The sequence below is a fragment of the Pseudoxanthomonas sp. JC1303 genome (genome assembly GCF_058448525.1).
The window spans coordinates 961075-1188299 of record NZ_CP185958.1 but is presented as its reverse complement, the minus strand read 5'-3'; the positions used below and the strand labels follow the sequence as shown (position 1 = coordinate 1188299).

The 227225-nt window shown below is 67.0% G+C and carries 207 protein-coding genes and 1 tRNA gene (2 of these 208 only partly in view); 111 read left to right on the top strand and 97 right to left on the bottom strand.

All coding sequences use genetic code 11. The features are described from left to right. Positions 1–2025 carry the 3' portion of a TonB-dependent receptor plug domain-containing protein gene (locus ACORQU_RS05340; RefSeq protein WP_491643808.1) on the top strand. Its footprint begins 516 nt before the window's first position, so the window shows 2025 of its 2541 coding nt (coding positions 517–2541); its start codon lies beyond the left edge, outside the window; it ends in the stop codon at positions 2023–2025. Positions 2026–2144: 119 nt separating this feature from the next. After that, a complete protein-coding gene (locus tag ACORQU_RS05335; RefSeq protein ID WP_491643807.1) occupies positions 2145–4262 on the top strand; it encodes an Atxe2 family lasso peptide isopeptidase in 2118 nt (705 codons plus the stop codon). On the opposite strand, the gene ACORQU_RS05330 is transcribed toward ACORQU_RS05335, so the two are convergent. The 4 genes from ACORQU_RS05330 to ACORQU_RS05315 form a co-directional block, all read right to left on the bottom strand. Continuing rightward, on the bottom strand, positions 4259–5998 hold the full coding sequence (locus ACORQU_RS05330) for an asparagine synthase-related protein (protein WP_491643806.1): 1740 nt from the start codon (positions 5996–5998) through the stop codon (positions 4259–4261). The genes ACORQU_RS05335 and ACORQU_RS05330 overlap by 4 nt on opposite strands. Beyond that, a complete protein-coding gene (locus ACORQU_RS05325; RefSeq protein ID WP_491643805.1) occupies positions 5998–6669 on the bottom strand; it encodes a lasso peptide biosynthesis B2 protein in 672 nt (223 codons plus the stop codon). The genes ACORQU_RS05330 and ACORQU_RS05325 overlap by 1 nt, the downstream gene beginning before the upstream one ends. A gap of 45 nt (positions 6670–6714) precedes the next feature. Then, entirely contained in the window at positions 6715–6882 is a 168-nt protein-coding gene (locus tag ACORQU_RS05320; protein ID WP_491643804.1) for a benenodin family lasso peptide, read from the bottom strand. Positions 6883–7063: 181 nt separating this feature from the next. Beyond that, entirely contained in the window at positions 7064–7690 is a 627-nt protein-coding gene (locus ACORQU_RS05315) for a GntR family transcriptional regulator (protein WP_491643803.1), read from the bottom strand. A gap of 493 nt (positions 7691–8183) precedes the next feature. Between ACORQU_RS05315 and ACORQU_RS05310 the strand changes: the two genes are divergently transcribed. Beyond that, a complete protein-coding gene (locus ACORQU_RS05310) occupies positions 8184–9059 on the top strand; it encodes a hypothetical protein (protein ID WP_491643802.1) in 876 nt (291 codons plus the stop codon). 245 nt (positions 9060–9304) lie between these two features. On the opposite strand, the gene ACORQU_RS05305 is transcribed toward ACORQU_RS05310, so the two are convergent. The 5 genes from ACORQU_RS05305 to ACORQU_RS05285 form a co-directional block, all read right to left on the bottom strand. After that, positions 9305–9865 carry a GNAT family N-acetyltransferase gene (locus ACORQU_RS05305; protein WP_491643801.1) on the bottom strand — a complete coding sequence of 187 codons (561 nt, stop codon included), beginning with the start codon at positions 9863–9865 and terminating at the stop codon, positions 9305–9307. Then, complete coding sequence (locus ACORQU_RS05300) at positions 9862–10572, bottom strand: DUF2238 domain-containing protein (protein WP_491643800.1); 711 nt, start codon at positions 10570–10572, stop codon at positions 9862–9864. The genes ACORQU_RS05305 and ACORQU_RS05300 overlap by 4 nt, the downstream gene beginning before the upstream one ends. Positions 10573–10589: 17 nt before the next feature. Continuing rightward, complete coding sequence (locus ACORQU_RS05295) at positions 10590–11432, bottom strand: universal stress protein (RefSeq protein ID WP_491643799.1); 843 nt, start codon at positions 11430–11432, stop codon at positions 10590–10592. A gap of 26 nt (positions 11433–11458) precedes the next feature. Further along, positions 11459–11884: a GNAT family N-acetyltransferase gene (locus tag ACORQU_RS05290; protein ID WP_491643798.1), complete on the bottom strand. Its 426-nt coding sequence runs from the start codon at positions 11882–11884 to the stop codon at positions 11459–11461. Between the two features lie 137 nt (positions 11885–12021). Further along, entirely contained in the window at positions 12022–12846 is an 825-nt protein-coding gene (locus ACORQU_RS05285) for a universal stress protein (protein ID WP_491643797.1), read from the bottom strand. Between the two features lie 595 nt (positions 12847–13441). Between ACORQU_RS05285 and ACORQU_RS05280 the strand changes: the two genes are divergently transcribed. Beyond that, the gene (locus tag ACORQU_RS05280; protein WP_491643796.1) at positions 13442–13615 is read left to right on the top strand and encodes a hypothetical protein; all 174 of its coding nucleotides are present in this window, start codon (positions 13442–13444) and stop codon (positions 13613–13615) included. A 141-nt stretch (positions 13616–13756) separates the two neighbouring features. Next, on the top strand, positions 13757–14098 hold the full coding sequence (locus ACORQU_RS05275; protein ID WP_491643795.1) for a hypothetical protein: 342 nt from the start codon (positions 13757–13759) through the stop codon (positions 14096–14098). Between the two features lie 595 nt (positions 14099–14693). Here ACORQU_RS05275 and ACORQU_RS05270 read toward each other — a convergent pair. Both ACORQU_RS05270 and ACORQU_RS05265 read right to left on the bottom strand, forming a co-directional pair. Then, complete coding sequence (locus tag ACORQU_RS05270) at positions 14694–14918, bottom strand: hypothetical protein (RefSeq protein ID WP_491643794.1); 225 nt, start codon at positions 14916–14918, stop codon at positions 14694–14696. Positions 14919–14952: 34 nt separating this feature from the next. Further along, positions 14953–15639 (bottom strand): TetR/AcrR family transcriptional regulator, encoded by a 687-nt coding sequence (locus ACORQU_RS05265; protein WP_491643793.1) that lies wholly within the window; start codon positions 15637–15639, stop codon positions 14953–14955. 87 nt (positions 15640–15726) lie between these two features. Between ACORQU_RS05265 and ACORQU_RS05260 the strand changes: the two genes are divergently transcribed. Then, positions 15727–16866 (top strand): FAD-dependent oxidoreductase, encoded by a 1140-nt coding sequence (locus ACORQU_RS05260; protein WP_491643792.1) that lies wholly within the window; start codon positions 15727–15729, stop codon positions 16864–16866. A gap of 293 nt (positions 16867–17159) precedes the next feature. Here ACORQU_RS05260 and ACORQU_RS05255 read toward each other — a convergent pair whose 3' ends face one another. Further along, the gene (locus tag ACORQU_RS05255) at positions 17160–19955 is read right to left on the bottom strand and encodes a PAS domain-containing hybrid sensor histidine kinase/response regulator (protein ID WP_491643791.1); all 2796 of its coding nucleotides are present in this window, start codon (positions 19953–19955) and stop codon (positions 17160–17162) included. Between the two features lie 271 nt (positions 19956–20226). Beyond that, on the bottom strand, positions 20227–21615 hold the full coding sequence (locus ACORQU_RS05250; RefSeq protein ID WP_491643790.1) for a GntP family permease: 1389 nt from the start codon (positions 21613–21615) through the stop codon (positions 20227–20229). Between the two features lie 439 nt (positions 21616–22054). Here ACORQU_RS05250 and ACORQU_RS05245 point away from each other — a divergent pair, with 439 nt between their 5' ends. Next, positions 22055–23530, top strand: a complete 1476-nt coding sequence (locus ACORQU_RS05245; protein WP_491644974.1) for a SulP family inorganic anion transporter — start codon at positions 22055–22057, stop codon at positions 23528–23530. A 121-nt stretch (positions 23531–23651) separates the two neighbouring features. Here the strand turns inward: ACORQU_RS05245 and ACORQU_RS05240 are convergent, their stop codons facing one another. The 4 genes from ACORQU_RS05240 to ACORQU_RS05225 form a co-directional block, all read right to left on the bottom strand. Continuing rightward, positions 23652–23978 (bottom strand): hypothetical protein, encoded by a 327-nt coding sequence (locus ACORQU_RS05240; protein ID WP_491643789.1) that lies wholly within the window; start codon positions 23976–23978, stop codon positions 23652–23654. 1 nt (position 23979) lies between these two features. Further along, positions 23980–24327, bottom strand: coding sequence for a hypothetical protein (locus ACORQU_RS05235; protein WP_491643788.1), 348 nt, complete (start codon positions 24325–24327; stop codon positions 23980–23982). A 194-nt stretch (positions 24328–24521) separates the two neighbouring features. Next, positions 24522–25967 (bottom strand): MFS transporter, encoded by a 1446-nt coding sequence (locus ACORQU_RS05230; protein WP_491643787.1) that lies wholly within the window; start codon positions 25965–25967, stop codon positions 24522–24524. Between the two features lie 40 nt (positions 25968–26007). After that, a complete protein-coding gene (locus tag ACORQU_RS05225) occupies positions 26008–26823 on the bottom strand; it encodes a glucose 1-dehydrogenase (protein WP_491643786.1) in 816 nt (271 codons plus the stop codon). A 136-nt stretch (positions 26824–26959) separates the two neighbouring features. Here ACORQU_RS05225 and ACORQU_RS05220 point away from each other — a divergent pair, with 136 nt between their 5' ends. The 3 genes from ACORQU_RS05220 to yjjJ all read left to right on the top strand — a co-directional run bounded on the left by ACORQU_RS05220 (position 26960) and on the right by yjjJ (position 30649). Then, positions 26960–27829, top strand: coding sequence for a LysR family transcriptional regulator (locus tag ACORQU_RS05220; protein ID WP_491643785.1), 870 nt, complete (start codon positions 26960–26962; stop codon positions 27827–27829). A gap of 246 nt (positions 27830–28075) precedes the next feature. Continuing rightward, positions 28076–29080, top strand: coding sequence for an alpha/beta fold hydrolase (locus ACORQU_RS05215; protein WP_491643784.1), 1005 nt, complete (start codon positions 28076–28078; stop codon positions 29078–29080). Between the two features lie 189 nt (positions 29081–29269). Then, positions 29270–30649, top strand: a complete 1380-nt coding sequence (gene yjjJ / locus ACORQU_RS05210; protein WP_491643783.1) for a type II toxin-antitoxin system HipA family toxin YjjJ — start codon at positions 29270–29272, stop codon at positions 30647–30649. A 67-nt stretch (positions 30650–30716) separates the two neighbouring features. Here the strand turns inward: yjjJ and ACORQU_RS05205 are convergent, their stop codons facing one another. Further along, the gene (locus ACORQU_RS05205) at positions 30717–31757 is read right to left on the bottom strand and encodes an aldo/keto reductase (RefSeq protein WP_491644973.1); all 1041 of its coding nucleotides are present in this window, start codon (positions 31755–31757) and stop codon (positions 30717–30719) included. Positions 31758–31806: 49 nt separating this feature from the next. Next, positions 31807–33033 (bottom strand): MFS transporter, encoded by a 1227-nt coding sequence (locus ACORQU_RS05200; RefSeq protein ID WP_491643782.1) that lies wholly within the window; start codon positions 33031–33033, stop codon positions 31807–31809. 105 nt (positions 33034–33138) lie between these two features. On the opposite strand from ACORQU_RS05200, the gene ACORQU_RS05195 reads away from it, so the two are divergent. Further along, on the top strand, positions 33139–34056 hold the full coding sequence (locus ACORQU_RS05195) for a LysR family transcriptional regulator (protein ID WP_491643781.1): 918 nt from the start codon (positions 33139–33141) through the stop codon (positions 34054–34056). Positions 34057–34474: 418 nt separating this feature from the next. Here the strand turns inward: ACORQU_RS05195 and ACORQU_RS05190 are convergent, their stop codons facing one another. Continuing rightward, positions 34475–34837, bottom strand: coding sequence for a winged helix-turn-helix transcriptional regulator (locus ACORQU_RS05190; protein ID WP_491643780.1), 363 nt, complete (start codon positions 34835–34837; stop codon positions 34475–34477). Between the two features lie 97 nt (positions 34838–34934). Here ACORQU_RS05190 and ACORQU_RS05185 point away from each other — a divergent pair, with 97 nt between their 5' ends. Continuing rightward, positions 34935–35897: an NmrA/HSCARG family protein gene (locus ACORQU_RS05185; RefSeq protein ID WP_491643779.1), complete on the top strand. Its 963-nt coding sequence runs from the start codon at positions 34935–34937 to the stop codon at positions 35895–35897. Positions 35898–35985: 88 nt separating this feature from the next. Here the strand turns inward: ACORQU_RS05185 and ACORQU_RS05180 are convergent, their stop codons facing one another. The 5 genes from ACORQU_RS05180 to ACORQU_RS05160 all read right to left on the bottom strand — a co-directional run bounded on the left by ACORQU_RS05180 (position 35986) and on the right by ACORQU_RS05160 (position 44000). Continuing rightward, positions 35986–37983 carry a putative bifunctional diguanylate cyclase/phosphodiesterase gene (locus ACORQU_RS05180; protein WP_491643778.1) on the bottom strand — a complete coding sequence of 666 codons (1998 nt, stop codon included), beginning with the start codon at positions 37981–37983 and terminating at the stop codon, positions 35986–35988. A gap of 389 nt (positions 37984–38372) precedes the next feature. Further along, positions 38373–39491, bottom strand: a complete 1119-nt coding sequence (locus tag ACORQU_RS05175) for a hybrid sensor histidine kinase/response regulator (RefSeq protein WP_491644971.1) — start codon at positions 39489–39491, stop codon at positions 38373–38375. After that, complete coding sequence (locus tag ACORQU_RS05170; RefSeq protein WP_491644970.1) at positions 39491–40069, bottom strand: chemotaxis protein CheB; 579 nt, start codon at positions 40067–40069, stop codon at positions 39491–39493. The genes ACORQU_RS05175 and ACORQU_RS05170 overlap by 1 nt, the downstream gene beginning before the upstream one ends. Continuing rightward, positions 40063–40914 carry a CheR family methyltransferase gene (locus tag ACORQU_RS05165; RefSeq protein WP_491644968.1) on the bottom strand — a complete coding sequence of 284 codons (852 nt, stop codon included), beginning with the start codon at positions 40912–40914 and terminating at the stop codon, positions 40063–40065. The genes ACORQU_RS05170 and ACORQU_RS05165 overlap by 7 nt, the downstream gene beginning before the upstream one ends. Next, positions 40887–44000 (bottom strand): response regulator, encoded by a 3114-nt coding sequence (locus ACORQU_RS05160; protein ID WP_491643777.1) that lies wholly within the window; start codon positions 43998–44000, stop codon positions 40887–40889. The genes ACORQU_RS05165 and ACORQU_RS05160 overlap by 28 nt, the downstream gene beginning before the upstream one ends. A 184-nt stretch (positions 44001–44184) precedes the next feature. Between ACORQU_RS05160 and ACORQU_RS05155 the strand changes: the two genes are divergently transcribed. The 4 genes from ACORQU_RS05155 (at position 44185) to ACORQU_RS05140 (ending at position 46093) form a co-directional block, all read left to right on the top strand. Then, positions 44185–44574 (top strand): response regulator, encoded by a 390-nt coding sequence (locus tag ACORQU_RS05155; RefSeq protein WP_491643776.1) that lies wholly within the window; start codon positions 44185–44187, stop codon positions 44572–44574. A 65-nt stretch (positions 44575–44639) separates the two neighbouring features. Beyond that, complete coding sequence (locus ACORQU_RS05150; RefSeq protein ID WP_491644967.1) at positions 44640–45125, top strand: DUF421 domain-containing protein; 486 nt, start codon at positions 44640–44642, stop codon at positions 45123–45125. Positions 45126–45309: 184 nt separating this feature from the next. Continuing rightward, positions 45310–45525 (top strand): hypothetical protein, encoded by a 216-nt coding sequence (locus ACORQU_RS05145; protein WP_491643775.1) that lies wholly within the window; start codon positions 45310–45312, stop codon positions 45523–45525. 100 nt (positions 45526–45625) lie between these two features. Further along, positions 45626–46093 carry a metallophosphoesterase family protein gene (locus ACORQU_RS05140; RefSeq protein WP_491643774.1) on the top strand — a complete coding sequence of 156 codons (468 nt, stop codon included), beginning with the start codon at positions 45626–45628 and terminating at the stop codon, positions 46091–46093. A 146-nt stretch (positions 46094–46239) separates the two neighbouring features. Here ACORQU_RS05140 and ACORQU_RS05135 read toward each other — a convergent pair whose 3' ends face one another. Then, on the bottom strand, positions 46240–47130 hold the full coding sequence (locus tag ACORQU_RS05135) for a LysR family transcriptional regulator (RefSeq protein WP_491643773.1): 891 nt from the start codon (positions 47128–47130) through the stop codon (positions 46240–46242). 97 nt (positions 47131–47227) lie between these two features. Between ACORQU_RS05135 and ACORQU_RS05130 the strand changes: the two genes are divergently transcribed. From ACORQU_RS05130 to ACORQU_RS05115, 4 genes are all read left to right on the top strand, one after another. After that, positions 47228–48097, top strand: coding sequence for an SDR family oxidoreductase (locus ACORQU_RS05130; RefSeq protein WP_491643772.1), 870 nt, complete (start codon positions 47228–47230; stop codon positions 48095–48097). A 29-nt stretch (positions 48098–48126) separates the two neighbouring features. After that, a complete protein-coding gene (locus ACORQU_RS05125; protein ID WP_491643771.1) occupies positions 48127–48741 on the top strand; it encodes an AtaL-like protein in 615 nt (204 codons plus the stop codon). Between the two features lie 74 nt (positions 48742–48815). After that, on the top strand, positions 48816–49340 hold the full coding sequence (locus ACORQU_RS05120) for an anthrone oxygenase family protein (RefSeq protein WP_491643770.1): 525 nt from the start codon (positions 48816–48818) through the stop codon (positions 49338–49340). A gap of 295 nt (positions 49341–49635) precedes the next feature. Next, the gene (locus ACORQU_RS05115; RefSeq protein WP_271648452.1) at positions 49636–49812 is read left to right on the top strand and encodes a CsbD family protein; all 177 of its coding nucleotides are present in this window, start codon (positions 49636–49638) and stop codon (positions 49810–49812) included. 110 nt (positions 49813–49922) lie between these two features. Here ACORQU_RS05115 and alaE read toward each other — a convergent pair whose 3' ends face one another. Then, the gene (gene alaE, locus ACORQU_RS05110) at positions 49923–50558 is read right to left on the bottom strand and encodes an L-alanine exporter AlaE (RefSeq protein WP_491643769.1); all 636 of its coding nucleotides are present in this window, start codon (positions 50556–50558) and stop codon (positions 49923–49925) included. A 425-nt stretch (positions 50559–50983) separates the two neighbouring features. Between alaE and ACORQU_RS05105 the strand changes: the two genes are divergently transcribed. Further along, a complete protein-coding gene (locus ACORQU_RS05105; protein WP_491643768.1) occupies positions 50984–51925 on the top strand; it encodes a sensor domain-containing diguanylate cyclase in 942 nt (313 codons plus the stop codon). Between the two features lie 63 nt (positions 51926–51988). On the opposite strand, the gene ACORQU_RS05100 is transcribed toward ACORQU_RS05105, so the two are convergent. Continuing rightward, positions 51989–53194, bottom strand: a complete 1206-nt coding sequence (locus tag ACORQU_RS05100) for an MFS transporter (RefSeq protein WP_491643767.1) — start codon at positions 53192–53194, stop codon at positions 51989–51991. Positions 53195–53905: 711 nt separating this feature from the next. Between ACORQU_RS05100 and ACORQU_RS05095 the strand changes: the two genes are divergently transcribed. Beyond that, the gene (locus ACORQU_RS05095; protein WP_491643766.1) at positions 53906–54652 is read left to right on the top strand and encodes an SDR family NAD(P)-dependent oxidoreductase; all 747 of its coding nucleotides are present in this window, start codon (positions 53906–53908) and stop codon (positions 54650–54652) included. 481 nt (positions 54653–55133) lie between these two features. Here ACORQU_RS05095 and ACORQU_RS05090 read toward each other — a convergent pair whose 3' ends face one another. Continuing rightward, positions 55134–56039 (bottom strand): LysR family transcriptional regulator, encoded by a 906-nt coding sequence (locus tag ACORQU_RS05090; RefSeq protein WP_491643765.1) that lies wholly within the window; start codon positions 56037–56039, stop codon positions 55134–55136. On the opposite strand from ACORQU_RS05090, the gene ACORQU_RS05085 reads away from it, so the two are divergent. Continuing rightward, positions 55968–57056, top strand: coding sequence for an NmrA family NAD(P)-binding protein (locus ACORQU_RS05085; protein WP_491643764.1), 1089 nt, complete (start codon positions 55968–55970; stop codon positions 57054–57056). The genes ACORQU_RS05090 and ACORQU_RS05085 overlap by 72 nt on opposite strands. A gap of 52 nt (positions 57057–57108) precedes the next feature. On the opposite strand, the gene ACORQU_RS05080 is transcribed toward ACORQU_RS05085, so the two are convergent. From ACORQU_RS05080 to ACORQU_RS05070, 3 genes are all read right to left on the bottom strand, one after another. Continuing rightward, positions 57109–57615: a DUF6702 family protein gene (locus ACORQU_RS05080; protein ID WP_491643763.1), complete on the bottom strand. Its 507-nt coding sequence runs from the start codon at positions 57613–57615 to the stop codon at positions 57109–57111. Between the two features lie 8 nt (positions 57616–57623). Beyond that, positions 57624–60011 (bottom strand): M1 family metallopeptidase, encoded by a 2388-nt coding sequence (locus tag ACORQU_RS05075; protein ID WP_491643762.1) that lies wholly within the window; start codon positions 60009–60011, stop codon positions 57624–57626. 179 nt (positions 60012–60190) lie between these two features. Next, positions 60191–61879, bottom strand: coding sequence for an ATP-binding protein (locus ACORQU_RS05070; RefSeq protein ID WP_491643761.1), 1689 nt, complete (start codon positions 61877–61879; stop codon positions 60191–60193). Between the two features lie 229 nt (positions 61880–62108). On the opposite strand from ACORQU_RS05070, the gene ACORQU_RS05065 reads away from it, so the two are divergent. Genes ACORQU_RS05065 through ACORQU_RS05055 form a run of 3 tightly spaced genes read left to right on the top strand, consistent with a single transcriptional unit; the run spans position 62109 to position 64859 of the window. After that, positions 62109–63260, top strand: coding sequence for an SPFH domain-containing protein (locus ACORQU_RS05065; RefSeq protein WP_491643760.1), 1152 nt, complete (start codon positions 62109–62111; stop codon positions 63258–63260). Positions 63261–63276: 16 nt separating this feature from the next. After that, positions 63277–64593 (top strand): TFIIB-type zinc ribbon-containing protein, encoded by a 1317-nt coding sequence (locus tag ACORQU_RS05060; RefSeq protein WP_491643759.1) that lies wholly within the window; start codon positions 63277–63279, stop codon positions 64591–64593. Continuing rightward, positions 64590–64859, top strand: a complete 270-nt coding sequence (locus tag ACORQU_RS05055; protein ID WP_491643758.1) for a hypothetical protein — start codon at positions 64590–64592, stop codon at positions 64857–64859. The genes ACORQU_RS05060 and ACORQU_RS05055 overlap by 4 nt, the downstream gene beginning before the upstream one ends. Before the next feature lie 41 nt (positions 64860–64900). Here ACORQU_RS05055 and ACORQU_RS05050 read toward each other — a convergent pair whose 3' ends face one another. From ACORQU_RS05050 to ACORQU_RS05035, 4 genes are all read right to left on the bottom strand, one after another. Further along, on the bottom strand, positions 64901–65611 hold the full coding sequence (locus tag ACORQU_RS05050) for an rRNA pseudouridine synthase (RefSeq protein ID WP_491644965.1): 711 nt from the start codon (positions 65609–65611) through the stop codon (positions 64901–64903). 96 nt (positions 65612–65707) lie between these two features. After that, the gene (locus ACORQU_RS05045; protein WP_491643757.1) at positions 65708–67150 is read right to left on the bottom strand and encodes an NAD-dependent succinate-semialdehyde dehydrogenase; all 1443 of its coding nucleotides are present in this window, start codon (positions 67148–67150) and stop codon (positions 65708–65710) included. Between the two features lie 263 nt (positions 67151–67413). After that, a complete protein-coding gene (locus ACORQU_RS05040) occupies positions 67414–67863 on the bottom strand; it encodes a hypothetical protein (RefSeq protein WP_491643756.1) in 450 nt (149 codons plus the stop codon). 626 nt (positions 67864–68489) lie between these two features. Further along, complete coding sequence (locus ACORQU_RS05035; protein WP_491643755.1) at positions 68490–68882, bottom strand: hypothetical protein; 393 nt, start codon at positions 68880–68882, stop codon at positions 68490–68492. 222 nt (positions 68883–69104) lie between these two features. Here ACORQU_RS05035 and ACORQU_RS05030 point away from each other — a divergent pair, with 222 nt between their 5' ends. Next, positions 69105–70001, top strand: coding sequence for a GNAT family N-acetyltransferase (locus tag ACORQU_RS05030; RefSeq protein WP_491643754.1), 897 nt, complete (start codon positions 69105–69107; stop codon positions 69999–70001). A gap of 403 nt (positions 70002–70404) precedes the next feature. Here ACORQU_RS05030 and ACORQU_RS05025 read toward each other — a convergent pair whose 3' ends face one another. Continuing rightward, positions 70405–70707 (bottom strand): HPF/RaiA family ribosome-associated protein, encoded by a 303-nt coding sequence (locus ACORQU_RS05025; protein WP_491643753.1) that lies wholly within the window; start codon positions 70705–70707, stop codon positions 70405–70407. A 132-nt stretch (positions 70708–70839) separates the two neighbouring features. On the opposite strand from ACORQU_RS05025, the gene ACORQU_RS05020 reads away from it, so the two are divergent. Then, entirely contained in the window at positions 70840–71958 is a 1119-nt protein-coding gene (locus tag ACORQU_RS05020; protein WP_491643752.1) for a hypothetical protein, read from the top strand. An 83-nt stretch (positions 71959–72041) separates the two neighbouring features. Here ACORQU_RS05020 and ACORQU_RS05015 read toward each other — a convergent pair whose 3' ends face one another. The 7 genes from ACORQU_RS05015 to ACORQU_RS04985 form a co-directional block, all read right to left on the bottom strand. Then, positions 72042–74330, bottom strand: coding sequence for an FdhF/YdeP family oxidoreductase (locus tag ACORQU_RS05015; RefSeq protein WP_491643751.1), 2289 nt, complete (start codon positions 74328–74330; stop codon positions 72042–72044). Positions 74331–74444: 114 nt separating this feature from the next. Beyond that, positions 74445–74756, bottom strand: coding sequence for a cytochrome o ubiquinol oxidase subunit IV (locus tag ACORQU_RS05010; protein WP_491643750.1), 312 nt, complete (start codon positions 74754–74756; stop codon positions 74445–74447). Continuing rightward, the gene (locus tag ACORQU_RS05005) at positions 74756–75367 is read right to left on the bottom strand and encodes a cytochrome c oxidase subunit 3 (protein ID WP_491643749.1); all 612 of its coding nucleotides are present in this window, start codon (positions 75365–75367) and stop codon (positions 74756–74758) included. Before ACORQU_RS05005 ends, ACORQU_RS05010 begins: the two co-directional genes overlap by 1 nt. Further along, positions 75364–77424, bottom strand: coding sequence for a cbb3-type cytochrome c oxidase subunit I (locus tag ACORQU_RS05000; protein WP_491643748.1), 2061 nt, complete (start codon positions 77422–77424; stop codon positions 75364–75366). Before ACORQU_RS05000 ends, ACORQU_RS05005 begins: the two co-directional genes overlap by 4 nt. Next, positions 77414–78337: a COX aromatic rich motif-containing protein gene (locus ACORQU_RS04995; protein ID WP_491643747.1), complete on the bottom strand. Its 924-nt coding sequence runs from the start codon at positions 78335–78337 to the stop codon at positions 77414–77416. The genes ACORQU_RS05000 and ACORQU_RS04995 overlap by 11 nt, the downstream gene beginning before the upstream one ends. A gap of 564 nt (positions 78338–78901) precedes the next feature. Then, positions 78902–79528 carry a YiiX/YebB-like N1pC/P60 family cysteine hydrolase gene (locus ACORQU_RS04990; protein WP_491643746.1) on the bottom strand — a complete coding sequence of 209 codons (627 nt, stop codon included), beginning with the start codon at positions 79526–79528 and terminating at the stop codon, positions 78902–78904. A gap of 163 nt (positions 79529–79691) precedes the next feature. Continuing rightward, complete coding sequence (locus tag ACORQU_RS04985; protein WP_491643745.1) at positions 79692–80564, bottom strand: aldo/keto reductase family oxidoreductase; 873 nt, start codon at positions 80562–80564, stop codon at positions 79692–79694. A 122-nt stretch (positions 80565–80686) separates the two neighbouring features. On the opposite strand from ACORQU_RS04985, the gene ACORQU_RS04980 reads away from it, so the two are divergent. Together ACORQU_RS04980 and ACORQU_RS04975 are read left to right on the top strand one after the other, a co-directional pair. Then, positions 80687–81586 (top strand): LysR family transcriptional regulator, encoded by a 900-nt coding sequence (locus tag ACORQU_RS04980; RefSeq protein WP_491644963.1) that lies wholly within the window; start codon positions 80687–80689, stop codon positions 81584–81586. A 101-nt stretch (positions 81587–81687) separates the two neighbouring features. Continuing rightward, positions 81688–83922, top strand: coding sequence for a penicillin acylase family protein (locus ACORQU_RS04975; RefSeq protein WP_491643744.1), 2235 nt, complete (start codon positions 81688–81690; stop codon positions 83920–83922). Positions 83923–84000: 78 nt separating this feature from the next. Here ACORQU_RS04975 and ACORQU_RS04970 read toward each other — a convergent pair whose 3' ends face one another. Continuing rightward, positions 84001–84849 (bottom strand): hypothetical protein, encoded by an 849-nt coding sequence (locus ACORQU_RS04970; protein WP_491643743.1) that lies wholly within the window; start codon positions 84847–84849, stop codon positions 84001–84003. A gap of 569 nt (positions 84850–85418) precedes the next feature. On the opposite strand from ACORQU_RS04970, the gene ACORQU_RS04965 reads away from it, so the two are divergent. From ACORQU_RS04965 to ACORQU_RS04955, 3 genes are all read left to right on the top strand, one after another. Then, positions 85419–85736, top strand: a complete 318-nt coding sequence (locus ACORQU_RS04965; protein ID WP_491643742.1) for a hypothetical protein — start codon at positions 85419–85421, stop codon at positions 85734–85736. Positions 85737–85823: 87 nt separating this feature from the next. Next, positions 85824–86639, top strand: coding sequence for a hypothetical protein (locus ACORQU_RS04960; protein ID WP_491643741.1), 816 nt, complete (start codon positions 85824–85826; stop codon positions 86637–86639). Between the two features lie 32 nt (positions 86640–86671). Beyond that, on the top strand, positions 86672–88036 hold the full coding sequence (locus ACORQU_RS04955) for a peptidoglycan-binding protein (protein WP_491643740.1): 1365 nt from the start codon (positions 86672–86674) through the stop codon (positions 88034–88036). 337 nt (positions 88037–88373) lie between these two features. Here the strand turns inward: ACORQU_RS04955 and ggt are convergent, their stop codons facing one another. Then, the gene (ggt, locus tag ACORQU_RS04950) at positions 88374–90167 is read right to left on the bottom strand and encodes a gamma-glutamyltransferase (protein ID WP_491643739.1); all 1794 of its coding nucleotides are present in this window, start codon (positions 90165–90167) and stop codon (positions 88374–88376) included. A 219-nt stretch (positions 90168–90386) separates the two neighbouring features. Here ggt and ACORQU_RS04945 point away from each other — a divergent pair, with 219 nt between their 5' ends. The 5 genes from ACORQU_RS04945 to motB all read left to right on the top strand — a co-directional run bounded on the left by ACORQU_RS04945 (position 90387) and on the right by motB (position 96679). After that, complete coding sequence (locus ACORQU_RS04945; RefSeq protein WP_491643738.1) at positions 90387–92336, top strand: M61 family metallopeptidase; 1950 nt, start codon at positions 90387–90389, stop codon at positions 92334–92336. 86 nt (positions 92337–92422) lie between these two features. Further along, positions 92423–93652, top strand: coding sequence for a glycoside hydrolase family 172 protein (locus ACORQU_RS04940; protein WP_491643737.1), 1230 nt, complete (start codon positions 92423–92425; stop codon positions 93650–93652). A 158-nt stretch (positions 93653–93810) separates the two neighbouring features. Then, a complete protein-coding gene (locus ACORQU_RS04935; protein WP_491644961.1) occupies positions 93811–94533 on the top strand; it encodes a lysophospholipid acyltransferase family protein in 723 nt (240 codons plus the stop codon). Between the two features lie 108 nt (positions 94534–94641). Further along, the gene (motA, locus tag ACORQU_RS04930; RefSeq protein WP_491643736.1) at positions 94642–95496 is read left to right on the top strand and encodes a flagellar motor stator protein MotA; all 855 of its coding nucleotides are present in this window, start codon (positions 94642–94644) and stop codon (positions 95494–95496) included. Positions 95497–95506: 10 nt separating this feature from the next. Further along, positions 95507–96679 carry a flagellar motor protein MotB gene (motB, locus tag ACORQU_RS04925; protein WP_491643735.1) on the top strand — a complete coding sequence of 391 codons (1173 nt, stop codon included), beginning with the start codon at positions 95507–95509 and terminating at the stop codon, positions 96677–96679. A gap of 18 nt (positions 96680–96697) precedes the next feature. On the opposite strand, the gene ACORQU_RS04920 is transcribed toward motB, so the two are convergent. Both ACORQU_RS04920 and ACORQU_RS04915 read right to left on the bottom strand, forming a co-directional pair. Continuing rightward, positions 96698–98401: a PQQ-dependent sugar dehydrogenase gene (locus ACORQU_RS04920; RefSeq protein ID WP_491643734.1), complete on the bottom strand. Its 1704-nt coding sequence runs from the start codon at positions 98399–98401 to the stop codon at positions 96698–96700. 74 nt (positions 98402–98475) lie between these two features. Beyond that, positions 98476–99369: a LysR family transcriptional regulator gene (locus ACORQU_RS04915; RefSeq protein ID WP_491643733.1), complete on the bottom strand. Its 894-nt coding sequence runs from the start codon at positions 99367–99369 to the stop codon at positions 98476–98478. Between the two features lie 127 nt (positions 99370–99496). Between ACORQU_RS04915 and ACORQU_RS04910 the strand changes: the two genes are divergently transcribed. Both ACORQU_RS04910 and ACORQU_RS04905 read left to right on the top strand, forming a co-directional pair. Then, positions 99497–99922: a DoxX family protein gene (locus tag ACORQU_RS04910; RefSeq protein WP_491643732.1), complete on the top strand. Its 426-nt coding sequence runs from the start codon at positions 99497–99499 to the stop codon at positions 99920–99922. A gap of 85 nt (positions 99923–100007) precedes the next feature. Then, on the top strand, positions 100008–100730 hold the full coding sequence (locus tag ACORQU_RS04905) for a pirin family protein (RefSeq protein WP_491643731.1): 723 nt from the start codon (positions 100008–100010) through the stop codon (positions 100728–100730). Positions 100731–100786: 56 nt separating this feature from the next. On the opposite strand, the gene ACORQU_RS04900 is transcribed toward ACORQU_RS04905, so the two are convergent. Together ACORQU_RS04900 and ACORQU_RS04895 are read right to left on the bottom strand one after the other, a co-directional pair. Next, positions 100787–101629 carry a class I SAM-dependent methyltransferase gene (locus tag ACORQU_RS04900; protein WP_491643730.1) on the bottom strand — a complete coding sequence of 281 codons (843 nt, stop codon included), beginning with the start codon at positions 101627–101629 and terminating at the stop codon, positions 100787–100789. Between the two features lie 70 nt (positions 101630–101699). Next, positions 101700–102467, bottom strand: coding sequence for an NAD(P)H-dependent oxidoreductase (locus ACORQU_RS04895; RefSeq protein WP_491643729.1), 768 nt, complete (start codon positions 102465–102467; stop codon positions 101700–101702). Positions 102468–102552: 85 nt separating this feature from the next. Here ACORQU_RS04895 and ACORQU_RS04890 point away from each other — a divergent pair, with 85 nt between their 5' ends. Next, positions 102553–103455: a LysR family transcriptional regulator gene (locus ACORQU_RS04890; protein ID WP_491643728.1), complete on the top strand. Its 903-nt coding sequence runs from the start codon at positions 102553–102555 to the stop codon at positions 103453–103455. Between the two features lie 281 nt (positions 103456–103736). Here ACORQU_RS04890 and ACORQU_RS04885 read toward each other — a convergent pair whose 3' ends face one another. Continuing rightward, a complete protein-coding gene (locus tag ACORQU_RS04885; RefSeq protein ID WP_271644464.1) occupies positions 103737–103904 on the bottom strand; it encodes an oxidoreductase-like domain-containing protein in 168 nt (55 codons plus the stop codon). Positions 103905–103961: 57 nt separating this feature from the next. Here ACORQU_RS04885 and ACORQU_RS04880 point away from each other — a divergent pair, with 57 nt between their 5' ends. From ACORQU_RS04880 to ACORQU_RS04870, 3 genes are all read left to right on the top strand, one after another. Continuing rightward, positions 103962–105098, top strand: a complete 1137-nt coding sequence (locus ACORQU_RS04880) for a mechanosensitive ion channel family protein (protein WP_491643727.1) — start codon at positions 103962–103964, stop codon at positions 105096–105098. 271 nt (positions 105099–105369) lie between these two features. Beyond that, entirely contained in the window at positions 105370–106845 is a 1476-nt protein-coding gene (locus ACORQU_RS04875; protein WP_491643726.1) for a SulP family inorganic anion transporter, read from the top strand. A gap of 648 nt (positions 106846–107493) precedes the next feature. Beyond that, positions 107494–108321, top strand: a complete 828-nt coding sequence (locus ACORQU_RS04870; protein WP_491644959.1) for an alpha/beta fold hydrolase — start codon at positions 107494–107496, stop codon at positions 108319–108321. A 73-nt stretch (positions 108322–108394) separates the two neighbouring features. Here ACORQU_RS04870 and ACORQU_RS04865 read toward each other — a convergent pair whose 3' ends face one another. Continuing rightward, positions 108395–108727 carry an RcnB family protein gene (locus ACORQU_RS04865; RefSeq protein WP_491643725.1) on the bottom strand — a complete coding sequence of 111 codons (333 nt, stop codon included), beginning with the start codon at positions 108725–108727 and terminating at the stop codon, positions 108395–108397. A 482-nt stretch (positions 108728–109209) separates the two neighbouring features. On the opposite strand from ACORQU_RS04865, the gene ACORQU_RS04860 reads away from it, so the two are divergent. From ACORQU_RS04860 to ACORQU_RS04850, 3 genes are all read left to right on the top strand, one after another. Continuing rightward, positions 109210–110760 (top strand): glycoside hydrolase family 64 protein, encoded by a 1551-nt coding sequence (locus ACORQU_RS04860; protein ID WP_491643724.1) that lies wholly within the window; start codon positions 109210–109212, stop codon positions 110758–110760. Between the two features lie 197 nt (positions 110761–110957). After that, positions 110958–112601, top strand: a complete 1644-nt coding sequence (gene treA, locus ACORQU_RS04855; RefSeq protein ID WP_491643723.1) for an alpha,alpha-trehalase TreA — start codon at positions 110958–110960, stop codon at positions 112599–112601. 112 nt (positions 112602–112713) lie between these two features. Beyond that, complete coding sequence (locus ACORQU_RS04850) at positions 112714–113589, top strand: DMT family transporter (RefSeq protein ID WP_491643722.1); 876 nt, start codon at positions 112714–112716, stop codon at positions 113587–113589. A gap of 21 nt (positions 113590–113610) precedes the next feature. On the opposite strand, the gene ACORQU_RS04845 is transcribed toward ACORQU_RS04850, so the two are convergent. Further along, entirely contained in the window at positions 113611–114399 is a 789-nt protein-coding gene (locus ACORQU_RS04845; protein WP_491643721.1) for an SPFH domain-containing protein, read from the bottom strand. A gap of 183 nt (positions 114400–114582) precedes the next feature. Here ACORQU_RS04845 and ACORQU_RS04840 point away from each other — a divergent pair, with 183 nt between their 5' ends. Continuing rightward, positions 114583–115446 (top strand): DNA ligase, encoded by an 864-nt coding sequence (locus tag ACORQU_RS04840; protein WP_491643720.1) that lies wholly within the window; start codon positions 114583–114585, stop codon positions 115444–115446. Between the two features lie 31 nt (positions 115447–115477). Here ACORQU_RS04840 and ACORQU_RS04835 read toward each other — a convergent pair whose 3' ends face one another. Beyond that, positions 115478–116119 (bottom strand): TetR/AcrR family transcriptional regulator, encoded by a 642-nt coding sequence (locus ACORQU_RS04835; protein ID WP_271644472.1) that lies wholly within the window; start codon positions 116117–116119, stop codon positions 115478–115480. A gap of 95 nt (positions 116120–116214) precedes the next feature. Here ACORQU_RS04835 and ACORQU_RS04830 point away from each other — a divergent pair, with 95 nt between their 5' ends. The 7 genes from ACORQU_RS04830 to glpK all read left to right on the top strand — a co-directional run bounded on the left by ACORQU_RS04830 (position 116215) and on the right by glpK (position 125541). Then, the gene (locus tag ACORQU_RS04830) at positions 116215–117246 is read left to right on the top strand and encodes an MBL fold metallo-hydrolase (protein WP_491643719.1); all 1032 of its coding nucleotides are present in this window, start codon (positions 116215–116217) and stop codon (positions 117244–117246) included. Between the two features lie 132 nt (positions 117247–117378). Beyond that, on the top strand, positions 117379–118803 hold the full coding sequence (locus ACORQU_RS04825; protein ID WP_491643718.1) for an FG-GAP repeat domain-containing protein: 1425 nt from the start codon (positions 117379–117381) through the stop codon (positions 118801–118803). Positions 118804–118867: 64 nt separating this feature from the next. Beyond that, positions 118868–120292 carry an FG-GAP repeat domain-containing protein gene (locus tag ACORQU_RS04820; protein WP_491643717.1) on the top strand — a complete coding sequence of 475 codons (1425 nt, stop codon included), beginning with the start codon at positions 118868–118870 and terminating at the stop codon, positions 120290–120292. 113 nt (positions 120293–120405) lie between these two features. Continuing rightward, complete coding sequence (locus tag ACORQU_RS04815; RefSeq protein ID WP_491643716.1) at positions 120406–121182, top strand: DeoR/GlpR family DNA-binding transcription regulator; 777 nt, start codon at positions 120406–120408, stop codon at positions 121180–121182. A gap of 255 nt (positions 121183–121437) precedes the next feature. Beyond that, the gene (gene glpD, locus ACORQU_RS04810; protein ID WP_491643715.1) at positions 121438–122958 is read left to right on the top strand and encodes a glycerol-3-phosphate dehydrogenase; all 1521 of its coding nucleotides are present in this window, start codon (positions 121438–121440) and stop codon (positions 122956–122958) included. Positions 122959–123141: 183 nt separating this feature from the next. Beyond that, complete coding sequence (locus tag ACORQU_RS04805) at positions 123142–123960, top strand: MIP/aquaporin family protein (protein ID WP_491643714.1); 819 nt, start codon at positions 123142–123144, stop codon at positions 123958–123960. Between the two features lie 81 nt (positions 123961–124041). Further along, on the top strand, positions 124042–125541 hold the full coding sequence (glpK, locus tag ACORQU_RS04800; RefSeq protein ID WP_491643713.1) for a glycerol kinase GlpK: 1500 nt from the start codon (positions 124042–124044) through the stop codon (positions 125539–125541). 57 nt (positions 125542–125598) lie between these two features. On the opposite strand, the gene ACORQU_RS04795 is transcribed toward glpK, so the two are convergent. Beyond that, positions 125599–128664 carry a discoidin domain-containing protein gene (locus ACORQU_RS04795; protein ID WP_491643712.1) on the bottom strand — a complete coding sequence of 1022 codons (3066 nt, stop codon included), beginning with the start codon at positions 128662–128664 and terminating at the stop codon, positions 125599–125601. 277 nt (positions 128665–128941) lie between these two features. On the opposite strand from ACORQU_RS04795, the gene ACORQU_RS04790 reads away from it, so the two are divergent. Both ACORQU_RS04790 and ACORQU_RS04785 read left to right on the top strand, forming a co-directional pair. After that, positions 128942–130000, top strand: a complete 1059-nt coding sequence (locus ACORQU_RS04790) for a hypothetical protein (protein WP_491643711.1) — start codon at positions 128942–128944, stop codon at positions 129998–130000. Positions 130001–130077: 77 nt separating this feature from the next. Next, a complete protein-coding gene (locus ACORQU_RS04785) occupies positions 130078–130962 on the top strand; it encodes a formate/nitrite transporter family protein (protein ID WP_491643710.1) in 885 nt (294 codons plus the stop codon). 23 nt (positions 130963–130985) lie between these two features. On the opposite strand, the gene ACORQU_RS04780 is transcribed toward ACORQU_RS04785, so the two are convergent. The 4 genes from ACORQU_RS04780 to ACORQU_RS04765 all read right to left on the bottom strand — a co-directional run bounded on the left by ACORQU_RS04780 (position 130986) and on the right by ACORQU_RS04765 (position 134016). Further along, positions 130986–132185 carry an FAD-dependent oxidoreductase gene (locus ACORQU_RS04780; protein WP_491643709.1) on the bottom strand — a complete coding sequence of 400 codons (1200 nt, stop codon included), beginning with the start codon at positions 132183–132185 and terminating at the stop codon, positions 130986–130988. Positions 132186–132208: 23 nt separating this feature from the next. Beyond that, positions 132209–132505, bottom strand: a complete 297-nt coding sequence (locus tag ACORQU_RS04775; protein WP_491643708.1) for a hypothetical protein — start codon at positions 132503–132505, stop codon at positions 132209–132211. 82 nt (positions 132506–132587) lie between these two features. Beyond that, on the bottom strand, positions 132588–133355 hold the full coding sequence (locus tag ACORQU_RS04770) for a glycosyltransferase (RefSeq protein ID WP_491643707.1): 768 nt from the start codon (positions 133353–133355) through the stop codon (positions 132588–132590). 79 nt (positions 133356–133434) lie between these two features. Next, positions 133435–134016, bottom strand: coding sequence for a hypothetical protein (locus tag ACORQU_RS04765; RefSeq protein WP_491643706.1), 582 nt, complete (start codon positions 134014–134016; stop codon positions 133435–133437). A 209-nt stretch (positions 134017–134225) separates the two neighbouring features. On the opposite strand from ACORQU_RS04765, the gene ACORQU_RS04760 reads away from it, so the two are divergent. The 4 genes from ACORQU_RS04760 (at position 134226) to ACORQU_RS04745 (ending at position 139215) form a co-directional block, all read left to right on the top strand. Continuing rightward, the gene (locus ACORQU_RS04760; RefSeq protein ID WP_271644487.1) at positions 134226–134564 is read left to right on the top strand and encodes a hypothetical protein; all 339 of its coding nucleotides are present in this window, start codon (positions 134226–134228) and stop codon (positions 134562–134564) included. Between the two features lie 171 nt (positions 134565–134735). Further along, positions 134736–135029 carry a hypothetical protein gene (locus tag ACORQU_RS04755; RefSeq protein WP_271644488.1) on the top strand — a complete coding sequence of 98 codons (294 nt, stop codon included), beginning with the start codon at positions 134736–134738 and terminating at the stop codon, positions 135027–135029. 107 nt (positions 135030–135136) lie between these two features. Further along, entirely contained in the window at positions 135137–136066 is a 930-nt protein-coding gene (locus ACORQU_RS04750; protein ID WP_491643705.1) for an oxygenase MpaB family protein, read from the top strand. 209 nt (positions 136067–136275) lie between these two features. Further along, positions 136276–139215, top strand: a complete 2940-nt coding sequence (locus tag ACORQU_RS04745; RefSeq protein ID WP_491643704.1) for a bifunctional diguanylate cyclase/phosphodiesterase — start codon at positions 136276–136278, stop codon at positions 139213–139215. Between the two features lie 34 nt (positions 139216–139249). On the opposite strand, the gene ACORQU_RS04740 is transcribed toward ACORQU_RS04745, so the two are convergent. Continuing rightward, positions 139250–139642 carry an XVIPCD domain-containing protein gene (locus ACORQU_RS04740; protein WP_491643703.1) on the bottom strand — a complete coding sequence of 131 codons (393 nt, stop codon included), beginning with the start codon at positions 139640–139642 and terminating at the stop codon, positions 139250–139252. 139 nt (positions 139643–139781) lie between these two features. On the opposite strand from ACORQU_RS04740, the gene ACORQU_RS04735 reads away from it, so the two are divergent. Next, entirely contained in the window at positions 139782–141023 is a 1242-nt protein-coding gene (locus tag ACORQU_RS04735) for a putative DNA modification/repair radical SAM protein (protein ID WP_491643702.1), read from the top strand. 352 nt (positions 141024–141375) lie between these two features. Next, complete coding sequence (locus tag ACORQU_RS04730; RefSeq protein ID WP_491644957.1) at positions 141376–142836, top strand: UdgX family uracil-DNA binding protein; 1461 nt, start codon at positions 141376–141378, stop codon at positions 142834–142836. Here ACORQU_RS04730 and ACORQU_RS04725 read toward each other — a convergent pair. Next, positions 142823–143131, bottom strand: coding sequence for a hypothetical protein (locus ACORQU_RS04725; protein WP_271644494.1), 309 nt, complete (start codon positions 143129–143131; stop codon positions 142823–142825). The genes ACORQU_RS04730 and ACORQU_RS04725 overlap by 14 nt on opposite strands. 89 nt (positions 143132–143220) lie before the next feature. Further along, positions 143221–143622, bottom strand: a complete 402-nt coding sequence (locus tag ACORQU_RS04720) for a YciI family protein (protein ID WP_271644496.1) — start codon at positions 143620–143622, stop codon at positions 143221–143223. Positions 143623–143815: 193 nt separating this feature from the next. Between ACORQU_RS04720 and ACORQU_RS04715 the strand changes: the two genes are divergently transcribed. From ACORQU_RS04715 to ACORQU_RS04665, 11 genes are all read left to right on the top strand, one after another. Beyond that, positions 143816–144235 carry a YciI family protein gene (locus ACORQU_RS04715; protein ID WP_491643701.1) on the top strand — a complete coding sequence of 140 codons (420 nt, stop codon included), beginning with the start codon at positions 143816–143818 and terminating at the stop codon, positions 144233–144235. A 24-nt stretch (positions 144236–144259) separates the two neighbouring features. Further along, entirely contained in the window at positions 144260–144676 is a 417-nt protein-coding gene (locus tag ACORQU_RS04710) for a VOC family protein (protein ID WP_491643700.1), read from the top strand. A 10-nt stretch (positions 144677–144686) separates the two neighbouring features. Next, complete coding sequence (locus ACORQU_RS04705; RefSeq protein ID WP_491643699.1) at positions 144687–145088, top strand: VOC family protein; 402 nt, start codon at positions 144687–144689, stop codon at positions 145086–145088. A 41-nt stretch (positions 145089–145129) separates the two neighbouring features. Then, positions 145130–145486: a DUF1428 domain-containing protein gene (locus tag ACORQU_RS04700; protein ID WP_271644499.1), complete on the top strand. Its 357-nt coding sequence runs from the start codon at positions 145130–145132 to the stop codon at positions 145484–145486. Between the two features lie 10 nt (positions 145487–145496). Then, on the top strand, positions 145497–146156 hold the full coding sequence (locus ACORQU_RS04695; protein ID WP_491643698.1) for a dihydrofolate reductase family protein: 660 nt from the start codon (positions 145497–145499) through the stop codon (positions 146154–146156). Next, the gene (locus ACORQU_RS04690; RefSeq protein ID WP_491643697.1) at positions 146156–146542 is read left to right on the top strand and encodes a DUF1801 domain-containing protein; all 387 of its coding nucleotides are present in this window, start codon (positions 146156–146158) and stop codon (positions 146540–146542) included. Before ACORQU_RS04695 ends, ACORQU_RS04690 begins: the two co-directional genes overlap by 1 nt. 69 nt (positions 146543–146611) lie before the next feature. Then, entirely contained in the window at positions 146612–147880 is a 1269-nt protein-coding gene (locus tag ACORQU_RS04685) for an RNA polymerase sigma factor (protein WP_491643696.1), read from the top strand. Between the two features lie 154 nt (positions 147881–148034). Next, a complete protein-coding gene (locus tag ACORQU_RS04680; RefSeq protein ID WP_271644504.1) occupies positions 148035–148964 on the top strand; it encodes an ABC transporter ATP-binding protein in 930 nt (309 codons plus the stop codon). 2 nt (positions 148965–148966) lie between these two features. Then, positions 148967–149728 (top strand): ABC transporter permease, encoded by a 762-nt coding sequence (locus ACORQU_RS04675; protein WP_271648599.1) that lies wholly within the window; start codon positions 148967–148969, stop codon positions 149726–149728. Positions 149729–149785: 57 nt separating this feature from the next. Beyond that, positions 149786–151429, top strand: coding sequence for a Na+/H+ antiporter (locus ACORQU_RS04670; RefSeq protein WP_491643695.1), 1644 nt, complete (start codon positions 149786–149788; stop codon positions 151427–151429). Between the two features lie 89 nt (positions 151430–151518). Beyond that, positions 151519–153483, top strand: coding sequence for an alpha/beta hydrolase family protein (locus ACORQU_RS04665; protein ID WP_491643694.1), 1965 nt, complete (start codon positions 151519–151521; stop codon positions 153481–153483). A gap of 39 nt (positions 153484–153522) precedes the next feature. Here the strand turns inward: ACORQU_RS04665 and ACORQU_RS04660 are convergent, their stop codons facing one another. Next, the gene (locus ACORQU_RS04660; protein ID WP_491643693.1) at positions 153523–153768 is read right to left on the bottom strand and encodes a DUF3297 family protein; all 246 of its coding nucleotides are present in this window, start codon (positions 153766–153768) and stop codon (positions 153523–153525) included. A gap of 165 nt (positions 153769–153933) precedes the next feature. Between ACORQU_RS04660 and ACORQU_RS04655 the strand changes: the two genes are divergently transcribed. Then, a complete protein-coding gene (locus ACORQU_RS04655; RefSeq protein ID WP_491644955.1) occupies positions 153934–154464 on the top strand; it encodes a DUF6630 family protein in 531 nt (176 codons plus the stop codon). A 24-nt stretch (positions 154465–154488) separates the two neighbouring features. On the opposite strand, the gene ACORQU_RS04650 is transcribed toward ACORQU_RS04655, so the two are convergent. Then, the gene (locus ACORQU_RS04650; protein ID WP_271644508.1) at positions 154489–154773 is read right to left on the bottom strand and encodes a DUF4031 domain-containing protein; all 285 of its coding nucleotides are present in this window, start codon (positions 154771–154773) and stop codon (positions 154489–154491) included. A gap of 162 nt (positions 154774–154935) precedes the next feature. On the opposite strand from ACORQU_RS04650, the gene ACORQU_RS04645 reads away from it, so the two are divergent. Beyond that, positions 154936–155352: an EF-hand domain-containing protein gene (locus ACORQU_RS04645; protein ID WP_491643692.1), complete on the top strand. Its 417-nt coding sequence runs from the start codon at positions 154936–154938 to the stop codon at positions 155350–155352. A 90-nt stretch (positions 155353–155442) separates the two neighbouring features. Then, positions 155443–155847 (top strand): EF-hand domain-containing protein, encoded by a 405-nt coding sequence (locus tag ACORQU_RS04640; RefSeq protein WP_491643691.1) that lies wholly within the window; start codon positions 155443–155445, stop codon positions 155845–155847. A 19-nt stretch (positions 155848–155866) separates the two neighbouring features. Here ACORQU_RS04640 and msrB read toward each other — a convergent pair whose 3' ends face one another. Together msrB and ACORQU_RS04630 are read right to left on the bottom strand one after the other, a co-directional pair. Then, the gene (msrB, locus tag ACORQU_RS04635; protein ID WP_271644512.1) at positions 155867–156340 is read right to left on the bottom strand and encodes a peptide-methionine (R)-S-oxide reductase MsrB; all 474 of its coding nucleotides are present in this window, start codon (positions 156338–156340) and stop codon (positions 155867–155869) included. A gap of 83 nt (positions 156341–156423) precedes the next feature. Continuing rightward, the gene (locus tag ACORQU_RS04630) at positions 156424–156993 is read right to left on the bottom strand and encodes a DUF3016 domain-containing protein (protein ID WP_491643690.1); all 570 of its coding nucleotides are present in this window, start codon (positions 156991–156993) and stop codon (positions 156424–156426) included. A 154-nt stretch (positions 156994–157147) separates the two neighbouring features. On the opposite strand from ACORQU_RS04630, the gene ACORQU_RS04625 reads away from it, so the two are divergent. The 3 genes from ACORQU_RS04625 to ligD all read left to right on the top strand — a co-directional run bounded on the left by ACORQU_RS04625 (position 157148) and on the right by ligD (position 161169). Continuing rightward, positions 157148–157648, top strand: a complete 501-nt coding sequence (locus ACORQU_RS04625) for a DUF3224 domain-containing protein (protein WP_491643689.1) — start codon at positions 157148–157150, stop codon at positions 157646–157648. A gap of 106 nt (positions 157649–157754) precedes the next feature. After that, a complete protein-coding gene (gene ku / locus ACORQU_RS04620) occupies positions 157755–158702 on the top strand; it encodes a non-homologous end joining protein Ku (RefSeq protein ID WP_491643688.1) in 948 nt (315 codons plus the stop codon). 10 nt (positions 158703–158712) lie between these two features. Further along, positions 158713–161169, top strand: a complete 2457-nt coding sequence (ligD, locus tag ACORQU_RS04615) for a DNA ligase D (RefSeq protein ID WP_491643687.1) — start codon at positions 158713–158715, stop codon at positions 161167–161169. Positions 161170–161185: 16 nt separating this feature from the next. Here the strand turns inward: ligD and ACORQU_RS04610 are convergent, their stop codons facing one another. Then, positions 161186–162127, bottom strand: a complete 942-nt coding sequence (locus ACORQU_RS04610; protein ID WP_491643686.1) for an AraC family transcriptional regulator — start codon at positions 162125–162127, stop codon at positions 161186–161188. A gap of 164 nt (positions 162128–162291) precedes the next feature. On the opposite strand from ACORQU_RS04610, the gene ACORQU_RS04605 reads away from it, so the two are divergent. Next, positions 162292–163026, top strand: a complete 735-nt coding sequence (locus ACORQU_RS04605) for an SDR family oxidoreductase (protein ID WP_491643685.1) — start codon at positions 162292–162294, stop codon at positions 163024–163026. A gap of 351 nt (positions 163027–163377) precedes the next feature. Continuing rightward, positions 163378–164061 (top strand): DsbA family oxidoreductase, encoded by a 684-nt coding sequence (locus ACORQU_RS04600; protein WP_491643684.1) that lies wholly within the window; start codon positions 163378–163380, stop codon positions 164059–164061. Between the two features lie 11 nt (positions 164062–164072). Here ACORQU_RS04600 and ACORQU_RS04595 read toward each other — a convergent pair whose 3' ends face one another. Next, the gene (locus ACORQU_RS04595) at positions 164073–164285 is read right to left on the bottom strand and encodes a hypothetical protein (RefSeq protein ID WP_271644520.1); all 213 of its coding nucleotides are present in this window, start codon (positions 164283–164285) and stop codon (positions 164073–164075) included. A gap of 187 nt (positions 164286–164472) precedes the next feature. On the opposite strand from ACORQU_RS04595, the gene ACORQU_RS04590 reads away from it, so the two are divergent. Beyond that, a complete protein-coding gene (locus ACORQU_RS04590) occupies positions 164473–164760 on the top strand; it encodes a DUF3247 family protein (protein WP_491643683.1) in 288 nt (95 codons plus the stop codon). Positions 164761–164775: 15 nt separating this feature from the next. Here the strand turns inward: ACORQU_RS04590 and ACORQU_RS04585 are convergent, their stop codons facing one another. Next, on the bottom strand, positions 164776–165039 hold the full coding sequence (locus ACORQU_RS04585) for a hypothetical protein (protein ID WP_271644522.1): 264 nt from the start codon (positions 165037–165039) through the stop codon (positions 164776–164778). Positions 165040–165174: 135 nt separating this feature from the next. Beyond that, positions 165175–165840, bottom strand: a complete 666-nt coding sequence (locus ACORQU_RS04580; protein ID WP_491643682.1) for an arylesterase — start codon at positions 165838–165840, stop codon at positions 165175–165177. 33 nt (positions 165841–165873) lie between these two features. Between ACORQU_RS04580 and ACORQU_RS04575 the strand changes: the two genes are divergently transcribed. The 3 genes from ACORQU_RS04575 (at position 165874) to ACORQU_RS04565 (ending at position 170872) form a co-directional block, all read left to right on the top strand. Then, on the top strand, positions 165874–166596 hold the full coding sequence (locus ACORQU_RS04575; protein ID WP_491643681.1) for an ABC transporter ATP-binding protein: 723 nt from the start codon (positions 165874–165876) through the stop codon (positions 166594–166596). Continuing rightward, positions 166593–169100, top strand: coding sequence for an ABC transporter permease (locus tag ACORQU_RS04570; RefSeq protein WP_491643680.1), 2508 nt, complete (start codon positions 166593–166595; stop codon positions 169098–169100). The genes ACORQU_RS04575 and ACORQU_RS04570 overlap by 4 nt, the downstream gene beginning before the upstream one ends. 83 nt (positions 169101–169183) lie before the next feature. Further along, positions 169184–170872 (top strand): ABC1 kinase family protein, encoded by a 1689-nt coding sequence (locus ACORQU_RS04565; protein WP_491643679.1) that lies wholly within the window; start codon positions 169184–169186, stop codon positions 170870–170872. 92 nt (positions 170873–170964) lie between these two features. On the opposite strand, the gene ACORQU_RS04560 is transcribed toward ACORQU_RS04565, so the two are convergent. The 3 genes from ACORQU_RS04560 to ACORQU_RS04550 all read right to left on the bottom strand — a co-directional run bounded on the left by ACORQU_RS04560 (position 170965) and on the right by ACORQU_RS04550 (position 173903). Continuing rightward, on the bottom strand, positions 170965–172182 hold the full coding sequence (locus ACORQU_RS04560; RefSeq protein WP_491643678.1) for an RtcB family protein: 1218 nt from the start codon (positions 172180–172182) through the stop codon (positions 170965–170967). Positions 172183–172249: 67 nt separating this feature from the next. After that, positions 172250–173371: a slipin family protein gene (locus ACORQU_RS04555; RefSeq protein WP_491643677.1), complete on the bottom strand. Its 1122-nt coding sequence runs from the start codon at positions 173369–173371 to the stop codon at positions 172250–172252. Positions 173372–173832: 461 nt separating this feature from the next. Then, a tRNA-OTHER gene (locus tag ACORQU_RS04550) sits at positions 173833–173903 on the bottom strand. Between the two features lie 821 nt (positions 173904–174724). Between ACORQU_RS04550 and ACORQU_RS04545 the strand changes: the two genes are divergently transcribed. The 4 genes from ACORQU_RS04545 (at position 174725) to ACORQU_RS04530 (ending at position 178077) form a co-directional block, all read left to right on the top strand. Beyond that, entirely contained in the window at positions 174725–175768 is a 1044-nt protein-coding gene (locus tag ACORQU_RS04545; protein WP_491643676.1) for a class I SAM-dependent methyltransferase, read from the top strand. Beyond that, positions 175765–176475, top strand: a complete 711-nt coding sequence (locus ACORQU_RS04540; protein WP_491643675.1) for a pseudouridine synthase — start codon at positions 175765–175767, stop codon at positions 176473–176475. Before ACORQU_RS04545 ends, ACORQU_RS04540 begins: the two co-directional genes overlap by 4 nt. Continuing rightward, entirely contained in the window at positions 176472–177167 is a 696-nt protein-coding gene (locus ACORQU_RS04535) for an HAD family hydrolase (RefSeq protein WP_491643674.1), read from the top strand. The genes ACORQU_RS04540 and ACORQU_RS04535 overlap by 4 nt, the downstream gene beginning before the upstream one ends. 76 nt (positions 177168–177243) lie before the next feature. After that, entirely contained in the window at positions 177244–178077 is an 834-nt protein-coding gene (locus ACORQU_RS04530; RefSeq protein WP_491643673.1) for a ParB N-terminal domain-containing protein, read from the top strand. 27 nt (positions 178078–178104) lie between these two features. On the opposite strand, the gene ACORQU_RS04525 is transcribed toward ACORQU_RS04530, so the two are convergent. The 3 genes from ACORQU_RS04525 to ACORQU_RS04515 all read right to left on the bottom strand — a co-directional run bounded on the left by ACORQU_RS04525 (position 178105) and on the right by ACORQU_RS04515 (position 180241). Next, on the bottom strand, positions 178105–178905 hold the full coding sequence (locus tag ACORQU_RS04525) for an SDR family oxidoreductase (RefSeq protein ID WP_491643672.1): 801 nt from the start codon (positions 178903–178905) through the stop codon (positions 178105–178107). Positions 178906–178980: 75 nt separating this feature from the next. After that, complete coding sequence (locus ACORQU_RS04520) at positions 178981–179553, bottom strand: DUF1415 domain-containing protein (protein ID WP_491643671.1); 573 nt, start codon at positions 179551–179553, stop codon at positions 178981–178983. Between the two features lie 205 nt (positions 179554–179758). Further along, positions 179759–180241 carry a YajQ family cyclic di-GMP-binding protein gene (locus ACORQU_RS04515; RefSeq protein ID WP_491643670.1) on the bottom strand — a complete coding sequence of 161 codons (483 nt, stop codon included), beginning with the start codon at positions 180239–180241 and terminating at the stop codon, positions 179759–179761. Positions 180242–180330: 89 nt separating this feature from the next. On the opposite strand from ACORQU_RS04515, the gene ACORQU_RS04510 reads away from it, so the two are divergent. Further along, positions 180331–181218, top strand: a complete 888-nt coding sequence (locus ACORQU_RS04510; RefSeq protein WP_491643669.1) for a DMT family transporter — start codon at positions 180331–180333, stop codon at positions 181216–181218. A 37-nt stretch (positions 181219–181255) separates the two neighbouring features. Beyond that, positions 181256–181801 (top strand): DUF1453 domain-containing protein, encoded by a 546-nt coding sequence (locus ACORQU_RS04505; protein ID WP_491643668.1) that lies wholly within the window; start codon positions 181256–181258, stop codon positions 181799–181801. On the opposite strand, the gene ACORQU_RS04500 is transcribed toward ACORQU_RS04505, so the two are convergent. From ACORQU_RS04500 to otsB, 5 genes are all read right to left on the bottom strand, one after another. Further along, positions 181798–182100 carry a hypothetical protein gene (locus ACORQU_RS04500; protein ID WP_271644554.1) on the bottom strand — a complete coding sequence of 101 codons (303 nt, stop codon included), beginning with the start codon at positions 182098–182100 and terminating at the stop codon, positions 181798–181800. The two genes, ACORQU_RS04505 and ACORQU_RS04500, sit on opposite strands and share 4 nt — an antisense overlap. Positions 182101–182266: 166 nt before the next feature. Then, on the bottom strand, positions 182267–182959 hold the full coding sequence (locus ACORQU_RS04495) for an OmpW/AlkL family protein (protein ID WP_491643667.1): 693 nt from the start codon (positions 182957–182959) through the stop codon (positions 182267–182269). Positions 182960–183610: 651 nt separating this feature from the next. After that, positions 183611–184978, bottom strand: a complete 1368-nt coding sequence (otsA, locus tag ACORQU_RS04490; RefSeq protein WP_271644556.1) for an alpha,alpha-trehalose-phosphate synthase (UDP-forming) — start codon at positions 184976–184978, stop codon at positions 183611–183613. Further along, on the bottom strand, positions 184975–186756 hold the full coding sequence (locus ACORQU_RS04485) for a glycoside hydrolase family 15 protein (RefSeq protein ID WP_491643666.1): 1782 nt from the start codon (positions 186754–186756) through the stop codon (positions 184975–184977). Before ACORQU_RS04485 ends, otsA begins: the two co-directional genes overlap by 4 nt. A 34-nt stretch (positions 186757–186790) precedes the next feature. Further along, positions 186791–187531, bottom strand: coding sequence for a trehalose-phosphatase (gene otsB / locus ACORQU_RS04480; RefSeq protein ID WP_491643665.1), 741 nt, complete (start codon positions 187529–187531; stop codon positions 186791–186793). A 113-nt stretch (positions 187532–187644) separates the two neighbouring features. On the opposite strand from otsB, the gene ACORQU_RS04475 reads away from it, so the two are divergent. The 5 genes from ACORQU_RS04475 (at position 187645) to ACORQU_RS04455 (ending at position 194735) form a co-directional block, all read left to right on the top strand. Then, positions 187645–189198, top strand: a complete 1554-nt coding sequence (locus tag ACORQU_RS04475; protein ID WP_491644953.1) for a dihydrolipoyllysine-residue acetyltransferase — start codon at positions 187645–187647, stop codon at positions 189196–189198. Between the two features lie 40 nt (positions 189199–189238). Beyond that, positions 189239–190357, top strand: a complete 1119-nt coding sequence (locus ACORQU_RS04470) for a mechanosensitive ion channel family protein (RefSeq protein WP_491643664.1) — start codon at positions 189239–189241, stop codon at positions 190355–190357. A 1-nt stretch (position 190358) separates the two neighbouring features. Beyond that, the gene (gene lpdA / locus ACORQU_RS04465; protein ID WP_491643663.1) at positions 190359–192527 is read left to right on the top strand and encodes a dihydrolipoyl dehydrogenase; all 2169 of its coding nucleotides are present in this window, start codon (positions 190359–190361) and stop codon (positions 192525–192527) included. Positions 192528–192658: 131 nt separating this feature from the next. Further along, a complete protein-coding gene (locus ACORQU_RS04460; protein WP_491644951.1) occupies positions 192659–193348 on the top strand; it encodes a DUF6624 domain-containing protein in 690 nt (229 codons plus the stop codon). A gap of 88 nt (positions 193349–193436) precedes the next feature. Further along, a complete protein-coding gene (locus ACORQU_RS04455) occupies positions 193437–194735 on the top strand; it encodes a Xaa-Pro dipeptidase (protein ID WP_491643662.1) in 1299 nt (432 codons plus the stop codon). A 66-nt stretch (positions 194736–194801) separates the two neighbouring features. On the opposite strand, the gene ACORQU_RS04450 is transcribed toward ACORQU_RS04455, so the two are convergent. Next, positions 194802–195623, bottom strand: a complete 822-nt coding sequence (locus tag ACORQU_RS04450; protein WP_491643661.1) for a hypothetical protein — start codon at positions 195621–195623, stop codon at positions 194802–194804. A gap of 465 nt (positions 195624–196088) precedes the next feature. On the opposite strand from ACORQU_RS04450, the gene ACORQU_RS04445 reads away from it, so the two are divergent. From ACORQU_RS04445 to ACORQU_RS04395, 11 genes are all read left to right on the top strand, one after another. After that, positions 196089–198470 (top strand): TonB-dependent receptor, encoded by a 2382-nt coding sequence (locus ACORQU_RS04445; protein WP_491643660.1) that lies wholly within the window; start codon positions 196089–196091, stop codon positions 198468–198470. Between the two features lie 70 nt (positions 198471–198540). Beyond that, positions 198541–200103, top strand: coding sequence for a sulfotransferase family protein (locus ACORQU_RS04440; protein ID WP_491643659.1), 1563 nt, complete (start codon positions 198541–198543; stop codon positions 200101–200103). Positions 200104–200427: 324 nt separating this feature from the next. After that, positions 200428–200811 carry a hypothetical protein gene (locus ACORQU_RS04435; RefSeq protein WP_491643658.1) on the top strand — a complete coding sequence of 128 codons (384 nt, stop codon included), beginning with the start codon at positions 200428–200430 and terminating at the stop codon, positions 200809–200811. After that, complete coding sequence (atpB, locus tag ACORQU_RS04430) at positions 200808–201644, top strand: F0F1 ATP synthase subunit A (RefSeq protein WP_491643657.1); 837 nt, start codon at positions 200808–200810, stop codon at positions 201642–201644. Before ACORQU_RS04435 ends, atpB begins: the two co-directional genes overlap by 4 nt. A 62-nt stretch (positions 201645–201706) precedes the next feature. After that, the gene (atpE, locus tag ACORQU_RS04425) at positions 201707–201988 is read left to right on the top strand and encodes a F0F1 ATP synthase subunit C (protein WP_491643656.1); all 282 of its coding nucleotides are present in this window, start codon (positions 201707–201709) and stop codon (positions 201986–201988) included. Positions 201989–202084: 96 nt separating this feature from the next. After that, positions 202085–202555, top strand: a complete 471-nt coding sequence (locus tag ACORQU_RS04420; RefSeq protein ID WP_271644577.1) for a F0F1 ATP synthase subunit B — start codon at positions 202085–202087, stop codon at positions 202553–202555. 16 nt (positions 202556–202571) lie between these two features. Then, positions 202572–203099, top strand: a complete 528-nt coding sequence (locus tag ACORQU_RS04415) for a F0F1 ATP synthase subunit delta (protein ID WP_491643655.1) — start codon at positions 202572–202574, stop codon at positions 203097–203099. 101 nt (positions 203100–203200) lie between these two features. Beyond that, complete coding sequence (gene atpA, locus ACORQU_RS04410) at positions 203201–204748, top strand: F0F1 ATP synthase subunit alpha (protein WP_491643654.1); 1548 nt, start codon at positions 203201–203203, stop codon at positions 204746–204748. A gap of 104 nt (positions 204749–204852) precedes the next feature. After that, entirely contained in the window at positions 204853–205716 is an 864-nt protein-coding gene (gene atpG / locus ACORQU_RS04405) for a F0F1 ATP synthase subunit gamma (protein WP_491643653.1), read from the top strand. 39 nt (positions 205717–205755) lie between these two features. Continuing rightward, complete coding sequence (gene atpD / locus ACORQU_RS04400) at positions 205756–207162, top strand: F0F1 ATP synthase subunit beta (RefSeq protein WP_271644581.1); 1407 nt, start codon at positions 205756–205758, stop codon at positions 207160–207162. 59 nt (positions 207163–207221) lie between these two features. Then, positions 207222–207644, top strand: a complete 423-nt coding sequence (locus tag ACORQU_RS04395; RefSeq protein ID WP_271644583.1) for a F0F1 ATP synthase subunit epsilon — start codon at positions 207222–207224, stop codon at positions 207642–207644. 261 nt (positions 207645–207905) lie between these two features. On the opposite strand, the gene ACORQU_RS04390 is transcribed toward ACORQU_RS04395, so the two are convergent. Beyond that, positions 207906–208292 (bottom strand): GtrA family protein, encoded by a 387-nt coding sequence (locus tag ACORQU_RS04390; RefSeq protein ID WP_491643652.1) that lies wholly within the window; start codon positions 208290–208292, stop codon positions 207906–207908. A gap of 111 nt (positions 208293–208403) precedes the next feature. Between ACORQU_RS04390 and glmU the strand changes: the two genes are divergently transcribed. The 3 genes from glmU (at position 208404) to ACORQU_RS04375 (ending at position 210982) form a co-directional block, all read left to right on the top strand. Further along, positions 208404–209774, top strand: a complete 1371-nt coding sequence (gene glmU, locus ACORQU_RS04385; protein ID WP_491643651.1) for a bifunctional UDP-N-acetylglucosamine diphosphorylase/glucosamine-1-phosphate N-acetyltransferase GlmU — start codon at positions 208404–208406, stop codon at positions 209772–209774. Positions 209775–209967: 193 nt separating this feature from the next. After that, complete coding sequence (locus ACORQU_RS04380; protein ID WP_491643650.1) at positions 209968–210420, top strand: RidA family protein; 453 nt, start codon at positions 209968–209970, stop codon at positions 210418–210420. Positions 210421–210631: 211 nt separating this feature from the next. Continuing rightward, positions 210632–210982 (top strand): transposase, encoded by a 351-nt coding sequence (locus tag ACORQU_RS04375; protein WP_491643649.1) that lies wholly within the window; start codon positions 210632–210634, stop codon positions 210980–210982. A 15-nt stretch (positions 210983–210997) separates the two neighbouring features. Here the strand turns inward: ACORQU_RS04375 and ACORQU_RS04370 are convergent, their stop codons facing one another. The 14 genes from ACORQU_RS04370 to ACORQU_RS04305 all read right to left on the bottom strand — a co-directional run. After that, the gene (locus ACORQU_RS04370) at positions 210998–212323 is read right to left on the bottom strand and encodes a sensor histidine kinase (protein ID WP_491643648.1); all 1326 of its coding nucleotides are present in this window, start codon (positions 212321–212323) and stop codon (positions 210998–211000) included. A gap of 10 nt (positions 212324–212333) precedes the next feature. Continuing rightward, complete coding sequence (locus tag ACORQU_RS04365) at positions 212334–213671, bottom strand: sigma-54-dependent transcriptional regulator (RefSeq protein WP_491643647.1); 1338 nt, start codon at positions 213669–213671, stop codon at positions 212334–212336. A gap of 12 nt (positions 213672–213683) precedes the next feature. Beyond that, on the bottom strand, positions 213684–214046 hold the full coding sequence (locus tag ACORQU_RS04360) for a hypothetical protein (protein ID WP_491643646.1): 363 nt from the start codon (positions 214044–214046) through the stop codon (positions 213684–213686). A 65-nt stretch (positions 214047–214111) separates the two neighbouring features. After that, positions 214112–214543, bottom strand: coding sequence for a hypothetical protein (locus ACORQU_RS04355; protein WP_491643645.1), 432 nt, complete (start codon positions 214541–214543; stop codon positions 214112–214114). A gap of 18 nt (positions 214544–214561) precedes the next feature. Then, positions 214562–215806: an ABC transporter permease gene (locus ACORQU_RS04350; RefSeq protein ID WP_491643644.1), complete on the bottom strand. Its 1245-nt coding sequence runs from the start codon at positions 215804–215806 to the stop codon at positions 214562–214564. 3 nt (positions 215807–215809) lie between these two features. Continuing rightward, positions 215810–217126: an ABC transporter permease gene (locus ACORQU_RS04345; protein ID WP_491643643.1), complete on the bottom strand. Its 1317-nt coding sequence runs from the start codon at positions 217124–217126 to the stop codon at positions 215810–215812. Positions 217127–217160: 34 nt separating this feature from the next. Beyond that, positions 217161–218387 (bottom strand): ABC transporter permease, encoded by a 1227-nt coding sequence (locus ACORQU_RS04340; protein ID WP_491643642.1) that lies wholly within the window; start codon positions 218385–218387, stop codon positions 217161–217163. A 12-nt stretch (positions 218388–218399) separates the two neighbouring features. Continuing rightward, positions 218400–219704: an ABC transporter permease gene (locus tag ACORQU_RS04335; RefSeq protein ID WP_491643641.1), complete on the bottom strand. Its 1305-nt coding sequence runs from the start codon at positions 219702–219704 to the stop codon at positions 218400–218402. A gap of 21 nt (positions 219705–219725) precedes the next feature. Further along, the gene (locus ACORQU_RS04330; RefSeq protein WP_491643640.1) at positions 219726–220940 is read right to left on the bottom strand and encodes an ABC transporter permease; all 1215 of its coding nucleotides are present in this window, start codon (positions 220938–220940) and stop codon (positions 219726–219728) included. An 11-nt stretch (positions 220941–220951) separates the two neighbouring features. Continuing rightward, positions 220952–222259: an ABC transporter permease gene (locus tag ACORQU_RS04325; protein ID WP_271644601.1), complete on the bottom strand. Its 1308-nt coding sequence runs from the start codon at positions 222257–222259 to the stop codon at positions 220952–220954. Between the two features lie 15 nt (positions 222260–222274). Then, entirely contained in the window at positions 222275–223510 is a 1236-nt protein-coding gene (locus ACORQU_RS04320) for an ABC transporter permease (protein ID WP_491643639.1), read from the bottom strand. Between the two features lie 15 nt (positions 223511–223525). Then, entirely contained in the window at positions 223526–224830 is a 1305-nt protein-coding gene (locus tag ACORQU_RS04315) for an ABC transporter permease (RefSeq protein ID WP_491643638.1), read from the bottom strand. A 16-nt stretch (positions 224831–224846) separates the two neighbouring features. Further along, positions 224847–226094 (bottom strand): ABC transporter permease, encoded by a 1248-nt coding sequence (locus ACORQU_RS04310; protein WP_491643637.1) that lies wholly within the window; start codon positions 226092–226094, stop codon positions 224847–224849. After that, positions 226091–227225, bottom strand: partial view of an ABC transporter permease gene (locus tag ACORQU_RS04305; protein ID WP_491643636.1) — the 3' portion only. The gene runs 170 nt beyond the window's last position; the window shows 1135 of its 1305 coding nt (coding positions 171–1305); its start codon lies beyond the right edge, outside the window; it ends in the stop codon at positions 226091–226093. Before ACORQU_RS04305 ends, ACORQU_RS04310 begins: the two co-directional genes overlap by 4 nt.

Genomic DNA, 227225 nt, shown 5'->3' with positions numbered 1-227225 from the left:
GCCAACCAGAACATCACCGGTGGTTCTTCGCTGAACCTGCGTGGGCTAGGGCCGGATGCCACGCTGACCCTGCTCAACGGCCGGCGCCTGTCCTACGGCGGCTTTGCCCAGGCGGTGGATATCAGCGCCATCCCGGTTGAAGCGGTGGACCGGATCGAGATCGTGCCGGATGGAGCGTCGGCCATCTATGGCTCCGATGCGGTGGGCGGCGTAGGCAACGTCATCCTCAAGCGCGATTACAGCGGTGTGGCGGTCGGCACGCTGTACGGCCAAGCCGCGCACGGGGGCCTGACGACCCATGAGTACAACGCCACGGCAGGGACGACCTGGTCCAGTGGTGGGCTGATGGCGACATACAAGTACGCAACGGTCGCCCCGATCTATGCAAGCCAGCGTCCCTACACGGCGGACATGGACCCACCGACCACCATCTACCCCGGCAGCGACCTGCGCAGCGGTCTCTTCAGCGGCCACCAGTCGCTTGGCGAGATCCTGGAGCTGAGCGTGGACGCCCTGCGGACCGAGCGCCAGCAGGAGTCCTACATCTACTACAGCGGCGTTTCCAGTTACTACAGCCGGTTGACGCCTGAGACGACGACCACGCTGGTGGCGCCTACGCTGGAAGCGGCATTCGGCAACGACTGGACCCTCTCCGTGGGCGCTGCCTGGGGCCGCGACAAGCGCATGCAACGGGAGAGGATGACCACGACCGGCACCGGGGTCACGACGCAGTCGCCCTACGACGACTGTTATTGCAACGAAAGCCGCAGCTATGAGGTGGGGGCGGAGGGGCCGCTGTTCGCCTTGGCAGGCGGTGACGCGCGTCTTGCCGTGGGAGCTGGCTATCGCAGAAACGAATTTGTCCAGCGCAGTACGGTATCCGATGCCATCTCGATCCAGGGCGAGGAAGGCAGCCGCTTCGCCTATGCCGAGCTGAACGTGCCGCTGATCACTCCCGCTCCGGCAGGTGGCGATGCACGGCGGCTGATGTTCACGGCGGCGGTGCGTGGCGAGGACTACGACAGCTTCGGCAGTGTCGTCACGCCGAAAGTCGGCCTGGTCTACGCCCCGACCGGTGATTACACGCTCAAGGCGTCCTGGGGGCGTTCGTTCAAGGCGCCGACGCTGCTGCAGCGATACCAGAGCCAGAATGCCATCCTGTACCCGGCAGTGGTCTTTGGTGGCACTGATCCCGATGCGACGGTGTTGTCCACTTTCGGGGGCAATGCGCACCTTGATGCCGAACGCGCGCGCACCTGGACGGCCTCGCTGGCGATTCATCCGCAGGCACTGGATGCCTTCGAGGCCGAACTGACCTGGTTCGACATCGACTACACGCAGCGGGTGGTCCAGCCGATAGGCAACTACGGTCAAGCATTGACCAATCCGGCATACGCCCCCTATGTGGACTGGTCGCCGACCGCCGATGGACAGGCGGATCTCCTCGCTGCAGCGTCCGCCTTCTACAACTACACGGCCGGCGCTTACGACCCCGACAGCGTCGTTGCGTTGCTCTATGCCAATTACGTCAACGCGTCCGAGCAGCGGATCCGGGGGCTGGATGTGTCCGGCTCGTATCGCTTCACGGTGGGGCCTGGCCATTTGGTGGTGCGTGGATCGGGCAGTTGGCTGGACAGCACACAGAAGAACGGCCCGTCCGAACCTGCCTATGATCTGGCCGGCACGCTCAACAGTCCCGCCAAGTTCAAGGCACGGGCCGGGCTGGTCTGGTCGCAGGGCGGCCTGACGGCATCGGCATTCGCCAACCATATCGGTGGCGTCAGCAGTACGGTCGGTGAGAAGAAGGCCGCGTCCTTTACCACCGTGGACGCCACCGTGCGCTATGGCCTGGACCGACGCGGCGATCCCTGGTCCGGCTGGGACTTTGCGCTGTCCGCGCAGAATCTGCTGGACCGCGCGCCGCCGCTCTATCAGCCGCTGGATCCCACGTGGGTGCCCTATGACTCGACCAATTATTCGGCGGTTGGTCGGTTCATCAGCGCCTCGGTGACCAGGCGGTTCTGATACCGCATCACCTGCCTGCGCGCACCTCCCGGGCGGCGCGCTGCCGGCGCGTGCGCCATGCCGAAGCTTTGGCGCCGCGCGCCGCATATCCACCGGACGTGCCACCTCTACAGGAGATCATGATGCAAGGGAACTTGAAGGATTTCGGCCAGGCGCTCGTCAGGGTGCTGGTCGTGGCGACGGTGCTGCTCTTTCCAGCGCGGTTAGGGGCCGTCTCCCCCAGGCAGCTTGTGGAGGTCGCTGACCTCTCCAGTCCGGTCGTATCGCCGGACGGGCGCCGGGTGGCATTCCGGATGGACAGGGCTGCCATCGAGCGCAACACCTACGACACCATCTGGTACGTGCAGGACCTGGATGGAAGCGCGCCACCGCGTCGCATTGCTGACGGAGGGGTGCAGTTGCAGGACATTGCCGGTGGCGCACTGCCTGCCGTTGCCCGCTGGTCAGCGGACGGGCAGACGATCTTCTACCGCGCGCTCCTGGACGGCAGGGTGGACGTTTGGCGGGCGAATGCCGATGGTTCGGGCGCCAGGCCCGTGACCTCCGATCCCGCGGACGTGCGGGACTTCGTGTTGAGTGAGGACGGCACCACGCTGCGCTACAGCGTGGGGGCGCCGCGCGCGGAGATCATTCAGGCGGAGCAGGACGAGTACGACCGTGGTGTCCATGTGGATGCTTCGGTGCCGATCGGGCAAGGTGTATTCCGTTCGGGGTATGGCGCGGGCCGGTTGATGACCCGGCGGTTCACGGGTGTCGGATTCAACCGCGACAGCCTGCTGGCGAGTGTTGCGGACCGGTGGAAGACGATCGACCTGGCGACCGGGAAACGTCACGAAGCCGAATCCACCACTTTCAGCGACGGGCCGCATGGAGCGACCGGCCGGCCCGAGTATGGCCCGACGCCCTTTGAGTCCGCGGTCGACACGCGGAGTGGTCGAATCGTCGTCCTGGATCGCAGCCAGACGGGAGGCACCTCTCCATCGGCTGTAAGCGCCACGCTGTCCGTGCTGGCCACCGAGAACGGACAGCCTGCAATCCATTGCCATGCCAGGCTTTGCACGGATGCTGCGATTACAAGTGCGCAGTGGAGGCCGGGAGGATTGGAGGTGTTGTTCACCACGACGCCTCTGGCTGAAGGAAGGGCACAATCGATCTTCCGCTGGAATATCAAGACAGGCGCCGTGCTGCCGGTCGTGCGGGATACGGGGCTGATCAACGGGGGGCGACAGACTTCCAGCACGTGCGGAATCTCTGCCGAGGCCTTGGTCTGCGTGGCATCTGAGGCAGCCCGGCCGCCGCGCCTGGAGCGCATTGACATCAAAACCGGTAGGCGGAAGGTGTTGTTCGCGCCCAACGCTGGACTGGAGTCGGACCTGGCCAAATCAGTCACAGCGCAATTCCTTCGTTGGAAAGATATCAGTGGGGAAACGTTCACCGGCCAGCTATTTACTGGCGGCCCGTCTCCCGTTGGGGGGCGTCCCCTGTTTGTGACGTACTACAACTGCTCGGGATTCCTGCGGGGCGGGGTGGGCGACGAGTGGCCACTGGCATCGTTCGCGCAGGTAGGGATTGCCGCACTGTGCGTCAATGCAAAGCCACACCAGCCCGACCCAATCGCCCGGTACGACGAAGGCGTCTCGGCAGTGAAGGGCATCGTGGAAAAGCTGGCGGCAGAGGGCGAAGTCGATCCCTCCAGGGTCGGCATGGGCGGGCTCAGCTTCGGCAGTGAGGTCACACTGTGGGCCGCCATGCAAACCGACCTGCTTGCGGCAGCGTCGATCACCTCACCGGCAGTGTCTCCGCTCTATTACCTGATCAACAGTCTTCAGGGGGATCGATTCTTCAATAGTCTACGGGACGTCTGGGGCCTGGGAGCGCCCGATGACACGCCACAGCAGTGGAAGCGGTTGTCGCCTGCGCTCAACCTTGAACAAATTAGCGTCCCCATCCTGATGCAGATGCCCGAAGAGGAGTACATGTACGGACTGGACTACATCATTCCGATGGTGCGTGAGGACAAAGCCGATCTGTACCTCTTCCCGAATGAACCTCATCAGAAATTCCAGCCGCGCCACAAGGCTGCCGCTTACGAGCGCAATCTGGATTGGTTCCGCTACTGGCTGCAGGACGTCCAAGCGCCGCAACCGCAAAAGACCGAGCAATACGAGCGCTGGCGCTTGATGCGCCAGCACATGCGGGCGCGAACCGGGCCGCAGCAAAATAGAGTGGTGCGCTAGCGCTGATGGCGAACCCAGTTCTCGATCATGCACAAGTCGAGGATACGAAAGAACGACTGATCCCTGGTCATCATAGGGCGCTTGAAGAAATCGCTCACTTCATCGGCGGCCAGCAGCCCCTTTCCTTGTAACTCGCCTTCCAGTAGGAACTCCCGCATCCTGTCCCTGTGGCGGCGGTAGGCGGCGCCAAGATACTGGGCGAAGTCGCCCTTGCTCTTGCGGTTCAGGACTTGCTCCGGCAGGCGTTCGGAAAAGGCGGCCCTTGCCACGGAGCGGTTCCTCCCGCCAGCGATCCACATCCAGCTCGGTACGCCAAGGCAGGACTGCACAATGGGTTGCGACAGCAATGGCAGACGCAGGTCGCGGGTTGCTCCGCGCCACATTCCGTGTCGGTAGAGCTGCGTGCCGGCCAGGTACTGGATGCGCTCGACGTCGCCGGGCAGTGCCCCCCTTGGCGCCGCGAACCAAGGGTGTTCGTCGGCCGGCAGGGCCGCAAGCGCTGCACTCAAAAGCGAGCGATCTGCCTGATAAGGCGGCCTGGGGCGACGTATCTTCTGGAGAGTCAGCCGTGCCGCCTTCCAAAGCGTGCACTGGTGGAGCGCGGACAACTCACGAATTGCGGTGAATCCGGCGGAGACCCCGCATTCCAGAAATGCGTCGGCTGCGGGCGAGGCGTTGCCCAAATAGCAGAAGACTGTGTCGCCTCCGCCACCAGAGAAATGGGCGTGATTTGCTGGCTCCCCAAGCTGGATCATGGTGACATTGAGCGCATCTTGCAGCAGGTTGATACGGGGGGCGACTGACCAAGGGGGCGGCGGGGCATCAATACGAGCGGCCAGGAAGGAGAGTTCTTCCACTCGAAGCGAGACGCCCAGGCCCTTCGCAACAAGTGACGCGTAATGTCGCTCGTCAGCACCGGGGACCGGGGTGACCAGCGTGCAGCAATCCGCCGTGACTCCTGTGCCCTTCAGGCAGGAAGCGATGATGGATGAGTCAAGTCCGCCGGAGAGCTCCAGCATGATCGAGTCGTTGGTCTTGGCCCAGGCGGTTACCGCAGTCATCACACTCTGTCGGACACAAGCGACCGCTTCCTCCAGGTCTGTTTTCCGGTGCTTCTTCGCGACGAAGTCCCACGGTGACCACACTTGGTCGTTGCCGATGCTCAACGGCCGCATATGAAGCGTGTGACCAGGCAGTAGCTCCCGAACCCCCGCTAGTCCCGTACGCGCCGTCATCAGATGAGGGTATACGAGGCAGTGCGCAACGAAATCCAAGTCGATGTGCTTCTCGTATAAGCCACACTCCTGTGCGAGCGAGATATCGGACGTTGCGAATTTATATCGCCCTTCAGAAGCATAGACACAGCGCATTCCTCCACTGGGGTCACGTGTGACGGTCAACTCGGGATCTTGGCTTCCATCCTGGCTCGACTGAATGAGGACATAGTCACCCCAGCAGTGGTTCACGACAAAAGCGCGGAGTTGCGCCTGACTCATGGAGCTGGGTAGCTCTTCCGCGTGGCCGATCGATACCCCATCCATCCGGAAGAGGTGGCCTATCAGAATGTTGCCGCCAGGGATCAGGAATATCGGCGTGTCCGCCGACGCGAGCACACTTACAGCTTCGGTCACGAATCGGGTAAGAAGTCCGCGGTGCCCGAGCGTAGGGCGGACGACGTTGACCGCCTCATTGTCAGCGCAGTCGTGCGTCATGATCGCGAGGTAGCTAGAGACCATCAGATGATCCTGATCGGACTGTGGGCCAAAGCGTTTCCCACCGTGTCGTTGACGACCATGTTGCCGATCTGTACCCAGCAGTGTGCTGAGAACGGATCGTCGGTGACACCGAAGACGATGTTCGCCAACATGCCGCGACGTGCTAGATATCGGGCCAGCGCAAGCGAATCAAGCAGGCACGAGGTTTCAATCGGAAGATGCAGTCGCGAACGGAGGAACAGCCTTGCAGCATCGAGAACCCTGGCGTCAACGGGATCTGTCGAGACCGCCTCCGCCCGATGTCGTTCCTGATAGCGTGCCAGGGCCTTGATCGATTCTTTGAGCGGGCGTGTCCTCAGCTGGCGACGCACACGCCAGACGATCAAGAGGGCTTCAAGGATTGGAGCTATTTCCACGGCTTTTGATTGCGTGGGAAGCTCAAGGAGGCTTCTTGCTGGCACAGCCAGATTCTTGTGCACATTGCAATCGCTGGTTAGGGCGGGAACGAGTATTCCCTGATCAATCAGCTCCGCGGGATAGGGCGGGTGGCTGCTAGGCGTTTGTATATGCGCGAGGAAAGCATCCTCCAGCGACTTTCCGAGCCTGAAGTACCGATCCATTACGATATCGAGAAAGATGGGCCGGCCATCAATCAGGCAATACGACAGGCCGTCCCGCAATCCATAGCGCATAGGAACCTCCAAGTAGAGGGCGCACCTTTCGGTGCGCCCGGTACTTCACTCGTCCGAGATTCCTGCGGAGATCCTCTGGTCCACCCCCTCGGTGGGCAGCCCGGGCTGGCCCTGGGTCTCCACACTGGCGACGCCGAGCACGATGACCTCTTCCTGCGTGTTGCTGCGGATGTTCTCGTTGCTGTCCATCTCAGTCTCCTTCGGATGCGTCATGGCGAATCCATGACAGGGGCAGCCTAGGAGCGGGGATTTTGTGTTTTCAAATAACTTTTGTTGTGCACTCACGTAACTCTCTGGTTGCGTGACGCACATCGTTTTCCCGATGCATCGGGCGCCGAGCGGTGCCCGTGGGGCCGCTGTTTGATCGGGCATTGGCGCCTGAGGATGGCGTGGATCAGTGCAGCTGGCTGCGGCGCTCGGCCATGTGGGCCACGATGCACGGCACAAGCTGCCTCCTGCGCTGGTGATACGCGCGCAGCGTGCTGTCGAGGCGTTGCATGTCGTGGGTCTGCCAGGCCCGCTCGAGGTCCGCGAGCTCCTCGGCGGCGTGGTCGATGAGCGCATGCTTGGCGCGGCGGATCGCGGCCAGGCGGTCGTTGGTCCGCTTGATCGCATGGTGCAGCGCGCCGTGCCGCGCTTGGCGGCCGATGGTGTCAAACAGCTTCCAGGTCTGCTTGGGAATGTCGTCGTCGCCTGGCATGGGGTCCGGCGCGGCTTCAAGCGGCCTGGCGGCAGTGAACTCGCAGGCCATGACCAGCAGCCGCTCCATCCAGTCGTACAGGTCGCGCAGCTGCATTTCGGTGGGCATGGGGACGTGGAAGCCGGCCCGCGGCTGGTCGCAGAGCATGCCGTAGCCGACCAGGCGGGACAGCGCGAATCTCACGGGCGTCAGGCTGGTCCTGTACTCCCCGGCGACGGTGGCCGGATCGATGCGCTGGCCTGGGAGATAGCGGCCGGCCTGCAGGTCGCGCCTGATCTGGCCGTACAGATAGGAACTCTTGGAGTGGATCGCATTCATCATCGAAGTCCTTTGTCGATGGGCGCCTGCAGCGTCGGAATGTTACAAGGATTCGACAGGCGGTTTTGCGTCGTGGCGCACGCCGCGTCGCCTTTCTCCCAAGGCCGCGCGGGATGCGCTAACCGACCCGCGATGCGATCGTCTGCATCCCTTGGACAACTGCCGTAACGGGGTCAGGTTCACTTCCCGCCGCTTTCCGTGATCTTCCGTGGCCGATGGCTGGCCCTGACGCCGGTGAAGCGTTGGACTTTGGCTTGGGCGATGGGCTGAAAGGCGCTGCTGCCCTGTGTGCTTTGATCTTCGGCGGCGCTCCCATCCGCGCCGCCGGCCCTGCGCGTCGCCTGAGCTGGAGATGGATGGCAGGGAGCTGACTCTCGTCACCGCCCAAACGTGATGACCCAGAACTTTGAAGGCTGCATCATCTGCGACTGTCAGCACATTCGGTCGGCACTGCCAGGTCCTAAGATCTTCATCTTCATGGAAGGGGAGCAAAGCAATGGGTAATGTCGGGAATAAACCACTGCCGTTGGTCGAGCAGGTGCTGCTCAAATCAGGAGTCGATGCGAAAAGCGGGCCGGACGCCGCGACGCTTCGGGGCGTCAGGGAATTTGTCAGGTCCGATACACAGCATGGTTACGGCTCGGACGACTCAGTTGTGGGTCGATATCGCGCTTATTCCAGTCTCATGAAAGACATCGGCATGAGTCTAGAACGCCGCCGTGAACTTCTTTCGCCGCTTTACGACACCATGAATCGGGGCGGGGAGCTTAAAGACGCCGGCGTCGTCTCACCGCGGTTTCAAGAAACTCAGCCTGAGACTTCCGCCGCACGAGAAAGCAGCCTGGATCCAAAGATCCTGGCTGAACTCAAGCCCATGTTGAGCGAAGAGCAAAGCATCTTCAGGATGAAAGGAGTCACGCTGGAGCAGTGCGAGAAGATGCCAGAAGGCGATCTGAAAAACGCCATGCAGGCGCAGGTGGACTTTCGGGACGCGAGCCAAAACTACTGGCCGAAGCCCAACGGGGCTTCTACGCCCCGGCCTTCGTCAGATGTTCTGGACAGGTTGAAGGAACAGATCGCACATCTGGATGATGAAAAAATAATCAACATGGGATTGGCCCATGCGACAAATAAGGCCCCGATGGAAGCCGTACGTCGGTCCGGCGATCTGGTGGTCGCTGCTGCAGCTCAGGGCTATAAATACACGGATGGCGAAGGAATGAAGACGCTTCTGCAGGCCGGGCAACGCTTCAACATGGCGATTGAGCCGGTCAACACCCTGGCCAGTCGGGGGGTGGACACTCAGATGGCGATATCTCACGGTTTCGACGGACAAGCAGAGGTTGCTGCGACGCGCCCGAAACAAATGTGATTCTCCAAAGCCTTCGTCGGGACAGTCACGGGGTCAGGTTGACCTGACCCCGTGACTGCGGCGCGATGTCTGGAGCGCGCTGGTGCGGATAGAAGGCAGCTGTGAAAGGCAGGGTTCGTAGCGCGCTTCCCGCCCTTGCGGCTTTGATCTTCGGCGGCTTTCCCCATCCGCGCCGCTGGCCCTGCTTGTCGTCCGAAGGTATGTAGCCGGGTCTGGCCGAAAGCCGCCACGGCCATGCGATTGCTTCATGGGGCAATGGTGTTTGTTGGACGGCAGAACCTGGTGAGCGTCGGATCATCGGGCACAGCATCGGCCTTAAAGCCAAACCAGTGCAGGAGGCGGGCTGCTTCTTGGTTTTCCGCAAGCTCCAGGGCATACATGCGGTGGATGCCACGTGCCTTGGCGAGGTGGATCAGTTGCTCAAGCAAGGCCTCGGCGAGGCCCGTATCATCGAACGCGCCGTCCACGACTGTCGCGATCTCGCAACAGGTTCGGTCGGGCCCGTCGACGCCATACTGGGTGACCCCACACAGTTGGTCCCCCACGAAGCCGCCGAGCACCAGTCGACTTACACCGTCGGCGTCAAACAGATCCTCGGCAACTGAAGCGTCCGGCGAAAGCGATTGGCCCAGCAGCCGGTTCCTGCGTGCTGTTGGAGAAAGCGCGCGTAGGAAGGCGACTTCCGCGCGCGTATCCCGAGTACCGAGCGGGCGGATGGTGACCATGCGCCCGTCGCGCAGTGCAGCTGTGGTGGTTGGGAAATCCGGGCAAAGATATTGGTCGGCGCCGACGTGTTTGATCATCATGGCAAGTCCTTGGTGATGAGGAGTGCGGTTGCTCTCCTGGCCTGGATGCTTCTGCATCCCAGGTAAAGACCAGAGTTCACGCACGCGCCAATGAGCGCGAGCAGGATGTCCTTGTGGGCATCCCACGCATCGCCTTGTGTGCCCAGGTAGGCCGCCCCTAGATCCGGGGCGGCCAGCAGCACGACGGCCCACTCGATCAGCTCATACAGCGCAGAGGTCGCGACGATGCACTGGACGCATACCAGCTCGAGGACGCGGGATGGCATGCGAGCCTCCTGGAACAGCCTCCGAATGGCCGGCTGCACCAGCAGGCCATACATGAAGTGGACAAGACGATCGTAATGGTTGCGACCGCCAAGCTCTGACCAATCGAGCTGCTGCGGCAAGAGTGCATGGGCAAACTCCTTGTACGGCACCTCAGCGTAGGTGTAGTGAGCACCGACGCTGTGCATCAGGAAGAAGGCGAGCAATGCTGCATTTGTACCAATTCCCCAGGGAGCGCGATGCTGCAGCCAGATCAGGATGGGAACAGAGGCAAACACCAGCAGGTTCTCGAGAAGCCAGTCGCGTGGGTGCCAGGGATGGATGCTTGTGACCAGCCAGGCAACGCCATATGCCGCCAGAAGCCAATACCCGACGCGCCGCCGGATCGCGACGCGCCGCCTCGACCCTGGATCTGTCGCCAGCATGGCCAGGGCCGCGGACACGTTTCGCTCTGTCGCCACTAGTGGGCGACCAATAGCGGAAGCGATCCGCCTGCCAGCACATCGCGGGTCATGCCTCCGAGCGACCATTCCCTGAGTCTCGAATGGCCGTAGCCGCCCATGACAAGAAGCTGCGCGCCGACTTTCCTCGCGTGAGCAAGCACCACATCGCTGCAGCTATTCACCTTGCTGCTCGATGTGGTGAAGGTGGCTTCGATCCTGTGCTGTTTGAGGTAGCCGATCAGCGCCTCCCGCAGGGCTTCATCAGCGCGCAGCCCCTCCAATGGCGGGTCGACCTCGACGAAATGCACCTGCTTGGCGCGTTGCAAGAGGGGAAGCGCGCCCGTGAGCGCCCGCCTTGCATTGGCTGATCCATTCCAGGCGACCAGCGCGCACTCAGGGGGAAGTGGATGCTTGCTACGGGAAGGAACAAGCAGGATGGGGGTTCCGGACTGGAAGAGCACCGCACTGAAAAAGCGCTTCAGTCGTGGAGCGGGCTTGGCAGTGCCGGCCCAAGCAGGGAGCACGCAAATATCCGCGGCCTGGGCCAGATAGGCCGCCAGGGCGGCGGGGGAGTCCGTATTGGCTTCCCACACCTCCACCGAAACATGCGCGGCGTGCTTTGCCACATGGCCTCGAACCTTCTCCGCCCGGCCGCTTGCCTGGCTGCGCACCGCTGCCTCGGCCGCGGTGATCGCCTGGGCCGGAATCAGATCCCAAGGCCCATCCAAGGGTGGGGGAAGGTCGCAAATTTCCACGGCGCGGACCTGTGCGTCGTAGCCTTGGGCAAGCTTGATAGCGGCGGACAGTGCGTCGTTGTCCCTCGCGCTGTCGGTCAGAGGAACCAGGATGTTCTTCAACATGTTCGTCTCCTCGGGATGGCTCGATCTCAGAGATCGAGGGTATGAAGTAGGTCGTGTGGCCGACTGCTGAGGCGATGGGATCGCATGCCAAGTTCGCGCGTGAGCGCGTTCATCGCCGTGTCCTGGGCGCTGGCGATCGTGACAAGGCGCTTGATCCCAGCCTTGCGCGCCTTTGCGACCAGTAGGCCCAAGAGCATTTCACCAAGACCGTGCTGTCGCCAATCGGCCCTGATCAAAACGCGGCACTCGCAGTGCCGATGATTCAGATCGATCCGGTAGCGCGCAATTCCGACGGTGCTGTCCTGGCCATCAATCCGTGTCTCGGCGATCAGGCGTTGCTCATGCACGGCGTGGATGAGGTGGCTGGCGCCGCGGCTTGGACGCGGCTCGGGGATTCCGCCCAACATCCACAGAACGCTTCCATGTTTTGATGCTTCCTCGATCAGGCACATGACCGCAGCCGCGTCAGTGCTGACACACTCTCGGAACACGACAGGGCGCTGGCTTCGGAAGGACCTGGGACAGGGCGCGCATTCCACACTGGGCAACTCGTCAGCGTGCATGATCACGTGACCTCGGGTGCGTTGAACTATCTGGAGAAAAACACCGGGACGTGAGAGCGGTCGAGCAGGTCGCGGGTAGTCCCGCCAATCAACCACTCTTTGGCGCGGGAGTGCCCGTAAGCGCCGCCCACGAGAAGATCCGCTCCGACTTCGATGACGTAATTCAGCAGGGCATCGCTGATCGGAGTTCCTTTGCCATTGATTTCATTGAACGTTGCCTGCAGACCGCGACGTATCAGGAACTCGGCGAACAGGTGTCCGTCTTCTCTGGGGGGGCCTTTCGGTCCGACCGCGACGATCGAAGCGCGGCGAATGGGGATGAGTGCGCAAAAATCGTGGATCGCCCGTGCAGATTCCTTCGTGCCGTTCCAGGCGAGTACGGCATGATGGAAAGGCAATGGCGTGGTGATGGACGCAGGGACAGCGAGCACTGGCCGGCCCGAACCGAATGCGACGGCGGAAAATGTTGCGTGCTGCTTACGCCTTTGTGCATGCGTGGTGCCACTGCATGCCACCGTGGCGAAATCGAAACGCTGTGCGCGCCGAGCCATCGCCTCCAGCGGGATATCCTCGCTCCCATCCTCCACCTCAATGTCGTAGGGGACCTCCAGCTCGGCAGCGGTGAGCCGTAGTGATTGCGTGCTGACATCCATGTCGCGCAGCGCCTGCATGACGGCAGGCTGCATCAGAGTAATCGGGTCGCTTCCCACCGGGCCAAGCGCGGCCCCGGGAAGCTCAACGGGCTGCGCAAGCGTCAGATGCCCCTTTCCGTTTCCGATGAAGCCGGCGGCATGGATCATCGCCGCTCGATCACCAGGAGTATTCGTAATTGCAACGAGGATCTCGACCACGGTGCCTCCCATGCCCGCATCGGCAGGTGCAAAGGAAGGATCAACTCCGCGCCAGTGAGTCACATTGATTTCAATCAAAAACGACCACGCACGAGAAGATTGAAATATTAATTATCCAACGTCGTGAATTGATCAGGATCAAAGTGCGCCGGTCTGGTAATCAGCAGCATGGGGGGGCGTCCAAACCTGGAGGGCGTTCCATGATCGAGTCGGCAAGACGTGCCCTGATTCACCACGCTGCCAAGGCGGCAGAAGCGGCTGCGCGTGAGGGAAATCGTGTCGTGTTGGAATTGCATGACGCGACGCGTGCCAACGCGCCGGGGGAGGCGAGACAAGTGGCCGGATGTGTGGATCGCTATCTTGAAAGGCTGCGCCATTCATTGGCAGCTCTCGAAGCGACCGATCCGCAGCATTGCGTGCAGCGCTGGCGCGAGTTCCTTGCAGCATATGACGACTACCTTGAGGTCGTTCGACAGGCACGTGCTGACCTTGGACGGGGCGCATGCGGGTGCGATGCATCGGTCCCGCCCGGACCCCGAGTGGCCACGACGACAGTAAGGCATGGCACGACCCCTCAGCGTTAGAGGGCACTCTCATGAGCAAGAAGATGAAGGCTGCAATCTTCGTAGCGCGTGGGCGCATCGTGATGGAGGACAAACCGATCCGCGAGATCGGCTCGGCCGACGCGTTAATCCGCATCACGACCACCGCCATCTGCGGCACGGACATCCATCTGCTGCGCGGCGAGTATTGGGTCACCAGGGGCTGATGCAACTTCGGGCAATGGCGTCGAGGAGATTCTGATGCTCACAGACGGGCGTGGCGTGGACGTCGCCATTGCGGCGCTCGGATGCCAGCAGACCTTCGAGGCAGCGATGCGCGTCCTTCGACCCGGCGGCTGCAGCTGCTGATGAATCGCATCACAGCGTATGGCGTTGCGGTGTGCGCGGACGACATGGCCGACTTTGCCAACGGCGTGCTGGCGAGCCTGGGGCATGAGATCTTCGACCGCGCCAGTGAACTGCACACGCTGGCTGTCGAGATCAACGCGCAACGCCTCGAGCCGATCGCGCCTACAGCATCGGTGACGGAGCCGGCCACCATCTACAACGCTCATCTGCATCCGACGTCGGCGGGGCTGCCCGCGGCAGGCAGGCCACAGTCAACCAGCCTGCGCTGGAGCGGTTGTCTGACAAGAGAATTCACCGTGTCGCCAAGCCGCGCCGCTCCTGGATCGGCGCGGCTGCCCTAAGGTCTTGGTGCAGCTGCGCCGGGCGCTCCACCCGATGCGTGGCACTAAGACGCCTTCCGGCGGCTCCCCGGCGCCGCGCGCCGCCTGACACACGCAGACAAAGCGCGCTGACTTGGCGTGCACGGCGGCGCCGATAGGGTCGATGCGCCCCAACCACCCAAGGAGTCGCCATGCGCATCGTTCGCCCCTCCGCGTTCATCGCCGCTGCCTGCTTCTCGCTGGCCGCCTGCGCTTCGCACCCGCGTCCCGATGGCTCGCCGCCGCCCCCGCCACATGCCCATGGCGACCGGCAGCCACCCCCGCCGCCGCCCGACGACATGCCGCCGCCCCCGCCACCTCCGCCCGCCGTGCCAACGCAGAACCCGTAGGCATCTCGGGCCGACCCGCCGAAGCGCCGCTTGGCGGGTCGAAGCGGTCTGACGGACTCCCTCCACGCTGCGCCCTGGGTTCCAGGGCTTTTCTTGTAGGACATGAAGAACCAGGGACATGCTGCAGGCTGCGCCTCTGCACCTTGGCCTTCGGCGCCTCTTCCGTCCGCGCCGTTGGTCGCGCGCGGCTTTCGAGTGTCCGGTTGGTCGTGGCCCGGAAGCGCTCGTCACTTGGGCGTCTCGGCGCCAAAGGATTGGGCAGATGGCGAAAGCGACGTCGGAGCGCAGGTTTCGCCCCTGTCGCCCTGGTCTTGGCCTTCGGCGGCCACCCATCCCAGCGACTGGTCCCGCGCGCTCTCCAAGCTGCCGATTGATCGCGTCACGAACGCGGTCATTTCATAGCGCGTACTGGGGCGGATGGTGGCGGTCTTGTCCGCGTCGATGCCCTCCATTACCAAGCGGCGATGTGTCTCTGCGCGCTTCGCTTTATCGGCGATGGCGCTGCGCCGAGGCGCTGATGCCGCGCAGGATCAAGTCGATCCCCGCCAGGAAATCTGCCCGGTCATCGTGCGCGGGCAGTTGTGCGGCCACCTGCCGGGTGAAGGGGAATGCCTGGGCATCCAGGGCCGCCCAGGTCTGCGACATTTCCGTCAGCAGGCTGGTGCGGTCGAATCCCTGCTTGCGTGCCAGTTGCGAGTGCGCAGCGTTCTCCCCGCCCACGCCGGTGATGTAGCTCATCAGCGCGGACGTCGTGGACCACTGCTGCTTCTGCGGCACACCGAGTGCCTGTACCTGCTGGCCCAGCGATTCCAGGATGCGGACCGCCGGCAGCGTGCCGCCCGCCTGGGTCAGGGCACCCCCAATCCACGGATGCGCGTCCATGGCGTCGAACAGGCGCCCGGCGATGGTGCGGATCCTGTTTTCGGGCATGGTCTTCGAGGCGGGCGCGTCGACGGCGCTGGCGATGATGGCGTCGCACGCGGCGATCAGCAGGTCGCGCTTGTCGTCGATGTGCCAGTAGATCGCGCCTGCGCCGGTGGCCAGTCGATCGGCCAGGGCGCGGAAGGTCAGACCCGGCTCGCCGCCCTCGTCCAGCAGCGCGACCGCCTCGGCGACGATGCGCTCGCGCGAGAGCGCGGATTCCTTGCGGCGGCCTGATGGGGTCTTGCTCATGGCGCCATCTTGACACAAATGGAATGTGGTTCCACGATTGTGGAATGGCGTTCCATTCGGGCCGTCACTTTGAAATGGAGGCAAGGCATGGACAACGGCATCGCGATCGTCGGCGCAGGGCTTGGCGGCCTGACGCTGGCGCGCGTCCTGCACGTGCACGGCATCGCCGCGACGGTCTACGAAGCCGAGGCGTCCAGCGATGCGCGTCCCCAGGGCGGCATGCTCGATATCCACACGCACAACGGACAGCGCGCCCTCGAGGCCGCAGGCTTGCTTGAGGCCTTCCGGCGGATCATCCATCCCGGGGGCGAGGCGGTGCGAGTGCTGGATCGGCACGCAGTAGTGTTGTACGAGGAAGCCGACGATGGTGCCGGCGGCAGGCCCGAGGTGCCGCGCGGCGCGCTGCGCCAGCTGCTGCTGGATGCGCTGCCGGATGGCGCGGTGCGCTGGGGCCACAAGCTCACCGCGGTGGCTCCGCTCGGGGAAGGGCGCCATCGGCTCGAATTCGCAAACGGTGCTTCGGTCGAAACCACACTGCTGTTCGGTGCCGATGGCGCTTGGTCCAAGGTGCGCCCGCTGCTGTCCAGCGCCACGCCCGCCTATGCCGGACTGATGTTCTTTGAGACCTGGATGTCCAACAGCAAGCGGCATCGTCCAGCGTCCGCGCAGGCGGTCGGTCAAGGCGCGCTGTTTGCGGTCGAGCCAGGCAAGGGCATCCTCGCGCATGCCGAACCCGGCGATGTCCTGCACACCTACGTGCAACTGCAGCGGCCGTTGGCATGGGTCGAGCGGCTAGCCGACCTCGATGCCAGAACGGCCGCCCTGCGCGTGGTCAACGAGTTCGACGGATGGTCGCCTGCGTTGACTGCGCTCATCACCGACAGCCAGGCCGAGCCGGTGATCAGGCTGATCCATGCGTTGCCGGTCGGGCATCGCTGGGACCGGGTCAAAGGTGTCACCCTGCTGGGCGATGCGGCACACCTGATGATCCCTTCCGGTGAGGGTGCCAATCTGGCCATGTTGGATGGCGCCGAACTCGCCGAGGCGATTGCGCTTCACCCAGCCGCGCCGGAAGCCGCGCTCGACACATACGAGCAGGCCATGTTCGCAAGAGGCGCACAGGAAGCGGCCGAAGCGCTGAAGCTCACGGACACCATGTTGGGGGCCGGCAGTCCAGGCACGCTGTTGGACTTCTTCAGATCACATGGAAGCGATCGTGCGGGTTGAAGGCGTCGTCACGCGCACCTCGTCCTTTCACGGTCGCTGGGTGCCCTGGTGTCGCAGAAGCGTTGTGGCTTCGCTTTGATGGGCAGCCACGGCGATGGGAACGCTCGACGGCAAGGTCGAAGCGGACGTCAGTATCGAAGAGAGCGTCCAAGGGCTGGCGAACGTTCTGATGGTCGAAATGGGATGCGGCGAACATCGCTTGCTGGACTGGAAAGGCGAGCCACTGTCTGGTGAGCCACGGAAGTCGCAATGGCTGTCCTTGGCTGGTGATCGAGTGACCGGATGGATGCGAGTCAGGCCAGGCTGTCCAACACGGCACGCACCCGCTTTGCGAGCTGCTCAACGGTGAAAGGTTTTCCGAGCAGATAGACATCCTCGCGTATCACGCCGCTGAGCAGCGTGTCCTGGCGGGTGTAGCCGCTGGCGAACAGCACCTTCAACCCGGGGATTCGCTGGCGCGCCTGCTCGGCAAGCTGTGGGCCGTTGACGTCGGGCATCACCACATCGGTGAAGAGCAGCGCGACATCATCGTGCGCATCGAGTGCCTGCAGCGCTTCGGCGGCGCCACTGCATGCGATGACCCGGTAGTCCAACGCAGCGAGCGCCTCGCGCGTGAACTCACGCACCGCCGGCTCGTCGTCGACGAGCACGATCAGTTCCTGGCCTCCTCGAATCGCCATCGGAGCGACAAAGTCGGGCTGGTCGGCCTGCTGGGCTTCTGTCAGCAGGCGGGGCAGGTAGATCGTCACGGACGTTCCGTGGCCCAGCTCGGAGCAGATCCGGATATGGCCGGCGCATTGTTGAACAAAGCCGTACACCTGGGACAGACCAAGCCCGGTGCCCCGTCCGACCTTTTTTGTGGTGAAGAACGGATCGAACGCCTGCGCGCGCACTTCCGGCGACATGCCCGTGCCGGTGTCGGACACCTCGATGGCGACGTATTGGCCCATGGGCAGGTCCAGTGCCTCGCTGGTGGTGGCGTCAGTCACCTCCAGATTGGACGCCCGGATGGTCAGGCGTCCTGCGCCTTCCATGGCGTCGCGCCCATTGACCGCCAGGTTGAGGACTGCGTTCTCGAGCTGGTTGGCATCGGTGCGCGACCACCACAGGTCCGGGCTCTGGCAAATCTGCAAGCTCACCGCGCCGCCAAGCGAGTGGGCGAGCAGGTCGGACATGCCCTCCAGCAGGTGGCCCACATTGACCGGCTCGGGCTGCAGCGGCTGTTGCCTGGAAAACGCGAGCAGGCGCTGGGTGAGCTGCGCGGCCCGGCGCGCGCCTTCCAGGGCCATGTTGATGAAGCGTCTCGCACGTGGATCGCTTTCACCTATGGTCATGTCGAGCATGTCCAAGGGGCCGATCACCGAGGTGAGCATGTTGTTGAAATCATGCGCGATGCCGCCTGTCAGCTGGCCCACCGCCTCCATCTTCTGGCTTTGCCGAAGCGCGCTTTCGACTCGCATCCGCTCGGCAACCTCCGAGCGGATGCGGCTCTCCAACTGCTCATTGAGCTCCTGCAGTCGCATTTCCGCGGTCTTCTTGGCGGTGATGTCCACCACCACCCCGACCACACGCGTGCACACGCCTCCCTCGAACACGCCGCGCCCCTTGGCCGCGACCCAACGGATGATCCCGTCTTCCTTGCCGACCGTTCGGTACTCGACATCGTAAAAGGCCCGCCTGGCGGGGTCAGCGGCCGCCAGGAAGGCTTCGCTGGTGGCAGCGCGATCGTCAGGGTGAAGGCCTTCGTAGAAATCGCGCAGGGAGACCTCCACGTGCGGAGAAATCCCGAACATCGCCTTGGTCCTGGCCGGCCAGATCAGCAGGTCCTGCGTCAGGTCGACATCCCAGAAGCCCATGTCGCCAGCTTCGGTCGCCAAGCGCAGCCGCTCCTCGCTTTCGGCCAAGGCCCGCTCTGCCGCCTTGCGCGCCGAGAGGTCCTGCATCGCGCCGATCATCCGCACCGGCGCACCAGCGGCGTCACGCAAGACAGTGCCCCGGTCCAGCACCGTCGCAAAGCTCCCATCCTGCCGGCGGAACCGATACTCCCCGATCCAGGCCGAGTCGGGTCCATTGATCACCGCATGGATGTCCGCGTCGATACGCCCGCGATCATCGGGGTGGATGTGATCCAGCCACCATTGCGCGTCGGCCTCGGCGTGCGGGTGGCCGAACAGGGCGGTCAGGGCCTCGTTCCAGATCACCTGGCCATCCTCGATATGCCAATCCCAGATGGCATCGTTGGTGGCCTGGGCTGCCAGCCGGTAGCGCTCCATGATCTCCTGCTGACGTAACTCCATGAGCCGGCGATCGGTCACGTCCAGCGATGTGCCCACCAGGCCAATGATCTCGCCAGCGGGATTGCGCAAGGGCGCTTTGATGGACAGCCAATAGGCGTGCTTGCCGTCCGGGAAGCTCACTTCCTCTTCGAGCTGCTCGGCGCGGCCGGTGCGCATGATGCGTTGGTCGGTTGCCATGATCTTGGCGGCCTGGGCCGAGTCGCCCAGAAGCTCGGCATCGGTGCGACCGATATAGGCTTCAGGGGCAAGACCGAGCAGTTCGCTGGTCCCCCGGTTCCCGATCAGGAGCCGTCCCTTCAGGTCCTTGGCATAGACCACGCCTGGCGCTGCTTCGACACACGAGCGCAGCAGTGCTTCTGCATGATCACGCTCGCTTTCATCGCGCCGGCGGTCATCGATGTCGATCACGACGCCGGAAAAGCGGCGTGCCTGGCCGCTTGCGTCCAGTTCGACCCGGCCAATGGCCTCGTACCAGCGGTATCCACCGTCCTTGCCATGCGCGCGGTACTGCCAGGCATAACGGCCACCGCGGCGCAGCGCCTCATCGACGGCTGCAGCCAGTCCGTGTCGATCGTCGGGATGCACCGCTTCCATGACCTGTTCGAGCTTGGCCGGACGGTTGGCGAGTGCGGGATCCAGCCTCCACGCGCACGCCAAGGCCTCGTCGATGATCAGCCCGTCGCTAGCCAAATCCCAGATCCAGGTCCCCACGATCGCGCCGGCGGCCACCGCCATCTTGACGCGCTCAGTGTCGGAGCCGGCGCCCAGGGGCGTGTCGTACGGGTCGGTCATGCTGCGCTCGTTATTTTCATGGCTCTCGGCCACCCCTCAGGCAGTCTACCGACCGGTCGGGACCTCAGGGGTTGGCGACGGCGCTATTGTGAATGAGCGCATGCGCCTTCGACAGGCGGCCCTTGCTTCGACACTAGGCGGCTGCCGGCGCGTGCGTCGGAGTTGAGGTGACTGCTGCGGTTGCATCGTGCCCATGGGCAGATCCATCACGCCATCGGCGCTCGGTGCATGGGGCGAACGCACGCGTGCCAAGCGCACCGCGCGAGCGTCCTCAGAAAACCAGGTAGACCACCAGCACCAGCGCGAAGGCGACCAGCGATTCGATGGTCTGCTGGACGGTCCAGGTCTTCAGGGTGGTCTTGACGTCCATGCCCACCAGGCGTCCGACCAGCCAGAAGCCCGAGTCGTTCACATGGCTGGCGCAGACCGAGCCGGCGGCAGCGGCGAGCGTGATCGCGGCGGTCTGGAGGGTGCTGAAGCCGCCGCCGATCACCGCCGGTGCCATCAGGCCCGCGGTGGTGACCAGGGCGACCGTGGCCGAGCCCTGGGCCACGCGCAGCATGACAGCGATCAGGTAGGTCGCCAGGATGACAGGCAGGCCCAGGTCGGACAGGACGCCCGCCAGTGCGTTGCCGATCCCGGAGGCGCGCAGCACTCCGCCGAACATGCCGCCGGCGCCGGTGATGAGGATGACCGAGGCCACCGGGCCGAATGTGCCTTCGACCAGCTTCTCCAGCGCGCTGCCTTTCTCGCCGCGCGCGGTGCCCAGCACGACGAGCGCGACCAGGACGGTCACCAGCAGCGCCACGGGCGAGGTGCCGATGAGGGAGAGGGCCTGGACCCAGGTCGCGTCGCCATCGACGATGCCCACCGAGGCGAGCGCGGCCAGGCCGGTGTTGAGGAAGATCAGCACCAGCGGCAGCAGGAGCACGGCAATGACCGTGCCGGCCTTGGCGGGATGCTTGGGCTGGTCTTCGTCGAGCGTGCCGAAGAACGCGGGCACGATCATGGGGAAGCGCTTGTTGACGAAGCGGCCCCACAGATACCCGGAGATGTACCAGGTGGGGAACGCGATCACCAGGCCGAGCAGCAGCACGATGCCGAGGTTGGCGCCGAAGAATTCCGTGGCCGCGACCGGGCCGGGGTGCGGTGGCAGGAACACGTGCATGACCGAGAAGGCCGCGATGCCGCTGAAGCCATACAGCAGGAGGTTCTGGCCGCCGATCCTGCGCGCCACCGCGAAGATGATGGGCAGCATGATGATGAGCCCGGCATCGAAGAAGATCGGGAAGCCGAGCAGCAGGGAGGTCACGCCCAGCGCAAAGGCCGCGCGCTTCTCGCCGAAGATGCGCACCATGAGATCGGCCGCGGCCTTCGCGCCACCGCTGGACTCGATGAGGCGCCCGAGAATGGCGCCCAGCCCGATGAGCAGCGCCACCGACCCGAGTGCGTTGCCGAAGTTGGCGACCAGGACCTGGTTCACGATCGCGCCAAGCGGAATACGTGCCGCCAGCGCGGTGAGCAGGGACACGAGGATCAGGGCCAGGAAGGCGTGCACCCGCAGCACGATGATGAGCGTCAGCAGCAGGGCCACCGCGCCCGCGGCGATGCCGAGCAAAGGACCTGCGCCCAGCGTCTGCGTCCATGCATCGAGCGTCACGGGCGGGCGCTCCATCGAGCGGGTGCGTTGAAGATCGGCATGTGCGTCTGCATGGGGATCGCCCTCCTGGTCAGCGCCCGTCATAGCACATCATCGCAGTGAGGTGCGGTTGCCGAAGGCCGCAGGCGAAGAACGCGTATCGGTGGCAAGAGCCGAAACATGGCGCGGGATGCAAAGGGCGGTTTCAGGTCGCATGCCCTGGCCTGCGGCCGCGATGCGCGTGACAAGGCGCCGGACGCCCGAGTGGACTGCGATCGCAGACAGGCCTGGGTTAGAATGGGGCACGGCGATGTCCTGCCGCACTGCTCCGGATACTCCTTGATCACCACGCCACCCTGACCCATTGCGCTCGCGCGCCGCATCACCGCATGCGGTCAGGTTTCTCGTGCATTTCCCTTGTGATCGCGCCGGCCGTTGGCTGAGCGCAGGAGTCATCCCTATGCGATTTGATACCCCGCTGCGTCAGCAGTGGCTCGGCAACGTGCGTGCCGACATTCTTTCCGGCGCCGTGGTCGCCCTGGCGCTGATCCCCGAAGCCATCGCCTTTTCGATCATTGCTGGCGTCGACCCCAAGGTCGGCCTCTACGCGTCCTTCTGCATCTGTGTGGTCATCGCCGTCGCGGGCGGACGGCCGGCGATGATCTCGGCCGCCACCGGCGCCATGGCCCTGTTGATGGTGGACCTGGTTCGCGACCATGGACTCCAGTACCTGCTGGCCGCGACGCTGCTGACCGGCGTGCTGCAGGTCGTGGCGGGGTTGCTGAAACTCGGTTCGCTGATGCGGTTCGTCTCGCGCTCGGTGATCACCGGCTTTGTGAATGCCCTGGCGATCCTGATCTTCCTCGCGCAGCTGCCCGAACTGATCCACGTGCCCTGGGCGGTCTACCCGCTTTGCCTGGGTGCGCTGGCCATCATTTACGGCCTGCCACGGCTGACCAAGGCCATCCCCGCGCCCCTGGTCGCCATCGCGGTCATGACCGCCATCACCCTATGGCTGAAGATCGACGTCCCCACCGTCGGCGACAAGGGGCAACTCCCCGACAGCCTGCCGCACTTGCTGTTCCCCGACGTGCCGCTCACGTGGGAAACGCTGCGGCTGCTGCTGCCCACCTCGGCCACGCTGGCCGTCGTCGGGCTGCTGGAAACACTCATGACGACGCAGATCGTGGAGGACATGACCGAGACCCCGAGCCAACGCAACCGCGAATGCGCCGGGCAAGGGCTGGCCAACATCGGGTCCGGGCTGATCGGCGGCATGGCGGGCTGCGCGATGATCGGCCAGTCCGTGATCAATGTGAAGTCCGGCGGCCGCAGCCGCCTTTCGACCCTGGTGGCCGGGGTCGTGCTGCTGCTGTTGGTCGTCTACGGCGCGCCCTTGGTCAAACAGATCCCGATGGCGGCGCTGGTGGCGGTGATGATCATGGTGTCGATCGGCACCTTCAGCTGGAGCTCGTTCGCGAACCTTCGGATCCATCCCAGGAGTTCGTCGATCGTCATGATCGGGACGGTCATCGTGACGGTCGCCACCCATGACCTGGCCAAGGGTGTACTGACCGGCGTGCTGCTCTCGGCGCTCTTCTTCGCGCGGAAGGTGGGGCGCTTGCTGCGGGTCGAGATTACGCAGGAGGGGGACACGCGTCGCTACAGCGTCTCCGGCCAGGTGTTCTTCGCCTCGGCGGCCCAGTTCGCAAGCGGGTTCGATGTGGCACATGCACCGGCGCAGGTGATCATCGATGTCTCTGCGGCCCACTTCTGGGACATCAGCGCGGTGGGTGCGTTGGATCGCGTGGTGCTCAAGCTCAAGGCGCACGGGAGCGCGGTCGAAGTGCGCGGCTTGAATGCGGCGAGTGCGACCATGGTGGATGTGCATGGCACGCACCAGGAAGGGCGGATGCCCCAGCGTGGCGCCCACTGACCGCACTGCAAGAGATCCGACGACGCCAAGCGGCCAGGCTTGCCGCCTGGCGTTCCCCAGCGCGTCGCGCTGCTCGTGCCGCACCGGCCCATGGACATCTTGATCGCCAATAAGTGGCGCTCTATTCGGATGGCTTCTGCTTCGAGCGTCCACTGGTGCGCTTGGCCACGCGTTTGGCCGCTTTCTTGGTTGTCTTCTTAGAAGCCTTTGTGGTGGCTTTCTTCGAAGTCTTCTTGGTCGTCTTTTTGGTGGCTTTCTTCGCTGATTTCTTGGTGGCCTTCTTTGCGACCACCATGTTGTCCACCAGATTGGGATAAGGCCGTCCGGCTTTCTTCGCTCGGGATTTGGCCTCTGCCTTTTGGCTACTGGACAGTTTCTTCTCCGAGGACTTCTTGGCCGGGCTGGCCTTCTTCCAGGGTGCCTTTCGCGCGTGCTTGGTCGCTGCCATGTCAGCGCTCCTCCGCCTTGCGCATGCGCTGTTCGATCCGCTCAGCCCAGCGCCTTCCCGCGTCGCCACCCCACAAGAGCCACGCGATGTAGCCAGCCGAGGGGTGTTTCCGGTCGGCCCAGCCCTTGCCTCGCTTGTCGACCTGGTGGCGCGCGAAATACGAGGTCATGCGGCGGATCGTCGTGGGCGAAAGCGTATTTCGTGCAGCGAGATCGCGTGCGCGCGCAACACCCACTGTCGTGCCGCCACGTCCGTGCGCCTGTCTCAACGTCAGGCCGAGGCTTGCCGCCTGCGCGGCCCCTTTGGTTGGGGTGAAGTCAATTGCGTCGTAACGCGACGATCGGGCCACCGCAGCACCTCGCATGGGGAAAATTCGAGTGTGCTCAAGGGGTCAAGGCAAGCGCGTGAAAGCACGTCTTGCATGTCCTCAAGGCAGGGAGAAGGCGAGGCAAGGCATCGCAGAAGTTTTGCCTTGGGCGAATTCCAGCGCAGCGGCCGTTGGGTTGGTACGTTCAATCGCGCTTGAGACACACCGGACAGCGCTCATCGTTGGTTCGGGGTGGGCGCGCGGCAGGCGTCCGCCTGCGTGCCTTGCCAGCTCAAGGCAGCTGCGGTCGCGAGCGAGCCGGCGATGAGCAGTGAGGCGACCGCGAATCCATGGGTGACGTCTTGTGGGCTGGCGCCATCAGGCACCATCGAGAAGAACACGCCGCCCACCAAGGCGACCGACAGGGCGGCGCTGATCTGCAGCATGGCGCTGACCACGCCGGCCGCGAGCCCGGCCCACTGCGCTTCCACCTGGTCCACATTGAGCCGGACCAGCGCCGGGTGCGCGACACCTTGGCCAACGCCGATCAGGAGCAGAGGAACCGGCAGCCATGCAGGCTGGGAGACTGCCACCAGCACCGCCGCGATCGTCAGCCCTGCGGCTTCCAGGCTCATGGCGCATGCGGCCGTGCGTGCATGAAGTCGTCGCGCGACCCGCGGGCCGCTCAGCGCGCCCAGGAGCAGTCCCACGCCAACCGGCAGAATCGCAACGCCCGCCGCCAAGGGGCCGTGGTGCAGCCCCGCTTGCTGATAGACCGAGAAGATCAGGAAGAAGGCCGCGAGTGCATAGAAGAACAGCGTCGCCAGCAGCGTGCGTCGAAGTGCGCGGGACGAAAGCGCCGTCGGGGAGACCAGCGGTGAGGCCCCCGTCCGCTCGCAGGCCTTCTGATAGCGCCAGAAGGCCATCAACAGCAGCGGCGACAGCGCCAGCGCGCCCAGGCTCCACAGCGGCCAGGCGCGCTCCCGTCCCTCGATGAGGGGAACCACCAGGGCGAGCAGGCCCAACGCCAGCAGCGCCGCGCCCGCCAGATCCAGGCGTCCTGGGTTCGAGGCCTTGCGCTCGGGAAGCAGGATGAGCGCGGCGGGAATCGCGACCGCGATGACGGGCAGGTTGACCAGGAAGACGCTCCTCCAGCCAAGACCCCACGGGCTTGCCGCCACCAGTACGCCGCCCAGGAACTGGCCCGCGGCCGATGCGAGTCCAAAGGTGGCCCCGTACCAACTGAGCGCGCGATTTTTCTCGCTGGCCTGGAAGAGCGCATGAATGAACGCCAGCGACTGCGGCGCCATCACCGCGGCCGAGATGCCCTGCAGCAGCCTGCCTGCGACGAGGACCCCGGCCGAGGGCGCCAGCCCGCACACGCCAGACGCGACGCCAAAGCCGATCATGCCCGCCAGGAACGTGCGCTTCCGACCGAACAGATCGCCCAGCCGACCACCCAGCACAAGCGTGACCGCATACGCGGTGGCGTACACCGACACCACCAGCTGGGACACGCCCGGCGAGGCGCGCAAGTCCTCACGAATCGCTGGAAGCGCGACATTGACGATGAAGAAATCCAGTGGCGGCAGCAGCGTGCCGGTCAGCAGGACGACCAGGGCCATCCAGCGGCGCGAGTCGGGGCCCTCCACCGCTGGGTTGACGACGGATGCGTTGTTCATCGGAGGAACCTTGTCCTGCGCGCCGCGGTGCGCGATCGCCTCAGCGCATCCCGCCGGAGGCGACGATGCATTCGCCGGTCACCCAGCCCGCGTCGTCGGACGCGAGGAACGCGACGATCGATGCGACGTCGGCGACCTGGCCAATGCGACCCAGCGGCGTCTGCGCCACATTCCACGCATGGAAGTCGGACCCCATGACGCCCGCGGCGTGGGTCCCATCCGTCTCGATCAGGCCAGGATTGACCGCGTTGACGCGAATCCCACGCGGGCCGAGCTCGCGCGACAGGACACCGGTGATCGCGTCGATCGCGCCCTTGGTTCCGCTGTAGATCACGCTTTCCACGGGAAGGTTGCGGGTGACGAACGAGCTGATATTGATGATGCTGGCGCCCTGCCGAAGGAGTGGCACCGCGGCGCCTGTGACGAGCAGTGGCCCGAGCACATTGAGGTCGAACTGCTGGTGGTACAGCGCTTCGGTGCTCGCCTCGATCTTGGCGAACTGATAGACGCCCGAGTTGTTCACCAACACATCCAGCCCGCCGAAACGCTCGACGGTCACCTGGACCAGCGCCTGGACCTCGGACTGGATGCGGACATCGGCCTGCACTGCCATCGCATCCCCACCTGCGGCTTGGATGTCGGCGACGACCTGCTCGGCCGCGCGCTTGTCGGTGGCGTAGTTGACGACGACCTGCGCCCCGTCACTGGCGAGTCGGCGGGCGATCCCCGCACCAATGCCTTTTGAAGCGCCTGTGACCAAGGCGACTTTGCCGTTTAACTTGCTCAAGTTGTCTGACTCCAGATGGGATCGGCGGTACCGGCCGGTGAAGGCCGCAAGTCCCAGCAGGGCGGTCAAGGCACGGCACGCGCCACGCCCAGCGGACGGACCAGGCCAACGCCAGGCGCCAGTGCAGGGGCGGGCATCGTGCGACTAACAGTGTTGTTTGTGCACTGCCATTCCTGCATATTTCACGTTCAAATTTGAACGGCTGATGGCGATGGAATGGAGCGATGTCAGGATCTTTCTGGCGGTCGCGCGCGCGGGCTCCCTGGGTGAGGCGGCCCGGCGCCTGGGCGTGAGCCATCCCACGGTCGGTCGGCGGATCAAGGCGCTCGAAGCGGAAGCCCAGCAGCCACTCCTGCGCCGGACCAAGGACGGCCTGGTGCTCACCGACGCGGGCGACCGCGTGCTTTCACTGGCGCAGTCCATGGAGCACTCGGCGCTCTCCATGGAGCGTCGCCTGGCGGGCAACCACGAAAGGCTCGAGGGCCTGCTTCGCATCTCGTCGGCGGACTGGTTCGCCGCCTTCGTCCTGGCGCCGGTCTTCGTGGAAATGGGGCGGCTTCATCCGGCCGTGGTGCCGGAAGTGATCGCGAGCTATCGCCTCCTGGACCTTGCCCGCCGCGAGGCCGACGTTGCCTTTCGCCTCGTGCCTTTCAGCGAACCCGATCTGGTCCAGCGACGCCTGATGACCATGCACTACGGCCTGTACGCAACGCCGGACGTGGCCGCGGCAACAAAGCGCGATCCCACGTCCGTGGGCCTGATCCTGATGAACACCGCACAGAGCCATTTCCCGGACGTGGCCTGGCTGATCGAGCGGTTTCCCGAGTCGCCGCGTGTCTTCACCAGCACCAGCCGCAGCGTGCAGGCGCAGATGTGCCTGCGCGGGCGAGGGCTCGCGGTGCTGCCGCGCCCGCTCGGCGACGGCACCGCGGGGCTCAAGCGCATCGAGACACGCGGCACCCCGCCCACCCGGGACATCTGGGTCGGATATCACCAGGACCTCAGGCACATGGACCGGCTCAGGGCCATGCTCGATGTCACCGAGAAGGTCTTGAGCAGCCGGTCGACTGCTTAGCGTCCGTCCCACACGGCAGGAGATCGGCGCGGGCAACGCCACTTGGTGTTTACAGCGAAAACACCTAGAGGGACGGCGCCGCATTGAATCCGGGCGCGCGTGTCCTGGTTCGTTCGTCCGCATGGAAGCCCTCATGCGCGCTAGCGGGTGGACTTTTTAGACTTCCCTGCGGTGCAACCGCAGCAGCCCGAACGGGCGCGACGACGGTCAACCATGTTTCGCCCTATTCCCCCTTGTGGAGGCTTGATGACTCGCACCCTGAAGACGGATTTACTGGACATCGCCTATGTGTGTGGCGGGCCTGAGGAAGGGATGCCCGTGCTGTTGCTGCATGGGTGGCCGGATGATGCGCATGGCTGGGCCAGGGTTGCGCCGGCGCTGGAAGCCGCTGGCTATCGCTGGGTCGCGCCATGGTTGCGTGGTTTCGGCCCGACCCGTTTCCGGTCAACAGACGCGCTGCGCGATGGCACGGGCGTGGCGCTTGCGCACGATGCGATCGCGCTTGTCGATGCGTTGGGGTGGGAGCGCTTCGCGGTCGTTGGGCACGACTGGGGCGGACGCACCGCTTATGTGCTTGCGGCGCTCTGGCCCGAACGTGTGGCCTCCATCGCCTCGCTGGCGATCGGCTATGCGCCGCGTGGGCGGTTCGAGATCCCCGCGTCCTTCGAGCAGAGCCAGTGCTGGTGGTATCAGTGGTTCATGGCGATAGAAGGCGGCGCCGCGGCCGTCGCTGCCGACCCCATTGGCTTTGCGCGCCTGCAATGGGCCAGCTGGAGTCCGCCGGGCTGGTATGACGAGGAGGCCTTTGACCAGGCCGCTGAGAGTTTCCGCAACCCTGATTGGGTGGCCGTCACGCTGCACGGTTATCGCAGCCGCTGGCGACCCGAGCCACTGGACCCCCGCTACGCGGCTGCCCGGCAGCGGCTCGATGCGATCGAGACGCTGCCTGTGCCGACCCTCATGATCCAGGGCGGTGAGGATCGCTGCGACCCGCCGACGGAGTCTGAAAACGACGCGCGCTTCTTTACCGGGACGTATCGTCGCATCGTGCTGCCGGGCGTTGGTCACTTCCCGGCGCGCGAGGCCCCGGCCGCGGTGGCCGAGGCGCTACTCCAGCACCTGGGCGATCTGCCGCGCGGACCGGGGGCGGGCTCACTTTCAGGGCGAGGAGACCGACCTGTCGCCTGCAGGGTGCCGCGTTGGCCACGCTTCCCGCGCCCGGGGCAGCTGCGCGCCCCTGACCTGCAATGACGTTGCCTCACTGGCGGGCACGGCAGATTTGGACGCTTCGACGTCGGTGTCCCTGGCAAATTGTCCAATCGGTATCTATTCAATATCCCCTCGTTATTCGCCGAAAAACGGGAGAAGAACCTTTGATAGATATAGATGTAGCCACTCAAACTAATTGACTATCTATTCATGGATCTATTCAATCGAGCCATGGATTCGCCCTCGACTTCCGATCTGCTCGCCTTGCTGCGCCGCCAGGACACCGCCACGGCGGCGCAGATCGGTGCGGCCCTGGGTGTCAGCCAACCAACGGTCTCGCGGCTTGTGTCCGCCGCCGGCGATGCGGTGGTCCGCATCGGCAAGGCGCGGGCCTCGCGGTACGCGTTGCGCAGGGAAGTCGGGCGGGCCGGCAGCCAGTGGCCGCTGTTCCGCATCACGGCCGATGGCCGTGCGCAGACGCTGGGACAGCTGCAGGCGCTGCACGGTGCGGGCATGGTGTTCGCCCCGGCGGTGCGGTGCCCTGGGTTGATGCATGGCCAATTCGCGGATGGGGTGTTTCCCGACCTGCCCTGGTTCCTGGATGACCAGCGTCCCCAGGGCTTTCTCGGGCGCGCGTTCGCGCGGCGGGTGGCGGCGGAGATCGGGGCGCCGCCCGATCTGGCCCGCTGGCAGGCCGACGATGTCGTGCTCGCGCTCCTGCGCCACGGTGAGGACGCGCCTGGTGACCTGGTGCTGGGCGAGCATGCTTTGCAGCAGGCGCTGCAAGACCTTGTCCAGCCGCGCGACACAATCACGTCCACCGCGCGTGCGCTGGCCTACCCGCAGCGCGCCGAGGCGGCGCTACGCGGTGAGGATATCGGCTCGTCGGCCGCAGGCGAGCAACCCAAGTTCACCGCCACACTGGCACTGGAAGACGGTCGCGCGCAGGCGGTCATCGTGAAGTTCAGCGAACGGGCCGGGACGCCGGCCGCGGCGCGCTGGGCGGACCTGCTGCGCTGCGAGGCGCTTGCGGGTGAGGTGCTGCGCGCGCATGGCCTGGCCGCCGCACAGGGCGAGCTCTTCCAGGTCGATGGGCGGGTCTTCCTGCAGTCCACCCGCTTTGACCGGACGCCTGGGCTCGGGCGGCGCGGCTTTGTTTCGCTGGCCGCGCTGGATGCGGCCTATTACGGGCATGGCCGCATCGATTGGTGGACGTTGGCCACCCAGCTGCTGCGCGATCGCTGGCTCGATCGGGATGACGCGCGGCGCCTGGCGCTATACGGATGGTTTGGCGCCTTGATCGCCAATACCGATATGCATTTGGGCAATGCAGGGCTGTTGCTTGGCGATACGCGTCCCTTGGCGCTGGCACCAGCCTACGACATGCTGCCGATGGCCTTCCGGCCGTTGGCGACAGGCGAGGTGGTGGCGCGCGGCGATGTCGCCTTACCGCTGCCGACGCCGGCAGAGCGGGAGCACTGGCACGAGGCGGCCAGCATGGCGCTGGTGTTCTGGCGAAGCGTCGTGGAGCGCACCGCGATCTCGTCAGACTTTCGGGAAATCGCGCAGCGTGCGTGGGAGCAGCTTTCGCGGGCGGTGCAGCGCCTTTAGACCACAAAGGCGCAGGACGCGCGCCAGCAAACCCTCTTGCGAAACGCGCCGTTGCCTGCGACCGCCTTCATGACGGCTGCACTGCAAGCGGGCTGCGCTCGGCGAACTGCCCGCGCCAGTACGGGTAGTAGGGATACGGCGGTTCCACCGCGCTGGCGGCGTCGAGGCGGGCGACCTGTTCGGGCGACAGCGACCAGCCGACCGCACCGAGGTTGTCGCGCAGCTGGTCTTCGGTGCGGGCCCCGATCAGCACGGTGCTCACGGTCGGGCGCTGCAGCAGCCAGTTGATCGCCACCTGGGGCACGGTGCGGCCGGTCTCGGCGGCGATCGCGTCCAGCACATCGACGATGGCGAACAGGCGTTCGTCCTCGATCGCCGGGGCGAAGGCGGCAGTGTCGTGTAGCCGGCTCTGCGCCGGCAGCGGCTGGCCGCGGCGCAATCGGCCGGTCAGGCGGCCCCAGCCCAGCGGGCTCCACACCACCGCACCCAGGCCCTGGTCCAGGCCCAGTGGCATCAACTCCCACTCGTAGTCACGTCCGGCCAGCGAGTAGTAGGTCTGATTGGCCACGAAGCGGCTCCAGCCATTCGCATCGGCCACCGCGAGCGACTTCATCAGCTGCCAGCCGGCGTAGTTGGACGCGCCCAGATAGCGGACCTTGCCGGCCCTGACCAGGCCATCCAGCGTGGACAGCGTTTCCTCCATCGGGGTCATCGCATCGAAGGCGTGCAGCTGCAGCAGGTCGATGTAGTCGGTGCGCAGGCGCCTGAGCGAGGCGTCGACCGCGCGCAGCAGGCGCAGGCGCGAAGCACCGGCATCGTTGGGTCCCTCGCCCAGGCGCAGCCCGGTCTTGGTCGAGATCAACACCTGTTCGCGGCGCCCGGCCAGCGCCGCGCCGAGGATCTCTTCGGAGGCGCCATCGGAATATACGTCGGCCGTATCGAACAGCGTCGCGCCGGCCTCCAGGCACAGATCGATCAGGCGCCTGGCCTGCTCGACGCCGGTGTCGCCCCAGGCCGAGAACAGCGGCCCCTTGCCGCCGAAGGTGCCGGCACCAAAGCCCAGCACGGGGACCTTCAGGCCGGAGCGGCCAAGCAGTCGGGTTTCCATCGGCATGATCATGATCCTGTGTCGAGAAGGGGGAATGGGGTTGCCGGGCTCAGCCGGCCTGCTCGCCTTCGAGCCGTTGTGGGCAGGCGATGGCCTTGGCCGAGGCGCGTGTTTCCAGGCGCAAGGCCCAGGCCGCCACGACCAGCGCCGACAGCGGCACCAGCGTGCCGATCCACGGCAGCGTGGTCAGGCCGGCGCCGCGCGCGAGCGCCATGCCACCGAGCCAGGCGCCTAGCGCATTGCCCAGGTTGAACGCGCCGATGTTCAGGCTCGACGCCAGGCTCTGCGCGCCGCGCGCCTTCTGCAGGACCCACAGCTGCAGCGGCGACACGGTGGCGAAGGCCGCCGCGCCCAGCAGGCCGGTCAGCAGCACCATCGCCCAGCGGCTGTGCAGGGCGATGCCCATGAGCGCCATCGCCACGGCCAGCGCCAGCAGTGTGCCCAGCAGCGCGGGACGCAGGCTGCGGTCGGCCAGGCGCCCACCCACCAGGTTGCCCACGATCATGCCCACGCCGAACACCAGCAGGATCGGCGAGACCGCTGCCTCGCCAAAGCCCGTCACCTGGGTCAGCAAGGGCTGGATGTAGGTGTAGACGGTGAACATCCCGCCGAACCCCAGCACGGTCATGAGCAGGCCCAGCAGGACCGGCGCGCGCAGCACGGCCGCGGCCTCCTCGCGCAGCGAACCCGGCGTCGGCGCATTGCGATCGTGTGGCACCAGGGTCGCGATCACCAGCGTGGCCACCACGCCGATCAACGCCACCGCCCAGAACGTCGCCCGCCATCCATGGTGCAGCCCCAGCCACGCGCCGGCCGGCACGCCCAGCAGCGTGGCCACGGTCAGGCCGGTGAACATGATCGAGATCGCCGAGGCCTTGCGCGCTTCGGCCACCAGCGAGGTCGCCACCACCGCGCCCACGCCGAAGAACGTGCCGTGCGCCAGTGCGGTGACCACGCGCGCTGCCATCAGCAGGGCGTAGTTCGGGGCGAGCGCGCAGGCCAGGTTGCCCACCGTAAAGACCACCATCAGCGCCACCAGCACCGCCTTGCGCGGCATGCGCGCGGTGGCGGCGGTCAGCACCGGCGCGCCGACGAACACGCCCAGCGCGTAGCCGGAGATCAGCAGCCCGGCGCTGGCAATGCCCACGTGCAGGTCGGCGGCGACCTGCGTCAGCAGGCCCATGATCACGAATTCGGTCGTGCCGATGCCGAAGGCACCGGCGGTCAGGGCATAGACCGCCAGTGGCATGCGCGAAGAAGAGGGGGAGGCCGGCATGGGGGCGCCTTGGCTGGAAGGAGGACGCCACAGCCTGCGCCCAAGGCCGCGCAAGAAAAACCGCTGTTATGCTGAATCACCTTCAAGATTTCATTGAGAATGGCCATGGATCGCGTCGGCGACATCGCCTTGTTCCTGCGGGTGCTGGACCTGGGCTCGATCAGTGCCGCCGCCCGCCAGTTGGACCTCTCGCCTGCCGTGGCCAGCCAGCGGCTCAAGCGCCTGGAGCGCGAACTGGACGTGCGCCTGCTGCACCGGACCACGCGGCGCCTGCATCCCACGCCCGAGGGCCAGGCCCTGGCCGAGCGCGGCCGCGTGCTGGTCCGCGACCTGGAGGCCCTGGGCGAGGACCTGCGCGAAAGCGCCCAGCAGGTCTCGGGCACCTTGCGCGTCACCCTGTCGGCGTCGTTCGGCATGCTCTACATCGCGCCACTGCTGCCGGAGTTCCAGCGCCTGCATCCCAGGCTGCGCGTCAGCGCGCACTTGAGCGACCACCTGGTGGACCTGGTGAAGGAAGGCTTCGACCTGGCCATCCGCATCGGCCCGCTGGCCGATTCGGGGCTCTACGCCCGCAGCCTGGCCTCCAACGCGCGGGTGCTGTGCGCCTCGCCGGATTACCTGCGCCGGATGGGCACGCCGAAGACGCCGGCCGACCTGGCGACCCGCGACGGCGTGCTGCTGATGGGCCGCGACGGCCGCCAGGACGTCTGGACCCTGATCGGCCCGGACGGCCAGAGCGTGCGGGTGCGCATGGCCAGCCGCTTCGAGAGCAACTTCGGTGAGGTCCTGCGCGAGGCCGTGCTGGCCGGCCAGGGCATCGCCGTGCACTCGCTGTGGCACGTGGCCGCCGACCTGCGTGCCGGGCGCATGGTCGCCGTGCTGCCAGACTGGCGCCCACCGGCCACTCACATCAGCGCCGTGACCCCGGCGCGGCTGCAGCCGCCGCGGGTGCGGCGCTTCGTCGAATTCCTGACCGCCCAGCTGGGCGACCCGCCCCCGTGGGAACGACTGGAAGGACCGTAAGACCGCCCAACTCGGGTGTTGCAGTGCCGGACGTTTTCTCCAGCGGCATAGCGAAAGCAGGGAATGTATGACCCGGATTCGGACGTTCCAGAGACGCTCCCACTAACGCCGGACACCCCATGCCGGCCAAGCTTCCCTACGAGGGAACAGGAGCAGGCGATCGGGCTCCTCACGTTCACAGCGTCAGCGCCATCCATTTGCCAATTGCCGCAGGCGATACGCGTAGGCGTTGGCGCCAACGTGATACAGGCTGCTTCGGTCAGGGTCTGAGTAAGACGATGCGCGATAGCCGCGGTCCACCGAAAGTCGCGGGCTAAAGCGCGTCGCGACAGCGGGACGGAGCCAACCCCGCCCCACCCGACGCATCAGGTCGCACCTTACTTAAGGCATCGGCACAGCGTGATCGAAGAGGCTCACTTCATGAAATCTTCTGCGACTGGCTCGATCGCTTGGCCGCCAGGACTGCTTCGCGGTTCTCATCGGCCCAGCCCAGGAGCGCGCGCAGGTGGGGTTCCAAGGACCGTCCCAGTGCCGAGATCTCATAGACCACGGCCACTGGCGAGGTGCTGACGAGGGTGCGCGTGATGAAGCCGCTGGCTTCCAGGCGTCGCAGGCATTGGGTCAGCGCTTTTTGCGTCGCCTTGGGAATGGCGCGCCTGAGTGCATTAAAGCGCAGTGGACCACTGCACAGACATGCCAGGACAGGCAGCGACCACTTGGTGGTGATCTCTTCGAGCACCAAGCGATTGACTTCAAGTGCGTCGTCACCGGGATGCGCCATAGGGATACTCCGCGCTACCTGGTAGCCCCAAGGTGCGCAATTGCTTGTAGGTAGTATCTGTATACCATGAGGTGCCTCATCTCCCACGAGGTCCACCATGACGGCACTTCCCTTCAATGCAACTTCCGCCACGCCACTCGATCCTTCGGGCCGTACCGTTCTGGTGTTCGGTGCCACGGGGCAACAGGGCCGGGCGGTGGCCAACGCATTACTGAGATCGGGATGGGGCGTGCGTGCGCTCGTCCGTGATCCGAACAGCGACCGCTCCAGGGCGCTGTCCGGTGCTGGGGTGGAACTCCGCTCGGGCGACCTGTCCGATGCGGCCTCGATCCGCCGGGCCATGGCGGGCGTCCATGGCGTCTTCAGCGTGCAGCCCAGCTCTGGCCAGGGCGCGGCCTATGGCGTCACCGATGAGCAGGAAGTCCGATATGGCTGCACGATCGCCGACCTGGCCGTGGAGCTTGGCGTGCAGCACCTGGTCTATACCTCGGTCAATGCTGCTGGCGACACCCCGACGGGGATGGGGCACTTCGACTCCAAATCCGCAATCGAAGCCCACATCCGCGCGCTTGCGCTGACCAGCACCATCGTGCGGCCAGCAGGCTTCATGGAGTTGCTGATGCTGCCAAGCATGGGGCTCGAACAGGGCTCCTACACCTCGTTTCTCAGGCCCGATCAGACGGGCCAGGTCATCGCGGTACAGGACATCGGCAAGATCACCGCCCAGATCTTCTCCAAGCCGGAGCGTTACGCGGGGTGCACTTTCGAGATCGCAGGCGATGCCATCACCGGGCAAGGGTTACAGGACAGCCTCAGCCGCGCCGTGGGATATCCCATTGCCTATCAGCGGTTTCCTGAGGCCTTGCTCAAGGAAAATCGCTTCCTGGGACGGCTCGCCGAGCTCTTCGACGACGGACGGCTTGCGGGCAACGCCAACATCGCAGCGCTGGTTGAAGAATTCGGACCGCTTCTGAGCTTCGACGCGTGGCTTGAAGGGCCTGGAAAACAGCTGCTGCAAATCGCCTTGAACACAAAGGATGCGCCACTCGCGCTGCGCTGACACCGAGATTGAGCTCGCCTAAACAGATTTACGCTCTATCGCGCCTGTTCCGGGAATCCGTCAGTCCAACCGGTGCGTGCGGCGATCGTCACGATGCGAGCGAGGTGATGGCCGGCATCGCGTCGTGCGGCAGCGGCCCTCGCATCAACTGGTCCGCATCGAGGGGCACGGAAAAGTAATAGCCCTGGACCTCGTCGCAGCCGCACGTGGCCAATAGCTCGGCTTCCGCCAGCTGCTCGACGCCCTCGGCGACCACGCGCCAGCTCAGCTGGTGACACAGCGAGATGATGGTCTTCACCACGCCCCGGCGGATGGTCGATCGCTCGAATCCAGAGATCAGGCTTCGATCCAGCTTGATCGTGTCGATCGGCAGGCTGTGCAGGTAAGCGAAATTGCTATAGCCGGCGCCAAAGTCATCGATCGAGATCCTGACCCCCATCTCCCGCAGCGCCTCCATCTGCGCCGCCGCCGCTGGGAGATTCTCCAGCCAAAGTCCTTCGGTCACCTCGACCTCCAGGCGATCCGCGGCGATTCCACTGCGGCCAAGCGCCGCCAGGACGCGCTCGGGCACGCGTCCGTCCTGGAAGTCGCTCGCGGAGAAATTGACCGAGATCGTGGCGTCGGCCAGGCGCGCTCCCCAGGCCCGGCACTGTTCTAATGCCGCATGAAGCACCCAATCGGTGACGGCGGGCATTGCCGCGGTCCGCTCAAGGACAGGGATGAATTCGGCCGGAGAGAGCTGCCCCAGTTCGGGATGATTCCAGCGCAACAGCGCTTCCACGCCCGTCATCTCGCCCGACGGCAGCGCAAGCCGCGGCTGGTAGAGCAGATAGAGCTCGTTGTTGCGCATGGCCGAGCAGATGCCGCCGGCGATCTTGTACTCACGTTGCAGGCGCTCGTCACGCGACGCGGTATAGCGGACCCAGGGGCGTCGTGTCTCGACCGCCTCGTGCATGGCCACGATGGCGCGCCGCAGCGCATCTGGCGCGCCTTCAGCATGAAAGGTGGCCAGGCCTCCATGGCACATCGGTTGCAGGACAAGCCCGTCGACATGGACCGGCAGGGTGGCGACGTTGCGTACCGCCTCCAGCAGCGCCGCCGTCGCCTGCGCGTCCTGGTCGGTCAGGAGAAACGCATAGCGCGTGACACCGACATGGTAGAGCAGCGACTGATGGGGGAGCTGGGCGGCGATCCTGCTGCCGACCTGGCGGATGATCGATTCCACCGGACGCATGCCCAGCGTCTGCCCCAGGCGATGCGCACTATGGATGTCGAAGATGTCCGCCAGCGCCAGCTGGAATTCGCTGTCCGGCGCCGCGTCCACCTGGGCGCGCAGGTCGATGGAGAACTGCTGCCGATTGGGGTAGCCGCTGACCGCGTCGCGACGGCCCACCGAGCTCAACAGCGCAATCTGGTCGACCACCATCGCAGCGAAGGCTTCCAGCTGTTCATGCTGGACCCCGGTGAGCCTGCGCGGCTTGTAATCGATGAGGCACAGCGTCCCGATCGCGATGCCATGGCTGGTCACCAGGGGCGCGCCGGCATAGAACCGCAACCTGGGTTCCTCCACCACGAGCCGATTGCGGGAAAAGCGCGAATCCACCGTCAGGTCGCAGACCTCAAACACACCCCGTTGCTCGATCGCGTGCGCGCAGACCGAAACGCTTCGCTCGGTCTGATTTACGCTGAACCCATGGCGGCCGAGGAAGTGCTGGTCGTGTTCACCGACAATGGAAATCAGCACGGTGGGCACATCGAACAGCTGGCTGACCAGCTTGGTGATGCGGGTGAGCGAAGGGGCGTCTTCTAGACCCAGGACGTTCAGACTCCGGATCAGCGCCAGGCGTTCAGCTTCTTTGGTGGGCATGGCAGGCGTCCTTGGGCAACCGGTGCTTGGCAGCAATTTATGTGCCAGTCCTTCGGTGGTTTGCGCGTTCGTCTCCAAACGCGTTCTTCCGTTATCGGAATCGTCCTGCAGGGCTTGAGTGGCCGCGCGCCTGTCGACCGGCGCTGGTTCAGCGAAGGCCAGCCTGCCACGGAAGCGCGCGATGTCAGCGGCGCCCGTCAGGCGCAACCCAGGCGGCATGGTCAGTCAATGACGCGCGATGTCGGGATGGGCCGCTTTGGATTGCCGACGCAGCGATTCAATCGCCGAGGCCCTTTTCCGGGTTCACACAACCCGCTCCGCAAAATCGCTCAGCTGAACACGCTGAACACATCGAGTATCCAAGAACGCGCGGAGAGACAACGTGCGGGTTTTGCGTCGGCGTACGCAATCGCCGTCGGATTGCCGGGCGCAACATCGCGGTCTGCAAGCCGCGCAGACTCGCCGTCAAAAAAATGCCGAGTCCAATCCGTAGGCGGCCGTGCTTGCGCGCCGTTACGCGCTGAATCAGGGCGCGCCGATGTGCCGGGCACTGGCCCAGGCGCTCCCGCGGCGTCCCTTGGCACGCCGCGACGCATCGCTGCGCGCGCTCAGCGATTCCGGCGAGAGATCCGCGCCTCCAGCACGACCCTGCCCTGTTCATTCCGGGCGCCAAGGGTGCCACCGTGCGCGCGTGTGAACTGGTCGGCGATGTACAGCCCCAGCCCCAGGCCGCTGCTTGCACTGAATCGCCCTTTGAATGGCTCGAACAGACGGGGAAGCAGGTCGCCTGGAATCGCCCCGGCATTGCTGACCAGCAGACGAAGCGTCGCATCGTCGGTCCCGTCCAGCCGCACGACCACAGGTTCGGTGCCGCCGTGTTCGATGGCATTGCCCAACAGGTTCGAAAGGATCTGCGTCACGCGATCCGCATCGATGTCCGCCTTGGTGTCGCCGGTGCACTCGAGCACGAGCTGGGCATCCGGCTTGGTTTGGTGAAACTCCGCCAAGATCGCCTCGGCGACGGCGGCCACGTCCTGGCGGACGAAGGTCAGGCGCAGCCCGCCACTGCGGATCCGTGAGAAATCGAGCAGCTGGGTGACCATGCGCGCCATGCGTCGCCCGCTGCTTTCCAGATACCCCAGCGTGCGCCTGGCGGCGGCATCGTCCGGAAGCTCCATGGCGAGCTTTTCCGCGCACAGCGTGACCACCGACAGGGGCGTGCGCAGGTCGTGCGTCAATACCGCACTCATCGTTTCGTTGAGTTCCAGCGCGCGTTCCAGCTCGGCATTGCGTCGCGCGAGCAGTCGGCGCTGGGCATAGAGTTCGACAAAGACCTTGACCTTTCCTGCGATCACCCGGGGCTCGATCGGCTTGTGCAGGAAGTCGACCGCGCCAGCCTCATAGCCCTTGAACGCCCGCAATGGATCGCTGGGGGAGGCGGTGAGAAAGATGATGGGCACATGCCGGGTGCGCTGGCTGCCGCGCATCAGCTCGGCCAGGGTGAATCCGTCCATCTCCGGCATGTGGACATCCAGAAGCGCCAGGGCCACCTCGTTGTCCAGCAACAGTTCCAGCGCCTGCGCGCCGGAGGAGGCGCACAGGAGGTTGAGGTGCGGCTCGCGCAGCAAGGCCTCCATGGCGGTCAGGTTTTCCTGGATGTCATCGACGATCAGTAGGTTGATCGGTTCCGATTCCAAGGTGTCCTGGTGCGAAGAAACGAGATTCATCATGAAAGACCCGTCAGGCGCTCGCAGATCTGCGAGAGGGAAAGGGTGGCGTCTGCGCCAGCGCGCGCCAGCGCGGAGGCGGGCATGAGCGGGGAAGCTGCGTCGGCCGGGCACTGGATCCAGATGGTGCCACCCGCTTCGCGCACTGCGGCGACCCCGGCGCTGCCATCGCTGCTTGCCCCTGTCAGAAGGATCCCCAACAGCCGCTCGCCAAAGACCCCGGCGGCCGATTCGAAGAGCGGGTCGATCGCAGGCCGCGAGAACAGGACGGGCTCGTCCAGCGAAAGCGCGACATGGCCCCTGTCCTCGACGAGCAGGTGGTAATCCGGGGGCGCGACCAGGACCTGGCCAGCGCTCAACGGCTGCTTGTCCTGCGCCTCGGCGACCTCCAGCGCACAGTGCGCGCCAATGACCTCGGCGATGCGGCTGGGCCGGTCCCTCGGAAGATGCAGGACGATCAGCACGACCTGGCGCAGGGTTGCAGGCAGGCTGCCCAGCAACGCCTGGAGTGCGATCACGCCACCGGCGGACGCGCCGATCACGATGGCGTCGATGTCTGCGGCGCAGGGCTTCACGATGCGGCCTTCCGGTAAAGCCGCTGTTCGCGGACCAGCACATCGAAAAGGGCCGCGTGCTTGCCGAACTGCAGCGACTCCTTGCTGCCTAGGCCAAGAAAGCCGCGGTGGACCAGCGCCTCGTGGAAGAGCCCGATCGCGCGGTCCTGGAGCTGGCGATTGAAATAGATCAGCACGTTTCGGCAGGACACCAGGTGGACCTCGGAGAACACGCTGTCGGTGGCCAGGCTGTGATCGGCGAACACGATCTGCTTACGGAGGCTGCGGTCGAAAACGGCGCCGTTATATCCGGTCGTGTAGTGATCGGACAGCGAGCCGGTTCCGCCGGAAGCCAGATAATTCCGACTGAACATCGCAATGCGCTCGACCGGGAAAACGCCGCTTTCCGCCTGCGCAAGCGCCTCGGGATTGATGTCCGTCGCGTAGAGCAGGGTACGCTCCAGCAGACCCTCCTCCCGAAGCGCGATCGCCAGCGACCACACTTCCTCGCCCGTACTGCATCCTGCGACCCACAGCTTGAGCGAGGGATAGGTGCGCAGCACCGGAAACACATCGGTGCGCAGGGCGCGAAAGTACTCCGGGTCGCGGAACATCTCCGAGACCTGCACCGTGAAGTACTGCATCGCCTGGGAGAAGGTCGTCGGATCGTGGAGCAGGACGCGTTGAAGATCGGCGACATGCTCGCAGTCGAAGCGCGTCATCGCGTGGCGGACGCGACGGCGCAGGGAGGAGAGCGCGTACTGGCGAAAGTCGTAGTGGTAGCGGCGGTAGATCGCCTCCAGCAGCAGCCTCAACTCCAGGTCGAAGAGCTCGGCCTCGTTCATTGCCGGGAACACCACACCCGGCAGAGTGAGATCAACTTCTCCACATCGATCGGCTTGGCGATGTAATCGTTGGCGCCCGCATCCAGGCATTGCTCGCGATCATCGGCCATGGCCTTGGCGGTCAACGCGACGATGGGCAGGCTGCGATGCCGATGGTCCTTCCTGATTTCCTGCATGGCGGTCAACCCATCCATCTCCGGCATCATGATGTCCATCAACACAAGATCGACGTCCTGGGTCGAGAGTTTCTCAATCGCCTCACGCCCGTTGCGTGCGATCTCGAGCTTGACGCCGAGCGGCTCCAGTACGCTGGAGAGGGCAAAGATATTGCGGACGTCGTCTTCGGCAAGGAGGATCGTACGGCCATCCAGGACCGTGTCGCGCTTGCGCGCCTCTCGAAGCAGTCGCTGTTGATCGCTCGGCAGGGATGCCTCGACGCTGTGCAGGAACAGGGTGACCTCGTCCAGCAGGCGCTCGGGCGAGCGCGCGCCCTTGATGATGATGCTCTTGGAATAGCGACGCAGGCGCTGTTCCTCATCGCGTGTCAGGGCGCGCCCGGTGTAGACGATGACCGGCGGAAAAGCGCCGGAATCCCGTTCGGCCATCCGCTCCAGCAGGTCGTAGCCGCTGCCATCGGGCAGGGCCAGGTCGGTCACCATGCAGTCGAAGGTCACCGCCGACAGTTGCTCCATCGCTTCGGCGATGCTGCCGATGGCCGTGATCTCCAGGCCTTCATGGGCCAGTAGCCGGCGCAGGTTCTCACGCAGGCTACGGTCGTCCTCGACGATCAGCAGGCGGCGCACCGCACGGGCGCTGGTCTGTTCGAGCTGACGGATCGCACCGACCAGGCGTTCGCGCGTGGCGGGCTTGAGCAGAAACCCCACCGCGCCCAGTTCCATGGCGACCTGGGTGCGCTCCTGCGCGGAGACCACATGGACCGGGATATGCCGCGTCACAGGATCCCGCTTGAGCTGTTCCAGCACGCTCAGTCCCGAAACGTCCGGCAGGCCGATATCCAGCAGGACGCCGCTGGGCCGAACCTCGGCAGCGAGCGCGATCGCCTCCTCCGCGGAGCCGGCGACCACGCAATCGAAATCCATGTCGTGCGCCAGGTCGACCAGGGCTTTGGCAAACGCCGGATCGTCCTCGACCGCGAGGATGGCCCGGCCCGGCCGGGACCTGCGCTCGCGGTCATCGAAGCGCGACCCCGCGGAGGAACTTGGACCAGAATCCTCCTTGGCCACCAACGCGTGTGGGGCAGCCGGGCGCTGGGCGACCGGGGAGGGGACGGGGCTCTCGATCGGTGTCGGCGTCTCCTGGCCCGACGGCGCTGGCGCACCGGCGACCGGCAGCTCCAGCGTGAAAACGCTGCCCCTGCCGGGTTCGCTCTCGACCTCGATGGTGCCCCCCATGCGTTGGGCCAGATCCCTGGAGATCGACAGGCCCAGGCCGGTGCCGCCGAAGCGACGCTGGGTGCTGCCGTCGGCCTGGCGGAACGCCTCGAAGATCACACCGGTCTGCGCCTTGGCGATCCCGATTCCCGTGTCGCTCACACTGAACCGGACCCGATGCGGCCCGTGCGCCAGCACCGTGAGCGTCACTTGGCCGTGCTCGGTGAACTTGATGGCGTTGGCAAGCAGGTTCTTGAGGATCTGCTGCAGGCGCTGGGCGTCCACGGTCAGGTGGGCGGGGGCGTCACTGTCTGCCTTGATGTCCAGTTGCAACGCTTTCTGCCTGGCCAGTGGCTCGAAGGTCTCGCTCAGTCGCGAGAGCAGGGGCGTCAGCGCGACCCGATCCTCGACAAGCTCGACCTGGCCTGCCTCGATGCGGGAAAGGTCCAGGATGTCGTTGATCAGCGCCAGCAGGTCGTTGTTGGATGAGTGAATGGCGTGGGCGTACTTGACCTGTTCCCCGGTCAGGTTGCCATCGCGATTGTCCGCCAGCAGCTTGGCCAGGATCAGCGAGCTGTTGAGCGGGGTGCGCAGCTCGTGCGACATGTTGGCCAGAAACTCGGACTTGTAGCGCGAGGCGGCCTCCAGCTCCTTGCCGCTGCGGACCAGCTCTTCCTGCGCAACCAGCAGGGTGCGTCGTTGCGACTCGAGCTCGTGGGTGCGCTCTTCAAGATGCACGTTGATCTGCTCGAGCTCGGTCTGTTGCTGCTCCAGATTGGCTTGTGACTGCTGCAGGCTGCGGCTTTGCTCCTCCAGCTCCTCGTTGGCCACGCGCAGTTCCTCCTGCTGGGCCTGGAGTTCTTCGCTCTGGCGCTGGGTTTCTTCCAGCAGCTCCATCAGCTCGGCACGGAGCTGCGCCGTGCGCAGCGCCACCCCGACGATTTCCATGCAGCGTCCCACCAGGACCAGGTTGCGCGCCGCCGAGGGGCTGGGCTGACCGAACCCAAGTTCCATGGCGCCCACCACGCGGTCATCCGCCAGCAGCGGCGCCAGGAGCAGCTCGCGGGGCGTGGCCGCGACCAGGGCCGTTTCGATGCGCAGCCCGGACTCGGTGTCGGTGGTCAGCCGCTTGGGCGCGTGAGTGCGCAAGGCTTCGCCAAGTTGCCCGCGCGAGGCCGGGATGTCCTGGCTGATCTCGGCGGGCAGCGCGATGCCACCTGAGAGGATCAGCCGCTCGCCGGCCAACCTGTAGATCGCGCCGACTTGCGCACCGGTCGCTTCGCAAAGCCGCGCCAGGGCGCCTTGCGCAAGCTGCTCTGGGGTCAGCTCGCCCTGCATGGCCAGCGCGACCGCATTCTTCCGCTCCTGCAGCCACAGTGCATCGTGTGCTGCAAGCCGGTACCGAATGCCTTGCATGATGATGAAGGCCATGCCGAGACAACAGAGCCCGGCAAAAGCCCGGTTCACAGAGGAAAAAGAGGCGCTGTTGCTTTCGGGGGCGAAATAAAAGCCAAGCGCCAGCATCACGCAGGCGATGATCGCGACCAGGATCGGCAGCTTCGGCCGGGACTGAAAGCTGGTCAGCCCAACCGCGATGAAGTGCAGCAGCCAAATGGCGTAACCCAGCGGGGTGACGAGTTCCAGACTGATCGTGACGAGCAGCAGCGCAACGACAGCAGCCCAGATCCAGGCGTCCCGCTTTGAACTTGAAGGTTGCATGAGGTCTGCGCAGTGGGCTAAATGAAAGGGGACGGAATGTTATCGGACCACGATGGCGTTCGAATAGCAGCGGCCAAGCGCCCTGCACGTGGATTTCACAGCCACTTCAGCAGATTGCGATAACTGCTACTCCCCACGATTCTGCGTCCGGTCATCGACTGGCGCATCAAGCCCCTGTCCGCCCATGACGTTACACGCATCAAAGTCGCTAAGCGTTCTGTTTGTCGAGGACCAGGACGACCTGCGCGAACTGATGTCCGACGTCTTCAAGCAGATGGGGATGCAGGTGAGGACCGCGCCCGATGCAATGGCCGCGCTCGACATGCTTTCGGAGGGTCCGCAGGTGGATGTCCTGTTTACGGACGTCTATATGCCGGGGAGGATGAGTGGCGCGGAATTGAGCATGGTGGCCTCGCAGCGCTGGCCTGACATGAGGATCGTGCTCGCCTCCGGGCACGCGCGCCACCAGCTACCGCAGTTGCCTGACTGCGTTCGCTTCGTCCAGAAGCCCTACAGCCTTCAACAGGCGGCACGACTCATCAGTGCTTCCGGACCGGCGCGTCAGACGGCTTGAGCCGGCTTGCGAGATGAGCCGGTCAGGTTCGGCTTCAAGAAAAGGATGCTGCGGCGGTGAGCGACATGTCTGACCTGGCCATGCCGTGGTGGGAGTTCGTACTCCGCGCATCGGCGGTTTATTTCATTGTGCTGTGCATGACGCGTCTGAGCGGCAAGCGCGCGGTGGGGCAGTCTGCCCCGTTCGATGTCCTGGTGATCGTGCTGCTCGGCACGGCGGTGCAGAACTCGCTGATTGGCAAGGACACTTCCCTGTGGGGCGGCATCATCCTGGCCGGTACGCTGCTGTCCTTGAACTGGCTGGTCGGCGCCATTACGGCCCGTAGCCGACTCGCAGACCGGGTAATCCAAGGCGCCCCCACCATCATTGCGCGTGACGGGGAGATCTTCTGGAAGCAGCTCGTGCATTGCAACGTCAGCCACGAGGATTTCGAGGTGGCCAAGCGCAAGGCCGATTGCCGCGACGACTCTGAGATCGAGATTGCCATCCTGGAAACCTCGGGGGCGATCAGCATCGTGAAGTTCAGGCCCGAGGAAGCAAGCGCGCGCTGAGTCGCGAGCGGGGGATGGGCGGCGACGATTGGCCGAGGGGTTGATGCCGCACGTGGTCGGGGACTTCGACCGCGAGGCGCTGCGGCCTGCGATTCATTCCAATGTCCACCAACCCGATCTGGCATCTGGAGCGCTATAGGAAAAACGCGCGATCGGTGTTTCAGGCCGACGCGAGGCAGATGACATGGGCGCGATGTTCGCGGCCGCCGTCGCTGGCCAAGGGGGATTGATGGCCGCCGATTGGCTGGTCACGCACGAACTTGCCGCAGGACGACCGGCTTCTGTGCTCCCGGACTGGGATGCGGAGGGCGAGGACGACGCGCATCTGGTGGGAAGTTCACGCGAGCACGCACCACTGAAAACACAGGCGTTCTGCCACTGGCCGATCAGGGAATTTTAAGTAGGCTCGCGGGTGCGCTCCAGGTGCGACCTTGCGCGCTTCGCATCCGCTTGGCCGGTGCAGGGTTAGGGTGTGGGACCCATCCGCTGCAAGTTCAGCCATGTCCGCCTTCCAGCCGCTGCGCATCGGCCTGATTTCCGACACCCATGGGTTGCTGCGCCCGCAGGCGCTGGAGGCGATGCGCGGTTGCAGCGCTATCGTGCATGCCGGCGATATAGGCAAGCCGGAGGTGCTCGATGCACTGCGCGCGCTTGCTCCGGTCCATGCGATCCGCGGCAACATCGACACCGCACCGTGGGCCCAGGGTTTGCCGGAGGTGCTGGAGGTCGAGATGGCCGGCGTGCACCTGCACGTGCTGCATGATCTGAAGACGCTGGCGGCGCAGGCGCGCCGAGTGGATGTCGTGATCAGCGGTCATTCGCACAAGCCGATGACGCAGGCCCGCGACGGGGTGCTGTATGTCAACCCGGGCAGCGCCGGGCCAAGACGCTTCAAGCTGCCCATCAGCGTGGGCTATCTGCATCTGGACGCGGGCGGGATCCGCGCCGAGCTGCGCGAATTGTGCTGATCCGGCGGGCGACCCCGAGACGATTCAAAGCGCGGTGGACGTGGTGCCGCGATCAAGCGCGCTTGAGAGGGCTTGGCGTTGCGCTTGATGTGCAGATCAATCGAGACGCTTGTCGTTGAACGCCGAGATTTGTCCCAAGGCGGCGATCACGCGCGGGCATAGGCGGCCAACTCTTCCGGTGTTCCCAGCGGGAACGCCGCTTTCAGCAGTTCCAGGAACGCGCTGACCCGCGCGCTCAGCAGGCGGCGCGAGGGGTAGAGCGCCCAGATCTCGATCGGCGGCACCTTGGCATCGGCCCATCGCACCAGCGTGCCGGCCGTCAGGTCGTGGGCCACCAGCGACAGGGGCAGCACCGCTGCGCCGACGCCGGTGCGCACCGCATCGCGGATCATGATCAGCGAGGCCAGCTGCAGGACGGGCTCGATCGGTTGGCGCCAATCGCCTTGCTCGGCGGTCAGGTGCCAGGCCGATGCGTTGCCCGCCACCCGCACGACCGCGCGGACCGCTTCGTCGGGGGCGGGACGCGGCAGCGCCGGGCTTGCCACGGCCACCAGGCGATCGCGCAGCAGGATGCGTCCGATCAGGCTGTCATCCGGGTCCGGGTTGACCCGGATCACCAGGTCGTAGCCCTCCTCCACCATGTCCACCGGCCGGTCCTCGGTGGTGATTTCCAGACGCACCTGCGGGTAGCGCAGCGCGAACTCGGCCGCCAGCTTGCCCAGGGCCAGCTGCGAGAACAGCAGCGGCGCGCTGATCCGCAACCTGCCCCTGGGCGTCGCCCCGCCCGAGGCGATGGCCGTCGTGGCCTCGCCCAGTTCGGTCAGCAGCGTCTCGGTGCGTTCGAACAGGGCGCGCCCCTCCTGGGTCAGCTTCAAGGTGTGCGAGCCGCGCTCGAACAGGCGCACGCCCAGGCTGGCCTCCAGGTCCGCCACCCGCCGGGAAAGCGTGGCCTTGGGCCGCTCGGCCGCGCGGGCGGCACGGCCGAAGCCGCCGTGGCGCGCCACCAGGTTGAAATCGGCCAGGGCGAGCAGGTCCATGTGTTCCACCAGTGAGACGGGTGGTCCAAATATACGGGCTATCGGGCCGGGAGTGGATCGACAACGATGGGCCTCCCAACCCAACAGGAGTCCTCTCATGACCATGCTCGTCACTGGCGCCACCGGAAACATCGGCCGGCACGTCGTCCAGCAACTTCTCCAGCGCGGCGCCAAGGTGCGCGCGCTGGTCCGCAATCCAGACACGGCGCAGCTCCCCGCCCAGGTCGAGGTGGCCCAGGGCGAACTGCTGGATGTCGATGCCCTGCGCGCTGCGTTCCAGGGCGTGTCCACGCTGTTCCTGCTCAACGCGGTGGTGGCCGACGAATTCACCCAGGCGCTGATCACGCTCAACGTGGCCCGCGAGGCAGGCGTCAAGCGGGTGGTCTATCTGTCGGTCATCCACAGCGACCGCTACGTGAATGTCCCGCACTTTGCCGGCAAGTTCGGCGTGGAGCGGATGATCGAGCAGATGGGCTTCAGCGCCACCATCCTGCGCCCGGCCTACTTCATGGACAACGACCTGACCATCAAGGATGTGGTGCTGGGTCACGGCGTCTACCCGATGCCCATCGGGAGCAAGGGGCTTGCCATGATCGACGCACGCGACATCGGCGAAGTCGCCGCGCTCGAACTGCTCGCGCGCGACCAGGCCGAAGAGACCGCCGCCCTGACCCGCATCAACCTGGTGGGCCCGGACACGCTGACCGGCGCCGATGTCGCCGGGATCTGGTCGGACGCCCTGGGGCGTCCCATCGCCTACGGCGGCGATGACGCTGCGCAGTTCGAGCAGAACCTGCGCCAGTTCATGCCTGGCTGGATGGCCTACGACATGCGCCAGATGGCCGAGCGCTTTGTCAGCGACGGCATGGTGCCCGAGCCGGGCGATGTCGAGCGGCTGACCGCGTTGCTGGGCAGGCCGTTGCACGCCTATCGCGACCTCGCCGCTGCCGTGGCTGCAGCGGCCTGACCCACCCTATCCACTTCGAGGAATGCATCATGATCTATTCAACCGCCACCCTGCCGGTCAACCCACCTGGCCAGGCGCCCCTGACCCGCGAGCAGCTCTGGCAGGGGCTGGTCCACAAGGCACGCGACCCCGGCTTGTTCTTCCCGCCCGGTGAATGCGCCGACAGCCGGATCGTGGAAGAAGGCACCTCACACCTGGTGCGCCAGGCCACCATCCTGGGCGATGACATCACCGAGATCATCACCTTCGAGGCGCAGCAAAAGGTCACGTTCTTCCAGATGAAGAGCCCACGCGAAGGCGCCATCATCAACGAGCTGCTGGAAGACGACCGGGGCCAGCTGCAGCTGCGCTTCTATGCCTACCTGGGCCTGCGCGGCAAGGTGCCCCATGGGCCGGAGGAGCAGGCCGCCCAGGCCTGGATGGACAGCGACAAGGGCTTCAAGGCCGCCATTGCCTCCACGCTCGCTCGCATCCGCGCACTGGCCGCCGAAGGCACGCTCTGGATGGTCGATGGCCTCCTGCTTCCTGACCGGATCCCAGGTTTTTCCTCGTTTCCGGTGGAACGTCATGTGCTTGGCTCACGCGATCCGGTGTTGGGTCTGATGTTGCGTCGGGGAGGTCCGCCCGCGCGAGGCTCGCTGTAGAGCTGAATGGCGTGCCCGCAAATGGGCGAGCGTCCAGACGAAGGTGTCCCAGCAACGGCATAAGAGGCCAGACGATGTCCCCACGCGTCCGCATCATGCAAATCTTCCTGTGGGCCTCCGCGCTTGCCTGGGGTATCGGGCTGGGGGCGAAGCTCTTCGACCTGCTGGTCGTTGCTGGCGCCTGGGGGGCCGCCCCGCCCGCGTCGTTCGCGCTGCTGCCTTATGGCCCCAGGTATCCGGTCAGTCCAGGCGACTTTTTCCAGCCGCTGTCGGCCTTGATGGCGCTCACCATGGTCGGTGCACTGGTCGCGGGGTGGCGCCAGCCACGACCACTTCGTCGCTGGTTGCTGGTGGGCGTATCCGCCTTCGTCCTGATCTGGGCGATCACGCCTACGATCTTCTGGCCGATGATCAATGCTCAGTACGCCATCGCGACAGGGAAGGCGACCGCCAGCGCCGCGGATGCGGCCGCGCTGACCGCACGCTGGATGGCGTGGGACGGGTTTCGCATCGCGCTCATCGCCATGGGATTTCTCGCGTCCATCCGGACCCTGACGCTTGCCACGCAAGGCCTGATTCATACGCAGGTTCGGCCCTGATCTGCCACCGGTGCGACTGCGTCTGGCGGTGTGGCGCGCCCCGGCGCCGCCGAGTGCAAGTGCGTTCATGGCCGGGCGCTGGCCTCGAAGTGCGCCACGGCGTGCGCTGGCCGGCCCGCCGCGTCGGCGCGTGGTGGGATGGGGTGATGCGCAAGGCCACGGTTCCCTCGCACCGCAGCCTCGGGATCGTTCAAGCGCCGTGTGAATTTGCTGGGGGGCTCTTCACCCGTGCCCAACCCGTGCGGGTACACGTTTGCGCGGCCCGCTTGAGGGCGAACTGAAGTGGAGCTCCACGATGGACAAGAATCGGACCGAGGGTGCCAAGAATCAGGTCAAGGGCACCGCCAAGGAAGTGGCCGGCAAGGTCACCGGCAATACCGGGAAGGAAGTCGAGGGCAAGGTGCAGAAGGGCGTAGGCAAGGCCCAGAGCGCAGTGGGCAAGAGTCGCGACGAGGCCAGGACCCATCGCTGAACTCCCGACGCCGGCTCCCGGTTTTCCGGGGCCGGCGTGTAGCGGTATGGGAGCGGTCATGCCCTGCCGTTGGCGCGCCGCGCGCACTTGCGACCTCCCTGCCCGGTCGCTCAATCGCCCAGGCTCATGGGCTTCTCGCCGCCCGGGGGCAGGCCAAAGCGCGCCCGGGTCCAGTTGAGGAACGCCCCGTAGGGCCGTCCGGTGACCAGCATCAACACGGTGGCGCCCAAGACGCCGCGGACCAGGCCGGCACCGGAGGCCCCGCTGACGGCGATGATGGCCGCATAGATCGGGACCTGGAAACTGACCAGCGCCAGGCTGTCCCAAAACAGCTGCGATGCGCGCGACGGCCGCGCATGCCGCATCAGGCGGTCCCGCCAAAGGCCATAGGGCCTGGCCACCGGAATCATCAGTGCGGCGCCCAGCAGGCGCGCATGCAGGATTTCGTCCCATGACATCCCGGAAACGAAACGCTCGTTGAGGACGCCGGTCGCGGTGAAGAACACGATCAGCGCGGTGGTATCGGCGATGAAGGCCCGCAGCCGATGTGCTGCGAGCGGTGTTGTGTCATGCATGCCGGCAGTGTCGGTCGCGCGGTGCCAACGATGGGTGATGCCGCGCAGGGGGCGTGAGCGTTCGCATTCGAAGACGGACTGCCCCATCCGGCTGGAGCGCGAGCGCCGCCCGGCCGAGATCAAGGTCACCCGCCGGGCCCAAAATGCGGGGGCTTTGTCGAGGCCGAACATCAAGGTCCATCACGGATCCAGGGCGCCCCGGCCGCGGCAAAGCTGGGCAAGCCAGATTGACGTGCTCGGCAAGACCCACCGTGACCAAGCCGCATGGCGCGACGCAAGCATCGAGAAGGTCGCGCCGGGCTGCTCTGTTCCCAGGGCTGGGACCCTACGGGATCTACGCGGCTCCCCGGCAGGCACGGTGAGAGGGATTCGCGGTTGAGCCCAAGCGGCGATTGAGCGATTGGCGGCACCTGTCGAGCATGATCACGCTGGAACAGGCGGCTGCGTATTGCGACGCGGGAGCTGTCCGATCTTGCGTCCTCCGGCCCGTCGTGTGGCCGACTGTCCATCGGCTCGGACGGGCGTAGGGAGATGCGCTTTGCGGCCGGCTTTGCCATGCTGGCGCCCCTTCTCGCCTCCCTGAACGTGATCGACCCATGAGCGAAGCCAGCCTGGATCCAGGCAAGGACAGCGACGTCTACAAGACCCTGCTCGAATCGACCAAGGCGATCCCGTGGCGGATCGACTGGAACAGCATGACCTTCAGCTACATCGGTCCGCAGATCGAGGCGTTGCTGGGTTGGGAGCAGGGCAGTTGGGTCGGCATCAACGACTGGGTCGAGCGCATGCATCCGGATGACCGCGATTACGTGGTCAATTTCTGCGTGTCCCAGTCCAAGGCCGGTGTCGATCACGAAGCCGACTACCGGGCCATGACCAAGGACGGCGACTACGTCTGGATCCGCGACGTCGTGCACGTGGTGCGCAAGGACGGCGAGGTCGAGGCGCTGGTCGGTTTCATGTTCGACATCAGCGAGCGCAAGAAGACCGAAGACCACCTGATGCGCCTGCAGAAACAGCTCGAGGAGTTGTCCTATCAGGACGGGCTGACCGGCATCGCCAACCGCCGCATGTTCGACATCGTGCTCGAACGCGAGTGGGCCGCCGCGCAGCAACGCCGGACCCCGCTGTCGCTGCTCATGATGGATATCGATTACTTCAAGCAGTACAACGACCACTACGGTCATATCCGGGGCGATGAGGCGCTGCGCACCGTGGCCAGCACCCTGGCCCAGGCTGCCAACAATCCGCGGGACTTCGTCGCCCGGATCGGCGGGGAGGAATTCATCTGGCTGCTGCCGGACACCTCCGCCGCCAATGCGCGCCAGGTTGCGGAAAAATGCATGCAGCTGGTGCGCCAGCAGCAGATCCCGCACGCGCGCTCCAGCGTCTCGCCCCTGCTGAGCTTGAGCGTGGGAGTCGGCACCGTGACACCAGGCGCGGAGGCGCCCGCGCTGTCGTTTGTCGAAGCCGTCGATGCGCTGTTGTACCAGGCTAAGCGCAACGGCCGGATGCGAGCGGAGTCCGACACGTTCTGAGCGCTTCGTTGGGCGAGTGCTGGCGGCACGGACCCGGCCGGCCTCCGCTGCAGCATCGGCACCTCACACCAATTGCGTCGCCGATGCCGGCGCCGGCACTGCCGGGCGGCCATGGCGCAAGCGTCGGCTGAGGAAGGCGCCGGCCAGCGTGGCCAGCGGGATGCCCAGCAGCCAGGGCAGGCGCGGCGAGGTGCCATAGAGGAAGGTGCCGATGGCCGGGCCAAGCGAATCCTGCAGGTCGTTGCTGACCGAAGCGGCGGCCATGTAGTGCGCACGTTGCTGGGCCGGAGCCAGCGCGCTGATCGTGGCGGGCACCAGGGGGCCCAGCACCATCTGATTGCACGACAGCAAGGTCATGCCGATGACCAGGCCGGCAACGCCGTGCACCAGCAGCATCGCGGCGAAGGCCAGCACCAGCATCAGCGTGCTGAGCAGCACCAGCCAGGCCCCACTGATCCTGGCGAACCCGCGTGCGGTCACCAGTTGCAGGACGGCCACCAGCGCCGCGCCGTAGGTGAACAACGCGCCGACCTCGCCCACGCTCAGCATCCCGGTGTCATGCGAGTACAGCGGCAGCACCGAGGGCACCCAGCCGGCACAGATCTCCAGGCACAGCAGGCCAAGCAGCAGCAAGGCCAGATGGCGGTCGCGGAAGGCTGGCAGCAGGCTGGACAGGGTTTCCTCTTCGTCGTCCTCGGCCTGGACCACGGCGGGCCGCGTCTCGGCCAGCCACGCCCAGGCGACCACCGCGCCGAGGAGCGAGGCGCTCGCCGCGGCGTAGAACACCATCCCCGGCGCGCGCGCGACCAGCAGCGTGCCCAGCGCCGGCCCGGCGATGTGTCCCACGCTGTCGAAGCTACGCGCGATCGCGAAGGCCTGGCGGCTGCGCGAGGGTGGGACCACGTCGGCGATGACGGTGAACACCGTCGGGTGCAGCACGCTTTCGAAGATGCCGATGCCAAGCAGGGTCAGGGCGACCCATGCCACGCCGTGGCAGGCCGGCAGCAGGGTGAAGCCGAGTCCGACGCCGAGCATGGACACGATGAGGACCGGGCGTCGACCGCGGCGGTCGGCGATTCCACCGAGGAAGGGTGTGGCCAGCAGCTCACCGGCCGAGTAACACGCCAACAGCGTGCCCACGTAGCGGGCCGGGACCTGGGCACTGTGTTCGGCCCAGAGCGCCAGGAACGGCAGGATCACCCCGCTGGCCAGGCCGATGCACAGGAACAGCACGGCGGCGCACCACATGGGCGCGGGAAGGGCGGTCAAGGAGCGGGCGAGCCCGCGAAGAGGCGTTTGCATAGGTCATCCAGGCGTAAGCGAGTCCGGCAGCGGCAAGGGCTGCAATCACGACTCGATTGACGCGTTGGTTGACGTAAACGCTTACGGCCGGCGGGCCACTCCCGACGACGACGCGCAGCCTAGGACGCGCGTGCGGCGTGGTCAATCCCCCGCGCCAACCACTGCCCCGGTCGCCGAAACGCGCAGGTGCGCCGCCCGTGGCCAGCGTGTGTGGGACAGCCGGTGCTGTCGCGTGGGGACGTCATTGGGTCCGCCAGGTGAGGCGTGATGCTTCGCAACCTCCGCACGCGTGCGTGGTGCCAGCCGCCCGCGCGCCACCGCATCGTGCAGGTCATGTGCGATGGCCAGTACGGACTGGAAGTCTTCGCCCGGCCCGTACGAACGGACAGTTCCTGCGTTTCGACGAGACGACTTCTGAATCGGTACGGGGACACGGACATGCGCGAGCGTGGGGCTCTGGCGGCTTGAGTGTCTAGACACTCCCGTCCACCGAACGGTTCCGCTGCCCAACACGTGCCAGTGGCTTGGCGTCTCCTGCCATCGCTTTCATCATCCCGTGCACGGGATGAAGTCTCCCTGGACTGCCCTCTTATCCATTGGCCGGCGGCGCCCCATTCAAGAGACACATGCCGTCGGCCGTTGCCGCGCGTGTCTCCCTTCTTTAGACAGGTTATCAATATGAGCAAGCTCGCAGGCAAAGTCGCCGTCGTTACCGGCGCATCCAAGGGCATCGGCGCGGCCATCGCCACGGCGCTAGCCGCCGAAGGCGCGGCGGTGGTGGTCAACTACGCCTCCAGCCGCAGTGGCGCCGATGCGGTGGTGACACGCATCACCAGCGCGGGCGGTCGGGCCGTGGCGGTGCAGGCCGATGTCGCCCAGGCAGACCAGGCGCAGGCGCTGGTCTCGGCTGCGGTCGAGCACTTCGGCCAGCTGGACATCCTGGTCAACAACTCCGGCGTCTACGAAATTGCGCCGCTGGAGGCGATCACGGCGGCGCACTTCCATCGTCAGTTCAACATCAACGTGCTGGGCTTGCTGCAGGTCACCCAGGCGGCCGCCACGCAGCTGGGTCAGGGCGGCAGCGTGATCAACGTTGGTTCGGTCGTCAGCACCACGACCCCACCGGGGATGGGCGTGTACACGGCGACCAAGGGTGCGGTGGATGCGCTGACCGGCGTGCTGGCACGCGAGTTGGGCCCGCGCGGGATCCGGGTCAACAGCATCAACCCGGGCATGGTCGATACCGAGGGCGCGCAGGCGGCGGGCTTCGTGGGATCCGAGTTCGAAACGCAGGTCGTCGCGCAGACCCCGCTGGGCCGTATCGGCGCGCCGGACGATATCGCTAAGGTCGCGGTCTTCCTGGCTTCCGAGGATGCGCAGTGGGTCACCGGCGAGCTGATCAAGGCCGGCGGCGGGCTCAAGTAGGCAGGCCCGCATCGCGGGGCGTGCCCAAACCAGGACGCGCCCCAGCGTTCAAGACGCGCGCATGTCCCTGCGTCCCCATCTTGCTGATCCTGTCGGTTCTCGTGATGCCCATCGGCGCACATGCCGCCGATGGGGTGAACTAGGACATCTACGCCATTCCCTCGCCGTCCCTGGTGTAGGTGGTGGCCGATGCCGGGAAACGCCTAGCTCAGGGCGGCATGACCACCTTCTGCCGTAGGGCTGTGCGGTGCACGCCACGCTGTACTTGATGCGCAGCGCGGCCCTGCAGCGCCTGGCCGATATGGTGGCGCTGGCGGCCGAGCCCTTGCGTGACCGCAACGTGCAGCCGTCGACCGGATGTCGGTCTACCCGGAGAAGCTGCCGGGGCTCGAGCGAGATGGCTCGCCGAACGTGTTCGCCCCGTTCGAGCCGCAGCTGAACCTACTGGCCGAGATCAGGCCGGATGTCTTACAGGCGTCCCCTAGGGGGACAGGGCCGATTCCGCCTTCGTATTCACGACGACACCCGCGACGAAGTCGAGGAAGGCCCGGCACTTCGCGGGCAGGTGGTGTCGCGAGGGATAAAGCGCGTAGAGCGAAAAGCGCTCATCGGACCACTCCGGCAGCACCTGTACCAGCTTGCCGCTGCGCAATAGCGGCTCGACGCCCAGTGCCATCACCTGGGCAATGCCATGGCCGGCCAGGCAGACGCTGTGCTGGGTCCCGACATCGTTGACGGTGAGCTGGCCATGGGTACTGACCTTGGTGACGCGCTTGCCGCGGTGGAATTCCCAGTCGAACGGGCGACCGGTGAGCGGGTCGCGGTACTGAATGCAGATGTGCGCATCGGATTCCAGCTCCTTGGGCGCGCGCGGCGTGCCGTGCCGGCGCAGGTAGGCAGGGGCGGCTACCGTCAGGATGCGGGTGTCCAGCAGGCGTCGCGCCACCAGCGAGGAGGCCACCGGCTCGTGGAAGCGCACCGCCATGTCGAAGCCATCGGCCACGATGTCCCCCAGCCGGTCCCGATTGATCAGCTCCAACTGGAGTTGCGGATGCGCGGCCAGGAAGCCGCCCAGCTGCGGCCCCAGCATGAGCCGCGAAAAATAGGGGTCCACGCTGACGCGAAGGCGCCCCCGGACCGCGGTGGCGCCGGCACTCACTTCGCTGGCGGCCTCTTCCAGGGCGGCCAGCAGTGGCAGTGCGCGCTCGTAGAGCCGATGCCCCTCATCGGTGAGTGAAACCGAGCGGGTGGTACGGTCAAAGAGCCGCACGCCCAGTCGGGCCTCCAACCTCGCCACGGCACGGCTGACACCGGGTTGGGACATGTCCAGGACCTCTGCCGCCGCCGCAAAGCTGCCGCAGTCGACGATGGCAGACAGAACCCCCATGCCGTTGAGAACGCGTTCGTCAAATGCCATGGCGCATGCCGATTCGTCATCAATAAAATGACGTTCATGTTATCGCGTCATGTGAAACGTGCGCGGACAATGCGCCTCATCCGGCAGCCGCCGCACACGAAGAGGATCCATCACATGTATGCCATCACGGGAATCACCGGACAGGTGGGGGGCGTCGTCGGGCGCAGATTGCTTGATGCCGGGCAGACGGTGCGCGCGATCGTGCGCGACGCTGACAAAGGCCGGCACTGGGTCGAGCAGGGCTGCGCGCTGGAGGTCGCCACGATGGACGATGTCGATGCCCTGCACCGTGCGTTCGAGGGGGCGGAAGGCGTGTTCGTCCTGCTGCCGCCCGCCTTCGACCCGGCGCCCGGATTTCCCGAGGCGCGGCGCATCATCGATGCCGTACGCGCCGCCCTCGCCGCCGCGCGGCCGGCACGCGTGGTCTGTCTGTCCACCATCGGAGCCCAGGCCGATCAGCCCAATCTGCTCAACCAGCTCGGCATGATGGAACAGTCCCTGCGCACCCTGGACCTGCCGATGGCCTTCCTGCGCGCTGGCTGGTTCATGGAAAACAGCCAATGGGACATTCAACCCGCCCGCGAGCACGGCACGCTGCCCAGTTTCCTGCAGCCAACCCATCGCGCGATCCCCATGGTGGCGACCGAGGACGTCGGCACCACGGCCGCGGCCCTGCTGCAGGAGCACTGGGAAGGCGTGCGGATCGTGGAGCTAGAGGGACCCTCGCCGGTGTCGCCGGATGCGATCGCCACTGCGCTGGCCGACCTGCTTGGCCGGCCGGTGCGCGCCGAGGCCATCCCGCGCAATCAATGGGCCGAGCTGTTCCAGGCACAGGGCATGCAGCATCCGGTGCCCAGGATGCAGATGTTGGACGGCTTCAATCAGGGCTGGATCGCCTTCGAGGGTGGAAGCCTGGAGCAGCGCAAGGGCGTGGTCACCATCGAGTCGGTGCTGCGCGGCCTGGTTGCGCGCGCGCCATCCACCTGACGCATGAGCCGCTCTGGCCCTGGTGCGGAAGGCCCATCAGGAGATCTCCCTCTCAGCCGTCCTCGCCCTGCGGCACCGGCTGCCAGCTCGCCTCGGTGAAGCGCAACGTGCGCGTGGTGCCGCCGCGGTGCACGTTGACCTGGTTGTCGATCTCCGGGAAGACATCGGCCAGCAGCGCGTCGCGCACCTGCAGCGCGGCGTCGTGGTCCTTCAGCTGGCCGCGATAGCGCAGCTCGATGTCGTCGCCGGCCAGGGTGGTCTTGTCCAAGGTCAGGGCGACGGTCTGGTCGCCCTCGGCCAGCAGGAAGTGCTCGCCGACATAGCCGGTCAGCGCGGTCAGTGCCTGCGGGTCGTCCAGGCTGGGCTGGGCCTGCGGGGCGATCTGGCGCAGCACGCCCGGCTCGATGTCATGCGCGGTCAGGTGATGGGTGACCAGCACCTGGCCCTTGGCGTCGATCCGGACCACGCTGAGCGTGTCGTGGCCGCGATGGGCGAAGGCGCTGGCGCTGGCCAGGCAGGCCAACAGGCCCAGCAGCAGGGGAAAGTGAAACGGCTTCATGGCGGGGGTCAGTCCTTGCTGGGTGCGGGATAGGCCTGCAGCGAGTCGGGCAGGACCTTCAAGTCGTCCTCGCGCATGCGGTTGTCCTGCTTGGGCGGGCTGGCGATCTTCAGGGTGCGCGTGGCGATGGTGCCGGTGAACAGGTTGTTGCCGCGGTCGGCATCGGCGGTCTCCCACAGCGGGTCCAGCTCGGCGCGGGTGATGGTCTTGTCGGTCACGTATTCCCAGGTGACCTGGCGCCCGTTCTTGCGCCACACCTCGGCCGGGATGCGCACGATGGTGTCGCGGCCATCGGAGAAGGTGAGCTTGAGGATCACCGGCATCACCAGTCCGCCGACGTTGCGCAGGTCGAAGCGGTAGAAGCTGTCGCTGACCGCGCGCGCCTGGCGTTCCTCCGGGCTCAGTGCGGCGTCGTCTTTTTTCGCCTTGCGTCGCGCGCTGGCGGTGGGGGCGAAGCGCTCGGCGCGGTCGTAGTAGTCACGCGTGGCCGGATCGGTCTCCACCACCGTCTTGCCGGTGTTGCGGCTGGCGGTGAGCGAGGGCGGCTCCTTCTGGTACTCGCCGCGGTTCCAGGTGGCCTCGGCATCGGGGTTGCCGCTGTCCAGGCGCCAGCGCACCACCTGGTCCAGCGCGATGTCCACGTGGTCGGTGCCGTAGAACCAGCCGCGCCAGAACCAGTCCAGGTCGATGCCGGAGGACTCCTCCATCGTGCGGAAGAAGTCGTACGGCGTGGGATGCTTCATGTACCAGCGCTGGGCGTACTCGCGGAAGGCGCGGTCGAACAGCTCCCGGCCCATCACCGTTTCGCGCAGGATGGTCAGCGCGGTGGCGGGCTTGGCGTAGCCGTTGGCGCCGAACTGCAGTACCGAGTCGGACTGGGTCATCAGCGGCACCTGGTCCTGGCTGACCATGTACTCGACGATGTCCTTGGGCTCGCCGCGGCGCGAGGGGAAGTCGCGGTCCCACTGCTTCTCGGCCTGGAACTGCAGGAAGGTGTTGAGTCCTTCGTCCATCCAGGTCCACTGGCGCTCGTCGGAGTTGACGATCATCGGGAAGTACTGGTGGCCGACCTCGTGGATGACCACGCCGATCAGGCCGTACTTGGCGCGCTCGGTGTAGGTCATGTTGCCGGTCTTCTCGTCCTTGACCGGGCGCGGGCCGTTGAAGGTGATCATCGGGTATTCCATGCCGCCCACCGGCCCGTTGACCGACTGCGCGGTCGGATACGGGTAGGGGAAGGTGAAGCTGGAATACACCTTGAGCGTGTGCGCGATGGACTTGGTCGAATACGCATCCCACAGCGGGCGCGCTTCCTTGGGGAAGAAGGACATCGCCATCACCAGCGGCTGATCACCGCCGGCCTGGTGCACGCCCAGCGCGTCCCAGGCGAACTTGCGCGAGGACGCCCAGGCGAAGTCGCGCACGTTGTCGGCCTTGAACACCCAGGTCTTCTCGCCGCTGGCGCGGCCGCGCTCGGCGGCCTCGGCTTCGGCCGGGGTCACCACGAACACCGGCTCGGTGGCATCGCGCGCCTGTGCCAGGCGCTGGCGCTGAGCGGCGCTGAGGATCTGGTCGGCGTTCTGCAGCTCGCCGGTGGCGGCCACGACGTGGTCGGCCGGCACGGTCAGTGCCACGCGGTAGTCGCCGAACTCCAGGGTGAACTCGCCCGAGCCCAGGAAGGCCTTGTTGTGCCAGCCCTCGTAGTCCGAATACACCGCCAGGCGCGGGAACCACTGCGCGCCTTCGAAGATGCAGTTGCCGTCCTGGCCCTTGTCGGTGAAGCACTCGTAGCCGCTGCGCCCGCCGACGACCTTGTTCTCGATCATCGGGAACGACCATTCGATGTGCACCTGGGTGCTGCCGCCGTTGCCGGCCACCGGCTGGGCCAGGTCGATGCGCAGCAGGCTGTCGACCACGGTGAACTCCAGCGGGCGGCCGTTGCCGTCGCGCACCGACTTGATGGTGAAGCCGCCTTCCCAGTCCTGGTAGCGCTTGGCGCGCCGCACCTGGCCTAGGCTGATGGACTCGCCGGACACCGTGCGGCTCAGGTTGTCCATGGAGTCGCGCTTGAAGCGGTTCTGGTCCAGCAGCAGCCACAGGTAGGGCAGGCTGTCGGGCGAATGGTTGTGGTAGACGATGGTCTCCGCGCCGGTGACCTGCTTGCTGGGCTCGTCCAGGCGCACCTGGATGTCGTAGTCCACCTGCTGCTGCCAGTAGCGGTAGCCCGGCGCGCCGGCGGCGTTGCGATAGTCGGTCGGGGTGGGCCAGTCCTCGCCCTCGAGCTGGCGGAACTTGTCCTCGAACGGCGCCTTGGTCTGGCGGATGGCATCGGCCTGGACGCCGAAGCTCAGCAACAGCAACGCGGCCGCACAGCCGCGCAGGAACGGGGTGGTCAATGCAGGATCCTCGTGGGGAGAGGCGGCGGGTGGCGGCACCGGCCGCGACGACGCGCTCCCGATCATTTCCTGTCAGGTGCCGCCAGATCAAGGCGCTGGCGGGCGAGAACGCTGCTGCGGGCGCAGCCTGTCGTATTTGTAAGCTTATTCCTTCCGGCCGCCAGGCCAGGGGGCAGCGGCTAGCGCCCCAGCGCGGAGCGCAGTGCCTGGGAGAGCTGTTCCAGCGAGTAGGGTTTCTTGAGGACTTCGAAGCCGTGCGCCGAATCGCTGGCCAGCATGTCGCTGTAGCCGCTGGCCAGGATCACCGGCAGCCCGGGGCGCTGCTCGCGCAGGTGTCGGCCCAGGTCCAGCCCGCTCATGCCCGGCATGACCACGTCGCTGAAAATAGCGTCGAAGCGGGCGACGTCTTCATCCAGGGCCGCCAGCGCCTGGTCGGCGTTGTGGGCCAGGACCACCACATAGCCCAGCTCGGACAGGGCCGAGGTCACGAATTCGGCCACGCCGGCGTTGTCCTCCACCACCAGGATCCGGGTGTCACCCGCATCGCGCGACGCGACCGGGGGCTCGGCGATGGCCCGCTCATCGATTGCCTGGTCCACGCACGGCAGGTACAGGGTGAAGCGCGTGCCACCGTCGCGGCGGCGACGCACCTCGATGTCACCCTCGGACTGCTTGATGAAGCCGAAGACCTGGCTCAGGCCCAGGCCGGTGCCTTCGCCGACGCCCTTGGTGGTGAAGAAGGGTTCGAAGATGCGCTCCAGATCGCCCTCGGCGATGCCGCTGCCGCGATCGGCCACCGAGATGGCGACGTAGTCGCCGGGGCGCGCGGCCAAGGTGCGCAGTGCCGGGATGCGGTCCACGCGCGCCACCTTGATGGATAGCTCACCCCCGGCGGGCATGGCGTCGCGCGCATTGGCGGCCAGGTTGATCAGCGCCGTATCGAGCTGGTTGCGGTCCAGCAGCACCGGGACGGGCGCACTGGGGACGCTCAGATGGACCGCGACCCGCGAGCCGACCAGGGTGCGCACGATGTCGGCCACCTCGCCCATGCTGGCGGTCAGGTCGAAGACCTCCGGGGCCAGGGCCTGGCGCCGGGAGAACGCGAGCAGCTGATGGGTGAGCTTGCTCGCGCGCTGGGCCGCGCTGGCGATGGACTCGACAAAGCGCATGCGCCGGTCGGCGGGCAGGTCCTCGCGGCGCAGCAGGTCCACCGAGCCTGTGATCACCTGCAGCAGGTTGTTGAAATCGTGCGCCACCCCGCCGGTGAGCTGGCCGATGGCTTCCAGCTTCTGCGCCTGGCGCAATTGTTCCTGCGCACGCAGCAGCTGCAGTTGGGCCTCGCGCGCTTCCTCGGACATCGTGCTCAGGTGGCTCTGGTGTTCGCGCTCACTCAGCACGCGCTCGGTCTGCTCGCTGACGATGCAGAACAGCGCCACGACCTCGTCCTCGTTGCCACGCACCGGGGAATAGGAAAAGGTCCAGTAGGTGTCCTTCAGCGTGCCATCGCGGTCCATGCGCAGGGGCAGGTCGACATAGCGCGAGGCGCGTCCCTGGAAGGTCCTCTCCACGCTGGCCCGGACATCGTCCCAGACGTCCCACCAGACCACCTCGAGCCGTTCTCCCATCGCGCCTTCCAGCTTGTTGCCCAGCAGGGGCAGGTAGGCATCGTTGAAGAACATGCGCCGTTGCTCCCCCCAGGCGAACCACATCGGCTCGGGCGACTCCAGGATGAAGGTCAACAGGCGCCTGAAGACCAGGGGCCAGTGCGATGGCGTGCCCAGCGGCGAGGTCGTCCAGTCCACCTCGCACAGCAGGCGATGGGCCTGGCTGTCGGGCGCCGCGGTGGGCAGGGGCAGGGTGAGGGACATGACGCGAGGACGGCGCTCGGGCAGACAACTGCGCTATCACAACACGAGCGGCACGCACATGTCTGTATTGCAAGCGTGAAAGCGGCAGGAGGCCTTGCCGGCCCGCGGCCGAGCTTGCGTTGCTGCAGGCACGACCGGTGCGCATCGCACCTGTCCACCACGGGCGGCGGGTATAGTGCGGCGCGCATGGTGGCCACACCGGCCGGCCAGGAATGACAGGAGAGCGGACATGGGGCTTGTACAGGCAGTGGCGGGGGCCGTGGGTGGCGTGCTGGCCGACCAGTGGAAGGACTTCTACACCATCCCCGAGAGCCTGCCGGCCACTGCTGCGGTGTTCGCCGCCGTACCGCAGGGCACCAACGCCGGCCGCGGCTCCAACACCCATGGTTCGTCCAACATCATCAGCAACGGGTCGAAGATCGTCGTGCCCGAGGGCTACGGCCTGTTGCTGATGCAGGACGGCAAGCTCACCGGCTTCGTCGCCGAGCCAGGTGGCTATGAGTGGCGCTCGGACGATGTGAACTCCAAATCCCTCTACGCCGGTGACGGGCTGATCGCCTCGCTGGTCAGCCAGAGCTGGGAGCGCTTCAAGTTTGGCGGCCAGCCGGGCGCGCAGCAGGCGGCGTACTTCGTCTCGCTCAAGGAGCTGCCGGACAACCGCTTCGGCACCCAGTCGGAGATCTATTGGGACGATGCCTTCCTCAACACGCAGGTCGGCGCGGTCACGCGCGGCGCGTACACGCTGAAGATCGTCGATCCGATCCTGTTCGTGAAGAACTTCCTGCCGGCGGCCTATCTCCAGCCCGGGAAGGTGTTCGACTTCACCGATATCGACAACGCCGCCGCTACCCAGTTGTTCAACGAGGTGGTCGGCTCGCTGGCGCCGGCCTTCAGCCTGTACTCCAACGATACGGCCAGGGGCAACCGCATCACCAAGCTGCAGCAGGACGCGCTCGGCTTTGCCAGGAGCCTGTCCGAGGCGGTGGAAGCCGGCTACCAGTGGACCTCAGACCGCGGCCTGGCCATCGTCAAGACGGCCATCGTGTCGATCGAGTACGACGCCAACACCCGCGAACTGCTCAAGACCGTGCAGCGCGCCGACGCGCTGGCCGGCGCGCGTGGCAACTCCAACCTGCAGGCCTCCGTGGCGCAGGGCATGCAATCGGCTGGCGAGCACGGCGGTGCCGCCGGCCTGGTGGGCCTGGGCATGGCCTCGGGCATGGCCGGTGGCCTGGGGAGCCTGCAACAGCCTGCGGCGCCGGCCGCCCCTGCGGCCGACGACCCGGTGGCCAAGCTCAAGAAGGCCAAGGAGATGCTCGACCTGGGCCTGATCACCCAGGCCGACTACGACGCGGTCAAGGCCAAGGCGCTGGGTCTGTAACGCGCAGCTCGCGGCCATGAATCAAGCCAAGGGGCCACCCCCGCCGCCGCCTTTGCCGCCGCGTGGGCCGGGATCGCCGCAGGACGTGCCGCCGTTGCCCGGTGATGCCGGCGTGGACGCCTCCACGCTGCCGCCGCCGATCCGCGATGAGCTGCGGGCGCCTGATCCAGCGGCCATCGACACGGCCAGTGACGCGCTCAAGGACGGCCTCAACCGCTGCCCGAAGTGCGGCTCGACCGACATCCGCCAGCGCCCCGGCACCGACATGCTGGTGTGCCTGTACTGCCGCAACGAGTGGCAGGGCCAGCGTGTGGAGGAGGCATTCGGCTTCGGCGAAGGCATCGACCAGCTGCGCGGCACGGTCATCGCCTCCGGCGCGCAGGACATCGATCCGGAGGCCGCGGCGCTGATGACCTTCAAGTGCAGCGGCTGTGGCGCCGAAGTGACGGTCAACACCAATAGCGGCATGACCGCGCGCTGCCACTGGTGCCGGCATGTGTTTGGCGTCAACGAGCAGGTGCCCAACGGCGCCGTGCCCGACGCGGTGCTGCCGTTCCACATCAAGAAGGACGATGCGGTGGCGCGCATCCGTCAGTTCGTCGGCAAGCGCCAGCTGTTCGCGCTGAAGGCGTTCAAGGAGCAGTTCACCCCGGACAACGTGGTCGGTGTGTACCTGCCCTACATGATCGTGGACGGCAACGTCAGTGCCGAGGTGGCCGGGCACGGGGAAATCCAGACGCGCCGCTATACGCGCGGCACCGACAAGAACAAGCAGACCTATTACGACGCCGACGTGTACCGCGTGGCGCGGCGCGTGGACTTCACCGTGGACGACCTGCCGCTGGAGTCCTCCGGCACGCGCGGCAACCTGGACACCCGCGCCAACACCAACAACATCATCAACACCATCCTGCCGTTCGACACCAAGAACGCGGTCAGGTGGAACGCCTCCTATCTGGCCGGCTTCACTTCGGAAAAGCGCGACCGCGACGTGGAGCACCTGCGTCCGCGCCTGGAGGACCAACTGCTGTCCATCGCCCGCGCCCAGGTGCATGGCTCGGTCTCGCGCTATGACCGCGGCGTGCGGTGGGAGCGCGAACGCCTGCAGGTGCACGGCACGCGCTGGGTGGCGATGTATTTGCCGGTGTGGCTGTATTCCTACCACCAGCCCGGTCGCAACGGCGGCATGCTGCACTACATCGCGGTCAACGGCCGCACGGGGGAGACCATGGGCAGCGTGCCCGTCCAGCAGTGGAAACTGCTCACTGCCGCGCTCACCGCCGGCACGATCCTGGAAGGCATCGCGCTGGCGATCCTGGCGCACGTGTCATGAGCGACGACGGTGGTCTGTGGTTGCTCGCTCTCGGCCCCGCCGGTGCTACCGCGCTGTACTGGGCGCTGTATCGCTATTACCGCAACACCGACAAGTCGCACGCCTTCGAGCGCGAGACCACGGTGCAGGCACAGCCGGTGAGCGGGTCGGACGAGAAGGTCGACCGGGTAACCGGCACCCGCCGCACCCGCATCGAGGGCGACAATGTCGCCGCCTACCGCGCCCGCGTGCAGCGGGTGCGCGATGACGATCCCGGCGGGACGTAGCCGAGGGCTTTGTTTCCCCGGCTTTGGACACAGCTTTTCCTCTAAAACCGCTTGTCCGCCGGCAGGTAGCGCCACTCCCCCGGCGCCAGCTTGCCCAGCGGGATGCTGCCGATGCGCAGGCGGCGCAGGCTGATGACTTCCAGCCCGACCTCCCGGCACATCGCCTGTAACTGGCCGTGCGCGACGGGCTTGATGGCGAAGCGCAGGCGATCCTCGTTCTGCCAGCTGACCTTGCACGGCGGCAGCGGGCGCCCCTGGTAGTGCATGCCGCGCATCAGCCGTGCCAGGCCGTAGGGCGGCAGCTCGCCGCGGACCTCGACCACGTATTCCTGCTCGATCAGGCGCGCGTCTTCGGTCAGCCTGCGGATCACGCGTCCGTCCTGGCTGAGCACCAACAGGCCGCTGGCCTCGGTGTCCAGTGGCAGAAGCGGCTGCAGGCGCTGGAAGTGGCGCTTGAGCATCCGCGTATGGGTCATGTCCAGTGCGCTGTGCGTGGCCGGACCTGCCGCCGCGATGGCGTCTTCGGTACTGACGCCGGCTGGCTTGTGCAGCAGCAGGGTGGCCGGCTCGATGGCATCCAGCGTGGCCTCGGCGTCCAGCGTCACCTGTTCGGGCGTGGCCAGCGTCTGCGGCTCCTCGGTCACCACGCCGTCCACGCTGACCCAGCCGCCTTCGATGTACTGCTGCGCCTCGCCGCGCGAACAGCCGGTCAGCGCGACGACGCACTTATCAAGGCGAATGGGATCGGACATCGGCAGGCTCGACAGCAGGCGCGCCAGTGTACGCGGCACGCCGCCCGAGCCGGTGCCGCTGCTGTGTGCACGAGCAGCGGCGCCTTGCAGATGGGCTCACACCGCGGTGATGCTGACGGCCTTGGTGTTGAGGTAGGCCTCGACCGCTTCGGGGCCACCTTCGGAGCCGTAGCCGGAATCCTTGACCCCGCCGAAGGGCATCTCTGGGGTCGGCAGCGCCGGCTGGTTGATCCACAGCATGCCGGTCTCGACCTGCTGGGTGAGCAGGTGCGCGTTCCTGAGCGAACGCGTGAACGCGTAGGCCGACAAGCCGTAGGGCAAGCGGTTGGCTTCGGCGATGGCTTCCTCCAGCGTGTCGAAGCCGCGCACCGCGGCCACCGGGCCGAACGGCTCGTCGTTGAACACCGACGCCTCCAGCGGCACGTCGGCCAGCACGGTCGGCGCGAAGAAGTTGCCGGCGCTGCCCACGCGTTCGCCACCGGTGGCGACCTTGGCGCCCTTGTTGCGTGCGTCCAGCACCACCTGCGTCATCGCCTCCAGGCGCCGCGCGTTGGCCAGTGGGCCCAGCGTGGTGTCCGATGCCAGGCCGTTGCCCAGGGTCAAGGATTCGGCGTGCTTGACCAGGGCCTCGGTGAAGGCCTGCTTGATGCTGTTGTGGACCAGGAAGCGGGTCGGGGAGATGCACACCTGGCCGGCGTTGCGGAACTTGGCGCCGCCGCTGGCCTTGACGGCCAGGTCGACATCCGCGTCCTCGGCCACGATCACCGGCGCGTGGCCGCCCAGTTCCATCGTGGCGCGCTTCATGTGCTGGCCGGCCAGTGCAGCCAGCTGCTTGCCCACGGCGGTGGAGCCGGTGAAGGTGATCTTGCGGATCACCGGATGCGGGATCAGGTACGAGGAAATCTCGGCCGGATCACCGAACACCAAGCCGACCGTGCCGGCCGGGACACCGGCATCGACGAAGGCCTTGATCAGCGCGGCCGGCGAGGCCGGCGTTTCCTCCGGCGCCTTAACCAGGAACGAGCAACCGGCCGCCAATGCGGCGCCCAGCTTGCGCACCACCTGGTTGATCGGGAAGTTCCATGGCGTGAACGCGGCGACCGGGCCGACCGGCTCCTTGATCACCAGCGCCTGCGCGGCCAGGTTGCGCGAGGGCACGATGCGGCCATACACGCGGCGGCCCTCGTCGGCGAACCATTCGATGATGTCGGCACCGGCCAGCGTTTCGACACGGGCCTCGGCCAGCGGCTTGCCCTGTTCCTGCGTCATCAATGCCGCGATGTCGTCGGCGCGCTCGCGCAACAGGGCGGCGGCGCGGCGCATGGTCGCCGCGCGTTCGTGCGCCGGCGTGTTGCGCCAGGCCTGGAAACCCTGGCTGGCCGCGGCCAGGGCGCGATCCAGGTCGGCCCTGCCGGCGTGCGCCACGGTGCCGATGACCTGGCCGGTGGCGGGATTCAGCACGTCCAGGGTCTTGCCGCTGGCGGCATCGATCCAGTCGTTGCCGATCAGGAGTTGGGTGTTGGGATAGGACGCGGACATGGGGGAATCCTTGTCGATGGAAAGGGCAGGCAAGGATAGGGACCGAGGCCGAGGTCGGCATGAAACGCCGCGTTCCGCGGTGCGATTGACCCGCTCGGCGAGACAGGCGCGCGATGTTCCCGCGCATCGCTGCAGGGGACGCATACGCGTCAAAACTGGACGCGTGTCGCGGCGGGCGTGTGAACCGTCAGTTGCGGCGCGGGCTTTGGGCCAGGAGCTGCGATGCCGACGAGCTGCGTTGGCTTGGCAAAAGGCCGTCCGGCTCAGGTGCCGCAGGGGGGCGCTGGGGAAACCGGTCCGGTTGCCTGCTGAAGCAGGACCGGAAAGTAAAATTCGAGGGGCTGGTTGTTGAAGAGAAAGCGGATTTCACGGATCTCGACCTCTTGCTGGACCAGCTCGAAGGCCTGGGTATGCAGCCACTGCATCTGTGCCTCGAACTCGATGGGATCGGTGGCGGACCTGGGGATGAACTCCCGGCCGAGCTCGACGCAGATCAGTCCGGATGCGGTCAAGCTGGCGGTGACGCGTTTGGGCAGCACCTGATCGGGCTGTTTGCGCAGGTACTCGAAGGTCGTGGGGCTGGCCAGCCTGGCGACACTCTGGGTCATGTGCTCGCCGATACGCATGGCGATGGCTTCCCGCTCGCGCGCATCTAGATTGCTGGCCTGCACCTGTGCGCTGGCCGGACGGATCGCGGCCAGCAGCAGGCACACCGCAAGAAAAAATCCACGTGGCTTCGGCATCTTCCTGACTCCATCCCTGGTCAACGGTCCTTGATTGCAGTCGATGTTAACGCCGCGATCCCGGGCCACGATTGCGGAATGCCGCGCGGCCGCCAACTGCGGCGCTAGGTGATCTTAAGCCAGTCGATTAAGGCACGCAGCGCCGGTGGGGTCTGTGGATGAGTGGGGGTAGAGGTGAAAGCCAGGGAAAGTGGAGCAGGAGGCGTCCAGCCACTGCAGCAGCCGGCGGTCGGAGCTTGGCGGCGACTTCGTGCTGCATAACATAGCCTAGGCCGACGCACGTCGCGGCTTGCGCCCGCGCCCAGGGCGAGCAGGCCGTGCTCGCTCTAGGCCAGGGCCGGTGCCAGCGACTGCAGCGGGCGTTCTCGCCGGCATCGTTGGGGCCACGCTGCGCCACCCGCCTACGATTCACTGCTTTGCTAGCCGGTCAGCGCGACAACACATTCAAGGCGAATGGCCTGGAACGATGGAGACTGGTCGGCGGGCGCGCCAGCGTACGCGCCTGTGAACATGTGCCGCGCCTTGCAGGACAGGCGGGCCCGAAAGCCCCCCTGTCCTGCATCGCGCACGGCAGGCGCCGGTCGGGTTACGCCGGGTCAGTTGATCTGGGTCCAGGCCACGCCGTCCGTGCCATGCTTGCGGCCCTCGCAGGCGTCTTCCACCACGTGGAAGGTCAACACCTTGCCGCTTTTGGTCCAGGTGTATTTGCCGACCTTACCCGTGCAGTCCTCCTTGATCGCATCGCCTTCCCAGGTGTCGGTCACGGTGGCCATGTTGCCTTTATGGGTGTAGGTACCCTTGACCCAGTCCTCGCCGGTGGGCGTGGTGCCGAGAAAGGTGCCGTCCGCATTGAAGATGACGATGGTGTTGTCGCTTTGGTAACGTCCGATGGGAAACGCGGTGGACTTGGTGGCAGCGTTACTTGAACAGATCACTGCGAACAGTGACAGCAGTGCCAAGGCGATGGCGGTGCGTGGCTTGGTCATCATGCGAAGCTCCATGAAAGGGCTGTGCAACGGGCGGCGCCCGGCGATCGGTGCGCCTGCTTGCCAGGACGCGGGAAGGCGGCGGAAACGGCCATCGAGCGTGTGTGACGTGGCCGTGGCTGTGACCTCGGCCGATGCGCCTGCTTCGGAAGGCGCGCGGCTCCGCTCCAACGCAGGGGCCGACGCGGCTCGGCCACTCGATGTTGTGCGGATGGATCTGGTCGAATGAAGATGAACATGCCCGATGAGTCGTTGCTTGATCGCCCCGCCTGGGCCAGCCTGAACACTACGCACTTGCCGCTGTCGGAGGGCACGCCGCTTGCGCGCCGTTATCTGCGCCAGGTCAATCGCTTCGCTTCCGCCCGCGACGATGACCAGGCCGCACTGTCCGCCCTGGCGGCCTTGGTCGCGCCTGGAGAACAGGTCTACGTGCTGCAGGTGCCGGACATCGTGGTGCCGCCGACGCTATCGGCTGTGAAGCGGGGGCTGTGCGTGCAGTTGGTCGCCTCGGCACCGTTGTCGTCCCCATCAGCGGCGGGTGAGGCCATCGTGCCGCTGGGCGCACACGATGCAGCCGAGATGCTCGCGCTGGCCACCCTCACCGAACCGGGGCCGTTTCTCTCACAGACCCACCGCATGGGCGACTTCGTCGGCATTCGCATCGAGGGGCGACTGGCGGCGATGGCCGGGGAGCGCTTTCGCTTTCCCGGCTATACCGAGGTCAGTGGCGTGTGCACGCATCCAGACTTTCGCGGACGCGGGCTGGCGCGGCGACTCTCGCAGCACGTCGCCGCCAACATCGCCGCCCGGGGCGACACAGCCTTCTCCTGCATGCCTGGAAGCACAACACCGGCGCCATCGCGTTGTACGAGGACCTGGGCTTCGCGTGGCGCTGTGACGTACAGGTCGCGGTGCTGGAACGCCCGGATACGCAGGTGTAGGGCGCTGGCCCGAACACGCATGTTCGGGCCAGGATCATGCGGCGGTCAGGAGCCGCCGAACCCCCGGCTGGATTGCGCCGCGGGGACGGCGTTTTCCGGCTCCCAGCTGGCCGTTGCGGCGCCCAGCAGGGGATCCCCGTGCGGCGGGGTGAACTCACCCAGGTCATGCTCGCTGGGATAGGACGTATCGGCGGCATCGGCCTGCCGACGCTTCCACATCCGATAGGCGACCACACCGGCAGCGCCAAGGGCGATCAGTCTCAATAGACGCATGTTGTAGTCCTCGCAGGCTGATAGAGCCATAGCCTGGCCAGATGGCGGTTAGGCGGATGTGACCACGTGGGCAACCGGCGCTCGGCAGAGCTGACGACGCTGCAAGCCACAAGATCATGGGGTGTGGCAGGGCAACGCTGGCGGGGCCTCAGAATGGCCACGGATCGTCTGGTGTCGGGGAGGCAAGATCGACGCGCGACGCGTGACCTGGACTGAGCGGATCGGCCTTTCCCAGAGGTCCGCGCGTTGCGCGGTCTTGGCGTCATCCAGGGCCCGGGCAGCGTGTCCTGTCCGGGCGTTGGCGTTGCGCATCAGTGCGACAGGCTGCTTGCCAGGACGTGCTGCAGCTTGCGCGCCGCGCCGGTCACCGCCGCGGCGATGGTGGCGGCCTTGTCGGTCACGGCGACCGGCTGGTGCCCGGAGGGGCGGGCTTCCATCGTGCAGACCTGATCCTGCTCGCCACCGCGCGGTCCATTCTCGTCGCGCAGATGGACCTCCACCCGGGTGATGCGATCGCCGAAACGTTCCAGCGCCGAGGCGACGGTCTGTTCGACATGGCGTTCCACCGAGGGGTCGCGGTGCACGTTGTGGTCGGTGTTGAGTTGAATCTGCATGGTCTGATCCTGCTGTCGTTGCGTGTTCGCACGCTAACGCCAGTCTTGCAAGCCATGTGTGATGGAGCAGGACCTGCACCGCTTGTCAGCCTCCGGTAGCCTGTGCGGTTTTCACACCGATGTGGTCTGGTCTTGGCGTTTCTGCAGTTTCTTCTGGAGGCATTGCTCATCGTCGCGATGCTGGTCGCGGTCGTTGGGCTCTGCTACCTGGCCTGGCGTCTGCTGGATGGCGCCCTGAAGGCGTGCGGAGTCCCCACCCGGCGTGTGTGGGGCGACCGGGCGATGGTGGGTCTGACCGTGGTGGGGATCGGCCTGGCGGTCGCCGGTTTCGTCTGGCTGGCACAGATGCGCCCCAACCAGGCGCAGACGCGCGTGTGGCTGTCCAAGGTGTTCGGATATCCCACCACGCGTATCACCGTGAACGTGGAGGGCTTGGACGCGGTGACGCGACGGGCACTGGTCGACGAGCTCACGCCGATGATGCGCGCCCAGCGTGCCCGCTTCCGCTATCGCATCGTCAGCTCACGCATGCACACCAGCACCACGGTGCGCGCCGATTTGCCCAGCCGCTACAGGCTTGGCAGGACGCGCCTGGAGATTGTCACCGGCAGACCGATCGATCCCGAGAAGCAGCGTGCGCTCGGGCAGGTCCTGCATGCGGCCGGACAGCCGTCCGTACCGGCCTTGCCCGAGCCGTTGTGGGCCGATGTTCGCCAGGGGCAAGCGCCGGTGCTGGAAGCCGCGCTGTTGCCTCACACCGCGACACTGCGGGTGGACGATGGTGTTGGACCTGCTGGCTATGAACGACAGCAGCGATGCGCACTTCAGGTGCAGGGCTTGGTCTCGGTGGACGTGCTGGATGCGCATGGCGGGCCGCTGCGCCCCCCGCCCACCGATGCGGACACACGGCTGGTCCTGCGCACGCGTCCCCACGGCCTGCGGCAAACGCGCTTGCGCTTGCTGGACATGACCTACGTGCCCGGTGAGCACGGCCGGTTGATCAAGACGGCGCCGCACGACAGCTGGCGGATCTACATGGCCTTTTCGCTGGTGCCCGAAGGCGTCTCACCTGATGGCGATGACTGCGACGCCCGCCTGCTCGATGCGCTGGACCCGGCGTGGGTACAGGCCGATCTGCGCCACCAGTTGCCTGCGCTGTCCCAGGCCAAGGGCGTGAGCGTGGCGCCTGTCGCCCGCTTTCTGCCCTGGCAGGCCGGCGATGGCTGGGTCGAGGTCCCGGCCCGCCCGTAAGCGGGGCCCGGACCGACACGCCGAGGCGCATCGGCGCCGCAAGGCCACCAGGGCAGCCTCTCGATAAGCAGCGCCTGCCCAGCTCAGGCCGCGCGCTTCACGATCCGCACCGGCACGCCCTTGGAGGCCGGCGTCTTGGACGCCTTGTCGTGCAGCCACAGTGGGACCAGCGGGTTCATTTCCGGGTAGTAGCCGCCCAGGCAGCCGTCGGGCAGGTTGAAGGCGGTCACGGTCAGATCGTCCACCTGGCGCACCACCTCGTCGCCGGCATCGCCGACCAGGCTCACGACATCGCCCTCCTTCAGCCCGGCACGTTGCATCTCGGCCGGGTTGATCAGCAGGATCTGGCGGGAGCCTTCCAGGCCACGCAGGCGGTCGCTGTGGCCATAGATGGTGGTGTTGAACTGGTCGTTGGAGCGCATGGTGATCAGGTGGTAACGGCCCGGCGCATCGCCGATCCCCAGGGACGACATCACCGTGGGGTTGGTGAATTCGGCCTTGCCGCTGTCGGTCTTCCAGTCGCGTTCGTGGGCCGGGTTGCCGCGGTAGAAGCCACCGGGCTGGAACATGCGCGCGTTGAAGTCATGGAAGTCGTCCGGATAGGTCTGGGCGATCAGCTCGCGCACCAGGCCGTAGTCGCCGGTCCAGTCGTCCCAGCGCCACTTGGGATGGGCCGGCAGGGTGGCCTTGGCGATGCCGGCCACGATGGCCAACTCGGACAGCAGGTGTTCGTCGGCCGGCTTGCGCTTGCCGGTGGAGCCATAGATGTGGCTGAAGCTGTCTTCGATGGTGATCGACTGTGGCCCGCTGGCCTGCAGGTCTTCCTCGGCGCGTACCAGGCATGGCAGCAGGTAGGAGGCATGCCCGTGGACCAGGTGGCTGCGGTTGAGCTTGGTGGCGATGTAGACGGTCAAGGCCTGCTGGCGCCAGGCTGGTTCCATCACATCACGGTCGGGGATGGCGCGCACGAAGTTGCCGCCGAGGCTGACGAAGCCCTTGACCGTGCCCTGCTTGATGCCTTCGCAGGCGTCCACGGTGGTCAGGCCAGTATCGCGCGGCGGCTCGAAGTCGAACATCTGCGCAAGCTTGTCCAGCGGGACCAGTTCGGGCTTTTCCGAGATGCCGACGGTGCGCTGACCCTGCACGTTGGAATGACCCCGCACGGGGGACATGCCCGCGCCCCGGCGCCCGATGTTGCCGCGCATCAGCATCAGGTTGACCAGCATGCCGATGCTCTGCGAGCCGTGCACATGCTGGGTCAGACCCATGCCATAGACGCCGATGACGTTCTTCGCTTGCGCGTAAACCTCGGCCGCCGCTTCAAGGTCGGCGCGCGCAAGGCCGCTGACCTGCTCGATCTGATCCCAGCCGGTGTCGCGCGCGGTCTTGACGAAGTCATCGAAGCCATGGGTGTGCTGGGCGATGAAGTCCCGGTCCAGGACGCCTTCCTTGCCCGCTTCGCGCGCGGCATCGTCCAGGGCCAGCACGTGCTTGCACAGGCCCGTGAGCGCGGCGATATCGCCACCGGGCTTGACCTGCAGGTACATGTGGGCCAGCTCGGTGGCCTTGCCGGTGAGCATCTGACCCACGTTCTGTGGATTGACGAAGCGCACCAGCCCCTGCTCGCGCACCGGGTTGAACACGATGATCTTGCAGCCGCGCCTGACCGCCTCCTGCAGCGGATGCAGGAAGCGTGGACTGTTGGTGCCGGGGTTCTGGCCGAAATAGAAGATCGCATCGCAGTGCTCGAAGTCCTCCATCACGCAGGTGCCGACCGGCGAACCGATCACTTTCTTCAAGCCCACCGAGGTGGTCTCGTGGCACATGTTGGAGCTGTCGGGCAGGTTGTTGTGGCCGTAGAAGCGGGCGAACAAGGCGTACAGGTAGGAGGTTTCCAGCGAGGCCTTGCCCGAGGCGTAGAACATCACCGACTTGGGGTCCAGCGCCTTGAGCTCGGTGGCGATGCCGGTGAAGGCCTGCTCCCAGCTGCAGGGCACGTAGGTATCGCTGGCCGCGTCGTAGCGCATCGGCTCGGTCAGCCGGCCCTGCATTTCCAGATCGTAGTCGGCCCACGCGCGCAGCTCGGTCACGGTGTGGCGGGCGAAGAACTCAGGCGTGCAGCGGTCGCGGGTGAGATCCCAGATCGTGGCCTTGGCGCCGTTTTCGCAGAACTCAAAGGTGTGCGGATGCGTCGGCTTGCCCCAGGCGCAGGAGCTGCACATGTAGCCTTCGGCCTTGTTCTGGCGCATCAGGGTCTCGAGCACCGCCGGGCTGGACAGTTCGCGCGCGAACACCTGGCCCATGCCTTTCAGTGAGCCCCAGCCGCCGGCGGGACCTTCGTGTTGGATGGAGGGGTCTTGTTCGTCGCTCATCGTGCACCTCGGTGGTGGATTGGCTTGTGTGTGGTCGTGGCTGCCGCTTGCAGCCTGGGCCACGCGGGCGGGTACAGATACGAAAGCACTGCGCCTCATGCGTGTGCCTGTGCGTTACATCATTCGCTGGTTCTGGTTGAAGATGATCCACAGCGAGCCGGCCACCATCAGCCCGATGATCAGGCCGGTGAACAGGATCAACTGCAGGTCGTCGCGGTGGGACTGCTTGAGGTCGATATGCAGGAAGAAGCGGAAGTGCGCCACGACCTGCAGCAGCGCCAGGCCTGCGACCGCGGCCAGCAGTCCGTCGGGCGGCAGAGGGTGCCATGCCACCAGGGCAAAGGCCGCGCCGCTCAAGACCAGGGCCAGCCCCAGGCCGATCACATAGCGACGCAGTTCACGGCCGAAGGCCTGCCGGTCTTCCATCACAGCAGCCCCCGCAGGAAGACGAAGCTGAAAAGCATCACCCACACGATATCCAGGAAGTGCCAGAACAGCCCCAGCCGCAGCAGCCGGGTGCGGGTGGTATGGGTCAGGCCGAACACGCGCAGTTGCAGCATCATCACCACGATCCACACACAGCCAAAGGCCACGTGCAGGAAGTGGGTGGGCACCAGCGCGAAGAACGCGGAAAGGAACCCGCTGACCTGCGGCCGCGCACCCTGCCTGGCCATGTCCATGAAGTCGTGGATTTCCAGCCCCAGGAAGATCACCCCCAGGCCCAGGGTCACCGCCAGCATGCCCTGCAGCCACGCCATCGACTGGCGGTACTTCATCGCCAGCGAGGCCAGGCCGAAGGTGAAGCTGCTCAGCAGCAGCGTGCCGGTCTCCAGCGCGGCCGGCGCCAGCTTGAACACCTGGCGTGCATCCGGGCCACCAGCGGTGTTGCCCGAGAGGCTGGCGTAGACCGCGAACAGCAACGCGAACAGCACCGCATCGCTCATCATGAGCACCCAGAAGCCGAACATCACCCCTTCGGTGGTCGGCTGCTGGTCGCCGGCGCGCAGATTGATGCCCGGATGGATCCGCCCGCTCATGCGCCCACCTGGGCCAGGCCGTGGTTGCGCGCGGTGTGTTCCGCATCGCGCGATGCCGGTGTCGCGTCGGCGATCGCGGCGTGCCAGCGTGCTTCAGTGCGCGCGACCTCCTCGGCGCTGAGGGTGCGCTCGGGCCGTGGCACGAAGGTCCAGACGATCACCGCGCCGATGCTGCCCAGCACGCCAAGCCCGGCCATCCACCAGATGTGCCACACCAGTCCGAACGCGGCGGCCAGCCCCAGGCCACCGAGCACCGGACCGATCGCGCTGGACTGGGGCAGCGCAATGGCGTCGTAGCGCGGCGGTGGCACGTAGGCCGTGCCGGACTGCTTCATCGCCCAGAAGGCGTCGCGCGCGTTGACCTGCGGAATACGTGCGAAGTTGTATTCCGGCGGCGGCGCCGAGCAGGCCCATTCCAGGCTGCGACCGTCCCAGGGGTCGCCCACCGGCACCCGATTGCGATCGCGATGGCGGATGCTCACCGCCAGCTGCAGCACCAGCGCCGCCAGTCCCAGTGTGATCAACACCGCGCCACCGGCCGCCACCAGCAGCCAGGGCCGGAAGCCGGGATCGAACACCTGCGCGCTACGCCGGGGCATGCCTTCCAGGCCCAGCACGTACAGCGGCATGAAGGCCAGGTAGAAGCCCACCACCCAGCAGCCGAAGGCGAGCTTGCCCCAGCGCTCCTCCAGGCGGAAGCCGAACGCCTTGGGGAACCAGAACTGGTAGGCGGCGATCATCCCGAACAGGGTGCCGGGGATCAGCATGTTGTGGAAATGCGCGACCAGGAAGGTGGTGTTGTGGACCAGGAAATCCACCGGCGGGATCGCCAGCAGGATGCCGGTCAGCCCGCCGATCACGAAGGTCACCAGGAACGCCAGGCCCCACAGCAGCGGCGTGGGGAAGCGCACCTGCCCACGGAACATGGTGAAGATCCAGTCGTAGATCTTCACCCCGGTGGGGATGCCGATCAGCATCGTGGCGATGCCGAACACCGCGTTGATGTGGGCCGACTGGCCCATGGTGAAGAAGTGATGCAGCCACACGGTGAACGAGAGCACCGCGATGGTCAGGGTGGCGATGACCAGCGAGGTGTAGCCGTAGAGCTGCTTGGCCGAGAAGGTGGAAAACAGCTCGGAGAACACGCCGAAGGAGGGCAGCACCACGATGTACACCTCGGGGTGGCCGAACAACCAGAACAGGTTGGCGTACAACATCATGTTGCCGCCGCCGTCGTTGGTGAAGAAATGCATGCCCAGGTAGCGGTCCAGGGCCAGCAGCGCGGTGGCCACGGTCAGCGCCGGCATGGCGAAGATCATCAGGATGCTGGTGCACAGCGCGGTCCAGCAGAACAGTGGCATGCGCATCAGATCCATGCCTGGCGCGCGCTGCTTGTACAGGGTCACGGCGAAGTTGATGCCGGTCAGGGTGGAGCCGATCGAGCCCAGCGTCACCGCCCAGATCCAGTAATCCACGCCCACCCCGGGGCTGAAGCTCAGCTCGGTGAACGGCGCATAGCCCGACCAGCCGCCGGTGGAGAACGGCGCCAGGATCAGCGAGATCATCACCAGGGCCGCGCCTGCCGCGGTCAGCGCCAGGCTGATGGAGTTGAGCGCCGGGAAACTCACATCGCGCGCGCCGATCTGCAGCGGCATCACGTAGTTGATGATCCCGGTCAGGAACGGCATGGCCATGAAGAAGATCATGATGCTGCCGTGGGTGGAGAACAGCTGGCCGAAGTGCTCGGCCGAGATGAAGCCGGACTGGTTGACCGCATCGGCCTGCTGCAGGCGCATGACCAAGGCTTCGATCACCGCCCGGGCCAGCATCACCAGGGCCAGCACCACGTACATGATGCCGATGCGCTTGTGGTCCACGCTGGTGAACCATTCCTGCCACAGGTAGCGCCACCTCCCTTTCCAGGTGATGTAGCCTGCCGTGCCCAGCGCGCCCAGGACGGCGATCAAGGCCGCGCCCATGGCCACGACGCTGTCAGTGGGCAAGGCCGACAGGCTCAGCTTGCCCAGCCAGGGACTGACGCTGGCTTCAATGCCCATGCGCGGCCTCCGCGGCAGGAGGAGGGTTGGCGGGTAGATGCGAGTGCCCGTGGTATTTGGCGGCCAGGCCATCGAATAGGCCGTCCTGCACCTGGCTGAAATACAGCGGCTGCTCCTGGACTTCGCGCGCAGCGACCTTGGCGTAGCGCGCTGCGTCCAGACGCTCGCCATTCGCGCGTACGCCTTGCACCCACGCGGCGAAGTCCTGCGGGGGCATGGCCTGGGCGGCGAAGCGCTGGTTGGCAAAGCCGCTGCCGTTGTACTGGGTGTTCTCCCCCAGATAGCGGCCGGCCTTGTCCGCCTGGAAGGACAGTTGGGTCGTCATGCCCGGCATCGCATAGATCTGGCCGGCCAGCCTGGGCATCAGCAGGGAGACCATCACCGAGTCGCTGGTCAACTGCAGATGCACCGGGCGCCCCACCGGGAACACCAGCGCATTGACGGTGGCGATGTGCTGCTCGGGATAGATGAACAGCCACTTCCAGTCCAGTCCGACCACCTGGACCTCAAGCGGCGCGGTGTCCGCGCTGAGCCGGTGATAAGGATCCAGCGCCTGGGTCCGGGTCCAGACCTTGTAACCCAGCACGGTCACCACGATGGCGGGCACGCCCCAGATCAACACCTCAAGCAGCCAGGAAAACGACCACCCCGGCTGGTAGCGGCTGCGCGGGTTGCGGCGGCGGTAGCGCCAGGCCACCCACGGCGTGAGCACGAACACCGGCACCACCACGAACAGCATCACCGCCACCGCTTCGGCCAGCAGCTTGCGCTCGGCGCTGGCGATGGGGCCGGCAGGTGGCGTCAGCGAGGTGGCGGCGGCGTGCAGCGCGGGCAGGCCAAATATCAAGGGCAGGACCAGCAGCGCCAGAAGCCTGGCCGGCAGCTGCACGCGTACGGGGACCCACCTGTGCACTTGATCTCCTCGGGAGGGGGGCGGAGTTGATGCCGCAGTTCCGGGCATCCGACCGTGGGTCGCGCCCTCGAAAATGACAGAACTGCAAGGCGTCGAGGGTAGGCAACGGGGCCGGCAAGAACACGTGAAGCGGGAAGCGTGCGCGTCGGCTGGCACGCGTGCGGTCATGCGATCGCGCAATGCGCGTCTTGGCCGATGGGCGCGCGGCGGTGGATTTCGGCCGCATGAAGACAAGCGGCAGGCGTGGCAAGCGCAAAGGCGAGCCATCGACGATGCGCACTTCAACGGCCACCACGTGGACGTCTTGAAGCGGCGGCGCGGTTGGCCTTCTGCCGACGCGCTTGTGGCCGCGGTGTCGTGCCGCCCGCGCACGAGCGTCAGTGGATCTGTGAAGCGTTCTTCGCTGGCCCCAGAAGGCGTATCAGCGGAAAGGGCGCGAGGGCGATGCGTGCTGCTGGAGGTGCGGGACGCGGCGTGGCGTGCAGGCGGAGCCCGTCGCTCGCCTCCTTCCCGGTCAGGCAGGCGAAGGCTGGAGCAAGGCGCCGGCCCGCCCGTCAGCGGGCCTTAGAACAACGCGCCGATGCGTGTCAGCGCCGGCGAGGCCGCCATGTCGTTGGGATTGGTGCCAGGCTGGTCCTGCGGCACGGCCATGCCGCGGGTCTTGTAGAAGTCGATCCAGTACTGCGAGATCTCGCCGGTCTGCGGGTTCTTGAAGTTCATCGGCTGCAGCGCGAAGACATGATGTGCGCGGAAGGCGCGCTCGATGAAGTCCGAGCAGTAGTAGCTGTCCTCGGACTGGACGTAGGTGACGTTGTACGGCTTACCCAGCATCGTGCGCGCGGTGGCAATGGCGTCGGGGATCGTGTCGCGCTGGGCCTGCTTGAGGCGGTAGAGCACCACATGGCGATGCTTGGCGCGGGCCTCTTCCAGGAACGCGGACAGCGGCTGCTGGCGCGAGCCCTGCTCGTCGGCATGCAGCACGATGCGTTCGGATCCATCGTGTGCCACCAGCGCGACGTGGTCGTAGCTGAGCTGGCCCTGCTTGCCGGTGGCATCGTCGATCGCACCACTCAACCCGGTGCTACCGGCGCTGACGAACAGCAGGTCGCCGTCGCGCACCTGCGGCGCCTTGGCCAGGGCCGGGACGATGGAGGAAAGCAGCAGTGAGAACAGCAGGACAAGCGCACGCATCGCAGGATGGCCTGGGTGGGAAGGAGCGCCATTATCACCGCGCAGGCAGCACGGCGGATTCAGCGCCGTGCCACCCAGTGCCGCAGCTGGGAAGCCGAGCCAGGTGGCAGAGCGGTGGCGGCTTGGCCCGCCCAGGCCATGGCGATGCGCCCGATGCGCGTGCTCAGGCTTGACGACCGATGCCATCCAGCTCGGCGAGGACATCGTTGTCCAGGGTCAGTTCCGCAGCGGCCAGGTTCTGCTTCAGGTGCGCGACTGAGGAGGTGCCTGGGATCAGCAGCAGGTTGGGCGAGCGTGCCAGCAGCCAGGCCAGTGCAACCTGCATTGGCGTGGCGTCCAGGCGCCCGGCCACTTCGCGCAAGGTCTGCGACTGCAGCGGACTGAAGCCGCCCAGTGGAAAGAACGGCACGTAGGCGATGCCCTGGGCCGCCAGGGCGTCCACCAGTGCATCATCGTCACGGTGGACCAGGTTGTACATGTTCTGCACGCAGACCACCGGGGCAATGCCTTGGGCCTGGGCCACCTGGGCGGCGGTGGCGTTGCTCAGACCCAGATGGCGGATCTTGCCCTGCTGCTGCAGTTCGGCCAGAACCTCGAACTGGGGTGCGACCGAGCCTTCGGACGGCTTTTCCACGTCGCCCATCAGACGCAGGTTGACCACCTCCAGCACGTCCAGGCCCAGGTTGCGCAGGTTGTCGTGCACCGCCTGCTGCAGCTGCTCCGGACGCTGCGCCGGAAGCCACGCGCCTTCCTCGTCGCGGGCGGCGCCGACCTTGGTCACGATCACCAGGTCCTCGGCATACGGATGCAAGGCCTGGCGGATGAGTTGGTTGGTGATGTGCGGGCCATAGAAGTCGCTGGTGTCGATGTGGTTGACGCCAGCGGCGAGCGCCTGGCGCAGCACGGCCAGCGCCGCGTCGCGATCCTTGGGCGGCCCGAACACGCCCGGACCGGCCAACTGCATGGCGCCGTAACCCATGCGGCTGACCGGGCGGTCGCCCAGCAGGAAGGTGCCGGCGGAAGTTGAAGGATCCATAGCGTGCTCCAGCGATGTGAGGGATGAGCCGCCAAGATAGGCGCGCCTGAGCCGCTCGATAATCCGGCACAATCCGCACGGGCCGTACGGATCAGCGAACAATGACCGGTGACACGCAGGACCTGCACGCCTTCCTGGCTGTGGTCCAGGCCGGCGGCTTCCGCCAGGCCGCGCGCGCGGGCCAGGGCGCGGCGTCCAAACTCAGCGATGCGGTCAAGCGGCTGGAAGCCCAGCTGGGCGTACGCCTGCTCCACCGCACCACCCGCAGCGTCTCGCCAACCGAGGCCGGTGCACGCCTGGCCGAACGGTTGGCGCCGGCCCTGGCCGAAGTGCGCGCCAGCCTGGATGTGGTCAATCTGTTCCGCGACCGCCCGGCCGGCACCCTGCGGCTCAATGTGCCGGCCAACGTGGCGCGGACCGTGCTGCCGGCCATCGTCACCCCCTTCCTCAAGCGCTACCCGGACATCCGCCTGGAAGTGATGGTCGAGGACAGCTTCGTCGACCTGTTGGCCGCCGGCTGCGATGCCGGCATCCGTTACGACGAACGCCTGGCCCAGGACATGATCGCCTTGCCGATCGGCCCAGCCACCCAGCGCATGGTCACTGCCGCCTCGCCGGCCTATCTGGCGGCGCACGGCCGGCCGCAGCATCCGAGCGACCTGCTGGACCATGCCTGCCTGCGCGTGCAGTTCTCCGGCGGTACGGTGCCGGTGTGGGAGTTCGAACGCGATGGCGAGATCGTGCGGGTGGACCCCCAGGGGCCGCTGCAGGTGCGCCCCGGTGCCGCGCTCGACCTGGCCGTGCAGGCGGCGGTCGATGGCCTGGCTGTGATCCATCTCTTCGACGACTGGCTGCGCCCGCACCTGGACAGCGGCGCCCTGGAAGCCATCCTGGAGCCCTGGTCGGAGCGCTTCAGCGGCCCCTACCTCTATTACCCCGGCCGTCGGCATCTGCCATCGCCGTTGCGGGCCTTGATCGATTTCGTGCGCGAACCGGCACAGCAGGCGCGCCCGGTGGGCTGACCGCGGACATGGTCTTGGCCGATGGCCATGCTTGGGCAACACTCGGGGGCACGACGATGGGCCGGACTGCCATCGGAAGATCAATCGCCATGGGGAACCACATGCCAGCTATCCAGTCCGCCGGGGCGCACGCGCCGGTTCGCCGTTTGATCGGCCGCCTCGCCGTCTTCGCTGTCCTCGCCGCACTGCTGTGGTCCGCAGGCGTGCACGCCCAGCCCGCGCACGGGGAGCAGGCGCGCTGGCAGCGGCGGGCCCAGGCCGTCACCATCACCCGCGACGACTGGGGCATCGCCCACGTGCGCGGCCGGACCGACGCCGATGCGGTGTTCGGCATGATCTACGCGCAGGCCGAGGACGACTTCAACCGGGTAGAGAACAACTATCTGCTCTCGCTGGGACGCATGGCCGAGGCCGAGGGCGAGTCGGCCATCTGGCTGGACCTGCGGCAGAAGCTGTTCATCGATCCGGACGTGCTCAAGCGCGATTACGCGGCCAGCCCGGGCTGGCTAAAGGCGCTGATGGATGCCTGGGCCGATGGCCTCAATGCATACCTGGCCGATCACCCGAAAGTGCATCCGCGCGTGATCACCCGGTTCGAGCCGTGGATGGCCTTGTCCTTCACCGAAGGCAGCATCGGCGGGGACATCGAGCGGGTGCAGCTGGACGGGCTGAAAGCGTTCTATGGCAAGGCCGGCGACGCGCCCCTGGCACAGGTGCAGATGCGCCCAAGCTGGATCGAGCCGACCGGCTCCAACGGCATTGCCATCGCGCCCAGCCGCACCATCGACGGGCATGCGCTGCTGCTGATCAATCCACATACCTCGTTCTTCTTTCGCTCCGAACTGCAGATGTCCAGCGACGCCGGGTTGGATGCCTACGGTGCGGTGACCTGGGGGCAGTTCTTCGTCTATCAGGGCTTCAACCGCCATGCCGGCTGGATGCACACCTCGACCGGCGCCGATGTGGTGGACGAGTTCGCCGAGACCATCGTGCGCCAGGACGGCAAGCTGTTCTATCGCTACGGAAAGGCGCTGCGGCCGGTGCGCACGCGTCAGATCACCGTGCCGTACAAGCGGGTTGATGGCACGCTGGAGCAGCGGACTTTCACCGCGTATTTCACCCACCACGGCCCGATCGTGCGCAGCCTGGGCGACCAGTGGATCGCCATGGCGCTGATGAACACGCCGGTGCCGGCGCTCCAACAGAGCTGGCTGCGGACCAAGGCCAACGATTACGCGAGCTACATGCAAGTCGCTCGGTTCCAGGCCAACTCGTCCAACAACACGCTGTTCGCCGACGACAAGGGCGAGATCGCCTACCTGCATCCGCAGTTCGTCCCCAAGCGCGACGATCGCTTCGACTACACCAAGCCGGTCGATGGCGCGGACCCGGCCACCGACTGGCAGGGCCCGACCCCGCTGGACGACCTGCCGCAGGTGGTGAACCCGCCCAACGGCTGGGCCTTCAACACCAACGATTGGCCGTACTCCGCCGCCGGGCCGTACAGCCCCAAACGCGCCGATTTTCCTCGTTACATGGACACCGTTGGCGAGAATCCGCGCGGCGTGAACGCCACGCGCCTGCTAACCGACATTTCCAACGTAACCCTGCCCTCGCTGATCACGTTGGCTTTCGATCCCTACCTGCCTGCGTTCGCCCGGCAGATCCCGGTGTTGGTGGCCGACTACGACGCGTTGGCCGCGGACGATCCGCTGCGGGCCCAACTGGCCGGACAGATTGAAATGCTGCGGCACTGGGACTATCGCTGGGGCGTGGCCTCCATGCCGACCTCGCTGGCGGTGTTCTGGGGCGACACGCTCTGGGACGAGGTGCGCAAGGACGACACCTTCGAAGGGATCTCCATCTACGACGCCATGGCCGACCAGGCCGGCCCGCAGCGGCGCCTGGCCGCGCTGGTGGAGGCTTCGGACCGGCTGGAGCAGGACTTCGGCAGCTGGGGCGTGCCGTGGGGCGAGATCAACCGCTTCCAGCGCAACGATGGGGCCATCGTGCAGACCTTCGACGACGCCAAGCCGAGCATCCCGGTGCCGTTCGTGTCCTCCCGCTGGGGCTCGCTGGCGTCCTTCGGTGCGCACCGCTGGCCGGGCACCAAGCGTTACTACGGCACCAGCGGCAACAGTTTCGTGGCGGTGGTGGAGTTCGGGCCGAAGGTGAGCGCACGCGCGATCACCGCCGGTGGCGAGAGCGGGCATCCGGATTCGCCGCACTTCAACGACGAAGCCGAGCGCTACACCACCGGCAACCTGCGCACCGTGTATTTCTGGCCCGAGCAGCTCAAGGGCCACACCGAGCGGGTGTACCACCCCGGCGAGTAGGCGGGCGATTGAGTGGTGAATGCAAAGGGGCGGGCCATGTGGCCCGCCCCTTTGCGCATGGCGCCGGCGAGACGCCGCTCAGAAACGGACTTCGACGCCGAAGGTCGCCGTGTCAGCGTAATTGACGTCGACCGAGCCACTGTCGCTGTAGGTGCTGTAGTCCTCCGAATAGAGGTAGCCGTTGTACATCACACTCAGGCTGACATGGCGTCCAAGGTCAACGCCCAGGCCCAGGCCGGCATAGGCCCCGTAGACGCGCTCACGTTCGATCTCATAAGCGCTGCGGTACCGGCGCGAGGAATAGTCGTAGTAATAGTAGTAGTCCGGCACGTCCGCGTTGCTCGTCCAGTAGCCGAGGCGCGCGATTGCATACAGTGGGCTGTTGCGGCCGAAGTTGAAGCGCGCCGTGGCCCCCAGGCTGTAGAACGTGTTGGCTGGTGCCGGGAAGCCGTTCTTCTCGTTCTTGTCGAGCTTGCCGGCGGCCACTTCAATGCCCACGGCCGTGACTGAACCGGCGCGCCAGCGGTAGCCGGCGCTCAGGCCATAAACATGCTGCGTAATGCCTTCGTAGACCTCGGCCTCGCCGAGCTGCGTGCCGATGAATGCGCCACCGTGGTTGCGGGGCGTCTCCCGCGTGCGCGCTGACGCAGACGTCGTCCGTACGATGGGGGCCGCTTGGGGCTCGGGTGCCGCCGAAGGCGGTACGACGGTGGCGCGATCAGCAGAAGCCGACGCAGTCGTGCCTGTCGGCGGTGCAGGATTTTCATCCGCGCCTGCGTCGCCTTGGCGTACCGCGGGCTGGTGCTGTGCCCGCTCGCGCGCCTGCTTGCGATAGGCGTCCCAGGCGGGCGAGATGGATTGTGCGCTGGCCTGCGCGGCGAAGCCGAACGCCAGGCAGGCGATCAGCATGGTGGTGGCGGTCTTCATGGGGTCCCCGTGTGGTGGTGCGATCGTCCGTTGATGTCCTGCAGTCCCTGCGCCGCACACAGAGTCGTACCCGGCGTCGGAAGATGCCGAGGCAATCTGAAGGGAGCGGACGCGCGGTCCCCTGAAATCCTGACACCCACGCCGCGCGACGCTGGTGTCCTCTCGCCCTGCAATCCCCCACAGGCCGGTCGCAGCCCCCTGACTGCGGAGCGAACATTGGCGCGGGGCCAACCCGCTGTCAAGCGCGCTTCCGGCCTGCTGGACCCTTCCGATCCGGCGAGGGGAACTTGCGGCGGAGTGTGATTCATGTCACTGGAAGGTGGCCGGTCACCGACACACGAGGTCCAGCAGGGCCGGGTTGTGCTTTAAAGTCGCATGCACCTCGGGATGTGATACGACAAGGAGTCGAGATGCCGCGTGGGCACTTGCAAACCTCGGACCGACGATGTCGTTTGCGGGCATGGTTCGTGGCGGCCTCTCTGGTCATCATGGCAATGACGGGGCAACCCGCATGGTCCGGCTCCGCGTCTCCCACTGATGCAGGCTCCACGCTTCGCCTCTCCGAAGGCATGGCGTATATCGACCTGCGTGAAGCCGTCCTTTCGCAGGGCTGGACGCCGCAGGTCGACGCGCAGTGCAAGGCCAACGTCGTCGGCGCCAACTTTCACGACGTCTGTGTCGATTCGCCCGCGCAGTGCCGCGTCTGCGACGAGTTGCCCGAACTCAGTGCCTGCAGCGGCGATGGCCATTGCCTGATGCGCTTTTCGCGTGGTGCTGGCGAGACGCTCACCGTCTCGACCTATGGAGAGGTCCGGACCTGGAGGGCGAAGCGGGACGCCGGGCTGTTTGTGAAGTGGTGGCGTCCGACGTCGCAATCCTTTCCGTGAGCTCAGTGCAGATGCAGACACGACATGCGAACGGTCTCATGACCGAGATTTTCTGATCCAAACTGCACCAACAGGAAACCAAACAGAATGAAGACACCAGGTAAGCGCGCCGGATATGGCTTGGGATTCTCGCTGCTCGGGCTGCTGGTCGCCTGCGGTCAGGCGCCCAGCAGCGAAGTGCCCGCAAAGCGCTCCACTCCCCCTGTTGAGACGACTGACGCGACGACGGCCGCTCCGCTGCCCGCTGTCGATTCAGACGTGGTGAAGGCCGCCGTCAAGGGGATGATGGATCTCGCATATGGAGAAGCTGCGTTCGACGCAGCCAAAGCCTGCTGGAAGACCTCGTTCGAGACTCCGAATGACACCTTGGACTACTGCATGAAGGCCGAGACGCCAAAGGTCGTTCGCGCCGGGAACGGCGTGCAGATCTATCTGCTGGCTTACAGCGACACGTCGGCGGATCTGTATTCCCAGGTCGATCCTGGCCTGATGGGCCTGATGGCTGCCTCTTTGAAGGGCAACCGCTGGACGACGTTGGCTTCAACTCCCAAGATCGACATGGGCCAGGCGGGCGATTGCGCATGCCGACAAGCCGAGCTTGTTGATGTCGGCCCTGAGCGCCATGGGTGGCTCTCGGAGGAAGGGGGCGTCTGGCAGGGCGTGCCGGTGAAGCAGTATTCCCTTGTGGTCCCGATTAAGGGGCAGTTCCAACAGGTGGCCTCCATCCCGCAGTCCACCGAGTCTGCACAAGGGCAATCCAATGTCGTCGAGCTGGATCAGAGCGGAGGCGTCGTTTCAGGGATGTACCCACTCCGCGTCAAGCAGATGCGAGATGGCAAGTTGGTGAAGACCCAGTCCATCGCTTTTGATCCCCAGGCCGGGCGCTATCCCTGGAAGCCCTAGTCAAATCCCCGATAACGAAAAGGAGTGAGCACATGGCAAGGATCGATGATCGATGGAATGAACATCGCCAGGAACTCGAAGGCGCGGCGCAGGCCGCCGGCGTCGATCCGGGCGTGATGGTCAAGATTGCTGGGTTCGAGTCGGGCTTCAATCCCAGTGCGCGCCCGATTGCAGTTAGCCATCCGGAAAACAACACCGTGCGTCAGTTCGACGGCACGATGGCCATTTCCTCTGCTTATGGGTACGGCCAGTTTCTCAATGCGACCTGGCAGGAGATGATCAACAAATATGGGGAGAAGTACGGCGTTGAAGGTGCCGCCGACCTCACCCGAGCGCAGGCCAATGCACCGGAGCTCCGCACCGATACCCGCCTGCAGGCCGCCATGCTGGCCGAGTTCACACGCGAGAACGTCGAGCGCGCCGCGCAGTACGGGGGTGCCGATGTGGCTGCCAATGTTTATGCCATGCACAATCTGGGCACCGGCGATGGTCCCCGCTTCTTGGAAGCACTCCGCGACCATCCTCAGGCGCGTGTCGATTCCGTGTTGAGCGCTCAGGTCATTTCTGGAAACCCCGCGCTGTATGGTGATGGCAGCCGGACGCTTTCGGACGCCTACGCTGCAATGGGCCAGAAAATGGACCAGTACGCGCGCTTTGCCGACCAAGTGACGCACGCCGAGCGAGGCAAACCCGTGCTCAGCCCCAGCACGGGCGGCGACGTTACCGCTGCCCCTTCCGCCAATATGCTGGTCAAGGGAGAGCGCGGCGAGGCGGTCAGGGATCTGCAGGGGCGGCTGGCGGCGCTGGGGTATACGGGCAGCGATGGCATGCCGCTCAAGGCCGATGGCGATTTCGGACCGAATACCGATCGGGCGGTCAGGGCGTTCCAACAGGACCACCACCTGCTGGTGGATGGCAAGGCCGGGACGCAGACCTTCAATGCCTTGATGGCCGCCGAAGCGTTGGCCGCAGAAAAGGCCGGGCCGACGCTGCCTACACAGGCGTCGACCATGGCCGACGGCGGCCACCCGGAGCACGCGCGCTACGCGAATGTCGTGCAGAAGCTGGAAGGCCTGGAGGCGCAACGTGCGCAGGCAGGCATGACGCCGCTGTTCGACGATCGCAAGGCGCTGGAGAACGCGGCCGGCCAGGTGGCCTTCGAGAGCAAGGTCGCCGGCATGCGGCAGGTCGATGCGGTGGTGGCTCGCCCGGACGGGGCCGGCGTCTTTGCGGTGCAGGGGGCGTTGGGCGATCCGGCCGCGCAGCGCGTGTATGTGGACCGTGCGCAGGCCGTCGGCCAGGACGTTGCGGCCAGCACCCAGCAACTGGAGGCGTTCAACCGCCAGTTCGCAGTCGAGCAGGCGCAGCCCAGCCAGGTCCAGGCACCGGCTCGCTGATCGCAGCGGGGGCACGGAGCAGAGCGCCGGCGGGAGACCGCCGGCGCTCTGCTGTCGAGGTTTGCCAGCCAGGCAACAAGGGCCACTCATCGCTTTGTGTGGAGCCACGACGTCGGTCCGGGCGGGCCGCGCCATGGACGCGCGCGCAGGCGTCGCTTGCGCGCGACCATCGCAGGCCGATCCCCTCGAAAGGCGACGCTGTACGCAGCGGATGCTCGCTGTGCGGCGTCGGGCGCATGCGGCTTCGCATGCCGTCGCCCCTGATGGCCAGCAATGCAGGCACAGAAAAGGCCGGCCCCGCAAAGGGCCGGCCTTTCTCACGACACGTTCCGCCGGCTCAGTACCCGGCGGCCAGACCCGCCGGGCGGCGGCGGTCGTTGGCACCTTCCAGCAGGCCGGTCTTGGGATTGCGCAGGATGGCTTCGTCCGCGCCCCAGGACTGCACGTCGCGGAAGCTGTGACCCATCCCTTCCAGTTGCTGCCTCACTTCGGGCGAAAGCAGGCCGGGCTCGACGGCGGTGACGTCGGGCAGCCACTGGTTGTGGAAACGCGGGGCATTGACCGACTGCTGCATGTTCATGCCGAAGTCGAGCACGTTGACGATGCTCTCCATGGTGGTGGAGATGATCGTCGAGCCGCCTGGGCTGCCGGTCACCATCGCCACCTGGCCGTCCTTGAGCAGGATGGTCGGGGTCATGGAACTCAAGGGGCGCTTGCCCGGCTCGATCTGGTTGGTCTTGCCCTGCACCAGGCCGAAGCTGTTGGGCACGCCGGGCTTGGAGGTGAAGTCATCCATCTCGTTGTTGAGGAAGAACCCGGTGTCCCCGGCGATCTGGCCGATGCCGAACAGGTAGTTGATGGTGTAGGTCACGCTCACCGCGTTGCCCTGGGCGTCCACCACCGAGTAGTGCGTGGTGTGGGTGCCTTCGTCCGGCCCCAGGCTGCCCTTGATCTCGCTGGAGGGCGTGGCCTTGTCCGGATCGATGGTGCTGCCCATCTGCGCCACGTGGGCCGGGTCGAGCATGCGCTCGATCGGATTGGTGACGAAGGCGGGGTCGCCCAGATAGGTGTTGCGGTCGGCGAAGGCGCGACGCTCGGCCTCGACGATGTGGTGCACGGCCTTGGCCGAGCCATAGCCCCAGCTGGACAGCGGGTAGGGCTGGACCATGCCCAGGATCTGGCACAGGGTCACGCCGCCGGAGCTGGGTGGCGGCGCAGAGACCACCTGGTAGCCGCGGTAGCCGCAATTGATCGGGGTACTCCACGGGGCGGTGTACTGGGCCAGGTCCTGCAGGGTCATGATGCCGCCGTTGGCCTGGCTGGCCGCGACCAGCGCCTTGGCGGTCTTGCCCGCGTAGAAGCCCTTGGTGCCGTGCTTCTCGATGCGCTCCAGGGTGTCGGCCAGCTGGGTCTGGACCAGTCGGTCACCCGGCGCGTAAGGCTGGCCGTCGGCCTTGAGGAAGATGCGCGCCACGTTGGGCGACTTGGCGAAGTCCTCCACGCGTGAGTGCATGATCTTGACGTCGCCTTCCTGCAGCACGTAGCCCTTGCGCGCCAGTTCGATGGCCGGCTGCATCAGTTGCTTGCGCGACAGGGTGCCGTAGGTGGTGCGGGCGGTTTCCAGGCCCATCACGGTGCCCGGGACACCCACGCCCAGGTAGCTGTCGGTACTGCGGCCCTTGACCACGTTGCCGTCGGCGTCCTGGAACATGGTCGGCGTGGCCGCCAGCGGGGCCTTTTCGCGGAAGTCCAGGAACAGGTTGCGCGCCGGCTTGCCGTTGGCCGCGGCCAGGTGCACCACCATGAAGCCTCCGCCACCGATGTTGCCGCAGCACGGGTGCACGACCGCCAGGGCGTAGCCGACCGCGACTGCCGCATCGACCGCATTGCCGCCTTCCTTGAGGACCTGCACGCCGATCTGGGTGGCCAGGTGCTGGGCCGAGACCACCATCGCGTGCTCGGCCGTGACCGGCATCGCCTTGGACAGGGCCTCCAGCGTGGTCGGCGGCGCAGTGGCATCAAGCGCGCGCGCGGAAATCTGCGGGGTGGGTTTGGCAGCATCCTGGGCCAGCGCACAGGAGGCGACCGAGGCCAGGGAAACGGCGAGAAGGGTCGGGAGGAAGCTACGCATGAAGGTCCGCATCGACTGGTCGGGTAGGGGGCTGCAACCCTAGCAGGTGGTCGCCCACGGCGCCCCCGGTGCGGTGCCGATGAGGCCGTGGTTGACGCGATTGCGCCAAGCCGGAGGGGCGGACGCCCGCCGGCGGCCCGCTCCCGTGCCCGAGGGGGGGCATCCGCCCATGGCCGGTCGGTGATAGGTTTGCGGTTTCGCCTGCCTGTCGGAGTTGTCATGTTCGGTTCCACGCTCGCCCGTTCCCCCTCCACCCAGCGTCGAGGGAGGGCGTGCCTTGCGGCGGCGGTCTTGCTGGCCCTGGGCAGCGGCGCCGCGTCGGCGCAGGCGAGGGGGCAGGCGGATGTGCCGGCGCCACGCGACGTGGCCTATCCGGGCACGGTGGCGCTGCACGTGGACGCCGGCGACACCCGCCAGGGCATCTTCCGCGTGCATGAGACCGTGCCGGCCAAGCCCGGCCCGATGACCCTGCTGTACCCGGCGTGGATCCCGGGCGACCACTCCCCGTCCGGCCCGGTGGCGATGATGGCCGGCCTGAAGATCACCGCGGACGGCAAGCCGGTGGCCTGGACACGCGACCCCTACGACGTCTATGCCTTCCACGTGGACGTGCCGGCCGGTGCCCAGGCGCTGGAGTTGGACTTCCAGTATCTGTCCCCGCGCGGCGGCGGGTTCGAGATGACCGATCGCATGCTGGACCTGGAATGGAACAAGGTGGCCCTGTATCCGGCCGGCTACTATAGCCGCGGCATCACCTTCGCCCCCAGCGTGACCCTGCCTGATGGCTGGCAGTTTGGCAGCGCCCTGGAGACGGCCTCCACCCAGGGCGCCACGACCCATTTCAAGCCGGTGACCTTCAACAATCTGGTCGACTCGCCCATCTACGCCGGGCAGTACTTCAAGCGGGTGGACCTGACGCCCAAGGGCGGCGCACCGGTACACCTGGACGTGGTCGCAGACGCGCCCAAGTACCTGGAGATGACGCCCGAACAGGTGCAGGCGCACCGCAACCTGGTGGTCCAGGCCACCACATTGTTCGGCTCGCACCACTACGATCACTACGACTTCCTGTTCTCCCTGTCCGACCAACTAGGCGGCAACGGGCTGGAGCACCACCAGTCCAGCGAGAACGGTCTGGGCACCGGCTACTTCACCGACTGGGACGAGGGTGCGCCGGACCGCGATCTGCTGGCGCATGAGTACACCCACTCCTGGAATGGCAAGTTCCGCCGTGGCGCGGACCTGTGGACGCCCAACTTCAACGTGCCGATGGGCGATTCGTTGCTGTGGGTGTACGAAGGACAGACCCAGTACTGGGGCTTCGTGCTGACTGCGCGCGCGGGCCTGTGGAGCGCGCAGCAGTTCCGCGATGCGCTGGCGATGGTGGCGGCCAACTACGACCGCAACCGCGTGGGCTTCCAGTGGAAGACCCTGGAGGACACCACCAACGATCCCACCGCCGCGCACCGTGCCGGGCTGCCGTACCGCAGCTGGCAGATGAGCGAGGAGTACTACAGCGCCGGGCAGATGATGTGGCTGGGCGTGGATGCCAAGCTGCGCGCGCTCAGCCATGACAGCAAGTCGCTGGACGACTTCGCCAAGGCCTTCTTCGGCGTGGACAACGGCAGCTACGTCACCAAGACCTACACCTTCGAGGACGTGGTCGCCGCGCTCGACGCAGTGGTGCCATACGACTGGGCCAGTTATCTGCACGCGCGCGTGGACGCGGTGAATCCTCCGCTGGACACCATCGAAGGCACCGGCTGGAAGCTGGTCTACACCGATACGCCCAGCACCTACCAGAAGCAGTACGACAGCCAGCCGCAGTCGCCGCGCCACCTGTACAACTTCACCTGGTCCATCGGCCTGACCATGGCGCCGGATGGCACGATCAACGACGTGCGCTGGGACGGGCCGGCGTTCAAGGCTGGTGTCAGCACCGGGGCCAAGCTGGTCGCCGTCGATGGGCAGGACTACAGCGTGGATGCGTTCAAGGACGCCATCGCCGCGGCCAAGGCGCGCAAGGCGCCGATCGAACTGCTGCTGCAGTACCAGGGCGCCACCCGCACCGTGGCCGTGGATTACCACGGTGGCCTGCAGTATCCGCACCTGGAGCGCGTGCCGGGCACCCCGGACTACCTGAGCCAGATCATCGCGGCGCGCAAATAAGTTTCTGCTGCGGCGTGCCGTGCTTCGCGCGCGACACGCTGCCACCCTTGCGTGTCCGGTGAGCTGCCTCGGGAGGGAAGACGCACATGACGCGATGCATCGCGCGCTGGCTGTTGCCGGCGCTGTTGGCCTGCGCCGGTCCCGCCGGCGCGCAGGACGCGCTCTACACCTGGCAGGACAGCACCCCCGGCTGGGCCAGTCCCGAGAACCCGCAAGCCGCCAAGGGCGCCGGTGGGGTCGAGAACCACGGCGCCAAGGGCCATCCCTATCAGAGCATTCCGGCCGGCGGCACCCAGGTCTTGGCCGACGTGGACGGCCCGGGCGTGATCGACCGCCTCTGGATGACGGTCAACGAGTGCTCACCGGCGATGCTGCGCGCGCTGCGGCTGCAGATTACCTGGGACGATGCGGCCACCCCGGCGGTCTCGGTGCCGCTGGGTGATCTGTTCGGGGCCGGCGCCGGGGCGCTGGTGCCGATGGAGACCGCGCTGGTCGCCAGTCCGGAAGGGCGTTCGTTCGTGTCCTGGATTCCCATGCCGTTCCAGCGCCACGCCCGGGTGGAACTGGTCAACGAATCAGGCCAGCGCCTGGACCAGGTGTTCTTCGACGTGGACTTCCGTCGCGTCCCTCAATTGCCGAGCGGGACGCTGTACTTCCACGCCTGGTGGCACCGCGAGCGGGCGACCACGCCGGGCCGGGCCTTCCAGATTCTGCCGCCGGTGCAGGGGCGCGGCCGCTGGCTGGGCGCGCTGGTCACCGTGTTCACCGATCCGCGTTATGGCCGCACCTGGTGGGGCGAGGGCGAGATGAAGCTCTACCTGGATGGCGACACCACGCAGCCCACGCTGGTGGGCACCGGGACCGAGGACTACATCGGCACCGGCTGGGGGCAGGGCGCCTACGTGCAGCGCTTCCAGGGCGCGCCGGTGGCGGACGAAGCCCATGGGCGCTGGACGTTCTACCGCTTCCACGTGCCCGACCCGGTGTTCTTCGCTCACGACCTGCGCGTGGAACTGCAGCAGATCGGCGGCGCGCCCAAGGCCGAGGTGCTGGCGATGCAAACGCGCGGCGCGCGCTTGCAGCCGGTCTCGATCGACAGCGGCGGCGGGCGCGCCGGCTTCGTGCCGCTGCTGGCGGGTGCCGCGCCGGTGCCCCTGGATCACCCCAGCCTGCCGCAGGAGGGATGGACCAACTTTTACCGCAGCGACGACGTCTCGGCCGTGGCGTTGTTCTATCTGGACACGGCCGAGAACGGGCTGCCGCCCATCGCTCCGGTGGCCGAGCGCACCGCCGGCCTGCGCCCACCGGCTCCCTGACCCCGGTGCCCGGACGGGTGTCGCCCCGCGCCCGGGCCCGTTAAGGTGTGGCCGCCATGCAGCCCGCTCCCGTCAACACGCCTGCCTTCGCCCGTGCCGCGGTGCTGCTGCGCGCGGGCCTGCGGGTGGCCACCATCGTGCTGGCCAGCCTCGTGTTGATGCCGCTGCAATGGCTGGTGATGCGGGTGACCCGGGGGCGCGGCGCGTTCGCCCTGCCGCGCCTATGGTTCGCCTGCCTGCGGCGTGCACTGGGCATCGACGTGGAACTGGTCGGGACGCCGCGTACGGGGGGAGGGACGTTGTTCGTGGGCAACCACGTCTCGCACTACGACATCGTGGTGCTGGGCAGCCTGTTGCGTGCGCGGTTCATCGCCAAGGACGACATGGAGCGCTGGCCCGGCATGCGCGCGGTCGGGGCGCTGGCGCAGACCCTGTTCATCAGCCGCCGCAGTCGCGATGCGGCGGCGGTGGCCGCGGCCGTGACCGCGCAACTGCGCCCGGACCACGACGTGGTCCTGTTCCCGGAGGGCACCACCTCCTCCGGCGAGCGCGTGGCGCCGTTCAAGTCCAGTCTGTTCGCCTTGTTCCTGGCCTCGCCCGCAGGGACGGCGCCGTGGACGCTGCAGCCTTTCACTCTGGAAATCCTGGGTGTGGACGGCCGTCCACTGGCGCAGGGCGGGCAGCGCGATGCCTACGCGTTCTACGGGTCGATGGCGGCCGGCGACCACGTGCGGCGCTTCCTGTGCCTGTCCGGTGCCGTGGTGCGGGTGACCTTCCACCCACCCCAACAGGTCGCGCCAGGCACTGATCGGAAGGCGCTGGCCGCGCAGCTGCATGCCGTGGTGGCTTCGGTTTTGCCCGGGTCAGCGGCGAGCACCTGAACGCAGTTCGCAGCGTGGCGCGGGGCAGCGTCAGGCCGGGCGCGGCTTAAGAATCCCGTCGCCAGGCCGACATTGAAGTACCCCCCTTCATGCATCACGGCGCGCGCCATGCTCATCATCGTCGGCTTCATCGTGGTCATTCTCAGTGTCGTCGGCGGCTATGTGCTGTCCCACGGACACCTGGGGGCCCTGTGGCAGCCCTATGAGCTGGTGATCATCGGTGGCGCGGCATTCGGCGCCTTCCTGGTCAGCACGCCGATGAAGACCGTCAAGGAGACCATCGGGGGCATCATCGGGGTGCTCAAGGGGCCCAAATACAAGGCCGAGGATTACAAGGCGACCCTGTCGCTGGTCTACGAACTGCTCAACAAGGCCCGCCGCGACGGCTTCATGTCGCTGGAGGACCACGTGGAGAATCCTTCCCAGAGCGCCGTGTTCGGCAACTATCCCAAGGTGCTGGCCGACCACCATCTGCTGGACTTCATGACCGACTGCCTGCGTCTGATGATCGGCAGCAACATCGAGCCGCACGAGCTGGAGCCGCTGCTGGAACTGGAGCTGGAAAAGCACCACCACGAGGCCCTGGCCCCGGCGCATGCGTTGTCCAAGGTGTCCGACGGCCTGCCGGGCTTCGGCATCGTGGCCGCGGTGCTGGGCATCGTAATCACCATGGGCTCGATCGGCGGCTCGATCGAGGAGATCGGCCACCACGTGGCCGCCGCGCTGGTCGGGACCTTCCTGGGCATCCTGATGGCCTATGGCTTCGTCGGCCCGATGGCCGCGGCCATGGAAGCCCGCGCCGAACAGGACAGCCGCATCTACGAATCGGTCAAGACCGCGCTGCTCGCCTGCCTGCGCGGCTACAACCCCAAGATTGCCCTGGAGTTCGCCCGCAAGACGCTGCCGTCGGACGTGCGCCCGGGCTTCTCGGAGTTCGAGTCGCACCTGAAGACCATCAAGTAGGCGTGTCGTCGTGGCCGAGACCAAGTCCACCGTCGTCATCCGGCGGGTCAAGAAAGTCCAGGGCGGCGGCCATCACGGCGGCGCCTGGAAGGTGGCCTACGCCGACTTCGTGACCGCGATGATGGCCTTCTTCCTGGTGCTGTGGCTGGTGGCGGCCACCAGCAAACAGGAGCGCGCGGCCATCGCCGAGTACTTCAAGAACCCCAGTCCGCTGGAGGGCAAGTCCATGGCGCCCTCGCCGGGCATGAACGGCCCGGGCGGCGCCAGCAACTCGATGATCAAGCTCGGCGGCACCATGGATCTGCCCAAGGGCAGCATGGACGAGCCGTTCGGCCGCGAGAAGAAGTCCGGCGCACAAGGCGAGCAGGACAAGCGCAACGAAGAGAAGCAGCGCCTGGAGGCGCTGATGCAGGACCTCAAGGAAGCCATCGGCAAGAGCCAGGCCCTGGAGCCGTTCAAGGACCAACTGCTGCTGGACCTGACGCCCGATGGCCTGCGCATCCAGATCGTGGACAAGCAGAACCGGCCGATGTTCGACGTGGGCAGCGCGCACCTGAAGGACTACACCATCGCGATCCTCCATGAGCTGTCCGGCTTCATCAATCAGGTGCCCAACCACATCAGCATCACCGGGCACACCGATACCACCGCTTACAGCAACGACGCCGGCTACACCAACTGGGAACTCAGCGCCGACCGCGCCAACGCCGCGCGCCGGGCGCTGATCGGCGGCGGCATGGAGCCGGAGAAGGTGACCCGCGTGGTGGGGCTGTCCTCCTCGGTGCTGTTCGACAAGACCAATCCCACCAACCCGATCAACCGGCGCATCAGCATCGTGGTCATGACCCATGATGCCGAGGCCGCCGCACTGGCCGGTAGCGGACAGGGCGTGGCGCTGAGCAAGCCGCTGCCCGATGCCGATACCAACGTGCCGGACCTGAGCACGCCGCCGGAGCAGGGCGAGGCCGCCGTCGCCCAGGCCGACGGCGCATCACCGGCCGATGGGCATGCCGAAGCTGAAGTTGCACGGGCCGCGCCGCAGCCCGGCGCCGACACCGGCAAGGTGACGGTGCTGCGCACCTCCACCCGCGCACAGGTGGCCGATGCCGGCGCCCTGGCCAGGGCGGCCGAGACCGCCGCCGCGCAGGCTGCGCCTCCCGCCCGCGCCGCCCAAGGGCCCTGATCCGCGCACGCGCCGTGGCTACGGCCCGCGATACACCAGCCGCCAGACCACGCCGCCCGCGTCGTCGCTGACCAGTAGCGCGCCATCGGGCGTGCCGGTGACCGCGGCCGGCCGGCCCCAGACATGGGCATCGTCGACGACGAAGCCGGTCATCACGTCCTGGTAGCTCCCGGTGGGCGCGCCGTGGGCATCGACCGGGATGCGGATCAGCTTGGGGCCCGTGCGTTCGCGCCGGTTCCACGAGCCGTGTTCGGCAACGAAGGCCGAGCCGCGCCAGTCGGCCGGCAGCTTGGCTTGCGGCGCGAAGCTCATGCCCAGCGAGGCCGAATGCGCCTGCAGCAGCACGTCGGGGACGTTGACCTTGCCCTTCAGGTCCGGGCGCTCGCCGGCGCGACGTGGGTCCTCGTGATCGCCCAGGTACCACCACGGCCAGCCGAAGAAGCTGCCGGCCGGCACGCGGGTCACATAATCGGGCACCAGGTTGTCGCCCAGGCGGTCGCGCTCGTTGGTCGAGCACCACAGCGTGCCGGTGCCCGGCTGCACGGTCAGCCCCGAGCAGTTGCGGATGCCGGTGGCGTAGGTGCGCTGCTGGCGGCCATCGGGCGAATACGCGCGCACCTGGGCGCGGTGTTCCTCCTCACCCCACGCCGCGCCCAATCCCTGCTCGGCCTCCCAGGCCTTGGCCTGCGCGGGGGATTTGGTGCCCATGCCATCGGCCACGTTGGACGCCGAGCCCACGCCCACGAAGAACCACTGGCCGTCCTGGGACAAGGCCAGGTCGCGATTGGAATGCCCACCGGTCCCGGGCGAGAACGCCGACACGATCACCTCAGGCTTGCCCTCGGCCGCACGCTGGCCGGGGCGATAGGGGTAGCGCACCAACTGGTTGCTCTGCGCCACGTACAGCCAGCGCGGCTGTGCACCGGCCGGATAGAACGCCAGCCCGTAAGGCCCGTCCAGCCCACTGGCGAAGGTCAGCGTGCGCGCGGCCTGGTGGCCATCGGCCGAGGGCACCAGCACCTGGATCCGCCCGCTGTCCGGCTCGGACACGAACACATCGCCGTTGGGGGCGACCTTGAGGATGCGCGGGCCCTGCAGATCCTGGGCGAACACGCTGACCTCGAAGCCGTCCGGCACCAGGGGCATCGCGCCGGCCGGGCGCGGGACGACCCGGCTGGAATTGCTGGCCGACGTCTCCGGCGCGGGCGCCGGCAGGTCGGCGAGGCGGATGTGGTGCGTCTTGCCCGGTGCATCCTGGCGCCAGCCGCCGAACACGCCGGTGTCGGCAGTCGCGCCGTTCCCGCCGGCCTGCTGATTTACCGCAGGCTTCAGCGTGCCCAGGAAGGCCACGATATCCGCGCGTGCCTGTTGCTGCTCCACCGCCATGGGCATGGAGGTGCCGGGCGCCATGGCCTGCGGGTTGGCCAGGAAGGTCCGCAGCCGCTCGGCATCCCAGCGCCCGTCGAGGTTGCGCAGCGCCTGGGTGTAGCTGAAGTCCGCCCCGGCGACCTTGCGCCCGACCACGCCGCCCAGCGCGGGGCCCTGGCCGCCTTCGCCGGCCGGACCGTGGCAGATCGCGCATTGCGCCTGGTAGAGCTGGTCGCCATGTCCGGCATCGGCCTGGGCGGCGCAGGCGGCCAACGGAACACCCAACAAGCCGGTGAGCAGGAGTCCATGCGCGGGTCGGCGCTTGGTTGGGGCGGGGTGTGAATGCGGAATCATGGACGTAGCGCTCCTCCGGGCGGCGTGGCCAGCGAGCATAGCCGCGCGCCTGTCGTCGCTGCGGATGCGGCGACTCAGCCGCGCGGCGCGCTCGCGAAGCGTGAGTGCAGGAACTCCACGAACGCCCGCACCGCCCGCGACGCCTGGCGATGCTGCGGATACACCGCATGGATGGCGGCCGGCGGTGGGCAGTGGTCTTCCATCACGCTGACCAGGCGCGCGTCGGCAAGCGCCTGGCCGACGATGAAGGTGGGCAGGTAGGCGATGCCCAGTCCGGCCACGGCCGCGTCGCGGACCAGCTCACCGTTGTTGACCCGCAGGCGGCCGCGCATGGCCTGCACCTCGCGCCGGCCGGCGTGCTGGAAGGTCCACTCCACATGGCGGCTGTGTCCATACAGCAGGCAATCGTGGTCGCGCAGGTCGGCGGGCGTGGCTGGCGTGCCGCGTCGGGCCAGGTAGTCGGGGCTGGCGCACAGGCGGATCTGCATCGGGGCGATGGTGCGCGCGACCAGGCTCGAGTCGGGCAGGGTGCCGATGCGCACGGCCACGTCGTAGCCCTCGCCGATCAGGTCCACCGTGCGATCGCTCAGGTCCATCTCCACGCTGACTTGCGGATGGGCCAGCAGGAACTGCGGCAGCGCCGGGCCCAGGTGCAGGGTGCCGAAGGACATCGGCGCACTGATCCGTAGCAGCCCGCGCGGGGTGGTGTTCTGGCGAGCGATGGCCTCTTCGGTCTCGTCGAACTGGCGGATCAGCCCGCGCGCCTGCTCGAGATAGACCAGGCCCAGCTCGGTGGGGCGCAGCTGACGGGTGGTGCGGATCAGCAGGCGCACGCCCAGCCGCGCCTCCAGCGCGGCAACGCGCTTGCTCAGGAACTGCTTGGACAGACCCAGTCGATCGGCCGCGGCGGTGAAGCTGCCCGCGTCCACGATGGTCACGAACAGGCGCATGTCTTCGAGTTGGCTCATTGTCTCTTACAGGTTGACAGTGTGGCGCCACGCGCATGGTTTTTCGCTATCGGAGGCGACACTAGCATGGCTCCACGGTTCGGCGGTCCCGCCACCGCCCTTTCCACCACCGCTTTGGAGCTTTGCCATGAACACCAAATCCTTCGCGTTCTCCGCTGCCGCCGGCCGTGTCCTGATCGGCGCCCTGTTCCTGATCAGTGGCGTCGGCAAGCTGGCCGCGCCGGCCGCCACCAAGGCCTACATCGCTGCCAGCGGCATGCCGCTGCCGGACCTGGCCTTCCTGGGCGCGGTCATCGTCGAAGTCGGCTTTGGCCTGGCGCTGGTACTGGGCTATCGCACCCGGCTTGTGGCCGCGGTCATGGCGCTGTTCGCCCTGGTCACGGCGGTGATGTTCCACCACGCACTGGGCGACACCAACCAGTTCATCCACTTCTTCAAGAACGTCTCCATCGCCGGTGGCCTGCTGCAGGTCGTGGCGTTCGGCGCCGGTGCCCTGAGCCTGGATGCCCTGCGCGAGCGCCGCCAGCCGCAGCTGCGCGCTGCCGTCCTCTGACCTGCTTCACCCGGTGCGCCCTCCCGGCGCACCGGTCCCTGATCCGATTGTTTGATCCTTCCCCGCATTGACCAGGAGATTTCCCATGTTCGACGTCACCCAAGCCAACACCCGCGGACTGGCCAACCATGGCTGGCTGTCCTCCCGCCACACCTTCTCCTTCGGCCACTACTACAACCCCAACCAGGTCGGCTTCTCGGACCTGCGCGTGATCAACGACGATCGCGTGGCCCCGGGCCAGGGTTTCGGCAAACATCCGCATAACGATATGGAGATCTTCTCCTACGTGTTGGAAGGCGCGCTGGCGCACAAGGACTCGATGGGCACCGGCTCGGTGATCCTGCCGGGCGACGTGCAGTTGATGAGCGCCGGCACCGGGGTGGCCCATAGCGAGTTCAACCATTCGCAGAGCGAGGGCGTGCACTTCCTCCAGATCTGGATCGTGCCCGGCCAGCGTGGCACCGAGCCGCGTTACCAGCAGCGCAATTTCTCCACGGAAGAAAAGCGCGGCCGCCTGCGCCTGGTGCTGTCGCCGGACGGGGCGGAGGATTCGCTGCAGATCGGCCAGGACGCCCGCGTGTATGCCGGCCTGTTCGATGGCGCCGAAACCGCCACCCTGAGCCTGCCGCCGCAGCGCTACGCCTATGTCCACGTGGCCCGCGGCACCGTATCGCTCAATGGTCAGGTGCTGCGCGAGGGCGACGGCGTGCGTATCCGTCAGGAAGACCAGCTGGTCTTCAGCGATGGCCAGGACGCCGAGGTGCTGGTGTTCGACCTGCGTCCGCACGAGCTGCCGCAGATGCCGTAAACAGGCGCAGGCTCGTCTTATCCACCACGCCGCACGGGGCAACCCGTGCGGCGTTTCTATCTGCGCACCGCCAGCACGCCGTCCAGTGCCAGCTGCGCCTTGAACCCGGCTTTCTCCAGGCGCCTGGCCACTTCGCGCGGGACGTCGCGGCCGCTGGTGAGCTTGTTCGGACTGCCGGTGTAGTGGAACAGCCGGCCGCCGCGCTTGAGCACCCGCGCCAGCTGGTCGTAGAAGGTCTGGGCGTAGAGCTCTCCGGCGATGCCGAACCGGGGCGGGTCGTGCAGCACCGCATCGAAGGCCGCATCGGGCAGCAGGGCGATCTGCGTGGACACATCGCCGTGGGTCAGCTGTAGGCGCCCGCCGGTCTCGGCCGCAGCCGGATCGGGCGACCACGGATTGAGCGTGCGCAGCCACAGCACGCTCTCGTTCTTCTCAAAGGACTGAAGCCGCGCCACGCCGGCTTCCAGACAGCACGCGGCGAAGTAGCCCAGCCCCCCGCAGGTGTCCAGCACGGCCTTGCCGCGCGGTTCCACCAGGGCGACCTTGCGGCGCGCGTCGTCCAGCGGGGATTCCTTCGAGGTGGGCAGCATCTTGATGCCGTCGATCTCGAAGGTCGGCACGTTCCATTCGGTCGGCACCAGCTTGATCAACGCGCCCGCAAAGCGCGACACCGGCACGAAGTCCTCGCCGTCGAAGTGATACAGCGTGCGGTCGCGGGTCTTGCCCGGATACGGATACCGCACGCCATGCCAGTCCCAGCCATCGGCGTGCAGCCGCGCGGTGCCGGTTGAGCGACCGAGATCCAGTGAGCCGGTCCATTCGGCCAGTCCTGCGTCGCGCGCGGCGCTCAGGGCCTGCGCGGTGGAACGGGTCAGCAGCGGTGCGGTCGAGTGGGGCACGGCGGGGCGGGCAGCGATCGGGCCCGCATCGTACCGGAGCACGACCGGCCCTGGCGGCCGGTCTGTACGCTCAGTCCGCGAGATGGATCGACAGGTCGCGCCTGCCCGGGGCGTGCTGCTCGGCCAGGGTGTGTCGGTCCGGGTAGTCGCCGCCGTTCTGCGGACGGAAGCGCAGGGGCGCTTCATCGAACAGGTGGGCGACACGCGTGGTCCAGGCCGATGTCGCCGCCGCGACGCCCGCCGCGTCCTGCCGCCCGCTGTCGTGGAGCGCGAAAGGCGCCAGCACCTGCATGCCGGGATAGAACAGCGTGCCGTGGGTGATGGGAAACAGCAGCTGGTCCAGACTGCCATTGATGCCGCGCGGACCGTAGTCCGCGGCCGGACCACCGATCGACACGGCCAGCAGGGCGCGCTTGCCGGCAAAGCCGCCCTCGCCGTAGCGGTAGGCATTGCCCGCACCGCGATAGCCGTAGGCCAGGCCGAACGCCCAGACCCGGTCGATCCAGCCCTTCAGGATCGCCGGCATGCCGAACCACCACATTGGGAACGCGAGAATCAGCGCATCGGCGGCTTGCAGCTTGCGCTGCTCGCCAGCCACGTCGTCGCTCTGGCGGCCGTTCGCATACGCATGCCCGGATTCGGCGATGAAGGACAGGCGACTGGCATCGAGGCGGTCAGGGAAATCCTGCGCGTCGAAGACCGCCTTCCAGCCCATGGCATACAGGTCCGAGGTCTGGACCTCGTGGCCCTGCGCGAGCAGCACCTGCTGCGCGGTACGGGCGAGATGGCTGGTCAACGAGCTGGGTTCGGGATGGGCGTAGACAATCAGGACATTCATGGCGATGGCCGGTCGGGAGTGAGACGCCACCATAGGAATGAGCTCGCTATAGTTGAAATGAATTCTCATGATTCCTGGTATAGCCATGAACGATCTCAGGCGCCTGGACCTCAACCTGCTGGTGACGCTCGACGCGCTGTTGGCCGAGAACAACGTCACCCGCGCCGCGCAGCGCCTGCATTTGTCCCAGCCCTCGGTCAGCGTGCAGCTGGCGCGCCTGCGCGCGCTGCTGGACGACCCGTTGCTGTTGCCCGGACCACGCGGCATGCGTCCCACCGCCCGCGCCGATGCCCTGCGCGAGCCGCTGCGCGCCGCGCTGGAAACCTTGGGCCGTGCCATCGCGCCACCGGCACCGTTCGATCCGGCCAGCGCCCGCCAGACCTGGCAGGTGGCCGCGACCGACTACGGCGCGACTACCATCGTGCTGCCTGTGCTGGCGCGTCTGCGGACGGCCTCGCCCGGCACGCGCTTGGCCGTGCGCGAAATGGTGCCCCAGCACATCACGCGTCAGGCCGAGGCCGGGCGGATCGATCTGGCCTTCCATACCGTGGAAGGGGCGCCTGAGGGCCTGCGCCAGCGCATCCTGTTCGACGAGCGCTACGTACTGGCCGGCCGCGCCGGCCATCCGGGCCTGAAACGGCGGCCGACGCTGGCCCAGTTCTGCCGACTCGACCATGTGATCGTCTCGCCCTACGGCGGCGGCTTCCGCGGCCCGACCGATGCGGCCCTGGACACACTGGGGCTCAAGCGCAACGTGGCCCTGTCGGTGCCGCACTTCTTGTTCGTGTTGTCCGCGCTGGCGTCCACCGACCTGGTGGCGATGGTGCCCGCCCGACTGGCCCACGGGCATCCGGCGCTGCGGGTCGTGGCAGCGCCACTGGCGGTCCCCGGTTACCAGATGGCGATGCTGTGGCATGAGCGCGTGCATCGCGATCCCGCGCACCAGTGGCTGCGCGCGCAGATCCTATCCGCCGTGCAGCAGCGCTAGCGCGTGTTCCTTGCACGTCGGCGGGCGGGTGATCGATGTCCTTTGCCACGGGCATCACCACCCGCCGATTCCCCGGCTTTTTGGCATCGGCAGATGATCCGTCGATGGACTCACCGCCTGCGGGTTGCGGCCGGAGCATTGGTGCAAAATCGTCATTGATCCCCGCACAGGCGACGCGCCGTGGGCGTGGAACGTGTAGAGAGGCAAGCGAAGGGGTTCACATTCGCGCGCGATGTTGCGACCCTGAGTCCGCGAGCGGCCGGTTTCCTTGCGTGGGCGTGTCAGGCTTGTGCTTCGGGATGCCGCGCGCGCCATGCGGCGAGGCGTTCGCGATAGCGCGCCAGCTCCTCCGCGTAGAGGTCATACACGCACGGATCGCAGCCGCTGTCGCAGCAATCGCTGGGGAGCGGCGCCTCTGGCGCCACCGGGCACGGGTCGTGTTCGTCCATGCCCCGATTATCCCCCGCGCGCCTATCGGCGCACCAAACTTCCTTCCCATTGGAGACATGATGAACTGGTTGAACGACTACACCGTGCTGGACAACAGCCTGCAGGCCTGGCTGACCGCCGCCGGCATCACGGTGCTGATCCTGATCGTGCTGGCCATCGCCCGGCGGGTGATCGCCAACCGTCTGGGCGCGATCGCTAAGCAGGGCACCACGATCGACCGGGTCTTCGAGTCGCTGGCGTACATGGTGCGCGGCACGCGCATGTGGCTGATGTTCTTCGTGGCCCTGCATTTCGGCCTGCAGGTGCTGGAGCTGCCCGAGCGTGCCTACAGCATTGCCGGCAAGGTGGCGGCGGTCGCCCTGCTGCTGCAGCTCGGGATGTGGGGCACGCGCCAGGTGAAGTTCTGGATCGACGACTACCGCGACCGGGCCACACAGGAAACCAATCTCGGCGCCACCACCAGCCTGGGCGCGATCAACTTCATCGGGCTGACCGTGCTGTGGGCACTGGTGCTGCTGACGGTGCTGCAAAGCATCGGCGTGAACATCACCGCGCTGGTGGCCGGTCTGGGCGTGGGCGGCATCGCGGTCGCCCTGGCGGTACAGAACATCCTGGGCGACCTGTTCGCCTCGCTGTCGATCGTGATCGACAAGCCCTTCGAGGTGGGCGACTTCGTGGTCGTCGATGCCTTCGCCGGCACCGTCGAACACGTGGGCCTGAAGACCACCCGCCTGCGCGCGCTCAGCGGCGAGCAGCTGGTGTTCGCCAACAGCGACCTGCTGGGCGCACGCGTGCACAACTACAAGCGCATGCAGACCCGACGCATCGTGTTCGAGTTCGGGGTGTTGTATTCGACCCCGCACGACAAGCTGGCGGGCATCCCGGACACGGTCAAGGAGATCCTGGAACGGATCGACAACGCGAACCTGGATCGCTCGCATTTCAAGGCATTCGGGGCCTCCTCCTACGATTTCGAGACCGTGTACATCATGCAGACGCCGGACTTCAACGCGTACATGGACGTGCAGCAGGCGATCAACCTGGCCCTGGTGCAGCGCTTCGCCGAGCAGGGCATCGATTTCGCCTTCCCGACCCGCACCATCGATTTCTCCAATCCGCTGACGATTCGCCAGCTGGCCGACGAGGAGCAGGGGCGCGAAGCGGCGGGTACGCAGGCCTCCTCGACCGGCTGAGGGCAGTCCCCATCCAGGCCCGACGCCGGTGGGCCTGGACCACGCCCGGTCGCGCAGAGGGGACTCGACTGCAATGCCGGAGTCGAGGCGGAGCGCGATCACATGGCCGACGTGCTGGCTTACGGAGGCGGGACACGCAAGCGCATCTGCCGTCATCGCGTCGCTTCGTCTTCGCTGCGCCGGGTGCATGTAGCGGACACCTTGGGCAGAATAAGGCACTCGTCATGCCCGCGCCGATGTCTGCGCGGGCACCGTCCCTGCAGGAACCCCCATGTCCTTCGTCCGATCCGAACTGGCGCAATGGCGCCACAAGCCCGTGCGCGAGCTGCTGGCTGGCGCCGTGGCCACCTTTGCGCTGATCCCCGAAGTCATCGCGTTTTCCTTCGTGGCCGGCGTCGATCCGCAGGTGGGGCTATATGCCTCGTTCGTGATCGCCATCGTGATCGCCTTCGCTGGCGGTCGTCCGGCGATGATCTCGGCGGCGGCCGGCTCGGTCGCGCTGGTGGCCGCGCCGCTGGTGGCCAGCCACGGGCTGAACTACCTGCTGGCTGCGGGTGTGCTGGCCGGTCTGATCCAGATCGTGTTCGGCCTGCTGCGGCTGGGCGCGCTGATGCGCTTTGTCAGTTCCTCGGTGCGTACCGGCTTCGTCAATGCGCTGGCGGTGCTGATCTTCAGCGCGCAGCTGCCCCAGCTGGCCGGGGCCACCATGGCGACCTGGGTGATGCTGGCGCTGGGGCTGCTGATCATCTACGGCCTGCCGCGCGTGCCGCTGCCGGGCGTCAAGGTCATTCCCTCTCCGCTGATCTGCATCGTGGTCCTCACCCTGGTCGCGCAGGGCATGGACCTGCCGCTGAAGACCGTGGCCGACCTGGGCAAGCTGCCCAGCAGCCTGCCTGGCTGGCACGGCATCGTCGTGCCGCTGGACCTGGCGACCCTGCAGGTGATCGCCGGTCCGGCCCTGGCCATCGCCATGGTCGGCCTGCTGGAATCGATGATGACCGCGCGGGTGGTCGATGAGTTGACCGACAGCCCCAGCAGCAAGAACCGCGAGTGCACCGGCCTTGGCCTGGCCAACATCGGCGCCAGCCTGTTCGGCGGCATCGCCGGCTGCGGCATGATCGGCCAGACCGTGGGCAACGTGAAATACGGCGGGCGTGGGCGGCTGTCCACGGCGTTTGCCGGCGTGTTCCTCTTGGTGCTGATGGTGCTGCTGAAGGACTGGGTCTCGCGGGTGCCGGTGGTGGCCCTGGTCTCGATCATGGTGATGGTCTCGGTCTCCACCTTCGACTGGGGCTCGCTGCGCAAGCTCATCGAGCATCCGCGCCTGTCGAGCATCGTGATGATCTCCACCGTGGCCGCGACCCTGATCTCGCACGACCTATCGATCGGCGTCGGCCTTGGGGTACTGCTCAGCGCACTGTTCTTCGCCTGGAAGGTCGGTGGCGCATTCCACGTCGAGCATGACGTGTCGAGCGGCAGCGACGGCGTGGTGGCGCACCGCTACCGGGTGCGCGGGCCGGTGTTCTTCGCTTCGGCCGATGCGTTCATCGACACCTTCGATCCGCGCGAAACCGAGCACAGTCCGGTGGAACTGGATGTCTCCGACGCCCGCTTCTGGGATGTCACCGCGCTGGCGGCGCTGGACAAGGTCAGCGAGCGCTTTGCCCATCACGGGTGCCAAGTACGCGTGACCGGCCTGGACCAGCGTGCGCTGCTGCCGGACGGGGCAGAGGAAATCGCTGGTTAGGCCATTTGCCCAATCAATTGAAAGAGCCCTCGATCACATCGAGGGCTCCGCTTCAGGGTGCTCGCGCTAATCAACCAGTGACCATGGCGGCCAAAGGCGTGCGAGGTGGAGTTCTGGAAGGCGAGGTCGGGCCGAGACTCTCTGGTTTGACGATTCCAAGAGCGCCCTCAGAAATGAGCTCAACTGGACACCACCTCAGGCAGACCGCATAACGAGTCTCGCAGTCTGTATTCCCTGCTGCGACGCAGGCTTGATACGCGGGGACGCACGAATTGCAGTTCGGGATAGCCAATGATTCTTCAGAAAAGGCAAGGGATGCGATTGCGGTGAGCGTCAGACTGCCGGCGAGAAGGCTAAATTTCATCCTGATATCTCCTTAACCGCTCCGTCATTGGAGCAGCCTGAGATTGATGCAAACCCCGGGGCTTATCTGTGATCCGCTGCAAGATACGCGTGTTCTCATCCGGGGTTTAGCGGTACACGCGATGCTCACATGCGTGAGTGACAGATGCACTCAAGCGTGCTGAATAGGGCAACTTGATGGAGTCTTAGCGGGCGCTTCATCGTAGGGGTGTGGACGAAGGGGAAGATGAGGAAACGTGGCGAAGGCTATCGTCGCGTCCGCTTCACTCTCAGAGAGAGATCCCAATGTCCGCGCTCCCCAAATCCGTCAATCCCGTTCGCCTGTACATAGAAGACAGCGGCGGGCAGGGACGTCCGATTGTCCTGATCCATAGCTGGCCGCTGTCCTCGGCGGCATGGCGGGCGCAGCTGGGGCCGTTGCGCGAGGCTGGGTATCGGGTGATCGCGTATGACCGCCGCGGCTTCGGGCGGTCGGACAAGCCCTCGACCGGATACGACTACGACCATCTGGCGGACGACCTGGCCAGCGTGCTGGACGAACTGGATTTGTACGATGTCACCCTGGTCGGCTTCTCCATGGGCGGTGGAGAAGTTGCGCGTTACATCCGGCGATACGGTCAGGCGCGCCTGCGCAGCGTGGTATTCGCCTCGGCCGTGCCGCCCTATCTACTGAAGACGGTGGACAATCCGGAGGGCCCGCTATCCAGGCAGACGGCGCGTGGCTTGGTCTCGGACCTGACGGCCGACCGCGACGCATTCTTCGAGGATTTCACCAAAGGATTCTTCACCGCACGGGGCGAGGTGAAAGCAACCGACGCGCAACGAAGTGACACGGTGGCGCTTTGCCGCCAGGCCGACCAACGTGCAGCGTTGGGCTGCGCGGAGGCCTTCGGCTCCACTGATTTCCGCGAGGATCTCGCGCAGGTCGGTCTTCCCACCCTGGTGCTGCACGGCGATGCCGACGCCATCGTGCCGCTGGAAGGCTCGGGTGCGCGCACGCATGCGGCGATCGCCGGCAGTGAGCTGGTGGTGATTCCGGGTGCGCCCCATGGCTGCAACCTCAGCCACGCCGAGGCATTCAATCGCGCGCTTCTGGACTTCCTGCACCGCTAGGGCAGGGCAGTCGCCCGTATCGAGAGGTGCCCGCAATACGTGCGGGTGCGTACCGCACGATGCCGACGGGCGCTCAGTACCCCAGGGCTTCGGCGATCAGCCCGGTCGCAACCTCGACCAGGAGATACCGGTCATCGACCGGACGGACCCAGCGATAACCTCGCGGCGGCGGCGCCAGGTGATATTCGCGGTAGTCCACGTAGTAGCCGTCGTAGTCCCCGCGCGGCAGATGCTCGCCGCGCTTCCAGGCTTGCTTCTGCCAGCCCAGGTGCTTGCCATTGTCATGACGCCCTTGAGCCTTGGGGTTGTGGCCATTGCCGTGACCATGGCCCTGGGCCATGGCCGGGGAGGCGGCCAGCGCTGCGGTGCACAGCAGCAGGCCGGCAAGTGTCGTGCGTGCGCTCATCCCGCGTCCTCCTCGCGGTTTAGGTGCACAGCACCCTAGGCAGTTCGACGTGAACCCCGGGTGCAGCCACGCTCGGGACAAAGCGCGTGGTCATGGGTCAGGCGCGTGGCTTGAGGTGGCCGATGGCTGGGCCGATCCGCCAGACCGTGTCTTGTAGCGGGGCGCACACTCAGATGCCTGGGCCTGCAAGCGCCTTTGCCAGCGGCGCTTGGGTTCAGGTCCGGTCCGGGACAGCGCGGGGCATGTGTTTGGTCAATCACGCTTTCCCCTGTGCCGCTGCCGCTGGACCGATTCGCCGCATGTTGCAGGGTGTCATGGCGTTGCGGGACAGCCTGCTCATCAGGAGGCGGATCGGCGTGACAGGATGCCGGCCCCGCGTGCCCGTGCCACCACCGGCATCGCCCGTTGCGAAGGGCGCGCGGCGTGATGGATCCATTCCTGCAGGCATTCCCGGCCATCGGCCGGTCAAAAGGAGAGATTGCATGCAACGTATCGCATCGTGGTTGATGGTCAGTTTGGCCCTCTTGTTGCTGGGCGCATGGCTTCCGCAGGCGCGCGCCCAGAGTGCGGCCGACTACACCCAGGGCGTGACCGTGTCCGGCACCACCGGCACGATCTGGTTTTCGCCGACCGGCGGCACGACGTCCTGGGTGGACGTGCACTACGCGCTCAATGGCGGCGCCCAGCAAAACCTGCGCATGAGCTACAACGCCGGCAACGGGCATTACGAAACCACCGTGGCACCGGTCAATGCCGGCAACACGCTCGATTACTTCTTCACTTACAACAAGGGCGACCCGGCCTACGACAGCGCGCACTATCAGTTCACCGCCGGGACCGACGCGGGCACCGATCCGCCGGGCGACGATGGGGGGAATGCCGGTGGCAGCTGGAATGGCCAGACCACCTTCCACATCGTCAACCAGACCAGTGGCCATTGGGCCGATGCGGACGTGTACTGGGCGATCATCGGCAAGGACTGGAACACCGGGCAGTTCGTCCATGTGGATGCCAGCGGCAACCTGGTCCCGATGGCGGTCGGCGACAACGGGGCGCTGACCAAGAACGGTGAGGGATATACCAACTACTTCCACACCCTGGCTCAGTCCAGCCAGGTCACCATCCCGCCACTGGATTCGGCGCGCATCCTGTTCTCGGTCGGTTCGCCGATGTACATCAAGGTCCTCATCGACGGCGACGGCAACCTGGGCTATGCCGGAGCCAACATCGAGAACGCCTCCGACCCGAACATCGATGTGTACTTCGACTTCGGCGAGATGGCGATCCTGCCGCCGGGCGACCCGCAGCAGGGGATCTTCGTCAACACCACGCGGGTGGATCACTTCGGCTTTCCGCTCAAGCTGCGGGTGCAGGGGCTGGGCGGCTTCGACCAGACCGTGGGCGAGCCGTTGACCGAGTCGCGTGATGCGATCTTCTCCGCGTTCCAGGCCGCAGTGCCGACGCCGTTCGTGTCGCTGGCGCAGGCGCCGTACGCGCCTTACCGCATCGTGGCCCCGGCGCATGCCAGCTTCAACGCCGGTGGCGCCAACGGCAACTACCTGCAGTCCTACATCGACGCGATCTGGGCGCGGTATCGCAACGAGGACTTGGTGTTCACGTTGCAGAACCTGGGCACCTTCCACGGGTGGGTCAGCGGCAACACCTTCGTGTTCACCGGCGGCAACGCCAATGGCACGTACTACATCAATGGGTTACCGACGACCTCGGAGGTGTTCCTGGGCAACGGCCTGTTCAACGATCCCAACGGCGCCAGCAACGTCGATGTGCAACTGCAGATCCAGGCGCAGATCTCGGCGGCGATCAACCGTCATGTGCTGGAAACGCCGTCGCTGTGGTACGACCAGCCCTCGCATTACCCCGCCGGGCAGGCCGCCAACTGGTATGCGAAGTTCTGGCACGACCATGGCATCAACGCATTGGCCTATGGCTTCTCGTACGACGATGTGGGCGACTTCAGTCCCTCGCTGCACACCAGCGCACCGACCGACGTGACCTTCACGATCGGCTGGTAAGCCCTGCCGCGTCCGCAAGCCGTGTCGGCCATGCGGAGGTGTTTGACGACGCGGGTCTTCAAGCGGAGGCCCGCGTCGCCGTGCCGGCGCGTGGTGCAATGCATCATGCGTGAGGGTGGGCCGAGTCTTGCCTGAGGTGCACGGAGGGCTGGCCGATGAGGCACACTCGCGCCTCAGATTCCCATCACGGGCTGCCCATGCGCCTTCGCCATCGTTGTGCCGTGTTGTCTCTGTCCTGCGTGGTGATGCCGGCGCTGCTGGCATCGTGTGCCAGCGCGCCTTTACCCGTGACTGCAGTGCCCGCCGCACCGGCGCCGGCTCCTATGCCGCGCACGCCCGACCAGTTGTATCCACAGCTGTTCCAGGCGGTGCAGATGGGCGAGGTGTTCGACGACCAGAAGCACTTCGTGGACATGACCGTGCGTGGCGATCCTGCGCAGGTGGAGGCGGCCTTCCTGGCCGAACGCGGTGCGCCGGGCTTTGACCTCAAGGCGTTCGTCGCCGCCCATTTCGACGAAGACCCACCGTTGCAGACGCCGACGCTGCGCCAGGACGACGATCTGCGCACGCACGTCGACGCGCTATGGCCGGTGCTGACCCGCGATTTCAGCCACGTGCCACCGCACGGCAGCGCCCTGGCCCTGCCCGAGCCGACCGTGGTGCCCGGGGGGCGCTTTCGCGAGGTGTATTACTGGGACTCGTACTTCACCATGCTGGGATTGGCCGAGAGCGGGCATGACGATCTGGCGCGACAGATGCTGGACAACTTCGCCTACCAGGTCGACACCTATGGCCACATCCCCAACGGCACGCGCAGTTATTACCTGAGCCGCTCGCAGCCGCCGTTCTTCGCCTACATGGTCAGTGACGCGGCCACGCGCGGGGGTGAGGGTGTGTATCGACGCTATCTGCCGCAGCTGCAGGCCGAATACGCCTACTGGATGCGCGGCAGGGATGGCCTCACGCCAGGCGGGGCCAGCGAGCGGGTGGTGAAGCTGGCCGACGGCAGCGTGCTTAACCGCTACTGGGACGACCGCGATACGCCGCGCCAGGAGGCCTGGGTGCACGATATCAGGACCGCCGCAGAGGTCCGGGCAACGCGCCCGGCGGGCGAGGTCTATCGCGATCTGCGCGCGGCCGCCGAGTCGGGCTGGGACTTCTCCAGCCGCTGGTTCGACGACCCGCGGACGCTGTCCAGCATCCACACCACGCAGATCGTGCCGGTGGACCTCAACAGCCTGATGTATCACCTGGAGACCACCCTGGCGGCCGCCTGCAGGCAGCAGCCCGGTGCCTGCACGATCGACTACGCCGCGCGCGCCAAGCAGCGCCAGGCGGCGATCGAACGGCACCTGTGGAATCCCGCTGGGTACTACGCCGACTACGACCTGCGTACCCGGGCGCCGCGTGCGCGGGTGACCGCCGCGATGCTGTTCCCGCTGTTCGTCGGGCTGGCCTCGCCGGCACACGCGCAAGCCACCGCGCAGACCGTGCAGGCGCAGCTGCTTGGCCCGGGCGGGCTGGTGACCACGCCAGTACGGAGCGGCCAGCAGTGGGACGCGCCCAATGGCTGGGCACCGCTGCAGTGGGTCGCCGTGGCCGGCTTGCGCCGCTACGGACAGGACGCCCTGGCCGGGCGGATCGGACGCAGCTTCCTGGCGCGCGTGCAGGGCGTGTTCGAAGCCGAGCACAAGCTCACCGAGAAGTACGACGTGCTGGCCCAGGGCCAGGGCGCCGGTGGCGGCGAATATCCCAACCAGGACGGCTTCGGCTGGACCAACGGGGTCACCCTGATGCTGCTGGATCTGTACGGACGTCCTGAGGCGTCCTCCGCGCCTTAGGCGCTGATGCGAAATCGGCATCGTGGTTGGCATCGACCCGTGGCCGGGCCCGTAGACTGTGCACGGAAGGAGGCGCCATCCGGCGCCTGCCGTGGTCAAGGTGGAATCGGGGATGTTGAAGGGTGTGCTGCTGGGCTTTGCGTGCTACGCGGCCTATGCGATCAGCGATGCATTCGTGAAGTTGCTCGAGGGCACGCTGCCCATCTACGAGGTGGTGTTCTTCGGTGCGATGCTGATGCTAGTCGCGTTGCCCTTCATCAAGAAGCCCGGCGACCGCTGGCGCGAGGTGGTGATGGCGCGCAAGCCGACGGTGTGGCTGTTGCGCGCCTTCTGCGGGGCGGTCGGCAACCTGACCTCGGCCATCGCCTTCACCGAGCTGCCGATGGCCGAAGCCTTCGCCTTGATCTTCCTCATGCCGATCTTCGTGACCGTGCTGTCGGTGCTGCTGCTGCGCGAGGAGGTCCACTGGCGTCGCTGGACGGCGGTGGTGGTGGGCTTCATCGGTGTCTTGGTGGTCCTGCGGCCGGGCTTCCGCCAGCTCAGCGAAGGCCACGTGGCGGCCATCATTTGCGGGCTCACCGGTGCGGTGGGCGTGATCAGCCTGCGCATGGCGGGTCCGGAGGAGAAGCGCATCACCCTGTATGGGGCTGGCGTGCTGGGGCCGCTGCTGATGGGCGGCCTGCTGATGCTGCCGCACTTCGTCTGGCCCACAGCCACCCAGTGGCTGCTGGTGGCCGGTTACGGCCTGCTGGCCGGGCTGGCGGCGATCCTGATGATGTACTCCACCCGCCTGGCACCGGTCAGCGCGGTGGCGCCCACCCAGTACAGCCAGATGCTGTGGGCGCTGGTGTTCGGCTACTTCCTGTTCCACAACCGGCTGGACTGGCCCACCGGCGTGGGCATCGCGCTGATCCTGGTATCCGGGCTGGTGACCTTTGTCCGCTGGAGCCAGGTCACCACCTGGCGCCGCCGCACGCGGATCGTCTGATCCGCGCCGACGGGCACGGCCTTACTTGGCGACGACGCTGGTGCCGCTGGGCACCATGTAGCAGGCCGCGGCCTTGGTGCAGGCCTCGGCGTTGATCTCGGCGATCTGCCGGGCCAAGTACTGCTCGGGGGTGAGATTCATCGCGTTGCGGTAGGCGTTGTCGGCATCGGCCATAGCCTTCTGTTCCTTGGCGCGCTGCAGTTCGGCATTGGTCGCCTCCACCAGGGTCTTGACCCGCTGCTGCTGGGCGGCGGTGAGGTTCATCTGCTGCAGCACGTTGGGGTTGGGTTTGGCCCGGCCCAGGGTGATGTTCATGATCTCCACGTCCAGGCCCTGGTCCCTGACCACCTTGCGGATGGCGGCGGTGACCGCGTCATCGATGCGCTGGGCGGTGGTGACATCGCTCATCATGCTGGTCATGTCGAAGCGCTTGACCTGGTCGCGCACGATGGCCGCGTACTGGCTGCTGATGTTGTTCTTGAACCAGTCCGGCCCGAACTTGCGCAGCAGGTTGGGCGCATGGGTGATGCGGTACTGGATGGTGGTTTCGAAGTCCAGCAGGATGTTGTCCGACGAGGAGAAATCATCGAAAGACACCGACAGCACCTGCGGGCTGACATCGACCACGATGGCGTCGGTGGTGAGCCAGGTGTAGGCCAGGCCGGGTTTGATGGTCTCCTCGCGGATGCCGCCTTCACCAAACACGCGCGGCCGGTCGATCAACACGGCCTCCTGGCCGGGGTCGACCTTGACCACGGTGCAGCCGCCCACGCTGGCCGCGCAGGCCAGCGTCAGAAAAACACGCTTCATATTGTCCCCTTGGAATGTCCTTGCAAGCCTGCACACCCTGCGGCGGCGGGTCGAAGCCGATGATAAGGGCCGCGTGGCGGCCGGTGCGGGGTTGTCCTACCCCGCCCGCCGCCCTTGCCCGATGCCGCCATCTGGTTCCGGGCGCGAAGCTTTCCCGGTGACGGACTTGCAGGGAGCAGGGCGATGCGCGTGTTGTCGGGAATGTTGCTGGTGCTGTGCCTGGGTGGCCCGGTCTTCGAGGCCGGCGGCGCTACCCCGCCCCGGCTGATGCTGGCCACCGCTTACCACGGCCATGCCGAGGTCCAGGCGTATCTGGTCAGCGAGAAGCTCGATGGCGTGCGCGGGCGCTGGGACGGACAGGCGCTGTGGACGCGGGGCGGCGAACGCATCCACGCCCCGGCCTGGTTCACCCGGGGCTGGCCGGACGCGTCGCTGGATGGCGAGCTGTGGATCGGCCATGGCCGCTTCGATGAGGCCAGTGCGCTGGTGCGCACCGATGATCCAGACGATCCGCGCTGGCAGGCGCTGCATTTCATGGTCTTCGACCTGCCGGGCGACGGCGCGGCGTTCGCCTCGCGCGTGTCGCACCTGCGGGTCCTGATCGGGGCGGCCGGCAATTCGCAGCTGCGGATGATCGAACAGCGCCGGGTGACCACGGCCGCTGCCCTCGATGCATGGCTGCAGCAGGTGGTGGACGCGGGTGGCGAGGGTCTGATGTTGCACCGGCGCGACGCGCACTATGTCGCCGGCCGCAGCGATGCCTTGCTCAAGTACAAACCCTTCGACGATGCCGAGGCTAGGGTGGTCGGCTACGCCCCGGGTCAGGGCAAGTTCGCCGGGCTGCTCGGTGCGCTGCTGGTCGAAACCGCGGACGGGCGCCGCTTCCGCCTCGGCAGCGGATTCAGCGATGCCGAGCGGACCACGCCGCCGCCGGTGGGCACCTGGGTGACCTATCGCTACAACGGGCTGACCTCCAGGGGGCTTCCGCGTTTCGCGCGATTCCTGCGGGTGCGCGATGTCTTGCCGCCTCCGGATCCGGTGCGTTGACGCATCGGTCCCTACAGGCAACCGAGCCGGGTCAGCGGTCAGCGTCGCTGGCGTAGTGGGACAGGAACAGGTCCACCGCCGATGAGGCGACCTGTTCCTGCTGTGCGCGGCTCAGGGCCGGCTGGCCCATGGTCAGCTGCGGCCAGAACGCGAAACCCTTCACCAGCCCTTCCATCTGCTGCGCGGCGAAGCGCGCATCGCCCGGCTTGAGGCGGCCGTCGGCCATCGCTGCGGCGATCCAGCGGGCCAGGCCCACTTCCTTGTCGCCCAGCCGCGCGACCATGTCGCGTGCGCGCTCCGGCGCATGGATCGCCTCGGCGATCGCGACCCGGGCCAGTCCGAAGAAGTGCTCATCCTCCAGCATGCGCAACTTCTGCTGCATCAGCGCCAGCAGCTGCGGCCGCAGGGGCGCGTGCGCCGCATACGCGACATCGACGGCGGCCGCCGCCTGTTGCCACAGCCGCAGCATGATCTCGTCGAACAGCGCGTCCTTGCTCGCAAAGTGGTTGTAGACGGTGCGTTTGGACACGCCAGCCAGGGCGGCGATGCGGTCCATGCTGGTGGCCTCGAACCCGTGCGCGCGGAAGGCATCGATCGCGGCCTGGACGATGGCCTGGCGTTTGCGATCGGTCAGGCGGGCAGGTGCTGGCGGCGGGGACGGCGGGGCAGACATACGCGAATTTTACACTTGGCGGTTTACTTTTTCGAGCCGACAATTACACTGCTCAGTGTAGTTATCGCCTCCACCGCTCCCTCCCAGGACGTCTCATGCAGACCCGTACGCTGCGCGCCACCGCCCCGAAGCCCGATTACGCGCACTCCCCACAGCATGAGGCAGGCCGGTTCCGCAACAAGGTGCCCACGCCACCGACCGGGTTGGGCAAGAGCCTGCGGCTGATGTGGACCTTCCTGTTCAATAAGCCGCGCAACACCGTCCCCGATGTCCCGCTGGAGGTCCGGCCGCTGACCCGGGCAGACTTGCTCGCCGCGCCGGATCGCAGTCTGTTCCGCCTCGGCCACTCCACGGTGCTGCTCAAGTTGAAGGGGAGTTTCTGGATCACCGACCCGGTCTTCGCCGAGCGTGCCTCGCCGGTGCAGTGGTTCGGGCCGAAACGTTTTCATGCCCCGCCGATCGCGCTGGAAGATTTGCCGCCGCTCAAGGGCGTGCTGCTCTCCCACAACCATTACGACCACCTGGACCGAGCCACGGTGCAGGCATTGGCGCAGACCACCGAGCACTTCCTGGCGCCGCTGGGCGTGGGCGATACGCTGGTGGCCTGGGGTGTGCCGGCGCACAAGGTGCAGCAGCTGGACTGGTGGCAATCCACCCAGGTCGACGGGGTGCGCTTCACTGCCGCGCCCTCGCAGCATTTCAGCGGCCGCGGACTGCGCGACGCCAACGCGACTCTGTGGGCGTCGTGGGCGATCATGGACGACGAGCTACGGGTGTTCTTCAGTGGCGACTCGGGATATTTCGAAGGTTTCAAGGAGATCGGCGAACGGCTCGGGCCGTTCGACCTGACCCTGATGGAAACCGGCGCCTACGACCCGCAGTGGCCGCACGTGCACATGCAGCCCGAGCAGAGCCTGCAAGCGCACATGGACGTGCGCGGCCGGTGGATGCTGCCGATCCACAACGGCACCTTCGACCTGGCCTTGCACCCGTGGTTCGAGCCGTTCGAGCGCATCAGCGCCCTGGCCGCCGAACGCGGCGTGCCCCTGGCCACGCCTGTGATCGGCGAGCGGTTGGACCTGGGGCAGCCGCATCCCGGCGATGCCTGGTGGCGCGAGGCGGCCTGAGCTGGGCGTCCCGAAGGGTGAGGCGCGGGGTATCGAAGGAAGGTCGGTGCGGCCTGACTGAGGGGGCGGCCCTTTTCCTGATGTCCTTTTGTGCCGCCTGCGATATGCTCCGCCACATCGCAGGGGGCAATCATGAAGGGAATCAGCACAGTGCTGCTCGCCGCAGCGGTGACGGCTGTTGCGTCTGGGGGTGTAGTCGCCAAGCGTCAATGGGTTCCGTCTGAGCCATGGGCCACAGTCGAAGCATCGTCGGGAAGTTCCGGCCATGAGCGTGAAGACACGCCATTTGCAACGGTGACTGACGCAACGCTGCAACGAGGGGTCAATGGTGCGTCCGCATCCCTTCGATTCGCGCCTGATAGGAGGCAGTGGGTGACGGCCGGCATTGCGGGCGTCAGTGCTGCAGAGGCTTCTTCATCAGAAAGCTTCAGCTTCTCCCCCGATGTCCTCTATCGAATCAACAACGGGCTTGCCAACTCGGTGGCGATCGGGGACGTGAATGGCGATGGCCTAGAAGATGCGGTGGTCGCGACCGTCAAGTGGTTCAGTGAACCGGACTCGTGCGCGGTGCTGATTTATCTGCAACAGGCCGATGGAATGTTGGCTGATCCCATCAAGGTGCATTACCCGATCAACGACACACGTCGTATCGGGTTGATCCTTGCAGACCTCAACGCAGACAACATCCAGGACATCGTGATCGCCTATGGCGACATCGCCATTGCGTTGGGGAATCGTGGTGGCGGGTACGCGTTCAACGTAATGCCTATGCCAAGCAAGACGTTCAACCTGGGGGCGCTGGATCTGGACCTGGATGGCAAGCTTGACCTGGTTGCGCACAGTGTTAGTTACGGGATGTATCTCCTCTACGGCGACGGAAATGGAGGGGTGCGAAAAACCAGCTTCATCGATTCCTGGGAAAGCGCGATCGGAGATCTCAAGGTCGGCGATGTGACCGGGGATGGTCTCCCCGACCTGGTGCTGACGCCGGGGCAGCTTGAGGCTGATTTCTACGTATATCCGCACAACGGATTCGATGGATTCGGGCCTGTCCAGATCCACGTTCCTGCATTGGGTGGGATGGTGTACTCGGGCGGGCACGCGGTGGGCGATTTCAATGGAGATGGTCTTGAAGACGTCGCGCTGACCGTGCCCAGCTACGACGCTGCTGCGGTGCGCGTCTATCTGCAGGAAGTGGATGGTTCGCTTTCCCGTGCGCCTGTCATGCTGCCATCGTGGGATAACCCGCAAGCGGCGATTGCCGTTGATCTGGATAATGATGGTCATACGGACTTGGTGACTGCCAACGGCGGGTCCGGCGGCCTGGGCTTCTATCTGAATGATGGGAACACGCTCAGCCTCCAGGCGCGAGTGGGACTGGCGACCCCATCCGTGTATGCGTCCGACGGCCTCGCCGCGGGGGACCTCAATGGGGACGGCTGCCCTGACGTGGCGCTGGCCGACAACAACTCGGGGATGGTGGTGCTCTATGGGCAGGCCTGCGGCGTCAGGGTGCACAGAATGTCGACGCCTGCGCCCCCGCGACACCTGCCCTAGGCGCTGGCCCTCTCATGAAGACCCTCCGTTTGCCAAATGACTACTTAGCTCGTGTGAGATTCTGATGCCCAAGCGCAATCCAACGTTCCTGATGCTCCTCCTGGTTGCCGGTGTAGCTGGCGCGCGTGCGGATCGGCCAGTCTCCGCGTTCCAGAGTCAGCTGCGCGATGTCGAGAAGGATGGTGATGTCCGGCTTGGTGCAGTCCAGGGGCGTTCATCAGCTGCCCTCTCGCTCGCGCATGCAGCTGACGCACTTGCCTCAGTGTCATTCGGTGAGTCATTCGTTGTTCGTGGTACAAGTTCGGCGCGTGGCGGGCCTGTTATGGCTTCTGCGTTGGCGTCCGATGCGCGAATTCCTTTTTCGTTCCGTCCGCCGGTCGCGATTGGCGGAGGCAAAGGACTAGACACGCTTGCTGTCGGGGACGTGACCGGGGATGGTCGTGATGACATTGTGTCGAGCACCTTAAATGCCAATACATCCCTGCCGCAGATCGTGTTGTTCGAGCAGGCTGCCAACGGAACGATCGCTCAACCCGTGCCGCTGTTTGATCTTCCTAGTTATGCCTGGATGGTGCCCATCGTACTCGCGGACATGAACCGGGATGGGCGACTCGATATCGTCGCCGCACACTCGGGTGGCTTCACCGTCCTCTTGTCCAAGGCCGGCAAGTCATTCACCGGGAAAACCTATACGACCGGATTGGATGCCACCGCTTTGGGTGTCATTGATCTAGACCAGGATGGGTGGCCCGATGTCATGTTGGAGAGCGAGGCAAGCGGCGCGGTTGTCGCCTACAGCGACGGACAAGGGGGCGTGAGGTCGTTCGAAAACGTCGCAACTCCCGCGGCCGGGCACAACGATGTGCGGGTCGGCGACCTCACTGGAGATGGTGTGCCTGACCTAGTCCTGACCACCCAGGGTGACAACCTGCAGACCAAGTTCTGGCTGTACGAGAACACCGGCAAGGGTTTGGTGAATCCGAAACTGTATGCATGGTCTTTTGATTTCGCCAGGCCAGCCTGCTGTGCGGCGATCGGTGACTTCAATGGAGATGGGTTGAACGACCTTGCGCTTTCTTCTCCGAAGAATTCTCCGGCCGTCATCCAAATTTACAGGCAGCGCGCCGCCGGCTGGTTAGAACAGTCTGCCGAGCTGTACGCCACCTACGATATTCCGACCGCGCTGGTGGCCACGGATCTCGACAACGATGGCCACGATGATCTGGTGGTCTATCACAGTGGCTGGAATACGCTGGGCTACTACCTCCAACGCAACGGGGGGCTGGGTGAGGAAATGCGGACCTCCGCCGGAAATTACTATGGAGGCACGAGCTATGCCATTTCGGCCGGCGACCTGAACGGCGATGGTTGCCAGGATGTGGCGTTAGCAACGGGCTCCGGCGTCGCGGTCAATTTCAGTGTCGGCTGTAGTCCGCGGCCTAAGCACACGTCAGATCCTGTTGGGCCGCTGGTCCGCCATAGCCGTTGAACGCTCTCGCCATGCTGAGGTTTGTCATGGCGAAGCGAGGTAGTTTTGAGGTTTGTTCGATAGGCCTTGCTTGGGCCATCATGCCCGCCACGTAACTCGGTCGGGCGGGGCCAATGGAAGAACCGGTACTCAATCGGCGGCAGGAACAGCTGGTGGCGCTCGTGCGTCAGGCCGGCTATGCCGAGGTCGATGGGTTGGCGACGCAGTTCGACGTCACCCAACAGACGATCCGGCGTGACCTGGCGCTGCTGTGCGAGGCAGGCCTGCTGCGGCGCTATCACGGTGGCGTCAGCCTGCCGTCCAGCGTGGAGAACACCGCCTACACCACGCGCAAGTCGCTGCTGGCCGAACAGAAGCGACGCATCGCCATCGAAGTGGCGCGGCATATTCCCGACGAGGCGTCGTTGTTCATCAACCTGGGCACGACCAACGAGGACGTGGCCGCCGCCCTGATGCAGCATCAGGGGCTGCGGGTGATCACCAACAATCTCAACGTGGCGGTCACCATGAGCGCCAACCCGAGCTTCGAGGTCATCGTCGCGGGCGGCATGGTCCGGGCCCGTGACCAGGGCGTGACCGGCCAGCCGACCATCGACCTGGTGCGCCAGTTCACCGTGGACTACGGGATCATCGGCATTTCCGGCATCGAGCCAGATGGCACCTTGCTGGACTTCGATTTCCAGGAAGTGCGGGTGGCTCAAGCCATCGTCGAGCACTCCCGCCATGTGTTCCTGGCCGCCGATTCGAGCAAGCTCGGCCGCAATGCGCTGTGCCGGCTGGGGCCGATTTCGCTGGTGGACGACTGGTTCACCGATCGCGCGCCCCCTGCGGAATTGGCCGAGATCCTGGACCAGGCCGGCACCCGGGTGCATGTGGCGCCGGAGCACTGACACCCTTCTGGCACGCGCGCGTTCAGTTTTCGTTTTTGTACGTTTCGCCTGCGTGAAGTCGGAGCGCTGCGTCGCAGCAGCCCCAGTGAGGGCGTGCACTTTCCAATAAGACCAAAGCGTTAGGCTTAGTTCGGCCCAGGGTGGGCCGCCATCACCAAATGTTCGTATTTGTTCGTTTAAGATCTTCCTTGCTCATTTCCAGCAGGTCATGAGCGCTGTCAGTGCCGGCCGGGTCCGGCGTCGAGGAGTTGGAAGATGGCTGAACGGTTTGATGTCCTGGTGGTGGGTGGCGGAATCAACGGCGCCGGGATTGCCCGCGACGCAGTGGGCCGTGGCCTGTCGGTGTGCCTGTGCGAGCGCGACGACCTGGCCTCCCATACCTCCAGCGCCAGCACCAAGCTGATTCACGGCGGCCTGCGCTATCTGGAGCAGTACGAGTTCCGTCTGGTCGGCAAGGCGCTGGCCGAACGCGAGGTGCTGTTGCGGCTGGCGCCGCACATCATCTGGCCGCTGCGTTTCGTCCTGCCGCACCAGCCGCACCTGCGTCCGGCCTGGATGATCCGCATCGGCATGTTCCTCTACGACCACCTGGGCGGAAAGCGCACGCTGGAAGGTTCCAAGCGCCTGAACCTGCGCACCGATGTGGTCGGCCAACCGCTTCGCGATGAACTCACCACCGGCTTTGCCTATTCCGATGCCTGGGTGCAGGACGCCCGCATGGTGGTCCTCAACGCGATGGATGCCCAGGCCCGCGGCGCCACTGTGCACGTGCGCACCAAGTGCGTCAGTGCGCGACGCCAGGCCGACCATTGGGTGGCCGAACTGGAGAACGCGCGGGGCGAGCGCATCACCGTGGAGGCGACCTCTCTGATCAATGCGGCCGGTCCCTGGGCGGTCAACTTCCTCGATGACGTGGCCACCGGGGTCAAGCACGAATATGCGCTGCGCCTGGTCAAGGGCAGTCACATCGTGGTGCCGAAGATGTTCGATCACGACCATGCCTACATCTTCCAGCAGCCCGATCGCCGCATCGTCTTCGCCATTCCCTATGAGCGCGACTTCACCCTGGTCGGCACCACCGACATGGAATACCACGCCGATCCCTCCCGACCGCAGATCGAACAGGACGAAGTGGATTACCTGTGCGAGGCGGCCAACCGCTACTTCAAGCAGTCCATCACCCCGGCCGACGTGGTGTGGACCTATAGCGGCGTGCGCCCACTGCTGGAGGACGAGGAGGACAACGCCTCGGAGGTCACCCGCGATTACCAGCTCGAGCTGGATGCCAAGGGGGCGCCGCTGCTGAGCGTGTTTGGCGGCAAGCTCACGACCTATCGCAAGCTCGCCGAGGAAGCGGTGGACAAGCTGGTCGACCAACTCGGCCGCAAGGCCCCGGCCTGGACGGCGCATGGGGCGCCGCTGCCTGGCGGCGAGATGGCGCCATTCGACGAACGCTTGGCCGGCGTGCGCGCTGCACGGCCCTGGCTGCCGAGCGACATGGCCTGGCGCCTGATGCGCAACTACGGTGCGCGGGTCGAGGCGATCCTGGGCAAGGCGGCCAGCCTGGACGATCTGGGCGAACATTTCGGCGCCGACCTCTACCAGGCCGAGGTCGACTACCTGCGCGCAAACGAGTGGGTCGTAGAGGCCGAAGATCTGCTATGGCGACGCAGCAAGCTGGGATTGCGCCTGTCCCCGGGCCAGCAGCAGCGCCTGTCCGCCTACCTCTCCACGCAGGTCGCAGCGCCTGCGGCCCCCGTGTCCGTCGCAGGCTGAACACGCGTAGCGCGACACCATGCATTCCAGCGCCTGGCCCCCGCCGGGCGGTTTTTCAAGACGTCAACATCGGGAGGTCGATGACATGTGGAGCAAGAGGAGGCGGGCACTGGGCCACGCCGTCATGGAGCCCGCGCCATACCGCGCGGATGTGTGGGATGACAGGTGCGCGGAGGTGCGGGCATGAATCGCCAACTGCTCGGGGAGCTGATCTCCGAAGCCATCGCGGTGTTCATCATCATCGCCTTCGGCGATTCGGTCGCGGCGATGTACGTGCTGTACGACCCCAACCCCTACGCGGGCGGCTACTGGGGCGTGTGTATCGCCTGGGGGCTGGCGGTCACCATCGCGATCTACGTGACCGGTTCGGTCTCCGGGACGCACGCCAACCCGGCCGTTACCCTGGCCTTGGCGCTGTACCGCAAATTCTCCTGGAAGAAAGTGATCCCCTACTGTATCGCCCAGGTCATAGGCGGCCTGGTCGGTGCGGCGATCGTCTACGCGCTCTATGCGCCGGTGATCGACCACTACAACCAGGTCAACCAGCTGACCCGGGAAGCTGGAGGCGCGGCGGGTGTGTTCTTCACCGCGCCCGGCACGGCCATCACGCCGATGCACGCGTTGACCGACCAGATCATCCTGACCGCGTTCCTGATCTTCGGCATCTTCGCCATCACCGAGCAGTACAACGAGGCCGCGCCCACCGCCAATTCCGGTGCGCTGATGATCGGCCTGCTGGTGGCCACCATCGGCGCCTCGATGGGCTACCTGGAGGCCTGGGCGATCAATCCGGCGCGTGATCTGGGCCCGCGCATCTTTGCCTGGTTCGCCGGGTGGGGTCCGTCGGCCTTCCCAGCCGCCGGCAATTACTGGTGGGTGCCCATCGTGGGGCCGCTGATCGGTGGCGTCGTCGGTGGTGCTGCCTACCAGTGGCTGATCTACCCCTTCCTGCCTGCGCGCCAGCGAGCGCTGGAGGAGGCGGCGCAGCAGCGCCAGTCCTGACGCAGGCATCCGCCGCGCCTTTCCACCTTTGATGCCGGCCGGCGCAACCGCGCCGCCGGCCATGAAATACAGGAGTCTTCAATGGACAAGAAATACGTACTGGCCATCGACCAGGGCACCACCAGCTCCCGCGCGATTCTGTTCGACCATGCAGGCGCCATCGCCGGCGTGGCCCAGCGGGAGTTCACCCAGATCTTCCCGCAACCGGGCTGGGTGGAGCACAACCCGCGCGAGATCCTGTCCAGCGTGCTGACCACCATGACCGACGTGCTGACCCAGGCCGACATCGGGGCCGACCAGGTCGCGGCCATCGGCATCACCAACCAGCGCGAGACCACGGTGGTGTGGGACAAGCACACCGGCCACGCCGTGTACAACGCCATCGTGTGGCAGTCGCGCCAGTCGCAGAGCGTCTGCAAGGAGCTGCGCGAGGCCGGCCACGATGAACTGTTCCGCGAAAAATCCGGCTTGCCGATCGATGCCTATTTCGCGGGGACCAAGCTCAAGTGGATCCTGGACAACGTCGAGGGCGCCCGCGAGAAGGCCGAGAAGGGCGACCTGCTGTTCGGCACCATCGACAGCTGGCTGATCTGGAACCTGTCCGAGGACAAGGCCCACGTCACCGACCTGACCAACGCCGGCCGCACCCAGATGTACGACATCCACACCCTGGAGTGGGACGACCAGCTGCTGGAGATCCTGGGCGTGCCCAAATCGATGCTGCCCAAGGTGTGTTCGTCGAGCGAGGTCTACACGCATACCGCCGGCCGCCATTTCTTCGGCCAGAAGGTGCCGATCGCCGGGATCGCGGGCGATCAGCAGGCGGCCTTGTTTGGCCAGGCCTGCTACACCCCGGGCATGGTCAAGAACACCTATGGCACGGGGTGTTTCGTGCTGATGAACACCGGTGACAAGGCGGTCAAGTCCAAGAACGGGCTGCTGACCACCATCGCCTGGGGCATCGACGGCAAGGTGGAATACGCACTGGAAGGCAGCATCTTCGTGGCCGGCTCGGCGGTGCAGTGGCTGCGCGACGGGTTGCGCATGTTCGGCAAGGCCTCCGATACCCAGGCCTATGCCGAGCGCGTGCCCGATACCGATGGCGTCTACATGGTGCCGGCCTTCGTCGGCCTGGGCGCCCCGTACTGGGACAGCGACGTGCGCGGTGCGTTCTTCGGCCTGACCCGTGGCACCAGCAAGGAGCACTTCATCCGGGCCACGCTCGAATCGATGGCCTACCAGACCCGCGATGTGGTGACGGCCATGCAGGCCGATGCCGAGCTGGAACTGAAAGAGCTGCGCGTGGACGGCGGGGCGATCATGAACGACTTCCTGGCCCAGTTTCAGGCCGACATCCTGGACGTGGAGGTGATCCGGCCAAAGGTCGCCGAGACCACCGCCCTGGGCGCGGCTTACTTGGCCGGCTTGGCCACGGGCTTCTGGAAGAGCCGCGAGGAGATCGCGGAGAAGTGGGCGATGGATGCGCGCTTTGAGCCGAAGATGCCGGCCGAGGACCGCGAAAAGCGCTATGACGGCTGGAAGAAGGCCGTGCACGCGACGATGGCGTTCAAGGCCGACTGAGCCCGCACGCTCGGCGTCCCTGCCGTACCCCGCAACGCCCGGCGCAATGCCGGGCGTTCACCAGATGGCGACCAACGTTTGGAACGGGTGCGCCAACAGCACGCTCTGGGCGTCGAAGTCATGCACGAGCCGCCCATCGACGCGCACCGTGGTCGGCTTCCGGCGGCTGGGCCAATAGACCTTCAGCGCGCTGTTCGCCTTCAATCCCTGGCCCAGGGTGATCGTCAGGCGCGGGCCTTCCTGCCGCGCCTGCATCGCCAGCGTGCCGTAGGCGGTGGGCAGGCCGTCCACCTTCAAACCGGGGCCGGAGACCCACGACGGCGGCGTGCCAGGCAACAGCGACAACGCGTCGTCGCCTTCGAACATCAGCATGCCGAACAGACTGCGTGCGTACTCGGCGCCGATCCAGGTATGCGGCATATCGCCCAGATAGATCGCGTGGCGCTTGTCCGAGTACACGACCTCGGCCAGCTCCTGCCAGGCGCGCGGTCGCCTGTCGCCCGTGACGTGGCCGAGCATGAACTCGGCATCGGCCGGGCGATCCAGATGCACGAATGTCAGCACGTTGCGCATCTCGTAGGGCGTATAGGCGTACAGCGCATCGGGCGCGTCGCGTTTGCGCACGTCGGCCAGGTAGCGGTCGAAGGTATTGGTCAGCGCCTGCATCGGCAGCACGTCCTGCGCGCCGGTCGGGTCCAGCGCGATCGACACGCTCGTCGGGTCATTGCCGCCCTGGTCGGCGTCGGCGGGAATGGTATCGATGCCTTTCCACTGCATCGTCGCGCGGATCGATGCGGCCAGCGAGTCGTGCAGCAGTTTGTACTGCGTGCGCGCCCAGCTTGCCGTGGCGTGGTCGCCCCATTGTTCGGCCAGCCACGCGCCATCGTGCCAGCCGCGCAGCGCCCAGTAATTGTCCCAGTAGCTGTGGGTTGGCACCGAATAGCCTTCGTGGCTGATCGATGGCGCCAGGATGCCGGCGAAGCGCTCGGGATGAGGGCGATCGGACTGGTACCCGGGCACCAACGTGCGTTCGCGCAGTTCCTGCAGGAACTGCAAGGCCCGGTTCACCTGCGGCTGATACTCGCGCACGGTCTGCGCACCGCCGTCCAGGCGTGCGATCTCGGCCACCAGCCACAGGTATTCGCCCTGCGCGTCGTATTCCAGGTCCGAGCCGAAGCCGTCGTTGACGCTGCCATCGTCGTTGAGGATCGGCGACACCAGGCCGTTGTCGTGCACGGCGTGGGTGCTGTACCAGTGCAGATAATCGCGCGCCGTCTTCGCCATGCCCATACGCAGCAGAACCACCGCGGTGGCCGAGCCGTCGCGGATGAAGGAACGGTTGTAGTTGCGCGGCCCCGGCTGCATCGCCGGGCCACTCTGGTTGAGCAGCATGTAGGCGGCCTGCGCGCGCAGCATGTCCACCAGCGAGGGATCGGGCAGCGACAGGCCGATCCTGCCCAAACGCTGTTCCCACAGCGCGGCCAGCGCATCGGCGAGAGCATCGAACTTCGCGCCGGCCTGGTCGCCGTCGCCGAGCAGGTCGCCCATGTCCAGTGCGGGCGCGGCGGGCCAGCGCGCGGCCTGCACCGTCTTGGCATCGATCACCTCGTCGCCCAGCGCGAAGGCCAGCACGATGTCGCGCCGCGTGCCCGGGGCCAGGTGTACCCGATAGCCGAACAGCCCGGCGGCCAGGCCTTGCCCATCGCTGGCCTGCTGCGCGTCAGGTGCGCGGCCCGCAGCCGCGAAGCGGGTGATCTCGTCTTCGCCATGCGCGCCGAACGCCGCGACGCCATGCAGATCCGGCGTGATGGCGCTCTGGAACAGCAACCGTCCGTTCACGCGCATGCCCGCGCCATCGTCGATCGCGATGTCGCGGATCGGCGAGAGCCCGCCGTTCTGCCACGGCGGGCTGACCTGTAGTGGTCGGGTCAGCAGCGACAGCGTGCCTTCGACCGGCGTGTCGCCGGTATTGGTCAGGCGATGACGCACCAGCACCACCGGTGCGCCGTCATGTTCAATCGCGATCGCGCTGCTGGTCAGCGTCAGCCCGGGCTGGGGCGACCATTGCACCTCGGGCATCGGCATCCAGCCGGCACGCAGGCGATGGGTGATCGGCGTGTCCACGTTCGCCGCGGCCGCCTTGCCGCTGGCGTCGCGCCACACCGGTTGCATCAGCGGCGCGCCCTTGAACGCCTCGAGATTGCCGTACTCGTCGAAGACCGCCTTCTGCCGCCCGGCCGGAATGCCAACCACCGTCCAATACACCTGCTGCATCTGCAACGACGATGGAAACAGCGCCGCGTCCTTGCCGGTCGCGGCCAGCTGGTAGCGCTTCATCGGGGTCATCACCGCTTTGGGGCCGAGCACGCGCAGACGGGTGACGCTCGGGGGCTTCCCGTCGGCTGCGTGGGTGACCAAGCGCAAGGCAGTCACCGTGCGCGGCGCTTCGCCGGCCAGGTAGGACGAGGCGCCGAAAGATTGCGGCTCGCGCGCCAGGGGCGACCACGCGCCGGACGCATCGCGGCTTTCCAGTGTGGCGCTGTCCGGCGCCTGGCCCCAGCCTACCTGCAAGCCAGCCACCTCTTGCGGCTGCGGGAACGCGATCTCGACACCGCTGCCATCGCGCCCTGTCCGAAGCGGACGCGCCGGCCCGGTGCTCCACAACGCTGCGGCATCACGCTTGTCCGCCAGGCCAACGATGCGCGGGGCCTGCGTGGCGCTAAGCGGCTGGAATTCGAAGGTGCCCACGCCCCAGTCCGCCGTGCGTGCCGGCGCGGCCAGTCGCAGGTAGCGGGTGCGCACGGCCGGGAACAGCACGAACTCGGTGCCGCCCGGGCTGTCATCGGTGGTGTAGATCGTGCGCCAAGCGCGGCCGTCGTCCGAGGCCTGGATGAGGTACCGGTTGGCGTGGCTGGTGTCCCAGGCGATGCGCACGCCGCCGATGTCCGCGACGGCGCCAAGGTCCACCTGCAGCCAGTGCCCCGGCGAGAACGGTCCTCCCCAGCGCGTGGTCAGGTCGCCGTCGAAGGCATTGGCCGAGGCCAGTGCGGGCGTCTCGGTCGCCGAGCTGCTGGCCTGCCACTGACGGCGTGGCGGCAAATCATCGGCGGCTGTCGTCGTCATGCCTGGCGCTGCGATGGCCAGCAGGCCAACCAGGACGCCTCGGCGCAGCGCAAGCCGCACCCCCATTGCCTGCATCGCCATGACGCCCTCGCACGTCGCCTTGCCCGGACAGGATCGTGGCAGCGCCGCTGCCCGCCGGCGAGCGGCAGCGCAGCATGGTCATCGGGGGCTTTCCTGAATGCTCTTCGCATGCGGTCGTGCCGCGTAACACAACCACATCAATTGACAGGACGGGGTTGCGCACAATGGCCGGTCACGCAACGCAATGGTTTGGACCTTGGCGGCAGTCGTAAAAGTCGAATGGTGGGACGAGTCGCGCCTGCGCGTGCCCGCCGCGCTGATGAGTCTGGCGATCCTGGCGCTGATGGCCTTGGTCTTGCTGGACACGCCGATGGCCAGGCTGGCGTCCAGTCCTGAGGCCGTGCCGGCCCGCATGCGTCTGGAGTTCGTCGCTCGGCCCGCGTCTTCGGTCCCCGCGGTTCGCGCATCGGAGCGCCCGCAGTCGAAGACGCCAGTGTCTTCCCCGTCTTCTCGCGTGGCCGCTGCGGCCGAGCGTCCGGCGGCGCCGGCCAGGCCCCCCCTTCCTGCGCAACGCGCGCCAGCGACCGAGCCGCCAGCGGTGCGAACGCCCGCGCCGGCGCCCGCTGCGGCGCGGGACGATGCGCTGGCCCGTTCGCTCTATACCCGCGATGGGCAGGCACGCCTCCCCCCCGGCGTGGCCGAGGCACCCGCGGGGGAGCCGGAGGGCAGTCCCCCGGGCATGGCCAACGCGCGCGATGCCGCCAAGGCCAAGCGCGTCCTGGAGCGCCCCAATCCGATCGACTACAAGGAAACACACTTCGAGAAGGACTGGGTTTCCAATGGCACGCTGGGTGACGTGGCCACCCAGAAGATCAATCGCGCGATCTCGGACATGTTCAAGAGCGATCGCAGCCAGGCGACGGCGCGGCCGCCGCCGGACACCCGCTTCAACCCCGCGCTGGCCCAGAACCGGGCGGACCTGGGCAGCGAAGCCACCGGTGATGCCTACAAGGCCGCACCGATCGCCTTCGAGAAAGCCCCGCAGCCACCGGGTGCGGCGGGCAAGGCCATCGGTGCGCAGCTGGCGGCGCTGGAGCAGCGCGCGTCCGGCTGCAAGGACCCGCGCCGCGACAAGTGGCTGGGCGATGTCCGCAGCAACCTGCAGACCCTGGACCGCAACGAAACCGCGCTGACCCACGGCGCCGACGGGATGCGGGCCAAGTACCTGCTGCCACAGGCCATCGATGCCGCCTACGACCTGTCGCGTCGTGCCGTGTGGTACGCCAATAAGCAGCTCGACGCCTGCGTCCGATAGGACGTGGCGCTTGGGCTGCACGCGGTGCGCACGGCGGGCCGGCTAGGTTGACCAGCCCCCTCCCGCCTGGCGTTGCCATGACCCCCCGCTCCCGTGACGCCGACGATCCACCGGAACGCCGTCTCATCATCGATCCCACCGCCCACGATGACGGCGGCGCCGAACTGACTGGCGAGGAAGAGGACGATGTCGAGGAAGCGAAGCCGCCGCGCGTGGCTTTGCTGCACGAGATCATCCGTCGCCAGGGCCAGGAGGAACTGGACCGCAACCTGGCCGCGTTGGCCTGGTCCTCGTTGGCGGCCGGCCTGAGCATGGGCTTCTCGATGCTCGCCCGCGGCGTGCTGCACGCCCAGCTGCAGGGGCTGCCGGGGGCGTTTCTCATCGAGTGCTTCGGCTATACCTTCGGCTTCCTGGCGGTGATCCTGGCGCGCCAGCAGCTGTTCACCGAAAACACCCTGACCGCCGTGCTGCCACTGATGTCCAAACCCAGCCTGCACCAGCTGGGACGGCTGATGCGTCTGTGGTCGGTGGTGTTCGCCGGCAATATCGTCGGCGTGGCAGTCTTTGCCTGGGGGCTGCTGCATCTGCAGCAGTTCGACGCGCCCACCCATGCGGCCTTCCGCGCGATGGGTGAGGAAGTCCTGCACAACACGCCGTGGCAGATGCTGACCAAGGGCATGCTCGCCGGCTGGGTGATCGCGATGATGGTGTGGATGCTGGCGGGGATTGAGCAGTCGCGCGTGTCGGTGATCCTGATCAGCACCTATGTGATCGCCATCGGCGGTTTCACCCACATCATCGTCGGCTCTGCCGAAGTGCTCTACCTGGTGTTCGACGGGCATGCCAGCGTCGGGGACTACGTCCTCCATTTCGCCTTGCCGACCCTGGCCGGCAACATCATCGGTGGCAGTGGCATCTTCGCCTTGATCAGCCACGCCCAGGTCCGAAGCGACGGCGATTGAGCCGTCGCCATGGACCTTTTCACTCAGCTGGCCGGGAACAGCCTGGCCAACTGTGCGACCGCCGCATCGGTCGTCGCGCGGCTGACCGTGGTGTCGGCGTTGTTGAAGTCGCCGGGCATCTGCGCCTGGACCAGGATGCCGTCGCGGCGGGGCACCACGTTGAGGTTGTGCCCGCGCCAGTACAGGCCGTAGTCGACCTCCGGCTGCGGGATCAGCCGTGCGGTCTGTCCACGCACCGGGATGATGCTGGCATCGCCCAGCAGGTCCCGCGCGCCATAGCCGGTGCAGTTGAACAGGGTCTTCTCGCGCAGGTCGGCGAACTGGCGCGGGCTTTCGAATACGCGCGCGTGCAGTTCGCCCCCATCCTGCAGGAAGTCGTCCATCAGCATCCGTCCGTACGCGGCCAGGTTGAACACCATGTTGGTGTAGCGACGCGCGTACGGCACCGGGAAGGGATGCTGCGCCGCCGACAGGGGCTGCGAGTGCGGGCGCAGGTCGTCGATCAGGTCGGACTCCAGGGACGGGTAGTCCGGCTCGTCATCCTCGCCACCGCTGCCGGCCGGCTGGTTGAACGGCACGTCGGACAGTGCATAGCTGTCGCGCCATTCCACCGGGTCGCCGGGCAGTCCGAGCATGCGCTGGTACTGGGCGAAGGAGCCGCGCGCCATCTGGTTCCAGAGCGCACGGAACTGCGGCGTCGCGTGCGCGGTCGTGCAGATGCGTGAGTCAGGCGACCACACGCCGGTGGCCAGGTAAGAGCGGGTGAGCGGCAGCTGCTCCTTGGCGTAGATCCTCACCTTCATCCCCGCGCGCTGGGCGACCCGCGCGGTGGTCAGGCCGATGGCGCCACAGCCGATCACCGCGACCTCGGTTTCCCCAGTGGCCTGCGCCAGGGCCACGGCCCGCTCGGCCGAGCCCCACGACAGCGACCAGCCGCTACCGCCATGCCCGTAGTGATGGATCACGGTGCGCCGGCCCATGCGTTCGGCCTCGATGCGCGGGCCCTGGGCGCGGAACGGCCGCGTGCACACGGTGACCGAGATGACCCGGTCGGCACTGGCGCGGATCGGCGCCAGCGGTTTGGGCTCGGCGAAGGGCTGTTGTCCCAAGGCCGGTGCCTGGACGGGCGCTGGCATGCTGCGGGGCGTCTGGGCCAGCAGGCCGCCGGATGAGGCGACCGCGGCCAGGGCGCCGGCCTGGCGCAGGAAATGACGTCGTTGCATGAGGTTCCTTATGGATTGGGAGATCAGTCGGCGGCCACGGTGGCCAGGTCCCTGGTTGTGCTCAGCGCGGGATCGGTGGTGGCGAAGACCCGGCGTGGGATCTCCCCCGGTTGTGCGCTGTCGGGCGGGCTCACCCATCGCCGCACGTCGGATGTCAGCGTCTGGGTGAGGGCGGCGTTGCGCTGAAATGCCAGCGCGATCGGCAGACCGCACGCCGGGACGGCCACGCGCTCCACGTCCCCGTCGGTGGCCTCCGGCAGGCGGTCGAGCCCGCGTTGGCGCGTGGCTGCATCGATCAGGGCGGGAGACGCGGGCGTCATGAGGGCTCAGGCGACGGGACGATTCCCAAGCTTACGTGCCCATTCGGAGCGGGTGTGGCGTTGCCTTCAGTGGACGGCCGCATCAACGACGCGTGGGGGGACGCTGCGGGCGGCGCGGCCCGTACCAGAAGGCCAGGCGCTCGCGCGAGTGCAGCAGGCTCCTTCCATGCCGCGCGAGGGCGGCGAAGAGCTTCAGATGTTCCCAGGCACTGAAGCTGTGCAGCTTGCGGGCCGAGGTCCACACCGGCGCGCGGAGCAGGACAAAGCGGCCCTGTCGCGCCAGTGCGCGGCTCATGGCCACGTCCTCGCCCGCATAGAAGCGCAGGTCGAACCCGCCCGTCGCGTCGAAGGCATGCCGCGAGCAGAACAGGAAACAGCCCGGCGCGATCCTGCCCAGCCGCAGCAAGGTGCCGAAGAAGGCTTCGCCGAGGCGTGCATGCCAGGCCACGGGACGCTGCAGGCGCACCCGGGCGCCGCCGCCGCTGGCGCCGGCCTCCAGTGCCCGCAGTGCCGCCTGCAGGACGGCGGCATCGACATGCGTATCGGCATCGATGAAGCACAGCCTGGGCGCCCTGGCGATCGTGGCCCCGGCATTGCGGGCCGCCGCGATGTGGCGCGCGTCGACCGAGACCACCTGGGCACCCGCCGCGGTCGCCATCGCGGCGGTGTCGTCGGTGGAGGCATCATCGACCACGATGACCTCGGCCTGGATCGCGGCCGTCCGCAAGGCGGTGAACAGGTGCGCCAGGGTCGCAGGCAACTGCTCGGCTTCGTCATGGGCCGGGATGACGATCGACAGCGTCGGGTGTCCGGCCGACGGGGACCCGGGGACGGGATTGTGAGCGGTCATCGATATGCCGGGCTTGCCCTATACAGCACGACGCCGGGCGAACCCGGCGTCGGCATGGCTACGGCGGTGTCGGGACGATTCAGTCGACCGTCCCGAGTTCGGTCAGTTCGCGCGCGATCTCGGCATGGCGACGCTGTCGCCCCATCTCGCGCATGATGCGAATGTCCTCGTGGCGCAGCGGGCGACGGGCGGTCACGCGTTGTTTGTACTCGAGGACCTCCGGGTAACGGCGCGCCATGTCCAGGGCCTCCTGGATCTGTTCGACCGAATCGCTCTCGGAGGTCACCGGTTCACGACTGGCGAAGGCGGTGACCCAGCGTGCGAAGCCGGCCTTCTGGTCGAAGACCTGGGCGATCAGCCACAGCACGAACAACATGGCCAGCCAGATCAGCAGGACCAGCACGATCTTGGGGAAACTGGGGTTGTAGCTGTGCTCCCACAGGTTGTCGGCGATGATCGCCAACGCGGTCAGCGAGGCCCCCAGCCACACGATCACCGAGCCGGCCAGCCACTGGGACTTGGCGGTGTCCAGCATGTGGACCTCGTGCTCGATGCCGCGGTCGCTCTTGGTCAGCCAGTAGGCCGCCTGTTCCTGGAGCGGCTTGCGATGCAACTCGTTGTCCGAGAGCAACAGGTTCAAACCCTTGAAAAGATTGCTCATCTACGAATCCTCTTGTGGAACGGTGGCCAGATGGAAGTGCCGCCGTGCAAGGCCAGCATAGGCCGGGGGCGTGCGAAGTTTCCGTGAGACGAAGGTCGAAGATGAATGCCTGTTTGGCGGGCGGATGCTGCTTTGCAGCACTCTTCACGTCGGCCTAAGCTGCCTGAGACGAAAGTCGAATCCGCCTCCACCCCCACGGAAGCCCCCCCATGAATCGACAGACCGATCGGCGTGAAGACGCCGCCTGCATCATCGTCAATATCGGACGCGAACGTGCCTTCTGGAAAGGTCATTACATGGCGCTGCCCGGCTGCGGCCCCGGCATCGAGTTCGAAGCCTTCTGGCCGCTGCTCGTGCGTGCCTATGACATCTATCTCCACCATCCGCACGCCGGGCGGGAAGTCGGCGCGGTGCTCTACGCCAACTCGCCCGAGGTGATCGAACAGCAGCTGGAGATGTCCATGGCCGGGCGCATCTTCGGCCGGGTCATGGACCGGATTCAGCAGGCCACGACCCGTCTGCAATACGCCGGCGCGATGCATGCCTGAGCGTCGGCAGGCCCGCGTCGGCAACGAATCGTTAGTGAATCATGAAAGTGTGACGTCGGTCAGATAAAGCTGGCGGTTTAACGAAAAAAATACGCCCGCGTTGACGTGGGCCGTACAACTGCGCTGCAAGCCTGTTCGGGTTGATCACCCCCGCAACGGACCACGCAACGCATGAACTATTTGTCAGAAGACAACGACCGCGCCGTCCTGATCGATATCGATCGGGAGCGCGAGTACTGGCGCCGGCACTATGAGCGCATGCCGCGCGCCGGACAGCACCGCTCTTTTGAACTGTATTGGCCGGCTCTGTCCAGCGCTTATGACGTCTACCTCAACCATCCCCATACCGACCAGGACACCGGCTCGGCCCTGTATGCCAACTCACAGGCGGTGCGCTCGCGCGGCCTGACGCTCGAAGAGGCCCGCGCGATCTACGCCGAGGTCTGGCAGCGCATCAAGGGCTGAGCGCCGCCCACTGGCACGGCCTCCCAGGGCGCCCGCATGGGCGCCCTGCTTCGTTTGGACCAGGGGATGACATGCGTCGCCGCGGACCACGCCGGTACGATGCTCCCATGACCGTGATGCAAACCTTGGTCCGCCCCGTCACCGCGCCCTTGCGCAGGTGGGTGCTGGGGGCGTTTCCGCGCGGGCAGTCCGGCCTGGACTACGACCATCCGGCCGGCGATCCCGGCTGGTTTGGGCCGGACAGCGTGACCTGGCGCATCCACGCTGACTTTCCCGGCATGCTCTCAGGCGGCCTGTCCGCGTTGATGCTGCAGGCGCTGCATCCGCGTGCACTGGCCGGCGTCTACGACCATTCGAATTTCCGCGAGGATCTGGTCGGCCGGCTGCGGCGGACCACGGCCTTCGTGGCCGGAACCACGTATGCCGCAAGCGCACAGGTCGATCCCTTGGTGGAGCGGGTCCGCGCCATCCATCGTCGGGTGCGCGGACGGACACCGGACGGGCTGGTGTATGCCGCCGATGATCCCGAACTGCTGACCTGGGTCCATGTCACCGAGGCCCATGGGTTCTTGCGGGGCTATCGCACCTACTGCCAGGCCGTTCCGGATCCGATGGCCGACCGCTACTACGACGAGGTTCGGCGTGTCGCCGAGGCGCTCGGTGCACGTGAGGTGCCTGCTTCGCAGGCCCAGGTCGAGGCCTATTTCGATCGCGTGCGGCCGCAGCTGCGCTTCGACGCGCGGTCCCGCGAGGTGATGGACGTATTGGCACAGATCCGTCTCCCGGTGCCGGTGGCCGGCCTGTCTCGCAATCTGTTCCTAGGGGCCGCCACGGCCTTGCTGCCTGCGTGGGCCGCCCCGCTGCTGGGGGTCGGGGCAAGGCGGCAGGCGCAGGCGCGACTGGCGTCGGGTACCCTGCGCGGCATCGCGCCCCTGTTCGCCCTGGCCTTGCGCGATGGCGTGTCGGCCCGTGCCTGCGCGCGTGTGGGTCTTCCGGTGGCGCACTTGCGGCACTGGCCCGCGCCACGCATCACGTAGGGACCCGCGCGTGCAAGCCGGTGCCCGCGAGGCTGCGGGTGCTTGCCACGCTGGGGCCACAAGCGGGTATGCTCGGGCTCGACCCGCTTGCCTTGGGGATTAGGGCAGGACAGGTCCGGGCTTCCTAACAAGGGGGGAAGCGGGAAATCCCGTCCGCGCACGCCAACATGGATCGTCCAGACTCAATCCGTCGACCGCTTCGGTCCGTCATGCAGGCCAGGACCGTGCTGGTGTTTGGCTTGTTGCTGGCCATCGCCCTGGCCGTGGTCCTGGGCTACTGGGTCACCGACGACCGTCACAATCGCCTGGGCGCGGCACAACGCCAGAGCGATACCCTGGTCACCGGCATCGAGCGTGTCTTGACCGCCGAACTGCGCAACATCGAGCGCGCCATGCAGGGGATCTGCGAGGATGCGCGCGAGCTGATGGAGCGCGTCCCGGCCCAGGCGCCGAACCTGATCGGTCAGTCCATTGCCGGGGTGGTGTCCCGCCACCAGGAAATCCAGAGCATTGTGCTGGTGGACGATCGTGGCGCGGCACTGACCGAAGGCCGGGGGGAGCCCGACTTCGCGCACTGGATCGGCGGCGCACCGCACGGGAAAGAAGGCAGGCTGCGCTTCGGGTCGTTGCGTCTAGTCGATGGCAAGCGTTGGGTCCTGCCCCTGGCCCTGCCGCTGGCCCCGGTCGGCAGCGGGAGCCATCATTGGATCGTCGCCCGACTGTACCTGGATGAGCTGCAGGCCATGGTCGAGGGACTGGACACCGGCCGCGATGGCATCGTCAGCGTGGTCGGCCCCGGCAACATCCTGATGGCGCGGACCCGTCGCGCCGGCCGCTCGTTGGTGGGCACGCCGGTGGTCGGTCCCACGTTGCAGGAACTGAGAGGGGACGGCATCGTCGAGCGCACCAGCCAGATCGACGGCGTTCGCCGCATCGTCGCGGTGCGGGCGCTCGAACATTATCCGCTGCAGGTCTGTTCCGGGCTGTCGGTACGTGAGGTGCTCGCGCCGTGGCATCGTTTCCTGGTCATCGCGATCGTGCTGTACCTGCTCTATTGGACGATGCTGCTGGTCCTGGTGCGGGTGGTGCGGCGCGCCGACCGCGACCAGCGCCGCGTGCTGGAGCAACTTCAGCGCAACAGCGAGCACCTGCGCCTTGCGCAGAACACCGGCAAGGTCGGCGCGTGGGCGATGGAGGAGGGCAGCCATCATCTGGTCTGGGGCGGCGACATCGCGCGGCTGTTCGGCCTTGGCGAGACGCAGGAGGTGTCGCTGCGGATTTTCCATCGCCACGTCCATGCGAGCGACCGGGCGATGCTGGCGCGCCGGTTCACCGCGGCCTGGCGCAGCCGCAGCGCGTTTTCCAGCGAGTTCCGGCTCATGGATGCCAGTGGCGGCGAGCGCTGGGTGGTCGGGCGCGGCGGCGTGGTCGAGGACCAGGCCGGACGCCTGCGCATGACCGGCACCTTGGTGGACATCAGTGAGCGCATGGAGGCGATGTCCCGAGTCACCGATGCCGAACGCCAGTTCCGCCTGATCTTCGACCGCAACCCGCTGCCATTCTGGGTGCATGACGCGCGCACCCTGAGGTTCCTGGAGGTCAATCGCGCAGCGACCCTGCAATACGGGTTCAGCCGCGAGGAATTTCTCACCATGCAGCTGGGCGACGTGTGTCCGGCCGGCCTGGCGGGCGCCAGCGGCATGGTGCAGGGCGCGGCGGCCGGCTTCGAGGACGCGCAGGTGTCCCAGCACCGTCGTAAGGATGGTTCCACCCTGCAGGCGCGCGTGTATGGCAGCGAGATCCGCTTCGGTGGCCATGATGCGCGGCTGGTCCTGGCCGAGGACGTGTCCGAGCGGCTCGAGTACGAACGGGAACTGGCCTACCGGGCGCGCCACGATCAGACTACCGGCCTGGCCAATGTCCAGACCCTGACCGACGAACTGGACCAGGGGCAGCATCCCGGCTACCAGGTCGTCTACCTGCAGCTGCGCGGCCTGCAGCCGATCCGTGACTCGCTGGGCCGCGAGACCGCCGACAACGTATTGCGCACGCTGGCCGCGCGCCTGCAGCAATGGGCCGACGATTACGGGCTGGCCGCGCACCAGCCGGACGAGGATTTCGTGCTGGCCATTCTCAATCCGGCGATGTCCGCCTCGGCGTTGCAGGCGGCCATCGAGGCCGTGCGCGAGCCGGTCAGCGACAGCGATGGGTCGATGCAGCGCCTGGACGCGCGTTTCGGCCTGGCCGAGGACGACGGCAGCGGCCTGCGCGCCGAGCGGATCATGGACAACGCCGCCCTGGCGGCGCATGCGTTGGAATCCAACGCCTTCGAGATCTCCCGCTACGACGGGGCCATCGCGCGACGCTACGAAGAGCGCCTGCGCATGGCCGCGCGGCTGCGCACGGCGATCGAGCAGAACGAGTTCGAACTGCATTTCCAGCCGATCGTGCGGACCTGCGATGGCAGCGTCGCGGCGCTGGAAGCCCTGGTGCGCTGGCCGCAGCGCGACGGCTCGCAGATTCCGCCGGGGGATTTCATTCCGCTTTGCGAGGACACCGGCCTGATCGTGCCGCTAGGCAACTGGATCCTGCGCCGCGCCGCCCAGGCCCAGGCCTGGCTGATGCGCCAGGGCTGCGACGATCTATCGGTGGCGGTGAACGTGTCCGCGGTACAGATGCTGCAGGCCGACCTGCCGGCCGAACTGGAGGCCGCGTGCGCGCAGGCCGGCATCACGCCGGATCGCCTGCACGTGGAGCTGACCGAATCGGTGGTGATGAGCCGCCCCGAGCAGGGCATGACGGCCATGCAGCGGCTGCGCGATGCAGGGGTGTGCATCTCGCTGGACGATTTCGGCACGGGCTTTTCCTCGATGTCCTATCTGCGCCACCTGCCGCTGAGCTCGATCAAGCTGGATCGGGCCTTCGTGCAGGACGTCGACCGCGACGCACGCAATGCCAGCATCTGCAGCGCGTTGCTGACGCTGGGCCACAGCCTGGGCCTGGTGATGGTGGCCGAGGGCGTCGAGCGCCCCGAGGAGCTGGAGTGGCTGCGTCGCCACGGTTGCGATCAGGTGCAGGGCTTCCTGCTCGGTCGGCCGCAGCCCCTGGAACAGATCCTGCGGCGCGTGCAAGGCGTTCTGGCGCCCTAGGCGGGCCGATCTGCTGGACGATCGGCTCGCGACATCAGCGCCGCGGTGTCGGATCGTCGGGCAAGGGAATCTGGTGCCCGGCCAGCGCATGCGCCTGCTGCAGGGCGTCCAGGCGCGCCAATGCACGGTCCAGTGGCAACGCGAGCGCATCGCTGGTCCGCATATGGGCGCGCAGTTGTGCAGGATCCCCCAGTGCGCCCTGGACGACGAAGGCGTACTCGCCCTCGGCGACCTGCCCATTGCGCTGGGACAGCAGCACATGATCGACTTGGCTCAGCCCCTGCTCGTGCGCCAGTACCGCCAGCGCCGCGGCCAGCCGCGCGCTGGCGTCGTCGAATGGACGCCCCAGACCGGCCTCGAGTGCCTGCACGCCGGCCACGCATTGCTGGTGAAGGGCATCGACGGGCGCGGCGGGCGTCTGGGACATGGCATCAGCGTCTTGGGGGAAACCGGGCAAAGCATGACCGCGCGGCGCTGAGCGCGCGATGATCGCGCATCCCGGGTTCATCGGCATGCATCCCGGCGTCTCACGGATTGAGACAGCGCTCGGCGATGCTGTGAGCATCATGCAGGTCAAAGACAAGCTCGCCATCCTCGCCGACGCGGCCAAATACGATGCCTCCTGCGCGTCTTCCGGCGCGGACAAGCGGCACTCGCTCGGCAGCGGTGGCATCGGCAGCACCGAGGGCATGGGCATCTGTCATTCGTACACGCCCGATGGGCGCTGCGTGTCGCTGCTGAAGATCCTGCTGACCAACTTCTGCGTGTTCGACTGCGCGTACTGCGTCAACCGGGTGACCAGCAACGTGCGACGCGCGCGGTTCACCCCGGCCGAAGTGGTCCAGCTGACCCTGGACTTCTACAAGCGCAATTACATCGAAGGCCTATTCCTCTCCAGCGGCATCATCCGCGACAGCGACTACACGATGGAGCAGCTGGTGGAAGTGGCGCGCAGCCTGCGCCAGGACCACAAGTTTGCCGGCTACATCCACCTCAAAACCATTCCCGATGCCGCGCCCGAGCTGCTGGCCGCGGCCGGCCGCTACGCCGACCGCCTGAGCATCAATGTCGAATTGCCGACCGAGGCCGGCCTGGCCCGCCTGGCCCCGGAGAAGAAGCCGGGCGGCATCCGCGCGGCGATGGGCGAACTGCGCTGGCGGATCGAGGAGAACGTCGAGCAACGGCGCGAGCAGAAGAAGCTCCGCGCCAAGCCGCCGCGCTTCGCGCCGGCCGGGCAGAGCACGCAGATGATCGTCGGCGCCGATGGCGCCGATGACCGCAGCATCCTGCACACCAGCACCAACCTCTACGGCAACTACCGGCTGCGGCGCGTGTACTACTCGGCCTTCAGTCCGATTCCCGATGCCTCCAGCAAGCTGCCGCTGCAGCCGCCGCCGCTGCAGCGCGAGCATCGCCTTTACCAGGCCGACTGGCTGCTGCGCTTCTATGATTTTTCCGTGGAGGAGATCGCACCGACGCAGGCCAGTGGCATGCTGGATCTGGAGATCGATCCCAAGCTGGCCTGGGCGCTGCGCCATCCCGAACGATTTCCCGTGGATGTCAATCACGCGCCACGCGAGCTGTTGTTGCGCGTGCCGGGGCTGGGGACGCGCAATGTCGAGCGGATCATCGCCTCACGCCGGTTCCGGCGCTTGCGGGTGGAGGATCTGACGCGGTTGCGGCTGCCGATGAAGAAGCTGCTGCCGTTCGTGCAGGTGCTCGATCATCATCCGCGCGCTGCGTTGGATGATCCGTTGAAGCTGCGGGCGGCGTTGGCGCCCAAGCCGCGGCAGATGGGGTTGTTTTGAGCACGCTCGCTGGTTGTGGTTGTTCTGGCTCGATCCAGAAGAAGCAAGGGCTTTCGCGCCGTGCGGCGCGACTTCCTTTTGTCTTGGCAAAAGGAAGCAAAACCGTTGCCGCCGGACACTCGCCGATGCGTTGCATCGGTGCCCTGTGCTCCTCGCCGGACATGGCACGGCGCCCAAACTCGCTTCGCTCAGACAAGGGCGCCTCTGCGACCATGTCCGGCTGCGGTGCTCGGCTCGCTTTACGGCTCCTAAGATCAACAGCCCCAAAGCAGAATCACGGCAATGGCAATGGCAATGGCAATGGCAACGGCAACGGCATTTCTTGTGTTCGTCTCCGGACCCTGGCTGGCTGATGTACACCGCGCGGGTCGATCCACCGTGGGATCTGGAGGCGTGGCGGGTTGCGGCGCGGGCGGCGTGGTGTGCGCAGGCGCCGCCGGAGGCGATCGAGTGGAATGGGGATGCGCAGGGAGGCTTGCTTGCCGGGCAGGATGTTGCAGCGCTGCCGGGGCGGCGCGATGGTCTGCGGGTGTCGTCGGATTTTTTGTCCGTGGCGGCGGCGGTGTTGTGCCATCGCGACCCGCAGCGCTTCGCGCTGCTCTATCGGTTGCTGTGGCGGATGGAAATGGAAGGGCGCGACCTGCTGGCCCATGCGACCGATCCGGATGTCCGCCGTGCGCAGGTGCTGGCCAAGGCGGTCGGGCGCGACACCCACAAGATGAAGGCGTTCGTGCGCTTTCGCGAGGTGCCCGGGGAGGATGAGGCCTTCGTGGCCTGGTTCGAGCCGGAGCACCAGATCCTCGACCGGGTCGCGCCGTTCTTTGCCAGGCGCTTTGCCGGGATGCGGTGGGCGATCCTTACTCCGTACCGCAGCGTGGCCTGGGACGGCGCGGGGCTGGCCTTCGGACCCGGTGGGACCCGCGCCGATGCGCCGGCCGACGATGCGCGCGAGGCGTTGTGGAAGACCTACTACGCCAACATCTTCAACCCGGCGCGGCTCAACACGACGATGATGCGCTCGGAGATGCCGCAAAAGTACTGGAAGCACCTGCCTGAGGCCCAATTGCTGCCAGACCTGATTCAGCAGGCCGGCGTGCGCGTGCGCGAGATGGCCGAGCGTGCGCCCGAAGCGCCCCGGCGCCGCATCCCAGACGCAGCGCCCCAGCCGACGCTGCGCGCGGAGGACTCACTGGAAGTGGTACGCGACGCGGCCGCCGCCTGTCGTCGATGCGAACTGTGGCAGCCCGCCACACGCACGGTGTTTGGCGAGGGGCCCGTCGACGCGCAGGTGGTGTTGGTTGGCGAACAGCCCGGTGACGAGGAGGATCTCAGCGGCCGTCCCTTCGTCGGCCCGGCCGGCCGCCTGCTGGACCAGATCCTGTCCGAGTTGGGGATCGACCGCCAGGCGCTCTACCTGACCAACGCGGTCAAGCATTTTCGCTTCGAACAGCGTGGCAAGCGGCGCCTGCATCGCAACCCGTCCAGCAGCCAGGTGGCCGCGTGCCGGCCATGGCTGGTGGAAGAACTCTCGCGAATCGATCCGGCCGTCGTGGTGTGCCTGGGGGCGACGGCGGCACAGGCCGTGATGGGCAGCGGATTGAAGTTGATGGCCTCGCGCGGGCGGTGGCATCGGCTGGAATCAGGCGCATGCGTGTTGCCCACCGTGCATCCGGCCTGGGTGCTGCGCCAGCGCGACCCGGACGCGCTGGCACAGGCGCGCAGGACGTTGGTCGATGATCTGCGGCTCCTGCAAATGTGGATGGCGCGGCAGGGCGAAGCGCTGGACGTTGCTGCTGGCCTCAGTCGCTCGTGATGCGCTGCCAGACCTCGCCGATGATTCGCTCGGCGCGGTGCCAGGGCAACTGCTCGTAGGGCAGCAGCTGCTCGTAGCGCCGATGCACGTCGGGCCAGATCGCGTCCAGCGACTGGTGCGGATGCAGCAGGTAGTTGTCGTAGGCGAACTTCAGCGTCGGCTCCGCCTGCGCGTAGGTCGTCCGACCAACGGGATACTGCAGATAATGGTCGCGCCACCAGCGCAATTCATGATTGATGTCGACCACCACGGCACGTGGGCCGGTGGCGTGCTGGACCTGCTGGACTACATTCATGAGAGCGGCGCATCGCGATGGCGGGGGAGCCAAACTTTAGGAGCGGCACGGGTGAAGCATCCGTCAGTGCGTGCTGAACAGGCAGAGCTTCAGCGCGCCAGTTCCAATGCGCCGGGCGCGGCGCCGACGCGGTCGCGGACCTGGCCCATGTCGCGCACGGGACGGACTTCGATGCAGCCCACCGCCGCCCAGGGAAAGGTCCGTGCGATCGCTTCAGCCTGCTCGATGTCGGCTGCCTGGATCAGATTGAAGCCGGCCAGCAGCTCTTTGGTCTCGGCGAAGGGGCCATCGGTGACGGTGGTCTTGCCACCGCGCACGCGGATCGCGCGCGCTGTCGAGGCCGCTTCCAATTGCTGGGAGGCCAACAGCACACCGTCACGCTGAAGCTGGTCGGCATGTTCGAAGCAGCCGCGCATCAGTTTGTCGAACTCGCCCTGCGGCAGGGCGTCGAGCAGGGCGTCATCGATGTGGATCAGGATCAGGAACTGCATGGTCCGGCGTCCTTCGCTGTGGCATCGTCAGGGGCGCATCATGCCCCACGGGAACGCGCCGGGTGCGACTGCGTGGTGTAACCGCCGAAACGCTCGCTTAGGAGTTGTCTGGCCGCTGTCGATTTTCGTCGCGCTGATTCGTCTAGGAGGTCAGAAACGCCAGCAGCGCCTGGCCGTGGGCGGGAGTGATGCGATGAAGGTGATGGTGATCGTCAAGGCCAGCGCTGCCTCCGAGGCGGGCGTGTTGCCTTCGACCGCGTTGCTGGCGGCCATGGGTGCCTACAACGAGGTCCTGGTCCAGGCCGGGATCATGCTGGCGGGCGAAGGCCTGCATCCTTCCAGCCGCGGCGCCCGGGTGCGCTTCGACGGCAGGGCCCGCACCGTGACCGACGGTCCCTTCGCCCAAACAACGGAGCTGGTCGCCGGCTTCTGGCTGTGGCAGGTGCGCTCGCTGGACGAAGCCACCGAGTGGCTCAAGCGCGCGCCGTTCGATGGCGGCGTGGAGGTCGAGCTGCGTCCGGTCCTGGAGATGGCGGACTTCGGTGACGCCATGACCCCCACACTGCGGGCGCGCGAGCATCAGCTGCGCGCTCGTACCCGCGGCATGTCCTAGATTTCAATCCCAAGGAGCAATGCGATGCACGTGATCCCGTACTTGTTTTTCAACGGCAACTGCCGCGAGGCCATGACGTTCTACGCGCGTACGCTGGGCGGCGAAGTGGTGGCCATGTCCACCTACGATCAGGCGCCGCCCGAGGCCAGGATGCCGGGCATGCCGGAGGGGGCGGTCATGCATGCCTCGCTGGTGGCCGGCGATGTGCGCTTGATGGCCTCCGATACGTGTCCACCCCAGGACTACGCACCACCGCATGGAATGACCGTGGCCCTGCATGCGGACAGCGTGGAGGAAGCCGAGCGGATCTACGCGGCGCTGGCCGAAGGCGCGCAGATCCAGATGCCGATGAACGCCACCTTCTGGTCCAAGCGCTTCGCCATGCTGACCGATCGCTACGGCACGCCCTGGATGATCAACGTCGATGCCGAGCCGGCCTGAGGGGTACGCCATGCCGACCCGGATGTTCGTCAACCTGCCCGTGCGCGACCTGCCGAAGGCCAAGGCTTTCTACACGGCGTTGGGCTACACCATCAACCCGCAATTCACCAACGACGATGCGGCCTGCGTGGTCATCAGCGAGACCATCTACGTGATGCTGCTGGTGCATCCATTCTTCAGCACCTTCACGCCAAAGGCGATCTGCGACACCGCGCAGCAGACCGAGGCGATCCTGTGCCTATCGGCCGACGACAAGGCGGGCGTGGACGCGCTGGCCGAGCGCGCGCTGGCTGCCGGAGGCGGCGAGCCCAAGCCGGTGCAGGACCTGGGCTTCATGTACGGGCGCAGCTTCACCGACCTGGATGGCCATCACTGGGAAGTGATGTGCATGTCAGGGCCGCCACCGCACTGAGCCGCGCGCTCAATCCACCCTTCAAAGAAGAGGACAACCCCATGGCCTATATCGATGCCTACGTGTTGCCGCTGCCCCTGGCCAACCTGGCGGCCTACCGCAAGATGGCGCGGATGGGCGGCAAGATCTGGATGGAACACGGCGCGCTGCAGTACGTCGAATGTATCGCCGAAGACGTCAAACCGGGCAAGACCACCTCGTTCCCGCAGGCGGTCAAGCTCAAGGAAGGTGAGACCGTGATCTTCTCCTACATCGTCTTCAAGTCGCGCGCGCATCGCGACAAGGTCAACAAGCTGGCGATGGACGACCCACGGATGCATGCGTGGGGCCCGCACAACATGCCGTTCGATGGCAAGCGCCTGTTCTGGGGCGGGTTCAAGCCGTTGGTGCAGCGATGAGGTCGCGCCGATGAAGCTGGTCCTGGGGGCCTTCCTGAGCCTGGATGGTGTCGGACAGGGGCCGGGCGGCCCGCATGAGGATCCGCGTGGGGACTTCGTGCATGGCGGCTGGTCGGTGCCGTATTGGGACCAGGCCATGATGGACGTGCAGACTGCCTGGATCGAATGCCTGGACGCGCTGCTGCTGGGCCGGGTCACCTACGACATCTTCGCCGCGCACTGGCCGCACGTGGGCGATGACGATCCGATCGCCGCGCGCTTCAACCGCGTGCCCCGATACGTGGCCAGCCATGCGCCGCTGTCGCAGGCCTGGTCGGGCGCCACGCGGATCGAGGGCGATGTGATCGAGGCCGTGCGTGCGCTGAAGGACGGTCCCGGGCGCCAACTGCAGGTGCATGGCAGCCTGGACCTGGCGCAGACCCTGCTGCGCGCGGGGCTGGTGGACGAGCTGCGGCTGTGGTGGTTCCCGGTGCTGCTGGGACAAGGCCGCAGGCTGTTTGCCGCGGGCACGGTGCCGGCCGGCCTGGAATTGCTGGACACGCTGCGCTTCGAGACCGGCGTGGTGTTCCAGCACTATCGGGTCGGTGGACTGCGCGGCTATGGCTCCTTCATGCATGACGATCCGCCGCCAGAGGAACTGCAGCGACGTTTGGGACTGGAGGGCCAGTGATGGTCCGCGCGGTATCGGACAGCGCCGGCGTGGAGATCTGGCTGGCCGCGTGCCGGCATCCGTTGCACGAGGTCATCCAGGGGCTGCGCACGACCCTCACCTCGCTGTCGCCCCAAGTGGGTCAGGCGATCAAGTGGAACGCGCCGAGCTTCCACACGTCCGAGCACTTCGCCACGCTGCATCTGCGCGACCCCGCGGCGATCCAGGTCATCCTGCATCGCGGCGCGCGCCCGCGGAACGACCAGGTGCGGATCGATGATCCGCACGGCCTATTGGACTGGCGCGGGACCGAACGTGCGATCCTGCGCTTCGCCAGTGTTGAGGAGGCCGAGCGCAAGCGTGCGGACTTCGAGGCCATTGTGCGGCAATGGATGGCGCAGGTCTGAGCCTTGGCGCGATCCGGGCTGCCGATGCGCGGTTGCGCTGGTCGTGGGCCGGTGGTCTGATCGCCGCCCATGAGCAGCGACGTGCATCGCACCATCGAGACCCTCTGGCGCATGGAGGCCCCCCGGGTACTGGCCGTGCTAACCCGGATGCTGCGCGACATCGACCTGGCCGAGGAACTGGCCCAGGACGCGCTGGTCGCTGCCCTGGAGCACTGGCCGCGCGATGGCCTGCCCGACAATCCGGCTGCCTGGCTCACCGCCACCGCCAAGCGCCGCGCCATCGACCGCCTGCGCCAGCGCCAGCTGCACCAGCGCAAGCACACGGAGATCGCCTACGAACTGGAAGGGCAGGCGGTGCCCGGCCCTGACAGCGACGGCCGCCTGGACGACGCGGTGGGCGACGACCTGTTGCGGCTGATGTTCATCGCCTGCCACCCGGTCTTGCCGCGCGAGTCGCGGGTCGCTTTGACCCTGCGCCTGCTCGGTGGCCTGACCACCGCGGAGATCTCCCGGGCCTTCCTGCAGCCCGAGGCCACGGTGGCCCAGCGGATCGTGCGTGCCAAGCGCACCCTGGCCCAGCAGCAGGTCAGCTACGACCCGCCGCGGCGCGGTGACCTGCCCGAGCGGCTGGACGCGGTGCTGGAGGTGATCTACCTGGTCTTCAACGAAGGGTATTCGGCCAGCGCCGGCGAGGACTGGATGCGGCCGGCGCTGTGCACCGAGGCCCTGCGCCTGGGCCGCGTGCTGGCCGGGCTGATGCCGCAGGCGCCGGAGGTCTTCAGCCTGCTGGCGCTGATGGAACTGCAGGCTTCGCGCACCGCCGCGCGGACCGCGGCCGATGGCACCCCGGTCCTGCTGGAGGCGCAACAGCGCGCGCGCTGGGACCGGCTGCAGATTGGCCGGGGCCTGCAGGCGCTGGAGCGCGCCGTGCAGCTGGGCGGCGCGCAGGGCGCTTACACGCTGCAGGCCGGCATCGCCGCCTGCCATGCACGCGCGCTGCGCAGCGAGGACACGGATTGGACGCGCATCGCGGCCCTGTATGCGGTGCTGGCCCAGGTCAGTCCATCGCCGGTGGTCCAACTCAATCGGGCCGTCGCGCTGGGGCGGGCGGCCGGGGCGCAGGTTGGCCTGGCCCTGGTCGATACACTGGCCGGAGAGGCGTCCCTGCGTGACTACGCCGCGCTGCCTGCGGTTCGCGGCGATCTGCTGGAACGGCTCGGCCGGCTGGACGAGGCGCGTGCCTGTTTCGAGCAGGCTGCCGCGCTCACCCGCAACGCGCGCGAATCCGCACAGATGCAGGCCCGCGCCCTGGCGTGCCAGGCGGGCGGGACGGCCTGAGCGTCCGCACGGCAGGTCAGGGTGGTTCCGCTCTGCGCGGGGCGGGGGGACACTGCGTCGCACTGGCCTGCATTGCCTGATCACGGCGGCGGCCTCAGGCTACGCGACCTGCGCGCCTGGCGCGTCGTTCCATATCCGCAACACAGGAGCTGCCATGACCTCGGCCATCTCGGTACAGGGGCTGACCAAGACCTACGATTCGGGTTTCCAGGCGTTGAAGGGCATCGACCTGGAGATCCAGCGCGGCGAGATCTTTGCCCTGCTCGGGCCCAACGGCGCGGGTAAGACCACGTTGATCAGCATCCTGTGTGGCATCGTGCGCCCGGGCGAGGGCGTGGTGACCATCGAGGGCTGCGATGTCGTGCGCCAGTACCGCGCCGCGCGCAGCCAGGTCGGGCTGGTCCCGCAGGAGCTGTCGACCGAGGCGTTCGAGACGGTGTGGGCGGCGGTGCGCTTCTCGCGCGGGCTGTTCGGTAAGCCGGCCGACCCGGCCCTGCTGGAGCGCGTGCTGCGCGACCTGTCCCTGTGGGACAAGCGCGACACCAAGATCATGGCCCTGTCCGGCGGCATGAAGCGCCGGGTGCTGATCGCCAAGGCGCTGGCGCACGAACCCAAGGTGCTGTTCCTGGACGAGCCCACCGCCGGGGTGGACGTGGAGCTGCGCCACGACATGTGGAACCTGGTCCGCGGCCTGCGTGAGCGCGGCACCACCGTGGTCCTGACCACCCACTACATCGAGGAAGCCGAGGAGATGGCTGACCGCATCGGCGTGATCACCGGCGGCAAGCTGGTCTTGGTGGAGGACAAGACCACGCTCATGGCCAAGCTGGGCAAGAAGCAGCTGGCCCTGACTCTGCAGCAGCCGCTGCACGCCATCCCGCCCGCCTTGTCCGACCTGCCGCTGGAACTGCAGGCCGATGGCACCCAGCTGGTCTACACCTTCGACGTGCAGGCCGAGGAAACCGGCATCGCCGCGCTGCTGCGGCGCCTGGGCGAGCAGGGCATCGATTTCAAGGACCTGCACTCGTCCCAATCCTCGCTGGAGGAGATCTTCGTCAACCTGGTCCGGGAGGCCCGCGCATGAGCCTGAACCTGCACGCGGTGGCGGCGATCTACCGCTTCGAGATGGCGCGCACCTTCCGCACCATCACCCAGTCGATCGCATCGCCGGTGCTATCGACCTCGTTGTACTTCGTGGTGTTCGGCGCGGCCATCGGCTCGCGCATGGGCGATGTGGAAGGGGTGTCCTACGGGGCCTTCATCATTCCCGGCCTGATCATGCTCTCGCTGCTCAACGAGAGCATTTCAAACGCCTCCTTTGGCATCTACATGCCCAAGTGGTCCGGCACGATCTACGAACTGCTCTCCGCGCCGGTGTCCTTCGTGGAGGTGGTGCTGGGCTACGTGGGCGCGGCGGCGACCAAGTCGCTGATGCTGGGCCTGCTGATCCTGGTGACCGCGCGGATCTTCGTGCCCTATGAGATCCAGCATCCGGTGTGGATGGTGGCCTTCCTGCTGCTGACCGCGCTGACCTTCTCGCTGTTCGGCTTCATCATCGGGCTGTGGGCCGACGACTTCCAGAAGCTGCAGGTGATCCCGCTGATGGTGGTCACCCCGTTGACCTTCCTGGGCGGAGCGTTCTACTCGGTGTCCATGCTGCCGCCGGTGTGGCAGAAGATCACCCTGTTCAATCCGGTCGTGTATCTGATCAGCGGCTTTCGCTGGAGCTTCTTCGGCCTGGCCGATGTGGAGGTCGGGATCAGCCTGGCGGCCATCCTGGGCTTCCTGGTGGTGTGCCTGGTGGCGATCTGGGCGATGTTCCGGACCGGCTGGAAGATCAAAACCTGAGGTAAATCCTGCAATGGCGGACGCCGCGGCGACACAGGGCTCTGCTAGCTTAACAACATGCATTCGATCGAGATCGTCCTGGCGATGCTGCTGGCGGTGGCTGCCAGCGGCTTCCTGGTCCGGGTTTTGCCCTTCTCCCTGCCGCTTCCGCTGGTGCAGATCGCGCTGGGTGCGGTGATCTCCTTCTTCAACCGCGGGGTGGAGCTGGATCCGGAGCTGTTCTTCCTGCTGTTCCTGCCGCCGCTGCTGTTCCTGGACGGCTGGCGCATTCCCAAGCAGGGATTGTTCCGCGACAAGGGCGCGATCCTAGAGCTGGCCCTGGGGCTGGTGGTGTTCACCGTGCTCGGGGCGGGCTTCCTGATCCACCTGATGATCCCGGCCATGCCGCTGCCGGTGGCCTTCGCCCTGGCGGCGATCATCTCGCCGACCGATCCGGTGGCCGTGTCCTCGATCGCCGCGCGCGCGCCGATCCCCAAGCGCCTGATGCACATCCTGGAAGGCGAATCCCTGCTCAACGACGCGTCGGGCCTGGTGTGCTTCCAGTTCGCCGTGGCCGCCGCGCTGACCGGGACCTTCTCCCTGGCCGGCGCCTCGGTCACCTTCATATGGGTGGCGCTGGCGGGCCTGGCCTGCGGCGTGGGCGTGACCTATGCGGTCAACATCCTGCAGCGCTGGATCGCCCGGCATTTCGGCGAAGAGGGCGGCTCGTCGATCCTGGTCAGCCTGCTGATCCCATTCGCCGCCTATGTCATGGCCGAAGTGCTGCACGCCTCGGGCATCCTGGCCGCGGTGGCCGCCGGCATCACCATGAGTTACGTGGAGCTGTCCGGCCGCGCGGCGGCCAGCGTGCGCATCCAGCGCACGGCGGTGTGGGACATGGTCCAGTTCACCCTCAACGGCATCGTGTTCACCCTGCTGGGCGAGCAGCTGCCCGGCATCCTGAGCAACGCCATGCGCAGCGTGCACGAGACCGGGCATCGCGACCCCTGGTGGCTGGCGGTCTACGTGGTGGCCATCAGCCTGGGCCTGATGTTGCTGCGCTTTGTCTGGGTGTGGCTGTCGCTGCGCTGGAGCCTGCTCAAGGCCAAGGTGCGGGGCGAGACGCGAGTCAGCCCCAACTGGCGGATCATCGTGGCCACCTCACTGGCCGGCGTGCGTGGCGCGATCACCCTGGCCGGCGTGCTGACCCTGCCGCTGGCCCTGTCCGACGGGACCCCGTTCCCCTCCCGCGATCTGGCGATCTTCCTGGCCGCGGCCGTGATCATGGTCTCGCTGCTGGTCGCCGCACTGGCCCTGCCGCGCCTGCTCAAGGACCTGCACGTGCCGGAGGAGTCCGACCTGCAGCATGAGGAGGATCTGGCGCGCAAGGCGGCCGCACGCGCGGCGTTGGTGGCGGTGGAAGGCGAGCGCCAGCGGCTGGCGGCCACCTCGGACCTGGTCGAGGATGGAGAGCTGTATGCGGCCTGCGCCGAGCGGGTCAGCCAGCTCTACCAGCGCCATGTGGACCGTCTTGGCGGCGAGGCGGACATCGCCCCCGAACAGGCGCGGCGCATCGAGCAGGTCGAGCGCCAGATGCGTCAGGCCGGTCTGCGCGCCGAGCGTGCCGAACTGTTCCGCCTGGCCCGCCAGCGCAAGATCTCCGACGAGGTCTCGCGCAAGCTGGTGCGCAACCTGGACCTGCTGGAAACCCGCCAGCGCTGAGCCCGCGCGGCGTGTTGCAGCGCATGTTGCCAGCGGTCGGGCGGCCCTGCTAGTTTCGCCGCGCCCGCGACGGGCGCAGGGGATCAGGAATGAAATACACACGGATGCGGCTGGTGGCCGCGCTGTTGGCGTGTCTGTCGATGTGGCCGGCGCTGGCGCTGGCCCAGGTGGACGTGGATGCCTTTCTCAGGCGCGACCGCTACGAGCAGATCAAGATTTCGCCCACCGGCGAGTTCTACGCGGTCACCATGCCGCTGGAGGATCGGACCGTGCTGCTCGTTATCCGCCGCAGTGACCACCAGCCCATGGCCAAGGTCGCTGCCGGGGCCAATTCCCGGGTCGGCGGCTTCTGGTGGGTCAACGATGCGCGCGTGGTGGTGGCGATGGACCGTCAGTATGGCAGTCGCGCAGAGCCTTATGCGACGGGCGAGCTTCATGCCATTGATGTCGACGGAAAGCGCGCGATGCTGCTGGCCAGTCCATTCGGCATCGACGCGCATGCGGCACCCGTGCACTTCAGCACCGAATACACCAACGCAGTCTTCATGTTCGACACCTTGCCTGGAGACGATCGCAAGGTGCTGGTCGCCTCCTCGCCTGTGGATCAGACCGATCCGGTGACGCGCGTGGAGAGGTTGGATGTCTACAACCTGCAGCGGACCACGATCGCCACCGCGCCGGTGCGCAATGCGAACTTCACCGCCGACTTTCAGGGGGAGGTGCGCTTTGCCGAAGGGGCCGGTCGCGACAACGTCAACAAGCTCTACTACCGTGAGGCCAGGGGCCAGGATTGGCGCCTCATCAATGACGAGGCGCAGAGCCACGTCGTGGTCAGTGCGATCGGGTTCGCAGAAGACGGGCGCACTGCCTACCTGCGGACCGAGCACGCCGATGGTCCGGACAGCATCGTGTCCTGGAACGCAGATACCGGGTCGCAAAAAGAGCTGCTGCGCGATGCCGTGGCCGATCCCTCCAGCGTGATCTGGACACCAGATGCGCGTCGCCCGATCGGCGCGCGCTTCGACCAAGCGAAGGCTGTCAGCCGTTATTTTTCCCCGAGCGAACCTGCAGCGGTTTTTCAGCGCTCGCTTGAGCAGGCATTCGCGCCTGAGGCTGTGGCCGTGACTTCGGTAACGCGGGACGGTCGGCTTGCCGTCGTGCAGACGTGGAGCGACACCAACAACGGTGACTTCTACCTCTATGACACCGTCAGCCACCATGCCGATGGTATCTACAGCCTGCGCACCTGGTTCGACCCACGCAAGGTGCCACCGACGCGGGAGATCAGCTTCAAGGCCCGCGACGGGCTGGAGGTGCACGGCTACCTGACCGTGCCGGCCGGCAGCAGCGGAAAGGGCCTGCCGCTGGTGATCAATCCGCATGGCGGGCCGTTCGGCATCTACGACAGCTGGTCCTTCGACGACGACAGTCAGCTGCTGGCCGCGGCCGGCTATGCCGTCCTGCGCGTGAATTATCGTGGCTCGGGGCATTACGGCCGCGCATTCCAGCAGGCCGGTGCAGGCCAGTGGGGGAAGGCCATGCAGGACGATCTCACCGATGCGACCCACTGGGCCATCGATCAAGGCATCGCCGATCCGGCCAAGGTCTGCATCTATGGCGCCAGCTACGGCGGCTATGCCGCGCTCATGGGCGTGGCGCGCGAGCCGGCGCTGTATCGCTGCGCGGCCGGCTACGTCGGTGTTTACGATCTTCCGCGCATGGTCACCGACGGCAACCGCGAGGCCACCTCGACGCGCAACTGGCTCAAGGACTGGGTCGGCGACAAGGATGCGCTGGCCGAGGTTTCCCCGGTCAACCTGGCCGACCGCATCAAGGTGCCGGTGTTCCTGGCCTCGGGCGGCAAGGACACGCGCGCACCGCCGGTGCACACCGAGCGCATGGAAAAGGCGCTCAAGCGCGCAGGCGTGCCCGTGGAGACCCTGTATTACGAAGACGAAGGTCACGGCTATTTCGCCGATGCCCACCGGCGCGAGTATTACCGCCGCCTGCTCGCGTTCCTCGGCACGCACCTGGGCGGCCAGACCGCAAAATGAACCTCAAGGCGGCGCGAGATGCGCCGCCGCCGGCGAGTGTCAGGGTGCCTCGGTCTTGAAGTACGGCTCCACCGTGCCCTTGATCTTCATCGTCATCGGCTGGCCGCGGCGGTCCAGGGACTTGCCCACCTGGACGCGGATCCAGCCTTCCGAGACGCTGTACTCCTCCACGTTGTCGCGCTCGGTGCCGTTGAAACGCACGCCCACGCCCCTGTCCAGCGCGAACTGATCGTGAAAGCGGCTGCGGGGATCGACGGCCAAGCGGTCGGGAGGCGTATCGCTCATGGGTGCGCACATGCTGGAAAACGAGGGCGCACAGGATAAAGGGGCCGTCGCCAGGATGCATCCGCCGAGGGCGCGGTCATCGGCGGTGATCGCGCCCTCACTTTGCAAGCAGCGGCGCACGCGCGATCCTTGTCGCACCTCCGATGCCTGTCCCTCCCCATGTCCCTGCCTGACAACACCGCCGACTATGAAGATGACTTCGAAGGATTCGATCCGGACGAGGCCGACGCCCCGGAAGCCCTGGCCTGGAACCTGCTCCAGCTGATCAACCCGGGCGATGAGGACACCGCGCTGCGCCAGTTCGACCTGCTGCGCGAGCGCATGGCCGCCGGGTCGGCCGAGTCGCTGCCCTGGCTGCTGCGCGATATCGTCGACTGGACCTCGGGGTTCTTCGTCATGCCCGACGATGTGGACGGCACGTTCGAGGTGCTCGACGAACTGGCCGCGCGCTATGGCCTGCAGATCGAGTGGGGCGGTGACCGCGACGATGAGGACTTCATGGAGACCCTGGACGTGCCCGCGCTGCTGTCCCGGGCCTACGACAGCCTGCGCCCGCACGGTTACACGCTGTGGTGCTGGAACGCCGACGCGGACGGCTATGGCGGCTGGATGGCCCTGCGCCGCGACGACGATGGCATGCGCGCGCTAGCGCAAGTCCTGGGCTTCGAGCTGCGCGCCGCCAATGAAGCGGGCTGAGCCGCTCTCGCGCGGCTCGGCGGTCTAAGGCGCCAGCCCACGTCCCTGGGCCTTGGCCACGGCGATCACCGCGCGGACCTTGGCGCGGTCGGCATGGCGTGAAATGGGCTCGGCGCCCAGCTCGATGGCCCGCAGGCGCAGCTCGCTGGTGACGTCGTAGTGGGCGCCGCTGGTCTTGTCCTGGAAGGCGCGGCGCGGGATGCCCAGCCGCGCGGCGAAGGCATGCAGTTCTTCCAGCGTATCGGCCATCAGATGCGCCCAGCGCTGACCGCGCCAGGCCATCACCGCATCGTCCACGTAGACCGCCATCACCCGCTCCTGTTGCTCGTCTTGCGACCCCTGCTCGTAGGGCGCCCGGCCGCCTAGACGCCTCCTGTTTACATCCTGCTGCCGAACGCTTGACAGCTGCCTAACCGCATAACGGCCACGGTGCGCACTCCAGGGCGGCACGGTGTCGCCGGAGAATTCACCATGGATCCGATCCGTCCCTTGGCCGCGCTGGCCATTTTCGCCTGTTGCGGCAATGCACTGGGTGCCGAATCGATCCACGATCGCTTCATGTCGATGGACACCAACCACGATGGCCGGGTCGATGCGCAGGAACATGCCGCAGCCGCCAGCGCCATGTTCAAGCAGCTCGACCTGAATCTTGATGGCGCGATCAGCGTCGATGAAATGCAGGCCACGCGCAAGGCCATGGATCAGCCTGCCGACGAAGCACAGGTCCGCCAGGCCATCGCCGCGATGGACCGCAATGGCGATGGGCGCGTGGACGCGCAGGAGCACTTGGCCATGGCCACCGCGCTGTTCAAGCGGACCGATGCCAACCAGGATGGCTATGTGACCGAGGCCGAGATGAAGCAGGCCGCGGGGCCCGGCGCGAACTAGCGATGGCCGGCCCTGCGATCGCCGGCGCACGGCACCCGGCGATCTGGTTCAGAATGGGGCCGCCTTTCTTTCTGGTTCCAAACCGCCCGCATGTTCAGGACTGTGTCGACCGCGTCGCTGTTGATTGCCCTGTCGACGCTGGCAGCGCCTGGCTGGGCGCAATCGGGTCAGGCACGCTTCCGCCAACTGGATACCAATCACGACGGTCTGGTGGACCAGGCCGAATACGACGCCGGAGCGCGGCAGTCGTTCGCTGCCCTCGATCGTGATCACGATGGTTACGTCAGCCTCGACGAACTGCGCGCCTCCATTGATCCCAATGCCGGCGGCATCGGCGCCGATGGCATGGCCCGGGCGCAGTTGATGACCATGGACCAGAACTACGACAACCTGATCAGCGAGGCCGAGTTCGTCGACTTCGCCGATCAATCCATGCCCAAGTACGACCGCAATGGCGACGGGCGTTTGACCAGCGACGACTTCGCGCCGTTCTAGCGCCGGGGGGCGGCCGGGACTAGGCCGCCTCGGCCAGTCCGGCTTCCGCACCGCCTCGACCCAAGGGGTTGGGCAGCGGCGCGCCGGCCTCGGTGAAGGCCAGGGAGACCGAATTCAGGCAGTGGCGCTCATAGGTCGGCGGCGGGCCGTCGGGAAACACGTGCCCCAGATGACTGTCGCAGCGGGCGCAGGTGATTTCGGTACGGATCATGCCGTAGCTGGTGTCGCGGATCGTGCGCACATGCGCCGGGTCGATCGGCTTGAAGAAGCTGGGCCAGCCGGTCCCGGAATCGAACTTGGCGCTGGAAGCGAACAGCGGCAACCCGCACAGGCGGCAGGTGTAGACCCCCTCCAGCTTGTTGTCCAGGAACGCGCCACAGAAGGGCGCCTCGGTCCCGTGCTGCAGCAGCACGTGGCGCTCCTCCTCGCTCAGTCCGGCGATCAACGCGGCGCGTTGCGTCGTGTCGGGAGGCGTGAGATCGAACGACTGCATGGCGATGTCCTGTCTGGCTCCGGGGCTGGCAACACAATGGAGGCGAACGCGGCCGCCTTCAACCGGCGCGGCCGGGCCGGACGCTATGGCGTGCTGGTCAGGGTGCGGGGGTTCCCCAACTCGCGATTGGTCCAGCGCTCGATCATGCGCTTTTCGTACCGCAGCGGGTCGCTGTCCAGGGGACGGGCGCCCATCAGGTAAGACATGTCCAGGAGCTTGGCCTGACCCTGGTCGACCACGCGGCCATCGGCATCGCGAAGGGTGTAATCGAAGGTCATGCGCGGCGGGTAGATGTCCTTCATCACGCGGATGTGGTCGGCCGACGGGCCGTGCCAGGGCTCGTATTCGCCGGCACGGTCGATGTCGGTGATGCGCACGTCCAGGGTCTGGCCGGGCTGCAGGTCCTTGGCGGCTTCCTTGCGCAGGTAGGCGGCCAGGTCGTGCACCCAGTTGCCGCGCTCGGCCTCCCAGCGGTTGGTGCTGTAGCGGATGTCGCCGAACTGGGCTGGATCGGTCCAGGAGACCGACACCGGGCCTTCCTGAGGCAATGCCCGCGGCTGGTCCGGGTCGGTGACGTTGCGCACGGCCGCCGAGGCGTCCAGGCTGGCGAGCGCCACCAGGGCGGTCGCGGTGAACAGGGCAAGACGTTTCATGGCGGTTCCTCCGTCATTGAGGAGGCCTCGGATGCTACGCCTGCCCAGGTGAATGTTCACGGCTTGGCCGACCGCCGTTTCGCCTGCGTTTCTCCAGCCGTGGCGGACATGCGCGTTCGGCTAGGATGACGGTCCCGACCCGCGGAGTGTCAGCATGTCCGATTGGCGCACGACCGCCCGACGTGCCTGCCTGCCGCTGGTCCTGGCACTGGCCATCCCGGCCGCGCTCGCACAGGAGGCATCGCGCATGCGTCACGCTACAGGAACCTTCGAAGTCAGTATTCAGCCCGACGGCGCGATCGGACCGGCCGGCCATGACGGCAACGAACTGAGCCGCATGTCGCTGGACAAGACCTTCAGCGGCGATCTGGTGGGCAAAGGCCTGGGCGAAATGCTCGCTGCGCGGGCCACGGTCCCGACCTCGGCGTCGTACGTGGCGATCGAGCGCGTCAGCGGCACCCTGGAGGGCAGGGAAGGGACCTTCGTCCTGGTCCATCGCGGCGTGATGCATGGCGACAGCCGTACCCTGGAAGTCCAGGTCTCGCCAGGTTCGGGGACCGGAGCCCTGGCCGGCATTGCCGGCACGCTGGATATCAGGATCGAAGACGGCAAGCACTTCTACGACCTGGCCTACACGCTGCCCGACGCGGAATGAAGGCGCAGCCGGCTTGGCCGGCTGCCGTCACGACCCATCCACGGGCGCCGTTCGCACACTTGGGGCCTTGCGGCGCCTGCCGCGCTGCGCGTGCGAAAGAGCTGCCATGGCCCGACCGATCTGGAGCGGCACCCTGACCTTCGGCCTGCTCAACGTGCCGGTGTCGCTGATGTCCGGCGAGCGCAAGGTCGACCTGCACTTCCGCATGCTCGATGCGCGCGACAAGTCGCCGATCCGCTTCGAGCGGGTCAACGCCGAGACCGGCGAGGAAGTGCCGTGGAAGGACATCGTCAAGGCCTTCGAATACGACAAGGGCAATTACGTTGTGGTCGAGCAGGAGGACATCAAGTCCGCCGCGCCCGAAGGCCATGAGTCGGTCGAGGTGGAGACCTTCGTCGATGCATCCGAGATCGACGTGCGCTATTACGAGAAGCCCTACATCCTGGTGCCAGGCAAGAAAGCCGAGAAAGGCTACGTGCTGCTGCGCGAGACCCTGCGCGACACCGGCCAGGTCGGCATCGCGCGGGTGGTCATCCGCACCCGCCAATACCTGTGCGCGGTGATGCCGCAGGGTGACGCGCTGGTGCTGATGTTGCTGCGCTACCCGCAGGAGCTGGTCGACCCCGACGACTACAAACTGCCCAGCGGCAGCACCGGCGACTATCGCGTCTCGGCCAGGGAGAAGGACATGGCGCGCAAGCTGATCCAGTCCATGCGCGCGGACTGGAACCCGGATGAGTACCACGACGAGTTCCGCGAGCGGCTGCAGGCCCTCATCACCGAGCGCATCCAGGCCAAGGGCGCCACGGCACGGGTCGACGAGCCGGCGCACGAGCGCGAGGGCGATGCGACCAACGTGGTGGACTTCATGGCCCTGCTGCAGAAGTCCCTGGGCGAGAACAAGCGTACGCCGGCTAAGAAGGCCGCGGCCAAGAAGGCGGCAACCGGGAAAGTCGCCAAGAAAGCCACCAAGAAGGCGGCCGCGAAGAAGGCCGCCAAGAAGACCGCGGCAAAGAAGACCGCCAGGAAGGCGCCGCAGCGCAAGGCCGGCTGAGGGCGCGGCCGTGTCCCTGCACGAATACGCCCGCAAGCGGCGCTTCGACCAGACACCGGAGCCCACGGGAAGCACGCGCGGCGGGCGCCATCGTCCGATCTTCGTCGTGCAGCTGCATCACGCCTCCTCGCGCCACTACGACTTCCGCCTGGAGGCCGATGGCGTGCTCAAGAGCTGGGCGGTGCCGAAGGGGCCATCGCTGCGCGCAGGGGAGAAGCGACTCGCGGTCGAGGTCGAGGATCATCCGCTGGATTACGCCAGCTTCGAGGGCGACATTCCCGCAGGCCACTACGGCGCCGGGCATGTGGACGTATTCGACCACGGCCACTGGGCCAGCGAAGGCGAGCCCCTGGCCGCGATCGCGGCGGGCAAGCTGGATTTCGTGCTGACGGGCGAGAAGCTGGGCGGCGCCTGGAAGCTGGTACGCACGCAGATGAAGGGCCGGCAGAAGCAGTGGCTGCTGATCAAGCGCGATGATGCCTTCGCCGCCGACCAGGAGGCCGACGATCTGGTCGATCGCCCGCCCCCTGCCAAGCCGCCTCGCCCGAACCGGGCAAAGCCGCAGGGAGCGTCCCGACAAGTCGCCAAACCGCCCAAGCGATCCGGCACCAAGCGGGACGCCGCTTGGCGCAAGCGCGCGCTCGCGTTGGACGGCGCGCGCGACACGCCGTACCCGGCCGGTTTTGCGGCCCAGCTGTGCACCCTGCGCACGCACGCGCCGACCGGCGAGGACTGGCTGCACGAGATCAAGTGGGATGGCTATCGGCTGCTGGCCGATCTGGTTGAAGGCCAGGTCAGGCTGCGTTCGCGCAACGGCCTGGACTGGAACGACACCTTTCCCGAGATCGTCGAGGCCGTGCGCGCGCTGCCGCTGCGCGATGCACGCCTGGATGGCGAGCTGGTAGTGATCGACGCGCAGGGCCGCAGCGATTTTGCCGCCCTGCAACGCAGCCTGGAGGGCACCTCCAAGACGCCGCTGCGCTATCTGGTGTTCGACCTGCCCGGCGTGGCGGGTGTGGACATCAGCCGCGCGCCGCTGGTGCAACGCAAGGCGCTGCTCAAGGCGCTGATCGGCCCCAGGCCCGGCCTGATCGCCTATAGCGAACACGTGGCCGGGCATGGCGCGGAGGTGCTCGCCGCCAGTGCCAAGGCCGGTCTGGAGGGCATCGTCAGCAAGCGCGCCGATGCGCCCTATGCGGGCCAGCGCAGCGGCACCTGGATCAAGGCCAAGCATGAACAGTCCGACGAGTTCGCCATCGTCGGCTACACGCCGCCCAAGGGCGCACGCACCGGCTTCGGCTCGCTGCTGCTGGCGCGCGTGCAGGACGGCGCGCTGCAGTACGTCGGCCGTGTCGGCACCGGCTTCGACGATGCCACGCTGGCTGCGCTGCTGAAGCGCCTGCAAGCCCTGCACAGCGACCAGGCCGCCGTGGCGCTGCCGGCGCATGTGCCGTTCAACGCGCGCAGCGTGCATTGGGTCAGGCCCCGACTGTTGGCCGAAGTGGCCTATCGCGGCTGGGGCAAGGAGGGCCTGCTGCGCCAGGCTGCGTTCAAACGCCTGCGGGAGGACAAGACGATGGCCGATCTCAAGCACGACACCGCGCCCGACAAGGCGGTGACGATCACCCACCCGGACCGGGTCGTCTATCCGGCCGATGGCATCACCAAGGGGCAGGTGGCCGATTACTACCAGCGCGTCGCCCGATGGCTGCTGCCGGAACTGGCCGGCCGTCCGCTGTCGCTACTGCGCTGCCCGGACGGCGCCGGCGGCGAGTGCTTTTTCCAGAAGCACCACGCCCCCTCCCTGGGGCCTGGCGTGCATGCGGTGCCGCTGAAACAGAAGAGCGGCCAGGAGGATTACCTCTATGTGGAGGATGTCGAGGGCGTGCTGGCGCTGGTGCAGATGAACACCCTGGAGCTGCACCCCTGGGGGGCGACGGTGGCCGCGCCGGAAAAGCCGGACCGGCTGGTGTTCGACCTGGATCCGGGGCCGGGGGTGTCGTGGACCCAGACCAAGGCCGCCGCGCGCGAGGTGCGCGACAACCTGCGCAAGGCCGGGCTGGAAAGCTTCGTGCGCCTGTCCGGCGGCAAGGGCCTGCACGTGGTCGTGCCGATCACGCCCGGACCTTCGTGGGAGACGGTCAAGGCCTTCTGCGAGGCCTTCGCCAATGCGATGGCCCAGCACCGGCCCGAGCGCTACGTCGCCACGATGCGCAAGGACCAGCGCGGCAACAAGATCTTCATCGACTGGTTGCGCAATGGCCGCGGCAACACCAGCGTCTGCAGCTGGTCGTTGCGCGCGCGCGAACACGCCACCGTGGCCGTGCCGCTTCGCTGGGAAGACTTGGGCAGGGTCAGGTCCCCTGGTGCGTTCACGCTGGACAAGGCGCTACAGCGGGCCGCGCGCCTGCGGCGCGATCCGTGGGAGGGCATGGCCGGGCTGAAGCAGGCGCTACCGCATGGTTGATGGGCTGGCGGCGCGGCTACTGCGCGCGTAGCCTGGCGATATCCCGCAAGGGCGGTGCGCCGAACAGGCGGCGGTACTCGCGGCTGAACTGCGAAGGGCTTTCATAGCCCACCGCATGGCCCGCACCGGCCGCATCGGACGCGCCGGCCAGCAGCAAGCGGCGGGCTTCCTGCAGGCGCAGCTGCTTCTGGTACTGCAGCGGGCTCATGGCGGTGATCGCCTTGAAGTGCTGGTGGAGCGATGACGGGCTCATGTGCGCGTACTGCGCGATGGTGTCGATGCGCAGTGGCTGGCGGTAATGCGTCCGCAGCCAGCCGATCGCGCGGCTGATGCGCTGGCCCGGCGAGTCGGCCACGGCCATGTGGCGCAGCATGCCGCCCTGATCGCTGTGAAGCAGGCGATAGAGCAGTTCGCGCATCAGGAGCGGGGCCAGCGCAGGCAGGTCGTCCGGCGTGTCCAGCAGCCGCATCATCCGCACGGCGACCTCGATCAGGGCCGGATCGGCCGGTCCCAGGCTCAACCCCCGCGCGGGGGCGGGGAGCGCATGCGTCATCGGCTCCAGTTCGCTTACCAGTGTGGCGATCTCCAGCGGCTCCAGCCGCAGGATGAAGCATAGATAGGGCTGTGCCGGGCTGGCGTGGGTGACCCGGCCGGTGACCGGCAGGTCCACCGAGGCGAGCAGGTGGCGTGAGGCGTCGTACTCGAAGACCTCGCTGCCCAGCAGCACCTGCTTGCCGCCCTGGGCGATCAGGCAGAGTGAGGGCTCTTGGACCGCCACCGTGGCCATCGCCGCCGGTGCGTCGGCGCGGGCCAGGGTCAGAGGTGGCCACGCCGTGGCATGCACGCCATTGCCGCTGGTGGATCGTTCAATCCGCTGGGCCAGTTCGCGCAGCGGCGCGGAACGCAGGACATCGGCCGGCGGTGCATGGTGTGAGGAGGTCGAAGGGGGCTGCGCCATGGCGTCAGTCTAAGCAGCCGTCGCGATGCTCGGGCGCCAGTGGTGCAGGTTCGGAGGATCAGGCAATCGTGGCGCAGGAACCGGATACCGTCCGATCGGCGCCTCCGAGCATCGTGGCGGTTCCGGCCGGTCATGTCGCCCGGCCCTCGCAACGGAGCATTTCCATGTCCAACATTCAAGGCAAGACCGTCGTCATCACCGGCGCCAGCAGCGGCATCGGCGAGGCCACTGCGCGCGTGCTCGCCGCACAGGGCGCCAACGTGGTCCTGGGGGCGCGGCGCGCCGACCGCCTGCAGCAGTTGGTCGAATCCATCACCGAGTTCGGCGGTAGCGCCCGTTGGCGGGCCATCGATGTGACCGAGCTGGCCGATGTCGAAGCGCTCGTGGCCTTGGCCAAGGCCGAGTTCGGTGCTGTCGACGTGGTCGTCAACAACGCCGGCGTGATGCCGCTCTCGCGCCTGGATGCGCGCAAGGTCGACGAATGGAATCGCATGATCGACGTCAACATCCGTGGCGTGCTGCACGGCATCGCCGCCGGCCTGCCGGTCATGCAGGCGCAGGGCAGCGGCCAGTTCATCAACGTTTCCTCCATCGGCGGGCACTTGGTGTATCCCACCAGCGCGGTGTACAGCGCGACCAAGTTCGCGGTGCTGGCCATTTCCGATGGTCTGCGCCAGGAGCATACGGACCTGCGCGTGACCGTGATCTCGCCCGGCGTGACCAGTTCCGAGCTGGGCCATGACATCAGCGATGCCGACGCACGCCGCTACATGGACGATTTCCGCGCCCTGGCCATTCCCGCCGAGGCCATCGCCAACGCGATCGCCTACGCCATCGGCCAGCCCGACGCGGTGGACGTGAGCGAGATCATCGTGCGTCCCACCGCCAGCCCCTACTGAGGGCTGCGTGCGTCATGGGCGAAGCGCTCGCGCATCCAGTGCGGGCGTCGCTTCACCGCCCATGGCCGATCCGCCACGTCCTGCAACGAAACGACCGGCACGCACGGCCCGCTGCCCGAGGAAATGCGTCGGGCGGGTGTGCGACCCGGTATTGGCGGCCGCATCGAGTCCCGACGGTGCTCGATGCGGCGCCAGTGGTGATGTTTGCCACCGCGCGCGCTTTTCATGCCTGCTTGGCGTTGTCACGGCAGCCCGATGCATGGATGACGCGGTACGGAGCATCCCATTGGCAAGCTTGAGTCGGTGGGAGGCGCGCGCTGCAATGCGGGCTTCTTCAATCGAGACATCGCCATGAGCGCAACGCCTGCCGCCAGGCCGGTCGACGGACAGCCGGTCCGCGTGGATTTTGTATCCGACGTGGTGTGCCCATGGTGCGCGATCGGCCTGCAGGCCTTGCTGGCGGCCGCGCAGCGCATCGACGGCCTGCAACTTGAGCTGCATTTCCAGCCGTTCGAACTGGATCCGGACTTGGCGCCGGGCGGCGAAGATCTGCAGCAGCGGCTGATGCGCAAGTATGGGATGAGCGCCGAGCAGTACAAGGCCAGCAACGAGGCGATCCGCGCGCGTGGCGCCGAGCTGGGGTTCACCTTCGACCCGGACAAGCGCACGCGCAGCTTCAACACCTTCGATGCGCACCGCTTGCTGCATTGGGCCGGGGAACAGGGCGATGTGGCACAGCTGCGCCTCAAGCGGGCGCTGCTGACGGCTTATTTCACCGAAGGCGAAGACGTCTCCGACCACGAGGTGCTGGCCACCGCCGCCACGCAGGCCGGCCTTTCGATTGACGCGGCTCGCGCGGTGTTGCAAAGCGATCGTTATGCCGAAGCCGTGCGTGCCGATGAAGCCCGCTGGCGCCAGGCCGGGATCAATGCGGTGCCGTCGGTCGTCTTCAACAACCAGCACCTGCTGCAGGGGGGACAACCGGTGGAGACCTTCGAGCAGGCGCTGCGCCAACTGTCGGGGCTGTCGGCCTGAGCCTTGCCCGATCAGCCGTGGCGGGCGACCAGCACGGCTTCGCGCCCGGCCATGTCCATGATCACGGCGGTGGAGATCCCGTGCCGTTCGTGCAGGCTCGAGGCGATGACGCTGGCCGTGTGCAGGGCCTCGTCGCGATCAGTGAACCAGAATCGTCCGTGTTCCCCTTCGTACAGCTGCCATCCCTGGTCGCTTGCGGCAATGGTGAAGAGCACGCGTTGCATGGCAGACCTCGTCCGGTGCACGGGTGTGCACCACAGGGCATAGCGTGCGCGCCGTCACGGAGCGGGGCACTCGGCCGCCACCCCGGACGCGCGTAGGAAAAGTCTGATCCGCGGGTCGGCCTCGGCCTAGACGCCTTCTTTCGCCGGGCGAGTCGATCATGTGTGCCTGTCCCGCAGGAATGCTTCCATGAGCCAGCTTGCCCAACGTGTGCACACCCATCGCGACGAAATCGCCCGCCTCGAAACCCTGGTTACCCAGTTGCCCTCCGAAGCCCGGGTCGAGCTGACCCTGGAAGACGGCGGTCAGCTGCGCGGGACGGTCGCGGTCCGGCCGACCGTCCAGACCTTTCGCGACATGGACGGCCAGGAGGGGACCAACAGCCTGCTGCGGCTGGACGACCTGGACGATCCTGCGCACCAGCACGTGGTCTGGCTCGATACCGTCGCCAAGGTCGAACCGCTCGGCTCGTTCTGATCTGCGGGGGATGCGTCAGGCGGCGACGGTCTCTTCGCTGCCCTCGAAGCGGCGGGCGTAGCCCCGCTCCTCGGCCACGCGCTGCACTTCCTCGCGCGGCAGATCCGGCGCGCCATAGACCGCGTAGACGACGTCGTCGGCCTGGGTGCCGATCAGTTGCAGGCGATAGCGCGGGCGGCCGGTGTGGCCATTTTCCGGGTAGTGCACGGGCGGCTGCGGGCCGTCCATGTCCATCTCGCTGTTGTCCACCACGCCACCAACGAACAGGGCACGCAACATGGGAATTCTCCGATTGGGGAAGGCCGGCCGATCATCTCGGCCGTCATGTTGGATGGGCATGAAGTCCGCATTGGGAAAATGCAAAGGCCGCCCGTTCCAGGCGGCCTTTGCCGGCGTGCATCGCGTCGCCCTGGTTCAGTCCAGCAACGGTGCCAGCCTGGGCCAGACGTAGTCGCGAATCCGCGGCTGCGCCGCGGCGGTAGGGTGCAGGTTGTCGGCCTGGAAGTTGGCCCGGTCACCGGCCACAGGTTCCAGGAAGAACGGCACGAACGCCGTCCCATACCGCTTGGCCAGGGCGCTGAAGTTATCGGCAAAGCCCTCGGTGTAGGCGCGGCCCAGGTTGGGCGGCATGCGCATGCCCAGCAGCAGCACCTTGGCCCCGGCGGCCTGCGAGGCGGTGATCATCTTCTCGAGATTGGTCTTGGTCTGCGCCAGCGGCAGGCCACGCAGGCCATCGTTGGCGCCCAGTTCGATCACCACCACCGCCGGCTTGACCCGCTGCAGCTGCGCGTTGATGCGTGAAGCGCCTCCGGCGCTGGTCTCCCCGCTGATGCTGGCATTGACGACTTTCCAGCCGGGCTTTTCCTTGCCGAGCCTGGCAACGGTCAGCGGCACCCAGCCCTCGTTCGGGCCCAGGCCATAGCCGGCCGAGAGCGAATCGCCCATGACCAGCACGGTCTTGGTGGACGCGGCCGGTGCGGCCTTGGGTGCCTGCGCCAGCAAAGGTGGCATGAATGTCAGCAGCACCAGGGCCAACCACCATTGCGTGGAGCGGCGGATGGCCGCATAAGCTGAAGGCATCGTCATCTTTCCGTGGTCCAAGACACTCCCATCATGGCTGACTCCCCCCTGCTGCACGCTGACAAGCCCCTCACTTCCGCGCGCACGCCCGTGCTGCAGGTCCAGTCGCTGGGCAAGCAGGTCAGCCTGCCAGGCAGCACATTGACCATCCTCGATGGAGTGTCCTTCCAGATCGAGCACGGTGACACGGTCGCTATCGTCGGGGCCTCGGGCTCTGGCAAGAGCACGCTGTTGTCGCTGCTGGCCGGGCTGGATACACCCAGCAGCGGGACGGTCACGCTGGATGGCGCGGTGCTCTCGGCGCTGGACGAGGACGGCCGGGCGCGGGTGCGCGGCGAGAAGGTGGGCTTCGTGTTCCAGAACTTCCAGCTGCTGCCCTCGCTGACCGCGCTGGAGAACGTGATGCTGCCGCTGGAACTGCGCGGTGATGCCGATCCGCAGGCGCCGGCCGAGCAGATCCTGGCCGATGTCGGTCTGTCCGGGCGCCTGGGTCACTATCCGCGCCAGCTTTCCGGGGGCGAGCAGCAGCGCGTGGCGCTGGCGCGCGCGTTCGTGACCCGGCCGGCGCTGCTGTTCGCCGACGAGCCCACCGGCAATCTCGACCAACGCACCGGTCAGGCGATCGAGGAACTGCTGTTCGCGCTCAATGCGCAGACGGGCACCACCCTGGTGTTGGTCACCCATGACGAAGCGCTGGCCGCGCGCTGCACGCGCGTGCTGCGCCTGGACAGCGGCAGCCTGGTCGCCGGCGCATGAACACCCTGCGCCTGGCCTGGCGCCAGCTGCGCCGCGATCTGGCGGCCGGCGAGATCCGCATCCTGCTGGCCGCGCTGGTGCTGGCGGTTGTAGCGGTGACCTCGGTGAGCTTCGTGACCGATCGCGCCGGGCGCGCGCTGGCGATCGAGGCCAACCGCCTGCTCGGTGGGGATGCGGTGGTGCGCAGTGACACGCCGATCACCGGCAGGCTCTTGGACGCGTCCCAGGCCAATGGCCTGCGCCGCACGCAGACCACCGAACTCAACACCATGATCCGGGTGGGCGACGGCGACAACGCGCAACTGCGCCTGGGCGACCTGCGCGCGCTTGGCGCAGGCTTCCCGCTGCGTGGCCACTTCACCATCACCACGACAGCTGCGCCGGCCGAGCATGCCGCCGAGGGCATCCCCGCGCCCGGCACGCTGTGGATGACGCGCGCCGGCGCCGACACGCTGGGCGCGCGGCTTGGCGATCGCGTCAGCCTGGGCGATGCCAGCTTCACCCTGGCCGCCCTGGTGACCCAGGAACCGGATGCGGCCCTGGACTACTTCAACGTCGCGCCCAAGGTGTTCCTCAACGCCGCCGACCTGGCCTCCACCGGCCTGGTGCAGCTGGGCAGCCGCGTCGGTTACCGGCTGGTGGTCGCTGGAGACGCCGGCGCGGTCGAGCGATTCACCGGCATCGCCCGTGACGCACTGGGGCGCGGCCAGCGCCTGGAGACCATCCAGGACGCGCGTCCGGAAGTGCGCTCGGCGCTGGACCGCGCCGGGCGCTTCCTGGGATTGGCGGCACTGGTCTCAGTGATCCTGGCCGCCGTGGCGGTGGCAATGGCCGCGCGCCGGCACAGCGAGCGACATCTGTCCGGTGTGGCGGTGATGCGCTGTCTCGGCGCGCAGCAGGCGCGGCTGGTGGGCATCCATGTGGGCGAACTGATCCTGCTGGGGCTGATCGCCTGCACGATCGGCGTGGGCATCGCCTTCGCGCTGCAGTGGGGCATCGGCGGCTGGTTGGCGCAGGCCCTGAAGGTGGCGATCCCGCCAGCGGGCTGGCTGCCGGTGCTGCGCGGCTACGGCGTCGGGCTGGTGGTGCTGCTGGCCTTCGGCGCGCCGCCGGTGCTGGCGTTGCGGCGCGTGCCCGCGCTGCGGGTGCTGCGGCGCGATCTGGATCCGACCGAGCCCAGTGCCGTGCTGGTCGCGCTGGCGGGTTTCGTCGGCCTGGCCGCGCTGCTGTGGTGGCAGGCGGGCTCGGCCACGCTGGGGCTGGCGATGCTGGCCGGGATCGCCGCCACGCTGGTGGTGCTGGCAGGCCTGGCGTGGCTGCTGATCCTGGCGGTGCGGCGCCTGCGCGGGCGCCTGCGTGGCGCGCTGCGCTACGGTCTGGCCAACGTCAGTCGGCGCGCGGGCACCAGCGTGGCGCAGATCTCCGCGCTGGGACTGGGGCTGATGGCGTTACTGCTGCTGACCTTCGTGCGCACCGACCTGCTGGACCGCTGGCAGCTGGCGCTGCAGGCCGATGCGCCCAACCGCTTCATCATCAACGTGCAGGACGACCAGGTGCAGCCGGTGGCCGATTTCGTGCAGGCCCAGGGGCTGGCGGCGCCCGTGCTGTTCCCGATGGTGCGCGGGCGGATGGTCAGCCACAACGGTCAGCCCAGCAGCGGTGCGGACTATGCGGACGACCAGGCCAGGCGCCGTGCCGAGCGCGAGTTCAACCTGTCCACCGCGACCACGCTGCGTGACGACAACACGATCACCGCCGGCAAGTTCTGGGGCCCGGCGCCCACCCCGACCCCGGAGCTGTCGGTCGAGGAGGGTTTTGCCGAAGACCTGCACTGGAAGCTGGGCGATACGGTGCGCTTCGACATCGCCGGGCAGACGCTGGAAGGCAGGATCACCAGCCTGCGCAAGGTGGACTGGGAGAGCTTCAAGCCGAACTTCTTCGTGATGGTCTCGCCGGGGGTGCTTCAGGACTATCCGGCCAGCCACATCACGGCGGTCAAGGTGCCGGACGGGCATCCGCGCTTCACCGCGCAGCTCGTGCAAGCCTTTCCCAACCTGTCGGTGATCGATATCGACCAGGTGCTCAAGCAGGTGCGCAGCACGGCCGACCAGGTCAGTACGGTGGTGCAGGTGGTGTTCTGGTTCTCGCTGGCGGCTGGCCTGCTGGTGCTGATGGCCGCGGTGAGCGCCAGCCAGGACGAACGCCTGCTGGAGGGCGGGGTGATGCGTGTGCTGGGCGGCAGCCGGCGCCAGCTACGTGCGGCCCAGGCCTCGGAGTTCGCCGCGATCGGCCTGCTGTCCGGCCTGGTGGCCGCGGTGGCCGCCTCGGTGCTGTCCGGCGTGGTGGCGGTCAAGGTTTTCGACCTGCCGTGGACGCCGAACTGGACCCTGGCCCTGGTCGGTGGCCTGGTCGGCGTCCTGGCCGCGCTGATCGCCGGCCTGTTCGCCACGCGCAAGGTGCTCGATGCGCCGCCATCGGTGACCCTGCGCGAGCTGCAGGGGTAAGCGCGGTGCGCCGGGCGGGCTTCACCGCCCTGTGACCGGCCTGTTCACACAATCATGGTCGCCTTCCTCGAGACCTTCCGACCATGACCGAATCCGGGACCAGCCCCTCGCCGGCCGTGGCCGCCGCGCCACAGGGCGAGGGCGCCATGGAACGTCGCCGGCAGATCATGCGGTTCCTGTTCCGGTACCGGAAATCGGGGGTCTTTTCCGGGTTCTCCGATGATTCGCTGATCAAGGACGTGACCATCGACGATGGCACGCCCGAAGAGTTCAGCCGCGACCTGGAGGCCCTGGGGCCGACCTTCATCAAGCTCGGCCAGATGCTCTCCACGCGTCCGGACATCGTGCCGCCCGCGTACGCTGTGGCGCTGGAGCGCATGCAGGAGGATGTCTCGCCGATTCCCTCCGAACAGATCCGGGCCGCGCTGGAAGCCGATCTGGGCGTGCGCCTGAGCAAGGTCTTCCAGGACTTCGACATGCAGCCCCTGGGCACGGCCTCCCTGGCGCAGGTGCATCGCGCGATCATGCGCGATGGCACGCCGGTGGCGGTCAAGGTGCAGAAGCCTGGCGTGGCCCAGCGCCTGATGTCGGACCTGTCGATGCTGCGCTCCATCGCCACGGCCGCCGACCGGCTGACCAAGGTGGGCCGCAGCGTGCGCTTCACCGACTGGCTGGAGGAGTTCGGCCGCACCTTGATGGCCGAGTTGGACTACGTGGCCGAGGCCGAGAACCTGGAGCGCTTCGCCTCGCACCTCAATGCCTACCCCGAGTTGATGGTGCCGCGGCCGGTGTGGGACCTCACCCGGCGTCGGGTGCTGGTGATGGAACTGGTGGAAGGCGTGCGCGTGGACCACGTGCCCGCCGTGCGCCGCATCGAGCAGCCCATGCTGCCGATGGCCTCGGCCCTGCTGCGTGGCTATCTGGACCAGATCTTCGTGCATGGCGAAATCCATGCCGATCCACACCCGGGCAACCTGCGGGTGACCCCGGACAACCGCCTGGCGATCTTCGACCTGGGCATGGTGGCCAATGTGCCGCCCGGTCAGCGCGAGACGCTGCTCAAGCTGCTGTTCGCCGCGGTCGATGGCCGCGGCGAGTCGGTGGCGCGCGAGATGCTCGCCCTGGGCACGCAGTTGGAAGACTTCGACGGTGAGCGATTCAATCGCGAGATCGGCCAGCTCATCAGTCGCTATTCCGCGCACGCCGGCACGATTTCGGAAGGGCGCACCGTGCTGGACCTGGTCCGCACGGCCATGGCCTGTGGCCTACGCACGCCGCCGGAACTGTCACTGCTGGGCAAGGCGTTGCTCAACCTGGACACGGTGTGCCGCGCGCTCTCGCCCGAGCTGGATGCCAAGGCCGTGGTCGAGGGCCACCTGCAGCACGTCATGCGCGCCCGCCTGCGCCAGTCCTTCTCCTCGCCCAGCATGGCCAGCGAGCTGATGGACCTGCAGTCACTGGCGCGCGAGGGCCCGCGCAGGCTCTCCGATATCCTCGGCTTGCTGTCGGAGAACAAACTGCAGATCCGCATCTCCGGGTTGGAGGAATCCCACCTGATGGAGAGCCTGCAGAAGATCGCCAATCGCGTCGCCGCCGGCGTGGTCACCGCCGCGCTGATCCTGGCCTCGGCGCTGATGATGCGCATCCCCACCGCCACCACGCTGTTCGGCTACCCGGCCGTGGCGTTGATTCTGTTCTTCATCGGCGCCATCCTCGGCGCCAGCATCGTCATCAGCGCGCTGCTGGGGGACCGGAAGGTCAAGAGCCGCTGAATCTGTCCGCGCTGGCTGCTCGAAGTTCACGCTGTGCATATTGCATCGATGAAGAAAGGCGTCACGGATTCACTCCGTGACGCCCTGGGGTGTTACCCCTTGATGCACAACACCTGGCGAAGGGTGTGGACCACTTCCACCAGGTCGGTCTGGGCGGCCATCACCGCGTCGATGTCCTTGTAGGCGGCCGGTGATTCGTCGATCACCGCCGCGTCCTTGCGGCATTCGACATGTGCGGTGGCCTGGCGGTGCTCTGCCAGGGTGATGCTGGCCCGCGCCTGGGTCCTGCTCATCACGCGGCCGGCGCCGTGGCTGCAGCTGTGGAAGCTCTCGCCATTGCCTAGCCCACGCACGATGTAGCTGCGCGTGCCCATGCTGCCCGGGATGATGCCCAGCTCGCCCGCCTTGGCGCTGACCGCGCCTTTGCGGGTTACCAGCAGTTCCTGCCCGGCGTGCGTCTCCTTCTGCACGTAGTTGTGGTGGCAGTTCACCGCCAGCTTCTCCAGCTGGAACTTCGGCAGGCGGTGTCGCATCTCGGCCAGCACCCGCGCCATCATCCCCTCGCGGTTCTCGCGGGCGTAGTCCTGCGCCCACGACACGGCTTCCACGTAGTCGTCAAACAGGGGCTCGCCTTCCATGAAGAAGGCCAGGTCCATGTCCGGTACGTGGTAGCCCAGCACGCGATGTGCGAGCTGCTCACGCGCACGCTCGATGAAGTACGTGCCGATGAGGTTGCCGGTGCCGCGCGACCCGCTGTGCAGCATGACCCACACCGCGCCAGCCTCGTCCAGGCACAGCTCGATGAAGTGGTTGCCGCCACCCAGCGTGCCCAGTTGGCCGTCCAGCTTGTCGGTGCGGATCTTGCGGTGCTTGGCCTTGATGGCGTCCAGCCGCTCGACCAACCCCGACTGCGCCACGCGCGTGCCGATGCTGTCGGGCAGCTTGTGATGCTCGCCGCCGCGGCCGTTGCCGACCGGCACGCTGCGCTCGATGCTGTTGCGCAGCTGGGCCAGGCTGTCGGGCAGGTCCTCGGCCCGCAGGGTGGTGCGCACCGCGGCCATGCCGCAGCCGATGTCCACGCCGACCGCGGCCGGGATGATCGCCCCCTGCGTCGGGATGACCGAACCCACGGTGGCCCCCTTGCCCAGGTGCACGTCCGGCATCACCGCCACCCACGGCCCCACGAAGGGCATGGCCGCGATGTTGCGCAACTGCGCGTGGGCATTGTCGTCCAACGGCACGCCGCGCACCCAGCCCTTGATCGGCGTGGCGCTGCCCTCGGCATGCAGCAATTCGTAATGGGTGTTCATGTGTTTCACCTTGATCCTTGGTTTGAATCCGCGCGCGCCATGTCCATGCGGCGCGCGCGGGGTGTTGCTACTTCAGTGTGACCAGCTGCTTGAGCACGCCATCCAGGCCGCCGAACACGGTCAGGCGCTCGATCTTCTCGGTCACCTTCTCCAGGGCTTCCAGCTCCTTCAGGCGCATCAGCACCGGGCTCTCTTCCACCAGCTTGGCCGTGTTGAGCAGCGACCGGGTGGCGTTGGCCTCCTCGCGACGACGGATGACGTTGGCCTGCGCCTGCTTCTCCGCCTGCACCACCGCGTTGAGGATCTGGCGCATCTCGCCGGGCAGGATCACGTCCTTGATGCCCACGCCCAGGACCTCCACGCCGAATGCATCGAGCTTGCCGCGCACGGCGGTGAAGATCTCCGCATCCAGCCCGGCCTTGTCGCCCAACAGTTCGTCGAGCGACTTGCACGAGACCGCCTTGCGCAGGCCGTACTGCAGCTCGCGGTATACCTGGTCGGCGTACTTGGCGACCTGGGTGCGCGCGGCGACCGGATCGGTCACACGCAGGCTCGCGGCGAGGTTGACGCGCAAGGAGACCTTGTCGCGGGTCAGCAACTCCTGACCCTGCACCTCGACCGCCTGTACGCGCAGGTCGACCAGATCCACGACCACGTTCTTCTGGAAATTCCAGAAGGCCGTGCTGCCCGGCGTCAGCGTGCGTGCCAGCTTGCCGTCGATGAAGACCAGGCCGGCGAACTCCGCCGGCACGTCGGCCACCACCGCGAGCTTGGACAATGCGCCCAGCTGGCGCAGGCGCCGCATGACCTCGACCGGGACTTCCAGGTCGGCGGTCAGTGGCAATGCGCGCACCTCCACGTTGACCGGCCCACGCCAGTACAGCTTGCGCGTGCCGGGCGGCAGGACGTCTTCCAGCTTGCCGTTCTTCAGCACCAGGCCGACTTCATCGGCGCCCAGGTTGGCCAGCACGAAGGTCTCGTCCAGGCGCGCGCCCAACGCGGCGATCAGCACCTCGCTGTCCTTGCCGGCGTACTCGGCCGGCACGGTCGGATGCACGCGCACCTCGGTCTTGTTGAAGGGGTCGAACAGGCGGTACACGCCGGCGCCGAGCACCCGCTGGAATTGACGATTGGCAAACACCAGGCCGCGCTCGCCGTCACCGATCACGACCCGCTTGGTCCAGAACATGGCACTTTCTCCTTGTGGTCTGGTGTCGTCGATCTCTGCTGATGGTCCGCACGCCGGATCGACGAAGACCTGCGGACCTCGCCTGCAACACCGCGCCGCAGGCAGAAGGAAGAAGGTGGAAACACCCCTGCACGTCGATCGCACGGAGCGTGGTGCGCGCGATGGGTCGGGGCGGGCGGGTCGGGTCGCCGGGCACCGCGGTGGGCTGCGAATGCCTGCGCTTCCGCTTCCGTCGCCGCGAGCCACGCGGGCATCGGCCCGGTGTGACCGCCGCTGCGCTGCGCCTGTCGCCCGGCATTCCGTCGCCGAGGCGACCCCGCTTGCGCACGGGGTGTTTCCTGGTGGGCTTGCGCCCGGTGTCATGACGTGACAGGTCATGTGCCCTTTCGGGCGTGGAGCGGGATTCGAACCCGCGACCGACGGATTAATCGTCCGTTGCTCTACCCAACTGAGCTATCCAGTGGTGGGCGTCCAGGACTCGAACCTGGCCCTCCGGTGTGTTCCGGCGCTCTCTCCAGGTGAGCTACCGCCCGCGTCGTGTCCGTCCTGCTGTGCATCTCCGGCATACGCCACGGCAGCGCCGCGCGCACCGGGTGGGGACTCAACCCACGCCGCTGGAAATGCCAGGCAAAACGAACCCGATTACCTGCGTTGCTGCGCAGATAATTTTTTCCGTCGGAGTTAATCCGATGGAGTTAATGGTGATCCACGTTGCGCCGCCCGCATCGGGGCATCGGGACGCGGCGCAAATGCGCCGGTTGCATCCGCGCCCCTGCATCAGGCGCGCGGATGCACGCCCGGATGCCCCGGGGCGGAACCTGTCGGGTTCCAACGTTGGAAGGGGGTGGGGTGAAGCAGGGTATGCAGCCCCGGATCCTTTGCAGACGCCTGAAAAAAAGCCCCCGGCGTGAATCCGAGGGCGTCTGCGTTGCCTCGGAAGATCGGAGTGACCGATCTTCCGTCAGGAGGATCCGGTCAGGTCAGTGGGCCATTGCCCGCAGGTTGCGACGGTCGCGCAGGCCATCGGCCGCGCTGCCGTGGCAGGGCCACAGGGCGTTTGGCTTGGCTTGGATGAAGGAGGGCTTCATGGCGGTCGTCGAAACAGAATGGGTCGCCGGTCGGCGAGGTGCGGGAAAGATAATGGGAGAAAATAAAAAGTGCAAGCACTTAATCGAAAATAATTTCGATGCGCGCGCCATCCGGAGAAGCGGTCGGGGCTGGTCGCCTGGTGGACGCGCGCGGCGGCCGCGCTCGTCATCGGGTCACACGGCGATGGCGGCCCACCCGCGTGCGCCTGAAGCCCCGTGCCCCGCGCTGTAGAATTTTGCGCCCTGCTGTTGCCTGGTGAGTGCCTTGGCCTCCAACGACCTTCCCCTCGATGCCCTGGCCTACGCGCTGCAAACCGCGGCGTTTGCCACCGCAGTGCCGCAGGCGCTGTTCCTGCGGGCCCGGCCGGGCCCGGCCCTGCGCGAGGTGCGCGGCATGCAACTGCGATGCACCCAAAGCTTCCGGCCGGCGTTCGACGCGCTGCAGCGCGAAGGGCTGACCGTCGCGGCGGATGCATCATCGCTAGCATCCGCACCGCTGGTGCTGCTGCTGCCGCCGCGGCAGAAGGACGAAGCCCGGGCACTGCTGGCGCAGGCGGTCTCGCTGTGCGCGCCCGGTGGGCGCGTGGTGGCCAGCGTGGCTAATGACGAGGGTGCCAAGTCGCTGGAAAAGGATCTGGCGCGGCTCACCGGGCTGGGCGGTTCGTTGACCAAGCACCATTGCCGTGTGTTCTGGAGCCCGCCGCTGGACGGGACACACGACGCGGCGCTGCTGGGGCAATGGCGGGAACTGGACCGGATACGTCCGATCCTGGGCGGACGCTTTCGCAGCCGACCGGGCGTGTTCGCCTGGGACCGGGTCGATCCGGCCTCGCAACTGCTGGTCGATGCCCTGCCGGCGACCCTGCGTGGCACGGCGGCCGACCTGGGGGCCGGCTGGGGTTTCCTGGCCGATGCACTGCTCACGCGCTGCGCCGGCATCACCGCGCTGGACCTGTTCGAAGCCGAAAAGCGCGCGCTGGACCTGGCCGAGGACAACCTCGCCCCACACGCCGCGCGCCTGCCGCTGGGCGTCCACTGGCATGACGTGGCCAGCGGCCTGCCGAAGCAGTACGACGTGATCGTCAGCAACCCGCCGTTCCATGCGCTCGGGCGCGGCGAGCGGCCGGACATCGGTCGGCGTTTCATCGAGGTGGCCGCCGCTTCGCTCAGGCGCCACGGCCAGCTGTGGCTGGTGGCCAACCGCCACCTGCCTTACGAAGCGGCGCTGGAGTCGCGGTTCGAGCAGGTGCGCGTGGCGGCGGAGGGCGCGGGCTTCAAGGTGATCGCCGCGACCGGGGCGCGCGCATGAAGATCGTGCGTCACATCGCCAACCTGGGCTATGGCAGCCGCAAGCAGGTGCAGGCGCTGTTCCGCGAGGGGCGCGTCACCGATGCGGACGGCGAGGTGCTCTACACCGACGATCCGGTCGATCACGACGCCATCCGCGTCGATGGGGAGCCGCTGGATCCCGCCCCCGGGTTGTGCGTGCTGCTGCACAAGCCGGTCGGCTATACCTGTTCGACCAAGGACACCGGGCGGCTGGTCTACGATCTGCTGCCCGCGCGCTGGCGCCAGCGCGATCCGATGCTGTCCACCGTGGGCCGGCTGGATCGCGACACCAGTGGCCTGCTGCTGCTCACCGATGACGGTGGCCTGCTGCACCGGATCATCTCGCCCAAGGCGCAGTTGCCCAAGGTGTACGAGGCGACGCTGGCCCAGGACCTGCGCGGCGACGAGGCACCGACGTTCGCCAGCGGCACGCTGCTGCTGGAATCGGAGACCAAACCGCTGCTGCCGGCCGAACTGGAGGCGCTGGGCCCACGCCAGGCGCGCCTGACCCTGCACGAGGGCCGTTATCACCAAGTGCGGCGGATGTTCGCCGCGGTGGGCAACCATGTGGAGGCGCTGCATCGCAGCCAGGTGGGCGGGCTGGGCCTGGGGGAGTTGGCGCCGGGTCAGTGGCGGGCGCTGGATGCCGGCGACCTGCAGACTCTGTTCGCGGGGCGCGGCGCATGAGCCAGGTTGCGGCGCTGCACTTCCTGCCCGAGGCGGTGATCTTCGACATGGACGGGCTGATGCTCGACACCGAGCGCGCTTCGCTGCAGTGCTGGCAGCAGGCGGCGGCCGAGGCCGGGCTGCGGATCGAGGAGGCCTTCTGGCTGCGCATGGTCGGTCACAGCGGCCCGGCCTGCCGCGCGATCCTGCGTGAAAGGCTGGAGGATGTGCAGATCGACCGCCTGCTGGAGCGCTGCTACGCGCTCTACCACGCGGTGGTCGAGGCCGGCGTGCCGCTGCGCCCGGGCATCCACGAGCTGCTGCAACTGCTTGCCACGCACGGGGTGCCCTGCGGGGTGGCCACCTCCACCCAGCGTCCGCTGGCGCCGAAGAAGCTGGAGGCCGCCGGGCTGCTGCCGTATTTCCGTGCGGTCACCGCCGGCAACGACGTGGCCCACCCCAAGCCGGCCCCGGACATTTACCTGCTGGCCGCCCAGCGCCTGCAGGCCGATCCGGCGCGTTGCCTGGCCCTGGAGGATTCGCCGGCCGGGGTGACCGCCGCGCTGGCCGCGGGCCTGACCGTCATCCAGGTGCCGGACCTGGTGGTTCCCGATGCGGCGCTGCGCGCGCGCGGTCACCGGATCGTGGCCTCGCTGCACGACGCGCGCGGCTTGCTGGAGGCCCACCTGCCAACGCCCCGGCGCGACGCTTAAAACCGCGGTGAATGCAAGGGCGACGCGGGCGTCCGGGCTGCCTACAATGCCGCCCCCTCGCACGCCCGGCAGTTGCATGAACATCGTCGTCAGAGAAGACCTCAAGGCCTACATCGATCCATTGACCCCCGACGAGCACGCGGCGCTGGAGCGCAGCCTGTTGGAAGAGGGCTGCCGCGATGCCCTGGTGCTGTGGGGGGACATCCTGGTCGATGGCCACAACCGCTACGGGATCTGTCAGAAGCACGGCCTGCCGTTCAATACCGTGCAGAACACGCGCTTCACCTCGATCGAGGACGTCCACCTGTGGATGATCGACCAGCACCTGGGCCGGCGCAACGTGTCCGACTTCCAGCGCGGCGTGCTGGCGCTGCGTCGGCGCGACATCCTGCTCGAGCGCACGCGCCAGGCGCCGGCCGAGGCGCCTGCGGCCGAAGCCGCCGATGACGGCAACCCGCCCTGGGACACCGCGGCGCCGTCCACCGCACCGGTGGCTTCGGCCGCGCTGCCCACCCGCGAGGAGCTGGCCAAGGCCGCCAAGCTCAGCAACAGCCAGGTCGCGGCGATCGAGAAGATCCAGAAGCAGGCCGCGCCCGAAGTCATCGCCGCCGTGCGTGCCGGCGAACTGTCGATCAACACCGCCGCGGTGGTCGCCACGCTGCCGGCCGAGGAGCAGCAGGCCGCCGCGCAGGGCGGGGTGGCCGAACTGAAGGAAGCCGCCAAGCGCGTGCGCGAATCCAAGCGCCGGGCCAAGCCCGAGCGTGCTGCCGAGACCTCCGCCGAAGCGGCCTCCCCGGCCGAGGAAACCCTGCCGCAGCTGCGCCTGCGCCTGGACCAGCTGCAGCAGGAAGTGACCCGCCTGAAGGCGCGCATCGCCGAGATGGAAGCGGCAGAAAAGCCGGCCTGGTAAGCCGGTGCGCCGGACGACGGCCGGCGATCAGGCGTATTGCATCTTGCGCGTCATGCCGCCATCGACCAGGAACTCCTGTCCGGTGACGAAGCCGGACAGCGTCGGCGCCAACAGCTGGACGGCCAGCGTGGCGATGTCCTCCGGGGTCCCGACGCGCCCGACCGGATGCTGGGCGTGGTCGGCCTTGGACAGTTTGGGCTGACGCCGGCGCTGCGGTGCGCGCCAGGCATCGGTGGCGATCCAGCCCGGACTGATGCAATTGACCCGCACCCGCGGGCCCTCGCTCAACGCCAGCGCATGGGTGAAGGCGACCAGTCCGCCCTTGGCGGCGGCGTAGGCCTCGCTGTGCCGCTCGGACTGCGTTGCGCGGGTGGAGGCGATGTTGACGATGGCGCCCTGGTCCTGGCGCAGCGCCGACAGCGCGTGCTTGCTGCACAGGAAGGCGCCATGCAGGCTGGCCAGGCGCTGGTTCCATTCGCCCGCGTCCAGCGTGTCCAGCGGCGGTACGTGCGGGTCCGGCGGGCCGGCGTTGTTGACCAGCCCATGCAACTGGCCGAAGTGCTTGAGCGCGGCGGCGACGAAGGCGGCCACGCTGCGCTCGCTGGCCGCGTCCAGGCGGCGGAAGAACGCGTCCCCACCGCGCCCCCATTCGGCCAGGCAGGCCTTGCCGGCCTCGGCGTCCAGATCGCCAATGGCGACCCGACCACCGGCGCCCAGCACCGCCTGGGCGATGCCGCGGCCGATGCCCTGCGCGCCGCCGGTGATCATCACCACGCGTCCGGCCAGCGGGGCGGGGTTCCAGGGCGTGATCGGCGGTGTCAGCGACATGGAGGCGGTCCTGTGTGGAAAGCCCCAGTGTCGCCACGCACGCATGCACGGCGCGTGCAGCGCGGCGTGGACCGATCAGGACTCCAGCAGGCGCCGCCAGCCCTCCACGCCCAATGCATCGAGCGTGGCGATGTTGCGGTCCACGATGACATCCGGGTCGGGATAGGCCGCCACCGCGCGCTCCACGCTGTCCTCGCGCAACAGGTGCAGCGTGGGCCAGGGTGAGCGATTGGTGTAGTTGGACACATCGTCGGGCGCGGCCCCGGCGAACTGGTAGCCGGGGTGGAAACTGGCCACCTGCAGGATGCCCTGCAGGTCCAGCTGCTCGACCGCCATGTCGGCGTTGTCCAGGAAGTCGTTGTAGTCCAGGAAGTCTTCCAACACCTGCGGATGCACGATCAGGGTGGTGTCGAGGACCTCGGCCGGCGTATCGCGCAGCAGCACCAGCTCTTCCATCAACTGCTCCAGCAGCGCCTCGGGCGTGGTCGCGTCGCTGAGCACCAGGCGCACCTGCTGCTTGACGTAGACCGCCTTGGCGAAGGGGCACAGGTTCAGGCCGATCACCGCCTTCTCCAGCCAATGGCGGGTATCGGCGATGGGGTCGTGCAGGATGTTGTCGGAGGTGGGTTCTGGAAAGTTGGAGTGCATGGACCAGATTGTAGGCCGATGCCTGGTCGCAAACGCGCCGATGGCGTCCAAGGCCAAACTGACTTGGGAACTGCGCTGAGAGGACAACCCGCGGATCGAGCGCCCACGCGCGGCCGTCCAATCACGCCTACTCTCCGCAGTCCGAATAACGAAGGCCCGCGCGAGGCAGGCCTTCGTCGTCTTGCAGCTCAGGCCAGGCTGTCGCTCAGTCGCGGAAATTGTCGAACTGCAGCGGTTGTTCGAACTCGGACTGCTTGAGCAGGGCGATGGCAGCTTGCAGGTCGTCGCGCTTCTTGCCGTTGACGCGCAGCTTGTCGCCGTTGATCTGGGTGTCGACCTTGATCTTGGATTCCTTGATCTTGGCGGCGATCTGCTTGGCCAGCTTCTGCTCGATGCCTTGCTTGACGGTGATCTTCTGGCGCGCGCCGGCCAGGTTGGTCTCCACCTCGCTGAACTCCAGGCAGCGCGCATCGATGCCGCGCGCGATCAGGCGTGCGCGCAGGATGTCTTCCATCTGCTTGAGCTGGAAATCGCTGGGCGCGGACTGGTTGATCACGCTGTCCTCCAGCACAAACTTGGCGTCCACGCCCTTGAAGTCGAAACGGTTGGACAGCTCGCGATTGGCCTGATCCACCGCGTTGGTGAGCTCGTGGCTGTTGACCTCGGAAACCACGTCGAAAGAGGGCATGGGCGCACCTGCTGTGAAAATGGGTCGCAAAGGGTAACGCGAAGCCCGCGCCGACGCCCTTGCCAGGCTGCGGGGCATAATCGCCCACCATGGACTCCCACGCTCCGCCCTGGCGCGCCGCGGGGCTGATGCTCTGCGCCGTGGCGTTGTTCGCGGTGATGGACGTCGGCCTGAAGCTGCTCGCCGCCCGCCATGCCCCGCTGCAGGTCGCCGCGCTGCGTGGAGCATCCTCGCTGCCCTTGGTGCTGGCCTGGGCGCTGGTCACGGTGGGGCCGCGCGCGCTGCTGCGGGTGCGCTGGCCGCTGCACCTGCTGCGGGGCGTGCTGAGCATCGGGATGATGGCCGGCTTCGTCTATGGCGTGGCGCGCATGCCGCTGTCCACCGCCTACGCACTGACCTTCGCAGCACCCTTGCTGGTCACCGCACTTGCCGGCCCGATCCTGGGCGAGCATGTGGGACCGCGACGCTGGACCGCCATTGTCCTGGGGCTGCTGGGCGTACTGGTGGTGCTACGGCCGACCGGTGCGGGCCTGTGGACGGCGGCTGGCGCGGCGGTGCTGGGTGCGGCGGCGTGCTATGCGGCCAGCATCCTCACTACACGCGCGATGGCCCCGCGCGAAAGCAGCCAGGCGATGGTGGTCTGGCTGGTGGCGATGATGGCGGTGTTCGCAGGCGTGCTGGCGTGGGCGGACTGGACGCCGCTGGTACGCGCGGACCTGTGGCCGGTGATCGCCATCGGCATCTCCGGTGCGCTGGCACAGATGGCCCTGACCGAGGCCTTCCGCCATGGCGAGGCCTCGCGCATCGCGCCGCTGGAGTATTCGGCCCTGATCTGGGGCGTGCTGGCCGACCTGCTGCTGTGGCGGCAGCTGCCCGACGCGGTGACCTGGCTCGGCGTGGGCATCATCGTGACCAGTGGCCTGTACCTGCTGCGGCGAGAGCGTCGTGTCGCCGCGGACGGGCAGGTGCACCCGTGAGGCGCGCCACGCCCGGGGTGATGCAGGAGCGTGCCGCGTGCCGTTGCTGATCGTGGCCGTGGTGGTGTTGGTGGTCCTGCTGGCCTGGGTCCTGCTGCTGCCGCTGTGGCTGTACCTGCGGTTCCGCCAGGGCAAGGCCAGGCGCCGCCTGCTGCCCTGGCTGGTGCGGCTCAATGCCTGGTTCGCCCTTGCGTCGACCGTCCTCTACCTGATGGGCATGGCGGTCACCGGGCACTGGTGGCCGGGCGCGCTGACCTATGCGGTGATCGGCCTGGGGGCTGGCTTATGTACAGGCGGGCTGGGGATTGTCCTGGGCCGCGTGGAGCATACGTCCCAGGGCAGCTTCCACACGCCCAGCCCGTGGCTCGCCGCGGCCTTGGTGTTGCTTGTGCTGGTTCGCCTTGCGGCCGGCGTGGTCGACGCCTGGCGTCGCATCGGCGATCAACAGGCGTTGCCGTGGCTGCCTGCGTTCGACCACACCACGCTGTTCGCGCTGGGTGGCTTGCTGCTGGGACACGGGCTGGCCACGGCCTGGGGCTTGCGCTGGCGATTACCGCGCGGCCGACGCGGCGGCGCGCGCTAGATCTCGTCGTCTTCGTCGTTGAGCACTTCGATAGCGCTGCCCGTGACCCGCGCGACGCGCTCGGCCACCTCGCGCACGCGACGCACGCCTTCGTCGTTGGGTGCCTCGACCTCGATCACCGAATAACCCGGGGCGGCATCGTCGCTCAGGCCGGCCGAGCTGGAATCCTCGTCGTCCATGTGCGGCATCAGGTCTTCGATTTCCTCGACATGCTCGATGCCTTCGATGGCTTCCAGCGCGTGGGTCAGTTGCAGGGTGGCGTCCTGGTCGCCGGTCATGCGCAGGCGGACGATGGGCATGGAAATCTCCTGGTCGGAATCAAGGCAGACGATGCTGACCAGCCTCGCGCGAAGGTGTGGTGAGCGCATCGTGTGTACCGCGTGCTTCTGCCGTACATGCGCGCAAACGAAAACGGCGACGGGCACAAGGCCTGCCGCCGTTGGTGTCAACGTTGTTGTTCAGTACTTAGAAGCGCGCACCGATACCCACGCCCACGGTCCACGGATTCAGGTCCAGATCCTGACCGGTGCCATGACCGTTGACGGTCATCTCCGGCGAGCTGTCCATGTAGCGCGCGTCGACGCGGGCGAACCAGTTCGGGTTGATGTTCATGTCGACACCGACCGTGCCGATCGCACCCTTGGCGTCATTGACGGCCACGTGCTGGCCCGGGACGCTGCCCAGCTTCTCGTTGCTGAAGTTGGACTGGTAGTAGCCCACGCCGACGAACGGACGAAACACCTGGTCTGAAGTGCCGAAGTGGTACTGGCCACTGATGGCCACCGGCAGCTGCGACACGCTGCCAATCTTGCCGTTGTTGTCGCCGACGTCATGCTTGAACTTGTCGGCAGCGCCCCAGAGCTCCACGGCGATGTTCGGAGTCGCGTAGTAGCTGGCCGAGATGGTCGGCGCGGTGTCGCCGTCCACGTCCAGACTGGAGCCATCCAGCGGGCGCGAGGAAGGCTTCATCATGGTGGCGCTGCCAACCACGGCCCACTTCTTGTAGGCGGCCGCGGCATCACCGCCGGTGGTGCTGTTGGTGGCCACGCCATGGGGCGTGCCGTCGTCGGTGGCGGCACCGACCATGTCCTGCGCGAAAACCGGGGGAGCGGCGAGCAGCGGCACCAGGGCCAGGCCAATGAGGCGAATCGAATTCATGGGGTGTACCTCTTCGTTTCTTGTTTGCGGTAGGCCCACCAGCGGCGGGACGGAGCACACCGTAGAAATTCGCAGATGAACACTTCCCGGCATGCCGAGTGCGGTTCAGGCTGCCGAACAGGGACGCTTCATGTTGATGCACGCCTCGTCCCGCGCAAGGCCAATGTCGACGTAGAAAAACGTTAAATGAAGGCGATTTTCTTCACACTGACGCGGTTGCCAGTGCGGAGGCCCGGTTCAGCTGGCAGGCGCGATTCGAGCGCCTTGTGCGCAAGGCGGCGACTTCAATTGCACTTCGAGATGTCCGGTCGCCGCCCCGTCTCGTGCTGGCGCGTGTTGCTTTTCGACGATTTGGAAGGTGAATGCCGCGCGACCGCGAGCGTGCAGGGAGCGACGCTTGGAGCTGTCTCGCCGCAGCATGGGGCGGGTGTCGATTCGACGTCGCCGCCGACCCGCAGTCCAGTCAGTGCGGCGCGACCGGAACCGCCATCGCCGGTCCGGGTATCGCGGAAGGCCGACGTGGCGGATGCCCGTTACGTACAGGAGAGGGGCACGCCCCTGTGCGTGGAGCGCGCTTCGCTGCGCGGAGGGCAGTCCACGTCGGAATCCGTCACGTTGGAGAACGTCAAGCTCGACGCCCTGGGGCGCGCCTCAGGCCGCTTCCAGCGCCTGCAGGTAGGACTGCCGCCAGGCATTGATGTCGTGGCGCTCCAGGTGGTCCATCATCGCGCGCCAGCGTTCGATGCGCTTGGCCTTGGGCATGTCGGCGCCCGTGGCGATGGCGTCGGCCACGCCGTCCAGGTCGTGCGGATTGACGATCAGTGCTTCGCTCATCTCGTCGGCGGCACCGGCCAGGATGGACAGGATGAGCACGCCCGGATCCTCGGGATCCTGCGCGGCGACGTACTCCTTGGCGACCAGGTTCATGCCATCGCGCAAGGGCGTGACCAGGCCGAGCCGCGCGGTGCGGTAGAAGCCGGCCAGCTGGGTGTGGCTGTAGTTCTGGTTGACGTAGCGGATCGGGGTCCAGTCGGCCTCGGCATAGGCGCCGTTGACGTGGCCGGCGATCTGCTCGAGCTGGCTGCGCAGGATCTGGTACTCGGGCACCTCGCCGCGCGAGACCGGCGCGACCTGCAGGAAGGTGAGGCTGCCGCGCTGATCGCGGTGCCGCTCCAGGTACCGCTCGAAGGCATGGAAGCGCTCGGGCAGGCCCTTGGAGTAGTCCAGCCGGTCCACGCCGATGGCCAGCAGCCGCCCACGCAGGCTGCCACGCAAGTCGCGCACAGCGGGTTTGGTGGCTGCAATGCGGGCCTGCTGTGCGATCAGAGCGGTGTCGATGCTGATCGGGAACGACCCGGTGCGGAAACGGCGCCCGCCGGGGGCTTCCAGCTCGCCATCGGCGATCACCCGGCCGCCGCCATACAGCCGAACGTAAGCCTGGAAGCGTTCCATGTCGCGGCGGGTGTGGAAGCCCACCAGGTCATACGCATACAGCGTGCTGAAGAAGCGCTGATGGTCTGGCATAGCCGAGACCAGGTCGGCCGAGGGCATCGGGGTGTGCAGGAAGAAGCCGATCCGGCAGCCGATACCGCGTTCGCGCAGCAGGGCCGCCAGCGGGATCAGGTGGTAGTCGTGGATCCAGACAATGTCATCGTCCTTGAGCATCGGCGCCAGCCGGTCGGCGAACAGCGCGTTGACCCGTCGGTAACCCTCGCGGGTGCCGCGGTCGTAGTTCACCAGGTCCAGGCGGAAATGCAGCAAGGGCCACAGCGCGCCGTTGGAGAAGCCCAGGTAATAGGCATCGTGGTCCGGGCGCGACAGATCCATCGTCACGTAGGTGGTGTTGCCATCGCGGTGTTCGTGCAGCGTGCCGCTGGCTTCGCGGCTGACCTTGCCGCTCCAGCCGAACCACAGACCGCCGCGTTCGGCCAGCGCCGCGCGCAGGCCGGTGGCCAAGCCGCCGGTCTGTGGTTCCCCCGGGAGTGCGACCCGGTTGGAGACCACGACCAGTCGACTCACGAGGCCTCCTGCCAGGAGCGCGACAGGCGCATGGCGGCGATGATCAGGCCCACGTGCGAATAGGTCTGCGGGAAGTTGCCCCAGGCCTCGCCGTCCTCGAAGGCCAGGTCCTCGGACAGCAGGCCCAGGTGATTGCGCCGCGCCAGGATGCGCTCGAACATCGCTCGCGCCTCGTCCTTGCGGCCGATCGCGGCCAGCGCGTCGATGTACCAGAAGGTGCAGATGGTGAAGCTGGTCTCCGGTTCGCCGAAGTCGTCCGGGGCCACGTAGCGGAACAGCGCGTCGCCCTTCTTCAGGGTCTGGCCGATGGCCTCGACGGTGGAGACAAAGCGCGGATCGTCGGCCGCCACGAAGCCGATATCGGCCAGCAGCAGCAGCGAGGCATCCAGGTAATCGCTCTGGAACGAAGCGCTGAACCAGCCCTGCTCCTCGCGCCAGGCCTGTTCCAGAGTGGTGGCGCGGATGGTGTCGGCGCGTTCGCGCCAATAGGTGGCGCGATCGTCGCGCTGCATGCGCTGGGCGATCTTGGCCAGGCGGTCGCAGGCGGCCCAGCACATGGCCGCGGTATAGGTGTGGACCTCGGCGCGACCGCGGAACTCCCACAGGCCGGCGTCGGGGATCTCGTATAGCGCCGCGGCGCGCTCGCCCAGCGCTTCGAGCCGCTCGAAGGCATGCACGTCGCCCGGGTCGGCCAGGCGCTGGTCGAAGAACAGCTGCGTGGAAGCCAGCACCACCGAGCCGTACACGTCGTGCTGCTTCTGGATCCAGGCCAGGTTGCCGCGTCGCACCGGCCCCATGCCGCGGTAGCCGGCCAGGCTGGGCACATCGTGCTCGTGCAGCTCGACCTCGAAGTTGATGCCGTACATCGGCTGCAAGGTGCCGTCGTGGGTGGCGATGTTGAAAATGTAGGACAGGAACTGCTCCATCGTCCGGGTCGCGCCCAGGCGGTTGAGCGCGCGTACCACGAAGGCCGCGTCACGCAGCCAGCAATAGCGGTAGTCCCAGTTGCGCGGCGTATCGGCGGCCTCCGGGATGGAGGTGGTCATCGCCGCGATGATGCCGCCGCTGTCCTCGTACTGGCACAGCTTGAGGGTGATCGCGCTGCGGATCACCGCGTCCTGCCAGTCCAGCGGGATCGACAGGTAGCGCACCCATTCGGTCCAGTAATGGCGGGTGTTCTCCTCGGCCTCGCGCACGTACCCTGCCAGCGAGCGGCGCAGGGATTCGTCCACGCCCAGCACCAGGTGCACCGGGTGGCTGAGGATGAAGGGCGTCTCCTCGCGCAAGAAGCGCACCGGGACGTCGGTGGTCAGGCGCAGGGTGAACTCGGGCAGCAGCCAGCGGATGTGGTTGCTGCCCCAGGTGGTCTCTGGCTTGCGCGCGCCCCAATCGGCCAGCGGACGAGCGCGGATGGTGATGCGTGGCGTGCCGCTGATCGGACGGATCTGGCGAATGATGCTGACCGGTCGGTAGAAGCGCTGGTTCTCGCGCCAGCGCGGGGCGAAGTCGATGATCTCCAGCGCGTTGCCGTGGGTGTCGCGCAGGACGGTGCGCAGGATCGCGGTGTTGGTGAGGTAGTGCTGCTCGCTGGAGGCGAAGTCCTCCAGTTCCACCGCGAAGTCGCCCCCCTCCTGCTGGACCGGCGAGAGCAGGCTGCAGAAGGCCGGATCGCCGTCGAAGGCGGGCATGCAACTCCAGACCACCCGTGCCTGCTTGTCGATGAGGGCGCCGAAACTGCCGTTGCCGATGACGCCCATGTCCAGGGTGGGGTGGCTCATGCTTGCTCCGTGGGGGTAGTGGGGGTGGGGACCGCTAGAGGTGGGACCGCAGCCAGGCGTGGACCGCCGAGACGTCGGGCAGGGCGTACATCGCATGGCTGTTGGCGCGCCGGCCGACCAGCACGCTCCAGCCGCCCAGTGCATTGGCCGCCGCAAAGCCGTACTCGTCGGTCAGGTCATCGCCCACGAACACCGGCCTGCGGCCGGCGAAGGGGGGCGCTTCCAGCAGCCTACGCATGGCGCGGCCTTTGTCCACATCGTCCGGCACCAGCTCTATCACCTGGTTGCCAGGCTGCAGGCGGTAGCCCGGCAGATCGGGCAGGTGGCGGGCGGCCAGCGCTTGCAGGGCATCGGCGGCGGCCGGCGCGGCGCGCCAGTGCAGGGCGATGTTGCTGTGCTTGTTCTCCACCCGCACCCCGGGATAGCGGTGGGAGAGGATCGTCGCCTCACGGCGCAGCGCCTCCAGGGCCTGGACCGGCACCGCGCGCGCCGAGTCGGGGGCGCCGCGCAGTTCCTGACCATGCATCCCGGCTGCCGGCAGGGCGTGGGGTGTGAAGACCGCATCCAGTTCGCTCAGGGGGCGGCCGCTGATCAGGGCCAGCGCGCCGCCGAGGCGCTCGGACAGGCGCAGCACCGTGTCCAGCCCACCTTCCGGGAGCGCGACTGCGCTGGGGTCGTCCTGGAACTCAAGCAACGTGCCGTCCACGTCCAGGAACAGGGCGTGGTCGCCCGAGAGGTGTGGCGGGGCTGGAAAGCGGTTGGGGGAAGCGGGCATGGGGGCTTTGCAGGCGTCTTCCGCATGAAAACGTTGCAGCGCATTGTTCGCGGGCGTCGGTGAACACGCGGTGTTGAAGCAGGTGTCTAGGCAATTGGTCGAGCAAAGACGAAATTTCGTCCGATCCTGACAGGATTTCGGCCAGTTGCCATGAGCCAAGCTTGGCGACGCGCGCGACGGTCGTACAATGGCCGGCCCAGTCCCACAAGAATCCAACCGGAGTTCAGCAGATGGCTCAAGCCCAGGAAGCACGCGTCCCCGACATCGGTGACTACAGCGACGTGCCTGTGATCGAGGTGCTGGTCTCCGTCGGGGACACGGTACAGAAGGACCAGGGGCTGATCACCCTGGAGTCGGACAAGGCCACCCTGGAAGTGCCCGCGGCCTTTGGCGGCGTGATCAAGGAATTAAAGGTCAAGGTCGGCGACACCCTCTCCGAGGGCGCGGTCGTGGCCATGATCGAGCCGCAGGACGACTCGGCCCCGGCGCCCAAGGCCGAGGACAAGCCGGCCCCGGCCAAGGCGTCTGCCGCCCCGCCGGCCAAGGCGGCCGAGCCGGACAGCCCGGCCGAGCCGGTCCAGACCGGTTCCCCTGACAAACTGACCCAGCGCGAGATCGCCCAGTCGCAGTCGCGCGTGGCCTCCGGCGCCACCGCCGGCCAGGATGCGCCGCCGTCCCCGCCGACCAGCACCCCGCCGGTGGCCTTCGATGCCGACCGGGTGATGCCCGACAAGGTCCCGCATGCCAGCCCGGTGGTGCGCGTGTTCGCCCGCGAGCTGGGCGTGGACCTGTCCAAGGTGTCCGGCAGCGCCCGCAAGGGCCGCATCACTAAGGAAGACGTGCAGGGCTACGTCAAGCAGGCCCTGGCCGGTGGCGGTGCCAGCGCAGCCGCGCCTGCCGCCGCGGCCGGCGGCGGCAATGGCCTGAACCTGCTGGCCTGGCCCAAGGTGGACTTCTCCAAGTTCGGCCAGACCGAGGTCCAGCCGCTCTCGCGCATCCAGAAGATCTCTGGCGCCAACCTGGCGCGCAACTGGGCGATGATCCCGCACGTCACCCAGTTCGACTCGGCCGACATCACCGACCTGGAAGACCTGCGTGTGCAGCTCAACAAGGAGGCCGAGAAGTCCAAGTCCGGCGTCAAGCTGACCATGCTGGCCTTCCTGATCAAGGCCAGCGCCGCGCTGCTGAAGAAGTACCCGACCTTCAACGCCTCGCTGGATGCGGCCGGGGAGAACCTGACGCTGAAGAAGTACTTCCACATCGGCTTTGCCGCCGACACGCCCAACGGGCTGGTCGTGCCGGTGATTCGCGACGTGGACAGCAAGGGCGTCAACGACATCGCCGCAGAGACCGGCGCGCTGGCCAAGAAGGCGCGCGACGGCAAGCTGGGCCCGGCCGAGATGACCGGCGGCTGCTTCTCGATCTCCTCGCTGGGCGGCATCGGCGGCACCGCCTTCACCCCGATCGTCAATGCGCCGGAGGTGGCGATCCTGGGCGTGTCCAAGTCGGCCATCCAGCCGGTGTGGGACGGCAAGGCCTTCCAGCCACGCCTGATGCTGCCGCTGTCGCTGAGCTACGACCACCGCGTGATCGACGGGGCGCTGGCCGCGCGCTTCACCGCCGACCTGGCCCGCGTGCTGGGCGACATGCGCCGGGTCCTGCTGTGACCCTGGCCCGTCCACCGCGCCGCCGGGCACGCTGAGCCCCATGCCGGGGCTGCTCGCCGCCGCCGCTGCCCCGCAGGACGCCAGCGGCGCTGGCGACTGGGTGCGCGATGCCGCGCGCGAGCATTCGGCCGGGCTGCTGCCGGTCCTGGACTACAAGCTGCTGACCGTCTCGGGGGTGCCGATCACGGTCGGTGGCCTGGTGGCCGCCGCGGTGGTGCTGCTGCTGACCTGGGTGGTATCCAGGCTGGCCCGGCGCGGCCTGGCCCGCTATGGCGACCGGCATCCGCGCACCAGCCAGGCCTCGCTGTACACGGTCTCGCGCATCGTCCAGTACGCGCTGCTGGCGGCGGGCCTGCTGATCGCGCTGGCGGCGATCGGCATGCCGGTGGGCAAGTTCACCGTGTTCGCCGGGGCCATCGGCGTGGGCCTGGGCTTTGGCCTGCAGGCGATCTTCAACAACTTCATCTCCGGCCTGATCCTCCTGTTCGACAAGTCCCTGCGCGTGGGCGACTTTGTGGAACTGGAGTCCGGCGTGCACGGCGAGGTCCGCGACATCCACATCCGCGCCACCACCATCGTCACCAACGACAACATCGACATCCTGGTGCCCAACTCGGAGTTCGTCAGCGGCCGGGTGGTCAACTGGACCCACGGCGATGGCTCGCGACGGATCAAGGTGCCGTTCGGCGTGGCCTACGGCGTGGACAAGGACACGGTCAAGCGGGCCGCGCTGGAGGCGGCCGCCGAGGTGCCCTTCACCCTGACCCTGGAAGGCGCGCGGCGCCCGCAGGTGTGGCTGGTGAACTTCGGCGAGAGCAGCCTGGATTTCGAGCTGGTGATCTGGCTGACGCCGGAAGCCACCAAGCGTCCCTCTACGGTCAAGGCCGCGTATTTCTGGGCCTTGCACTCGGCCCTGGCCCGGCATGGGCTGGGGATCCCGTTCCCGCAGCGCGACCTGCACCTGCGCAGCGTGTTCGGCCTGGATGGCGAGCAGGCCCTGCGCGCGCTGCGCCTGGACACCGCGCCGGCGCACGAGGCCGACGCACGACCCCTTCAACCTTCCACCGCAGGCAACGACGCGGTGGACGACGTACACCGCGCGATCCGGGACGAGCAGGCACGCCATCCCGACGCCGCCCCGGAAACAGGAGAGCAATGACATGGCAAACACGATCGAAGTAAAGGTTCCCGATATCGGCGACTTCACCGATGTGCCGGTGATCGAGGTCCTGGTTTCGGTGGGCGACACCGTGTCCAAGGAGCAGGGCCTGGTGACGCTGGAATCGGACAAGGCCACCCTGGAGGTGCCGTCCTCGGCCGCCGGCGTGGTCAAGGAAATCAAGGTCAACGTGGGCGACACGCTGAGCCAGGGCGACCTGGTGATCGTGCTGGAAGCGGAAGGTGATGCAGGTACCGCATCGCCGGCCGCGGGCGAGACCCCCAAGGCCGCCGCGCCCGCACCGGCCAAGGCCGAAGCGCCCAAGGCAGCGCAGGCCTCCGCCCCGGCCCCGGCAAAGGCATCCGGTGGCGGTCCCATCGAGGTCAAGGTGCCCGACATCGGTGACTTCACCGACGTACCGGTGATCGAGGTTCTGGTCTCGGTGGGCGACACCGTGTCCAAGGAGCAGGGCCTGGTGACGCTGGAATCGGACAAGGCCACTTTGGAAGTGCCGTCCTCGGCCGCCGGCGTGGTCAAGGAAATCAAGGTCAAGGTGGGTGACACGCTGAGCCAGGGCGACCTGGTGCTGGTCCTGGACGGCGAGGGTGGCGAAGCATCTGCTGGTGCTTCGCCGGAAGCCCCGGCGGCCGAGGCCCCGCGCCCGGCCCCGGTCACCCCATCGCTGGCCCAGCCCGATGCCGCCGCCGCGCCCAAGGCCTCCGCCGGCACCGGCAAGCCGGCCGACATCGAGTGCCGCATGGTCGTGTTGGGCTCCGGCCCGGGCGGCTACACGGCGGCCTTCCGCGCCGCGGACCTGGGCCTGGACACCGTCCTGATCGAGCGTTACGCGTCGCTGGGCGGCGTGTGCCTCAACGTGGGCTGCATCCCGTCCAAGGCGCTGCTGCATTCGGCCAACGTCATTGACGAGGCCGCGCATGCGACCGAGTGCGGCATCGAGTTTTCCAAGCCCAAGATCAACCTGGACACGCTGCGCGAGTACAAGGAGAAGGTGGTCGGCAAGCTCACCGGCGGCCTGGCCGGCATGGCCAAGCAGCGCAAGGTCAGGGTCGTGCAGGGCACCGGCGTGTTCGTCTCGCCCAACGAGATCGAGATCACCGGCGAGGACGGCAAGACCCAGTTGCTGCGCTTCGAGCAGTGCATCATCGCCGCCGGCTCGCAGGCGGTGAAGCTGCCCAACTTCCCGTGGGACGACAAGCGCGTGATGGATTCCACCGACGCGCTGGAACTGGCCGAAATCCCCAAGAAGCTGCTGGTCGTCGGCGGCGGCATCATCGGCCTGGAAATGGCCACCGTCTACAGCGCGCTGGGCAGCCAGGTCACCGTGGTGGAGTTCATGGACCAGCTGATGCCCGGCGCCGACAAGGACCTGGTCAAGCCGCTGGCCGACCGCCTCAAGAAGCAGGGCGTCGTCGTTCACCTCAAGACCAAGGCCAGCGGGGTCAAGGCCGAGAAGAAGGGCATCACGGTGACCTTCGAATCGGCCACCGAAGGCGCCAAGCCTGAGCTGGAATCGGGCACCTGGGACCGCGTGCTGGTCGCCGTGGGCCGTGCGCCCAACGGCAAGAAGATCGGCGCCGACAAGGCCGGCGTGCAGGTGACCGACCGCGGCTTCATCCCGGCCGACCAGCAGATGCGTACCAACGTGCCGCACATCTTCGCCATCGGCGACATCGTCGGGAACCCGATGCTGGCCCACAAGGCCACCCACGAAGGCAAGCTGGCCGCCGAAGTGGCCTCGGGCGAGAAGAAGGAATGGGTGGCCCGCGTGGTGCCGTCGGTGGCCTATACCAATCCGGAGATCGCCTGGGTGGGCGTGACCGAAACCGAGGCCAAGGCCAAGGGCCTGAAGGTTGGCGTGGCCAAGTTCCCGTGGGCGGCCAGCGGCCGTGCCATCGGCATCGGCCGCACCGAGGGCTTCACCAAGTTGATCTTCGACGAGGCGACCCATCGCATTGTCGGTGGCGGCATCGTCGGCGTGCATGCCGGTGACCTGCTGGCCGAGATCGGCCTGGCCATCGAGATGGGCGCCGAGGCGGAGGACATCGGCCACACCATCCATGCCCATCCGACCCTGAGCGAGTCGGTCGGCATGGCCGCCGAGGTCTACGACGGCACCATCACCGATCTGTACATTCCGAAGAAGAAGTAAGCGTTCGCTGCAACGCCTGCCGTGACAACGCCCCGCTCGCCGGGGCGTTGTCATGTGGCGATGGCGGGACATCGTGGCCTTGCGGTAATTTCCGTATTCCGCTGGGTTGATGGAGTGTTGTGTTGATCAGGATGCTGCTAAAGGGTGCGCTGCTGCTCGTTCTGGCGATGCCGGCCCTGGCCGAAGACGATCATCCCGAGCTCGCCGCTGCGCTGGCCAAATGCCCCGGGGCGGCGCAATTTCGTCAACACCATCCACATGAGGATGCCCCGCCGGAACAGGAGGCCGCGCCACCGACCGACCCCGCCCTGCGCAAGCAGTTGCTGGACATGGTGGCGCCCGATCAGCAGGCGCGTGATGCGGTCAATGCCGCAGGGTGGTCGCGCGAAAGCGTGGAGGCGATGTCGCGCGTGGACGCGGCGAACCTGCCGCGGATCAAACGGATTGTGGAAGCACACGCCGGCCTGCCCCTGCCATCGGAAGTGGGCCAGGACGGTGTCGACGCGGCATGGCTGCTGGTCCAGCACGCCGACGCCGATCCGGCTTTCCAGGCGCAGGTGCTGGATCAGGTGCAGTCGCGTGTCGGCCACGGTGGCCTGAGGGGTCAAGACTTCATCCTGCTGACCGATCGCGTGCTGACCAATCAGGGCAAGCCACAACGGTACGGCAGTCAGCTCATCGCTCGGGATGGAAAGTGGGTGCCCAAGCCGTTGGAAGACCCCGCCCAGGTCGATGCACGGCGGGCGGCGGTTGGCCAAATGCCGCTGGCCGACTATCTCTGCGTGGCGAGCCAAATGTTCCAGCCGCCCGCCCAGCAGTAAATAAGCACTTGCCAGCGCGCCGCGATGCGGATTAAACAGGTAGGCGGCCGTCCCAGCGACGGTCGCCTGTCTTCTTCGGGGATCATCGATGCAATCGCTTGCTGCCTGCGTGCTGGGCCTCGCCCTGAGCGCGCCTGTCGCCGTCTTCGCCCAGACCACGCCCGCGCCTGCGCCGCAGACCGTCGTGGTCACCGCCGCGCATCTGGTCGATGTGCTCAAGGGGACGATGGTCGACGATCCGCAGGTGGTCATCACCGACGGCCGCATCGCCCGTGTCGGCCACAAGGGCGAGGCCGTCCCGGCCGACGCGCAGCGCATCGACCTGGGGCCACGCACGTTGCTGCCGGGCCTGATCGATCTGCATGTGCACCTGACTTCCGACCCGACCATCAGTGGCTATCGCGGCCTGGAATACACCGACAACTTCTGGACCATCGTCGGGGTGGCCAACGCGAAGAAGACCCTGCTGGCCGGCTTCACCACCGTGCGCAACGTCGGCTCGGCCAACTACGACGATGTGGCGCTCAAGCAGGCCATCGGCGCCGGCTACATCGCCGGCCCGCGCATCGTGCCGGCGACCTATGCCATCGGCGCCACCGGCGGGCATTGCGACACCACCGAATTCCCGCCCTCGGTCAGCGTGCCCTCGCCGGCGGTGGCCAATGGGCCCGAGGAAATCCGCAAGGCCGTGCGCACGCTGCGCAAGTACGGCGCCGAGGTGATCAAGTTCTGCGGCACCGGCGGGGTACTGTCCAAGACTGACAGCGTCGGCGCGCAGCAGTATTCGCTGGAGGAGATGCAGGCCCTGGTGGAGGCCGCGCACATGCTCGACATGAAGGTCGCCGTGCACGCGCATGGCAAGGCCGGCATCGATACCGCCATCCGCGCCGGGGTGGACACCATCGAGCACGCCAGTCTGGCCGATGCCGAATCGTTCAAGCTGGCCAAGGCCCACGGCACGGTGTTCGACATGGACATCTACAACGACGACTACATCCTGGCCGAGGGCGAGAAGAACGGCGTGTTCGCCGAATCGCTGGAGAAGGAGCGCCAGGTCGGTTTGAAGCAGCGCCAGACCTTCCAGGCCGCGCATGCGGCCGGCGTCACGCTGGGTTTCGGCAGCGACGGCGGCGTCTATCCCAATGGCGACAACGCACGCCAGTTCGCCAAGATGGTGCAGTGGGGTATGCGCCCGATGGAGGCGATTCAGGCCGCGACCGTGACCGGTGGCAAGGTGCTGGGCAAAGAGGGCGATGTCGGTGCCATCGCGCCCGGGCGATACGGCGACCTGATCGCGGTGTCCGGCGATCCACTGGCCGACGTGCGCGTGCTGGAGCACGTGGAGTTCGTCATGAAGGGTGGGGTGGTCGAGAAGGCGCCGGACTAGCGCAAGTCCCCGAACGCAACGAGGCCGCGACGATGCGCGGCCTCGTGCCAGTCAGGGTGGCGCGGATCAGAAGGCGAGGGTGACGCCGGCCATCGGACCCTTGAACTCCAGGTCGATACCGCCGGAGGCGTCCCGCCCGGACTCGTTGTAGTTGATCTTGAACCAGTCGTAGCCGGCGAACACACCGAAGTTGTCGGTGATGCGGTACTCGGCGATCGCGTTGGCGCGCTTGATCTTGCCGTCGTAGTCGAAGCTGCCCCAGCTGGCGTCCAGGTACTGGCCCTGCACGTTGATCAGCCAGCGATCGCCGGGGGTGAAGGTCAGGCGAGTCCCAACCACGGGGGCCTCGCCGTCTTCCTTGGCATCGCCGTAGAAGCTGCCCACGTCCGGTCCCGCATCGGCGGTGACCTTGCCGTCCAGCTTGGCCCACTCGGCGCCCAGCTGCAGGCCCCACGAGAACTGCTCGGTGTCGACCACGGAGAAGTCATAGATCAGGCTGGCCAACTGGAAGCGTGTCTCCAGCTTGGCGTAGCTTCCCGCCGGGACGGTGGTGCCGTCGTAGCTGATGTCCTCACCCAGGGTCTGGGTGTTGTCCTTGTCATAGCGGAAGTAGTCGAAGATCACCCGGTTGCGCGGGCTGATATGCCAGACCCCGTCCACGCGCGGCGACACCTCGTTGCTGCCGAAGTCGAAGTCCTGGCTGAAGTCGACGTCGTTGCCCATCAGCTCGCCGCTGCCCTTGAGGCGGCCGCTGCCGTCCGCGCTCATCGCGCCCAGGCGCAGCGTGAAGGTGTCATCGCCCGGCGCCTGCGCATGGGCGGGAGCGGCAAGCGTGGTGAGGATGGCAACGGACAGGCCGGCCAGGGCCAGGGACGCGAAGGCTTTCATCGGAACTTCTCCTGCGGGGTTTGAAAGACCGGCCCGCTTGGCCGGCGAAGGGGCGCCAAGCTGCGCCCGGCACGGTGCAGGCGCGGTGAAGAAGTGAGACTTCGATGTTCAGTCTTGCGAAAGTCGTGACAGGAGCCCGCTTTTGCTTGCGTGCCGGGCGCCGCCACGTGCCGACAATTGACGCTGCATTGGCGGCGATGCTATTTCGGTGCGTGGGAGGGGTTGGCACGCGTCGTGGAGGACGTGCGTCCCGCATTCCCGGGCAGGCGTCAGAGGGGCGTCTGGCGGGCCAACGGCACGCACCGCAGCCATGCGGACGGCCGTGGCCCGAGGGGGTCATGGACCTCCTGCCGGGCGGGTGCGTGCGCGTGGCGAGTGCCGAACGTGGGAATGCTTGACCGATCGTGCGCGCCGGCTGGCCCGGGCGCATGCCACGCCGTTCGTTTGATTCGCTGGAGCCTGTGCATGAACCCACCCTTCCCCCGCCTGCGACGCCACCCGCTGGCGCTCGCCACCCATCTGATGCTGGCCGGCCTGGCGCTCCCCGCCCTGGCCCAGCAGGCCGATCCGCCCCGCAGCGCCAAGGACCTGGACACGGTGACCGTGACCGCGACCCGGCGCGCGGCCACCGTGCAGGACGTGCCGCTCAACCTGACGGCCACCACCGGGCTGGACATCGAGCAGCAGAACCTCACCGACCTGGCCGACCTGGTGAAGACCGTCCCGGGCCTGTATCTGGTCGACCAGGGCGGACGCGATGCCAACCTGCTGACCGTGCGCGGGCTCAACACCAATTCGCTTACCGGCAGCGAGGGCGTCGGCCAGGACGGCGGCGGCGTGGTCGCCCAGTACCTGGGCGACATCCCGCTGTACCTGGACCTGCGCCTGACCGACATCGAGCGGGTCGAGACCCTGCTCGGGCCGCAGGGCACCCTGTACGGGGCCGGCACCCTGGGCGGTGCGATCCGCTATCTGCCGGTGCGTCCGCAGTTGGGCGAAACCAGCGTCCAGGCGACCACGGGCCTGTCCAGCAGCAGCCACAGCGGCGATACCGGCATGGAGGTCAGCTCCATCCTCAACCTGCCGATCGGCCAGCACGGCGCCCTGCGTGCCTCGTTCGGCAAATACCACGATCCGGGCTGGGTCGATTACGACTTCCTGGTGCGCGAGCCGGGCGTGTCCAATCCGCAGCCGGACTTCTCCGATCCGGATGCGGTCGCGGCCAACCTCAAGCGCAGGCGCGACGCCAACGACCTGACCACCAGCAGCGCGCGTGTCGGCCTGCGCTGGATGTTCGGCGACGCGGTCGATGCCAACCTGACCTACTACTACCAGCGCCAGGAGTCCGGCGGGCGCACGGTCAACCAGGTCGATTCCTTCGGCACCGGGCGCTACGAGTCGGCGTATCGCTTCCTGGAGCCCAACGACCGCAAGAGCCAGTTGCTGGCGCTGGAAGTCACCGCCGATCTGGGCTTTGCCACGCTGACCTCGGCCAGCGGCTATTCCGAATACGACGAGCTGGGCCAGCGCGACCAGACCGACCTGCTGCTGGACTTCCAGTACGGTTACGAGGATTTCCCCAGCTTCGCCGCCTATACCCGCGAGGAAGTGGAAACGCGTCGCTTCACCCAGGAGGTGCGCCTGGTTTCCAACGACACCGGCCCACTGACCTGGATCGTCGGCGGCTTCTACGATCGCTCGGACCTGACCGCCTACTCCAGCGAATTCGTCCCGGGCATTCCGGAATTCTGGGGCATCGACCGCCCCGACAACCTGGAGTACTTCCAGGCCACCTTCGACAAGCCGGAGGAGAAGGCCTTGTTCGGGGAGATCGGCTACGACTTCACCGACAAGTGGAACGTCACCGTGGGCGGGCGCTGGTTCAAGTACGACGATGAGCAGAAGGTTGGCTTCGCCCTGCCGCTGATCGATGGCTCGGCCCCGGACGAGATCGCGGTGACCTACGACCCGGTCAACGTCTCGGACAAGGACTCGATCTTCAAGTTCAACACCTCCTACCAGTTCACGCCCAAGCTGCTGGGCTATGCGACGGTCAGCGAGGGCTACCGCTCCGGCGGCGCCAACGCGGTCCCGGCCTGCCTGGACCCCTTGCCGGATGGGCAGAACGTCTGCGCACTGCCCAACGAGCGCCTGATCAAGCCGGACAAGACCACCAACCACGAGTTGGGCCTGCGCAGCAGCTGGCTGGACAACCGGCTGGTCGTCAACGGCGCGCTGTATTACATCGACTGGGACGATGTGCAGGTCGCCGGCACCACGGTCAATGGCGCCATTCCCATCACCGTCAACGGTGCCAAGGCGCGCAGCCAGGGCGTGGAGTTGACCACCCAGGCGCGCCTGCTGCCAGACCTGCGCCTGACCGCCTCCTACACCTACAACAAGGCCGAACTGGCCGCCGATGCGCCGGGCATCGTGTCCGGCGAAGATGCCTTCGACGGCGACCGCCTGCCGGGTTCGCCTCAGCACATGGGCAACGTGTCGCTGCAGTACACGCACTCGCTGTCTAGCGGCCTGATCCTGGGCGCGAACTATTCGGTGGCCGCGCAAAGCGACGTGGACTCGCGCGTGGGCCTGCGCAACGGGGGCGAGGTGCTGCCGGGCTTTGCCGTGCACAACGCCTCGATCAGCCTGTCCGGTGTGGCATGGGAGGTGAACCTCTATGCCAAGAACCTCTTCGACCGCTATGCCGAGACCGCGGTGCGCAACACGCCTGCCTATATCGAGACCATCGAGGGCGACGGCACCTCGTTCGCGGTGCGCAGCTACAGCAAGGCGATGATCGCGCCGCTGCGGGTCGGGGCGAGCTTCACCTACTACTTCCAGTAGCGCTCCAGGGGCTGTCTATACTCGGACGCGCGGCGTGGTTGCCGCGCGTCCGGGGCGCCTGCCAGGCACGATGAGTTCGTCTTTTCCGCAGCCCCCTGAGGCGCAGGCCCGGCGTCTGGCCGGGCAGGGGCGATGGGTGGAGCTCGCAGGGCTGTGCCGGCAGTGGCAGGCCCAGGCGCCGGACCTGGCCCTCGCCCATTACTTTGGTGGCGTCGCCGCGCTTGAACAGCGCCAGCTGCGCGCTGCGCTCGAGCAGCTCACACGGGCGGTCGCGCTGGCGCCGCAGGAGGGTGACATCGCGGCCGAGCATGCCCGCGCGCTGTCCCTGGCCCATCGACAGGCGCAGGCCCTGGAAGAGGCGCGCCGCGCGCTGCCCCTGTGTGCCGCCGCGCCGCGCGCGCTGGGACTGCTGGGCGTGGTCTTCAGCCGGGCCGGCGACCATGCGCAGGCCGAGCGCGTGTTCAGGGCCGCCGCGGCGCTGGACCCCGACGATCCCGGTCATCAGTTCAACCTGGCGGCGGCGCGCAAGTTCCTGGGGGACTTCGATGGTGCCGAGCAGGCGTATCAAGCCTGCATCGCGGCGCAGCCGACACACTGGCGTGCGCAGTCGGCGCTGGCGCTGCTGCGCAGGGCGCGGCCCGAGCAGAATCGCATCGATGCGTTGACGGCGCTGCTGCCCGATGCGGCGGGCCAACCCGAAGCCCTGGCCCATGTGCATCACGCGCTTTCGCGACAGTACGAGGACCTGGGCCAGTACGACCAGGCCTGGCGGCATCTGCTGGACGGCAAGCGCGAGCATCGGGCCCGGCTCGGCGATGTCGCGGGGCGCGACGCGGCCTTGTTCGACGCGCTTGAGCGCGCCTTCCCCGACGCGATCGCAGCCCCCGATGACGCGCCGGAGGGGCCGATCTTCATCGTGGGCATGCCGCGCAGCGGCACGACCCTGGTTGACCGCATCCTGTCGAGCCACCCGCAGGTGCAGGCCGCAGGCGAGTTGCAGGTCTTCGGCGTTGCCCTCAAGCGAGCCAGCGGCAGTCCCATGCGGGCGTTGCTCGATCCGGAGACCATCACGCGTGCCGCCGGGCTGGACTGGGCTGCCCTGGGCCAGGACTACCTGCAAGGCGCCGCGCCGATGCTGCATGGCGGCGAAGCGCGTTTCACCGACAAGTTGCCGCACAACTTCCTCTATGCCGGCTTCATCGCCCGTGCCTTGCCCCGCGCGCGCATCGTCTGCCTGCAGCGCGATCCGCTGGACGTGTGCCTGGGCAACTTGCGCACCCTGTTCGCCATGGGCACTCCGTACTTCCACTACGCCAGCGATCCGCTGGATACCGCGCGCTACGTGAGGCGCTTCGAACGCCTGATGGCGCACTGGCAGCGCGTGCTGCCGGGGCGCTTCCTGCGGCTGGGGTACGAGCGGCTGGTCGAAGACCAGGAGGCCCAGACCCGGGCGCTGCTGGCGTTCTGCGGACTGCCCTACGATCCGGACTGCCTGGACTTCCATCACAATCCGGCGCCGGTGGCCACCGCCAGCGCCACCCAGGTGCGCGCGGCGCTCAACCGCGATGGCATCGGCCGCTGGCAGCGCTACGCCGCCCATCTGGAACCCCTGCGCCGGATCCTCGAGGCCTGAGGTGGCCTCGGTAACAAGAGAAGCCCCGGCGAGGAGGCCGGGGCTTCGGGGAGGTCTGCGGCGGAGCATCGACGAGGAAGTAGGCGCAGACCTCATGCAGATGGACCGTGCGGACAGCGGAAAGTTCCTGTACCGGTCGGGACAAGAAGCCGCTGGCGAAACCGCTTCCATGCCGGACCCGACGCGCTTTGCGCTGTTCCGGGGTTTTTCCAAGACAAATCAAACTTTTGGAGGTTGTCGGTGCAAGGGGCGCGCTGCTATACTTTCGCCGCTTGACGGGCCACCCGCACGCCCGTTCCCGCAACCCCGCCAAGGCCATCGCACGTGCTGAACTCCGTCTACACGGGTCGGCAACTGGCACAGCGGGCGACAGCCTGGCAGGCTGCCGCCTCCGTGCTGGTCGCACTGGCCTGGCTTGCAGCGTCACCCGCTTCGGCCCTTGGGGCCTGGCTGGGCGGCATGGGGCTCACCGCTGGTTCCTGGGCTGCCGCGAAAGTGGCGCTGGGCGGCGGGGTCGCCCCAGCCGGCACCGCCTTCGCGCGGCTGCTGATGGGAATGGTGGCGAAGTGGGTGGTGGTGTTGCTGGTGCTGGTGGCGGCGTTGGCAGGGTTCCGGTTACCGGGCCTGCCGGTCATCACCGGGGTTTTGGGTGCCGCACTGGGTTTGGTGCTGGCCAATGTGGTTCGACGGAAAGGTGTCGCTTCGTGAATGAATCGAATAGTTCGGGCGGTTTGACCGAATACATCAACCACCATTTGACGCACAACAGCGTCCAGCTGGTGGGCGATGGCGCGCTGGGTCGTTTCAATCTGGACAGCTGGCTGATCGCGCTGGTGCTGGGCTTGGTGTTTGTGGCCTGGTTCGCGTTCTTCGCACGCCGCGCCACCTCGGGCGTGCCGTCCAAGGGTCAGGCCTTTGTCGAGCTGGTCATGGAATTCGTCGATGGCCAGGTCAAGGACACCTTCCACGGCAACCGCAGCTCGGTCACACCGCTGGCCCTGACCATCTTCATGTGGGTGGTCTTCATGAACACCATGGACCTGATCCCGCTGGATCTGCCGTCCTTCGTGGTCCAGACCACGGCGGGTCATGAAGCGGCGCACCATTCCTACCTGCGCCTGGTTCCCACCGCGGACCTGATGACGCCCGCCGCGCTGTCGGTGACGGTGTTCTTCATCCTGATCGGCCACTCGCTGTCGGCCAAGGGCGGCTTCGGGTTCGGCAAGGAGCTGCTGACCGCGCCGTTCCACGCCCATGGCCCGCTGTCCATCGTGCTGGCTCCGGTCAATCTGGGCATGAACATCATCGAGTGGCTGGTCAAGCCGATCTCGCTGGCCATGCGGCTGTTCGGCAACATGTATGGTGGCGAGCTGGTGTTCATGCTCATCGCCGGCCTGCTCAGCAGCTGGATCACCTTCGTGCCGGGCGTCATCGCCAACGCGGCGTGGGGTGTCTTCCATATCCTGATCATCCTGCTGCAGGCCTTCATCTTCATGATCCTCACCGTCGTCTATATCGCCGGCGCGCGTGAGAGTCACTAAGATCGCCCCACTTTTCGCTTCACCCTTTCGTTCTTAACCAACAACTCGCTGGAGAGATTTCAATGGAATTTGTCGCACACCTGCAGGGCATGACCGCCATTGCCATCGGCCTCATCATCGGCCTCGGTGCACTGGGCGCCTGCCTGGGCATCGCCATCATGGGTTCCAAGTTCCTGGAATCGGCCGCCCGTCAGCCGGAGCTGATCCCGGTGCTGCAGGGCCGCATGTTCCTGCTGGCCGGCCTGATCGACGCCGCGTTCATCATCGGCCTGGCCATCGCGCTGTTCTTCGGTATCGCCAACCCGCTGCTGGGTCCGGTCCTGAACGCCGCTCAGGGCGGCTAATCGCGCTCAGGTCCTGAGCCGCAGCCGCGGCCCATGCAGCAACACCCGTCATGCATCCACGCATGGCGGGTTGAACGAACCCGTTGAGGACACGTCATGAACATCAACATGACCTTCTTCGGCCAGATGCTTTCCTTCGTGATCCTGATCTGGTTCACGATGAAGTTCATCTGGCCGCCGCTGAACGCGGCGCTTGAAGAACGGCAGAAGAAGATCGCCGAAGGCCTGGCCGCTGCCGATCGCAGCCAGAAGGATCTGGCGCAGGCGCAGGAGAAGGCCAACGAGGCCCTCAAGGACGCCCGCGTCAAGGCCAACGAGATCATCGACCAGGCCCACGCCCGTGCCAACCAGATCGTCGAGGCCGCACGCAATGAAGCGGTCGCCGAGGCGAACCGGCAGAAGGAACTGGCCCAGGAAGAGATCGCCGCCGCCGCCAATCGGGCCCGCGAGGAGCTGCGCAAGCAGGTGTCCGCGCTGGCCGTGAGTGGTGCCGAGAAGCTGCTGCACCGCGAGATCGATCCGGCCGCCCACAAGGCGCTGCTGGACGAACTGGCCGCGCAGATCTGACCCGGGTGATCCGATCATGAGCCAGTCCATCACGCTTGCCCGTCCCTACGCCCGTGCCGCCTTCGGCGCGGCGCAGGACGCGCAGCAGCTGCCGGCGTGGTCGCAGGCCCTGGGCTTTTCCGCCCAGATCGCCAGCGAGCCGCAGGTCGCCGCGTTGCTGCTCAATCCGCAGCTGACCCGCGAGCAGGCCCTGATGTTGCTGTCGCAGCAGGGTGTCGATGAAGCCTTCACCCGGTTTCTCGGTGTGCTGGCCGATGCGCGTCGCCTGCCGCTGCTGCCGGAGATCGCCGCGCTGTACGAGCAGCTGCGCGCCGAAGCCGAGCGTATCGTGCTGGCCAAGGTGACCTCGGCCAGCGAACTGCCGCCGGGCGAGCTGGACGTGATCAAGGCCGCCCTGGCCAAGCGTTTCGGTCGCCAGGTGGATGTGACCACCGAGGTCGATGCCTCGCTGATCGGCGGCGCCATCATCGATGCCGGCGACGTGGTCATCGATGGCTCGCTCAAGGGCAAGCTGGCGCGCCTGCAGACGGCGCTGGCGGGCTGATTCCAGGCGCCGCCGCCCCGCGCACGACGCGGAGCGGCAGGCGACAGGCACACGCTTTCATTTATCCGCAGCCGCGCAACGGCTGCACAAGGGAAACCATCATGGCCACCACGCTCAACCCCTCTGAAATCAGCGACCTCATCAAGACCCGCATCGAGCAGGTCAAGCTGGCCGCCGAGTCGCGCAACGAAGGCACCGTCACCAGCGTGTCCGACGGCATCGTGCGCATCTTCGGCCTGGCCGACGTGATGCAGGGCGAAATGATCGAGCTGCCGGGCAACACCTTCGCCCTGGCCCTGAACCTGGAGCGCGACTCGGTCGGCGCCGTGGTCCTGGGCGACTACGAGCACCTGCGCGAAGGCGACATCGCCAAGACCACCGGCCGCATCCTGGAAGTGCCGGTCGGTTCGGAACTGCTGGGCCGCGTTGTCAACGCGCTGGGCGAGCCGATCGACGGCAAGGGCCCGATCAACACCCCGCTGACCGCCCCGGTCGAGCGCGTGGCACCGGGCGTGATCTGGCGCCAGTCGGTCGATGAGCCGGTGCAGACCGGCTACAAGTCGGTCGATGCCATGATCCCGATCGGCCGTGGCCAGCGCGAGCTGATCATCGGCGACCGCCAGACCGGCAAGACCGCGATGGCCATCGACGCGGTGATCAACCAGAAGGATTCGGGCATCAAGTGCGTGTACGTCGCCATCGGCCAGAAGGCCTCGACGGTGGCCAACATCGTGCGCAAGCTCGAAGAGAACGGCGCGCTGGCCCACACCATCGTGGTGGCCGCCACCGCGTCCGAGTCGGCCGCGATGCAGTACATCAGCGCCTACTCGGGCTGCACCATGGGTGAGTACTTCCTGGACCGCGGCGAAGACGCGCTGATCGTGTACGACGACCTGTCCAAGCAGGCCGTGGCCTATCGCCAGATCTCGCTGCTGCTCAAGCGCCCGCCGGGCCGCGAAGCCTATCCGGGCGACGTGTTCTACCTGCACTCCCGCCTGCTCGAGCGCGCCTGCCGCGTCTCGCCTGCCTACGTGGAGAAGTTCACCGAGGGCAAGGTGACCGGCAAGACCGGTTCGCTGACCGCCCTGCCGATCATCGAAACCCAGGCCGGCGACGTGTCCGCGTTCGTGCCGACCAACGTGATCTCGATCACCGACGGCCAGATCTTCCTGGAAACCGACCTGTTCAACGCCGGCATCCGCCCGGCGGTCAACGCCGGTATCTCGGTGTCGCGCGTCGGTGGTGCGGCCCAGACCAAGATCATCAAGAAGCTCTCCGGCGGTATCCGCATCTCGCTGGCCCAGTACCGCGAGCTGGCGGCCTTCGCCCAGTTCGCCTCGGACCTGGACGAAGCCACCCGCAAGCAGCTCGAGCGCGGTCAGCGCGTGACCGAGCTGATGAAGCAGAAGCAGTACGCCCCGATGGGCATCTGCCTGCAGGCGCTGTCGATCTACGCCGTCAACGAGGGTTATCTGGACGACGTGCCGGTGAACAAGCTGCTGTCCTTCGAAGAAGGCCTGCATGCCCACTTCATCAACACCGCCGGTGAGCTGGTGAGCAAGGTCAACGGCACCGGCGCCTGGAACGACGAGATCGAGGCGGCGTTCAAGAAGGGCATCGAAGAGTTCAAGCAGACCGGCAGCTGGTAAGCGACGGTTTGGTGTAGAGCGGAGCTTGCTCCGCTTTACGTGTAGCGGAGCAAGCTCCGCTCTACAAAGCAGCGGAGCTTGCTCCGCTCTACGGGAAACGGAAGATGGCTGGCGGACGCGAAATCAAGAACAAGATCAAGAGCGTGCAGAACACCCGCAAGGTGACGCGCGCCCTGGAGATGGTCTCGGCCGCGAAGATCCGCCGCGCCCAGGACCGCATGAAGACCTCGCGCCCCTACGCGCGGGCGATGCGTCAGGTCATCGGGCACCTGGCCCAGGCCAACACCGATTTCCAGCATCCCTACCTGGTGGAGCGGGAGAAGGTCGAGCGCGTCGGCTACATCGTCATCTCCTCCGACCGCGGCCTGGCCGGCGGCCTGAACAACAACCTGTTCCGCAAGACCCTGGGTGAAATGCGCCAGTGGCAGGACAAGGGCGCGCAGGTCGACGTGGTCACCATCGGCCAGAAGGCGGCGGTGTTCTTCCGCCGGCTCAAGGTGGACATGGTCGGCAGCATCAGCCACCTGGGCGACGTGCCGCACCTGGAGCAGCTGGTGGGCGTGGTGAAGGTGATGCTAAAGGCCTACGAGTCAGGCAAGGTCGACCGGGTGTTCCTGGTTTACAACCACTTCGTCAACACGATGTCGCAGAAGGCTTCCTTCGACCAGCTGCTTCCGTTGCCGCCGGCCGAGGAGACCGTCGCCAAGCACGACTGGGACTACCTGTACGAGCCCGATCCCAAGACCGTGCTCGAGCATGTGCTGGTGCGTTACGTGGAGTCGCTGGTCTACCAGGCGGTGCTGGAGAACGTGGCTTCCGAGCACGCCGCGCGCATGGTGGCGATGAAGGCTGCCAGCGACAACGCCAGCAAGCTGATCGGCACCTTGCAGCTGTCCTACAACAAGGCGCGCCAGGCGGCGATCACCCAGGAAATCTCCGAAATCGTCGGCGGCGCAGCGGCGGTCTAAGCGCGCGCGGCCACAGGTCTTTATCTAGAGGATGCAGCAATGAATCAGGGCAAGATCGTTCAGATCATCGGCGCGGTCGTCGACGTCGAATTCCCGCGCGGCGACGTGCCGAAGGTGTACGACGCGCTGAAGGTGGACAACACCGAGATCACGCTGGAAGTCCAGCAGCAGCTGGGTGACGGCGTGGTCCGCACCATCGCGCTGGGTTCCACCGATGGCCTCAAGCGCAACCTGGTGGCCACCAACACCGGCAAGGCGATTTCCGTGCCGGTCGGCAAGGCCACGCTGGGCCGCATCATGGACGTGCTGGGCCGTCCGATCGACGAGGCCGGTCCGGTCGAAGGCAGCGACAGCTGGGAAATCCACCGCGCCGCGCCCTCGTACGAAGACCAGTCCTCCTCCACCGAGCTGCTGGAAACCGGCATCAAGGTGATCGATCTGATGTGCCCGTTCGCCAAGGGCGGCAAGGTCGGCCTGTTCGGCGGCGCCGGCGTCGGCAAGACCGTCAACATGATGGAGCTGATCAACAACATCGCCAAGGCGCACGAAGGTCTGTCCGTGTTCGCCGGCGTGGGCGAGCGTACCCGCGAGGGCAACGACTTCTACCACGAGATGAAGGACTCCAACGTCCTGGACAAGGTCGCGATGGTCTACGGCCAGATGAACGAGCCGCCGGGCAACCGCCTGCGCGTCGCGCTGACCGGCCTGACCATGGCCGAGTACTTCCGCGACGAGAAGGACGAGTCGGGCAAGGGCAAGGACGTGCTGCTGTTCGTCGACAACATCTACCGCTATACCCTGGCCGGCACCGAGGTGTCCGCGCTGCTGGGCCGCATGCCGTCGGCGGTGGGCTACCAGCCGACCCTGGCCGAGGAAATGGGCGTCCTGCAGGAGCGCATCACCTCGACCAAGAACGGTTCGATCACCTCGATCCAGGCCGTGTACGTGCCCGCGGATGACTTGACCGACCCGTCGCCGGCCACCACCTTCGCGCACCTGGATTCCACGGTGACCCTGAGCCGCAACATCGCCTCGCTGGGTATCTATCCGGCGGTCGATCCGCTGGATTCCACCAGCCGCCAGCTGGATCCGCTGGTGATCGGCAACGAGCACTACGATGTCGCCCGTCGCGTGCAGGCCACCCTGCAGAAGTACAAGGAGCTCAAGGACATCATCGCGATCCTGGGCATGGACGAGCTGTCCGAAGAGGACAAGCAGGCCGTGTCGCGCGCGCGCAAGATCGAGCGCTTCTTCAGCCAGCCCTTCCACGTGGCCGAAGTGTTCACCGGCGCCCCGGGCAAGTACGTGTCGCTGAAGGACACCATCCGCGGCTTCAAGGGCATCCTGGACGGCGAGTACGACCACCTGCCCGAGCAGGCGTTCTACATGGTCGGCAGCATCGACGAGGCCGTGGAAAAGGCCAAGAAGCTGGCCGAGAAGGCCTGATCCGCACAGCGTCGAGGGCGGGCCGACCGGTCCGCCACTGACGCGGCAGAGGACATTGCATGAGCACCATCCGTTGCGACATCGTCAGCGCCGAGCAGGAGATCTACCACGGTGAAGCCACCTTGGTGGTCGCCACCGGTGAGTTGGGCGAACTGGGTATCGCGCCCAAGCACGCGCCGCTGATCACGCGCCTGAAGCCGGGCAAGGTCGTGGTGACCACTGCCGGCGGCGAGCAGCTGGATTTCGCCATCTCCGGCGGCATCCTGGAAGTGCAGCCGCAGGTCGTCACCGTGCTGGCCGACACCGCCATCCGCGCACAGGACATCGACGAGGCCGCCGTCAAGGCCGCCAAGGAAGAAGCTGAGCGCGTGCTGGCCAACCGCGGCGAGACCGAAGACCTGGCCGAAGCCCAGCGCAAGCTGATGGAAGCCGTGGTCCAGCTGCAGGCGCTGGAGCGCCTGCGCAAGACGCTCAAGCACTGAAGCGGAAGCCCGCGGTCTCCCGACCTGGATTTTCCGCGAGAAAACGCCGGCGCAAGCCGGCGTTTTCTGTTTCCGGTCTCACATGCAGGCCGCGGGTCCGGGCCAACGGCCTGGTGTGGGTTGGCGCTGGCTTCTGCGAGGCACCGATGACCGCGTCGGCACGACTTATCGGCCTTTACCGTGCCAACTGGTGGTGGGGTCGCGGATTTTGACGGTGGTCGAGCAATCTTCGTCCATGGAGGACGTGCAGGCGTCCGTCTCTCACCGGTAGATCACGTAGCGTCCGGCCAGGAAGGTCAGTACCGCCAGGCCGCCTTCGACCACTGGCTTGGCCAGCCAGGTCAGGCGCAGGCCGAGATGATGTTCGGCCAGCACGATCAGCCAGGTGCTCAGCGCTGTGGCGAACAGCCACACCACGAGAAACCGGCCAAAGCGGCGCCAGCCCAGGCGCGCGCCCTCCTCGTGCGAAGCGAAGGTATAGCGCCCATTGAGCCAGAAGCCGAGGACGGCCCCGGCCACGCGGCCAGTCAGGTTGGCGGGCGTGGCATCCACGCCCAAGGCGCTGAGTCCGACAAACACGCTCCAATCCAGGACGAGCTGGGCGATGCCGATGACCAGGAAACTCCGGCTCTGGCGGATCAATGACATGTTGCGGATCGGGCTGGCATGGGCGTCATGCTACTGGGACCCCCAGCAGATGACGAGCACGTGGCAGGAGGTGACTTAAACTCTCGCGTTCATGACGCAATGAGTACCCCCATGGCCCTGCCCCTGCACGTGATCATCCTGGCCGCCGGTGAAGGCAAGCGCATGAAGTCCGCGCTGCCCAAGGTGCTGCAGCCCGTGGCGGGGCAGCCGATGCTGGCGCATGTCATCCAGGTCGCGCGCTCCCTGGAGCCCGCCGCCATCCATGTGGTCTACGGGCATGCCGGCGAAGAGGTGCGCGATGCGTTCGCCGGCCAGCCCGACCTGATCTGGGCCGAGCAGGCCCAGCGCCTGGGCACCGGCCATGCCGTGCAGCAGGCCATGGAGAACGTGCCCGATGCCGCCACCGTGCTGGTGCTGTATGGCGATGTGCCGCTGATTCGCCCCGAGACCCTGTTGCGGCTGTTGCACGCGCCCGGACGCCTTGCGGTGCTGGTGGCCGAACCGGACGATCCGACCGGCTACGGCCGCATCGTGCGCGACGCCAACGGCAAGGTCGGCGCTATCGTCGAGGAGAAGGACGCCGACGACGACCAGCGCCGCCTGCACACGGTCAATACCGGCATCCTCACTGCCGAATCGACCGCGCTGCATCGCTGGCTGGATCAGCTGGACAACGACAACGTGCAGGGCGAGTACTACCTCACCGACATCTTCGGCATGGCCGCGGCCGAGTTCAGTCCGGCCGAGATGGTCGTGGTCGCCGATCCGCTGGAGGCCGAAGGCGCCAACGATCCCTGGCAGCTGGCGCATCTGGAGCGCACCTGGCAGCTGCGCCAGGCCAAGGCGCTGTGCCTGGCCGGTGCGCGCCTAATCGACCCGGCGCGGGTGGACCAGCGCGGCCGCGTGCGCGTGGGTCGCGACGTGCAGATCGACGTCAACGTGGTGCTGGAAGGCGACGTTGACCTGGGCGATGGCGTCCTGATCGGGCCCTTCGTCCGGCTCAAGGACGTCAAGCTCGGTCCGGGCACCGAGGTGCGCGCGCACTGCGACCTGGAAGGCGTAGTGACCGAAGGGGCGGTGATGATCGGTCCCTTCGCGCGCCTGCGCCCGGGCACGGTGCTGGCCGACGGCGTGCACATCGGCAATTTCGTGGAAACCAAGAAGGCGGTCCTCGGCGTGGGCACCAAGGCCAACCACCTGACCTACCTGGGCGATACCGTGATCGGCAGCGGGACCAACATCGGCGCCGGCACCATCACCTGCAACTACGACGGGATCAACAAGTTCACCACGACCATCGGCGACAACGTGTTCGTGGGCAGCAACTCGGCGCTGGTGGCCCCGGTCACGCTGGGCGATGGCGCCACCCTGGGAGCGGGCACCGTGTTGGTGAGCGATGCCCCGGCCGGCAAGCTGACGGTGGCGCGCGCGCGCCAGAACACCATCGAGACCTGGGAACGGCCGAAGAAGAAAACTTCCTGAGCGGGCTGGCGGTTGCGCGCGCCAGCGGTTAACGTCGGGTGCACGGGCGATGCACGGGGAGTGGGCGCCTGATCGAACCTGGCAGTTCCCGGTCGCACGCTGCTGCGCTTGATGCGCGCGGGTGGCCGGGGACATGCCCGCGACTGGATGCACGCGATCCGGGCGCACGCTTTCCCCACGCAGAGGTTGTCGCATGAAGTCGCATCGCTTTTCGCTCCGTGTCCTGGGTTTTGGCTACCTGCTCGGCGTCGCGCTTTCCGCCCAGGCGGCAGATCTGGAATATCACCGTCCCGCCGGCAGCAAGGCACCGTATGCGGCCGCCGTGCGCGCGGGCGACACGGTGTACGTGTCCGGCCAGCTCGGTGTTGGCGCCGATGGCAAGCTCCCGGCGGATTTCGCGAGCCAGGCCAGCAACACCATGGCCAACGTCGCCAAGGTGCTGGGCACGGCCGGCGCGTCCATGGACCAGGTGACCCAGTGCACGGTGATGATCGTCGACATGAAGGACTGGGCCGAGTTCAACAAGCGCTACGTGGCCGCCTTCAAGCCTGATCACCTGCCCGCGCGCAGCGCGATGGCTGTCAGCGCCCTGCCGATGCAGGCCGCGCTGGAAGTAGGCTGCACGGCCTACGCGCCGGCCGGCTGACCCGGCAGGCGATCTGTCCGCGCGATCGGACTACAAAGGCGCCATCAGTGCTGCTGACCTCTGGCACACGTGTTGTGCCGGAGGTTGGCATTCAATGACCTCATGGATGGAAACACAACCTGCCGCGTCTTCCGCCGCATCGGCCGGATGCATCGCCACGCCGGCGCACCGAAAGGCCTGCGCGCGCGCCCGGCCTGGCGGCGCTGACGACATGGCGGCAATGCGCTACTCGCAGGCGGCCAAGGCCCGGGCGCTCCAGCAGGTGCATGCGCTGGCGGCCAACGGTTACTCGCGACGCGGCGCGGTCCAACACGTCGCAAAAGGCCTGGGTTGCCGCAGCGAGACGCTCAATGCCTGGCTGCGACGCGAAGCCAGCCAGCAGCGCGGCAATGTGCATCACGACGTGCATGGCGCTCGCCTGCGCCAACTCGAACGCGAACTCCAGGAGCTGCGACGCCTCACCGCCGCCCTGCAGCGCGCCTTGCGGGCTGCGCTCGACGCGAAGGGCGAAGATGCTTCACCCCAACAGCTGCCCATTTCGCCGGGCGCTAGCCAGCGCTGAGGTCGGCGAGGCCGATCAGGTGCTGGGCAGGTGCAGGCTGACGCACAGTCCGCCGCCCTCGCGGTTGTGCAGGGCGATGCGCCCATCGTGCGCCTCGACAATCTCGCGGGTCAGCGCCAGCCCCAGGCCGGTGCCGTTGCGCTTGGTCGAGTAGAAGGGCACCAGCGCGTTCTGCAGGACCGCCTCGTTCATGCCGCTGCCGCGGTCGAGCACCTCCACACGCACCTGTCCGTGCAGGGGGGTGACGCGCACGATGACCTCGCTGCCTTCGCAGCCTGCCTCGTGCGCGTTCTTGACCAGGTTCAACAGCGCCTGGCCCAGCTGCGCAGGATCGATGCGGCTGCGGATGCCCTCGGCATGGCCCTCGATGGTGAAGCCGATCTGCTGCTGCAGCCCGCGCAGGAAGGCGAACCATTCGATGGCCTGCTTCTGTGGCTGCGGCAGCTTGGCAAAGCGTGCGTAGCCGCGGATGAATTCCTCCAGATGGCGCGCGCGCTCCTCGATGGTGGCGAACACATGTTCGAGCTGATCGTGCCGACCGCGCCGCACCAGTTCGCCGCCGGAGTGCGCCAGCGAGGCCACTGGTGCCAGCGAGTTGTTGAGCTCGTGGCTGATCACACGAATGACCTTCTTCCAGGTCTGCACCTCCTGGCGGCGCAGCTCGGTGGTCAGCCGCCACAGCTGCAGCAGCTCCTGCTGGCGGCCGTTGAGCTGGAAGCGTCGCCGTGCCAGGTGATAGATCTGCTCCTCGCCGCCTTCTTCCTCCGCGCCAACGGCGAACAGGCTGTCCCCACCCCGTTCCATCGCCTCGACCAGCTCCGGCTCGGCGTGTTCGAGCAGGGTCTCGAAGCGCTGCCCCTCCATGCGCCGGCCGCCGAACAGCAGGTTGCGCGCGGCCAGGTTGGCGAACACCACGCGCATGCCGCCATCGCCGCCGGGCGCCAGCAGCAGCATCGCCACGGGCGAGTGCTGGATCATGCTGTCCAGCAGAAGCTCGCGCTGGGCCAGGCCCTGGCGCTGGTCGCGCAGCACCTGGCCCAGTTCCTCGTGGGAGACCACCAGATCGTTCAGCTCGTCGTTGCCGGACCAGTGCACGCCGAAGTTGAACTCGCCATCGCGATAGCTGTTGACCGCGCCGGACAAGGCACGGAACAGCGAGTTCACCGGCATCAGGGCCTGGCGAATGACCCAGGCGGCCAACGGCAGCAGCAAGACCGCGGAGATGATGGCGCTGAGCCATACATCCTCCAGCCAGGTCTGCATGGCCAGCGGCAGGGCGATGGCCGCGACGCCCAGTGGCAGCAGCCACAGCATCAGGCGACCGGCCAGCGAGCGCTTCATGGCCGCGCGCTCATTGCGGCTTGATTCCATGCCGGTCCATGCGCCGGTACAGCGCCTGCCGGCTCAGGCCCAGCTCGGCGGCGGCCTGGGCGATCACGCCGCCAGCGCGCGCCAGCGCACCTTCGATCTGGGCCTTGTCCGGCTCGGCCGAGGGCGCGTGTACGCGTGCGGCCGGCGCGGCGGCCGGCAGCTGCAGGTCGGCCGCCTCGATATGCGCGCCGGGACTGAGCAGGCTGGCGCGCTGAATGACGTTGCGCAGCTCGCGCACGTTGCCTGGCCAGGCGTGGCGCAGCAGCGCGGCGCGGGCCGATTCGCCGATGGGCTTGTCGGCGAAGTGCGCGGCCAGCGGCAGGATGTCGCCGGGACGTTCGGCCAGCGGCGGCAGCGCCAGTTCGATCGCGTTGAGGCGGTAGTAGAGATCCTCGCGGAAGCTGCCCTCGCGGATCATCGTCTGCAGGTCGGCATTGGTCGCACTGATCACGCGCACGCGCACGCTGCGCTCGCGGTTGGAGCCCAACCGCTCGAAGCGGCCGGTTTCCAGCACGCGCAGCAGCTTCATCTGTCCGGCCGGCGGCAGGTTGCCGATCTCGTCCAGGAACAGCGTGCCGCCATCGGCCGCCTCGAACTTGCCCTCGCGTGCCTTGTTGGCCCCGGTATAGGCGCCGGCATCGGCACCGAACAGCTCGGCCTCGATCAGCTCGCTGGGCAGGGCGCCGCAGTTGAGCGTCACGAACGGCCCGTGCCGCACCGAGGAGTTGGCCTGCACGATCTCGGCGATCTTTTCCTTGCCACTGCCATTGGGACCGGTGATCAGCACCGGCAGGTCGCTGCGTGCCACCTGGCAGGCCAGCGCCAGGACGCGCTCGCTGGCCGGGTCGTTGAACACCAGGCCACGCAGGTCGTACTTCTCCTCCAGCTGCGCGCGCTGCAGCCGGTCGCGCGCGCGACGCCGGTCCAGCTCCTCGCGCGCCTCGGCCAGCTCCAGCAGGGTGTTGACCGTGGCCAGCAGACGGCGGTCGTCCCAGGGCTTGCCCAGATAGTCGGCCGCGCCGGCCTTGACCAGCTCCACGGCCGCTTCCAGATGGGTCCACGCGGTCAATAGCACCACCGGCAGGTCGGGATGGCGCGCGCGGATCTGCGCGAACAGCGCCTGGCCCTCCTCGCCACTGGTGGTGTCGGCGGAGAAGTTCATGTCCTGGATCACCAGGTCGATCGCCTCGCGGTCGAGGATGGCCAGGCCGGCGTCCGGACTGGCCGCGTGCAGGGTATCGATCTCGTGCAGCGAAAACAGCACGTCCAGGGCGTGGGCCACGGCGGGGTTGTCGTCGATGATAAGCAGGGTCGGCATGAGTCCGTGGCCTTACTGGCGGATCGCCTTGAGAGTGGTGCCGCCCTGGGTGAGCAACAGATGGCTGACACGATCGTTGGCGCCGAAGACGAACTCCACGCGCGCCTGCTGCCCGCTGGCATGGAAGACGGTCTCCGAGTCAGCCACCAGCGCCACGGCACTGCCGCCGGCCGGGCGCAGCATCAGCGTGCTGCCTTCGTGCCAGACCTCCAGCGTCAGGCCGTCCACGGCGGCATAGCGGCCGGTGTAGCCATCCAGCGTGCCCTCGGAGACCAGCACGCCATCGGCGGCCGGCGCGGCCTGGTGGGCCAGCGCGGTGCCGACGTAGCAAAGGGCTAGCAGCATGCCCAGCAGGGAGGATGGGCGGACGGACATCACATGCTCCGGGGTGGTGGGTGAACCGGCACAGGATACCGGCCTGCGGCATCAGGCGATCCGGCTCACGCACCGGGTGCCGGCGGGGGTGGTGGTGGCAACGGTGGCGGCGGGGGCGCGGGAGGAATCAGGTCCACGTAATCACTGGCCGACAGATGCGCCACATGCACGCTGCCATCGCGCGCGTCGACCTGCAGCGCCGTGCTGTGACCATGCAGGGCGCGCAGGGCCGAAATCAGCGCAGCCACCGTCTGGACCGGCTTGCCGTCGACCGCGCGGATCACCTCGCCGGCGTGTAGCGGCAGTCCCTTCGCATCTTTCACCACGACGCCCGCCTGGACGTCACGCAGCTGCAGGCGACGCTCCAGGCCTTGCCAGCGGAGCTGATGGTCATCGACCTGCAGGTGGCCAAACTTCGCCTCGGCAGACGCGGGTTGAAGCGTTGCGCACAGGGCGCACAGCACGGTGGCGATGAGCAAGCGGCGTGAGGTTGGCATATGCATCTCCATGGAACGTCAGCCGGCCCGCGTGGCGATGGCCGGCGGGACGCGCGAGGCGCGCAGGGCGGGCCCGAGCACGGCGACCTGGCCCAGTGCCCACAGCAGCAGCGCACCGACGGGCAGGTAGAGCAGGGGCAGGCGCGCGAGTTCGTACTGGCGCATCAACAGCTGGTTCAGGCCGTAGGCCAGCAGCATGCCCAGCACGACGCCGGCCCCGACGATCAGGAAGTTCTCGGCCTGGAAGTGGCGCAGGATGTCCCCGCGCGTGGCGCCCACCGCGCGGCGGATACCGATCTGCCGCGTGCGCTGGCCAACCCAGAAGTTCGCCAGCCCACCGATGCCCAGTGCGGTGACGAACAGCAGCGCCAACGACGAGGTGATGAGCAGACCGAGCATGGTGACGTCGCGCTGGAAGTATTCGCGGCGCACCTGGGTGTAGGTGCGTCGCTGCTCCTCGGGAATCAGGCGCACCGGGCCGGCCTTGTCCAGCGCGGCGGCCGCTTCGCGCAGCACGCGCTGACGGTCCTGGGGGGCGCTACGCAACAGATAGGTCGCGGAAATCCGTGCCTGGCTGGTGGAGGTCAGCAGAAGCATTGTGTCGTCTGGCCCGCCGGAGGCCATGGGCGCCAGCACGTCCTGGATCATGCCCACCACTGGAACCGGGCCATTGAACCCGTACAGCAGCTTGCCGACCGGATTCTGCCCGGGCCACAGGCGGTGGGCCATGCTGCGGGTCACGATGACGGCCTGGCCGGCTTTTTCGGCGGCGCGCTCCTCATCGGTGAAATCGCGCCCGGCGAGCAGGGTCAGGCCCATGGCCTTCAACAGGTCCGACGAGCCCGAATAGCTGGGAAACGAGACGCAGCCACTGATGCCGTCGATACCGCGGGCGGCTTTGGCGCGATCAAATCCCTCCTGCGATGTGCACGCCCCCGTACCGGAATAGTTGCGCGACAGCGGCATGCTGCCATTGTCCAGCGCCGCCGCGGCCTGAACGCCATCGATGGCGCGTAGCGCCGTCAGGTCGGTCTGCCGCTGCGCATGTGCATTGGCCGCGTCGTCCAGGCCACTGACGCTGATGAGGGACAACTGGTCTTCTGGTAGCCCGGAGGCCGCGGTGATCTGCTGGATCCGTCCGACCAGCATGAAGCCTGCATTGATCACAATGGCGCAGGTCAATGCGACCTGTAGCGTCAACAGCGCGGCGGTGAGCCGGTGATGACGCAGCGCCGACAGGATGGGCATGAGGGGCAACGGCATGATTCAGACTCCCTTGATCTGCAGCGCAGGTGAGATCCGGCTCGCGCGCCATGCCGGCAGCAGGCCGGCCAGCAAGGTCGCCACCACGGCCAGCGTGACGGTGGAGAACAACATCGACGCGTCCATCTGGGCGATCCGGGCGTAGTCGTCGGGACGTTGGCGCACGCTCCACAGTCCGAGCTGGGACAGGGCGATGCCCAGCAGCCCTCCGCTCAGGCCGATCAAGGCGGCTTCGGTCCCAAGCTGGACCAGGATGTCCCGGCCACGCGCGCCCAGGGCGCGGCGCACGCCGATCTCGTTGCCGCGGCGCAGGAACTTGGCCAGCAACAGGGCAACGATGTTGACCAGGCACACCAGCAGGAAGCCCAGCGCCAGCCACAGCTGCAACTGCACTTCCGAAGGCACCAGCTTGCGATAGGCCAGCCAGTCCATCAACGGATACAGGCGCACGGTCTGCGGATCGCGCTCGAAGCGCCCGCTGGCATGCTGCTGGGCGGCATAGTCATGCAGGAAGCGCGTGTAGTCGGCGACCTGCTGCGGGGTGTCGAGCTCCACCCAGAATTGCAGCCAGCTCGACGAAGGCGATTTCAGGACGTCTTCCATGTCCGACTCGGCCCAACTGGATTGGTTGCCGGAAATGTCGAACCGAAGTTCAACCGCGACCGACAGAGGCAGGAAGAACGCATCGCTCTGGCCGAACGAATCGCTGCTGCCCAGGTCGGCGTAGAAGCGCGGCTGTGGCGACCACGGTGCGGTGACGCCCACCACCCGGAAAAGCGTGTCCTTCAGGCGCACCGTACGCCCGACGACATCGGTCGTTCCGTATAGCTTGACCGCCAGGTCGTGTCCCAGCACCACCACGCGCGCATGCTCATCGTCCTCGTGCGCGGTCCAGCCCTGGCCATGCTCAAAGGGGACCTGGAACATCGCAAAGAAATCCGCGGTGGTGAAGCGGCCCTCGTAATAGTTGGGACGGGCGGTTGCCTTGGTCGGCCACACCAATAGACGGCCGCCGGCCATGGCCGCCTGATGCGTCGCCCTGCCATGCGTGAGCAGCGCCATCGCGTCGGGATAGGTGAAGTTGTTTGAAGGATTTCCCCACCTGCCACCATCGGGATACTTCAGCGGCAGCGGATCAAGGTGCGGATAGAACAACACCCCGCTCTTCTCGGGAATCGGATCCTGGGTCATGACATGCAGCACGGTGAGCATGGTCATGCTGGCGCCGATCCCCAGGCCGATGGCGCACACCATCAGCGCGGTCATCACCGGCGTGCGCCGCAGGCTGCGCAGGGCCAGGCGGAAGTAGTAGCCGATCAAGGTTCGCTCCTGTGCATGGTTACGTTAAAGGCCTTCAGGCGCTGCGCGTGGCAATTGCCGGCGGCACGGCGGCAGCCCTGCGCGCAGGCCAGAACACGGCGACCTGTCCGAGCGCCCACAGCAGCGCCGCGCCCACGGGCAGGTACATCAGCGGCAGGCGCGGCAGCTCGTACTTGCTCATCAGCAGCTGGTTGATGGCGTAGGCCAGCAACATGCCCAGAACGATGCCGGCGCTGACCAGCATCAGGTTCTCGGTCTGAAAGTAGTTGAGGATCTGACGCTTGCTGGCGCCCAGCGCGCGGCGGATGCCGATTTGTCGGGTGCGCTGTTGCACCCAGAAGCTGGTCAGTCCGACGATGCCGCCGGCGGTGACCAACAGCAGCACCACGCAGACGGTCACCAGCAGCCAGGCCATGGTGCGGTCGTTGTTGTAGTAGCTGTGGCGCGCCTGCTCCAGCGTGCGTGCATCATCGCTGGACACCAGTCGGGTGGGCCCATGCGTGCGTAGTGTCTGAAGTGCGGTCTTGAGGACGGCCTGGCGTTGTGCGGGATCGGCCACGCGCAGCAGATAGGTTCCGCGCGAATAGGGCAGGTTCGACGGCATCAACACGGCGTAGTCGTACTGGGCCGACCTGCCGTTGTCGCGAGGTTGCACGAGTCGGTCAACTACCCCCACCACCGGGTTGGTGCCATCGATGTAAAGCGTCTTGCCGACCGCATTTTCCCCTGGAAACAACCGCTCGGCCAGCGCCTGGCTCAGGATCACCGGGGTGCTGCTGCTTTCAGGCGTCGAGGTGGGGTTGGTCTGGAAGTCGGTGAATTCATTGGCGTTGAACGGGCGTCCTGACATCACGCGCAGGCCGAGTGTCTCGATGACTTGCGTGCCGCCCAGGTATCGCGTCTCGGTCGCCGTGGGCTTGTCCTGATCGGGGCGCAGGCTGATGCTACTGACCCCGAAATTTGAGCCGAACACGGTCTGGTTGATGATGGAAGCGGCCGTCACACCGGGAATCGCGCGCAGCGCGCTCAGGTCATCGCGGGTCACGGCCAAGGCATCGCTGTCCTTGCCAATGCCGCTGACATGCAGCTCCACCAGGTGGGATTCATCGAGCCCCGTCGGCCGCTGGATGCGCTCCAGACGCTGTCCGATCAGGAACAGTGCATTGCAGACAACTGCACAGCTGAAGGCGATCTCCAGCACGATCAGCGTGGTGGCGATCTTGTGGCGGCGCAGGGTGGAAAGGATCGGTCGCAGTTCCATGGGGATCTCCGGTTACTGCGATTTGAGTTGGATGGCGGGTGTGACGTGCATGGCCCGCCAGGCCGGCAGTGCGCCGGCCAACAGGCTGCTCAGGAGCGCCAGGCCAAAGGTGGCCAGCAGCATCGTCAGATCCATGTGTGCCATGGGCGCGTAATCGGCCGGTTGCTTGCGGACGATGGCCAGGCCGAGCAGCGCCAGGATCAGGCCCAGGCTGCCGCCGGTCAGACCGACGATGCCGGCTTCGACCAGGTATTGGGCAAACACGGTCATGCGGCTGGCCCCCAAGGCGCGGCGCACGCCGATCTCGCTACTGCGGCGCAGGAATTTGGCCAGCAGCAGGCCGATGGTGTTGAGTAGGCAGATCACCAGGAACCCCAGCGCCAGCCACAGCTGCAGGCGCACATCCGACGGCACCACGTGATTGAGATCCAGCCACTGCATCACGTTGAGCAGCTTGAGGTCGCCGGGGTGCTTGAATCGCCCCGCGTCGTGCTGGCGGGCGATGTAGTTGTCCAGATAGCGGCGGTAATCGGCTGCATCCGAACCGGCGCCCAATTCGGTCCAGTACTGAAGCCAAGCACAAGGCGCGGACAGGGCCGTCTTGCCTTCTGGTGAATCGCCCCAGCACCACATCGAACCGCTCAACGGGAACGCCAGGTCCATCGCGGTGGAGAAGGGAACGAAGATCTCCTCGCTGTTGCCGAACTCGTTGTTGGTCAAGTCGTAGAAGCGTGGATTGACCGCCCACGTGTTCAACACCCCGATCACCTGAAGCGACTGTCCGCTGACCTGGATGGTGCGGCCGGTGCCGTCGGCACCACCGAAGAGCTGCTGATTGAGTTTTGAGGAAATCACCGCCACGCGCGCGTGATCGGCATCGTCGCGCGCTGACCAGGCATGGCCATGCTTCAGCGGCACATCGAACATGGGGAAAAGGTCGGCCGTCGTGTAACGCGACTCGACCCGGAACGCGCTCTGTCCGGCCGCGGCCGGGAGAATGACCACGCTGCCGGCGGACATCATCGCCTGGCGCTTGCCATGGCCCTGCTTGAGCAGGCTTTCGGCATCCAGGCGGGTCATTTGCAGCAGCTCGTCCCGGTCGCCAGGGTCGTATTGGCTATCGGGCAGGGCGTTCATCTGAACATAAAACAGCCGCTCACTCTTGCCTGGAATCGGGTCGCTGGACAGCACGTGAAACACGGTCAGCGTGGTCATCGACGCACCGATGCCCAGCGCTATGGTTAACACCATCAACGCGGTCAGTGCCTTGTTGCGACGGAAACTTCGCAAGGCCAGATTCAAGTAGTAGGCAAGCATGTGGAGCTCCTGTGCGGCCGGTCAGGCGCTGCGGGTGGCAATTGCCGGCGGCACGGCGGCGGCTTTCCTGGCCGGCCACAGCACGGCGACCTGCCCCAGCGCCCACAGCAGCACCGCGCCCACGGGCAGGTACATCAGCGGCAGGCGCGGCAGTTCGTACTTGCTCATCAGCAGCTGGTTGATGGCGTAGGCCAGGCCCATGCCCAGCACGATGCCCACGGTGGCCAGAATGAAGTTTTCGGTCTGGAAGTAGCGCAGGATCTGGGCGCGGGTGGCGCCCAGGGCGCGGCGCACGCCGATCTGGCGCGTGCGCTGGGCCACCCAGAAGCTGGCCAGGCCGATGATGCCCAGCGCGGTCACCACCAGCAGCGCTGCACTGACCGCCACCAGCAGCCAGGCCATGGCGCGGTCGTTGCGGTAATAGCGGGTGCGCAGGTCTTCCAGGGTACGGCTGGTGTTGACGCTGACGATGCGGGTCGGGCCGATGTGCGACAGCACCTGCTTGGCCTGATCCAGCACCGCGTCGCGGCGGGCCGGGTCGGCCACGTTGATCGCGTAGATGCCGCCGTCCATGTAGTTGAAGCGCACCGGGAACAGCATGGACATGTCGTATTCGGCCCCGGGGCCGGCATCGCGCGGCTTGGCCAGGTGCTCGATGATGCCGACCACGTGATGCGGCTGGTCGCCAAAGACGTAAATCGACTTGCCCAGTGCGGACGCGCCGGGGAACAGGTGCGCGGCCAGTGCCCGGGTCAGGATGACCGATGGATAGTTGTTGTCGTCCGCATTGCGGTACTCGTCGGGCTTGAAGTCCCGGCCTTCCACCAGCTTCAGGCCCAGCGCATCCAGGCCACCCTCACCAACCATGTAGTTGGTGGTGGCCATGGTGCTGTCCTCCTGGTCCGGGCGCAGTTTGATGCTGCTCATCCACATGGAGTTGGCGAACGTGGCCTGGTTGATCGTGGTGACCGCGCGCACACCGGGGATGGCGCGCAGCGCGTTCAGGTCGGCGCGGGTGACGGCGTTGCCCTCGGCGTCGTGGCTGATGCCGTTGATGCGCAGAAACACCAGGTGCGACTCGTCCAGCCCGCTGGGCCGGTGCATGCGTTCCAGACGGTTGTTGATGAGGAACAGCGCGTTGCAGACGATGGCGCAGCTGAAGGCGATTTCCAGCACGATCAGGGCCGCGGCCGTCTTGTGGCGCAGCAGGGTGGACAGGATGGGGCGCAGTTCCATGATGCGGCTCCTTATTGCGTCTTGAGCTGGATGGCGGGAGTGACCTGCATCGCGCGCCAGGCCGGCAATGCGCCGGCCAGCAGGCTGCTGACCAGGGCCAGGGCAAAGGTGCCCAGCAGCATCGGGGCGTCCAGGTGGGCCAAGGTGGCGTAGTCGGTGGGTTGCTGGCGCACCGCCCACAGGCCCAGCAAGGCCAGGCCCAGGCCGAGGACACCGCCGGCCAGGCCGACCGTGCCGGCCTCGACCAGGCACTGGACGAAGATGTCCCGGCGCGAGGCGCCCAAGGCGCGACGCACGCCCAGCTCGCTGCCGCGGCGCAGGAACTTGGCCAGCAGCAGGCCCACGGTGTTGAGCAGGCACACGCCCAGGAAGCCCAACGCCAGCCACGCCTGCAGACGCACGTCGCTCGGCACGACCTGGTTGTGGTCCAGCCAGGTCATCACGTCGCTCAGACGCACGTTGGGCGCGCGCTGGAAGCGGCCGGCGTCGTGCTGGCGCGCCGAGTAGTTCTCCAGGTAGGCCCGGTAATCGGCGGCCTTGGACGGGGATGCCAACTGCACCCAGTACTGGACCCAGGCGCAGCCGGCGTTCAACGCCAAGGCGTCATCGCCGGCATCGCTCCAGCAGTTGGTGTTGCCGCTGTTGCCCCAGTGCAGGTCCATGGCAGTGGAGAAGGGGACGTACACGTCTTCCGGCCCTTCGTTGTAGCGGCCATTGGTCAGGTCGTAGAAGCGCGGGTTGGGATTCCAGTCGCCATCGACCACGCCCAGCACGCGGAAGGCGGTCTTGCCCAGCTGCAGCGTGCGCCCGGTGGGGTCGGCCTGGCCGAAGAGCTTTTGTGACAGCGGCTGGCTAATCAATACCACGCGTGCACGCGCCTCATCATCGGCCGCGGTCCAGGGATGGCCGTGTACCAGCGGCACCTCGAACATCGGGAAGAAGTCCGCTGAGGTGTAGCGCGCATGCAGGAGGAAGGGCGTCAGGCCCGGCGTGTCCGGCTCGATGGCCGCGCCACCGGCCGACATCATCGCCTGCAGGTCGCCGCGCTTTTCGCGCAGCAAGGCTTCGGCGTCGAAGCGGGTGAGCTGGTCGCTGGGGTCCTCGCCCGGCTTGGCGCCATTGAGCGGCCGCGGATCCAGCTGCACGTAGAACAGGCGGTCGCTCTTGTCTGGAATCGGATCGCCGGAGACCACGTGGAAGACGGTCAGCGTGGTCATCGACGCACCGATGCCCAGGGCAACGGCCAGCACCATCAGCACGGTCAAAGCCCGGTTGCGGCGGAAGCTGCGCAGGGCGAGATTGAAGTAGTAGGCGAGCATGGCGGCTCCAGTGGGTCAGGCGCTGCGGGTGGCGATGGCAGGCGGGATGGCGGCGGCGCGACGGGCCGGGTAGAGCACCGCCAGCTGGCCCAGCACCCATAGCGCCAGCGCGCCGATGGGCAGGTAGGCCAGCGGCAGGCGCGGCAGTTCGTAATGGCGCATCAGCAGCTGGTTCAGGGCGAAGGCCAGCACCATGCCCAGGGCAATGCCCAGGGTGACCAGCAGGAAGTTCTCGGTCTGGAAATAGCCCAGGATCTGCCCGCGTGTGGCCCCCAGCGCGCGGCGCACGCCGATTTGGCGCGTGCGCTGGCCTACCCAGAAGCTGGCCAGCCCGACGATGCCCAGCGCGGTGACTACCAGCAGCGCCACGCACAGGGTGATCAGCAGGCCCATCATGTCGCGGTCGTTGCTGAAGTAGTCGGCGCGACGCTCGTCGAAGGTCTGGTTCTGCATCACCAGGCGGCTCGGATCGACGCGGTTGACGGCGTCCACCGCATCGCGCAGAACCTGCGCGCGGCGCGCCGGGTCGCTCACCCGCAGCACATAGAGCCCGCCCTGGTCGTAATGCTTGCGCAGCGGCATCAGCATCGAATAGCTGGTGTTGCCATTCCAGCTGTTGGGCCGGCGCAGCTGCTCGACCACCCCGACGATGATCAGCGGGATGTTGGCCATATACACCTGACGCCCGACGGCGGCTTGTCCGGGGAAGAGTTTTTCGGCAGTGGCCTTGGTCACGATCAGCGGCATGGTCTTCAGTGGCATGCCGTTGTGGGTACCCAGCTGGTCCATCAACTCGGACCAGTTCATGAACTCATCCGGCCTGAAGTCGCGCCCGGCCGCCAGCCGTAGACCCAGCGTACGCAGCGTGCCCTCGTCGCCCACGTACATCGCCGCACTCAGGGTCGGGGTGGGCTGGTCGGGGCGAGTGCCCAGCGAGGAGTTGTTGGAGCCATAACGGAACGGCAGCTGGTCGACCATTGCCACGCTGGTCACCCCCGGCACGGCGCGCAGCGCGGCCAGGTCTTCCTGCGCCCTGGCATCGGCGTTGACCTGCTTGCCCACCCCACTGAGCGAGAGGACCACCAGCTCGTGTTCGGCCACACCGCTGGTCTGGTGCAGCGACTCCCAGCGCTGGCCGACGATGAACAAGGCGTTGCAGATGATCGCGCAGGTCAGCGCGATCTCCACCACGATCAGCGCTGCGGCGGTCTTGTGCCGGCGCAGGGTCGACAGGATCGGTCGGATTTCCATCAGGCAGTCCTCCGGTTACTGGGTCTTGAGCTGGACGGCGGGGGTGATCTGCATGGCCCGCCAGGCCGGCAGCAGGCCCGCCAGGACGCTGGCCACCAGCGCCAGGACGAAGGTCAGCAGGAGCATGCTCGCGTCCAGGTGGGCCAGCGCGGCGTACTGGGTGGGGCGATGGCGCACGGCCCACAGGCCCAGTTCGGCCAGGCCCAGGCCCAGCACGCCACCGCTCAGGCCCACGGTTCCCGCCTCGACCAGGCACTGCTTGAAGATCTCCACGCGGCTGGCCCCAAGGGCACGGCGCACGCCGATCTCGCCGCTGCGGCGCAGGAACTTGGCCAGCAGCAGGCCCACCGTGTTGACCAGGCACACCAGCAGGAAGCCCAGTGCGAGCCACAGCTGCAGGCGCACGTCGCCGGGCACGGCCTGGTTGAAATCCAGCCAGTCCATGACATCGCGCAGGCGCACATTGGGCGGGCGCTGGTAGCGGCCGGCATCGTGCTGCTGCTGCGAGTACTGGGTCAGGTAGGTGCGGTAGTCGTCGGCCTGTCCCGCGCTGGCCAGTTGCACCCAGTACTGGATCCAGGCGCAGGACGCCTCGCGCTCGGTGCCGTCCACCGTGGCCTCCTGCCCATAGCAATTCATGCTGCCCGAGCGCGACTGCTTGAGGCCGATGGCGGTCTGGAACGGCTCGAAGACCTGCTCTTCGGTGCCATAGGTGCTCAGGTTGAGGTCGTAGAACAGCGGCTTGGGGCTCCAGTGATCGATCACCCCGACGATGCGGAAGTCATGACCATCCAGGCGAAGGGTGCGACCGGTGCTGTCCGCGCCGCCGAACAGCTTGTCGTTGAGGCGCCTGGCGATCACTACCAGCCGCGCCTGGCCTTCGTCCTCGGCCGCCGACCAGGCGTGCCCATAGAGGAAGGGCACATCGAACATCGCAAAGAAGTCCCGCGTCGTGTAGCGCGCATCCAGCATGAAGGGCTTGAGCGCGCCGCCGGCCGGTTCGATCGTCACGCTGCCGCCGGACATCATCGCCTGGCGCTGCCCGCGCGCCTGCTGCAGTAGCGTCTCCGCATCGTGTCGGTTGAGATCGGCCTGGGGCTCGTCGCCGGGTGTGTAGCCGGCCAGCAGCTCCGGATCGAGCTGCACGTGGAACAGGCGGGTGCTCTTGGCCGGGATCGGGTCGCCCGACAGCACGTGGTACACGGTGAGCATCGTCATCGACGCGCCAATGCCCAGCGCGATGGCCAGCACCATCAGCGCGGTGAGCACCTTGTTGCGGCGGAAGCTGCGCAGGGCCAGTTGGCAGTAGTAGGCGAACATCGGCGTGCTCCGGTAGTCAGGTGCTGCGAGTGGCGACAACAGGGGGGATGGCGGCCGCGCGCAGGGCCGGGCCGAGCACGGCCAGCTGGCCCAGCACCCACATCGCCACCACGGCGATGAGTACCGGGACGGCGCTGAGGCGCTCAAGCTCGAAGCGCTGCATCAGCCACTGGTTCAGGGCGAAGGCCAGCAACGCCCCAGCCACCACGCCGGCGCCCACGATCAGGAAGTTCTCGATCTGGAAGTAACGCAGGATGTCGGTGCGCGTGGCGCCCAGCGCACGACGGATGCCGATCTGCCGGGTGCGCTGCTGTACCCAGAAGCTCGCCAACCCACCCACGCCCAGCGCGGTCACGGTCAACAGGATCACCATGATCCCGGCCAGCATGCGATTGAGCGCGGTGTCGCCGCGAAAGGTGTCCTCGCGCAGCTGGGCCATGGTCTTGACCATCTGCTGCACGTGGCCCGGGTTGGCCTGCTGCAGCGCCTTGGCCGCCAGCGGCAGCACCTGTGCCAGCTGTCCAGGCTGGCTGCGCAGCATGTAGCCCCCGCCCAGGCCTTCGCCGGCCACCTTGAATTCGGTCACGACCGCCATCGCATCGTCGGGATGGCCGGTAATGGCCGCCCGCAGCGGCGCAATGACGCCAACCACGCGCAGGCTGATCGGCGTCCCCCACATGTTGGTGTACAGCACCTTGCCCAGCGCGGATTGCGTGGGGTACAGCTGCTCGGCCAGTGCCTGGGTCAGCAGCGCCGGGAACTGGCGCGTGTCGGCCGAGCCGCCCGACGTATCGCCGAACGTCGACATGAGCCCGGGAAGCTCGGCGTCCTGGAGATCGCGTCCCTGGATGACCCGCGTGCCCAGCGTGCGATTCAGCCCCTGGCTGCCGTTGAGCAGATAAGGGCGTGCCAGGGGCTGCTCGGCATCGGGTGAGGCGAACAGCGCGGCTCGGTCCACACGCCACAGCGGAGGCGCGCCAAACGCCGCGGCCGCCACGCCGGGCACCGACTGCAGCGTGGCCAGGTTGCTGCCGGCCGTGCCGGGGTTGTCCTCGCCGATGACGCCGATGCTCTGGATCACCGCGATGTCGGCCTCGTCCGTGCCGGTGGGCGTGCGGGCGCGCTGCAGGTTGCCGGCCACGATGAACATCAAATTGCACAGCACCGCCAGGGTCAGGGCGATTTCCAGCGCCAACAGCAGCGCGGCGGCGCGGTGGCTGCGCAGCGCGCGCACGATGGGGCGGATCGAATCGATCGGGCTCATAGCGACTTCACCTGGACGGCAGGGGCGATGCGCGCCGCTCTCCACGCTGGCCACACGCCGGCCGCGAGTGCGGCGACCACGGCAGTGAGCAGGGCGAAGCCCAGCATCGGCGCGTCCAGCCCAACCTGCGCGGCATAGGGCACCGGTTGCTGGCGCACCATCCACAGGCCCAGCCAGGCCAGGGGTGCGCCCAGCAGCCCGCCGGCCAGGCCGATCAGCCCGGCCTCGACCAGGCACTGGATGAACACCGCGCGGCGGCTGGCACCCAGCGCGCGACGCACGCCGACTTCGCCGGCCTTGCGGCTGAACTTGGACACCAGCAGCCCGACCGCGTTGACCAGGCACACCAGCAGCACGCCCAATGCGATCCATGCCTGCATACGCACCAGGCTTGGCACCACGCGCTTGTAATCCAGCCACTCCACCAGCCCGCGCAGGCGCACATTGGGTGCGCGCTGGAAGCGGCCCAGCTGATGTTGCTGCGCGCTGTAGTTCTCAAGGCGCTGGCGATAGGCGGCGACCTGGGTCGCATCGTCCAACTGCACCCAGAATTGTGCCCAGGTGCAGTTGGGCGCCTTGGGATCGTGGGTGCCATCGCCGTGGTCCCAGCAGGCCATTGGTCCATAGCCGTAGTCCTGGGGCAGGTCCAGCCAGGTGAAGAACGGCATGTACAGCTTGGCTGGTTCGCTGAAGGCGCCCGAGCCCAGGTCGTAGAAGCGCGGCTGTGGGTTCCAGTCCTCCACCACGCCGACCACGCGGAATACCTTGGTGGCGATCACCACCGTGCGGCCCACGCTGTCGGCCCCGCCGAACAGCGTGTCGTTGAGCGAGCGGGTCAGCACCACCACCAGCGCGCGCTGGTCGTCATCGGTCTGCGACCAACCGGTGCCGTAGACGAAGGGCACGCCGAACATGGCGAACATGTCCGCCGTGGTCGCCCGCGTATCCATCATCGCCAGCGCACTGCCCGGCGCGTCGGCGCGGGTGGGCAGCCAGTTGGTGCTGGTCAGCACGCGACGGGTGGCGCCGGGCAACGCGTAGAGATTGACCGCGTCCTGCCAGGTCAGATCGTCCGGTGGCTCGGGATCGGCCCCGGGCAACCGCGCCGGGCGCGGATCGACCTGCGGATGG

Bases quoted from the DNA above. Each gene is read 5' to 3' on its own strand.
- ACORQU_RS04865 (WP_491643725.1), bottom strand. From the start codon at position 108,727: ATGAGCGCACGCACGACACTTGCCGGCCTGCTGCTGTGCACCGCAGCG.
- ACORQU_RS05145 (WP_491643775.1), top strand. From the start codon at position 45,310: ATGGGCGCGATGTTCGCGGCCGCCGTCGCTGGCCAAGGGGGATTGATG.
- ACORQU_RS05245 (WP_491644974.1), top strand. From the start codon at position 22,055: ATGCGATTTGATACCCCGCTGCGTCAGCAGTGGCTCGGCAACGTGCGT.
- ACORQU_RS04310 (WP_491643637.1), bottom strand. From the start codon at position 226,094: ATGAGCCCGATCGATTCGATCCGCCCCATCGTGCGCGCGCTGCGCAGC.
- ACORQU_RS04875 (WP_491643726.1), top strand. From the start codon at position 105,370: ATGTCCTTCGTCCGATCCGAACTGGCGCAATGGCGCCACAAGCCCGTG.
- ACORQU_RS05175 (WP_491644971.1), bottom strand. From the start codon at position 39,491: ATGAATCTCGTTTCTTCGCACCAGGACACCTTGGAATCGGAACCGATC.
- ACORQU_RS05290 (WP_491643798.1), bottom strand. From the start codon at position 11,884: ATGTGCCTGATCGAGGAAGCATCAAAACATGGAAGCGTTCTGTGGATG.
- ACORQU_RS04500 (WP_271644554.1), bottom strand. From the start codon at position 182,100: ATGCCCATCGTCCGCCTGCGCATGACCGGCGACCAGGACGCCACCCTG.
- ACORQU_RS04795 (WP_491643712.1), bottom strand. From the start codon at position 128,664: ATGACGACGACAGCCGCCGATGATTTGCCGCCACGCCGTCAGTGGCAG.
- ACORQU_RS05115 (WP_271648452.1), top strand. From the start codon at position 49,636: ATGGACAAGAATCGGACCGAGGGTGCCAAGAATCAGGTCAAGGGCACC.
- ACORQU_RS04570 (WP_491643680.1), top strand. From the start codon at position 166,593: ATGAACACCCTGCGCCTGGCCTGGCGCCAGCTGCGCCGCGATCTGGCG.
- ACORQU_RS04420 (WP_271644577.1), top strand. From the start codon at position 202,085: ATGAACATCAACATGACCTTCTTCGGCCAGATGCTTTCCTTCGTGATC.
- ACORQU_RS04610 (WP_491643686.1), bottom strand. From the start codon at position 162,127: ATGGCGCAGCCCCCTTCGACCTCCTCACACCATGCACCGCCGGCCGAT.
- ku (WP_491643688.1), top strand. From the start codon at position 157,755: ATGGCCCGACCGATCTGGAGCGGCACCCTGACCTTCGGCCTGCTCAAC.
- ACORQU_RS05330 (WP_491643806.1), bottom strand. From the start codon at position 5,998: ATGGTCTCTAGCTACCTCGCGATCATGACGCACGACTGCGCTGACAAT.
- otsB (WP_491643665.1), bottom strand. From the start codon at position 187,531: ATGCCCGCTTCCCCCAACCGCTTTCCAGCCCCGCCACACCTCTCGGGC.
- glmU (WP_491643651.1), top strand. From the start codon at position 208,404: ATGGCCCTGCCCCTGCACGTGATCATCCTGGCCGCCGGTGAAGGCAAG.
- ACORQU_RS05125 (WP_491643771.1), top strand. From the start codon at position 48,127: ATGATCTATTCAACCGCCACCCTGCCGGTCAACCCACCTGGCCAGGCG.
- ACORQU_RS05335 (WP_491643807.1), top strand. From the start codon at position 2,145: ATGATGCAAGGGAACTTGAAGGATTTCGGCCAGGCGCTCGTCAGGGTG.
- ACORQU_RS04705 (WP_491643699.1), top strand. From the start codon at position 144,687: ATGCCGACCCGGATGTTCGTCAACCTGCCCGTGCGCGACCTGCCGAAG.
- ACORQU_RS05000 (WP_491643748.1), bottom strand. From the start codon at position 77,424: ATGGGCATTGAAGCCAGCGTCAGTCCCTGGCTGGGCAAGCTGAGCCTG.
- ACORQU_RS04600 (WP_491643684.1), top strand. From the start codon at position 163,378: ATGAGCGCAACGCCTGCCGCCAGGCCGGTCGACGGACAGCCGGTCCGC.
- ACORQU_RS04885 (WP_271644464.1), bottom strand. From the start codon at position 103,904: ATGGACGAACACGACCCGTGCCCGGTGGCGCCAGAGGCGCCGCTCCCC.
- ACORQU_RS05015 (WP_491643751.1), bottom strand. From the start codon at position 74,330: ATGAGCGACGAACAAGACCCCTCCATCCAACACGAAGGTCCCGCCGGC.
- ACORQU_RS04780 (WP_491643709.1), bottom strand. From the start codon at position 132,185: ATGCAACGACGTCATTTCCTGCGCCAGGCCGGCGCCCTGGCCGCGGTC.
- ACORQU_RS04640 (WP_491643691.1), top strand. From the start codon at position 155,443: ATGTTCAGGACTGTGTCGACCGCGTCGCTGTTGATTGCCCTGTCGACG.
- ACORQU_RS04755 (WP_271644488.1), top strand. From the start codon at position 134,736: ATGAACTATTTGTCAGAAGACAACGACCGCGCCGTCCTGATCGATATC.
- ACORQU_RS04445 (WP_491643660.1), top strand. From the start codon at position 196,089: ATGAACCCACCCTTCCCCCGCCTGCGACGCCACCCGCTGGCGCTCGCC.
- ACORQU_RS04380 (WP_491643650.1), top strand. From the start codon at position 209,968: ATGAAGTCGCATCGCTTTTCGCTCCGTGTCCTGGGTTTTGGCTACCTG.
- ACORQU_RS04860 (WP_491643724.1), top strand. From the start codon at position 109,210: ATGCAACGTATCGCATCGTGGTTGATGGTCAGTTTGGCCCTCTTGTTG.
- ACORQU_RS04915 (WP_491643733.1), bottom strand. From the start codon at position 99,369: ATGAGCCAACTCGAAGACATGCGCCTGTTCGTGACCATCGTGGACGCG.
- ACORQU_RS04960 (WP_491643741.1), top strand. From the start codon at position 85,824: ATGAAGACACCAGGTAAGCGCGCCGGATATGGCTTGGGATTCTCGCTG.
- treA (WP_491643723.1), top strand. From the start codon at position 110,958: ATGCGCCTTCGCCATCGTTGTGCCGTGTTGTCTCTGTCCTGCGTGGTG.
- ACORQU_RS04320 (WP_491643639.1), bottom strand. From the start codon at position 223,510: ATGGAAATCCGACCGATCCTGTCGACCCTGCGCCGGCACAAGACCGCC.
- ACORQU_RS04985 (WP_491643745.1), bottom strand. From the start codon at position 80,564: ATGGATCCTTCAACTTCCGCCGGCACCTTCCTGCTGGGCGACCGCCCG.
- ACORQU_RS04845 (WP_491643721.1), bottom strand. From the start codon at position 114,399: ATGAAGCGTGTTTTTCTGACGCTGGCCTGCGCGGCCAGCGTGGGCGGC.
- ggt (WP_491643739.1), bottom strand. From the start codon at position 90,167: ATGCGTAGCTTCCTCCCGACCCTTCTCGCCGTTTCCCTGGCCTCGGTC.
- ACORQU_RS05265 (WP_491643793.1), bottom strand. From the start codon at position 15,639: ATGAGCAAGACCCCATCAGGCCGCCGCAAGGAATCCGCGCTCTCGCGC.
- ACORQU_RS04775 (WP_491643708.1), bottom strand. From the start codon at position 132,505: ATGACGCCCGCGTCTCCCGCCCTGATCGATGCAGCCACGCGCCAACGC.
- ACORQU_RS04920 (WP_491643734.1), bottom strand. From the start codon at position 98,401: ATGATTCCGCATTCACACCCCGCCCCAACCAAGCGCCGACCCGCGCAT.
- glpD (WP_491643715.1), top strand. From the start codon at position 121,438: ATGGCTGAACGGTTTGATGTCCTGGTGGTGGGTGGCGGAATCAACGGC.
- ACORQU_RS05180 (WP_491643778.1), bottom strand. From the start codon at position 37,983: ATGCCGCCTGGGTTGCGCCTGACGGGCGCCGCTGACATCGCGCGCTTC.
- ACORQU_RS05310 (WP_491643802.1), top strand. From the start codon at position 8,184: ATGGGTAATGTCGGGAATAAACCACTGCCGTTGGTCGAGCAGGTGCTG.
- ACORQU_RS05050 (WP_491644965.1), bottom strand. From the start codon at position 65,611: ATGTCCGATCCCATTCGCCTTGATAAGTGCGTCGTCGCGCTGACCGGC.
- ACORQU_RS04645 (WP_491643692.1), top strand. From the start codon at position 154,936: ATGGATCCGATCCGTCCCTTGGCCGCGCTGGCCATTTTCGCCTGTTGC.
- ACORQU_RS04595 (WP_271644520.1), bottom strand. From the start codon at position 164,285: ATGCAACGCGTGCTCTTCACCATTGCCGCAAGCGACCAGGGATGGCAG.
- ACORQU_RS04585 (WP_271644522.1), bottom strand. From the start codon at position 165,039: ATGTTGCGTGCCCTGTTCGTTGGTGGCGTGGTGGACAACAGCGAGATG.
- atpD (WP_271644581.1), top strand. From the start codon at position 205,756: ATGAATCAGGGCAAGATCGTTCAGATCATCGGCGCGGTCGTCGACGTC.
- ACORQU_RS05035 (WP_491643755.1), bottom strand. From the start codon at position 68,882: ATGATGACCAAGCCACGCACCGCCATCGCCTTGGCACTGCTGTCACTG.
- ACORQU_RS04540 (WP_491643675.1), top strand. From the start codon at position 175,765: ATGAAGATCGTGCGTCACATCGCCAACCTGGGCTATGGCAGCCGCAAG.
- ACORQU_RS04680 (WP_271644504.1), top strand. From the start codon at position 148,035: ATGACCTCGGCCATCTCGGTACAGGGGCTGACCAAGACCTACGATTCG.
- ACORQU_RS05185 (WP_491643779.1), top strand. From the start codon at position 34,935: ATGACGGCACTTCCCTTCAATGCAACTTCCGCCACGCCACTCGATCCT.
- ACORQU_RS04485 (WP_491643666.1), bottom strand. From the start codon at position 186,756: ATGAGCCACCCCACCCTGGACATGGGCGTCATCGGCAACGGCAGTTTC.
- ACORQU_RS05190 (WP_491643780.1), bottom strand. From the start codon at position 34,837: ATGGCGCATCCCGGTGACGACGCACTTGAAGTCAATCGCTTGGTGCTC.
- ACORQU_RS04895 (WP_491643729.1), bottom strand. From the start codon at position 102,467: ATGAATGTCCTGATTGTCTACGCCCATCCCGAACCCAGCTCGTTGACC.
- ACORQU_RS04805 (WP_491643714.1), top strand. From the start codon at position 123,142: ATGAATCGCCAACTGCTCGGGGAGCTGATCTCCGAAGCCATCGCGGTG.
- ACORQU_RS05275 (WP_491643795.1), top strand. From the start codon at position 13,757: ATGAATCGCATCACAGCGTATGGCGTTGCGGTGTGCGCGGACGACATG.
- ACORQU_RS04360 (WP_491643646.1), bottom strand. From the start codon at position 214,046: ATGTCCGTCCGCCCATCCTCCCTGCTGGGCATGCTGCTAGCCCTTTGC.
- ACORQU_RS04390 (WP_491643652.1), bottom strand. From the start codon at position 208,292: ATGTCATTGATCCGCCAGAGCCGGAGTTTCCTGGTCATCGGCATCGCC.
- ACORQU_RS05280 (WP_491643796.1), top strand. From the start codon at position 13,442: ATGAGCAAGAAGATGAAGGCTGCAATCTTCGTAGCGCGTGGGCGCATC.
- ACORQU_RS04555 (WP_491643677.1), bottom strand. From the start codon at position 173,371: ATGTTCTGGACCAAGCGGGTCGTGATCGGTGACGGCGAGCGCGGCCTG.
- ACORQU_RS05055 (WP_491643758.1), top strand. From the start codon at position 64,590: ATGAGCGACGACGGTGGTCTGTGGTTGCTCGCTCTCGGCCCCGCCGGT.
- ACORQU_RS05255 (WP_491643791.1), bottom strand. From the start codon at position 19,955: ATGACCGACCCGTACGACACGCCCCTGGGCGCCGGCTCCGACACTGAG.
- ACORQU_RS05150 (WP_491644967.1), top strand. From the start codon at position 44,640: ATGTCTGACCTGGCCATGCCGTGGTGGGAGTTCGTACTCCGCGCATCG.
- ACORQU_RS04630 (WP_491643690.1), bottom strand. From the start codon at position 156,993: ATGAAACGTCTTGCCCTGTTCACCGCGACCGCCCTGGTGGCGCTCGCC.
- ACORQU_RS05325 (WP_491643805.1), bottom strand. From the start codon at position 6,669: ATGCGCTATGGATTGCGGGACGGCCTGTCGTATTGCCTGATTGATGGC.
- ACORQU_RS04720 (WP_271644496.1), bottom strand. From the start codon at position 143,622: ATGCAGTTCCTGATCCTGATCCACATCGATGACGCCCTGCTCGACGCC.
- ACORQU_RS04450 (WP_491643661.1), bottom strand. From the start codon at position 195,623: ATGAAAGCCTTCGCGTCCCTGGCCCTGGCCGGCCTGTCCGTTGCCATC.
- ACORQU_RS05005 (WP_491643749.1), bottom strand. From the start codon at position 75,367: ATGAGCGGGCGGATCCATCCGGGCATCAATCTGCGCGCCGGCGACCAG.
- ACORQU_RS04670 (WP_491643695.1), top strand. From the start codon at position 149,786: ATGCATTCGATCGAGATCGTCCTGGCGATGCTGCTGGCGGTGGCTGCC.
- ACORQU_RS04905 (WP_491643731.1), top strand. From the start codon at position 100,008: ATGTTCGACGTCACCCAAGCCAACACCCGCGGACTGGCCAACCATGGC.
- ACORQU_RS04935 (WP_491644961.1), top strand. From the start codon at position 93,811: ATGCCGCTGCAATGGCTGGTGATGCGGGTGACCCGGGGGCGCGGCGCG.
- ACORQU_RS04340 (WP_491643642.1), bottom strand. From the start codon at position 218,387: ATGGAACTGCGACCGATCCTTTCCACCCTGCGCCGCCACAAGATCGCC.
- ACORQU_RS05230 (WP_491643787.1), bottom strand. From the start codon at position 25,967: ATGAACAACGCATCCGTCGTCAACCCAGCGGTGGAGGGCCCCGACTCG.
- ACORQU_RS05240 (WP_491643789.1), bottom strand. From the start codon at position 23,978: ATGGCAGCGACCAAGCACGCGCGAAAGGCACCCTGGAAGAAGGCCAGC.
- ACORQU_RS05095 (WP_491643766.1), top strand. From the start codon at position 53,906: ATGAGCAAGCTCGCAGGCAAAGTCGCCGTCGTTACCGGCGCATCCAAG.
- ACORQU_RS05070 (WP_491643761.1), bottom strand. From the start codon at position 61,879: ATGTCCCTCACCCTGCCCCTGCCCACCGCGGCGCCCGACAGCCAGGCC.
- ACORQU_RS04850 (WP_491643722.1), top strand. From the start codon at position 112,714: ATGTTGAAGGGTGTGCTGCTGGGCTTTGCGTGCTACGCGGCCTATGCG.
- ACORQU_RS04470 (WP_491643664.1), top strand. From the start codon at position 189,239: ATGCCGGGGCTGCTCGCCGCCGCCGCTGCCCCGCAGGACGCCAGCGGC.
- motA (WP_491643736.1), top strand. From the start codon at position 94,642: ATGCTCATCATCGTCGGCTTCATCGTGGTCATTCTCAGTGTCGTCGGC.
- atpA (WP_491643654.1), top strand. From the start codon at position 203,201: ATGGCCACCACGCTCAACCCCTCTGAAATCAGCGACCTCATCAAGACC.
- ACORQU_RS04365 (WP_491643647.1), bottom strand. From the start codon at position 213,671: ATGCCGACCCTGCTTATCATCGACGACAACCCCGCCGTGGCCCACGCC.
- ACORQU_RS04580 (WP_491643682.1), bottom strand. From the start codon at position 165,840: ATGCCTTCAGCTTATGCGGCCATCCGCCGCTCCACGCAATGGTGGTTG.
- ACORQU_RS04830 (WP_491643719.1), top strand. From the start codon at position 116,215: ATGCAGACCCGTACGCTGCGCGCCACCGCCCCGAAGCCCGATTACGCG.
- ACORQU_RS04560 (WP_491643678.1), bottom strand. From the start codon at position 172,182: ATGAACACCCATTACGAATTGCTGCATGCCGAGGGCAGCGCCACGCCG.
- ACORQU_RS04495 (WP_491643667.1), bottom strand. From the start codon at position 182,959: ATGAATTCGATTCGCCTCATTGGCCTGGCCCTGGTGCCGCTGCTCGCC.
- ACORQU_RS05045 (WP_491643757.1), bottom strand. From the start codon at position 67,150: ATGTCCGCGTCCTATCCCAACACCCAACTCCTGATCGGCAACGACTGG.
- ACORQU_RS05195 (WP_491643781.1), top strand. From the start codon at position 33,139: ATGGATCGCGTCGGCGACATCGCCTTGTTCCTGCGGGTGCTGGACCTG.
- ACORQU_RS05270 (WP_491643794.1), bottom strand. From the start codon at position 14,918: ATGGAGGGCATCGACGCGGACAAGACCGCCACCATCCGCCCCAGTACG.
- ACORQU_RS04710 (WP_491643700.1), top strand. From the start codon at position 144,260: ATGCACGTGATCCCGTACTTGTTTTTCAACGGCAACTGCCGCGAGGCC.
- ACORQU_RS04695 (WP_491643698.1), top strand. From the start codon at position 145,497: ATGAAGCTGGTCCTGGGGGCCTTCCTGAGCCTGGATGGTGTCGGACAG.
- ACORQU_RS04785 (WP_491643710.1), top strand. From the start codon at position 130,078: ATGACCCCCCGCTCCCGTGACGCCGACGATCCACCGGAACGCCGTCTC.
- ACORQU_RS04460 (WP_491644951.1), top strand. From the start codon at position 192,659: ATGCTGCTAAAGGGTGCGCTGCTGCTCGTTCTGGCGATGCCGGCCCTG.
- ACORQU_RS04945 (WP_491643738.1), top strand. From the start codon at position 90,387: ATGTTCGGTTCCACGCTCGCCCGTTCCCCCTCCACCCAGCGTCGAGGG.
- ACORQU_RS04590 (WP_491643683.1), top strand. From the start codon at position 164,473: ATGAGCCAGCTTGCCCAACGTGTGCACACCCATCGCGACGAAATCGCC.
- ACORQU_RS05080 (WP_491643763.1), bottom strand. From the start codon at position 57,615: ATGAAGCCGTTTCACTTTCCCCTGCTGCTGGGCCTGTTGGCCTGCCTG.
- ACORQU_RS04870 (WP_491644959.1), top strand. From the start codon at position 107,494: ATGTCCGCGCTCCCCAAATCCGTCAATCCCGTTCGCCTGTACATAGAA.
- ACORQU_RS04990 (WP_491643746.1), bottom strand. From the start codon at position 79,528: ATGCGTGCGCTTGTCCTGCTGTTCTCACTGCTGCTTTCCTCCATCGTC.
- ACORQU_RS04740 (WP_491643703.1), bottom strand. From the start codon at position 139,642: ATGTCCCAGACGCCCGCCGCGCCCGTCGATGCCCTTCACCAGCAATGC.
- ACORQU_RS04735 (WP_491643702.1), top strand. From the start codon at position 139,782: ATGCAGGTCAAAGACAAGCTCGCCATCCTCGCCGACGCGGCCAAATAC.
- ACORQU_RS04370 (WP_491643648.1), bottom strand. From the start codon at position 212,323: ATGAAGCGCTCGCTGGCCGGTCGCCTGATGCTGTGGCTGCTGCCACTG.
- ACORQU_RS04330 (WP_491643640.1), bottom strand. From the start codon at position 220,940: ATGGAACTGCGCCCCATCCTGTCCACCCTGCTGCGCCACAAGACGGCC.
- ACORQU_RS04565 (WP_491643679.1), top strand. From the start codon at position 169,184: ATGACCGAATCCGGGACCAGCCCCTCGCCGGCCGTGGCCGCCGCGCCA.
- ACORQU_RS05030 (WP_491643754.1), top strand. From the start codon at position 69,105: ATGAAGATGAACATGCCCGATGAGTCGTTGCTTGATCGCCCCGCCTGG.
- alaE (WP_491643769.1), bottom strand. From the start codon at position 50,558: ATGTTCGGCCTCGACAAAGCCCCCGCATTTTGGGCCCGGCGGGTGACC.
- ACORQU_RS05205 (WP_491644973.1), bottom strand. From the start codon at position 31,757: ATGGAAACCCGACTGCTTGGCCGCTCCGGCCTGAAGGTCCCCGTGCTG.
- ACORQU_RS05120 (WP_491643770.1), top strand. From the start codon at position 48,816: ATGTCCCCACGCGTCCGCATCATGCAAATCTTCCTGTGGGCCTCCGCG.
- ACORQU_RS04315 (WP_491643638.1), bottom strand. From the start codon at position 224,830: ATGTTCGCCTACTACTGCCAACTGGCCCTGCGCAGCTTCCGCCGCAAC.
- ACORQU_RS04665 (WP_491643694.1), top strand. From the start codon at position 151,519: ATGAAATACACACGGATGCGGCTGGTGGCCGCGCTGTTGGCGTGTCTG.
- ACORQU_RS05155 (WP_491643776.1), top strand. From the start codon at position 44,185: ATGACGTTACACGCATCAAAGTCGCTAAGCGTTCTGTTTGTCGAGGAC.
- ACORQU_RS05320 (WP_491643804.1), bottom strand. From the start codon at position 6,882: ATGACGCATCCGAAGGAGACTGAGATGGACAGCAACGAGAACATCCGC.
- ACORQU_RS04725 (WP_271644494.1), bottom strand. From the start codon at position 143,131: ATGAATGTAGTCCAGCAGGTCCAGCACGCCACCGGCCCACGTGCCGTG.
- ACORQU_RS05160 (WP_491643777.1), bottom strand. From the start codon at position 44,000: ATGCAACCTTCAAGTTCAAAGCGGGACGCCTGGATCTGGGCTGCTGTC.
- ACORQU_RS04660 (WP_491643693.1), bottom strand. From the start codon at position 153,768: ATGAGCGATACGCCTCCCGACCGCTTGGCCGTCGATCCCCGCAGCCGC.
- ACORQU_RS04350 (WP_491643644.1), bottom strand. From the start codon at position 215,806: ATGCCGTTGCCCCTCATGCCCATCCTGTCGGCGCTGCGTCATCACCGG.
- ACORQU_RS05130 (WP_491643772.1), top strand. From the start codon at position 47,228: ATGACCATGCTCGTCACTGGCGCCACCGGAAACATCGGCCGGCACGTC.
- ACORQU_RS04745 (WP_491643704.1), top strand. From the start codon at position 136,276: ATGCAGGCCAGGACCGTGCTGGTGTTTGGCTTGTTGCTGGCCATCGCC.
- ACORQU_RS04730 (WP_491644957.1), top strand. From the start codon at position 141,376: ATGTACACCGCGCGGGTCGATCCACCGTGGGATCTGGAGGCGTGGCGG.
- ACORQU_RS04770 (WP_491643707.1), bottom strand. From the start codon at position 133,355: ATGACCGCTCACAATCCCGTCCCCGGGTCCCCGTCGGCCGGACACCCG.
- ACORQU_RS04880 (WP_491643727.1), top strand. From the start codon at position 103,962: ATGATGAACTGGTTGAACGACTACACCGTGCTGGACAACAGCCTGCAG.
- ACORQU_RS04820 (WP_491643717.1), top strand. From the start codon at position 118,868: ATGCCCAAGCGCAATCCAACGTTCCTGATGCTCCTCCTGGTTGCCGGT.
- ACORQU_RS04575 (WP_491643681.1), top strand. From the start codon at position 165,874: ATGGCTGACTCCCCCCTGCTGCACGCTGACAAGCCCCTCACTTCCGCG.
- ACORQU_RS04455 (WP_491643662.1), top strand. From the start codon at position 193,437: ATGCAATCGCTTGCTGCCTGCGTGCTGGGCCTCGCCCTGAGCGCGCCT.
- ACORQU_RS04510 (WP_491643669.1), top strand. From the start codon at position 180,331: ATGGACTCCCACGCTCCGCCCTGGCGCGCCGCGGGGCTGATGCTCTGC.
- ACORQU_RS04765 (WP_491643706.1), bottom strand. From the start codon at position 134,016: ATGAGCAATCTTTTCAAGGGTTTGAACCTGTTGCTCTCGGACAACGAG.
- ACORQU_RS04335 (WP_491643641.1), bottom strand. From the start codon at position 219,704: ATGCTTGCCTACTACTTGAATCTGGCCTTGCGAAGTTTCCGTCGCAAC.
- yjjJ (WP_491643783.1), top strand. From the start codon at position 29,270: ATGGATTCGCCCTCGACTTCCGATCTGCTCGCCTTGCTGCGCCGCCAG.
- ACORQU_RS04975 (WP_491643744.1), top strand. From the start codon at position 81,688: ATGCCAGCTATCCAGTCCGCCGGGGCGCACGCGCCGGTTCGCCGTTTG.
- ACORQU_RS05295 (WP_491643799.1), bottom strand. From the start codon at position 11,432: ATGTTGAAGAACATCCTGGTTCCTCTGACCGACAGCGCGAGGGACAAC.
- ACORQU_RS05065 (WP_491643760.1), top strand. From the start codon at position 62,109: ATGGGGCTTGTACAGGCAGTGGCGGGGGCCGTGGGTGGCGTGCTGGCC.
- ACORQU_RS04940 (WP_491643737.1), top strand. From the start codon at position 92,423: ATGACGCGATGCATCGCGCGCTGGCTGTTGCCGGCGCTGTTGGCCTGC.
- ACORQU_RS05220 (WP_491643785.1), top strand. From the start codon at position 26,960: ATGGCGATGGAATGGAGCGATGTCAGGATCTTTCTGGCGGTCGCGCGC.
- msrB (WP_271644512.1), bottom strand. From the start codon at position 156,340: ATGCAGTCGTTCGATCTCACGCCTCCCGACACGACGCAACGCGCCGCG.
- ACORQU_RS04750 (WP_491643705.1), top strand. From the start codon at position 135,137: ATGACCGTGATGCAAACCTTGGTCCGCCCCGTCACCGCGCCCTTGCGC.
- ACORQU_RS04355 (WP_491643645.1), bottom strand. From the start codon at position 214,543: ATGCCAACCTCACGCCGCTTGCTCATCGCCACCGTGCTGTGCGCCCTG.
- ACORQU_RS04970 (WP_491643743.1), bottom strand. From the start codon at position 84,849: ATGAAGACCGCCACCACCATGCTGATCGCCTGCCTGGCGTTCGGCTTC.
- ACORQU_RS05315 (WP_491643803.1), bottom strand. From the start codon at position 7,690: ATGATGAATGCGATCCACTCCAAGAGTTCCTATCTGTACGGCCAGATC.
- ACORQU_RS04440 (WP_491643659.1), top strand. From the start codon at position 198,541: ATGAGTTCGTCTTTTCCGCAGCCCCCTGAGGCGCAGGCCCGGCGTCTG.
- atpG (WP_491643653.1), top strand. From the start codon at position 204,853: ATGGCTGGCGGACGCGAAATCAAGAACAAGATCAAGAGCGTGCAGAAC.
- atpE (WP_491643656.1), top strand. From the start codon at position 201,707: ATGGAATTTGTCGCACACCTGCAGGGCATGACCGCCATTGCCATCGGC.
- ACORQU_RS05260 (WP_491643792.1), top strand. From the start codon at position 15,727: ATGGACAACGGCATCGCGATCGTCGGCGCAGGGCTTGGCGGCCTGACG.
- ACORQU_RS04890 (WP_491643728.1), top strand. From the start codon at position 102,553: ATGAACGATCTCAGGCGCCTGGACCTCAACCTGCTGGTGACGCTCGAC.
- lpdA (WP_491643663.1), top strand. From the start codon at position 190,359: ATGGCAAACACGATCGAAGTAAAGGTTCCCGATATCGGCGACTTCACC.
- ACORQU_RS04515 (WP_491643670.1), bottom strand. From the start codon at position 180,241: ATGCCCTCTTTCGACGTGGTTTCCGAGGTCAACAGCCACGAGCTCACC.
- ACORQU_RS05105 (WP_491643768.1), top strand. From the start codon at position 50,984: ATGAGCGAAGCCAGCCTGGATCCAGGCAAGGACAGCGACGTCTACAAG.
- ACORQU_RS04690 (WP_491643697.1), top strand. From the start codon at position 146,156: ATGGTCCGCGCGGTATCGGACAGCGCCGGCGTGGAGATCTGGCTGGCC.
- ACORQU_RS04825 (WP_491643718.1), top strand. From the start codon at position 117,379: ATGAAGGGAATCAGCACAGTGCTGCTCGCCGCAGCGGTGACGGCTGTT.
- ACORQU_RS04685 (WP_491643696.1), top strand. From the start codon at position 146,612: ATGAGCAGCGACGTGCATCGCACCATCGAGACCCTCTGGCGCATGGAG.
- ACORQU_RS04715 (WP_491643701.1), top strand. From the start codon at position 143,816: ATGAAGGTGATGGTGATCGTCAAGGCCAGCGCTGCCTCCGAGGCGGGC.
- ACORQU_RS04525 (WP_491643672.1), bottom strand. From the start codon at position 178,905: ATGTCGCTGACACCGCCGATCACGCCCTGGAACCCCGCCCCGCTGGCC.
- ACORQU_RS04700 (WP_271644499.1), top strand. From the start codon at position 145,130: ATGGCCTATATCGATGCCTACGTGTTGCCGCTGCCCCTGGCCAACCTG.
- ACORQU_RS04650 (WP_271644508.1), bottom strand. From the start codon at position 154,773: ATGGCGGTCTACGTGGACGATGCGGTGATGGCCTGGCGCGGTCAGCGC.
- ACORQU_RS05010 (WP_491643750.1), bottom strand. From the start codon at position 74,756: ATGGAAGACCGGCAGGCCTTCGGCCGTGAACTGCGTCGCTATGTGATC.
- ACORQU_RS05025 (WP_491643753.1), bottom strand. From the start codon at position 70,707: ATGCAGATTCAACTCAACACCGACCACAACGTGCACCGCGACCCCTCG.
- ACORQU_RS05060 (WP_491643759.1), top strand. From the start codon at position 63,277: ATGAATCAAGCCAAGGGGCCACCCCCGCCGCCGCCTTTGCCGCCGCGT.
- ACORQU_RS04835 (WP_271644472.1), bottom strand. From the start codon at position 116,119: ATGTCTGCCCCGCCGTCCCCGCCGCCAGCACCTGCCCGCCTGACCGAT.
- ACORQU_RS05135 (WP_491643773.1), bottom strand. From the start codon at position 47,130: ATGGACCTGCTCGCCCTGGCCGATTTCAACCTGGTGGCGCGCCACGGC.
- ACORQU_RS04395 (WP_271644583.1), top strand. From the start codon at position 207,222: ATGAGCACCATCCGTTGCGACATCGTCAGCGCCGAGCAGGAGATCTAC.
- ACORQU_RS04325 (WP_271644601.1), bottom strand. From the start codon at position 222,259: ATGCTCGCCTACTACTTCAATCTCGCCCTGCGCAGCTTCCGCCGCAAC.
- ACORQU_RS04530 (WP_491643673.1), top strand. From the start codon at position 177,244: ATGAACATCGTCGTCAGAGAAGACCTCAAGGCCTACATCGATCCATTG.
- ACORQU_RS04605 (WP_491643685.1), top strand. From the start codon at position 162,292: ATGTCCAACATTCAAGGCAAGACCGTCGTCATCACCGGCGCCAGCAGC.
- glpK (WP_491643713.1), top strand. From the start codon at position 124,042: ATGGACAAGAAATACGTACTGGCCATCGACCAGGGCACCACCAGCTCC.
- ACORQU_RS05215 (WP_491643784.1), top strand. From the start codon at position 28,076: ATGACTCGCACCCTGAAGACGGATTTACTGGACATCGCCTATGTGTGT.
- ACORQU_RS04840 (WP_491643720.1), top strand. From the start codon at position 114,583: ATGCGCGTGTTGTCGGGAATGTTGCTGGTGCTGTGCCTGGGTGGCCCG.
- ACORQU_RS04760 (WP_271644487.1), top strand. From the start codon at position 134,226: ATGAATCGACAGACCGATCGGCGTGAAGACGCCGCCTGCATCATCGTC.
- ACORQU_RS04520 (WP_491643671.1), bottom strand. From the start codon at position 179,553: ATGCACTCCAACTTTCCAGAACCCACCTCCGACAACATCCTGCACGAC.
- ACORQU_RS04815 (WP_491643716.1), top strand. From the start codon at position 120,406: ATGGAAGAACCGGTACTCAATCGGCGGCAGGAACAGCTGGTGGCGCTC.
- ACORQU_RS05090 (WP_491643765.1), bottom strand. From the start codon at position 56,039: ATGGGGGTTCTGTCTGCCATCGTCGACTGCGGCAGCTTTGCGGCGGCG.
- ACORQU_RS05200 (WP_491643782.1), bottom strand. From the start codon at position 33,033: ATGCCGGCCTCCCCCTCTTCTTCGCGCATGCCACTGGCGGTCTATGCC.
- ACORQU_RS04955 (WP_491643740.1), top strand. From the start codon at position 86,672: ATGGCAAGGATCGATGATCGATGGAATGAACATCGCCAGGAACTCGAA.
- ACORQU_RS04375 (WP_491643649.1), top strand. From the start codon at position 210,632: ATGGCGGCAATGCGCTACTCGCAGGCGGCCAAGGCCCGGGCGCTCCAG.
- ACORQU_RS04965 (WP_491643742.1), top strand. From the start codon at position 85,419: ATGGCGTATATCGACCTGCGTGAAGCCGTCCTTTCGCAGGGCTGGACG.
- ACORQU_RS04625 (WP_491643689.1), top strand. From the start codon at position 157,148: ATGTCCGATTGGCGCACGACCGCCCGACGTGCCTGCCTGCCGCTGGTC.
- ACORQU_RS05140 (WP_491643774.1), top strand. From the start codon at position 45,626: ATGTCCGCCTTCCAGCCGCTGCGCATCGGCCTGATTTCCGACACCCAT.
- ACORQU_RS05305 (WP_491643801.1), bottom strand. From the start codon at position 9,865: ATGATGATCAAACACGTCGGCGCCGACCAATATCTTTGCCCGGATTTC.
- ACORQU_RS04415 (WP_491643655.1), top strand. From the start codon at position 202,572: ATGAGCCAGTCCATCACGCTTGCCCGTCCCTACGCCCGTGCCGCCTTC.
- ACORQU_RS04910 (WP_491643732.1), top strand. From the start codon at position 99,497: ATGAACACCAAATCCTTCGCGTTCTCCGCTGCCGCCGGCCGTGTCCTG.
- ACORQU_RS04535 (WP_491643674.1), top strand. From the start codon at position 176,472: ATGAGCCAGGTTGCGGCGCTGCACTTCCTGCCCGAGGCGGTGATCTTC.